This is a genomic window from Kribbella italica (assembly GCF_014205135.1).
Classification (GTDB): Bacteria; Actinomycetota; Actinomycetes; order Propionibacteriales; family Kribbellaceae; genus Kribbella; species Kribbella italica.
The window spans coordinates 3812794-4042210 of sequence record NZ_JACHMY010000001.1 but is presented as its reverse complement, the minus strand read 5'-3'; the positions used below and the strand labels follow the sequence as shown (position 1 = coordinate 4042210).

General features: G+C 69.9%; 219 protein-coding genes, 1 tRNA gene, 1 pseudogene and 1 riboswitch (2 of these 222 running past the window's edge). Of the genes and pseudogenes, 140 read left to right on the top strand and 81 right to left on the bottom strand.

What is annotated here, in order from left to right; genetic code table 11:
* A protein-coding gene (locus HDA39_RS18685; RefSeq protein ID WP_184796701.1) for a sigma-70 family RNA polymerase sigma factor crosses the window boundary here: on the bottom strand, positions 1-2048 show its 5' portion. Its footprint begins 247 nt before the window's first position; only the first 2048 of its 2295 coding nucleotides appear in the window; its start codon is at positions 2046-2048; its stop codon lies off the left edge, out of view.
* 236 nt (positions 2049-2284) lie between these two features.
* Here HDA39_RS18685 and HDA39_RS18680 point away from each other — a divergent pair, with 236 nt between their 5' ends.
* From HDA39_RS18680 to rsrA, 5 genes are all read left to right on the top strand, one after another.
* Positions 2285-3091 (top strand): hypothetical protein, encoded by an 807-nt coding sequence (locus tag HDA39_RS18680; RefSeq protein ID WP_184796699.1) that lies wholly within the window; start codon positions 2285-2287, stop codon positions 3089-3091.
* 153 nt (positions 3092-3244) lie between these two features.
* Positions 3245-4054 carry an SOS response-associated peptidase gene (locus tag HDA39_RS18675; RefSeq protein ID WP_184796697.1) on the top strand — a complete coding sequence of 270 codons (810 nt, stop codon included), beginning with the start codon at positions 3245-3247 and terminating at the stop codon, positions 4052-4054.
* Positions 4055-4172: 118 nt separating this feature from the next.
* Complete coding sequence (locus HDA39_RS18670) at positions 4173-4814, top strand: alpha/beta hydrolase family protein (protein WP_184796695.1); 642 nt, start codon at positions 4173-4175, stop codon at positions 4812-4814.
* Positions 4815-4914: 100 nt separating this feature from the next.
* On the top strand, positions 4915-5532 hold the full coding sequence (locus tag HDA39_RS18665) for a sigma-70 family RNA polymerase sigma factor (protein WP_184796693.1): 618 nt from the start codon (positions 4915-4917) through the stop codon (positions 5530-5532).
* The gene (gene rsrA / locus HDA39_RS18660; protein WP_184796691.1) at positions 5529-5801 is read left to right on the top strand and encodes a mycothiol system anti-sigma-R factor; all 273 of its coding nucleotides are present in this window, start codon (positions 5529-5531) and stop codon (positions 5799-5801) included. The genes HDA39_RS18665 and rsrA overlap by 4 nt, the downstream gene beginning before the upstream one ends.
* A 57-nt stretch (positions 5802-5858) precedes the next feature.
* Here rsrA and HDA39_RS18655 read toward each other — a convergent pair whose 3' ends face one another.
* Together HDA39_RS18655 and HDA39_RS44120 are read right to left on the bottom strand one after the other, a co-directional pair.
* Positions 5859-8267, bottom strand: coding sequence for an XRE family transcriptional regulator (locus HDA39_RS18655; protein ID WP_238356088.1), 2409 nt, complete (start codon positions 8265-8267; stop codon positions 5859-5861).
* Between the two features lie 279 nt (positions 8268-8546).
* On the bottom strand, positions 8547-8621 hold the full coding sequence (locus HDA39_RS44120; RefSeq protein WP_369759046.1) for a 50S ribosomal protein bL37: 75 nt from the start codon (positions 8619-8621) through the stop codon (positions 8547-8549).
* Positions 8622-8936: 315 nt separating this feature from the next.
* On the opposite strand from HDA39_RS44120, the gene HDA39_RS18650 reads away from it, so the two are divergent.
* Both HDA39_RS18650 and HDA39_RS18645 read left to right on the top strand, forming a co-directional pair.
* Positions 8937-10235 carry an HD-GYP domain-containing protein gene (locus HDA39_RS18650; protein ID WP_337925795.1) on the top strand — a complete coding sequence of 433 codons (1299 nt, stop codon included), beginning with the start codon at positions 8937-8939 and terminating at the stop codon, positions 10233-10235.
* A complete protein-coding gene (locus tag HDA39_RS18645) occupies positions 10235-11509 on the top strand; it encodes an HD-GYP domain-containing protein (RefSeq protein WP_184796689.1) in 1275 nt (424 codons plus the stop codon). Before HDA39_RS18650 ends, HDA39_RS18645 begins: the two co-directional genes overlap by 1 nt.
* On the opposite strand, the gene HDA39_RS18640 is transcribed toward HDA39_RS18645, so the two are convergent.
* The 3 genes from HDA39_RS18640 to HDA39_RS18630 form a co-directional block, all read right to left on the bottom strand.
* A complete protein-coding gene (locus HDA39_RS18640) occupies positions 11471-12052 on the bottom strand; it encodes a DUF5317 family protein (protein WP_337925794.1) in 582 nt (193 codons plus the stop codon). The genes HDA39_RS18645 and HDA39_RS18640 overlap by 39 nt on opposite strands.
* 123 nt (positions 12053-12175) lie before the next feature.
* On the bottom strand, positions 12176-13825 hold the full coding sequence (gene mctP, locus HDA39_RS18635; RefSeq protein ID WP_184796687.1) for a monocarboxylate uptake permease MctP: 1650 nt from the start codon (positions 13823-13825) through the stop codon (positions 12176-12178).
* Positions 13822-14085: a DUF3311 domain-containing protein gene (locus HDA39_RS18630; RefSeq protein WP_184796685.1), complete on the bottom strand. Its 264-nt coding sequence runs from the start codon at positions 14083-14085 to the stop codon at positions 13822-13824. Before HDA39_RS18630 ends, mctP begins: the two co-directional genes overlap by 4 nt.
* An 85-nt stretch (positions 14086-14170) precedes the next feature.
* On the opposite strand from HDA39_RS18630, the gene HDA39_RS18625 reads away from it, so the two are divergent.
* Positions 14171-15232: an endonuclease/exonuclease/phosphatase family protein gene (locus HDA39_RS18625; RefSeq protein WP_184796683.1), complete on the top strand. Its 1062-nt coding sequence runs from the start codon at positions 14171-14173 to the stop codon at positions 15230-15232.
* Here the strand turns inward: HDA39_RS18625 and HDA39_RS18620 are convergent.
* Positions 15229-16137, bottom strand: a complete 909-nt coding sequence (locus HDA39_RS18620) for a DUF2785 domain-containing protein (RefSeq protein WP_184796681.1) — start codon at positions 16135-16137, stop codon at positions 15229-15231. The genes HDA39_RS18625 and HDA39_RS18620 overlap by 4 nt on opposite strands.
* A 261-nt stretch (positions 16138-16398) precedes the next feature.
* Between HDA39_RS18620 and HDA39_RS18615 the strand changes: the two genes are divergently transcribed.
* Together HDA39_RS18615 and HDA39_RS18610 are read left to right on the top strand one after the other, a co-directional pair.
* Positions 16399-17874, top strand: a complete 1476-nt coding sequence (locus tag HDA39_RS18615; protein WP_184796679.1) for a histidine kinase N-terminal domain-containing protein — start codon at positions 16399-16401, stop codon at positions 17872-17874.
* 103 nt (positions 17875-17977) lie between these two features.
* Positions 17978-18379, top strand: a complete 402-nt coding sequence (locus tag HDA39_RS18610; protein WP_202893043.1) for a hypothetical protein — start codon at positions 17978-17980, stop codon at positions 18377-18379.
* Positions 18380-18561: 182 nt separating this feature from the next.
* On the opposite strand, the gene HDA39_RS18605 is transcribed toward HDA39_RS18610, so the two are convergent.
* Positions 18562-18813 (bottom strand): WhiB family transcriptional regulator, encoded by a 252-nt coding sequence (locus HDA39_RS18605; protein ID WP_012922773.1) that lies wholly within the window; start codon positions 18811-18813, stop codon positions 18562-18564.
* Positions 18814-19315: 502 nt separating this feature from the next.
* On the opposite strand from HDA39_RS18605, the gene HDA39_RS18600 reads away from it, so the two are divergent.
* Both HDA39_RS18600 and HDA39_RS18595 read left to right on the top strand, forming a co-directional pair.
* Positions 19316-19726, top strand: a complete 411-nt coding sequence (locus tag HDA39_RS18600) for a hypothetical protein (RefSeq protein WP_184796677.1) — start codon at positions 19316-19318, stop codon at positions 19724-19726.
* 121 nt (positions 19727-19847) lie between these two features.
* The gene (locus HDA39_RS18595) at positions 19848-20780 is read left to right on the top strand and encodes a TIGR03619 family F420-dependent LLM class oxidoreductase (RefSeq protein WP_184796675.1); all 933 of its coding nucleotides are present in this window, start codon (positions 19848-19850) and stop codon (positions 20778-20780) included.
* Between the two features lie 93 nt (positions 20781-20873).
* On the opposite strand, the gene HDA39_RS18590 is transcribed toward HDA39_RS18595, so the two are convergent.
* Positions 20874-22076: an NAD(P)-dependent malic enzyme gene (locus HDA39_RS18590; protein ID WP_184796673.1), complete on the bottom strand. Its 1203-nt coding sequence runs from the start codon at positions 22074-22076 to the stop codon at positions 20874-20876.
* A gap of 301 nt (positions 22077-22377) precedes the next feature.
* Between HDA39_RS18590 and HDA39_RS18585 the strand changes: the two genes are divergently transcribed.
* The 3 genes from HDA39_RS18585 to HDA39_RS18575 are packed head-to-tail and all read left to right on the top strand — an operon-like array spanning position 22378 to position 24823.
* Positions 22378-23223, top strand: coding sequence for an ABC transporter substrate-binding protein (locus tag HDA39_RS18585; protein WP_184796671.1), 846 nt, complete (start codon positions 22378-22380; stop codon positions 23221-23223).
* On the top strand, positions 23220-24041 hold the full coding sequence (locus HDA39_RS18580) for an ABC transporter permease subunit (protein ID WP_184796669.1): 822 nt from the start codon (positions 23220-23222) through the stop codon (positions 24039-24041). Before HDA39_RS18585 ends, HDA39_RS18580 begins: the two co-directional genes overlap by 4 nt.
* Positions 24038-24823, top strand: a complete 786-nt coding sequence (locus HDA39_RS18575) for an amino acid ABC transporter ATP-binding protein (RefSeq protein ID WP_202893042.1) — start codon at positions 24038-24040, stop codon at positions 24821-24823. The genes HDA39_RS18580 and HDA39_RS18575 overlap by 4 nt, the downstream gene beginning before the upstream one ends.
* A 55-nt stretch (positions 24824-24878) precedes the next feature.
* On the opposite strand, the gene HDA39_RS18570 is transcribed toward HDA39_RS18575, so the two are convergent.
* On the bottom strand, positions 24879-25823 hold the full coding sequence (locus tag HDA39_RS18570) for an NEW3 domain-containing protein (RefSeq protein ID WP_184796667.1): 945 nt from the start codon (positions 25821-25823) through the stop codon (positions 24879-24881).
* Between the two features lie 19 nt (positions 25824-25842).
* Entirely contained in the window at positions 25843-27303 is a 1461-nt protein-coding gene (locus HDA39_RS18565) for a Gfo/Idh/MocA family protein (protein WP_337925793.1), read from the bottom strand.
* Positions 27304-27518: 215 nt separating this feature from the next.
* Here HDA39_RS18565 and HDA39_RS18560 point away from each other — a divergent pair, with 215 nt between their 5' ends.
* The 8 genes from HDA39_RS18560 to HDA39_RS18525 all read left to right on the top strand — a co-directional run bounded on the left by HDA39_RS18560 (position 27519) and on the right by HDA39_RS18525 (position 34532).
* On the top strand, positions 27519-27923 hold the full coding sequence (locus HDA39_RS18560; protein ID WP_184796665.1) for an anti-sigma regulatory factor: 405 nt from the start codon (positions 27519-27521) through the stop codon (positions 27921-27923).
* Positions 27920-28714 carry a SigB/SigF/SigG family RNA polymerase sigma factor gene (locus tag HDA39_RS18555; protein ID WP_184796663.1) on the top strand — a complete coding sequence of 265 codons (795 nt, stop codon included), beginning with the start codon at positions 27920-27922 and terminating at the stop codon, positions 28712-28714. The genes HDA39_RS18560 and HDA39_RS18555 overlap by 4 nt, the downstream gene beginning before the upstream one ends.
* 89 nt (positions 28715-28803) lie before the next feature.
* Positions 28804-29772, top strand: a complete 969-nt coding sequence (locus HDA39_RS18550; protein ID WP_184796661.1) for a zinc-binding dehydrogenase — start codon at positions 28804-28806, stop codon at positions 29770-29772.
* Positions 29773-30321: a GNAT family N-acetyltransferase gene (locus HDA39_RS18545; RefSeq protein ID WP_184796659.1), complete on the top strand. Its 549-nt coding sequence runs from the start codon at positions 29773-29775 to the stop codon at positions 30319-30321.
* Between the two features lie 67 nt (positions 30322-30388).
* The gene (locus HDA39_RS18540; RefSeq protein WP_184796657.1) at positions 30389-31264 is read left to right on the top strand and encodes an AurF N-oxygenase family protein; all 876 of its coding nucleotides are present in this window, start codon (positions 30389-30391) and stop codon (positions 31262-31264) included.
* A 48-nt stretch (positions 31265-31312) separates the two neighbouring features.
* Positions 31313-32491 (top strand): FAD-dependent oxidoreductase, encoded by a 1179-nt coding sequence (locus HDA39_RS18535; protein ID WP_184796655.1) that lies wholly within the window; start codon positions 31313-31315, stop codon positions 32489-32491.
* A gap of 144 nt (positions 32492-32635) precedes the next feature.
* Positions 32636-34096, top strand: a complete 1461-nt coding sequence (locus HDA39_RS18530) for a carboxylesterase family protein (protein WP_184796653.1) — start codon at positions 32636-32638, stop codon at positions 34094-34096.
* A 136-nt stretch (positions 34097-34232) separates the two neighbouring features.
* Positions 34233-34532, top strand: coding sequence for a WhiB family transcriptional regulator (locus tag HDA39_RS18525; RefSeq protein WP_184796651.1), 300 nt, complete (start codon positions 34233-34235; stop codon positions 34530-34532).
* A gap of 59 nt (positions 34533-34591) precedes the next feature.
* On the opposite strand, the gene HDA39_RS18520 is transcribed toward HDA39_RS18525, so the two are convergent.
* Positions 34592-35818 carry a sodium:proton exchanger gene (locus HDA39_RS18520; RefSeq protein ID WP_184796649.1) on the bottom strand — a complete coding sequence of 409 codons (1227 nt, stop codon included), beginning with the start codon at positions 35816-35818 and terminating at the stop codon, positions 34592-34594.
* Between the two features lie 114 nt (positions 35819-35932).
* On the opposite strand from HDA39_RS18520, the gene HDA39_RS18515 reads away from it, so the two are divergent.
* Positions 35933-36286, top strand: coding sequence for an ArsR/SmtB family transcription factor (locus HDA39_RS18515; protein ID WP_184796647.1), 354 nt, complete (start codon positions 35933-35935; stop codon positions 36284-36286).
* Positions 36287-36772: 486 nt separating this feature from the next.
* Positions 36773-38155: a multidrug effflux MFS transporter gene (locus tag HDA39_RS18510; RefSeq protein WP_202893040.1), complete on the top strand. Its 1383-nt coding sequence runs from the start codon at positions 36773-36775 to the stop codon at positions 38153-38155.
* A 1-nt stretch (position 38156) separates the two neighbouring features.
* Here the strand turns inward: HDA39_RS18510 and HDA39_RS18505 are convergent, their stop codons facing one another.
* From HDA39_RS18505 to HDA39_RS18490, 4 genes are all read right to left on the bottom strand, one after another.
* Positions 38157-38876 (bottom strand): AAA family ATPase, encoded by a 720-nt coding sequence (locus HDA39_RS18505; protein WP_184796645.1) that lies wholly within the window; start codon positions 38874-38876, stop codon positions 38157-38159.
* 25 nt (positions 38877-38901) lie between these two features.
* Positions 38902-39078, bottom strand: a complete 177-nt coding sequence (locus HDA39_RS18500) for a DUF6104 family protein (protein WP_012922754.1) — start codon at positions 39076-39078, stop codon at positions 38902-38904.
* A 1-nt stretch (position 39079) separates the two neighbouring features.
* Positions 39080-42928 carry a multifunctional oxoglutarate decarboxylase/oxoglutarate dehydrogenase thiamine pyrophosphate-binding subunit/dihydrolipoyllysine-residue succinyltransferase subunit gene (locus HDA39_RS18495; protein WP_184796642.1) on the bottom strand — a complete coding sequence of 1283 codons (3849 nt, stop codon included), beginning with the start codon at positions 42926-42928 and terminating at the stop codon, positions 39080-39082.
* 414 nt (positions 42929-43342) lie between these two features.
* Positions 43343-43753 (bottom strand): DUF3052 family protein, encoded by a 411-nt coding sequence (locus HDA39_RS18490; RefSeq protein ID WP_184796640.1) that lies wholly within the window; start codon positions 43751-43753, stop codon positions 43343-43345.
* A gap of 52 nt (positions 43754-43805) precedes the next feature.
* Between HDA39_RS18490 and HDA39_RS18485 the strand changes: the two genes are divergently transcribed.
* The 3 genes from HDA39_RS18485 to HDA39_RS18475 all read left to right on the top strand — a co-directional run bounded on the left by HDA39_RS18485 (position 43806) and on the right by HDA39_RS18475 (position 47652).
* Positions 43806-44477, top strand: coding sequence for a FadR/GntR family transcriptional regulator (locus tag HDA39_RS18485; RefSeq protein WP_184796638.1), 672 nt, complete (start codon positions 43806-43808; stop codon positions 44475-44477).
* Positions 44478-44630: 153 nt separating this feature from the next.
* The gene (locus tag HDA39_RS18480) at positions 44631-46211 is read left to right on the top strand and encodes an ABC-F family ATP-binding cassette domain-containing protein (RefSeq protein ID WP_273481949.1); all 1581 of its coding nucleotides are present in this window, start codon (positions 44631-44633) and stop codon (positions 46209-46211) included.
* A gap of 256 nt (positions 46212-46467) precedes the next feature.
* Positions 46468-47652, top strand: coding sequence for a neutral zinc metallopeptidase (locus tag HDA39_RS18475; RefSeq protein ID WP_184796636.1), 1185 nt, complete (start codon positions 46468-46470; stop codon positions 47650-47652).
* Positions 47653-47674: 22 nt separating this feature from the next.
* Here the strand turns inward: HDA39_RS18475 and HDA39_RS18470 are convergent, their stop codons facing one another.
* Genes HDA39_RS18470 through HDA39_RS18460 form a run of 3 tightly spaced genes read right to left on the bottom strand, consistent with a single transcriptional unit; the run spans position 47675 to position 50740 of the window.
* Positions 47675-48637 (bottom strand): aldo/keto reductase, encoded by a 963-nt coding sequence (locus tag HDA39_RS18470; protein WP_184796634.1) that lies wholly within the window; start codon positions 48635-48637, stop codon positions 47675-47677.
* A 37-nt stretch (positions 48638-48674) separates the two neighbouring features.
* Positions 48675-49427, bottom strand: coding sequence for an SDR family oxidoreductase (locus tag HDA39_RS18465; protein WP_184796632.1), 753 nt, complete (start codon positions 49425-49427; stop codon positions 48675-48677).
* Positions 49424-50740: an L-fuconate dehydratase gene (locus HDA39_RS18460; protein ID WP_184796630.1), complete on the bottom strand. Its 1317-nt coding sequence runs from the start codon at positions 50738-50740 to the stop codon at positions 49424-49426. Before HDA39_RS18460 ends, HDA39_RS18465 begins: the two co-directional genes overlap by 4 nt.
* Before the next feature lie 194 nt (positions 50741-50934).
* Here HDA39_RS18460 and folP point away from each other — a divergent pair, with 194 nt between their 5' ends.
* From folP to HDA39_RS18445, 3 genes are read left to right on the top strand one after another with little or no spacing between them, the layout of a single operon-like run.
* Positions 50935-51747 carry a dihydropteroate synthase gene (gene folP / locus HDA39_RS18455; RefSeq protein WP_184806242.1) on the top strand — a complete coding sequence of 271 codons (813 nt, stop codon included), beginning with the start codon at positions 50935-50937 and terminating at the stop codon, positions 51745-51747.
* On the top strand, positions 51747-52475 hold the full coding sequence (locus tag HDA39_RS18450; RefSeq protein WP_184796628.1) for a pyrimidine reductase family protein: 729 nt from the start codon (positions 51747-51749) through the stop codon (positions 52473-52475). Before folP ends, HDA39_RS18450 begins: the two co-directional genes overlap by 1 nt.
* A 1-nt stretch (position 52476) precedes the next feature.
* A complete protein-coding gene (locus tag HDA39_RS18445; RefSeq protein WP_184796626.1) occupies positions 52477-53151 on the top strand; it encodes a class III extradiol dioxygenase subunit B-like domain-containing protein in 675 nt (224 codons plus the stop codon).
* An 81-nt stretch (positions 53152-53232) separates the two neighbouring features.
* On the opposite strand, the gene HDA39_RS18440 is transcribed toward HDA39_RS18445, so the two are convergent.
* Complete coding sequence (locus HDA39_RS18440) at positions 53233-53895, bottom strand: hypothetical protein (protein WP_184796624.1); 663 nt, start codon at positions 53893-53895, stop codon at positions 53233-53235.
* 10 nt (positions 53896-53905) lie between these two features.
* Positions 53906-54880: an ABC transporter substrate-binding protein gene (locus tag HDA39_RS18435; protein ID WP_184796622.1), complete on the bottom strand. Its 975-nt coding sequence runs from the start codon at positions 54878-54880 to the stop codon at positions 53906-53908.
* A gap of 127 nt (positions 54881-55007) precedes the next feature.
* Between HDA39_RS18435 and HDA39_RS18430 the strand changes: the two genes are divergently transcribed.
* The 8 genes from HDA39_RS18430 to egtD all read left to right on the top strand — a co-directional run bounded on the left by HDA39_RS18430 (position 55008) and on the right by egtD (position 62907).
* The gene (locus HDA39_RS18430; RefSeq protein WP_337925792.1) at positions 55008-56003 is read left to right on the top strand and encodes a FecCD family ABC transporter permease; all 996 of its coding nucleotides are present in this window, start codon (positions 55008-55010) and stop codon (positions 56001-56003) included.
* Positions 56000-57046, top strand: coding sequence for a FecCD family ABC transporter permease (locus HDA39_RS18425; RefSeq protein ID WP_184796620.1), 1047 nt, complete (start codon positions 56000-56002; stop codon positions 57044-57046). The genes HDA39_RS18430 and HDA39_RS18425 overlap by 4 nt, the downstream gene beginning before the upstream one ends.
* 3 nt (positions 57047-57049) lie before the next feature.
* Positions 57050-57826, top strand: a complete 777-nt coding sequence (locus HDA39_RS18420; RefSeq protein WP_184796618.1) for an ATP-binding cassette domain-containing protein — start codon at positions 57050-57052, stop codon at positions 57824-57826.
* The gene (locus tag HDA39_RS18415) at positions 57823-58500 is read left to right on the top strand and encodes a (2Fe-2S)-binding protein (RefSeq protein WP_184796616.1); all 678 of its coding nucleotides are present in this window, start codon (positions 57823-57825) and stop codon (positions 58498-58500) included. Before HDA39_RS18420 ends, HDA39_RS18415 begins: the two co-directional genes overlap by 4 nt.
* Before the next feature lie 150 nt (positions 58501-58650).
* The gene (locus tag HDA39_RS18410; protein ID WP_184796614.1) at positions 58651-59874 is read left to right on the top strand and encodes a glutamate-cysteine ligase family protein; all 1224 of its coding nucleotides are present in this window, start codon (positions 58651-58653) and stop codon (positions 59872-59874) included.
* On the top strand, positions 59871-61205 hold the full coding sequence (gene egtB, locus HDA39_RS18405) for an ergothioneine biosynthesis protein EgtB (RefSeq protein WP_184796612.1): 1335 nt from the start codon (positions 59871-59873) through the stop codon (positions 61203-61205). Before HDA39_RS18410 ends, egtB begins: the two co-directional genes overlap by 4 nt.
* The gene (gene egtC / locus HDA39_RS18400) at positions 61205-61945 is read left to right on the top strand and encodes an ergothioneine biosynthesis protein EgtC (protein ID WP_184796610.1); all 741 of its coding nucleotides are present in this window, start codon (positions 61205-61207) and stop codon (positions 61943-61945) included. Before egtB ends, egtC begins: the two co-directional genes overlap by 1 nt.
* On the top strand, positions 61942-62907 hold the full coding sequence (gene egtD / locus HDA39_RS18395) for an L-histidine N(alpha)-methyltransferase (protein ID WP_184796608.1): 966 nt from the start codon (positions 61942-61944) through the stop codon (positions 62905-62907). The genes egtC and egtD overlap by 4 nt, the downstream gene beginning before the upstream one ends.
* Positions 62908-63020: 113 nt before the next feature.
* On the opposite strand, the gene HDA39_RS18390 is transcribed toward egtD, so the two are convergent.
* The 3 genes from HDA39_RS18390 to HDA39_RS18380 are packed head-to-tail and all read right to left on the bottom strand — an operon-like array spanning position 63021 to position 66172.
* The gene (locus HDA39_RS18390; protein ID WP_184796606.1) at positions 63021-64319 is read right to left on the bottom strand and encodes an extracellular solute-binding protein; all 1299 of its coding nucleotides are present in this window, start codon (positions 64317-64319) and stop codon (positions 63021-63023) included.
* A gap of 7 nt (positions 64320-64326) precedes the next feature.
* Complete coding sequence (locus HDA39_RS18385; RefSeq protein ID WP_337925790.1) at positions 64327-65250, bottom strand: carbohydrate ABC transporter permease; 924 nt, start codon at positions 65248-65250, stop codon at positions 64327-64329.
* On the bottom strand, positions 65231-66172 hold the full coding sequence (locus HDA39_RS18380) for a carbohydrate ABC transporter permease (protein WP_202893038.1): 942 nt from the start codon (positions 66170-66172) through the stop codon (positions 65231-65233). Before HDA39_RS18380 ends, HDA39_RS18385 begins: the two co-directional genes overlap by 20 nt.
* A 121-nt stretch (positions 66173-66293) precedes the next feature.
* Here HDA39_RS18380 and HDA39_RS18375 point away from each other — a divergent pair, with 121 nt between their 5' ends.
* Entirely contained in the window at positions 66294-67316 is a 1023-nt protein-coding gene (locus HDA39_RS18375) for a LacI family DNA-binding transcriptional regulator (protein ID WP_337925789.1), read from the top strand.
* Positions 67317-67497: 181 nt separating this feature from the next.
* Here the strand turns inward: HDA39_RS18375 and HDA39_RS18370 are convergent, their stop codons facing one another.
* Entirely contained in the window at positions 67498-68190 is a 693-nt protein-coding gene (locus HDA39_RS18370) for an SH3 domain-containing protein (RefSeq protein WP_184796603.1), read from the bottom strand.
* A gap of 154 nt (positions 68191-68344) precedes the next feature.
* Here HDA39_RS18370 and HDA39_RS18365 point away from each other — a divergent pair, with 154 nt between their 5' ends.
* The 3 genes from HDA39_RS18365 to HDA39_RS18355 all read left to right on the top strand — a co-directional run bounded on the left by HDA39_RS18365 (position 68345) and on the right by HDA39_RS18355 (position 72458).
* Positions 68345-69028: an NBR1-Ig-like domain-containing protein gene (locus HDA39_RS18365; RefSeq protein WP_184796601.1), complete on the top strand. Its 684-nt coding sequence runs from the start codon at positions 68345-68347 to the stop codon at positions 69026-69028.
* Positions 69029-69130: 102 nt separating this feature from the next.
* The gene (locus HDA39_RS18360; protein WP_184796599.1) at positions 69131-70990 is read left to right on the top strand and encodes an alpha/beta fold hydrolase; all 1860 of its coding nucleotides are present in this window, start codon (positions 69131-69133) and stop codon (positions 70988-70990) included.
* A gap of 292 nt (positions 70991-71282) precedes the next feature.
* Positions 71283-72458 (top strand): IS30 family transposase, encoded by a 1176-nt coding sequence (locus HDA39_RS18355; protein ID WP_184805761.1) that lies wholly within the window; start codon positions 71283-71285, stop codon positions 72456-72458.
* Positions 72459-72520: 62 nt separating this feature from the next.
* Here the strand turns inward: HDA39_RS18355 and HDA39_RS18350 are convergent, their stop codons facing one another.
* Positions 72521-73024: a GbsR/MarR family transcriptional regulator gene (locus tag HDA39_RS18350; protein WP_184796597.1), complete on the bottom strand. Its 504-nt coding sequence runs from the start codon at positions 73022-73024 to the stop codon at positions 72521-72523.
* Positions 73025-73121: 97 nt separating this feature from the next.
* Here HDA39_RS18350 and HDA39_RS18345 point away from each other — a divergent pair, with 97 nt between their 5' ends.
* From HDA39_RS18345 to cobM, 5 genes are all read left to right on the top strand, one after another.
* Positions 73122-74033 (top strand): ABC transporter ATP-binding protein, encoded by a 912-nt coding sequence (locus HDA39_RS18345; protein ID WP_184796595.1) that lies wholly within the window; start codon positions 73122-73124, stop codon positions 74031-74033.
* Positions 74033-75631 carry an ABC transporter permease gene (locus HDA39_RS18340; RefSeq protein WP_184796593.1) on the top strand — a complete coding sequence of 533 codons (1599 nt, stop codon included), beginning with the start codon at positions 74033-74035 and terminating at the stop codon, positions 75629-75631. Before HDA39_RS18345 ends, HDA39_RS18340 begins: the two co-directional genes overlap by 1 nt.
* A 76-nt stretch (positions 75632-75707) precedes the next feature.
* Positions 75708-76109 (top strand): TIGR03618 family F420-dependent PPOX class oxidoreductase, encoded by a 402-nt coding sequence (locus HDA39_RS18335; RefSeq protein WP_184796591.1) that lies wholly within the window; start codon positions 75708-75710, stop codon positions 76107-76109.
* Entirely contained in the window at positions 76102-77292 is a 1191-nt protein-coding gene (gene cbiE, locus HDA39_RS18330; RefSeq protein ID WP_184796589.1) for a precorrin-6y C5,15-methyltransferase (decarboxylating) subunit CbiE, read from the top strand. The genes HDA39_RS18335 and cbiE overlap by 8 nt, the downstream gene beginning before the upstream one ends.
* Positions 77289-78029 carry a precorrin-4 C(11)-methyltransferase gene (cobM, locus tag HDA39_RS18325; RefSeq protein WP_184796587.1) on the top strand — a complete coding sequence of 247 codons (741 nt, stop codon included), beginning with the start codon at positions 77289-77291 and terminating at the stop codon, positions 78027-78029. The genes cbiE and cobM overlap by 4 nt, the downstream gene beginning before the upstream one ends.
* On the opposite strand, the gene HDA39_RS18320 is transcribed toward cobM, so the two are convergent.
* Positions 78026-78682 carry a type 1 periplasmic-binding domain-containing protein gene (locus HDA39_RS18320; protein WP_184796585.1) on the bottom strand — a complete coding sequence of 219 codons (657 nt, stop codon included), beginning with the start codon at positions 78680-78682 and terminating at the stop codon, positions 78026-78028. The genes cobM and HDA39_RS18320 overlap by 4 nt on opposite strands.
* A gap of 135 nt (positions 78683-78817) precedes the next feature.
* Between HDA39_RS18320 and HDA39_RS18315 the strand changes: the two genes are divergently transcribed.
* The 6 genes from HDA39_RS18315 (at position 78818) to HDA39_RS18290 (ending at position 85752) form a co-directional block, all read left to right on the top strand.
* Positions 78818-80035 carry a HupE/UreJ family protein gene (locus HDA39_RS18315; RefSeq protein WP_184796583.1) on the top strand — a complete coding sequence of 406 codons (1218 nt, stop codon included), beginning with the start codon at positions 78818-78820 and terminating at the stop codon, positions 80033-80035.
* Between the two features lie 111 nt (positions 80036-80146).
* Positions 80147-81691 (top strand): purple acid phosphatase family protein, encoded by a 1545-nt coding sequence (locus tag HDA39_RS18310; protein ID WP_184796581.1) that lies wholly within the window; start codon positions 80147-80149, stop codon positions 81689-81691.
* Between the two features lie 70 nt (positions 81692-81761).
* Entirely contained in the window at positions 81762-82673 is a 912-nt protein-coding gene (locus HDA39_RS18305; RefSeq protein ID WP_184796579.1) for a COG1361 family protein, read from the top strand.
* A 7-nt stretch (positions 82674-82680) separates the two neighbouring features.
* Complete coding sequence (locus HDA39_RS18300) at positions 82681-83505, top strand: precorrin-6A/cobalt-precorrin-6A reductase (RefSeq protein ID WP_184796576.1); 825 nt, start codon at positions 82681-82683, stop codon at positions 83503-83505.
* Between the two features lie 13 nt (positions 83506-83518).
* A complete protein-coding gene (rpe, locus tag HDA39_RS18295; RefSeq protein WP_184796574.1) occupies positions 83519-84178 on the top strand; it encodes a ribulose-phosphate 3-epimerase in 660 nt (219 codons plus the stop codon).
* Positions 84179-84999: 821 nt separating this feature from the next.
* Positions 85000-85752: an HAD-IIA family hydrolase gene (locus HDA39_RS18290; protein WP_184806232.1), complete on the top strand. Its 753-nt coding sequence runs from the start codon at positions 85000-85002 to the stop codon at positions 85750-85752.
* Here the strand turns inward: HDA39_RS18290 and HDA39_RS18285 are convergent.
* The 5 genes from HDA39_RS18285 to HDA39_RS18265 form a co-directional block, all read right to left on the bottom strand.
* Positions 85736-86605 (bottom strand): polysaccharide deacetylase family protein, encoded by an 870-nt coding sequence (locus tag HDA39_RS18285; RefSeq protein WP_184796573.1) that lies wholly within the window; start codon positions 86603-86605, stop codon positions 85736-85738. The two genes, HDA39_RS18290 and HDA39_RS18285, sit on opposite strands and share 17 nt — an antisense overlap.
* A 109-nt stretch (positions 86606-86714) precedes the next feature.
* Positions 86715-87458, bottom strand: a complete 744-nt coding sequence (locus HDA39_RS18280; RefSeq protein ID WP_184796571.1) for an amino acid ABC transporter ATP-binding protein — start codon at positions 87456-87458, stop codon at positions 86715-86717.
* Positions 87442-88185 carry an amino acid ABC transporter permease gene (locus HDA39_RS18275; RefSeq protein WP_184796569.1) on the bottom strand — a complete coding sequence of 248 codons (744 nt, stop codon included), beginning with the start codon at positions 88183-88185 and terminating at the stop codon, positions 87442-87444. Before HDA39_RS18275 ends, HDA39_RS18280 begins: the two co-directional genes overlap by 17 nt.
* A complete protein-coding gene (locus tag HDA39_RS18270) occupies positions 88185-89057 on the bottom strand; it encodes a transporter substrate-binding domain-containing protein (protein ID WP_184796567.1) in 873 nt (290 codons plus the stop codon). Before HDA39_RS18270 ends, HDA39_RS18275 begins: the two co-directional genes overlap by 1 nt.
* A 138-nt stretch (positions 89058-89195) precedes the next feature.
* Entirely contained in the window at positions 89196-89753 is a 558-nt protein-coding gene (locus HDA39_RS18265; protein ID WP_184796565.1) for a helix-turn-helix domain-containing protein, read from the bottom strand.
* A 148-nt stretch (positions 89754-89901) separates the two neighbouring features.
* Here HDA39_RS18265 and HDA39_RS18260 point away from each other — a divergent pair, with 148 nt between their 5' ends.
* On the top strand, positions 89902-91908 hold the full coding sequence (locus tag HDA39_RS18260; RefSeq protein WP_184796564.1) for a vWA domain-containing protein: 2007 nt from the start codon (positions 89902-89904) through the stop codon (positions 91906-91908).
* A gap of 183 nt (positions 91909-92091) precedes the next feature.
* Here HDA39_RS18260 and HDA39_RS18255 read toward each other — a convergent pair whose 3' ends face one another.
* From HDA39_RS18255 to HDA39_RS18240, 4 genes are all read right to left on the bottom strand, one after another.
* Entirely contained in the window at positions 92092-93315 is a 1224-nt protein-coding gene (locus tag HDA39_RS18255; RefSeq protein ID WP_184796562.1) for a DUF6596 domain-containing protein, read from the bottom strand.
* Positions 93312-93635: a YciI family protein gene (locus HDA39_RS18250; RefSeq protein ID WP_184796560.1), complete on the bottom strand. Its 324-nt coding sequence runs from the start codon at positions 93633-93635 to the stop codon at positions 93312-93314. Before HDA39_RS18250 ends, HDA39_RS18255 begins: the two co-directional genes overlap by 4 nt.
* Before the next feature lie 1039 nt (positions 93636-94674).
* Positions 94675-96135 carry a serine/threonine-protein kinase gene (locus HDA39_RS18245; protein ID WP_337925788.1) on the bottom strand — a complete coding sequence of 487 codons (1461 nt, stop codon included), beginning with the start codon at positions 96133-96135 and terminating at the stop codon, positions 94675-94677.
* Between the two features lie 50 nt (positions 96136-96185).
* Entirely contained in the window at positions 96186-97793 is a 1608-nt protein-coding gene (locus HDA39_RS18240) for an ABC-F family ATP-binding cassette domain-containing protein (RefSeq protein WP_184796557.1), read from the bottom strand.
* 248 nt (positions 97794-98041) lie between these two features.
* Here HDA39_RS18240 and HDA39_RS18235 point away from each other — a divergent pair, with 248 nt between their 5' ends.
* The 10 genes from HDA39_RS18235 to HDA39_RS18190 all read left to right on the top strand — a co-directional run bounded on the left by HDA39_RS18235 (position 98042) and on the right by HDA39_RS18190 (position 107846).
* Complete coding sequence (locus tag HDA39_RS18235; protein ID WP_184796555.1) at positions 98042-98758, top strand: 5-oxoproline transporter, DUF969 family subunit; 717 nt, start codon at positions 98042-98044, stop codon at positions 98756-98758.
* Positions 98755-99732, top strand: coding sequence for a 5-oxoproline transporter, DUF979 family subunit (locus HDA39_RS18230; protein WP_184796553.1), 978 nt, complete (start codon positions 98755-98757; stop codon positions 99730-99732). Before HDA39_RS18235 ends, HDA39_RS18230 begins: the two co-directional genes overlap by 4 nt.
* Entirely contained in the window at positions 99732-100694 is a 963-nt protein-coding gene (locus HDA39_RS18225; RefSeq protein ID WP_184796551.1) for a DUF2891 family protein, read from the top strand. Before HDA39_RS18230 ends, HDA39_RS18225 begins: the two co-directional genes overlap by 1 nt.
* 60 nt (positions 100695-100754) lie before the next feature.
* A riboswitch (FMN riboswitch) is annotated at positions 100755-100886 on the top strand.
* 119 nt (positions 100887-101005) lie between these two features.
* Positions 101006-102034, top strand: coding sequence for a bifunctional diaminohydroxyphosphoribosylaminopyrimidine deaminase/5-amino-6-(5-phosphoribosylamino)uracil reductase RibD (ribD, locus tag HDA39_RS18220; protein ID WP_184796549.1), 1029 nt, complete (start codon positions 101006-101008; stop codon positions 102032-102034).
* Positions 102035-102658: a riboflavin synthase gene (locus HDA39_RS18215; protein WP_184796547.1), complete on the top strand. Its 624-nt coding sequence runs from the start codon at positions 102035-102037 to the stop codon at positions 102656-102658. It begins immediately after the preceding gene.
* The gene (gene pnuC, locus HDA39_RS18210) at positions 102655-103326 is read left to right on the top strand and encodes a nicotinamide riboside transporter PnuC (RefSeq protein ID WP_184796545.1); all 672 of its coding nucleotides are present in this window, start codon (positions 102655-102657) and stop codon (positions 103324-103326) included. The genes HDA39_RS18215 and pnuC overlap by 4 nt, the downstream gene beginning before the upstream one ends.
* 3 nt (positions 103327-103329) lie before the next feature.
* Complete coding sequence (locus tag HDA39_RS18205; protein WP_184796543.1) at positions 103330-104562, top strand: bifunctional 3,4-dihydroxy-2-butanone-4-phosphate synthase/GTP cyclohydrolase II; 1233 nt, start codon at positions 103330-103332, stop codon at positions 104560-104562.
* Positions 104563-105033, top strand: a complete 471-nt coding sequence (gene ribH / locus HDA39_RS18200; protein ID WP_184796541.1) for a 6,7-dimethyl-8-ribityllumazine synthase — start codon at positions 104563-104565, stop codon at positions 105031-105033.
* 73 nt (positions 105034-105106) lie between these two features.
* Positions 105107-106129 (top strand): nitronate monooxygenase, encoded by a 1023-nt coding sequence (locus HDA39_RS18195; RefSeq protein ID WP_184796538.1) that lies wholly within the window; start codon positions 105107-105109, stop codon positions 106127-106129.
* A gap of 199 nt (positions 106130-106328) precedes the next feature.
* On the top strand, positions 106329-107846 hold the full coding sequence (locus HDA39_RS18190; protein ID WP_184796536.1) for a S8 family peptidase: 1518 nt from the start codon (positions 106329-106331) through the stop codon (positions 107844-107846).
* Between the two features lie 69 nt (positions 107847-107915).
* Here HDA39_RS18190 and HDA39_RS18185 read toward each other — a convergent pair whose 3' ends face one another.
* Entirely contained in the window at positions 107916-110732 is a 2817-nt protein-coding gene (locus tag HDA39_RS18185; protein WP_184796534.1) for a BTAD domain-containing putative transcriptional regulator, read from the bottom strand.
* A gap of 186 nt (positions 110733-110918) precedes the next feature.
* Between HDA39_RS18185 and HDA39_RS43745 the strand changes: the two genes are divergently transcribed.
* Together HDA39_RS43745 and HDA39_RS18175 are read left to right on the top strand one after the other, a co-directional pair.
* A complete protein-coding gene (locus HDA39_RS43745) occupies positions 110919-114794 on the top strand; it encodes a GDSL-type esterase/lipase family protein (protein WP_184796532.1) in 3876 nt (1291 codons plus the stop codon).
* A gap of 101 nt (positions 114795-114895) precedes the next feature.
* Positions 114896-115555 (top strand): RICIN domain-containing protein, encoded by a 660-nt coding sequence (locus tag HDA39_RS18175; RefSeq protein ID WP_184796530.1) that lies wholly within the window; start codon positions 114896-114898, stop codon positions 115553-115555.
* 56 nt (positions 115556-115611) lie between these two features.
* Here HDA39_RS18175 and HDA39_RS18170 read toward each other — a convergent pair whose 3' ends face one another.
* Positions 115612-116556 carry a hypothetical protein gene (locus tag HDA39_RS18170; RefSeq protein WP_184796528.1) on the bottom strand — a complete coding sequence of 315 codons (945 nt, stop codon included), beginning with the start codon at positions 116554-116556 and terminating at the stop codon, positions 115612-115614.
* Positions 116557-116586: 30 nt separating this feature from the next.
* The gene (locus tag HDA39_RS18165) at positions 116587-117108 is read right to left on the bottom strand and encodes a hypothetical protein (protein WP_184796525.1); all 522 of its coding nucleotides are present in this window, start codon (positions 117106-117108) and stop codon (positions 116587-116589) included.
* A 92-nt stretch (positions 117109-117200) separates the two neighbouring features.
* Here HDA39_RS18165 and HDA39_RS18160 point away from each other — a divergent pair, with 92 nt between their 5' ends.
* On the top strand, positions 117201-118175 hold the full coding sequence (locus HDA39_RS18160) for a helix-turn-helix transcriptional regulator (protein WP_184796523.1): 975 nt from the start codon (positions 117201-117203) through the stop codon (positions 118173-118175).
* Here the strand turns inward: HDA39_RS18160 and HDA39_RS18155 are convergent.
* A complete protein-coding gene (locus HDA39_RS18155; RefSeq protein WP_184796521.1) occupies positions 118126-119166 on the bottom strand; it encodes a P1 family peptidase in 1041 nt (346 codons plus the stop codon). The two genes, HDA39_RS18160 and HDA39_RS18155, sit on opposite strands and share 50 nt — an antisense overlap.
* 19 nt (positions 119167-119185) lie before the next feature.
* Between HDA39_RS18155 and HDA39_RS18150 the strand changes: the two genes are divergently transcribed.
* Entirely contained in the window at positions 119186-119866 is a 681-nt protein-coding gene (locus HDA39_RS18150) for an MBL fold metallo-hydrolase (RefSeq protein ID WP_238356085.1), read from the top strand.
* A 7-nt stretch (positions 119867-119873) separates the two neighbouring features.
* Here the strand turns inward: HDA39_RS18150 and HDA39_RS18145 are convergent, their stop codons facing one another.
* A complete protein-coding gene (locus tag HDA39_RS18145) occupies positions 119874-120482 on the bottom strand; it encodes an HIT family protein (RefSeq protein WP_184796517.1) in 609 nt (202 codons plus the stop codon).
* A gap of 55 nt (positions 120483-120537) precedes the next feature.
* On the opposite strand from HDA39_RS18145, the gene HDA39_RS18140 reads away from it, so the two are divergent.
* Positions 120538-120975: a cupin domain-containing protein gene (locus HDA39_RS18140; protein ID WP_184796515.1), complete on the top strand. Its 438-nt coding sequence runs from the start codon at positions 120538-120540 to the stop codon at positions 120973-120975.
* A 52-nt stretch (positions 120976-121027) separates the two neighbouring features.
* Here HDA39_RS18140 and HDA39_RS18135 read toward each other — a convergent pair whose 3' ends face one another.
* Entirely contained in the window at positions 121028-121858 is an 831-nt protein-coding gene (locus HDA39_RS18135) for a TIGR03620 family F420-dependent LLM class oxidoreductase (protein WP_184796513.1), read from the bottom strand.
* Positions 121859-122014: 156 nt separating this feature from the next.
* On the opposite strand from HDA39_RS18135, the gene HDA39_RS18130 reads away from it, so the two are divergent.
* The 3 genes from HDA39_RS18130 to xerD all read left to right on the top strand — a co-directional run bounded on the left by HDA39_RS18130 (position 122015) and on the right by xerD (position 124967).
* On the top strand, positions 122015-122578 hold the full coding sequence (locus tag HDA39_RS18130; RefSeq protein WP_184796511.1) for a dihydrofolate reductase family protein: 564 nt from the start codon (positions 122015-122017) through the stop codon (positions 122576-122578).
* A 315-nt stretch (positions 122579-122893) separates the two neighbouring features.
* Positions 122894-124009 (top strand): alanine dehydrogenase, encoded by a 1116-nt coding sequence (ald, locus tag HDA39_RS18125; RefSeq protein WP_184796509.1) that lies wholly within the window; start codon positions 122894-122896, stop codon positions 124007-124009.
* Positions 124010-124031: 22 nt separating this feature from the next.
* Positions 124032-124967 (top strand): site-specific tyrosine recombinase XerD, encoded by a 936-nt coding sequence (xerD, locus tag HDA39_RS18120; protein WP_184796507.1) that lies wholly within the window; start codon positions 124032-124034, stop codon positions 124965-124967.
* A gap of 108 nt (positions 124968-125075) precedes the next feature.
* On the opposite strand, the gene HDA39_RS18115 is transcribed toward xerD, so the two are convergent.
* Entirely contained in the window at positions 125076-126302 is a 1227-nt protein-coding gene (locus HDA39_RS18115; RefSeq protein ID WP_184796505.1) for a sensor histidine kinase, read from the bottom strand.
* Positions 126303-126446: 144 nt separating this feature from the next.
* A complete protein-coding gene (locus tag HDA39_RS18110) occupies positions 126447-127133 on the bottom strand; it encodes a response regulator transcription factor (RefSeq protein ID WP_184796503.1) in 687 nt (228 codons plus the stop codon).
* Positions 127134-127236: 103 nt separating this feature from the next.
* Between HDA39_RS18110 and HDA39_RS18105 the strand changes: the two genes are divergently transcribed.
* The 9 genes and pseudogenes from HDA39_RS18105 (at position 127237) to HDA39_RS18065 (ending at position 134437) form a co-directional block, all read left to right on the top strand.
* Positions 127237-127836 (top strand): hypothetical protein, encoded by a 600-nt coding sequence (locus HDA39_RS18105; RefSeq protein WP_184796501.1) that lies wholly within the window; start codon positions 127237-127239, stop codon positions 127834-127836.
* A gap of 75 nt (positions 127837-127911) precedes the next feature.
* Positions 127912-128349, top strand: a pseudogene (locus tag HDA39_RS44115) (low temperature requirement protein A); the annotation flags it as partial.
* Between the two features lie 61 nt (positions 128350-128410).
* Positions 128411-129184, top strand: coding sequence for a low temperature requirement protein A (locus HDA39_RS18095; RefSeq protein WP_184806226.1), 774 nt, complete (start codon positions 128411-128413; stop codon positions 129182-129184).
* Positions 129185-129382: 198 nt separating this feature from the next.
* Positions 129383-130483: an AAA family ATPase gene (locus HDA39_RS18090; protein ID WP_420488729.1), complete on the top strand. Its 1101-nt coding sequence runs from the start codon at positions 129383-129385 to the stop codon at positions 130481-130483.
* A complete protein-coding gene (locus HDA39_RS18085) occupies positions 130468-130848 on the top strand; it encodes a hypothetical protein (protein WP_184796500.1) in 381 nt (126 codons plus the stop codon). Before HDA39_RS18090 ends, HDA39_RS18085 begins: the two co-directional genes overlap by 16 nt.
* A 7-nt stretch (positions 130849-130855) precedes the next feature.
* Positions 130856-131851, top strand: coding sequence for a segregation and condensation protein A (locus HDA39_RS18080; RefSeq protein WP_184796498.1), 996 nt, complete (start codon positions 130856-130858; stop codon positions 131849-131851).
* A 38-nt stretch (positions 131852-131889) separates the two neighbouring features.
* Positions 131890-133353, top strand: a complete 1464-nt coding sequence (scpB, locus tag HDA39_RS18075; protein WP_337925787.1) for an SMC-Scp complex subunit ScpB — start codon at positions 131890-131892, stop codon at positions 133351-133353.
* Positions 133346-134080 carry a pseudouridine synthase gene (locus HDA39_RS18070; RefSeq protein WP_184796496.1) on the top strand — a complete coding sequence of 245 codons (735 nt, stop codon included), beginning with the start codon at positions 133346-133348 and terminating at the stop codon, positions 134078-134080. The genes scpB and HDA39_RS18070 overlap by 8 nt, the downstream gene beginning before the upstream one ends.
* Before the next feature lie 21 nt (positions 134081-134101).
* Positions 134102-134437 (top strand): hypothetical protein, encoded by a 336-nt coding sequence (locus HDA39_RS18065; protein WP_184796494.1) that lies wholly within the window; start codon positions 134102-134104, stop codon positions 134435-134437.
* A 314-nt stretch (positions 134438-134751) separates the two neighbouring features.
* Here HDA39_RS18065 and HDA39_RS18060 read toward each other — a convergent pair whose 3' ends face one another.
* On the bottom strand, positions 134752-135126 hold the full coding sequence (locus HDA39_RS18060; protein ID WP_184796492.1) for a hypothetical protein: 375 nt from the start codon (positions 135124-135126) through the stop codon (positions 134752-134754).
* Positions 135127-135310: 184 nt separating this feature from the next.
* On the opposite strand from HDA39_RS18060, the gene pafA reads away from it, so the two are divergent.
* Both pafA and HDA39_RS18050 read left to right on the top strand, forming a co-directional pair.
* Positions 135311-136672, top strand: a complete 1362-nt coding sequence (gene pafA / locus HDA39_RS18055) for a Pup--protein ligase (RefSeq protein ID WP_184796490.1) — start codon at positions 135311-135313, stop codon at positions 136670-136672.
* Between the two features lie 63 nt (positions 136673-136735).
* Positions 136736-137119: a VOC family protein gene (locus tag HDA39_RS18050; protein WP_184796488.1), complete on the top strand. Its 384-nt coding sequence runs from the start codon at positions 136736-136738 to the stop codon at positions 137117-137119.
* A 6-nt stretch (positions 137120-137125) separates the two neighbouring features.
* Here the strand turns inward: HDA39_RS18050 and HDA39_RS18045 are convergent, their stop codons facing one another.
* The 6 genes from HDA39_RS18045 to HDA39_RS18020 form a co-directional block, all read right to left on the bottom strand.
* Complete coding sequence (locus tag HDA39_RS18045) at positions 137126-137332, bottom strand: hypothetical protein (RefSeq protein WP_184796486.1); 207 nt, start codon at positions 137330-137332, stop codon at positions 137126-137128.
* 8 nt (positions 137333-137340) lie between these two features.
* Positions 137341-138357 carry an ABC transporter ATP-binding protein gene (locus HDA39_RS18040; protein WP_184796484.1) on the bottom strand — a complete coding sequence of 339 codons (1017 nt, stop codon included), beginning with the start codon at positions 138355-138357 and terminating at the stop codon, positions 137341-137343.
* Entirely contained in the window at positions 138354-139379 is a 1026-nt protein-coding gene (locus HDA39_RS18035) for an oligopeptide/dipeptide ABC transporter ATP-binding protein (RefSeq protein ID WP_184796482.1), read from the bottom strand. The genes HDA39_RS18040 and HDA39_RS18035 overlap by 4 nt, the downstream gene beginning before the upstream one ends.
* Positions 139376-140227: an ABC transporter permease gene (locus HDA39_RS18030; protein WP_184796480.1), complete on the bottom strand. Its 852-nt coding sequence runs from the start codon at positions 140225-140227 to the stop codon at positions 139376-139378. The genes HDA39_RS18035 and HDA39_RS18030 overlap by 4 nt, the downstream gene beginning before the upstream one ends.
* Positions 140224-141291: an ABC transporter permease gene (locus HDA39_RS18025; protein ID WP_184796478.1), complete on the bottom strand. Its 1068-nt coding sequence runs from the start codon at positions 141289-141291 to the stop codon at positions 140224-140226. Before HDA39_RS18025 ends, HDA39_RS18030 begins: the two co-directional genes overlap by 4 nt.
* Positions 141292-141361: 70 nt before the next feature.
* On the bottom strand, positions 141362-143248 hold the full coding sequence (locus tag HDA39_RS18020; protein ID WP_184796476.1) for an ABC transporter substrate-binding protein: 1887 nt from the start codon (positions 143246-143248) through the stop codon (positions 141362-141364).
* 308 nt (positions 143249-143556) lie between these two features.
* On the opposite strand from HDA39_RS18020, the gene HDA39_RS18015 reads away from it, so the two are divergent.
* The gene (locus HDA39_RS18015) at positions 143557-144504 is read left to right on the top strand and encodes an FKBP-type peptidyl-prolyl cis-trans isomerase (protein ID WP_184796474.1); all 948 of its coding nucleotides are present in this window, start codon (positions 143557-143559) and stop codon (positions 144502-144504) included.
* Positions 144505-144513: 9 nt separating this feature from the next.
* Here the strand turns inward: HDA39_RS18015 and HDA39_RS18010 are convergent, their stop codons facing one another.
* Together HDA39_RS18010 and HDA39_RS18005 are read right to left on the bottom strand one after the other, a co-directional pair.
* Positions 144514-145014, bottom strand: coding sequence for a hypothetical protein (locus tag HDA39_RS18010; protein WP_184796473.1), 501 nt, complete (start codon positions 145012-145014; stop codon positions 144514-144516).
* Between the two features lie 31 nt (positions 145015-145045).
* Complete coding sequence (locus HDA39_RS18005) at positions 145046-146146, bottom strand: DUF3866 family protein (protein ID WP_184796471.1); 1101 nt, start codon at positions 146144-146146, stop codon at positions 145046-145048.
* Between the two features lie 113 nt (positions 146147-146259).
* Here HDA39_RS18005 and HDA39_RS18000 point away from each other — a divergent pair, with 113 nt between their 5' ends.
* Together HDA39_RS18000 and HDA39_RS17995 are read left to right on the top strand one after the other, a co-directional pair.
* Positions 146260-147219, top strand: coding sequence for a WYL domain-containing protein (locus tag HDA39_RS18000; RefSeq protein WP_184796469.1), 960 nt, complete (start codon positions 146260-146262; stop codon positions 147217-147219).
* Complete coding sequence (locus HDA39_RS17995; protein ID WP_184796466.1) at positions 147216-148193, top strand: helix-turn-helix transcriptional regulator; 978 nt, start codon at positions 147216-147218, stop codon at positions 148191-148193. The genes HDA39_RS18000 and HDA39_RS17995 overlap by 4 nt, the downstream gene beginning before the upstream one ends.
* A 1069-nt stretch (positions 148194-149262) precedes the next feature.
* Here HDA39_RS17995 and HDA39_RS17990 read toward each other — a convergent pair.
* Entirely contained in the window at positions 149263-150453 is a 1191-nt protein-coding gene (locus tag HDA39_RS17990; RefSeq protein WP_337925786.1) for a winged helix DNA-binding domain-containing protein, read from the bottom strand.
* A gap of 291 nt (positions 150454-150744) precedes the next feature.
* On the opposite strand from HDA39_RS17990, the gene HDA39_RS17985 reads away from it, so the two are divergent.
* The 5 genes from HDA39_RS17985 (at position 150745) to HDA39_RS17965 (ending at position 153966) form a co-directional block, all read left to right on the top strand.
* Complete coding sequence (locus HDA39_RS17985; RefSeq protein WP_184796463.1) at positions 150745-150933, top strand: hypothetical protein; 189 nt, start codon at positions 150745-150747, stop codon at positions 150931-150933.
* A 71-nt stretch (positions 150934-151004) separates the two neighbouring features.
* Positions 151005-151292, top strand: coding sequence for a twin-arginine translocase TatA/TatE family subunit (locus tag HDA39_RS17980; protein WP_238356082.1), 288 nt, complete (start codon positions 151005-151007; stop codon positions 151290-151292).
* Positions 151293-151368: 76 nt separating this feature from the next.
* Positions 151369-152130, top strand: a complete 762-nt coding sequence (gene tatC, locus HDA39_RS17975) for a twin-arginine translocase subunit TatC (protein ID WP_184796459.1) — start codon at positions 151369-151371, stop codon at positions 152128-152130.
* Complete coding sequence (locus HDA39_RS17970) at positions 152130-153002, top strand: diacylglycerol/lipid kinase family protein (RefSeq protein ID WP_184796457.1); 873 nt, start codon at positions 152130-152132, stop codon at positions 153000-153002. The genes tatC and HDA39_RS17970 overlap by 1 nt, the downstream gene beginning before the upstream one ends.
* A 106-nt stretch (positions 153003-153108) precedes the next feature.
* Positions 153109-153966 carry a chitosanase gene (locus HDA39_RS17965; protein ID WP_337925785.1) on the top strand — a complete coding sequence of 286 codons (858 nt, stop codon included), beginning with the start codon at positions 153109-153111 and terminating at the stop codon, positions 153964-153966.
* 64 nt (positions 153967-154030) lie between these two features.
* Here HDA39_RS17965 and HDA39_RS43295 read toward each other — a convergent pair whose 3' ends face one another.
* Positions 154031-154483 (bottom strand): MarR family transcriptional regulator, encoded by a 453-nt coding sequence (locus HDA39_RS43295; RefSeq protein ID WP_184796455.1) that lies wholly within the window; start codon positions 154481-154483, stop codon positions 154031-154033.
* An 84-nt stretch (positions 154484-154567) separates the two neighbouring features.
* Here HDA39_RS43295 and HDA39_RS17955 point away from each other — a divergent pair, with 84 nt between their 5' ends.
* Both HDA39_RS17955 and HDA39_RS17950 read left to right on the top strand, forming a co-directional pair.
* A complete protein-coding gene (locus HDA39_RS17955) occupies positions 154568-155446 on the top strand; it encodes an alpha/beta hydrolase (protein WP_184796453.1) in 879 nt (292 codons plus the stop codon).
* Positions 155447-155497: 51 nt separating this feature from the next.
* Positions 155498-158353 carry a DEAD/DEAH box helicase gene (locus HDA39_RS17950; protein ID WP_184796450.1) on the top strand — a complete coding sequence of 952 codons (2856 nt, stop codon included), beginning with the start codon at positions 155498-155500 and terminating at the stop codon, positions 158351-158353.
* Here HDA39_RS17950 and HDA39_RS17945 read toward each other — a convergent pair.
* Entirely contained in the window at positions 158350-159642 is a 1293-nt protein-coding gene (locus tag HDA39_RS17945; RefSeq protein ID WP_184796448.1) for a glycoside hydrolase domain-containing protein, read from the bottom strand. The two genes, HDA39_RS17950 and HDA39_RS17945, sit on opposite strands and share 4 nt — an antisense overlap.
* Positions 159643-159720: 78 nt before the next feature.
* On the opposite strand from HDA39_RS17945, the gene HDA39_RS17940 reads away from it, so the two are divergent.
* From HDA39_RS17940 to HDA39_RS17930, 3 genes are read left to right on the top strand one after another with little or no spacing between them, the layout of a single operon-like run.
* The gene (locus tag HDA39_RS17940; protein WP_184796446.1) at positions 159721-159921 is read left to right on the top strand and encodes a hypothetical protein; all 201 of its coding nucleotides are present in this window, start codon (positions 159721-159723) and stop codon (positions 159919-159921) included.
* A 3-nt stretch (positions 159922-159924) separates the two neighbouring features.
* Positions 159925-160980 carry a DUF5937 family protein gene (locus tag HDA39_RS17935; RefSeq protein ID WP_184796444.1) on the top strand — a complete coding sequence of 352 codons (1056 nt, stop codon included), beginning with the start codon at positions 159925-159927 and terminating at the stop codon, positions 160978-160980.
* Between the two features lie 54 nt (positions 160981-161034).
* Entirely contained in the window at positions 161035-162246 is a 1212-nt protein-coding gene (locus tag HDA39_RS17930; RefSeq protein WP_184796442.1) for an MFS transporter, read from the top strand.
* Here HDA39_RS17930 and HDA39_RS17925 read toward each other — a convergent pair.
* The gene (locus HDA39_RS17925) at positions 162185-163297 is read right to left on the bottom strand and encodes an oleate hydratase (protein WP_337925784.1); all 1113 of its coding nucleotides are present in this window, start codon (positions 163295-163297) and stop codon (positions 162185-162187) included. The two genes, HDA39_RS17930 and HDA39_RS17925, sit on opposite strands and share 62 nt — an antisense overlap.
* A 43-nt stretch (positions 163298-163340) precedes the next feature.
* On the opposite strand from HDA39_RS17925, the gene HDA39_RS17920 reads away from it, so the two are divergent.
* Positions 163341-164237, top strand: a complete 897-nt coding sequence (locus tag HDA39_RS17920) for a LysR family transcriptional regulator (protein ID WP_184796438.1) — start codon at positions 163341-163343, stop codon at positions 164235-164237.
* Between the two features lie 156 nt (positions 164238-164393).
* On the opposite strand, the gene HDA39_RS17915 is transcribed toward HDA39_RS17920, so the two are convergent.
* Both HDA39_RS17915 and HDA39_RS17910 read right to left on the bottom strand, forming a co-directional pair.
* Entirely contained in the window at positions 164394-165149 is a 756-nt protein-coding gene (locus HDA39_RS17915) for an SDR family NAD(P)-dependent oxidoreductase (protein WP_184796436.1), read from the bottom strand.
* Positions 165146-165913 (bottom strand): VOC family protein, encoded by a 768-nt coding sequence (locus tag HDA39_RS17910; RefSeq protein WP_184796434.1) that lies wholly within the window; start codon positions 165911-165913, stop codon positions 165146-165148. Before HDA39_RS17910 ends, HDA39_RS17915 begins: the two co-directional genes overlap by 4 nt.
* Positions 165914-166066: 153 nt before the next feature.
* Between HDA39_RS17910 and HDA39_RS17905 the strand changes: the two genes are divergently transcribed.
* The 5 genes from HDA39_RS17905 (at position 166067) to HDA39_RS17885 (ending at position 171748) form a co-directional block, all read left to right on the top strand.
* On the top strand, positions 166067-167407 hold the full coding sequence (locus tag HDA39_RS17905) for an ABC transporter substrate-binding protein (protein WP_184796432.1): 1341 nt from the start codon (positions 166067-166069) through the stop codon (positions 167405-167407).
* Position 167408: 1 nt separating this feature from the next.
* Complete coding sequence (locus tag HDA39_RS17900; RefSeq protein ID WP_337925783.1) at positions 167409-168335, top strand: carbohydrate ABC transporter permease; 927 nt, start codon at positions 167409-167411, stop codon at positions 168333-168335.
* Entirely contained in the window at positions 168332-169225 is an 894-nt protein-coding gene (locus HDA39_RS17895) for a carbohydrate ABC transporter permease (protein WP_184796430.1), read from the top strand. Before HDA39_RS17900 ends, HDA39_RS17895 begins: the two co-directional genes overlap by 4 nt.
* A 29-nt stretch (positions 169226-169254) precedes the next feature.
* Entirely contained in the window at positions 169255-170604 is a 1350-nt protein-coding gene (locus tag HDA39_RS17890; protein ID WP_184796428.1) for a GH1 family beta-glucosidase, read from the top strand.
* 106 nt (positions 170605-170710) lie between these two features.
* Complete coding sequence (locus HDA39_RS17885; RefSeq protein WP_337925782.1) at positions 170711-171748, top strand: LacI family DNA-binding transcriptional regulator; 1038 nt, start codon at positions 170711-170713, stop codon at positions 171746-171748.
* Here the strand turns inward: HDA39_RS17885 and HDA39_RS17880 are convergent.
* The 8 genes from HDA39_RS17880 to HDA39_RS17845 form a co-directional block, all read right to left on the bottom strand.
* The gene (locus HDA39_RS17880) at positions 171745-172233 is read right to left on the bottom strand and encodes a cupin domain-containing protein (protein WP_184796426.1); all 489 of its coding nucleotides are present in this window, start codon (positions 172231-172233) and stop codon (positions 171745-171747) included. The genes HDA39_RS17885 and HDA39_RS17880 overlap by 4 nt on opposite strands.
* A 9-nt stretch (positions 172234-172242) precedes the next feature.
* Positions 172243-172947 carry an SDR family NAD(P)-dependent oxidoreductase gene (locus HDA39_RS17875; protein WP_184796423.1) on the bottom strand — a complete coding sequence of 235 codons (705 nt, stop codon included), beginning with the start codon at positions 172945-172947 and terminating at the stop codon, positions 172243-172245.
* A 258-nt stretch (positions 172948-173205) separates the two neighbouring features.
* Entirely contained in the window at positions 173206-173889 is a 684-nt protein-coding gene (locus tag HDA39_RS17870) for a hypothetical protein (protein WP_184796421.1), read from the bottom strand.
* Between the two features lie 255 nt (positions 173890-174144).
* Positions 174145-174852 carry a 6TM ABC transporter family protein gene (locus tag HDA39_RS17865; RefSeq protein ID WP_337925781.1) on the bottom strand — a complete coding sequence of 236 codons (708 nt, stop codon included), beginning with the start codon at positions 174850-174852 and terminating at the stop codon, positions 174145-174147.
* A gap of 199 nt (positions 174853-175051) precedes the next feature.
* Positions 175052-176551, bottom strand: coding sequence for a precorrin-2 C(20)-methyltransferase (locus HDA39_RS17860; protein ID WP_184796419.1), 1500 nt, complete (start codon positions 176549-176551; stop codon positions 175052-175054).
* Entirely contained in the window at positions 176548-177180 is a 633-nt protein-coding gene (locus tag HDA39_RS17855; protein WP_184796417.1) for a precorrin-8X methylmutase, read from the bottom strand. Before HDA39_RS17855 ends, HDA39_RS17860 begins: the two co-directional genes overlap by 4 nt.
* Positions 177177-178313: a precorrin-3B synthase gene (locus HDA39_RS17850; protein ID WP_184796415.1), complete on the bottom strand. Its 1137-nt coding sequence runs from the start codon at positions 178311-178313 to the stop codon at positions 177177-177179. Before HDA39_RS17850 ends, HDA39_RS17855 begins: the two co-directional genes overlap by 4 nt.
* Positions 178314-178337: 24 nt before the next feature.
* Positions 178338-179510, bottom strand: a complete 1173-nt coding sequence (locus HDA39_RS17845; RefSeq protein ID WP_184796413.1) for an MFS transporter — start codon at positions 179508-179510, stop codon at positions 178338-178340.
* A gap of 80 nt (positions 179511-179590) precedes the next feature.
* Between HDA39_RS17845 and HDA39_RS17840 the strand changes: the two genes are divergently transcribed.
* A complete protein-coding gene (locus HDA39_RS17840) occupies positions 179591-180190 on the top strand; it encodes a TMEM175 family protein (RefSeq protein ID WP_238356764.1) in 600 nt (199 codons plus the stop codon).
* Here the strand turns inward: HDA39_RS17840 and HDA39_RS17835 are convergent.
* From HDA39_RS17835 to cobF, 3 genes are all read right to left on the bottom strand, one after another.
* Positions 180187-181776, bottom strand: a complete 1590-nt coding sequence (locus HDA39_RS17835) for a carboxylesterase/lipase family protein (RefSeq protein ID WP_202893030.1) — start codon at positions 181774-181776, stop codon at positions 180187-180189. The genes HDA39_RS17840 and HDA39_RS17835 overlap by 4 nt on opposite strands.
* Positions 181777-181850: 74 nt before the next feature.
* Positions 181851-182585 (bottom strand): chitinase, encoded by a 735-nt coding sequence (locus HDA39_RS17830; RefSeq protein ID WP_184796409.1) that lies wholly within the window; start codon positions 182583-182585, stop codon positions 181851-181853.
* Between the two features lie 99 nt (positions 182586-182684).
* The gene (gene cobF / locus HDA39_RS17825) at positions 182685-183437 is read right to left on the bottom strand and encodes a precorrin-6A synthase (deacetylating) (protein WP_184796407.1); all 753 of its coding nucleotides are present in this window, start codon (positions 183435-183437) and stop codon (positions 182685-182687) included.
* A gap of 110 nt (positions 183438-183547) precedes the next feature.
* Here cobF and HDA39_RS17820 point away from each other — a divergent pair, with 110 nt between their 5' ends.
* Together HDA39_RS17820 and HDA39_RS17815 are read left to right on the top strand one after the other, a co-directional pair.
* A complete protein-coding gene (locus HDA39_RS17820) occupies positions 183548-184627 on the top strand; it encodes a DNA alkylation repair protein (protein ID WP_184806201.1) in 1080 nt (359 codons plus the stop codon).
* A gap of 1 nt (position 184628) precedes the next feature.
* On the top strand, positions 184629-185009 hold the full coding sequence (locus HDA39_RS17815; RefSeq protein ID WP_184796405.1) for a nuclear transport factor 2 family protein: 381 nt from the start codon (positions 184629-184631) through the stop codon (positions 185007-185009).
* Between the two features lie 140 nt (positions 185010-185149).
* Here the strand turns inward: HDA39_RS17815 and HDA39_RS17810 are convergent, their stop codons facing one another.
* The 3 genes from HDA39_RS17810 to HDA39_RS17800 all read right to left on the bottom strand — a co-directional run bounded on the left by HDA39_RS17810 (position 185150) and on the right by HDA39_RS17800 (position 188127).
* Positions 185150-186022: an alpha/beta fold hydrolase gene (locus HDA39_RS17810; RefSeq protein ID WP_184796402.1), complete on the bottom strand. Its 873-nt coding sequence runs from the start codon at positions 186020-186022 to the stop codon at positions 185150-185152.
* Positions 186019-187179, bottom strand: a complete 1161-nt coding sequence (locus HDA39_RS17805; RefSeq protein WP_184796400.1) for an isocitrate/isopropylmalate family dehydrogenase — start codon at positions 187177-187179, stop codon at positions 186019-186021. Before HDA39_RS17805 ends, HDA39_RS17810 begins: the two co-directional genes overlap by 4 nt.
* A 69-nt stretch (positions 187180-187248) precedes the next feature.
* Positions 187249-188127: a LysR substrate-binding domain-containing protein gene (locus HDA39_RS17800; protein WP_184796398.1), complete on the bottom strand. Its 879-nt coding sequence runs from the start codon at positions 188125-188127 to the stop codon at positions 187249-187251.
* Positions 188128-188282: 155 nt separating this feature from the next.
* On the opposite strand from HDA39_RS17800, the gene HDA39_RS17795 reads away from it, so the two are divergent.
* Positions 188283-189155, top strand: coding sequence for an LLM class F420-dependent oxidoreductase (locus tag HDA39_RS17795; RefSeq protein WP_184796396.1), 873 nt, complete (start codon positions 188283-188285; stop codon positions 189153-189155).
* A gap of 125 nt (positions 189156-189280) precedes the next feature.
* Here the strand turns inward: HDA39_RS17795 and HDA39_RS17790 are convergent, their stop codons facing one another.
* Entirely contained in the window at positions 189281-190030 is a 750-nt protein-coding gene (locus tag HDA39_RS17790) for an SDR family NAD(P)-dependent oxidoreductase (protein ID WP_184796394.1), read from the bottom strand.
* Positions 190031-190127: 97 nt separating this feature from the next.
* Between HDA39_RS17790 and HDA39_RS17785 the strand changes: the two genes are divergently transcribed.
* The gene (locus HDA39_RS17785) at positions 190128-190727 is read left to right on the top strand and encodes a TetR/AcrR family transcriptional regulator (RefSeq protein WP_184796392.1); all 600 of its coding nucleotides are present in this window, start codon (positions 190128-190130) and stop codon (positions 190725-190727) included.
* Here the strand turns inward: HDA39_RS17785 and zwf are convergent.
* Positions 190724-192223 (bottom strand): glucose-6-phosphate dehydrogenase, encoded by a 1500-nt coding sequence (zwf, locus tag HDA39_RS17780; protein ID WP_184796390.1) that lies wholly within the window; start codon positions 192221-192223, stop codon positions 190724-190726. The two genes, HDA39_RS17785 and zwf, sit on opposite strands and share 4 nt — an antisense overlap.
* Positions 192224-192388: 165 nt before the next feature.
* Between zwf and HDA39_RS17775 the strand changes: the two genes are divergently transcribed.
* From HDA39_RS17775 to HDA39_RS17760, 4 genes are read left to right on the top strand one after another with little or no spacing between them, the layout of a single operon-like run.
* On the top strand, positions 192389-192721 hold the full coding sequence (locus HDA39_RS17775; protein WP_184796388.1) for a YciI family protein: 333 nt from the start codon (positions 192389-192391) through the stop codon (positions 192719-192721).
* Positions 192718-193929: a sigma-70 family RNA polymerase sigma factor gene (locus tag HDA39_RS17770; RefSeq protein ID WP_184796386.1), complete on the top strand. Its 1212-nt coding sequence runs from the start codon at positions 192718-192720 to the stop codon at positions 193927-193929. The genes HDA39_RS17775 and HDA39_RS17770 overlap by 4 nt, the downstream gene beginning before the upstream one ends.
* Positions 193930-193953: 24 nt before the next feature.
* Positions 193954-194532, top strand: a complete 579-nt coding sequence (locus HDA39_RS17765; protein ID WP_184796384.1) for a maleylpyruvate isomerase family mycothiol-dependent enzyme — start codon at positions 193954-193956, stop codon at positions 194530-194532.
* A gap of 36 nt (positions 194533-194568) precedes the next feature.
* On the top strand, positions 194569-195618 hold the full coding sequence (locus HDA39_RS17760) for a lipoate-protein ligase LplAB (protein ID WP_184796382.1): 1050 nt from the start codon (positions 194569-194571) through the stop codon (positions 195616-195618).
* A 91-nt stretch (positions 195619-195709) separates the two neighbouring features.
* On the opposite strand, the gene HDA39_RS17755 is transcribed toward HDA39_RS17760, so the two are convergent.
* Positions 195710-196561: a PhzF family phenazine biosynthesis protein gene (locus HDA39_RS17755; RefSeq protein WP_184796380.1), complete on the bottom strand. Its 852-nt coding sequence runs from the start codon at positions 196559-196561 to the stop codon at positions 195710-195712.
* Between the two features lie 151 nt (positions 196562-196712).
* Between HDA39_RS17755 and HDA39_RS17750 the strand changes: the two genes are divergently transcribed.
* Positions 196713-197849: a glycosyltransferase family 4 protein gene (locus tag HDA39_RS17750; RefSeq protein ID WP_202893029.1), complete on the top strand. Its 1137-nt coding sequence runs from the start codon at positions 196713-196715 to the stop codon at positions 197847-197849.
* Positions 197850-197854: 5 nt separating this feature from the next.
* Here the strand turns inward: HDA39_RS17750 and HDA39_RS17745 are convergent.
* Positions 197855-197926: transfer RNA gene (locus HDA39_RS17745), tRNA-Arg, on the bottom strand.
* A 166-nt stretch (positions 197927-198092) separates the two neighbouring features.
* Here HDA39_RS17745 and HDA39_RS17740 point away from each other — a divergent pair.
* From HDA39_RS17740 to prmC, 12 genes are all read left to right on the top strand, one after another.
* The gene (locus HDA39_RS17740; RefSeq protein WP_184796376.1) at positions 198093-198287 is read left to right on the top strand and encodes a PspC domain-containing protein; all 195 of its coding nucleotides are present in this window, start codon (positions 198093-198095) and stop codon (positions 198285-198287) included.
* A gap of 43 nt (positions 198288-198330) precedes the next feature.
* Positions 198331-198852 (top strand): hypothetical protein, encoded by a 522-nt coding sequence (locus tag HDA39_RS17735; protein ID WP_184796375.1) that lies wholly within the window; start codon positions 198331-198333, stop codon positions 198850-198852.
* Positions 198853-198931: 79 nt separating this feature from the next.
* Positions 198932-199402, top strand: a complete 471-nt coding sequence (locus HDA39_RS17730; protein ID WP_184796373.1) for a hypothetical protein — start codon at positions 198932-198934, stop codon at positions 199400-199402.
* A 92-nt stretch (positions 199403-199494) separates the two neighbouring features.
* Positions 199495-201153: an arginine--tRNA ligase gene (gene argS / locus HDA39_RS17725; RefSeq protein WP_184796371.1), complete on the top strand. Its 1659-nt coding sequence runs from the start codon at positions 199495-199497 to the stop codon at positions 201151-201153.
* Complete coding sequence (gene lysA / locus HDA39_RS17720; protein WP_184796369.1) at positions 201150-202553, top strand: diaminopimelate decarboxylase; 1404 nt, start codon at positions 201150-201152, stop codon at positions 202551-202553. The genes argS and lysA overlap by 4 nt, the downstream gene beginning before the upstream one ends.
* The gene (locus HDA39_RS17715) at positions 202550-203848 is read left to right on the top strand and encodes a homoserine dehydrogenase (protein ID WP_184796367.1); all 1299 of its coding nucleotides are present in this window, start codon (positions 202550-202552) and stop codon (positions 203846-203848) included. Before lysA ends, HDA39_RS17715 begins: the two co-directional genes overlap by 4 nt.
* A gap of 5 nt (positions 203849-203853) precedes the next feature.
* The gene (gene thrC, locus HDA39_RS17710) at positions 203854-204918 is read left to right on the top strand and encodes a threonine synthase (RefSeq protein WP_184796365.1); all 1065 of its coding nucleotides are present in this window, start codon (positions 203854-203856) and stop codon (positions 204916-204918) included.
* 22 nt (positions 204919-204940) lie between these two features.
* On the top strand, positions 204941-205849 hold the full coding sequence (gene thrB / locus HDA39_RS17705; RefSeq protein ID WP_337925780.1) for a homoserine kinase: 909 nt from the start codon (positions 204941-204943) through the stop codon (positions 205847-205849).
* Between the two features lie 324 nt (positions 205850-206173).
* Positions 206174-208444: a transcription termination factor Rho gene (gene rho / locus HDA39_RS17700; protein ID WP_184796361.1), complete on the top strand. Its 2271-nt coding sequence runs from the start codon at positions 206174-206176 to the stop codon at positions 208442-208444.
* Positions 208445-208577: 133 nt separating this feature from the next.
* Positions 208578-208784, top strand: coding sequence for a 50S ribosomal protein L31 (gene rpmE, locus HDA39_RS17695; protein ID WP_184796359.1), 207 nt, complete (start codon positions 208578-208580; stop codon positions 208782-208784).
* A 133-nt stretch (positions 208785-208917) separates the two neighbouring features.
* Entirely contained in the window at positions 208918-209997 is a 1080-nt protein-coding gene (gene prfA / locus HDA39_RS17690; RefSeq protein WP_184796357.1) for a peptide chain release factor 1, read from the top strand.
* Positions 209994-210827, top strand: a complete 834-nt coding sequence (gene prmC / locus HDA39_RS17685; RefSeq protein WP_184796355.1) for a peptide chain release factor N(5)-glutamine methyltransferase — start codon at positions 209994-209996, stop codon at positions 210825-210827. Before prfA ends, prmC begins: the two co-directional genes overlap by 4 nt.
* On the opposite strand, the gene HDA39_RS17680 is transcribed toward prmC, so the two are convergent.
* Positions 210828-211778: a hypothetical protein gene (locus HDA39_RS17680; protein ID WP_184796353.1), complete on the bottom strand. Its 951-nt coding sequence runs from the start codon at positions 211776-211778 to the stop codon at positions 210828-210830. It lies immediately after the preceding gene.
* Between the two features lie 46 nt (positions 211779-211824).
* Entirely contained in the window at positions 211825-214701 is a 2877-nt protein-coding gene (locus HDA39_RS17675) for a BTAD domain-containing putative transcriptional regulator (RefSeq protein ID WP_184796351.1), read from the bottom strand.
* A 102-nt stretch (positions 214702-214803) separates the two neighbouring features.
* On the opposite strand from HDA39_RS17675, the gene HDA39_RS17670 reads away from it, so the two are divergent.
* On the top strand, positions 214804-216096 hold the full coding sequence (locus tag HDA39_RS17670; RefSeq protein WP_184796349.1) for an RICIN domain-containing protein: 1293 nt from the start codon (positions 214804-214806) through the stop codon (positions 216094-216096).
* Here the strand turns inward: HDA39_RS17670 and HDA39_RS17665 are convergent.
* Positions 216093-217103 carry an adenosine deaminase gene (locus tag HDA39_RS17665; protein ID WP_184796347.1) on the bottom strand — a complete coding sequence of 337 codons (1011 nt, stop codon included), beginning with the start codon at positions 217101-217103 and terminating at the stop codon, positions 216093-216095. The two genes, HDA39_RS17670 and HDA39_RS17665, sit on opposite strands and share 4 nt — an antisense overlap.
* A gap of 120 nt (positions 217104-217223) precedes the next feature.
* Here HDA39_RS17665 and HDA39_RS17660 point away from each other — a divergent pair, with 120 nt between their 5' ends.
* The 13 genes from HDA39_RS17660 (at position 217224) to HDA39_RS17600 (ending at position 227842) form a co-directional block, all read left to right on the top strand.
* Positions 217224-218084 (top strand): L-threonylcarbamoyladenylate synthase, encoded by an 861-nt coding sequence (locus tag HDA39_RS17660; RefSeq protein WP_337925779.1) that lies wholly within the window; start codon positions 217224-217226, stop codon positions 218082-218084.
* Positions 218084-219202, top strand: a complete 1119-nt coding sequence (locus HDA39_RS17655; RefSeq protein ID WP_184796343.1) for an undecaprenyl/decaprenyl-phosphate alpha-N-acetylglucosaminyl 1-phosphate transferase — start codon at positions 218084-218086, stop codon at positions 219200-219202. The genes HDA39_RS17660 and HDA39_RS17655 overlap by 1 nt, the downstream gene beginning before the upstream one ends.
* Before the next feature lie 204 nt (positions 219203-219406).
* Entirely contained in the window at positions 219407-219886 is a 480-nt protein-coding gene (locus HDA39_RS17650; protein ID WP_184796341.1) for a Cg1360 family ATP-synthase-associated protein, read from the top strand.
* Positions 219887-220000: 114 nt separating this feature from the next.
* On the top strand, positions 220001-220213 hold the full coding sequence (locus HDA39_RS17645; protein WP_077016113.1) for an AtpZ/AtpI family protein: 213 nt from the start codon (positions 220001-220003) through the stop codon (positions 220211-220213).
* A gap of 97 nt (positions 220214-220310) precedes the next feature.
* Positions 220311-221093: a F0F1 ATP synthase subunit A gene (gene atpB, locus HDA39_RS17640; RefSeq protein ID WP_184796339.1), complete on the top strand. Its 783-nt coding sequence runs from the start codon at positions 220311-220313 to the stop codon at positions 221091-221093.
* Positions 221094-221164: 71 nt separating this feature from the next.
* On the top strand, positions 221165-221395 hold the full coding sequence (gene atpE, locus HDA39_RS17635; RefSeq protein WP_184796337.1) for an ATP synthase F0 subunit C: 231 nt from the start codon (positions 221165-221167) through the stop codon (positions 221393-221395).
* 29 nt (positions 221396-221424) lie between these two features.
* Positions 221425-221994: a F0F1 ATP synthase subunit B gene (locus tag HDA39_RS17630; RefSeq protein WP_184796335.1), complete on the top strand. Its 570-nt coding sequence runs from the start codon at positions 221425-221427 to the stop codon at positions 221992-221994.
* Positions 221994-222791, top strand: coding sequence for a F0F1 ATP synthase subunit delta (locus HDA39_RS17625; protein ID WP_184796333.1), 798 nt, complete (start codon positions 221994-221996; stop codon positions 222789-222791). The genes HDA39_RS17630 and HDA39_RS17625 overlap by 1 nt, the downstream gene beginning before the upstream one ends.
* An 86-nt stretch (positions 222792-222877) precedes the next feature.
* The gene (gene atpA / locus HDA39_RS17620) at positions 222878-224515 is read left to right on the top strand and encodes a F0F1 ATP synthase subunit alpha (RefSeq protein WP_184796331.1); all 1638 of its coding nucleotides are present in this window, start codon (positions 222878-222880) and stop codon (positions 224513-224515) included.
* Between the two features lie 7 nt (positions 224516-224522).
* Entirely contained in the window at positions 224523-225434 is a 912-nt protein-coding gene (locus tag HDA39_RS17615; protein WP_184796329.1) for a F0F1 ATP synthase subunit gamma, read from the top strand.
* 5 nt (positions 225435-225439) lie between these two features.
* Positions 225440-226894, top strand: coding sequence for a F0F1 ATP synthase subunit beta (gene atpD, locus HDA39_RS17610; protein WP_184796327.1), 1455 nt, complete (start codon positions 225440-225442; stop codon positions 226892-226894).
* Between the two features lie 7 nt (positions 226895-226901).
* Positions 226902-227306 (top strand): F0F1 ATP synthase subunit epsilon, encoded by a 405-nt coding sequence (locus HDA39_RS17605; RefSeq protein WP_184796326.1) that lies wholly within the window; start codon positions 226902-226904, stop codon positions 227304-227306.
* Positions 227307-227410: 104 nt separating this feature from the next.
* Positions 227411-227842, top strand: coding sequence for a DUF2550 domain-containing protein (locus HDA39_RS17600; RefSeq protein ID WP_184796324.1), 432 nt, complete (start codon positions 227411-227413; stop codon positions 227840-227842).
* On the opposite strand, the gene HDA39_RS17595 is transcribed toward HDA39_RS17600, so the two are convergent.
* The gene (locus HDA39_RS17595; RefSeq protein ID WP_184796322.1) at positions 227839-228351 is read right to left on the bottom strand and encodes a pyridoxamine 5'-phosphate oxidase family protein; all 513 of its coding nucleotides are present in this window, start codon (positions 228349-228351) and stop codon (positions 227839-227841) included. The two genes, HDA39_RS17600 and HDA39_RS17595, sit on opposite strands and share 4 nt — an antisense overlap.
* Positions 228352-228438: 87 nt before the next feature.
* On the opposite strand from HDA39_RS17595, the gene sppA reads away from it, so the two are divergent.
* Positions 228439-229417, top strand: partial view of a signal peptide peptidase SppA gene (gene sppA / locus HDA39_RS17590; protein ID WP_184796320.1) — the 5' portion only. 680 nt of this gene lie beyond the right edge of the window; 979 of the gene's 1659 nt are visible here — the first part of the coding sequence; it begins with the start codon at positions 228439-228441; its stop codon lies beyond the right edge, outside the window.

Below are 229417 nucleotides of genomic sequence, written 5' to 3'. Positions count from 1 at the left end.
AGCGTGACCGGACCGGTCGTGCCGCTCAGGTCGAGGAACCTGTTATAGACGAACGGGTTCGGGTCGTTGTGCGGGTCCGGGGTGAGGATCCGCAGCAGCGACTCGTCCAGCCGGACCGGTGCCAGCGTCTCGGAGTCGGTGTCGTGCAGCAGTCCGGCCGTCGCGGTCACCGTGTACGTCCGGGCGGCCGCTGAGCCACCGTCCGGTACGGCGAAGTCGGCGGGCAGCGGTGCGGGCTTGGCCGGCGTGGTCGACGTACAGGTCCTGGCCGACGGGTTGCACTTCCAGCCGTTCGGGTTGGCGGCCAGGGGCCAGTCCAGCGAAGCGCCGTACGTGAGCTTCAGCGTGACGCCGGTCCGGTCGGTGCCGGGGGCCACGGTGATCGTGCGGAAGTAGCGGTCCGGGTCGGTCTTGCGGACCGCCAGCTTCAGCAGGTTCTCGTCGAGGCGCGGGGGAGCGATCAGCGTCGCGGAGTCGTCGTCGTACAGACGGCCGGACTTGCCGGAGACGGTGAACGTCCGGTCGGCCACCGAGCCGCCGGTGGGCTCGGCGAACGTCATCGGGAGCGTCGGCGGCGCCCCCGGGTCGACGGCCGTGCAGCTGCCGCTCTTGCCGTCGGCGGCCTTGGCGCAGGTCCAGCCGGCCGGGTTGCCGCTCAGTGGCCACCGCAGCGCGTTGCCGAACTTGATGCCGATGACAACCGGGTTGGTGTTGTTCGCCGGGACCTTGATGGAGACCGTGGCCCGCAGGCCGGCCTCCCGCTCGGCCACGCTCCGGTTGAACGGCCCGTACGCCGCTGGGCTGCCCCCGCCGATCGCAGGCCCGCCGGCCGAAGGGCTACCGCCGCCGGTGGGCAGGCTGATGGTCAGCAGACCCTCGTCCAGGATCGGTGTGGTCGGCAACGGTGGCGTCGGCCGCGGCGTGGTCGGCTGACTCGTGGGCGCGCTGGTCGGCGCCGTGGTCGGGTCCGGCTGGGTCGGCGCGGGCTGGGTCGGCTCCGGTTGCGTCGGCTGAGTCGCCGGCGGCTTCTGCGTCGGCGGCTTGACCGTCGGGGGCACAGGCGGCGGGGGAGGAGGCGGCGGCTGCTGGGTCGGCTGGTTGGTCGGCTGGTCGATGGCCGCCGGAGGCGTCTCGCCGCCGGTCAGTGCGAGCGCGGCCATCACCGCGGCGACCACGACCACGACCGCGCCGCCGGCGCTGAGCGCCGTACGGGTGCTGTTCTCGGTGGCCTTCTGCCAGCCGGCCGCGAAGAACCCGACCAGTCCGACCTTGACGCCCGAAGCGGCAGCCAGGTAGCCCAGGCCTGCCGTGCCCAGCAGGGCCGGAGCGAGCAGTGCCGGCAGTGCGCTGTTGACCTCGACCAGCTCGAGGTAGACCGCGGTGCACTTGGCGCAGTCGTCCAGGTGCTCGCGGACATTCCGGTTCTCGCGCTTGGTGAGGCCGCCGCGGACGTAGGCGCCCAGGCGCTCGGTGGTCCAGCGGCAACGGTCGCCGGCGACCTCGGCCAGGTGCTGCTGCAGGTACGCCTGCCGCAGACCCTCACGGGCCCGGTAGGCCAGGGCGGAGACGCCGTTGGCGGTCAGGCCGAGCAGGGGAGCGATGGCCGCGGGCTTCTCGCCCTCGACCTCGGTGTGCCACAGCACGGCCTGCCAGCGCTCCGGCAGCGAGGCGAACGCCTTCGCCGCCGCGCCGCTCTCGAAGCCGGTCACCGTCGGGTCGTCGAACCCCTGCGGCTCCCGCTCGTACGCCGCGATGTCGTCGGTCGAGGTGACCTTGCGGCCGGCCCGGATCCGGTCGACGTGCACCCGGCGGACCGTGGTCAGCAGGTACGCCCGGAACGAGACGTCCGGCCCGCCACCGTTGCGGAGGGCATCGAGCACCTTGGCGAACGCGTCGCTGGCCAGGTCGTCGGCGTCGTTGGCCGGCACCAGCTGCCGGGCCATCCGCTCGGCGGCGTGGTGGTGCCGCGCGAACAACTCGCCGTACGCCTCGAGGTCGCCCGAACGCACGCGCGCGATCAGCTCCGCGTCGCTCGGTACTTCCTCCATCGAGGCCGCTCCCCCTGCTGTCATCGCTTCGTCACCGTCTGTCACTTAGTTGCCGAGGTCAAGACTCCCAGATGGGACGGATCGGCGCACCTTTCCTGACGACGGGGACCGGTCCGAGGTTACGAGAAAAATTCTCCGAAATCTGCGTCATGAACCCGTCATCGCGCTGTCTCTCCCTCAGAACGACGCTTCCGGCCACCTGGTCGGGAGGCTGAAGGACTGCGTCGAGGAGGGTCATGTCGTTGTACGCGGACATCCGCCGGCGGTTCGACTCGCTGCGTGGTCCGAACCTGGCGGGGTCGCTCGCCCGGGACCGGCCGGAAGCGTCGTCGCCCAGGCAACCGTGCGGAAGGAGGGAGCCGCACGGCACAGCTGGTCCCGACCGGAGTGCCTACCTCGCGATCGCCGAGGCGCTCCAGGACGGGGCCGACGTCGTGCCTGCGAGTGACGAGGTGGGTCGCCGGCTGGCGGCCGACGGAGTCTCGCTGCTCGAGGCACTGGATGGACTGAGTGCGTTGTACCGCTCGATCGCCGGGGGCGAGCCGGCTTTCGCCGCGGTACGCGCACTCAGTTCCAGCTGGGCCGAAGCGTCACTCATCTACCTGCACTCACTGAGTTGCGAGGATCCGCTGACCGGGCTGTCCAGCCTGGCGCACCTGCGGTCCCGGCTCGGCGAGATCTACCGGGAGGCCGATCTCCGTGGAACTTCCGTACCGGCGACCCACGCACTGGTGGTGGTCGAGCCGCTCAACCCGCCCGGCACCACGCCGTTCGACCGCGAGCTCCGGCTCGTCGACGTCGCGGAGTGCCTGCGGATCGTCTTCGCCGGCGGTGACGTACTGGGCCGCCTCGGCACACACCGCGCGGCGGCGCTCGTCGATCGCGAGCCGAACCTGCCGGACCAGGTCGCGACGGTCCGAGCGCTGATCACCCAGTGGCGGCTCGACACCGACGAGCCGCAGCTGGCCCGGATCTGGATCGAGGGGCTGCCGGCCACCGACGCGATGGCCGTCCGGCTGCTCGACGAACTCACCCGGGGCTGACCCGGAGCTGAAACTTGCGCCCGGACGTCTACAGGGGGATGCCCGGGCGCATCGAGCAGGCGGTGGATCGCCGATCACGGGGTCGGCGATCCACCGCCGCCGCGCGTTCCGCCGTACGGCGAACTGTCGGTGCCGGTGGTTAGGCTGACTGTCATGTGTGGCCGTTACGCGAGCAGCCGGGACCCCTCCGACCTGGTGGTCGAGTTCGAGATCGCCGCGGGCAACGTGAAGGAGTCCGTGCAGGAGCTGCCGGACAACTTCAACGTCGCGCCGACCGACCAGGTGGTCGCCGTGGTCGAGCGGAAGAACCGCGAGCAGCCCGACGCGGTGGTCCGCAAGCTGACCACGGTCAAGTGGGGGCTGGTGCCGTCCTGGGCCAAGGACACCTCGATCGGCAGCCGGCTGATCAACGCCCGGATGGAGACCGTCGCCGAGAAGCCCGCCTTCAAGAAGGCGTTCGCGACCCGGCGCTGCCTGCTGCCCGCCGACGGGTACTACGAGTGGTACGAGACCGAGCAGAAGAAGAACGGCAAGCCGGTCAAGCAGCCGTACTTCATCCGCCCGACCGACGGCGGCGTGCTCGCGATGGCCGGGCTGTACGAGATCTGGCGCGACAAGACGGTCGCCGACGCCGACTCCGACGCGGCCTGGCTGTGGACCTGCACGGTGCTCACCACCTCCGCGACCGACGACCTCGGCCAGATCCACGACCGGATGCCGCTGCTGGTCGAGCGCGACCGGTACGACGCCTGGCTCGACCCACTGTCGTCCGACCCCGACGACCTGCTGGAGCTGCTGATCCCGGCCGCCCCCGGACGGCTCGAGGCGTACGCCGTGTCGAAGGCGGTCAGCTCGGTGAAGAACAACGGCCCACACCTGGTCGACCCGCTACCACCGGACGGCGAGGACCCGGCCGACCGCCCCGGCCCGCCGACCGCGGCGGAGGACAATCCGTTGTTCTGACCCCGCGCTGCCCCCCGCGCCCGCGCCGCGCCGTGGTCGACGGATGCTCGGAGTGCGGACGGATGTCTCGGGCCGCGCCGGGTGTGGAGGACGGTCGCGGGCGCGCGGGAGTGACAGGATGAGGCCCGTGACCGACGAACGGATTGTGGCGACGCCGCACGGTGAGGCGCGGATCGTGGCGCACCGGGCCCGGCGGCCGGTGGCGACCCTGGCTCTCGGTCACGGCGCCGGGGGTGGGATCGAGGCCGGTGACCTCGCCGCGCTGGCGGCCCGGCTGCCGAAGCAGGACATCAACGTGTTCCTGATCGAGCAGCCCTGGCGCCGGGCCGGCCGCAAGCTGGCGCCGGCGCCGAAGATCCTGGACGAGTCCTGGATCGCGATCATCGGACAGCTCCGGATCCGTACGCCGCTGGTCCTCGGCGGCCGCAGCGCGGGCGCGCGCGTGGCCTGCCGTACGGCGACGGGGCTTGGCGCGTCCGGCGTACTGGCGTTGTCGTTCCCGCTGCACCCGCCGGGCAAGCCGGACAAGTCGCGAGTCGACGAGCTCCAGGCGGCCGGGCTGCCGACGCTGGTCGTGCAGGGGGAGAAGGACCCGTTCGGTACGCCGGAGGAGTTCCCGCCGCTGACCGAGATGGCCGTCGTACCGGACGCCGACCACAGCTTCAAGGTGCCGAAAAGGGCCGAGCTGACGCAGCAGGAGTCGTACGAGGTCCTGGTCGAGGCGGTCTTCGAATGGGTGTCCCGCGAAGTCTCCGGCTGACGGGAATGACCCCGTCGCGGGGTGTGTTGTGGAAGACATGACGGTAACGAGCCTGGACAGAGCGCGGAGTTCTGGGGTCGCCCCGGTATTCTCGATCACGATGCCGACTCCGACGACCACCGAAACTCCCGAGCAGCGGACCGAGCGCTTCGAGCGCGAGGCGCTGCCCTTCCTCGATCAGATGTACGCCGCGGCGATGCGGATGACCCGTAATCCGGCCGACGCCGAGGACCTGGTCCAGGACACCTTCGCGAAGGCGTACAGCTCGTTTCACCAGTTCACGCCCGGCACCAACCTGAAGGCGTGGCTGTACCGGATCCTCACCAACACCTTCATCAACGGCTACCGCAAGCGACAGCGTCAACCCACGCAGTCGCCGACCGAGGAGATCGAGGACTGGCAGCTGACCGCTGCCGAGTCGCACACTCCTGGCGGCCTGAAGTCGGCCGAGGCGGTCGCCCTCGAGCACCTGCCCGACTCCGACGTGAAGTCGGCCCTGCAGTCGATCCCGGAGGACTTCCGCCTGGCGGTGTACCTGGCCGACGTCGAGGGCTTTGCTTACAAGGAGATCGCGGAGATCATGGGGACTCCGGTCGGCACCGTGATGTCGCGGCTGCACCGCGGCCGGCGCCAGCTGCGCGAACTGCTGGCCGACTACGCCCGCGACCGCGGCCTGATCCCTGCGGCCGACAGCGCAGAGACCGAGGAGGAGTCGTGAGCTGCGGCGAGCACCACGACGTCGACTGCAGCGAGATCCTGCAGCGTGTGTACGTCTTCATCGACAACGAACTCGAAGACGCCAGCAGCGACGAGATCCGCACCCACCTGGAAGAGTGCGCCCCCTGCCTCGACCAGTACGACCTCGAACGCTGCATCAAGAAACTCGTCCACCGCTCCTGCGGCGACGATCAGGCCCCCGACGCGCTGCGCGCCAAGATCCTCCTCCGCCTGACCGAGGTCCGCGTGGAAACCACGACCACGGACTGACGCCGGGCCCGCAGCACCACCGACGACCGTGCACCCGCTGGGTGCGCGGTCGTCGCGTCATTCCGTCTGGGCGAGCAGTGTTAGCGCGATGGCCTCTTGATGAGGCGACTGCGAGTGCAGCAGAGTCGCCGCAGCACGCCAGTGGGTGCGGGCAGCGCCCAACTGCTCGGTGGCCTGCTCGATCTTCCCGAGCGCGATGAGAGCCTCGCCCTCGCGCTGGTGATTGCCGAGGGCACGGGCCAGCGCGGCGCCGGCCTCCGCGTTCCGGCGGGCTTCGGCGACGTCGCCGAGCTCCAGGTAGAACGTGGACAGGCGGCTGTGGCTCTCCGAGCGTCCGTTCTCGTCCGAGAGCCGCTCGAACGTCGACAATGCCTTGGTCATCAGCTCGACGGCTTGCGGGAGCTGCCCGGCCAGTGCGTGGGAGTCCGCGGCGACCTGGTAGCGCTTGCCCAGCGAGCGTTCGCTGCCGGACATGGTGGCCAGCGCGATGGAACGGTTGAAGGCCCGGTCGGCCAGGACGGTGTCACCACGCCGGCTGTACAAGGTGCCGAGGGCGAGGTAGCTCAGGCCTTCGAGCGCGTGATCTCCGATCCGCTGGCTGAGTTCCAAGGACTCCTCGGCGGACTCCACTGCCTCGTCCAGCCGGCCGAGCTGCTCGAGGAGATGGCTGACCGAACTGGCGGCGCGGGCCTGGCCGATCGGGTCGCCAATCTCGCGGAACAGCGTCAAGGCGTCCTGGAAGTGCGTCAACGACTCCTCCCGGGCGTTCTCTTCCGCTGAGGGGATGCCGAGGTCGTGCTCGAGCCAGGCCGCCAGACGCTGCTGGTTCAGCTCGCCGGCGATCTGCCGCCCGATCACGAGCAGAGCACGCATCTCGGTCCACGAGGCTCGAGCCTCGAAGTACCCGAACAGCGCCAGGGTGAGTTCGGGCAACAGCGAGCGTAGTGCGGGAATCCGCTGGGCCTGGTGGAAGGCTCCGGTCAGGTTCGTCCACTCGGTGTCGAACCACCTGAGCACCGCGTTGACGTCGGTGACCTCCGGGACGGTCCGCAGGCTGTCGCCGGCCATGGCCAGGCGGCTTCCCTCCCGATGCGTTGCCTGCTGGCAGCGCCAGGCGAGGCCGGTGTAGAAGACCAGCACCCGGGACAGGGCGTCCGTACGGGTTCCTTCCGAGAGTCGTTGGCTTGACTGCTCCCGTGCGTAGGCCTGGATCAGGTCGTGCAGGTGGTAGCGCCCGGGTGCGGTCGACTCGAGCAGGTTGAGGTCGACCAGTCGCTCCAGCATCTCCTCGGTGTGATGCTCCGACTCGCCGAGCAGGTGTGCTGTGGTGATCGTGACGAGTTCGGTGCCGTTCGGCAGGCCGAGGAAGTCCAGTGCCGTTGCGGCCTGGCGTTCGACGAGTTGGTCGCTGGTCGCCAGGAACTCCACCGAGGCAGCGATGTTCGACCGTACGCCGTTGTGGCCGGTCCCGAGCTCGTCGAGCCTGCGTTGCTCGTCGCGGAGCTGATCGGTGACGTGCTCGATCGGCCACGCGGGCCGGGCCGCGAGGCGGGCGCCGATCAGCCGGACGGCGAGCGGGAGACGCCCGGTGAGTCGGCTGATGGTCCGGACGGCGGCGGTCTCGGTGGCCACTCGGGACTCTCCGACCATCTTGCCCAGCAGGCTGATCGAGTCGGACTCGGTCAACGGCGTCAGCCGGACCTGGACGAAGCCGGGCAGCGTCGTCAGGCTCCGGCGGCTGGTGACGACCACGGCCGCTCCGGGTGCTCCCGGCAGCAACTGCCGGACCTGGGCGGCGCCGTTCGCGTTGTCGAGCAGGACGAGGATCCTGAGCCCGGCCAACCGGGACCGGTAGAGCGCGGCGGCTTCGTCGACGGTCTCGGGGATCGATTGGCTGTCGAACCCCAGGGAGCGCAGAAGTTGGGTCAGCGCGTCGCGAGGCTGAATCGGCTCGCCGGGGCCGTAGCCGCGCAGATCGATGTAGAGGTGTCCGTCCGGGTAGTGGTCCACGGTCAGGTGCGCGGCGTGCACCGCGAGGGACGTCTTGCCGACTCCACCCATGCCGGTCACCGCCGCCATCCGCACGATCCCGGTGTGCTGCTCGCCGACGAGTGTGGAGAGCAACGTGTCGAGCTCCGCGCCGCGGCCGGTGAAATCGGCCAGCGTCGGTGGAAGCTGGCGCGGAGCAACGATCAGGCTGGAGAGCTCGGTGGCGGCCTGGACCGGCTGGGGTGTGCCAGATCCTTTGGCGGCCGCGCTCAGACGTTGTTCCTGCTGAGGGTCGAGGCCAAGCGCCTCGGCCAAGGCGCGGACCGTACTGACGCGTGGTCGCCGGCGGGTGCCGCGCTCCAGCAAGCTGACCGCCTGCTCGCTCAGACCGGCCTTCTCGGCGAGTGCACCCTGGGTCAGCCCGGCCGCCGTCCTGAACTCGCGCAGCAGCTCCCCGAGCATCGCCTCGGATGCCATCTCCGGCCCACCTCCAGTCGCTCCCCGTGGTCCGCGGTACACACGCGGTCGACACCCCAACTGTAGGAGCTGGGACCGACACCGTGGGAGCGTTTTCCACAGACCACTGCGTTGTCGACGGCACTCCCGAAGCAAGTGTTTGAATATCAGCGTTCAGTAGCCGTTGGCTGACGCTCCGAAGGCAAGACCTGTGGGCAGGTGGTCCTGTGGATATATGTGACCAAATTGCAAAGGACCCCGGTAATTACCGGGGTCCTTGCTGTCCGTGACCGCCTGTGTTCAGGCGTTCGGGCGCTTGCCGTGGTTCGCGCCCTTCTTCTTGCGCGCACGGCGCTTGCGGCCGGTCTTACCCATTTGAAAGCCTCCTAGAAACAACTGCAAAGAGTCACAGTCTCTCATACCCGTCAGGTTCACGAGTGCGGTGCGATGTGTCAGGCGCTGCCCTACAGTGTTTCGCGGCGCGCCTGATGAGCAAACTTATGACTAGTCAGCGATGTGCTGTCTGCCCCCTGTGCCCTGCCGGTAGCGGGGCTCAAGACGCAAATTGCTGGTTGGAGGTGACGGGCATGATGGGTAGTGACGGCTGGGAGTGGTGAAGGATAAGGTTTGCGAGTGAACAGCCGCTGGCCGCTCCGAATCACGGTGGCGTCCAGTGCTGGCGTCGCTGCTGTGGTGCTTGTGATCGCGCTGATTCATGCCAGGCCGGACGTCCCCACCGTGACTCTTGGTCTGCTGCTGCTGGTTGGCGTGCTGCTCCGGTCCCGGGTCGGTCCGGTCCGGGCCTCGCTGGACTACGTGGTTCACATCGCTTTGTTCCTGCTGTCCGGTCCTGCCGCGGCTGTGGTGGTCTCGGTGTTGCTGCCGTTGACGCAGGATCGTCGGCTCCCGCTGATGCGGCGGGTGTTCAACGGCGCGCAGGCTGTTCTCTGCGCGACCGCGGCCGCCGGCGTGTACGTCGGCATGGGCGGCGGCCGCAGGGCTGAGGTGCTCGAGTCGCCTGGGCGTGCGCTGATCGCGGCGACGGCCGCCATCATCGCCTGGCTGGCGGCGAACGCGCTGCTGATGTGCTTGGTGCTCTGGCTCGATCACGGCGCCACGTCGCCGCTCACCTTCCTGCGGAAGGTCGCCGCGCCCACCGTGCTCCCACTGACGGGGTACGGGTTGCTCGGAGTGCTGCTCGCTGTGGTCTGGATCGGCGGGCTCGGGGTTGGTGCGATCCTGCTGGTCGTCGTACCGCTGCTGGTCGCGCGCTGGACGCTGTCGCTGTACCAGGCCGAGCGGGATGCCCAGGCCGCGACGATGCGGGCGTTCATCCAGGTGATCGAGACCAAGGACCTCTACACCCGGGGCCACTCCGAACGGGTCAGCACCGGTGTCGGAATGCTGGGCCGGCATCTCAAGCTTGGCGAGGACCGGCAGCAGGCCCTCGAGCACGCCGGGCTCCTGCACGACGTGGGTAAGGTCGGGGTGCCGACCAGGATCATCCAGAAGCCCGGCCGGCTGGAGGACTTCGAGATGGACGCGATCCGGCTCCACCCCGCGCGAGGGGTCGAGCTGATCGGCAGCATCCCCTTCCTGGAGGAGGTGAAGTCGGCCGTTCTGCACCACCACGAGAAGTACGACGGCACCGGGTACCCGGCCGGCCTCAGCGGCGAGAACATCCCGTACTTCGCCCGGATCATCGGCATCGTCGACGCGTTCGACAGTCTGACCTCGACCCGCTCGTACCGGCCCGCGCGCAGCATCGAGGAGACCCTCGAGATCCTGCACGCCGACCGGTTCACCCACTTCGACCCGAACCTGGTCGCGGACTTCGTCCAGGTGATCCGGGCCGAGGGCTGGACCGCCGCCGCCGCCGACCAGCCCGCTCCGGACGGCACTGTCAAGGCCGGGATCGATCACGACGACCTCAGCCTGGGCACCAGCGGTGGTGCCTCCGGCTCGGCCGCGGGACCGACGGAGTCGTGATGACCGATCCCGAGACGAGCGTGCCACGGCTGGTCGGCAGCGGCTTCGTGATCCTGCTGGCCGGCGCCGTGCTCGGCGTCTCCGCGCTGGGCGTGACGATCCGCAACGGCATCACCGAATGGCAGTACGCACTGGCGTTCGGTGTCCTGATCGCGGTCGGCGAGATGGTCCAGTTCCGTGTCGACAGCAGCCGGAACCGCGCGCCGATCGCTACCAGTGCGGCCCTCGGGTACGCGCTGCTCCGGCCGCCGGAGGTCGGAATTCCCCCGGACGTCGCGCAGGTGGTCGCGGTGACCGGACTGGCCACCCTGGCCGGAGTCGTCCCCCGGATGTTCGTGGGGTTGCGCTGGGATCTCGTGGTGTCCTGCCGCCGGGTCCTGTCGGTGGCCTGCGCGGCGGCGGTCTTCACCGCCGTCGTACCAGGGGATCTGTACTGGAGCGGCTCCGCGGCGCACACGGTCGCCCTGACCGGGGTGATGTTGCTCGCCGTCCTGGCCGCCGCGACCGTCGACGCGCTGATCGGTGCTGGGCAGGCGACCGAGACCCTCAACCAGCCCTTTCCCTCGGCGCTGCGCGACGAGGTCGTGATGGCGGCGCGCATCGGGATGGCGATGGGCATCAGCGCGATCCTGCTGGCGATCGGGACCTCGCTGATCGGGCTGTGGGGGCTGCCGCTCGTCGTGGTGCCGCTGCTGCTGACGCAGTTCGCGTTCCGGCGCTTCGCCTCCGCGCGGCGGACCTACCGTACGACGGTGCGGTCGATGGCCCGCAGTACCGAGATCGCCGGCTTCAGCAGTCCCGGGCAGAACGCCAGGACGGCCGGTCTCGCGGTGGCGATCGGCAACGACCTCGGGCTTCGTCCCGATCGGATGGAAGCTCTCGAGTACGCCGCCCTGCTGTCCGGTGTCGGCCAGCTCGCGTTGGCGGATCCGAGTCCAGGTGGCGCTTCGCTCTTGCGGACCAGGGCTGAGCGGCAGCACGCGGCGGAGATCGGGGCCTCGGTGATCGAGCGGTCCGGTGTGCTGGATCATGTGGCCGAGATCGTGCGGCACTCCAACGATCCCTATCGGCAGGGGCGGGCGAACAACTCGCAGATTCCGGTGGAGAGTGGGATCGTCAACGTGGCCTTGGCCTACGAGCAGTTGGTGGGGGAGGGGTCGGGGCAGTCGCCGGAGAAGGCGATGGAGTCGATCGGGCTGGGGATCGGGGCGGAGTACGACCCGGTGGTGGTGGAGTCACTGCGTCGGGTGGTCGGGCGCGGGTTCCGCTTCTAGGTCGGCCCAGGTCGGGGTGCTGTCGGTCGGGACGCGGCCGGTGCCGCCGAGCCCGGCGTACAGGAGGAGGCCGGCGCCGGCGGCGATCAGGACGTCGCCGGGGCTGACGGCCTGGCCGATCCAGGGGAGAGCGACCGGTACGACGTCGCCGAGCCAGGGGAGCAGGGTCTGGGAGTCGGCGAGTTCGTGGCGAGGGCTCTCGGCGAAGGACCGCAGCCCGGCTTGCGCGAGGGCGTCGCGGGAGACGGGCATCGCGCCGTTCAGTACGACGACCAAAGCGTTGGCCATGAAGCCCAGCGCGAGCAGGGCGACGCCGGGACGGCGAAGGTTCTGCCGCAGGAACACCGCGATGCAGATCGCCGAGCCGAGCAGGCCGACCGGGTATGCGATGCCGCCGGTGACCGAGCCGAGCAGTTGGCCGGTCGCTGCGGCTACGAGCCAGTGCAGGCCGGACAGGCCGTTGTCGGCGAGGGCGACGAGGCGGCCACCGGTGAGCAACGCCGCCCCGGCGGCCAGCACCAGAACGAGGAGGACCAGCAGCACCCTGGCGATTCTGCCCCGCGGGTTGCCCGAATCCGGGCACCGTCGGACTCCCGAGCGTGTCGACCTCACCGCACAGCGTGACGGGCGGCCCTTCCGGAGAAGGACCGCCCGCCGTACGACGTACTAGGACTTGGCGGTCGCGCCACCCTCGTCGAGCAGCTCGTCCAGGTCCTTCACGCCCGGGTCCCCGGCGTCGGCCAGGTAGTCGCTGTGGTGCGTGGAGTCCTTGCCCTCGGCCACCTTCAGCGCCCGCAGGACCAGCGTCAGGACGACGACCACGATCAGGTTGAGCCCGAACGCGGTCAGCCCGATGTAGGCCTTGGTGTCGGTGAACGGGATCATCGCCAGCGAACCACCGAAGTGCTTGCCGGTCGCCGGGTTGACCACGTTGTAGGCGTTGATCGTGCCCCAGACCATGCCGACCGCCCAGCCGGCCAGCAGTGCCCAGCGGTGGAACCACCGGGTGAACAGGCCGACCACGATCGCCGGGAAGGTCTGCAGGATCCAGATCCCGCCGAGCAGCTGCAGGTTCAGCGAGATCGTCTTGTCCATCCCGAGCACGAACACCAGCGCGCCGAACTTCACCAGTAGCGACGCGAGCTTGGAGACCTTGGCCTCCTGGGCCGGTGTCGCGTCGGGTTTGAGGAAGTCGCGGTAGATGTTGCGGGTGAACAGGTTCGCCGCCGCGATCGACATGATCGCCGCCGGCACCAGCGCACCGACCGCGATCGCCGCGAACGCGATCCCGGCGAACCAGGCCGGGAACTCCTGGTCGAACAGCCGCGGGATCGCCAGCTGCGGGTTGGCCAGGCCGTCCAGGCCCTTGATGTCGACGTTCGCCTTGATCGCCATGAAGCCGAGCAGCGCGAGCAGGCCGAGCAGCAGCGAGTACGCCGGCAGGATCGCCGCGTTGCGCCGGACGACGTTGCGGTTCTTGGTCGACAGCACCGCGGTGACCGAGTGCGGGTACATGAACAGCGCCATCGCCGAACCGAGCGCCAGCGTCCAGTACGACGAGTAGCCGGCCGCACCCGGGATGAACGAGCCGACCGGCTGACTCGCCCCTGGAGGCACGGTCTCCATCTTGGTCTGGGCCGCGTCGAAGATGCTGTCCCAGCCGCCGAGCTGGCCCGGCAGGTAGAGGATCGCGGCGCCGATCACCAGGTAGATCAGACCGTCCTTGACGAACGCGATCATCGCCGGCGCCCGCAGACCCGAGGAGTAGGTGTACGCCGCGAGCACGGCGAACGCGATCAGCAGCGGCAGGTCCTTGGCCAGCAGGTTGTCCCCGCCGAGGCCCATCACCTCGAAGACGGCCTGCATGCCGACCAGCTGCAGCGCGATGTACGGCATCGTCGCGAGGATGCCGGTGACGGCCACCGCCAGCGACAGGCCGCGGCTTCCGTACCGGCCGCCGACGAAGTCCGCGGGCGTCACGTAGCCGTTGCGGTGCGAGACCGACCACAGCCGAGACATGAACACGAAGATGATCGGGTAAACCACGATCGTGTAGGGAACGGCGAAGAAGCCGCTGATCGCACCGGTCGCGTACATCGCGGCCGGGACCGCGATGAAGGTGTACGCCGTGTAGAGGTCGCCGCCGAGCAGGAACCAGGTGATGAAGGTGCCGAAGCCGCGGCCGCCCAGGCCCCACTCGTCCAGGCTGTCCAGCTCACCGGTCCTGCGCCAGCGGGCCGCCATGAAGCCCATCACGGTCACCGCGCTGAAGATCACCACGACGATGATCAGCTGGACCCAGTCGACGTCGTTCACCGGTCACCCTCCTTGACTCCGCCGAGGCCCTCGGCCGCGCGTCGTTTCCGTTCCACGCCGATCACCAGCCAGTACGAGATGCTCACGGTGATCGCGGAGATGAACACCCACAGCAGCTGGTACCAGTAGAAGAACGGGAAACCCCACAACCGGGGTTCGTCCTTGGCATAGGTGGAGACCAGGAGAGGCACCACGACTGAAGCCGCCAGCAGAACGCCGGCGATCCAGTACGCGGGTCTCACCGCGGACAGCTTGGACACAGCTACCTCCTCGGGGACACAGGCTGGCGCAACGGTGAACGCTACCGTTCGTTCATAGACAGGCACTAGATGTAGGGGGCCACCGATGGACAACGAAACCGCTTGGCGGGTTCGCAGCGTCGTGCTGTCCACGCTCGTCCTGCTGGTGGTTGCCGTACCGCTCTATCCGGAGCTGTTCGGGCTGGACGAGGTGACGCCGTTCCCGCAGCTCGTCGCCTTCCGGCCACAGATGCTCGTCGTCGCGCTGGTGGTGGGCCTGCTCTTGCTGCTGCGGTGGCGACTGCTGGGAGCCCTGTTGCTGCTGCTCACTCTGACGGGTGTGGCGCTGGCGGCTCCGCGGGCGATCTCCGACCCCGAGCCGCCCGAGCCCGGGTCGCGAGCACTGACCGTGATGGTCGCGAACGTGTACGGCGGCGGCGCCGACCCCGAACAGGTCGCCAAGCTGATCCGGGGACAGCGGCCCGACCTCGTGTCGTTGCCCGAGGCCAAGGTCGACGTCCGCGAGCGGATCCAGGAGGAGCTCACCGGCCTTGGTTACCACGGGTACACGGTCCAGGCGAACTCCGCGCCGGAGAGCGCGACCAGCGTGCTGGTGTCGGCCACGCTCGGCAAGGTGGAGTTCACCGCGGAAACGCTCGACCCCGGCCGGGTGAACGCCGCGGTGCCGAGCACGGAGCCACCGACCGGCAAGCCCGAGCCGGACCAGGCGGGCGTCGTCCAGCAGACCACGACGCGGTTCGGGCACATCGTGGTGACCGGCGGGACGCTCGGCAACCTCCGGCTGATCGCCTACCACGGGTACCCACCGCTGCCGTCGGAGGTGACCGCCTGGAAGCAGGATCTCGTCGTACTGCGGAAGTGGTGCTCGTCCGAGGTACCGACGATCGTCGCGGGCGACTTCAACGCGACGACCGATCACGCGGACTTCCGGGACGCGCTGGGGAAGAACTGCCGCAGCGTCGGGCCGGCCGTGGGGGAGGGCCTGCAGGGGACCTGGCCGGCGGACCGGCCGGCGTTCGCGCGGACGCAGATCGACCACGTCGTCGCCGGTGCCGGCGTGGAGCCGAGCCGGTTCAAGACGTACGAGATCGACGGGACCGACCACCGCGCGGTGGTCGCGGCCGTGGCTGTCGCGAAGGCGGGTTAGCTCGAGCCCGGGGCCGGACGGTAGATGTACGGCTGGGAGGCGCGGACGGCCTCGGTGACCATCAGCAGCAGGTCGGCGCGGGCCTCGATCGGCCGGCCGAACAGGTCGTCGTCGCCGGGGATCGGGAAGCCCTTCACGCCGATCGCGAGCTGACTGAGCAGGACGTGCAGCACGCCGCGGGCGTTGAACACGTTCGGCGTCGGCCACTCCGGCAGCGTCTCGTGCATCATCGGCTGCTGGGCCGCTGTCGCCGCGACCGGCTTCAGCCAGCGCTCCAGTTCGTCGCTGGTCAGCATGTTGCGGTGGAGGATCGTCATCACCGCGTGCGCGACCCGGTCGTGCTCCTCGTGCACCCAGCGGTACTGCGTGTCCTTGACGATCCGGTCGGCCAGTACGTCGAGCAGCGCGCGCAGCACGCCGGCGTCGCAGTGCCGCGAGCGGGCCAGCGCGCCGATCGCGTCGGCGCCGTGCGCGACGGCGTGCGCCCAGCCGCAGTCGGCGACGTACCCGCGCAGGTCACGCTCGCGCAGCAGCCAGGTCGCCAGCCGGTCGCCCCAGCGCATCACGACCTCGTCGTGCACCAGGAACTCGGCGTTGTCGCGGTGGATCACCTCGGCCAGCGTCAGCGCGGTGAACGAGCGCCGGAAGACCGTGTCGGTGCCGTCCTCGCCGAGCCCGTAGTTCAGGCCGGCGCAGAGGCCGTCACCGAAACCGGGCAGCAGGTCGTCGTACACGCCTCGCTCGAGCCAGGTGGCCAGCGTGGGGTAGGCCAGGGCGTCGCGGATCTGCGGGTTCGTACTGGCCAGGCCCCGGACGAGCTCCTCGGTGAGGTCGGTCAGCGCACGGTCGTGGGGTACCGCATAGTCCGCGGCCATCACGTCCTGCCAGTACGACGTCGACTCCACCGAGCCATCCTTTCACTCGTGACCCTTGTGTCTGGTGAGCGCTGTAGCTTGGCGCTACCGGCGCCCAGGCACGCACCTCGCGGCACTTGGCCAGTGCCCACGATGCTCCGCATCGAGGGCACTGCCCAAGCACCGCGATGCACGCACCTGGACACCGCTATCGCTCAAGCTACAGCGCTCACCAGACACAGATCGGCACAGATCAATCAACACCCAATGCGCAAATCTGTCGAGCCGGGTCCAGCGACTAGGCTCGACGGCGTGCCCTCGCTGAGTGACGTGGCCCGGAACCACACGACCCTGGACTCCGCCGACCTGGACCGGCTGCAGCTGCTGGTCTCGGACTGGCAGATGCTGGCCGACCTGTCGTTCGCCGACCTGGTGCTCTGGCTGCCCGACACCGAAGGCCTCGGTTTCTGGGCCGGTGCGCAGATGCGCCCGACCACCGGGCCGACGGCGTACCTCGACGACATCGTCGGCAGCTTCATCCCGCGCGACCGGCGGCCGCTGCTGGACCAGGCCTACGACGGCGGCCGGATCTGCCGCGAGGGCGATCCGGAGTGGCGCGACGACGTCCCGGTCCGGGTCGAGACGATCCCGGTCCGGCGCGGCGACCGGGTGATCGCGGTGATCGCCCGCAACACCAACCTGCTCGGCGTCCGGACGCCCTCGCGGCTGGAGATCGCCTACCTGCAGAGCGCGACCGACCTGGCCCGGATGATCACCGACGGCATCTTCCCGTACGGCGGGGAGCGGCTGCTGTCCACCACGCCCCGGGTCGGGGACGGGTGCATCCGGGTCGATCGGCACGCGATGGTGACGTTCGCGAGCCCGAACGCGTTGTCGGCGTACCGAAGGATGGGACTGGTCACCGACCTGGTCGGCAGCCGGCTCAAGGACGTCACCGGCGAACTGCTGCACACCGGCCACAAGGTGGACGACGTGCTGGCCTCGGTGCTGACCGGGCGGGCCGCCAAGGAGCTGGAGATCGAGAACGCCGACGCGACGCTGTTCCTGCGCGCGATCCCGCTGCGGGCCGGCGGTGAGCACGTGGGCGCGCTGATCCTGCTCCGGGACGTGACGGAGCTGCGCAGCCGGGAGCGGGAGCTGGTCACCAAGGAGGCGACCATCCGGGAGATTCACCATCGTGTGAAGAACAACTTGCAGACCGTCGCCGCGTTACTCCGGATGCAGGGACGAAGGATCACGGTCCCCGAGGGACAGGCCGCACTGGCGGAGGCCGTACGGCGGGTCGGGTCGATCGCGATCGTGCACGAGACGCTGTCGGAGTCGTTCGACGAGCACGTGGACTTCGACGACGTCGCGGACCGGGTGGCCGCGATGGTGGCCGACGTGTCGACGGTCGCGACGTCGGTGGAGATCCGGCGGAGCGGGAGCTTCGGCGTCCTGGACTCCGAAGTCGCGACTCCGTTGGCGATGGTGCTGACCGAGCTGATGCAGAACTCGGTCGAGCACGCTTTCGGCGCCCGCGACGGTGAGAGTGCCACGGGGACGATCGACCTGGAGGCGCACCGGGCGGTCGGACGGCTGCATGTCGTCATCTCGGACGACGGCAAGGGGCTGCCGGAGGACTTCGACTCGGAGACCTCGGGGAACCTCGGGTTGTCGATCGTGCGCACGCTCGTGCTCGGCGAGCTCGACGGGACGCTCGACTTCCAGGCCCGGACGAACGGCCCCGGGACGACGGTGACGCTCGACCTGCCGATCAAGGACTGACACCTCCGGGGTGGTCGTCGGCGTTACCTGTGACGTCATCGCCTGATCCGCCCAGGGACGGCAGGCTTCTGGTCATCAACCGATCGACCAGGAGGAACCGACCATGAGTACCGAGACGATCTCCGCGGCTGCTGCCACTGTCCAGAGCCGCTTTCTGACCCGGGTGATCCGGCTGGACGCCGTGGCGTCCGGTGCCCTCGGAGTCCTGCTGCTCGGCGCGGGCTGGGCGCTGGACGGCCCGTTGGGGTTGTCCAGCACGCTGTCCGCCGGGGCGGGCGCGTTCCTGGTGCTGTGGAGCGCCGCCCTGCTGATGATCGGTCGCCGGCCTGCGGTCCGGCGTACGGCGGTCCGCGAGATCGTCGCGATCAACCTCGCCTGGGTGGTCGCCAGTCTCGGGGCACTGTTCGTGCTCGAGCTGACGGCCCTCGGGGTCGGCTTCGTGATCGTGCAGGCGGTGGCCGTCGGCCTGTTCGCCGAGCTGCAGCTCACCGGCCTGCGCCGGTGAACGACTGACGACCAGGGGAGTTGAGTTCGTTGGCTGGGAACAACCGTGGGGGAGTTCAACTGTTGGTGCTGACCCATAGTTCTTCGCAGGCAACGTCGGGGGCTGTGGGCAACCTGTCGGCCCGGAACGCCTGGAAATCAAAAGGCCCCGCGGATCCCGCGGGGCCCCATCGTGTAGCTGCGTCAGGCGGTACGGATGCGGGCGCGGGCGTTGCGGCGCTTCAGCGCACGACGCTCGTCCTCGCTCAGGCCGCCCCAGACACCGTGGTCCTGGCCGGCTTCCAGTGCCCAGGCGAGGCACTGCTCACGCACGTCGCAACGACGGCACACCTGCTTGGCCTCCTCGATCTGCATGATCGCGGGCCCGGTGTTGCCGATGGGGAAGAACAGTTCCGGGTCCTCATCGAGGCAAACGGCCCGGTGGCGCCAATCCATGGCGGATCCCATCTCTCTCGGTAGTCGAATTCCGCTGAAGGCTGGTCTGTGCCCGATCAGCGGTGAAGTAATCGCACGGGGGGTGGTGCGAAGCGTTGTGAACGTTTTCACGAACGACCCCATGTTCCCAACCTCGCGCTGGTGAAACAAGGGTTATGGACTTGTCGATCCGATCACAACGCTTCCTTTACACTTCGAACCGGTGCAGAGCGGACCGCTACGTCCGTTATCCGAACGCCGGGGTCGAGCTGCGATCACCCGTTCACTGCAAGTAACCGATCGAACAGCCTCGGGGTTACGCAAAACCTGGAATCCCTGTGGGGAAAGGCTCTCCGACCCGTCATCGCACCTGGGGCAGGGGTGGGCCCAGGTCCGATGTGCCCTGCGCCGGGCTGCTCCTCACAGCAGTCCGCCGGGGCGTCGAGTTGCCACGCGACGGACGTTCCGCCGTACCGGCAAACCGCACCGGTCCGGCCGAACCTCCGCCGCGTAGGCTTGCGGTGTGCCGACCGATTCCTCTGCAGCCGCACCGCGTCCGCTCAAGTTAGCCGCGGCTGTGGTCGCTGCGGAAGGGCTTGTGGTCGTCGTTCTCGGATTTGCCGAAGCGTTAACGCTCGACTCCGGACGGTTGGTGCTCGGGCTGACCACGACCCTGTTCCTGCTCGCGTACGGCGGCGGCCTGCTGCTGGTCGCGCGCGGACTGTTCCGCGCGTCGACGTGGAGCCGCGGCCCGGCGGTGTTCACCCAGCTGATCCAGGTCCTGATGGCCTACAGCTTCTGGGGCGGCTCGACCAAGGCGATCTCGGTCGTGCTCGCGATCGCGGCCGTCGCCGTCCTGGCCGCCATCTTCCAGAAGGCCTCCACCGAGGCCCTCCGCGACGACCCGAGCCGCGACCACCCGCCGGTGCTCTAGGGCGATCGGCCGGCGCCCTGATCGGTCCGACGGTTGGGTCGCCCGACGGGTCTTGCCGCGAGTGGTTAAGATTTCAATGACTGGCACTCCGTCGCCCACTCGTCCTTGAAGGAGCCATCGCATGCCGCTCAAGCTCGGCACGGCACTACCCCAGATGAAGCAGTTCGATCTCGGTCGCGACGTGGTCAGGGTCGCTCAGATCGCTGAACAGACGGGGTACGAGAGTCTGTGGGTCTTCGAACGAACGTTGTTCCCGACTCCGATGACGCACGGCCTCTACAACGTGCCCGGTCTTGCCTGGCCTGACAGCTACCGCAGCGTCGCCGATCCACTGGTGACCTTGGCGATGGCAGGCGCGGTGACCGAACGTGCACGCCTGGGTACCAGCGTTCTGGTCGCTCCGTACCACGTGCCGTTCCAGCTGGCCCGCTGGTTCGCGACGCTGGACGCCGCGACCGGAGGCCGTGCGGTCGCGGGCCTCGGCGTCGGCTGGTCGCCCGACGAGTTCGCGGCGGGCTCGGTGGCGCCGCTGGAGAAGCGTGGCGCGGTTCTCGATGAGGTGCTCGACGTGTTCGCTGCCGTCCACGGCGCGGACCCTGTTTCCTACGAAGGCACGTTGACCGCGATCCCGCCGTCCGAGGTCGGCCCCAAGCCGGTGAATTCCGTGCCGGTCTACCTGGCGGCGACCAACGGCCCGGCGCTGCGTCGCCTCGTCGACCGCGCGGACGGCTGGATGCCGGTCGGGCTGACCGCCGATCAGCTGGCCGAAGAATGGAAGCAGGTCAAGAGCCTGGCCGCCCAGCGCGGTCGCACCCGTCCGCTCGATCTCGTCGTCCGGGCCAACATCACGCTGACCGAGCAGCCGGTCGAGGGAACTGACCGTCCGCCGTTCCGGGGAACCATCGATCAGCTGGTCGACGATGTCCTGGCTCACGCCAGGATCGACGGCGTACAAGAGATTCTGCTCGACCTGACGTCCACCGCGCGCGACGGCGACCACTTGGTGGAGAAGCTGCAGGAGCTCTACGCGGCCGTGCGTTCAGCCGGCGTCTGACCGAAGCGGCAGGCCGCGGCGTGCCCACGGGGCCGGGTTGCTCTGTGCTGGCAGGGCGAGTGCCTGCGGCTGACCCCGGCCCTGTCCGCCCGGTCAGCTGCGGGCGACGCCGTCCTGGTGGGCGGCCGCGGCGACCGCGGCGGCGACGGCGGGGGCCACGCGCTCGTCGAACGGTGACGGGATGATGTAGTCCGGGCGGAGTTCGTCGTCGGCGATCAGGCCGGCCAGTGCCTCGGCTGCGGCCAGCTTCATGCCTTCGGTGATCCGGCTGGCGTTCGCGTCGAAGGCGCCGCGGAAGATGCCCGGGAAGGCCAGTACGTTGTTGATCTGGTTCGGGAAGTCCGAGCGGCCGGTCGCCACCACCGCGGCGTACCGGTGGGCGAGGTCGGGGTGGACCTCCGGGTTCGGGTTGGCGAGCGCGAAGATCATCGCGCCGGGCGCCATCCGGGCGATCGCCTCCTCCGGGACCGTGCCGCCGGAGACGCCGAGGAAGACGTCCGCGCCGTCCAGCGCGTCGACCAGGCGGCCGGACAGCTGAGCGGTGTTGGTGTCCCGTGCCAGCGACAGTTTCACCGGGCTCAGGTCGGCGCGGTCCTCGTGCAGCACACCCTTGCTGTCGACAACGGCCAGGTCGCCGACACCGGCCTGCAGCAGGATTCGCGCGCACGCGACGCCGGCCGCACCCGCGCCGGAGATCACCACGCGGATGTCCGAGATCGACTTGTCCGTCACCCGCAAGGCGTTCCGCAGCGCCGCCAGTACGACGACCGCCGTACCGTGCTGGTCGTCGTGGAAGACCGGGATGTCCAGCCGTTCCTTCAGCCGCCGCTCGATCTCGAAGCAGCGCGGCGCGGAGATGTCCTCCAGGTTGATGCCGCCGAACGTCGGCGCCATCCGCGCGACCGTGTCGACGAACTCGTCCACGTCGGTGCAGTCCAGCGCGATCGGCACCGAGTCGACGCCGCCGAACTCCTTGAACAGCAGGGCTTTGCCCTCCATCACCGGCAGCGCGGCGGCCGGGCCGATGTCACCGAGGCCCAGTACGGCGGTCCCGTCGGTCACCACGGCGACCACGTTCGACTTCCAGGTGTAGGTCCGGACCAGCGACGGGTCCTGGTGGATCGCGGTGCAGACCCGGGCCACGCCGGGCGTGTAGGCCATCGACAGGTCGTCGGCGTCGCGGACCTGGATCGAGGAGGTGACCTCGATCTTGCCACCGCGGTGCAGCTCGAAGACCGGGTCACCGGCGTACGGGTCTGAGGCAGGAACTTCGGAGGGAACGGCTTCGGCGACCATGAGGGACCCTTCGTCAGCCCGGCGGACAGCGGGCGAGGCGTGTACGGAACATGTGAGGTTGGCGGTTCGATGAGGGTGCGTCGAACGGCGCCGTTGCCAGGGGGTCACCCGTCGCCACGAGTAAACCACAGGGAGCAGTGGTCTCATCTGTGAGGCCCCCCACACGGCAACAGCGGGGTGACGATCGAGTCTCGGCCCCGGTTACCGGCCGACACGGTGCTGCCTGCTGTGTCAGGATGCGGGAATCCTGGCCGGTAACGTCCGGCAGGACGATCACAACCAGTGTCGAGGAGTTTTCGCGATGAACATCGTTCCCACCCTCCGTAAACGTCGTTTCGCGGCCGCCACCGCAACGGTCGCCGCGCTCGCGCTCGCCCTTTCCGCCTGCGGCAGCGACGACTCGGGCAGCGGTGGTAGCGAGGACAAGGCCGCGGCCGCCGGCATCACCTTGGTGAAGCCGGGCAAGCTGACGATCTGCACCCACCTGCCGTACAAGCCGTTCCAGTACAAGGACGGCACCAAGGTGGTCGGGTTCGACGTCGACCTGCTGGACCTGCTGGCCAAGGACCTCGGGCTGGAGCAGGAGGTGGTCAACATCGAGTGGGCGCAGGTCACCTCGGGCGCCGCCTTCCAGGCCAAGAAGTGCGACGTCGGCATGGGCGCGATGACGATCACCGACTCGCGCAAGGCCGCGATCAGCATCACCGCGCCGTACATGGACGCCACCCAGGTGCTGCTGACCAAGAAGGACGCGCCGTACAAGTCGCTGGAGGACCTGAAGGGCAAGAAGGTCGGGGTCCAGGCCGACACCACCGGTAAGGACTTCGCCACCGAGCAGGCGAAGAAGATCGGCTTCGAGGTGGTCGTGTTCAACGACCTCGCGCTGCAGGAGAACAACGTCAAGTCCGGTCGCGTCGACGCCGGCATCAACGACAACGGCGTGCTGTACGACTTCGTCAAGGAGAACCCGGACACCGCCGTGGTGGCCGAGTTCGACACCGGCGAGCAGTACGGCTTCGGCGCGCTCAAGGACGGCAGCGGCCCGAAGCTGGTCGAGAAGTTCAACACCCTGCTGGCCGCGGCCAAGACCGACGGCAAGTACAACGAGATCTACAAGACCTGGTTCGGGGTTGAGCCGAAGAAGTGAGCACACCCAACGACACGGTCGTCCGTAAGGGGCTGAGTCCGCGGCAACGGTCTCAGCGCTCCCGGTACCTGCAGTACGGCGTACTGATCGTGCTGGTCCTGGTCGCGGCCTTCTCCGCCGACTGGGGCCAGATCGGCAGCGTCTTCTTCAAGCCGGAGTACATCAAGTCGGCGTTCCAGGACGGTCTGCTGACCGCGCTGCTGAAGACGCTGGAGTACACCGCCGGCGCGTTCGTGATCGGTCTGCTCGGCGGCACGCTGCTGGCGCTGATGCGGCTGTCCAGCGTCGGACCGTACCGGTGGATCTCGACGGCCTACATCGAGTTCTTCCGCGGCCTGCCGGCGATCGTGGTGTTCATCGCGTTCAGCCTGCTGCCGCTGGCCTTCGAGGGCATGACCATCCCGCTCGACCCGTACGGCACGGTCTGGCTCGCGCTCGGCATCGTCGCGGCGGCCTACATGGCCGAGGTGATCCGGGCCGGCATCCAGGCGGTGCCGAAGGGACAGGTCGAGGCGGCCCGCTCGCTCGGCATGCCGCCGGCGCTGGCCACCCGCAAGATCGTGCTGCCGCAGGCGTTCCGGATCGTGCTGCCGCCGTTGACCAACGACCTGATCCTGCTGGTGAAGGACTCGTCGCTGGTGTTCATCATCGGTACGACGGCGTCGGCGTACGAGCTGACCGGGTTCGGCCGGGACCTGGCCAACACGTACTCGAACCTGACCCCGCTGGTCACGGCGGGCTTCTGCTACCTGATCATCACGCTGCCGCTGGGCCTGCTGGTCCGCCGGCTCGAGGCGAAGGCTGCGAGGGCGCGATGACTGTCCAAGATTCGGTGTCCAACCCACCGCCCCAGGTGGTGGAGATCAAGAACCTGCACAAGTCGTTCGGCAGCAACCACGTCCTGCGCGGGATCGACTTCACCGTCGCGCAGGGCGAGGTCGTCTGCGTGATCGGGCCGTCCGGCTCGGGCAAGTCGACGCTGCTGCGCTGCGTCAACCTGCTCGAGGTCCCGCAGGAGGGGCAGGTGATCGTCCGCGGTGAGGACATCACCGACCGCGACTGTCACCTGGACGCCGCCCGGCAAGGGATCGGCATGGTGTTCCAGCAGTTCAACCTGTTCCCGCACCTGTCGGTGCTGGCCAACTGCATGGTCGCCCAGACGACCGTGCTGAAGCGCAAGCCGGCCGAGGCCGAGCAGATCGCCCGGGCGAACCTGTCCCGGGTCGGCCTGGACGACAAGGTCACGGCGTACCCGGCCCAGCTGTCCGGTGGGCAGCAGCAGCGGGTCGCGATCGCGCGGGCGCTGTCGATGGACCCGGCGCTGATGCTGTTCGACGAGCCGACCTCGGCGCTCGACCCGGAGCTGGTCGGCGACGTCCTGACGGTGATGCGCAAGCTCGCCCTGGACGGGATGACGATGCTCGTGGTCACCCACGAGATGGCGTTCGCCCGCGAGGTGGCCGACCGGGTGGTGTTCATGGACGGCGGCGTGATCGTCGAGCAGGGCCCGCCGGCCGAGGTGATCGGCAACCCGCAGCAGCAACGCACGCAGGACTTCCTGCGGCGGGTGCTCAACCCGACCCACGTCGAGCCGACGTAGTTCTCCGCACGACGAACGGCCGGTCCCCCGCCAGGGGGACCGGCCGTTCGTGCGTTCAGGCGACGGCCGCCGCGAACAGGTGCAGGCTGCCGGTCGACGGCAGCGTGATCAGCTCGACCGTCTTGGCCGGGTCGAGCGGGACCGAGTTGGCGAACACGCGGTACTGGTACTCGGCGTTGGCGTAGCCGCCCGGGGTGTTGCGGCCGGGCATGCTGATCACCTGGGTCGCGCCGTGCGCGCCGGCGTCCTGGAACGACCAGTTCGGGAAGCCGAACGAGCCGGTGGACGACGTGCCGTCGGCGTACCAGATCGTCACCGTGCCGACCGCGGCCTGGCCGGCTCCGGAGCCGAGCAGGACGAGTCGTTGCCCTTGGCCCGCGAACTGGATCGTCTGACCGCCGCCGGCCGCGTTGTCCTTGGTCCCGGGCTGGGCGTCCGGCCACTTCAGCGTCGCACCGAGCGCGCTGACCGTCGCGCCAGGAGTCACTCCAGCCGCCGCCAGCCTTTGCGCCGAGAAGCTGTTGCCCTCGCCGTCGAAGTTGCCCGGCGCCGTGGCCGACTCGTTGGTCACCCCGACGTTGTTGAAGGCCGCGGCCAGGTTCGGCAACGGCGTACCGGAACGCTGCGAGCTCGTCCCGACGGCTTCACCACCGGCGTACGACGCGGTCGCCGTGAACGTCCGGATCGTGAACCCGGCCCGCGGCGCGGGCACCCGGAGCTGGAAGTCGACCACGGCCGACGCACCCGGCCTGACCGCGTCCTTCACGGTCCGGACCTCCGGCGCGACCGTCCAACCGACCGGTCCCCGGAAGGAGACCGCCAGCTTCGACAACCGGACCGACGTGTTGTTCTTGACCGTCACCTTGACCGTCGAGATCACCGGCCCGGCCAGGTCCACCGTGGAGATCCCGACCTCGACCTGACCGGCCGCTGACGCCTGCGGCGCGGTCAGCCCGGCCGCCAGTACGACGGCCGCGCACACCTTCGCGAGAAGTTTCATCGTCCTCGTCCTTCCGCGCTCAGCCGACCGGCGGCATGTCGGTCTCACGGGAGTCCAGCCCGAGCCGCAGCTCCGACCAGCGCCCCCGCGTGAAGTCCGGTACGTCGACCGGCCGGCCGTCCCGCTTCAGCGACTCCACGCTCAGCGGCACCGGCGCGCACCACGCGGCCGAGTCGTACACGTCGATGTCCGGCACCAGCCCGGCCCGCATCTGCTGCACGATCCGCCACTGCAGCACGTAGTCCATCCCGCCGTGGCCGCCGTTGTTCTCCGCGTCGTCGCCGATCTTCTTCCACAACCAGTGGTCGAACTCCTCCCGGTACGGCGTGAAGTCCCGCCAGCTGTGACCGCCGTGATCGGGTTCCAGGTAGACCCGCCCGCCGGTCTCGCCGACCGGGACGTAGTCCTCGAAGATGCCGCGGCTGCCCGCCAGGCTGTTGATCCGGCTGTACGGGCGCGGCGAGCTGACGTCGTGCTCGGCCCGGATCACCCGGCCCTTGGCCGTCTCGATCAGGCAGGTGACCAGGTCGCCGTTGACGTACTTCTCGTTCCAGGACGGGTGCGAGCGCGGGAGGTTGCGCTCGCGGTAGTCGGCCAGTCCCCGCGGTGCGGTCGCGGTGGCCCGCAGCGTGGTGAACCGGTCGCCGCGGTTGATGTCCATCGCCGCCGCGATCGGCGCCAGGCCGTGCATCGCGTAGAAGCTCGCCGTACTGCGGGTGTGCCACTTCCGCCGCCACGCGTCGGTGTAGTAGGTGTCGCTGAACAGCAGCTCCCGCAGGTCGTGCAGGTACCCGCCGTGCCCGTTGGTGATCTCGCCGAACACCCCTTCGTGCGCCATCTTGAGCATCGCCAGCTCGTTGCGGCCGTAGCTGCAGTTCTCCATCAGCCACAGGTGCCGGCGGGTCCGCTCGGAGGTGTCGACCAGGTCCCAGAGCTGGGCGAGCTCGGTGGCGATCGGGAGCTCGACGCCGACGTGCTTGCCGGCGAGCAGCGCCGCCTTGCCCTGCTCGTAGTGGAACTCCCACGGGGTGGCGATGTAGACGAGGTCGACGTCCCCGCTCCGGACGAGGTTCTTGTACGCCGCGGCCGAGCCGCCGTACTCGGCCGGGCGCGGTTTGCCGAGCTGGACGAGCTTGTCGGCGGCCGCCTTGGCCCGGTCGGCGCGGATGTCGCAGACCGCGGTGACGACCGCGCCGGGCACGGCGGCCCAGCCGGTCAGCATGCCGGCGCCGCGGTTGCCGAGACCGATCAGGCCGACCCGGACGGTGTCGTGCTGGGCGAACGGTACGTCGACCATCGAGCGCTGGTGGGGCCGGCGGGCCGCCGCCGTACCAGTCGAAGGGCCGGTCGAGAGATCGGCAGGGGCCGCGGTGGTCGAGGGGTCGGCCGAGGCGGCGGCGGTTCCGCCGGCGCCGGCGGCGGCCAGGACGCCGGCGACTCCGGCGCCGAGCACGGTCCGGCGCGAGCTGGTGGGATTCACGGTGAACTCCTGTCGTCAGGCGGGGCGAGGGACCAGAGGCGATCCGCAGAAGTGCGCGATATTGCTCGATATCCCAACACGCTCGACAGCTACGCGCAACATGTCAGCACCGGTCAGATCGATTCGGGATCGTTGTGCATTGCCGGGCCGCAGCAGGGAAGATGTACGCGGTGTGGGCCGACCGCCCAGAGATCAGCCCGCCAGGGAGGCAGCACGTGAGCAGCATCGGATCAGCCGCCGAGGTACGCCTCAGCATTCCCGCGGACAGCGCCTACATCGCCGTCCCGCGCTCGGTGGTCGGCAACCTCGCGGCCCGCAACGACTTCACCGTCGACGCGATCGACGACCTGCGGATCGCCGTCGACGAGGCCTGCTCGCTGCTGCTGCCCCAGGCCACCGACGGTGTGCTGGAGTGCGTCTTCGCCATCAGTGTGTCGCCTTCGGGGCCGCAGCTCACCGTGCGCACCTCGGCCGCCGTACCGGCCGGCTGGATGCCGGACACCGACTCGTTCGGGTGGACCGTGCTGACCGCGCTGGTGGAGTCGGCCGGCGCGGAGACCGTGGACGGCCGTCTGACCATCACCGTGACGGCGACCGCCGGCGCCACGGAGAAGGCGTGACCGACGACAGATCCCTGGGCGAACCCCAGGAACCCACCGACCTACGCACCCGCACCGCCGAACTCTTCGCCGCACTGGGGGCCGCCCCGGCCGGCGACCCGGCGCACATGCTGGCCCGCGACGGACTGGTCTCGCTGCACATGCCGCTGGTCGAGCACCTGGCCCGCCGGTTCCGCAACCGCGGTGAGCCGTACGACGACCTGGTGCAGGTCGCGACGATCGGGCTGATCAAGGCGGTCGACCGGTTCGACGTCGAGCGCGGGGTCGAGTTCTCGACGTACGCGACGCCGACGATCCTCGGCGAGATCAAGCGCTACTTCCGCGACAAGGGCTGGGCGATCCGTGTTCCGCGCCGGCTGCAGGAGCTGCGGCTCTCGCTGACGGCGGCGACCGCGGAGCTGACCCAGGAGCTCGGCCGGGCGCCCACGGTGGCGGAGTTGTCGAACCGGCTGGAGCTGGCCCCGGACCTGGTGATCGAGGGACTGGAGTCGGCGAACGCGTACAACACGCTGTCGCTGGACGCCCCCGACCAGAACGAGGCCGACGCAACCACCGTGCTCGACGGGCTCGGCGGCGAGGACGAGGCGCTGGAGAGCGTGGAGTACCGCGAGTCCCTGAAGCCGTTGCTGGCCCAGCTGGACACCCGCGAGAAGCGGATCCTCACGTTGCGGTTCTTCCGGGGCATGACGCAGTCCCAGATCGCCGAGGAGATCGGCATCTCGCAGATGCACGTCTCCCGGCTGCTGGCCCGGACGCTGACCGAGCTCAGGGCGGGCCTGCTCAAGGAGTAGATCTGCGCTGCGGTGTGAGCCGTCGTTCGCCGTACGGCTCGGTGACGTTGCTAACTGACGGGCAGCAGACCAGCGCCTAGGGTGGGCTCATGCTTGCTGCCTACGCCGCCAAGTTCAACGCCGACGACCCGGTGTCCGCGCTCGAGGTGGGGGAGCGGCCGGACCCGGTGGCTCCGGACGGGTGGGTGACGATCGACGTGAAGGCGTCGGCGCTGAACCACCACGACCTGTGGTCGCTCAAGGGCGTCGGGCTGGCCGAGAAGAGCCTGCCGATGATCCTCGGCTGCGACGCCGCCGGGGTCGACCCGGACGGCAACGAGGTGGTCGTGCACGCGGTGATCTCGGACCCGTCCTGGAAGGGCGACGAGACGCTCGACCCGAAGCGCTCGCTGCTGAGCGAGCGGTACCAGGGGACGCTGGCGGAGAAGGTCGTCGTTCCGGCGCACAACGTCGTCCCGAAGCCGGCCGGGTTGAGTTTCGAGCAGGCTGCTTGTCTGCCGACGGCGTGGCTCACGGCGTACCGGATGCTGTTCACGCAGTCCGGGCTGAAGCCGGGCGACACCGTGCTCGTGCAGGGCGCCGGCGGTGGCGTCGCGACGTCGCTGATCACGCTGGCGCGCGCGGCCGGGATCCGGGTCTGGGCGACCAGCCGGGACGAGGGCAAGCGGGCGAAGGCGCTGGAGATCGGCGCGCACGACGTGTTCGAGTCCGGCGCGCGGCTGCCCGAGCGGGTCGACGCGGTGATGGAGACCGTCGGCGAGGCGACCTGGTCGCACTCGCTCAAGTCGCTCAAGCAGGGCGGCACGGTGGTGATCTCCGGCGCGACCTCCGGCCAGGCGCCGAAGTCGGCCGAGCTGAACCGGATCTTCTTCCTGCAGCTGCGGATCCAGGGCTCGACGATGGGCACCCGGCAGGAACTGGCCGAGCTGGTCCGGTTCATGGCGAACGCAGGCATCTCGCCGCACATCGACACCACGCTGCCGCTCGCGGAGGCCCGCACCGGCTTCGCGAAGATGAACGAGGGCGACGTCTTCGGCAAGATCGTCTTCACGGTCTAGATGGTCGCGGCGAGACCCGGCCGCGCTGACGCGGCCCGCGTCGAGATCCGCCGCGCGGAGATCGCCGACGCCGAGGCCGGAGCTTGGTGCCACCTGCTCTGCTGGCAGGAGGCGTACGCCGGCCTGCTGGACCCGCGGCGCCTGCAGGAGAAGACCGACCCGACCGGCTTCGGTCGCCGCACCGAGCGCTGGGCCGGTGCGATCGAGGCCGGCGTGGTCCGGTGGCTCGCGTTCAACCCGGGGCTCGACGTACCGATTCAGGACCGCGTGATCGGTTTCTCGTCGCCCGGCCCCGGCCGCGACGACGATGCGCCGACGCCACTGGAGCTGTACTCCGTCTACGTCCGGAAGGCCTGGTGGGGGAGCGGCCTCGGCCAGCGCCTGCTGGACGTCGCGATCGGGAAGGAAGCGGCCAGCCTGTGGCTGCTGGAGGGCAACGAGCGCGCGCTCGCCTTCTACCGGCGCAACGGCTTCGTCGCGGACGGCGCCCGGGTGGACGAGGAGTTCTTCGGCGTCCCTGAGCTCCGGATGGTGCGTCCCGCGCAGTGAGCTGCTCTTGCGGATCGATACATCGCTCATGTTACATTGAGGATGTATCGATTCCCGGAGGTGCGTCATGCACGGCACGGACGAAACCGCACAACGCCTGCTGGCCTCGGCGGCGCAGCTGTCCCGCGACCCGGAGACGGAGATCGACTGGGACGCCCCGGTCGGCGACGGCTACGGACTCAGTCCCGAGTGGAGCACGCTCTACGGCACGCCGTACTGGGACGAGCTGACCGAGCCGCAGCGCCGTGAGCTGACCAAGCACGAGGCCGCGTCGGTCGCCTCGACCGGGATCTGGTTCGAGCTGATCCTGCAGCAGATGATCCTGCGCGACGTGTACGACGAGAGCCCGGGGAGCGCGGAGTTCCAGTGGGCGTTGACCGAGATCGCCGACGAGTGCCGGCACTCGATCATGTTCGCCAAGGCCTCGGCCCGGCTCGTCGACGCCCGGTACCGGCCGGGTCTGCTCGCGCGGGAACTCGGCCGCGGCTTCAAGACCGTCGCCACCGGCGCGACGGCGTACGCCGCCATCCTGGTCGCCGAAGAGGTTCTCGACGTCATGCAGCGCGACTGGATGCGCGACCGCCGGGTCGCGCCGCTGGTCCGCACGGTGAACCACATCCACGTCGTCGAGGAGTCGCGGCACATGGTGTTCGCCCGCGAGGAGACCCGGGACCGGATCGCCGATGCCGGCCTTGTACGGCGCCAAGTCAGCGCGCTGGTGATCGCGCTGGCCGCGGACATGATCGTCAGCAGCATGGTCAGCCCGGCCGTGTACCGGAACGCGGGCCTCGACGTCGGGAAAGCTGTCGCGATGGCCCGGCGCAACGAGCACCACCGCTCACTGCTGCGGTCGAGCTGCGCGAACCTGATGGACTTCCTCGCCGAGGTCGGCCTGCTGACGCCGGCCGCGCGCCGCGTCTACCGGCGGACCGGGTTGCTCTGACATGCCCAGCGCCGGAAGTTGTCGCTCCGCGGACGGGGGCGCTTCGGTATGACCTACGCGATCAGCGGGGACTGCTGCGCGGACGCGAGCTGCGTCGCGGTGTGCCCGATGAACTGCATCCATCCGTCGCCGGGGGAGCCGGGCTTCGGGACGACCGACGGGCTGTTCATCGACCCGCGGACCTGCATCGACTGCGGCGCCTGCGCCGACATCTGCCCGGTGGACGCCGCCAAACCGGCGGACCGTTCGTCGGCGGTCGACGTACAGCTGAACGCGTCGTACTACAAGGAACGGCCGGTGCTCGACGGGCTCGACCTGGACACCTGGGAACCGCCGCGCTTCGACCGCTGGTCGGACGGGCCGCGGCGGGTCGTCGTGGTCGGGGCCGGTCCGGCAGGGATGTACGCGACGCGGGAGCTGCTGCAGCGCAGTACGGCTGAGGTGACGGTGTTCGATCGCCTGCCGGTGGTCGGCGGCTTGGCGAGGTACGGCGTCGCGCCCGATCACCCGGTGACCAAGCAGATCGTCGAGACCTTCGAGCGGATCGTCGCGCACCCGCGCGTCCGCTGGCGCCCCAGCACCTCGGTGAGCGTCGACGACCTCGAGGGCCGGTACGACGCGGTCGTGCACGCCTCCGGTGCGTACCAGAGCCGCCGGCTGGGAATCCCGGGCGAGCTGGCAGCAGACGAGATCGTTGCCTGGTACAACAACCGCCCAGGCGCCCGCCGCCCGGACCTGAAGGGCCCGCGAGCCGTCGTCGTAGGCAACGGAAACGTAGCCCTCGACCTCGCCCGCCTGCTCACGTCTTTCCAAGGACCGGACAGGTTCACCGAGGTCGTCGTCCTGGGCCGCCGCGGCCCGGAGTCTGCCGCCTACACCGCCTCGGCGTACCGGGAAGTCGAGCACACCAAGGGCATCGCCCTCCGCTACAACACCACGCCCGTCGCCTGGGACGGCCGCGCTCTGACCACGGCCGACGGCGACACCATCGCGGCCGACACCCTGATCACCGCGATCGGCTTCACCGGCCGCCCGATCCCCGGGCTCCCCTTCGACGAGACCCGCGGCGTGGTCCCGAACGACCGCGGCGCCGTCATCGGCAAGCCCGGCCACTTCGTCACCGGCTGGATCAAACGCGGCGCGCAGGGCGGCATCGGCGTCAACAAGGCCTGCGCCCAGGAGACCGTGCGCACCCTGCTGACCGCCGACGTACCGCAGCCGGCGTAACGCCGAATACCTCTGCTGGGCGATGCCCGACCCCGCTGCTGATTGACAGCATCGCAAGGTATGAAACGACTCCGAAGAACAGCAGCGGCCCTCCTCCCCCTGATCCTGCTCGGCACGGCCCAACCTGCCTCAGCTTCCCCACAAGTGGTGAGGATCGACACCGGCCAGCTCCAAGGCCGTACGACGTCCACCGGCGTCCGGGTCTTCGAGAACATCCCGTACGCCGCTCCGCCGACCGGCCCTCTCCGCTGGTCCGCACCCCGCCCGGCGCGGGCCTGGTCGGGCGTCCGCGACGCGACCCAGCCCGGCCCGAGCTGCCCGCAGGTGGGCTGGTCCGCCGACGGCCCGACGGTCAACGGCAGCGAGGACTGCCTGACCGTGAACGTCTGGGCGCCGGCCGAGGCCACTGCCGCTCCGGTCCTGCTGTTCCTGCACGGCGGCGGCTTCACCGGCGGCGCCGGGTCGCTGTACGACCCGTCCGAGCTAGTTGCTCGCGGCAACATCGTGGTGACCGCCAACTACCGGCTCGGCGCGCTCGGCTTCCTCCGCCACCCCGCGATGCGCGACCCTGCGGCCGGCAACTTCGGCCTGGCCGACCAGCAGCAGGCGTTGCGATGGATCCAGCGCAACGCCAAGGCCTTCGGCGGCGACCCGCGGCGCGTCACCTTGTGGGGCGAGTCTGCCGGCGCCTTCAGTGTCTGTGCCCAGCTCGTCTCGCCGTCGGCCCGGGGCCTCTTCGCCCAGGCCATCGTGCAGAGCGCGCCCTGCACCAACAACCTCCTCCCGGCACGCACCGCCGAAACCCGGGCGACGAAGACCGCGACCGACCTCGGCTGCCCCGACCCGCGGACCGCGGTGGCCTGCCTCCGCGCCAAACCGTTCCAGCAGCTCACCGGCCTGGCCGAGGACGACACCCTCGACCGCCTGACCACCGACCGCCCCTGGCTCCCCGTCACCGGCACCGCACTCGTCCCGCTGCAACCCCGGCCGGCCCACCGCCTGGGCCTGGCGGCCGCCGTACCGGTTCTGCAGGGCGGCACCAAGGACGAGATGCGCTCCTTCGTCGGCAGCCGGTACGGCGACATCACCGCCGAGCAGTACCGGCAGATCCTCGGCGACCTGTACGGCGGCGCCGCCGCGAAGGTGCTCGCCGCCTACCCGGCGGCCGCCTACCCGACACCGAGCCTGGCCCTCGCGCAGCTGCTCACCGACGAAGGACTCCTGCTCGGCGCGTGCTCGCAGCTCCGGGCCAACGACCTGATGCGCCGCCGGGCGCCGGTCTACGCCTACGAGTTCGCCGAACCGCGGACGCCGCAGCCGGGCGAGTTCCCGTACGGCGCGCACCACGGCGTGGAGACGCCGTACTTCTTCGCCAGCACGAACCCGGGCCCGTGGGAACCGCCGCCACTGACGCCGGCGCAGCGGGAGCTGAGCGGGCGGCTCCTCGACCAGTGGTCCGCGTTCGCGCACACCGGGGATCCCGGCTGGGCGCCGTACCGGCGGGACGTCGTCCGGTCGATCAGCGTTGCCTCGACCGGTCCGGTGGACCTGCGGAGTACTCATCGCTGCGACTTCTGGGACCAGGTGTCAGCGGCACTGATGTGACACCTTCCGGGTTGTGACGTTTCATGCCTGAAACATGGGCGTCGCACCAGGGCAACGACTCAGGCTCAAGCTGGAGGTGGCGCGGGACACCCCCGCGCACTCGATCCGCCCGATCGAACGACGAGCAGGAGTGCCCATGAGGCCGACCTTGACGGTGATCGCCGACCCCGCCGACCGCTGGATGTCGAAGGCCGCGTGCGTCGGCATGTCACCGGCGTACGACGAGACCGCGAGCCAGTGGGAGCAGCGCAAGGCGCAGGCGATCTGCCTGACCGCGTGCCCGGTGCTGGAGGAGTGCCGCGCGTGGGCCCGGCGGACCAAGTTCACCGGCACGGCCGCGGGGGAGAAGTTCCTGGACGGCCGCCGGCGGGGACGCCCGGGCCCGACCGAGCGCCGCCGTCCGCCGGTCACCGTCGAGGAGCAGCAGGCCAGCTGACCCGGTCAACGGCCAAGGGCCCGCGGACGAGCTCGTCCGCGGGCCCTTCGCCGTTGGTCTCAGACGCCGATCAGCTCGCGGTCGTCGTCCTTCTTCTTGGTCCGGCGGAAGGGATCGGTGAGGGTCGGGACGATCTCCCGCCGGTGGTGCACGAAGACGGCGATCGCCAGTACGGCGTACACGCCGGAGATCACGTACCGCCCGGTCTGACCCGGTACGGCGAACTGCACCGCGAACAGCCCGAACAGCGTCCAGGCGGCCCAGCGGGGGAAGCGCAGCGCCAGCAGGATCGCGATGCCCAGCATGGTCTGCGTCGCGGTCAGCAGGAACTCCTCGATCTGCCGCCCGTCCAGCTGCAGGGCCGGCCCGCCGCCGCCGATGCCGTACGCGATCGGAAGGCTGCCGATCAGCAGGGTCCACTGGTTCACCTTGGCGGAGATCAGCAGGCCGATCGCCGCCGCGCCCTTGCCGCGCCAGGCGAACAGCAGCGCCACGATGAACTCGGGCGACTCCGACGCCAGCGGCGCCAGCCACTGGACCAGCAGGAACTGGTCGATGCCCAGCGCGTGCCCGCTGTCGACCAGCGAGTCGGCGAACGGCTCGGCCGAGAACAGGATGATCGTGGCGGCCGCGACGAACATGGCGATCACCGTGATCCGGCGCTGCACCTTCGGCAGGCCGCCGATCCGCGCGGCCGGGCCGACCAGGTCGGGCTCGTCGCCGTGCTCGCTGGCCGCGGCGCGCCACAGGTAGTAGGCGAAGAAGGCCAGCAGCGCGATGCCGAGGACCAGGTGGATCTGGCCGGTCAGCGGGATGACGAAGGCGACCACTCCGGCGATCAGCAGGAAGCCGAGCTCGCGCTTGTAGCCCGAGTCGAGCACCAGGGCCTTGACCGTGCGCCCGCTGCGCTTGCCCGCGACGTACAGGCTGACCAGGACGACGCTGGTCCAGCCGAGGCCGAGCAGGAGGCGGTTGGAGCCGGTCATGTTGGCCGCGGCGTACTGGACGTACTCCGGGTTGCTGCCGGCGGTGTGGGCGAAGTACAGGTCGACCGCGTACTCCGGCAGGACGGCGATCACGGCGAGCAGGGCGATCGCGAGGCCGCCCGAGATGTCCATCTCCGCGGCCTCGGCCGCCCAGGCCAGCACGAACGACGCGGCGACGACGCCGAGGCCGAAAACGAGGATGCCGAGCGGGGCGAACGGGTGTGTGCCGGTGAGCCGCAGGACGATCGCTGGGATCGCCACGGCGAGGAGGAGCAGCACGGGGCGGAGAGCTCTTGCCATGCCTCCAGGCTGCCACCATTTCGATACTTTCGCAATTGCGAAAGTGTGAGACCGTGCTCACCCTCGGCCTGCCGCCTCCCCAGGAGCCGCTCGACCGGTCACAATGACCGCGAGATGACGACCTTCCCCGAACCGACGAAGGCGCAGCTGGAATCCGCCGCCGGAACCTTCGCGATGCTGTCCGCCCCCGTGCGGCTGCACCTGGTCTCACTGGCCGCCCAGGGCGAGTACGACGTGGGCACGCTGGCCGACCGCGTCGGAGTCAGCATCGCCACCGCCAGCCAGCACCTCGGCAAACTCCGCCTGGCCGGCATCATCACCGCCCGCCGCGAGGGCCGCCGGCACATCTACACCGTCGACGACCCCCACGTCCTCAACCTGGTCGACCAGATCTTCGAACACATCGCTCCGGATGGTTCCCTGGCCCCCGACCCACCCCTACGCCGCAAACCACCCCACGCCGACTGACCGCCCTGCGGGCGGATGCAGGAGGGGAGTGGGCCGCGCCCCTCCGCCTGCGCTTCGCGCGGCTCAGATCAGGCGCCACCGCCTCCGCGCCCCCGCGCCTCCCGCGCCCCCGCGCCTCCCGCGCTCCCGCGCCTCCCGCGCTCCCGCGCCTCCCGCGCTCCCGCGCTCCCGCGCCCCCCGCGCTCCCGCGCCTCCCGCGCTCCCGCGCCTCCCGCGCTCCCGCGCCTCCCGCGCTCCCGCGCCCCCCGCGCTCCCGCGCCCCCCGCGCTCCCGCGCCCCCCGCGCTCCCGGGCTCCCCTCCCCCCGCGCTCCCCGCGCTCCCGTGCCCCTGCGCTCCGCGGGTCGGACTAGGCGCTCCCGCGTCGTTCCCCATTCCGCAGGGTGGACTATGGGGCCGGGCGGGAATAGCAAGCCGGGGCGGGTAGTTGCCGATAGCTGGCGACAGCGACGTCGCGCCCTGCTCGTACGCCCGATCACGAGGACCTCATGGCGATCTCCGATCCTCCGACGACGCCCGCTCCGACCACGACTTTCGCTCCGACGACGACCGGTCCCACGACCACGACGCCGGCTGCCACGACCACGACGCCCGCTCCGACGACGCCGGCTGACACCAATCCGTCGGCCAGCGGCGGGCCGATGCGGCCGATCGGGCGGATTCGGCTGGTGCTGACGCTGGGCTTCATCGTCGCGCTCGGGCCGCTCACCATCGACCTGTACCTGCCGGCGCTGCCGTCCATCACCACCGACCTCGCCGCCTCCGCGACGGCGGTCCAGTTCACCCTGACCGGCACCTTCGCGGGTCTCGCCGTCGGCCAACTGCTCGTGGGTCCGCTCTCCGACACCGTCGGCCGCCGACTGCCGTTGATCGCCGGAGCGGGCCTGCACGTGCTGGCCTCCGTGCTCTGCGCGGTCTCCCCGACCGTCGAGATGCTGTCGGTCTTCCGGGTCCTGCAGGGCGTCGGTGCCGCCGCCGGGTCCGTCGTCGCGCTGGCGATCGTCCGCGACCTGTACGTCGGCCGCGCGGCCGCCACCTTGCTGTCGCGACTGATGCTCGTCATCGGCGTAGCGCCGGTGTTCGCGCCGACCGTCGGTGGCGCCCTGCTGGTGGCGCTGCCGTGGCAGGGCCTGTTCGTCGTACTGGCCGCGCTCGGCGTCCTGCTGATGCTTCTGGTGGCGCTGACGCTGCCGGAGACCCTGCCGCCGTCCGGCCGCCGGCCGTTCGGTCTGGCGGCGATCGCTCGCACGGCCGGGCAGCTGGTCCGCGACCGGGTCTTCGTCGGGCTCACTCTCGTCGCCGGCCTGGCGATGACCGGCGTGTTCGGGTACGTCGCGGGAGCGTCGTTCGTGTTCCAGGAACAGTTCGGCGTGAGCAGCCAGACCTTCGGACTGCTGTTCGGCGTGGGCGGACTGCTGCTGGTCGCGGCGACCCAGCTCAACCCGGTGCTGCTGAAGCGGTGGGAGCCCGAGCAGGTGCTCACCGCGGGCGCGGTCCTCGCCGCACTCGCAGGCGTCGCGCTGCTGCTGACCGCGACCCTGAGCCTGGGCGGCCTGGTCGGCATCCTCGTCCCGGTCTGGGCGGCGCTGTTCGCCGCCAGCCTGGCCCTTCCGAACGCGCCGGCCCTGGCCCTGTCGCGCCACGGTGAGGCGGCGGGCACGGCGGCGGCGCTGCTGGGCGCTGTCCAGTTCGGGATCGGCGCGATCGCCGCACCGCTGGTCGGTGCCCTCGGCACCGACGCGGTCGCGATGGCCGTGGTGATGTCAGGCGGCTTGGCCCTGTCCCTGGTCACCCTGCTCGCCGTGGTCAGGCCCTGGCAGCGGGAGTTCCAGCCGGAGGCGGTGAAGGAGCCGGCCGTGCTCGTGCACTGAGCTAGAGGATGTGCCGCAGGTACTGCTCGGGATGCCGCAGGTAGGCACGCCAGTTCTGGACGAGCTCGAGGTCGGTCCAGGCCGACTCGCGGATGCCCCACTGGCCGACCTCGAGGATCGTCGCGCCGGGCAGGGCGGCGATCACGGGGGAGTGGGTCGCACAGAGCACCTGGGACTTGCTGTCGGCGAGCTGCTTGAGGACGCCGACCACCGCGAGGCTGGAGGAGAACGACAGTGCCGACTCGGGCTCGTCGAGGCAGTAGAAGCCACGGCGGGAGAAGCGGTTCTCGATGAGGGACAGGAAGCTCTCCCCGTGGCTCATCTCGTGGAACACCGGCTCCGGGCGGCTGCTCGGATTCTGCTCGAGGTACGTGTAGAAGCTGTGCATCGTCTCGGCCCGCAGGAAGAAGCCGGCCTTCGAGGCACCGGCACCCCGGGTCAGCACGAGATCGTCGGACAGCGACGACTCGGTCGCCCGCGTCGTCAGGCGGGCGCCGGTCGACCCGCCCTCGGGCGACATCCCGAAGGCGACCGCCACGGCTTCCACCAGTGTCGACTTGCCCGCGCCGTTCTCACCGACCAGGAAGGTGACGCCCGGCCCGAGGTCCAGTCCGTCCGTCAGCAGCTGCCGAACAGCGGGGATCGTGTGCGGCCAGGCCCCGGACGGCGAAACGCCCTTCGCCGCGGCCACCCGGCGTACGGGGTGATCGGCGAAGGGCATTCACTCACCCTACAAACCCAGCAGCTCAGTCGTCCTCGTCGTCGAGCCGGGCCAGCCAGGTGGCGAACCGTTCGATCGGCGTCTCGAACTCGGGGTTCAGGTCGACGAACTCACGCAGCCGCTCGGCCACCCAGGCCAGCGAGACATCCTCCTCGCCGCGCCGGCCCTCGAGCTCCTCGATCCCTCGGTCGGTGAAGTACACGTCAGCTGAACGCCTGCTTCAGCAGCGTCTGCTGCTCGGCCTGGTGCGCGCCCATCGAGCCCACCGACGTCGCCGACATGGCCGGCCGGGACACCCGGTAGAACGGCTTGCCGCCCAGGTGCTCGGTCAGGTTCAGCGCCATGAACGGCCACGGGCCCTGGTTGGCCGGCTCGTCCTGCACCCAGCGGACCTCGGTCGCGTTCGGGTACTTGGCGAGCTCCGCCTTGATCTCCTCGGCCGGCAGCGGGTAGAGCTGCTCGACCCGGATCACCGCGGTGCTGATCTTGTCGGTCTCGGTCTTCTTCCGCTCCGCGAACAGGTCGTACGCGATCCGGCCGGACGACAGGATGACCCGCTCGACGGTCGCCGCGGTGGCCTCGGCCTCCGCGTCGCCGAGGATCGGCCGGAACGTGCCGCTGGTCAGCTCGTCGGGCTGCGACACCGCTTCCTTGCGCCGCAGCAGCTGCTTCGGCGTGAAGACGATCAGCGGGTTGTGCTCCTCGCCGAGGGTGTGACGCCGCAGCAGGTGGAAGTACGACGCGGGCGTCGACGGCTGCGCGACGGTCATCGCGTTCTCCGCGCACAGCGCCATGAACCGCTCGATCCGGGCCGAGGAGTGGTCCGGGCCCTGGCCCTCGTAGCCGTGCGGCAGCAGCAGCACGACACCGGACTTCTGGCCCCACTTCGCCTCACCGGCCGAGATGTACTCGTCGATGATCGACTGGGCGCCGTTCACGAAGTCACCGAACTGCGCCTCCCACAGGGTCAGCGCGTCCGGCCGGGCCACGGAGTAGCCGTACTCGAAGCCGAGCGCGGCGTACTCGCTGAGCAGCGAGTCGTAGACGTAGAAGTTCGCCTGCTCCTCGTCGAGGTTCTGCAGCGGGACGTGGTCCTGCCCGTTGACCCGGTCGATGACGGCGGCGAACCGCTGCACGAACGTGCCACGGCGGCTGTCCTGACCGGCGAGCCGGACCGGGCGACCGGCCAGCAGCAGCGAACCGAACGCCGTCATCTCCGCGCTGGCCCAGTCGACCGGGCCTTGCGTGATCGCGGCCGCGCGGCGCTGCAGCTGCGGCATCACCTTCGGGTGCGCGGTGAAGCCCTCCGGCAGCGTGGTGTACGCGTCGGCGATCTTCTTCAGCACCTCGGGCGTGGTCGCGGTCGCGTCCGGGCCCTCCGGCTTGTCCGGGTAGACCGGGACGGTGACGTACGGCGCCGGAGTGTCCGGCTGGCTCTTCGCCTCGCGGACCTCGGTGAACACGCGCTCCAGCCGCTGCTGGAAGTCGCGCATCGCCTGCTCGGCCTCGTCGACAGTGATGTCGCCACGGCCGATCAGAGCCTCGGTGTAGAGCTTGCGCACCGAACGCTTCTGCTCGATCAGGTCATACATCAGCGGCTGGGTGAACGACGGGTCGTCGCCCTCGTTGTGACCGCGGCGGCGGTAGCAGACCAGGTCGATCACGACGTCCTTGTTGAACGCCTGGCGGTACTCGAAGGCCAGGTCGGCGACCCGGACGCAGGCCTCGGGGTCGTCGCCGTTCACGTGGAAGATCGGCGCCTGGACCATCCGCGCGACGTCGGTGCAGTACATCGACGAGCGCGACGAGGCCGGCGAGGTGGTGAACCCGACCTGGTTGTTGACGATCACGTGGATCGTGCCACCGGTGCGGTACCCGCGCAGCTGCGACAGGTTCAGCGTCTCGGCCACGACGCCCTGGCCGGCGAAGGCCGCGTCACCGTGGACGAGGAGGGGCAGCACCGGGAACGCGACGCCCTGGTCGAGAATGTCCTGCTTGGCCCGGACGATGCCCTCGAGCACCGGGTCGACGGTCTCCAGGTGCGACGGGTTGGCCGCCACCGACACCTTGATCTTGTCGCCGAACTCCGACACGAACTCGCCCTCGGCGCCCAGGTGGTACTTGACGTCACCGGAGCCCTGGACCGTGCGCGGGTCGATGTTGCCGTCGAACTCGCGGAAGATCTGGCCGTACGACTTGCCGACGATGTTGGCCAGCACGTTCAGCCGGCCGCGGTGCGCCATACCGATGACGACCTCGTCCAGACCGGCGCCGGCGGCTTCCTCGCACAGCTCGTCCAGCAGCGGGATCGTGGTCTCGCCGCCTTCCAGGGAGAACCGCTTCTGGCCGACGTACTTGGTCTGCAGGAAGGTCTCGAACGCCTCGGCCTCGTTCAGCTTGGCCAGGATGCGCAGCTGCTCCTCGCGCGGCGGCTTGGTGTGCGGCCGCTCGATCCGCTCCTGCAGCCACTTGCGCTGCTCGGGGTCCTGGATGTGCATGTACTCGATACCGGTGGTGCGGCAGTACGAGTCACGCAGGATGCCGAGGATCTCGCGCAGCTTCATGAACCGGCGGTCGGTCGCGGCACCGAACGAGCCGGTGGCGAACTCGCGGTCCAGGTCCCACAGCGTCAGGCCGTGGGTGGCGACGTCGAGGTCGGGGTGGCTGCGCTGCTTGTACTCCAGCGGGTCGGTGTCGGCCATGATGTGGCCGCGCACGCGGTAGGCGTGGATCAGCTCCAGGATCCGGGCCTGCTTGCTGATGTCCTCCTCGTGGCTGTGCGGGAGGTCGGCGGCCCAGCGGATCGGCTCGTACGGGATCCGCAGGCTCTGGAAGATCTCGTCGTAGAAGCCCTCGGCGCCGAGCAGCAGCTGGTGCAGGCGGCGCAGGAACTCACCCGACTGCGCGCCCTGGATGATCCGGTGGTCGTACGTCGAGGTCAGCGTCATCACCTTGCTGACCGCGAGCTTGGCCATCGTCTCCTCGGCCGCGCCCTGGTACTCCGTCGGGTAGTCCATCGCGCCGACGCCGATGATGCAGCCCTGGCCGCTCATCAGCCGCGGCACCGAGTGCTGCGTGCCGATCGTGCCGGGGTTGGTGAGGCTGATCGTGGTGCCCTGGAAGTCCGGCAGCGCGAGCTTGTTGTCGCGGGCCCGGCGGACGATGTCCTCGTAGGCCATCCAGAACTCGGCGAACGTCATCGACTCGGTCGCCTTGATCGACGGCACCAGCAGCTGGCGGGTCCCGTCCGGCTTCTGCATGTCGATGGCCAGGCCGAGGTTGATGTGCTCGGGCTGGACCAGCGTCGGCTTGCCCTCGGTCTCGTCGTACGACGCGTTCATCTCCGGCAGGGTCTTGAGCGCCTTGACCAGCGCCCAGCCGACCAGGTGGGTGAACGAGATCTTGCCACCGCGAGCGCGCTTGAGGTGGTTGTTGATGACGATCCGGTTGTCGATCAGCAGCTTGACCGGCACCTGGCGGACGCTGGTCGCGGTCGGGACCTGGAGGCTGATCTCCATGTTCTGGGCGGTCCGGGCCGGGGCACCCCGCAGGATCCTGCGCTCCGCGTCCGTGCTGGTCGCGGGAGCGGGCTTGGGCTGCGCTGTGGGCGGTTGGTTCACCGTTCCTCCGGTCGGGGCGCCGCTCGCCGCGGCCGCGGTCTGCTGGGCCGCTGCTGCGGGCTTGGTCTGGGCAGGCTGGGTCGTGCTCTGGGTCGCCGTGGTGGCGGGCGCGGCCGGGGCCGGCGTCGCGGCGGCGGCCTGGGCGGCCGGCTTGCTCGCGGCGGGTGCGGTCGCCGCCGTACCGCGGGCCGGTGCTTCCGGGGTCTTGTTCTCGGACACCGCATCAGGTCGGGGAGCGTCGGACGGGGCGGTGTTCACCGGCTTCGCGTCACCCGGGCTGTAATCCTTGAAACTGTCCCCTTGAAAGTAGGCGAACCACGCTGGATCCACCGACTTGGGATCCTGCTGGTACTTCTCGTACATCTCGTCGACCAGCCATTCGTTCGCTCCGAAGGCTGCAAGGGGATTTGTGTCTGATGGCTCGGTGGCCACTGGGCAGTTCGCCTCTTCCGATTGCGGGTCCGGTACCACTGTTATGACTACGGGAGTTATGGGGCTGCTCCCGAGGCAAGGCTAATAGCACCGGCAACACATCTACAGCCCGGGACCACCGGACCAGTGTGTCGAGTGGTTCTTCCGCCGTGGGTTGATCGTTCGAGCCCTGGAACACCTGTGTTTCGGATGTTTCAGCGGTGTTGCCCGGGTTCACGCCGCCGGCACCGGCTTCTCGGCCCGGCCGGACTGCCGGACGCGTTGCAGAGGTGGGGTTCCAGGGCTGGGTCAGGACCTTTCCGGAGTGCCCGCTACGCCTGAGTGCCCACTGTATGCAACTGCGCGTTTGCCGGGGGTGATGACCGGGCGTGCGCAAAAATGTGGCCAACGTCACGCAGCGGATCAGTCCAGTTCTCACCGATTGGCCAGCCGCCGGACCAGCTTCAGCCCGGACCAGGTGGTGTCGACCGCGCACACCTTCACGTCCACGAGGCCGAGCGGCAGGGCCAGTTCGCGGACGCCGTTCTCGTCGAGATCGGTCGGTACGCCGGACGACCGCTTCGGCCAGGCGACCCAGATCATGCCGTTCGTGGTGGTCCTGGCCAGGAGCTGGGGGAGCCGGGCGGCGAGGCGCTCGCGGTCCGGGCAGAAGGTCAGGGTGAGGTCCAGCTCGGTCCGGCCGGGCCGGGTCAGCGGGGTGACGCCGTCCGGGAGGCCCTCGATCACGAAGCCGGCGGGCGCGTGGTCCAGCAGGACGACGGACCCGGGTTTGATCCCGAGCTTCGCGGCCAGCGGTTTGCCGGAGTAGCCGGTACTCGTCACCACAACTCGATGGTAGGTGCGGGTGGCGGCGGTGGTGCGGCGGCATACTGATCCGATGGCGCTGACGGATGAGGCGATCGTCAAGATCAAGGAGATGATCACCTCCGGCGAGCTGGGCCCGGGGGACCGGCTGCCCAAGGAGGCGGATCTGGCCGCCCGGCTCGGCCTGTCGCGGAACTCGCTGCGCGAGGCGGTCAAGGCGCTGACGCTGGTCAACGTGCTCGACGTCCGGCACGGCGACGGCACCTACGTGACCAGCCTGACGTCGGCGCACCTGCTCGACGCGCTCAGCTTCATGGTCGACCTGCACCGCGACGACTCGGTCCTGCAGTTCTTCGAGGTACGCCGCCTGCTCGAGCCCGGCGTCGCCGCGCTCGCCGCGTCCCGAATCTCGCCGGAGCAGCTCGCCGATCTGCGCCTGCTCACCAGCGACCTGTCGCCGGCCGCCGGCGTCGACGCGCTGGTGGAGAACGACCTGCGCTTCCACCGCGGCATCGCCGAAGCCACCGGCAACGCCGTCGTCTGCTCCCTGCTCGACGGCGTCTCCGGCGCCACCCAGCGCGCCCGCATCTGGCGCGGCGTCACCCAGGCCGGCGCCGTCGAACGCACCCTCGCCGAACACACCGCCATCCTCGACGCGCTGGACCAGCGCGACGCCGAGGCCGCCCGCGCCTGGATGACCGCCCACATCGCCGGCGTCGAATCCTGGCTCCGCAAAGCGCCGTAAATCTGTTGGCCTGTCCGCGGCCACTGAGTAATCTGGTGATGTCTTGTTGTCCATGTCAGGGGTGCGGGTTGTCGTACTGAGGTCTCTCTTCAGCAGCGGTTGATCGCCACCGGTCGGTGCGCGGTCTCGTTCGAGATCTCGGAGTACCCCCTGATGACTGTCTCTCTGACCTGCAACGACCTCTTCTTCGCCTGGCCCGACGGTGACGTCCTCTTCGACGGACTGTCCTTCGCCGCCGGACCGGCGCGCTCCGGCCTGGTCGGCCGCAACGGCGCCGGCAAGTCGACGCTCCTGCGCCTGATCGCCGGCCGCCTGACACCCCAGCGCGGCGCGATCCGCGTCAGCGGCGAGCTCGGCTACCTGCCGCAGGACCTCACCCTCGACACCTCGCTGCGCGTCGACGCCGCCCTCGGCATCGACGACGTCCGGACGGCGATCACCGCGATCGAGTCCGGTGACGCGACCGAGGCGAACTTCGCCCGCGTCGGCGACGACTGGGACGTCGAGGAACGCGCCGAGGCGCTGCTCGGCAAGCTCGGCCTCGGCGCGATCACCCTCGACCGTTCGGTCGCCGAGCTGTCCGGCGGCGAGACGATCCTGCTCGGCCTGGCCGCCGAACTGCTCCGCCGCCCCGACGTCCTGCTGCTCGACGAACCCACCAACAACCTCGACCTGCGCGCCCGCAGACACCTGTACGACGCGGTGGACGCGTTCCGCGGCGCGCTGCTTGTGGTCAGCCACGACCGCGAGCTGCTCGACCGCGTCGACCAGATCGGTGAGCTGCGCAAGGGCGACCTGACCTGGTACGGCGGCAACCTCACGGCGTACGAGGAAGCTGTCGCCGTCGAGCAGGAGGCGGCCGAGCGGCTGCTGCGCACGGCCGAGTCCGACGTGAAACGCCAGAAGCGCGAGCTGATCGAGGCCCGGACGAAGATCGAACGCCGTCAGGCCGGCGGGCGCCGGGCCTTCGAGTCGGGCAGCGTCTCGAAGATGGCGGCGGGCGCGATGAAGCGTTCGTCCCAGGTCTCCGCGGGCAAGCACCTCGGCATGCACGGCGAACGGCTCGAAGCCGCCCAGGACGCGCTGGCCGAGGCCGAGGAGAAGATCCACGACGACGACCACATCCGGGTGGACCTGCCCGCCACCGCGATTCCCAACGGCCGCGTCGCCCTGCGCCTGCGGGACCTGGAGCTGAGGACCGGCCTGATCGCGAACCTGGAGATCCGCGGCCCCGAACGCATCGCCCTCACCGGCCCGAACGGCGCCGGCAAGTCCACCCTGCTGCACGCCGTCACGACCCTCGGCCTGCCCCTGGTCCCGGCGCGCCTGCTGCCTCAGCGCCTCGACCTGCTCACCGACGACCTCTCCATCGCCGAGAACCTCGCGATCCTTGCCCCCGGCACCGACAACAACGACCGCCGCGCCCGCCTGGCCCGCTTCCTCTTCCGAGGCCGCTCCGCCGACCAGCCCGTCAGGACGCTGTCCGGCGGCGAACGCTTCCGAGCCACCCTCGCCGCGCTCCTCCTCGCCGAGCCCCCACCCCAGCTCCTGATGCTCGACGAGCCCACCAACAACCTCGACCTGGCCAGCATCACCCAGCTCCAAACAGCCCTGTCGTCCTACCAAGGCGCCCTGCTGGTAGCCAGCCACGACCTCCCTTTCCTGAGAGACCTGGGCATCACCCGCTGGCTGTCGCTAGAAGACAACCAACTGAGCGAGATCGACCCCCTGTAGCCCATGCGCAGAGCAGGCAGCCTCCGCTGCATCCGCAGAGACCCCACCCAACCCCCACAACCACCCCGTACGACGACCCCACCCCACAACCCCCGCCGCACTACCTGGCCCGTGATCACCCACCCCCACTACTCCCACCGAGGCCCCCGCTGACGACGTGAGCTAGGCCTGGGCTCCGGTTGCTGGGCTGGACCTTTGGGCTTCTACGCTGCGGGGGACCGGTTTACGGGGCCGGCTGACGGGTGGAGGAGCCGAGTTGTCTGGTCAGCAGTGGGGGCCGCAGGGGCCGTACAACCAGGGGCCGCCGCAGCAAGGGCAGTACCCGCCGCAGCAAGGCCAGTACTACGGAGCGCCGCAGCAGGGGAGCTATGCGCCGCAGGGCCCGTACGCCGGCCAGCCGTACGCCGGGTCGCCGTACGGGTCTGGGCAGCAGGGGTTCGGCTGGGGACCGATGCCGCAGCCGCCTCGGAAGAAGCGGGGGGCCGGGCTTGTCGTGCTGGCTGTCGTGGGTGGGCTGGCCGTGCTGCTGGCTGTGGTGGTCGGAGTCGGGTTCTCGCTGACGAAGGACGACTCGACCGCGACGCCGCCGGTCGCGCAACCGACGTACGAGCCGACGGCCGAGGACAGCCCGACGGTGCCGGAGGCAACGACCGACCCGCCGGTGACCCGGCCGACGTCGCGGCCGACGACGACCAAGCCGTCGCCGAAGCCGACGCCCGTGCTGACGCCCTGGCAGATCGCCTCGGCGAACAAGCTCTACCGGACCGGGGTGCAGGCCTCGGTCGGCTGCCGGGAGTCGAGGGCCGGGCTCGGCAACCAGGCCGCCTCCTCGGCGTACTACCGGTCGATGCGGGCCTGCATGGATCGCGCCTGGCGCCGGCACGTGACCGCGGCCGGGTATCGGTTCCGCCAGCCGGGGCTGATCTCGATCGCCACCAACGGCAGCTCACCCTGCGGTACCGCCATCGAGGCGCTGGCCTTCTACTGCCCGACCAACCACACGATGTACATGAAGGCCGACCTGGACATCAAGTACTGGAAGCAGTCGCAGAGCTTCAGCCGGGCGGTCGGGTCGCACGCCGCGGCCCACGAGTACGGCCACGCCGTGCAGGAGATGACCGGCATCCTGCGAGCGTCGCGACGACTCGGCTACAACGCCACGAGCAAGGCGGCCGAGCTCGAGGTGGACCGGCGCGTCGAGCTGCAGGCGTCCTGCCTCGGCAACCTGTTCCTCGGCGCCAACAAGGCCAGCTACGGCATCCGCGGCGCGCTGCGCACCCAGTGGCTGTACGTCGTCAACAACAGCGGCGACCGGGCCGACACCGGCGCCCGCGACCACGGCAGCCCCCGCAACCACGGCATCTGGTCGCGCCGCGCGTTCGACCGCCCGAACCTTGCCGTGTGCAACACCTTCACGGCCCCGTCGTCCCAGGTCAGCTGACGGCAGCAGCCGGTACGCCGTACTACGCCGTCGGCGCGTCCTCCCGCAACAGCCCCGCCGACTTCAGATCCGACCAGAAGGCCGCAGGCACCTCGACCCGCGAGAGCGCCGCGTTGGCGTGCACCTCGGCAGCCGACCGGCACCCGACAGCGATCCCGGCGACCGCCGGATGGAACAGCGGGAAGGCCAGCGCGGCCGACGGCAGCGTGATCCCGTGCGCCTCGCACACGTCCGCGAGCCGGTTGGCTTTCTCGACCAACGGCTGAGAAGCCGGCGCGTAGTTGAACGTGGCGTCCGACGCCGGCCGCGGCTGTGCCATCAGCCCGGAGTTGAAGACGCCGACGGCAACGATCTGCGTGTCGTTCTCGACGCACGCCGGCAGGATGTCGTCCAGCCCGTCCGGATCGATCAGCGTGTACCGGCCCGCGAGCATGATCACGTCGACGTCGATCTCGCGGACGAACCGCGTCAGCATCGCCGACTGGTTCATCCCCGACCCGATCGCGCCGATCACGCCCTGCTCGCGCAGCTCGATCAGCGTCGGGAAGGCGGTCGTGACCGCCTCGTCGTAGTGGTCGTCCGGATCGTGCACGAACACGATGTCGAGCCGGTCGGTCCCGATCCGGCGCAACGAGTCCTCGATGCTGCGTAGGACGCCGTCGCGGCTGAAGTCCCACCGGCGGCGGCGCTTCGACGTCACCGCGAAGCCCTCGCCGTCGGCCTCCTCGGTGCCGGCCTCGTAGACGATCCGGCCGACCTTGCTCGACAGCGTGTACTCGTCGCGCGGCTTGCCCGCGAGCCCGGCACCGAGCCGTTCCTCGGCCAACCCGAGGCCGTAGTGCGGGGCCGTGTCGTAGAACCGCCAGCCCTCCTCCCACGCCGCCTCGACCGTCGCGGCCGCGTCGGCGTCGGAGATCGGCGTGAACAGCCCGGCCAGCGGAGCACCGCCCAGGCCGATCCGCAGGTCCGTGGGGAAGATCTTCACGAGCAGGTCACCTTTCCGACGAGAGCCAGTACGCCGATCAGTTGCGGGCCGCAGGCAGCCGCAGATTCTGCATCCCACCGTCCACTGCCAGCGCCGTACCGGTCGTCGAGCCCGACAGCGGACTGGCCAGGTACGCGATCGCCAAAGCGACCTCGTCCGCCGACACCAACCGTCCCATCGGCTGCCGAGCCTCCAGCGCGGCCCGCTCGGCCTCGGGATCGGACGCCGAGTCCAGCAGCCGCCCGACCCACGGCGTGTCCGCCGTGCCGGGGTTCACGCAGTTCACCCGCACACCCTCGCGCACGTGATCGGCCGCCATCGCCATCGTCAAGGCCAGTACGGCGCCCTTGCTCGCGCTGTAGACCGCCCGATTCGGCAGCCCAGCGGTCGCCGCGATCGAGCACGTGTTGACGATCGCGGCCGCCGACGAGCGCCGCAGGTACGGCAGCACGGCCCGCGTGACGCGTGCGATCCCGACCACGTTCACGTCGAGAACGCGGTGCCACTCGTCGTCGTCGTTCACCGTGACGTTGCCCTGGGCACCGATGCCGGCGTTGTTCACCAGGATGTCGATCCCGCCGAGCCGCAGCGCCGCCGAGGCGACCGCGTCCCGCACGGACTGGTCGTCGGTGACGTCGGCCGCGATCCCGTTCAGCGGCGCGGGCACGTCCGGCTTGAGGTCGAAGACCACGACCTCGGCCCCTCGCGCGGCCAGCTGGGTGGCGGCCGCCAGCCCGATCCCCGACGCACCACCGGTCACCACGGCCTTCAGGCCGGCGAAATCCGTCACTTCGACTGCTCCTTCGATTCGGTCCAGACCTTGCCCGCGGGGAACCGGAAGTCGCGCAACGTGCCCGCCCCCATCTCCGCGCTGTACCCGGGACGCGTCGGCGCGACATAGTGTCCCGCCTCGATCACCACCGGGTCGAGAAAGTGCTCGTGCAGGTGGTCGACGTACTCGATCACCCGCTGGTCCGTACTACCACTGACCGCGACCAGATCGAACATCGACAGGTGCTGCACCAGCTCGCACAGCCCGACCCCGCCCGCGTGCGGGCAGACCGGTACGCCGAACTTCGCGGCCAGCAGCAGGATCGCGATGTTCTCGTTCACGCCGGCGACGCGGGCGGAGTCGATCTGCACGAACTCCAGCGACCCGGCCTGCAGCAGCTGCTTGAACACGACCCGGTTCTGCACGTGCTCACCGGTCGCGACCCGGATCGGCGCGATCCCGCGCGCGATCGCGGCGTGCCCGAGGATGTCGTCGGGGCTGGTCGGCTCCTCGACCCACCACACGTCGTACGGCGCCAGCGCCCGCACCCAGGCGATCGCCTCGGCGACGTCCCAGCGCTGGTTGGCGTCGATCGCGATCCGGACGTCCGGGCCGACGGCCTCGCGGGCCAGCCGCATCCGGCGGATGTCGTCGTCGAGGTCCGCGCCGACCTTCAGCTTGATCTGGGTGAACCCGTCGGCCACCGCCTCGCGGCAGAGCCGGACCAGCTTGTCGTCGTCGTACCCGAGCCAGCCGGGCGTCGTCGTGTACGCCGGGTAGCCGCGCTCGCGCAGTTGCTGCTCGCGCTCGGCGCGGCCCGGCTCGGCCTTGCGGAGGATCTCCAGCGCCTCGTCGCGGGTCAGCGCGTCGGTCAGGTACCGGAAGTCGACCAGGTCGACGATCTGCTCGGGGGTCAGGTCGGCCAGCAGCTTCCACAGCGGGACGCCGGCCCGCTTGGCGGCCAGGTCCCAGACCGCGTTGACGACCGCGCCGATCGCCATGTGCATGACGCCCTTCTCCGGGCCCAGCCAGCGCAGCTGCGAGTCGTGCACGAGCGACTTCCAGAACCCGCCGAGGTCGTTCAGCGTCGCGTCGAGGTCGAGGCCGACGAGGTGGTCGCGCAGGGCCTCGATCGCCGCGGTCTGGACGTCGTTGCCGCGGCCGATCGTGAACGCGAAGCCGTGGCCCTCCAGCCCGTCGCCGGCGTCGGTGCGCACGATCAGGTACGCCGCGGAGTAGTCCGGGTCGGCGTTCATCGCGTCGGAGCCGTCCAGGTCCCGCGAGGTGGGGAAGCGGACGTCGTACGTCTCGAACTCGGTGAAGCGCGGCATGGAGGACCCGTTCTCGATACGGAGGGCGGAGACTGCTTGCCTGAGATCCTATAGGATATGTGGCTCGCGCGTCACGGGATTCCCGCGTCGCCTGGAACGCACCGGTTAGAGTCGGCGTCGTGGCGGACCAAGCGACGGGGGCGGGCGTGCTGCGGCTGGGCCGGCGCGAGTTCGGGCCCGGGCAGTGCGCGGTGATGGCGATCGTGAACCGGACGCCGGACTCCTTCTACGACCAGGGCGCGACCTTCGCCACCGACAAGGCCTACGACGCGATCGCGCAGGCGGTCGCCGACGGTGCCGACCTGGTCGACATCGGCGGGGTCAAGGCCGGGTACGGCGAACCGGTCAGCGAGACCGAGGAACTGCGCCGGACCGTCGACTTCGTGGCGGGGATCCGTGCTCGCCATCCTGACCTGGTGATCAGTGTCGACACCTACCGCAGCGGCGTCGCCCGCCGTGTCGGCGAGGCCGGCGCGGACCTGATCAACGACACCTGGGCCGGCGCCGACCCCGAGATGGCGACCGCCGCGGCCGCGACCGGCGCCGGGCTGGTCTGCAGCCATGTCGGCGGGCTGACGCCACGCACCGACCCGCACCGGATGGCGTACGACGACGTGGTGGCCGACGTGATCCGGACGACCACGGCGCTGGCCGACAAGGCGGTCGCGGCCGGCGTACGGCGGGACGCGATCGTGATCGACCCGACCCACGACTTCGGCAAGAACACGTTGCAGTCGCTCGAGCTGACCCGCCGCCTGGACGAGCTGGTCGCGACCGGCTGGCCGGTCCTGGTCGCGGTGTCGAACAAGGACTTCATCGGCGAGACCCTCGACCTCCCGCCGGGCCGGCGCGGGTCCGGTACGTTGGCCGCGCTGAGCGTGTCGGCCTGGCTGGGCGCCCGGGTGTTCCGGGTGCACGACGTACCGGCCGCGCGGCAGGCGCTCGACCTGATCGCCGTACTGCGCAGTGCGAAGCAACCCGCCGGAACGCGAAGGAGCCTGGCCTGATGCAGCGGTTGTCCGACCTCAGCGAGGCGGAGGTGATCGCGGCGTACCAGGTCGAGGACCGGTCGCTGCCGCACCTGCGCAGCAACTTCGTCACCACGCTGGACGGCGCGGTCGAGATCGACGGGAAGTCGAAGGCGCTGTCCGGCCCGGCCGACCAGGAGGCCTTCGGCAAGCTGCGGATGCTCAGCGACGTCGTCCTGGTCGGGGCCGGGACGGTCCGGATCGAGGGCTACAACGCGCTCCGGCTCGGCGCGGCGCGGCGGGCCTGGCGGGTCGAGCACGGCCTGGCGGAGAACCCGACGCTCGCGATCGTGTCCTCGCGTCTCGATCTCGATCCCGCTGCCCCGTTCCTGGCGGAGGCGCCGGTGCGGCCGATCGTCTTCACCAACCCCGCGTCGCCGGTCGCGGCACGCGAGGCGCTGGCCGAGGTCGCCGACGTGGTGGTCTGCGGGCACGCCGGGGTCGATCTGCACGAGGTCGTCAAGACGCTCGCCGAGCGCGGTCTCCCGCAGATCCTCACCGAGGGCGGCCCGCACCTCCAGGGCGCTCTGACCGAGGCGGACCTGATCGACGAGATGTGCTTGTCGCTGGCACCGATCCTGGCCGGTCCGGGCTCGGGCCGCATCACCGCCGGGCCGACCGCGACCGGGACGCGGGGGTACGTTCTGCACACGGCCCTGGCCGGCGACGACGGGTACCTCTTCTTCCGCTACCTGCGCGAGGCCTGACATGCCAGTCGTGAGTGCTGCGGTCTGTCCGCATCCGCCGTTGCTGGTCCCCGAGGTCGCCAGCGGCGCGGCGTCTGACCTCGACGACCTGCGCGCCTTCTGCCTCACTGCCGTCAACGCGCTGGCGAGTACTGACCGCTTGGTCGTCGTCGGCACCGGCCCGGCTGCCGGTCGGTACGACGCTGACGCCGCCGGCACCTTCACGCCGTACGGCGCGTCGCTGGACGTGGGCTCCGGCGCGCCGGTCCTGCCTCTCTCGCTGACGGTCGGCGCCTGGCTTCTCAACCAGTCCAAGGCCGCCGCGGTGCCCCGCACCTACGTGGCCATCACGCCGGATGCGGTGCCCGCCGACTGTCTCGCGCTGGGCCGTGAAGTTGCTGAGAGCAACGACCAGGTCGGACTGCTGGTGATGGGCGACGGCTCGGCCCGCCGGAGCGAGCACTCGCCGGTCCACCTGCACCCCCGCGCCGAGCTCTTCGACAGCACTGTCGCCGCGGCGCTCCACCTGGCCGACACCACGACGCTGGCCGCTCTCGACCCGACCCTCGCCGCCGAGCTCCACGCCGCGGGCCGTGCGCCCTGGCAGGTGCTCGCGGCAACGACCGGCCTGACCGGCGAACTGCTGTACCACGCGGCGCCGTACGGGGTCGGCTACTTCGTCGCCAGCTGGACCTGACTCCGCTTCGGCAGCAGGAGCGGCATTCCGAGCAGCAGGACGCCCTGGCCGACTCTGGCGACCAGCCTGGGCGTAAGGCCGTTAGACGGTGGCTGTCTGCTCGACCGGCACCGGGTTCCAGCGGGGCTGGGTGTTGGCCAGGTCGTCGTGGCCGCCCTCGTGGAGCTGGTCGGCCAGTTCGACTCGGGCGGCTCGGACGGCAGCTACCGCCTCCTCGGCGCTGGGGTACGGGCCGGACCAGTTGCAGACGGCGTTGCCGGCGTACCAGTCGCCAGTGGGGGACTGGCGGACGTGTGAGGCGGCCAGGCGGTCGGCGGGGTAGGTGTCGCCTCGGTCTGCGGCCAGGTGGATGACGGCGTCCACCGCGACGACCTCCGCGGTGAGGTCGAGCTTGGGCTGGAGGCGTACGGCGTCCGTGAGCACGAACTCGTAGCCGTCGGGCGCCAGCGGGCTTAGCCAGTCGAAGGCCTCCAGCGCGGTCTGGCGGAGGAGCTCGGCGTTGGCCGGGTCAGCGAGCGTGTGGACGCCGACCAGCCGCGTGTGGGTCGGGCGGAGCTCGTTCTGCCACAGACGCACCTGCAGCTCCGCGCGCCCGTCGAGTCGCCGGCCGAGGATGCGCGCCAGTCCGACGACGTCGAAGTTCAGCTCGTCCGGCGTCCGCCGCCGCCCGGGATCCAGTGGCGCACCGACCGCCGTACCGGACGTCGTCCAGGGCCCCACATGCCACCGCTCGAGCACTGTCACCCGACCGAGGCTAGCTCTTGACCGGCGCCGGGACCTCGAAGGTCTTGGCCAGGTCGGTGAGGATGACCCACGCCCCCTGCAGCCCGACGGCCGTCATCCAGGTGATGTCCGGCACCTCGTGCACCTTCGGCGCGAGCGGCTTCCACAGCGGGTTGTTCTTGAACTGCTCGGCGGTCTTCGCGCTCAGTCCCTTGTCGTCGGCGTACGTCGCGACGAAGATCGCGTCCGCGTCGGCGTCCTTGATCCGCTCGGCGCTGATCTCGGCGGCGAAGTCCTCGACGTCCTGCGACTTCGGCCGCTTCAGGCCGGCGTCCTTCAGCACGATCCCGGAGAAGCTCGCGTTCTGGTAGAGCCGGGTCGGCCCGTCGACGAACCGCACCACCGAGATCGTCGGGTTCGAGGCCTTCGCGTTGATCGCCGCGCCGACCGTCTTCGCCGCGGTCTCGTACGCCGCCAGCTCCTTCTCGGCCAGCTCCTCCTCGCCGAGCGCCTTCGCGGTCAGCCGGATGTTGTCCTTCCAGGTCGGCCCGGTGGTCTCCGACATCACCGTCGGCGCGATCGCCTTCAGCTGCTCGTACTGCTTCTCGTGCCGCACCTTCGCGGTGACGATCAGGTCCGGGTTCAGCGCGGCGATCTTCTCCAGGTTCGGCTCGGCGAGCGTGCCCACCGACTCCGACTCCTTGCCGTACGTCGTCCGGTCGTCCCCCAGGTACTCCGGCAGCTCGCCGTTGATCGTGCGGTAGTCGGTGTACCCGACGACCGGGGTGTCGAGGATCAGCGTCGCGTCCACGAAGCTGGCGTCCAGCGCGACGACCCGCTTCGGCTTGGCCGGGACCTCGGTCGAGCCCATCGCGTGCTCGACGGTCCGCGGGAACCCCGCCCCGGCGTCGCCGCCGGCGGCCGGCTCGTCCTCACCGGAGGACCCGCAGCCGGCCAGAGCCAGCGCACCGATCACCAGAACAGCACCCAGACGGCGGATCCCCACAAGCACTCCCCAGAACGTCGGCACGAGACAGCAGCACCCTACTTCACCCAGCTAAGGGTGCCCTAACCTTTTCCACAGGGCAGAAATCACGCTCGCGGACCGGTAAGGCTCACCTAAGATCTCCCGGGTGAGGTTTCGGGTGTCGCGGCCGGTGGCCTTGCTGCTGTTGCTGCTGCTCGTCGTGCTCGCGTTCGGCGCGAGCCTCGCGCTAGGTTCCCGCTGGCTCGGCGCGGACGCGGTCTTGAAGGCGCTGGTCGAGCCGTCCGGTTCCGACGCCGACGTGATCGTCCGCGACCTGCGCCTCCCGCGCACGGTGGTCGCCGTGCTGATCGGCACCTGCCTCGGCATCGCCGGCGCGCTCATGCAGGGCCACACCCGCAACGCCCTGGCCGAGCCGGGCATTTTCGGCGTGAGCTCCGGCGCCGCGCTGGCCGTCGTCCTGGGTCTGCAGCTCGGCCTCGCCGACTCGATCCGTACGACGGTCTGGTTCGCCCTGGTCGGCGCGCTCGCCGCGACCTTCGGCGTCCAGCGGCTGGCGACCCGGGGGAGTGGCTCGACTCCGGTCGGCCTGGCCCTGACCGGCGCGGCAGTGGCCGCTCTGCTCGGTGCGTTCACCTCAGCGATCGTGCTGCTCGACGCGGACACGCTCGACTCGTACAGGTTCTGGGCAGTCGGTTCGGTCGCCGGTCGCGGCCTGGACGTCGTGGTGCAGGTGCTGCCCTTCGCCGTCGTCGGTCTGCTGCTCGCAGTGGTCAACGCACGTGACCTGGACCTGCTCGCGCTGGGTGATGATGTGGCCGCCGGGCTCGGTCTGTCCATCCGGCGAGCGCGCTTCGTCGGTCTGCTTGCCATCGGCCTGCTGACGGCCGCGGGTGTCGCCGCTTGCGGGCCGATCGGCTTCCTGGGCCTGCTGGCCGGACACGTCGCCCGGAGGCTCTTCGGCGCCCGCAACAGCTGGCTCATCCCCGCCGCCGGTCTCACCGGGGCGGCCGCGCTGATCCTGGCCGACCTGGTCGGCCGGCTGGTCGGTGGAGCCGGCGAGGTGCAGGCGGGCGTCGTACTGGGTCTGGTCGGTGCACCCCTCTTCGTCCTGGTCGTACGCCGCCGGGCGGTGGCCTTATGACCGCAGCAGTAGCAATCAAGCCGCGCACGGTGGTCCTGGCCGCAGCCTTCGCCATCGCCGCCGTTGCCGCCGCACTGGTCTCCCTGAGCGTCGGTACGACGCGGCTCCCGCTGGCCGATGTCGTCGAGGTCCTGCTCGGCGGCGGCCGCCACGGGACCCGCCTGGTCGTCCTGGAACTCCGCATGCCCCGCGTGGCGACCGGTCTACTCGTCGGCATCGCCTTCGCTCTGTCCGGCGCTCTACTGCAGACCCTGTCCCGCAACGCCCTGGCCAGCCCGGACATCGTCGGCGTCAACTCAGGTGCCTCGGCCGCAGCGGTCACCGTGATCGTCCTGGCGGGTACCGGCGGCGGCAACATCTCCGGCGTCGCCGCCAAGATCGGCATCCCACTGGCCGCGGTGCTGGGCGGTCTGCTCGCCACCACCATCGTCGGCCTGCTCTCCATCCAGCGTGGTGTCGTGGACGCCGGCCGGGTCGTCCTGATCGGTGTCGGCATCGCAGCAGCCGCGAACTCTTTGGTGGCCTGGCTCCTGGTGATCGGCGACGTCACCGACGCCGGCCGGGCCGCTGCCTGGCTGGCGGGCTCTCTCAACGCCCGGACGTGGAGCGACGCGGTCCCGGTCGGTCTGGCGGTCCTGGTGCTGTTGCCGATCGCCCTGACCTTCAACCGCAGCCTGGAAGCCCTCGTACTCGGTGACGACGTCGCCTCCTCACTCGGCGTCCGGGTCTCGCGCGTCCGGATCGCTCTGCTGGTCGTCGCGACCGTCCTGGCCGCCATGGCGACCGCGGGCGCCGGTCCGATCGCCTTCGTCGCGCTGGTCGCGCCACAGATCGCTCAGCGGCTGGCCCGGGCGGAGCGGCCGCCGCTGATGACCACGGCGATGCTCGGCGCGCTCTTCGTCACCGTGGCCGACCTGATCGCACGGAACGGCCTGGAGCTGCTGCGGGTCGGCCCGTACGAGCTGCCGGTCGGCGTGGTCACCGCCGCGTTCGGCGCGCCGTACCTGATCCAGCTCATCGGCCGTCAGCAGAAGGAGCGCTGAACCGTGCACGTCGAGAACCTCACCCTGGCGTACGGCGCCGACGAGCCGGTCGTGGCCGGACTCAGCCTGGAGATCCCAGCCGGCCGGATGACCGCTGTGGTCGGGCCGAACGGCTCCGGCAAGTCCACACTGCTGCGGGGGATGAGCAGGCTGCTCAAACCGAGCAGCGGCCGAGTCCTACTCGACGGCAAGGACATCCACGAGCTCCCGGCGCGGGAGCTGGCCCGGCAGCTCGGCGTACTGCCGCAGGGCCCGGTGACCCCGGAGGGGATCACCGCAGTCGAGCTGGTGTCGCGTGGCCGGCATCCGCATCGAGGCCTGTTCGCCCGGCTCACCCCGGAGGACCAGCAGGCGATCGAGGACGCACTGGACGCCGTAGAGCTCGCTGAGCTCCGGGACCGTCCGGTGGACCAGCTGTCCGGCGGCCAGCGGCAGCGGGTGTGGATCGCGATGGTCCTGGCTCAGGGCACCCAGCACCTGCTGCTGGACGAGCCGACGACGTACCTCGACCTGGCCCACGCCGTCGACGTGATGAACGTCGTCCACGCGGCCGCACACACGTCCGGGCGCACAGTGGTCACCGTGCTGCACGACCTGACCCTGGCTGCCCAGTACGCCGACCACCTGGTCGTGATGGGCGAGGGCAGGATCGCCGCCCAGGGCCGGCCGGTCGACATCCTCAGCGAGCGGCTCCTGGCCGACGTCTTCGGGCTGCGGGCGACCGTGGTCGAGGTCGGCGGAGCCCCTGTGGTCGTGCCCGACCGTAGGCTGGCGCTATGACCTACACCGCGAGCCGCCTCGCGGACCTGATCGACGGGGAGATGGAGTGGCTGTCCGTCCGGGCCGCGGACGAGGTGCCCGGGCCGGAGTGGATCCACTGCGGCACGCTCCTGCAGGACCAGCTGGCCGGCGCCGACCCGACGTACGGGTGGCGGAAGGTGCTGCAGGACCAGTACGCCGAGGAGTACTCGATCGAGCCGCCCGTCCGCGTCGCCGCGATGTTCGTGCTGATGTGGTACGTCTCGGTGCCGTCCATCGTGGCCGGACTGTCCACTGCGCTCACCGGGGTCTCGCCGGACGTGTCGCCGGACGCACTGGCCTTCCGGCGGCACCCGACCGCTCACTACCCGGTGGAGGTCGCTCTGCTCTCGCAGCGGGTCGTCACGACCGACGAGGCCGTGCGGCAGGTCGAGAGCCACACCAGGGCGTTCACAGACAGCTACCAGCCGGGCGTGAAGCTCAGCTCGCGTCAGCGGCTCGGTGCGATCAGCGACGAGCTGCGGGCCGCCGTACAGATGCCCGAAGAGGCACTGCACGCGGTGGCCGCCGCTGAGGCGTTCAGGCTCGATCTGGGGCAGACGATGAGGACGTCGTGCTGCTTCGTCTACGCGTTGCCGAACACGAATCCGTGCAGCACCTGCCCGCGGGTTTCCGGCGTGAAAGTGCCGATCTGAGGATCGCCGGCGCAAAACTGTCGGTGCCGCCGTGCACGCTGGACGGCATGAATTCCTTCCCTGCGGTGCCGCCTGGCCAGGCGTGGACGTCATCGAGAGGTAACTCGCTATCGGTTGTCCCGGCCGGTGGCCGGAGTTAGGTTCGCTGACGTGACGGAGCCAGGTTCTACGGCGGCGACGACTCCGATCGGCTCCCGGGCCGAGGCGGAGGGGTACGTCGAGATGGTGTGCTTCAAGCACGGCCCTCCACAGCTGCACGGTGTCGAGCTGGAGTGGACGGTGCATCACGCGGACGATCCGCACCGGCTGCTCGACGCCGGACAACTGCGCAAGGCCCTCGGGGTGCACGCACCCCCCACCCTGGTTCGAGGCAGCCCGCAGCTGCCCCTCGGCCGGGGTTCTCTGGTCACGGTGGAGCCGGGTGGCCAGGTGGAGATCTCCGGCCCCGCCTCGGCCTCCGTGCCCAGGCTGATCGAGGACACCGTCGCCGACGCGACGGAACTCACCCAACTGCTGGAGTCAGCCGGCCTCGTGCCCGGCGACCACGGCCTGGACGCCTTCCGTCCACCGCGCCGTCTCCTCACCGTCCCGCGCTACGCGGCGATGGAACACGCCTTCCAGCAGCTCGGCCCGCACGGCCCCCGGATGATGTGCAGTACGGCGGGACTGCAGGTCTGCCTCGACGCCGGTGAGCCCGGCCAGGCAGCGCTGCGCTGGCGCGCCCTGCACGACATCGGCCCGGCCATGGTCGCCCTGTTCGCCAACTCGCGGCAGCGGACCGGCACGGACACGGGCTGGGCGTCGGCACGGACCGAGGCGACCTTCGGCACCTGCGCGCCGTTCACCGGACCACCACCGCTCGACGGGGACCCAGCAGCGGTCTGGGCCCGGACGGCGATGGAGGCACCGGTGCTCTGCCTGCGCCGGGGCGACTCCTGGGAGGCGCCATCCGGTCTGACCTTCGGAGCGTGGGCCGACGGCGCTCTGCCCGGCGACAGACCGACGTACGACGACCTGGAGTACCACCTGTCCACCCTGTTCCCACCGGTGCGACCACGTGGGTACCTGGAGGTCAGGTACCTGGACGCCCAGCAGGGGGACGGCTGGATCTCACCGACGCTGCTGCTGATCGCACTGATGTCGGACCCGGCAGTCACCGACCAGGCACTGGCAGCAGCCGCTCCGGCCGCGGGCCGCTGGTTCCCGGCCGCGCGGGACGGGCTGGACGACAAGCTCGTGCACCAGGCCGCGCGCGACCTGGTCGAGCTGGGCACTCAGGCGCTGGACCCGACCATCGACCAAGAACTGGCTGAGCAGACCGCGACCCGGTTGCACCGCATCGTCGACGACACCCAGAGAAGGCGAGCCTCATGAACCACCAACTGTCCGACCTGTCCCCGGAGCAGCTGCGGGCCTTCGTCGCCGGGCAGCTCGAACGCTCCCGCGCCCGGACCGTGCAGCTGACCGACTCGGTCGACACCGACGACCTGATCCGCCAGCACTCCCGGCTGATGTCCCCGCTGGTCTGGGACTACGCCCACATCGGCAACCAGGAAGAGCTCTGGCTGGTCCGCGACGTCGGCGGCCGCGAGCCGGTCCGGCAGGACATCGACGAGCTGTACGACGCGTTCATGCACGCCCGGGCCGACCGGCCCGCGCTGCCGCTGCTCAACCCGACCGAGACGAAGTCGTACGTCGTGGAGGTGCGCGACAAGGTGATGGACGTGCTCGACCACGTGAAGTTCGACGGTGGGCGCGAGCTGGTCAACGACGGCTTCGCCTTCGGGATGATCGTGCAGCACGAGCAGCAGCACGACGAGACGATGCTCGCGACGCACCAGCTGCGCACGGGGTCGCCGGTGCTGGACGCGCCGGCGCCGCCTCCTGGCCGGCGGTTGCCGGCTGCTGAGGTGTTCGTGCCGGGCGGCGTCTTCGAGATGGGGACGTCGATCGAGCCGTGGGCGCTGGACAACGAGCGGCCCGCGCACCCGGTGCACGTCGCGCCGTACGTGATCGACACGGTGCCGGTGAGCAACGGGGACTATCTGGAGTTCGTTCTCGGTGGGGGCTACGAGAGCGAGCAGTGGTGGTCGGAGGCCGGCTGGGCGCACGTCCAGAAGGCCTCGCTGGTCGCGCCGCGCTTCTGGGAAGTTGCCGACGGCAACTGGACGCGGACCCGCTTCGGGCACCGCGAGCCGCTGCCCTTGGACGAGCCGGTGCTGCACGTCTGCTTCTACGAGGCCGAGGCGTACGCGAAGTGGGCCGGCAAGCGGCTCCCGACCGAGGAGGAGTGGGAGTTCGCCGCGCGCTTCGACCCGGCGTCGGGGCGGACGCGCCGGTTCCCGTGGGGCGACGAGACGCCCGGCCCGCAGCACGCCAACCTCGGCCAGCGCCACCTGCGTCCCGCGCCCGTTGGTGCGTACCCCGGAGGTGCTTCGCCGTTGGGTGTCGAGCAACTCGTCGGCGACTGCTGGGAGTGGACCTCGAGCGACCTCACGCCGTACCCGGGCTTCCGCGCCTTCCCGTACGACGAGTACTCGCTGGTCTTCTTCGGCCCCGACTACAAGATCCTCCGCGGCGGTTCCTTCGGCACCGACGAGGTCGTCGCCCGCACCACCTTCCGCAACTGGGACTACCCCATCCGCCGCCAGATCTTCGCCGGCTTCCGCTGCGCCCGGGACCCCAAGCCGTCGGAGCTCCACTAGTGTGCCGCCATTTCGCCTACCTGGGCCCGGAGACGCCCCTGGCATCGCTGCTCCTGGACCCACCGCACTCCCTGTACCGCCAAAGCTGGTCCCCGAGCGACATGCGAGGAGGAGGATCAGTCAACGCTGACGGCTTCGGCATGGGTTGGTACACGCAGGGTGAACCTGTCAGATACCGACGCAGTGTGCCGATCTGGGCGGACGAGAATCTTCCCGGACTCGCTGCGTCCATCCGCTCCACAGCTGTCGTCGCCGCCGTGCGGAACGGCACTGTCGGCATGCCCTTGATGGAGTCGGCGGCGGGACCTTTCCAGCACCAGCGTTGGCTCTTCAGTCACAACGGGTTGGTTCGCGGCTGGCCTGGGTCGATGGCGAAGCTCGCGGAGGGCTTGCCTGTGACCGACCTGCTGACGATGGACGCGACGGTCGATTCCGCGTTGCTCTGGGCGCTCATCGTCAACCGCCTGGAGCTCGGCCCGGCCGAGGCTGTGGCGTCCGTCGTACGAGAGGTCGAGGCTGCCGCGCCCGGCTCGAGGCTGAACGTCCTGCTGACCGACGGCGAGCAACTGGTCGCGACCACCTGGACGCACTCGCTCTGGGTCAAGCAGACCGACGACTCCGTGACCGTCAGCTCTGAGCCGTGGTCCACCGGCGACGGCTGGCGAGAACTTCCCGACCGCACCCTGCTCACCGCGACCCGGTACTCCTGCTCCACCACCCCGATGGAAGGACGACAGTGACCCTGATCGACGTTCATCTGACCCCGGACTACACCTCCCGCGCCCTGAGGGAGGACGCCCGGGCCGGACTGACCGCGGACCCGAAGTGGCTGGCGCCGAAGTGGTTCTACGACGCCCGCGGCAGCGAGCTCTTCGAGCAGATCACCCGCCTGCCCGAGTACTACCCGACCCGCGCCGAGCGCGAGATCCTGCAGGCCCGCGCCGCCGAGATCGCCGAGCTGACCGGCGCGCACACGCTGGTCGAGCTCGGCTCCGGCTCCTCGGAGAAGACCCGCCTGCTGCTCGACGGCCTGCGCGACCACGGCACGCTCACCACGTTCGTCCCGCTCGACGTCTCCGAGACCGCCCTGCGCGAAGCGGCCGCGGCGATCAACGCCGACTACCCGGAGCTGACGGTGCACGGCGTCGTCGGCGACTTCACCGCCCACCTCGACAAACTCCCCGGCGACGCGCCCCGCGTGGTCGCGTTCCTCGGCGGCACGATCGGCAACCTGCTGCCGACCGAGCGCGAGACCTTCTACACCTCGGTCCGTGAGGGCCTCGAACCAGGCGAGTGGCTCCTGCTCGGCACCGACCTGGTCAAGAACCCCGCCACCCTGGTCGCGGCGTACGACGACAGCGCCGGCGTCACGGGCGAGTTCAACCGCAACGTCCTCCGCGTCCTCAACCGCCAGCTCGGCGCCGACTTCGACGTCGACGCCTTCAGCCACCTGGCTGTCTGGAACCCCGAGAACGAGTGGATCGAGATGCACCTGCGCGCCGACCGCGCGATGCGCGTCCTGATCCCCGAGATCGGCCTCGAGGTCGACTTCGCCGAGGGCGAGGAGATGAGCACCGAGATCTCCGCGAAGTTCCACCGCTACGGCGTCGAAGCCGAACTCGGCAAGGCCGGCTTCACCCCCGGCGCCTGGTGGACCGACACCGAAGAACGCTTCGCGCTCTCCCTCTGGCAAGCCGTCTGACAACAAACCGAGGCAGACCGCCCGGGCCTCAGCTCCACATCTGAAGGGACTCAGCTCGCCACCTCTCAAGTACCGGCCACCGATCGGGGGCCGGTACTTGAGAGCTTGTCAGCTCACCCGCCGGACTTGATGAGCTCGTTGATCTTGTCGACGTAGGTCTGCAGGTCCGAGACCGGCTTCTTGCCCTGGAGGACCGGCAGGTAGTGGGCCGTGGTCAGATCGGCAACCTGAGCGGCCCATTGGGTGGTGAAGCGGACGCCCACCGTCTTCTCGGCGGCCAGGTCGGCCTTGACCGTGTCGACGACCGTGGACTGGCCGGCCTTGGTGAGCGCGGCGTAGTAGCTCTCCTGGGCCGGCGTGTACGCCGGGGGAGCGACCGGCGACGCGGGCAGGACGGCGTCCCACACCTTCGTGTTCAGGTACTCCAGCACCTTGTACGTCGCGTCCTCGTTCGGCGTGTACTGCGGCGTGCAGATGCCGACCGAGTCGTACAGCGTCGTCGGCGTGTCCACCTGCGGGAACGGCGCGAAGCCGTACTTCACCTTCGGCTTGTCGGTCTGGAACCCGGCCGCCAGCCACTGCCCGCCGAACATCATCGGCACCTTGCCCGCCGAGAACAGCGCCTGCACGTTCGACGCGTCGTACCCGGCCGGTGCGACCGCGCCGGACTTGATCGCGTCGACCAGCTTGGTCACGCCCTCCAGGTACTTGCCGTCGGCCTCGGCCTTGGTCGGGTGGTTCACGTTGTCGGTGAACGGCGCGCCGCCGGCCGACACCGAGTACATGCTCATCGTGAACGGCGCGTCCGCCGAGGTGAGCTGGTCGGCGACCAGCCCGTACTTCGCGCCGCCCTTGTTGGCCAGCTTCCCGGCCGCGGCGTACATCTCGTCCCAGGTCCACCCGGCCTTCGGCTCGGTCACGCCGGCGGCCTTGAACGCGTCGGCGTTGTACCAGACGCCGTACGTGTTCATCAGCGACGGCAGCCCGCCCATCAGCCCGTCGGCGGTCTTCCAGTTCTCCATCGCCGACCCGACGAAGTTGCCGGCCTTGAAGTCGCCGCTCCCGTCGTTGATCCGCTGGGACCAGTCGACCAGCAGGCCCTGCGAGGTGTACTGCTGCTCGGTGTCGTTACCGCACCAGAACAGGTCGGGCAGCTTCTTGGCCTGGGTCAGCGACGCGAGCTTGTCGCCGTACCCGCCGCTCGGGGTGTCGATCCGCTGGACCTTCACGTCGGGATCCTGGAACCCGGCCAAGGCCTTGTCGATCGCCGCGTTGGTCTCGGCCGACTCCCACGTCATCACGGTGACGGTGACCGGTCCGTCACTGCTGCCGCCGCCGTCCGAGCCGCTGCAGGCCGTTGCCGTGAGCAACCCGGCGCAGGCCAAGGTGGTACCGATGATTCGAGTCTTCACGGTGTCCTCACTTCTGGGTGGTGCTGCCGAGCGAGCCGAGGCCCTGGATGAAGTAGCGCTGCGCGGCGAAGAAGAGGATCAGCGGCGGCAGCATGTAGAGCAGGTTGGTGGCCATGTAGTAGCTCCAGTCCGGCGTCTGGCCGGCGAACGGCGAGATGAACGACGCCATCCCGACCGACAACGGCCACTTGTCGGCGGAGTACAGGTAGACCAGCGGGTTGAGGAAGTCGTTCCAGGACGCCTGGAAGGCCAGGATCGCCATCGTGATCCAGGCCGGCCGGGTCAGCGGGAGCATCACGCTGACGAAGATCCGCAGGTGCCCGGCGCCGTCGATCTTGGCCGCCTCGTCGATCGAGTACGGGATGGCCAGGAAGTACTGCCGGGCCAGGAAGATGAACAGCGGGTTCCCACCGAAGAAGGCGGGCACGATCAGCGGCAGCCAGGTGTCGTACCAGCCGATGCTCTTGTACAGCTGGAACAACGGGATCAGTCCGACCACGCCGGGCAGCAGCATGCTGCCGACGAACAGGTAGAACCAGACCTTGCGGCCGGGGAAGCGCAGCCGGGCCAGCGCGTAGCCGGCCATCATCGCGGTCAGCACGCCGCCGAGCACGCTCAGCGCGGTGATCACCGACGAGTTCAGCAGCAGCCGGCCGAAGTTGATGGCCTCCGGCCCGTCGATGAAGTTGCTCCAGTTGAACTCGCGCGGGAGCAGCCGGGGCGGTACCTCGAAGACGGCGGTACGGCTCTTCAGCCCGATGGTGATCATCCACAGCAGCGGAACCACCATCACCGAACTGATGAACAACGCCGTCACGTACCAGGACGCCGTACCGAGAGGACGTCGTCGTTTCGGCGGGCGGCGGTCGGCAGTGGTGGTGAGAGCGGGCGCGACGACCTGCGCCGCCGGGTCAGTCGGGAGTGTTGTCACTGTAGGTCCAGAGCGAGGAGAACTTCGCGGTCAGGGCGATCACGGCGATGATGATCACGAACAGCACCCAGACCTGGGCCGAGGCGTACCCGAGCTGCGGGACCCGGCCGAGGTTGGAGAAGCCGTTGTTGTAGATCGACAGCATCAGCACGTTGGTGCTGAAGCCCGGACCGCCGCCGGTCAGGATCTTCGGCTGGTTGAACGTCTGCAGCGCGGCCGTGGTCTGCAGGATCACCTGCAGCAGCATGATCGGGCTGATCATCGGCATCGTGATCCGCCAGAACACCGACGCGGACCCGGCGCCGTCCACCCGCGCCGCCTCGTACAGCTCGGTCGGGACCGCCTGCAGCGCGGCCAGGAAGATGATCATCGTGCCGCCGACGCCCCACAGCATCACGATCACGATCGACGGCATCGACATCGTCGGGCTGGCCAGCCACGAGCTGGTCGGCAGGTGCAGCTTGTCCAGGATCGTGTTCAGCAGCCCGACCTGGGGGTTGAGGATGAACTTCCACAGCGTGATGGTCGCGACGGCCGGCAGGACGACGGGCAGGTACGCGAGCGTGCGCACCACCCGGACACCGGCGAAGCGCTGGTTGCAGAACATCGCGAGCGCGAGTCCGAGGGCCAGGGACAGCGGGACGTACAGCACCACCAGGTAGCCGGTGGCCCGCAGCGAAGGCCAGAACGCGGGGTCGACGGTGAACAGCCGCCGGAAGTTGCCGAGTCCAACGAACACCGGGTCGGTCAGGCCGTTGTCGCGGGTCAGCGACAGCACGAACGACCGGACCAGGGGATAGGCCACGAAGACCGTGAAGCCGATGATCGCCGGCGCGATGAACAGGTACGCCGCCCGCACGTCGGAGCCCGCGTTGCGGCTCATCCCGCCGCGGCTCGTCCCGCCGCGGCTCACCCGGGCCATCGGCCGATCCGTTCCCACGGCGGCCGGTACGAGGGACGAATCATCCTGCCTCCTGGATGGTAACGTTTCCAACCCTTACTGTCGGGTGACGATGCCGTGCCGTGAGAGGGAAGTCAACCCCGTGACCGAAACGTTTCCACGCAGTCCCGACGCCAAGCCGCCGACGATGATCGACGTGGCTCGCCGCGCCGGTGTCGGGCTCGGGACGGTCTCCCGGGTGGTCAACGGCGGCGCCGGGGTCCGCGCGGAGACCGCGGAGCGGGTCCGGGCCGCGATCGACGAGCTCGGCTTCCAGCGCAACGAGGTCGCCCGCGCGCTCCGGCCGGGCAAGAAGTCGTCGAGCCTCGCGCTGGTGCTCGGCGACCTGACCAACCCGTTCTTCGCCACCATCGCGAAGGCGTCGCTCGAGGTTGCCGGGCAGTCCGGCTTCGCCGTCGTCCTGGGCAGTGTGGACGAGGACCCGGAGGGGGAGAAGCGCGCGATCCAGGAGCTGATCGGCCGCCAGGTCGCCGGGCTGATGATCGTTCCGGACCAGAGCGACCACTCGTTCCTGATGTCGGCCGGCGTTCCCGTGGTCTTCGTCGACCGGCCCGCACACGGGATCGACGCCGACATCGTGATGGTCGACAACGAGGCCGGCGGCAAGGTGGCGACCGACCACCTGCTCGGGCAGGGGCATCGCCGGGTCGCGATCCTGCTGGCGCCGTCGTACTACACGACCGGGCGGCGGTTGCGCGGCTACCGCCGGGCCCACCGCGAGGCCGGCGTACCGGTGGACGAGTCACTGGTGGTGCAACTTCCCGAGGGCACCGCCGAGGCGGCCGAGAAAGCGACGTCGGAGCTGATGGATCAAGCCGATCCGCCGACGGCGTTGTTCGCGTCCACGAACTTCGTCACCGAAGGCGTCCTGCGCGGCCTGGGGGACAACACCCGGCCGGCGGTCGTGGGCTTCGACGACTTCCGGATGGCCGACATGCTCCCGACGCCGGTCACGGTCGTCGCCTCCGACATCGCCGACCTCGGGCGTACTGCGGCCCGGTTGCTGCTGGCGCGGGCCGCCGGCACCGACACGCGGCCGCCGCAGCGGATCGTGCTGCCCGCCGTGCTCATCCAGCGTGGGTCCGGCGAGCGCCCGCCGGTCTGACCGGACGTGCACCACTGTCCAACCTCCCCCAAACGCCGCGACACGCCGTCGGGCGCGGCGTGTCGAAGGGGTTGGACTGTGGTGCACGTCCGCGAGGCGCCCGGTCGGAGGGGCGGGGACGACCGGGCGCCTGTCGGAAGTCGGACCGGGCGGCAGCCTGGTCGACCTGTCGCGGTGCGGATCAGAAGTTCGGCCAGGCCCAGCCGAGGTAGCTGTTGAAGTACGGCAGCTTGGCCAGGCCGATCTTGTTGCCGACGCTGGTGGCCCAGAAGTAGCCGTCCCCGCGGGCGACACCGACGTGCCCGTACGGCGCGGCGAGGTCCCAGAAGACCAAGGCCCCCTTCGGCGGGTTCAGGTCACCCCGGTGCGCGGCGCCGCGGGCGACGGCGTCGTTCCAGTTGGCCTTGGCCGAGGCGTAGATCGCGGTCTTGCCGTACGAGTTCTCCGCGGCCTTCTCGCAGTAGCCCTGGAACGCCGTCGAGCCGTTGCGGGCGGCGTACCAGGCGATCGCCTTGTCGGCGCGCGGGTTGCTTGTGCACAGCGGCGCGACCAGACCGCCGCTGCCGGTGTTCACGTAGGAGTCGGAGATGAAGCCCTTGCCGGGGATGTGGTCCCAGATCAGGCTGCGGCCGAACTTGCCGGTCACCGGCTCGCCGTAGATCTGGCAGTCGATCTCGACCGGGCCGTTGGGTTGCGTGCCGACCGCGCCGAAGCTGGTGGCGTTGCCGGACCGGATGGTGACGCCGGTCCCGCTGTCGGTGACGACGGTGCCGGTCGCGGCGTGGGCAGGGATCGTGGTGGCGACGACGGCCGAGCCGCCGATCAGGGCGGTGGCGGTGACTCGGGCGATGGTACGGAAGAGGGCGGTCCGCATGAGCTGCATCCTTTTCGCTCGGAGTGCCTTGGCGAATCGGCACTGCTTGCAGAGAATCAGAGGGTCACCGTGTTGTCGCAGTGGGCAACGAAAACAACTAACCATCTACGGGTAAACTCCGTGGACTAGTAACGGTGAGACTGGGGAGTGCACCGTGAGGCCAGCTCAGGCACGGACCGTGATCGGCAGCCGGATGCGCGAGCTGCGGGAAGCAGCCGGCGTACCGCTGACGCGCGCGGCCAGCCAGTCCGGCTGGGACAAGGGACACCTGTCGCGGGTCGAGCGCGGCCACACCAAACCGAGCCGCGAACTGATCGAGTGGTACGACGAGCAGTTCGGCGCTGACAGCTCCCTGGTGAACCAGTTGGTCGAGCTCGACGCCGCCGTCCGGGCCGGCAAGGACGTCTCCCAGCGTGACCAGCGCCGCCACGTCCAGCCCGTCATCCTGGGCGGATCCGTCCCCGTCGACCACCATCCCGAGGACCGCGCGGAGCTCGTCGGCGAGAGCGTGCCGGACGGGACCCAGGTGGTCCGGGACCAGAAGTTCGAGAAGACCTGGGAGATCCGCAACAGCGGCGAACGCCCGTGGCAGGACCGCTGGCTGACCCGGCAGGGCGCCGCGGCGACGCCCGGCTGGATGCGTTCACCGCGGTCGGCGCGCATCCCGGACGCCGTACCGGGGCAGATCGTGGCGGTCGCGATGATGCTCCAGGCCCCGTCGCAGGCCGGCGCCTCCACGGCGTACTTCAAGATCACCGACGAGGCCGGCCGGCTCTACTACCCGGGCCTGGAGTCCCCTCCGATCTACTGCACGATCCATACCGTCTACGAGCTGTAGGCGCGGGTTTGCCCTTGAGCGTGGCTCCACACCTGGTCACTGCCTGGTCGGGCGGTTTAGGTTGCCGTATTCCTGTCCGCCTGGAACAACGGGAGCCCGAGCGTGTTCACACCCCGGAAGATCGCGGTGGCACTGGCCACGGCGCTGGTCCTTCCGCTGCTGACGGCCACCACGGCCACAGCCGCGCCGAAGCCGACCGACCCGCCGACGCCGTCCATCCCGCAGAAGTACCTCGACCAGCCGATCACCTGGTCGGTCTGCTCGTTCGACGCCCAGATCAAGGCGCTCTACCCGCAGGCCCCGACGACCAACTGCGCCAAGGTCAAGGTGCCGATGGACTGGGCGAACCCGACCGCGCACCCCGACGTCGAGGTCGCCATCTCCTACAGCAAGGCGACCGGTACGTCGAAGGGCCTGATGGCCTCCAACCCCGGCGGTCCCGGCGGCGCCGGCCTCACGCTGAGCGCCGCGCTGGCCACCGACAAGCCGCAGCTGTTCAGCGACTTCGACCTGGTCGGCTTCGACCCGCGCGGGTTCGGCCAGAGCACGCCGCTGCAGTGCATCACCACCGCCGAGGCGCTGAACGCCCTGCCGGTGACGCCGGACTACAAGGAGCGCACCAAGCTCACCCACAAGGTCGAGAAGGCCGAGGCGAAGCTGCAGGCCGACGCCTGCGCGGCGACCGAGTTCGGCCAGTTCGTCAGCAGCCAGCAGACCGTGTACGACATGGAGTTCATCCGCGCGCTGCTCAAGGCCCGGCAGCTGAACTTCATCGGCTACAGCTACGGCACCTGGCTCGGCGGCTGGTACGCCGACACCTACCCGAACAAGGTCGGCCGGTTCGTGCTCGACTCGAACATGGACTGGACCCACACCCAGTGGGACAACGTGAACTTCGACCCGTTCTCCGGCCAGCGCCGCCGCGACACCCAGCTGATCCCGTGGATCGCCCGGCACGCCGACCAGATCACCGGCCTCGGCAAGACCCCGGCGCAGGTGCTGGCGAAGTACAACGGCATCCGCGCGTCGCTGGTCACGCTGGTCAAGGCCGACGAGAGCTCGGTCCGCGGTGACGGCCTGGACGGCAACATCTACAGCGCGATCTACGGCAACGTCCGGTTCATCCGGGCGACGATGGACATCCTGGTCCACGACGAGTTCGTGAAGGACCCGGACGCCGGCGAGGTCACCGTGCAGCACGTCGACCGCGCGTGGGCCCGGCTCGCGCCGGAGCTGCAGGCCTTCGACACGCTCGCCGCGATCAGGGCCCGGTACGGCGTGAGCGCCGCGGCGCTGACGACGGCCGGCCTGGAGGCCGCGCAGGCCGACTCGGCCAAGTCGGTGCTCGCCGACGCCCGGGAGACCGCCGCGCGCGCGACGTCCGGCGACCAGCCGGTCAACCTCGGGGCGATCGGGACCACCGTGCGCTGCAACGACACGGCCTGGAACAAGGACCCGAACTTCTACACCAAGGAAGCCGACCGGATGGCCAAGAAGTACAGCTTCTTCGGCTACATGAACGGCGTCCCGATGTGCGCGTACTGGAACTACGCCCCGCAGGACCGCAAGCTGGACCTGAAGGGCTCGCCGCGGATGCTGATCGTCCAGGGCGAGCTCGACCCGGCGACGTCGTACGAGGGTTCGCTGCGTACGCACAACGACACCAAGCAGGTCACCCGCTTCGTCGCGATCGACGACGAGGGTCAGCACGGCCAGTACATCGGCTCGGCCTCGGCCTGTGCCGAGGCGATCGGTGACCGGTTCGTCTTCAGCGGCGAGCTGCCCGGCAAGGACCAGGTCTGCGGCACCAGCCCGCTGCCGGCCGAGCTGTCGGTCTACCCGGTCAAGGGCCCGGTCGACGGCAAGCTGGTTCCGCTGCCGAAGTCGAAGGCCGGCTCGCTCAAGGTGAGCCCGCTGCTGCAGCAGACGCTCGACAGGGTGGCGAACAACACGCTGCGTTAGTCACCTGAACCAGCGAAGGGCCCCGGCGACCTGGGCAGGTTCTAACGATCCCCGCAACACCCTGGATTTTCAGGGAGTTGTGGGGATCGTGGTTTCTGGGGAGTTGAGGGCGAGGTTCTTCGAGGTGCTGGATCGTGAGGGCGGCAGTATTTCGGGTGCTGCTCGGGTGGTTGGGGTGAGTCGTGCGACGGCGTACGGGTGGGCTCGGCGGGCTGGTGTGCGTGGTCGTGGGAAGACGGGCACGGCCGGGCATCCGGGGCGGTCGGAGTACGACCGGTTGCGTGCGGGCGGGGTGCGGCGCCGCGATGCGGCACGGCAGGTCGGGGTGCATGAGCGTACTGCGCAGGACTGGGACCGGGGGGTCCGCAAGATCGGTGACGCGCGCCTGCACACTGATGGTCGCCGGATCGACTACAAGACCGGTGTGACCACCATTGCTGTTGCGGCAGGGCCGTGTCTTGCGGCCGTCGAGGCCGAGCTGCATGCTCGGTTCCTCACGGTGACCGAGCGGGAGTTGATCGCTGATCTGCGTCGCCGGGGCGATTCGCTGCGGGCGATCGGGCGGGCGCTGGGCCGGTCGGCGTCCACGGTCAAACGCGAGATCGACGCCCGTTCGGTCGAGGGCGTCTACCGGCCGCACCGGGCGCAGCGGGCCTGGGCAGCCAGTCGTGCACGGCCCAAGGAATCGATGCTGGCCCAGGAGGGCCGGCTGCGCGGCTACGTCGCGGGCAAGCTGCGGGAGCAGTGGTCACCTGAGCAGATCTGTCAGGCTCTGGTCATGGAGTTCCCCGACGACGAGGGCATGCGGGTGAGCCCGGAGACGATCTACCAGGCGATCTATGTCCAGGCCCGTGGTGGGCTGCGCCGCGAGGTCACGGTCGCGCTGCGCACCGGGCGCACCCGCCGCAAACCCCGCCGCAGGCCCGAGCAGCGCACGCCCCGGTTCGTCGACGAGATGGTGATGATCTCCGAACGCCCTGCAGACGTCGAGGACCGGGCGGTTCCTGGCCACTGGGAAGGCGATCTGATCGTCGGCACCCGCAACGAGTCCGCGATCGTGACCCTGGTCGAACGCTCGACCCGCTACGTCATGCTCGGGCACCTGCCCGGCGGGCACACCGCCGAAGAGGTCCGCGACGTGCTGGTGGTCTTGATCCAGACCCTGCCCGCACATTTACGTGGCTCGCTGACCTGGGACCAGGGTTGCGAGATGGCCGCCCACAAGCAGTTCACCGTGGCAACCGGCGTTCCGGTCTACTTCTGCGACCCGCACTCGCCCTGGCAAAGGGGATCGAACGAAAACACCAACGGCCTGCTACGCCAGTACTTCCCCAAGGGCACCGACCTGTCCGCCCACAGTCCCGAAGACCTCGAACACGTCGCCCAGAAACTCAACGGCCGACCACGCAAAACGCTCGACTGGAAAACCCCAGCCGAGCGCCTGCGTGATCTACTGACAACCACATAAAACCATCAGGTGTTGCGAGGACCCCGAGAATCTGCCCTGGTCGCCGGGGCCCTTCGCCGTCCTCAGTTCTTGCCGAACTCCGCATCGAGCTCCGCATCGAGCGTGGCCTTGTACTTGACCCAGCGCGCGCTCAGCTCGTCCATCTCGGACTCGATGAAGTCCACGAAGCCGAGCGTGCCGCGGATCCGGCGGTCGGCCTCGCTGTGCCGGCCGACCGAGGCCTGGAGCTGCTCGAGACTCTCCCGCCAGCGACTCAGGTAGCGGTCCTGGCGCATCATCGACTCGTACCAGAAGTCGTCCTGCACGACGTACACGTCGCGCCGGCTGCCCGGCTCGCGCTCGCGGCTGGCCAGCCGCATCTGCACCAGGAACCGGACCGCGCCGGACACCGCGGCCGGGCTCGCCTGCAGCTGCTCGGACAGCTGGGCCGACGTCATCCGTCCCTGCTCGCTGATCAGGATCGTGGCGAAGACCCGGGCCGACATCCGTGGCCACCCGGTTTCGGCCAGCAGGTTCCCGAACTGCTCGGCGAATCGCTGGGAGGTCTCGTCGTCGCGTGCGTTCATCGCCCCATCATCTCCTCTCGACCACCGAAATCCCTGACGCGTGAGAGACGCGTTAGAAAGATTCACAAATTACTGAACGAAGTGTAGCTTGTGAATCATGACATCAGCCATCATCGTCTCCGGACTGCACAAGTCGTACGGCGCGACGCACGCCCTCGACGGTCTCGACCTCGACGTCGCGACCGGTGAGGTGCACGGATTCCTGGGCCCGAACGGCGCCGGGAAGTCCACCACCATCCGCGTTCTGCTCGGTCTGCTCCGCGGTGACTCCGGCGATGTCTCGCTGCTCGGCGGCGACCCGTGGCACGACGCCGCGGCCCTGCACCGCCGGCTCGCCTACGTGCCGGGTGACGTGAACCTGTGGCCGAACCTGACCGGCGGCGAGGTGATCGACCTGCTCGGCCGGCTGCGTGGGGGACTGGACCCCAAGAAGCGCGACGACCTGCTGCGCCGCTTCGACCTGGACCCGACCAAGAAGGGCCGGACGTACTCCAAGGGCAACCGGCAGAAGGTCGCGCTGGTCGCGGCGCTCGCCTCCGACGTCGAGCTGCTGATTCTGGACGAGCCGACCTCCGGTCTGGACCCGCTGATGGAGGAGGTGTTCCGCCAGTGCATCGAGGAGGAGCGCCACCGGGACCGGACCGTCCTGCTGTCCAGCCACATCCTGTCCGAGGTCGAGGCGCTCTGCGACCGGATCAGCATCATCCGCAAGGGCAAGGTGGTCGAGACCGGCACGCTGTCCGACCTGCGGCACCTGACCCGGACGTCGATCCAGGCCGAGCTGGCCGCGTCGCCGAACGGGATCGCCGCGCTGCCCGGTGTCCACAACCTCGATGTCGAGGGCAACCGGGTGCGCTGCGAGGTCGACACCGCGCAGCTCGACGGCCTGATGAAGCAGCTCGCCGCGAGCGGGATCAAGAGCCTGGTCGCGCAGCCGCCGACGCTGGAGGAGCTGTTCCTGCGGCACTACGAGGACGACTCCGCCACGCCTGAGATGGCTGATGCCTGATGAGAGACTTCGTCGGTACGTCGACCCTGGTGCGACTGGCCCTGCGCCGCGACCGGGTGCTGATCCCCTTGTGGGTGGTCGTTTTCATGGCCACCGCCGCCGGTTCGGCCAAGGCGTCGATCGACGTCTTCCCGGACGTGCAGTCCCGGGTCGAGGCAGCGAACACGACCAACGCGTCGCCCGCGCTGCTCTCGCTCTACGGCCGCATCTTCGACCCGACCTCGCTCGGCGAGGTGTCGCTGTTCAAGCTGACCAACTTCGGCGCTCTCCTGGTCGGGCTGCTGGCCGCGATCCTCGTCAACCGCCACACCCGCGGTGAGGAGGAGACCGGCCGGCTCGAACTGCTCAGCGCCGGCGTCCTCGGCCGGTACGCCGCGCTGACCGCGTCCCTGATCGTTGCCTCCGGCACCGTCATCCTGCTCGGCCTCTTCAGCGCGCTGGGCCTGATCGGCGCGGGCCTGCCGGCCACCGGATCCTTCGCCTTCGGCCTGACCTGGGCGGCCGCCGGCCTGGCCTTCGCGGGCGTCAGTGCGCTCGTCGTACAACTCACCGAGAACGCCCGTACGGCGACCGGCATGACCGCGGTCGTCCTCGGCGTCGCCTACGTCCTGCGCGCGATCGGCGACTCGTCGGCCAGCGGCAGCTCCGAGTGGGTCTCCTGGCTGTCCCCGATCGGCTGGACCCAGCAGATCCGCCCGTTCGCGGGTGACCGGTTCGTCGTCGCGCTGCTGCCGATCGCGCTGCTCGCCGTACTGGTGGTGGCTGCTTTCGCCCTGCTCCGCCGCCGGGACATCGGCGCCGGCCTCGTGCGCCCGCGGCCCGGCCCACCGGTCGCAGCTCGGTCTCTCCGGTCACCTCTGGCCCTGGCGTGGCGTCTGCAACGAGGCGCGCTCTACGGCTGGTCCGCCGCGTTCCTCCTGCTCGGCCTGATCGTCGGCAACATCGCCAGCAACGTCGACGGCTTCGTCACCAGCGACAGCGCCAAGGAACTCGTCCAGAAGCTCGGCGGCGTCGAAGGCATCACCGACGCGTTCCTCGCCACCGAAACCGGACTCCTCGGCCTCCTGGCCAGCGCCTTCGGCATCCAGGCCGCCCTGCGCCTCCGCTCGGAGGAGACTGCCCTCCGCGCCGAACCCCTGCTGGCCACCGGCGTCACCAGAACCCGCTGGCTCTCCAGCCACGTCCTCATCGCCCTCCTGGGCACCACGCTCCTGGCACTCCTCGGCGGCCTCGGCAGCGGCATCTCCAGCGGCGCCTCCCTGGGCAACATGGGCCACCAGATCCCCCGCCTCCTGGCCGCCGCCGCAGTCCAGCTCCCCGCCACCTGGCTGGTCACCGCCCTCGTCATCCTCCTCTTCGGAGCCCTACCCCGAGCGGTCACCGCGGCCTGGTTCCTCTACGGCCTCTTCCTCCTCGTCGGCGAGTTCGGCTCGGTCTTCAACCTCCCCGAGTCCGTCATGAACCTCAGCCCCTACGCCCACACCCCCCGCCTCCCCGGCGGCGACTTCTCCGCCACCCCACTGATCTGGCTCCTCGCCATCACCGCAGCCCTCACCGCCGCCGGCTACACCACCTTCCGCCGCCGAGACATCGGCTAGCCCCCGGTAGTGCTCCGGGCGGTCCTCGTTCGGGCCGCCCGGCTGGTCTTCCGGATCGGCTGTCTACGATCAGGGGGTGTCGGGACCGTTGAGTGACCAGTCGTCCGCGTTCGTCGAGTTCTGGACCGAGCGGCACTTGTGTGTGTTGAGCACGGTGCGGAAGGACGGGTCGGTGCACTCCACCCCGGTGGGAGTGACGGTGGACTTCGAGGCCGGGGTGGCTCGGGTGATCTGTAGCGGGACGTCGCACAAGGCTCGGGTGGTTCGGGCGGCGGGGGCCGAGGGGGCGGCGGTCGCGGTGGCTCAGGTGGACGGGCGGAAGTGGTCGTCGCTGGAGGGGCGCGCGGTGGTGCGCGACGACCCGGCCGAGGTGGCGGACGCGGAGCGTCGGTACGCCGAGCGGTACAAGCAGCCGCGGGTGAATCCTCAGCGGGTCGTGCTGGAGATCGCCGTCACGAAGGTGCTCGGTAATGCCTGAGGTGACCGTGGTCGGGGTCGGCGCGGACGGCTGGGACGGGCTGTCCTCGAAAGCACGCGAGGCGATCAGCAGCGCTGAAGTGGTGATGGGCAGTGTGCGGCAGCTGGAGTTGGTCCCTGGGGACGAGAAGGTCGCCTGGCCCTCGCCGTTGTCGGAGTCGTTGCCGGGGTTGCTGGCGACGTACAAGGACCAGAAGATCTGCGTCCTTGCCAGCGGCGACCCCACCTTCCACGGCATCGGTACGACGCTCACCCGCCTCCTCGGCCCCGAAGCAGTCCACGTGATCCCGCATCCGTCGAGCGTGTCGCTGGCCTGTGCGCGGTTGGGCTGGCCGCAGGACCAGGTCCAGGTGGTCAGCCTGGTCGGGCACCCGCTCGAGCTGGTCCACCCGCACGTCCAGCCGGGCCGGCGGTTGGTGGTGCTGAGCTGGGGCGCGCACACTCCGGCAGAGGTCGCCCAGCTGCTGACAGACCGCGGCTACGGCGACAGCGAGATCACCGTGCTGGAGCAGCTGGGTTCAGCACAGGAGACGGTCCGCACGACAAAGGCACGCGACTGGGACCACCCGGTCGACGCCCTCAACGTCATCGGCATCGACTGCCGGCCCGACGCCGACGCGCGCCTCCTGCCGACCAGCCCGGGCCTGCCCGACGACGCGTACGAGAGCGACGGCCAGCTGACCAAGCGGGAAGTCCGAGCGGTCACCCTGTCCCGGCTGGCTCCCGTACCGGGCCAGCTGCTCTGGGACGTCGGCGGCGGCGCGGGCAGCATCGCGATCGAGTGGACCCGCCATCACCCGAGCTGCCGCGCGGTGGCGATCGAGCGCGATCCCGACCGCGCCAAGCGCCTCGACCGCAACGCCGCCGGCCTCGGCGTGGTCGTCCGCACCGTCGTCGGCGCGGCACCTGACGCACTCGCCGAGCTGGAGAGCCCAGACGCGATCTTCATCGGCGGCGGTGGCACCAAGCCCGGCGTGATCGAGACCTGCTGGGAAGCGCTCAACCCCGGCGGCCGCCTGGTGATGAACGGTGTCACCCTCGAGACCGAGACCCTGATCGCCCGCTGGTACGCCGACCTGGGCGGCGACCTCGTCCGCCTGTCGGTGCAGCGGGCCTCACCGGTCGGCGGTATGACCGGCTGGCGTGCCGCGATGCCCGTGACGATCTGGAGCGTGACCAAGTGACCGTCCACTTCATCGGCGCCGGGCCGGGCGCGGCCGACCTGATCACCGTGCGCGGCCGCGACCTGATCGCGAGCTCACCGATCTGCCTGTACGCCGGTGCGCTGGTCCCGGTCGAACTGCTCGACCACTGCCCGGACGGCGCCCGCAAGGTCGACACGGCCAACCTCGACCTGGACCAGATCCTCGCCGAGCTGTCCGCCGCGCACGAGCAGGGCCGCGACGTCGCGCGACTGCACTCCGGCGACCCGTCGGTCTTCTCGGCGATGGCCGAGCAGATGCGCCGGCTCGACGCCGTCGGTATCCCGTACGACGTGACGCCCGGCGTACCGGCGTACGCGGCCGCCGCCGCGACGCTCCGCCGCGAGCTCACCGTCCCCGAGGTCGGCCAGACCGTGATCCTGACCCGGGTCGGCGGCCGGGCGACCGCGATGCCGCCGGGTGAGAGCCTGGCCACGCTCGGCGCGAGCCGCGCCACGATGGTGCTGCACCTGGCCGTCCAGCAGATCGAGCGGCTGGTCGAGGAACTCGTCCCGAACTACGGCGAGGACTGCCCTGTCGCGGTCGTCGCCCGCGCGAGCCGGCCCGACGAGCTGATCCTGCGCGGCACGCTCGCCGACATCGCCGAGCAGGTGCAGGAGGCCGGCGTACGGCGTACTGCCGTCGTCATCGTCGGCGAGACGCTTGCCGCGGACAACTTTCGCGACAGCCACCTGTACTCGACGACGCGCGACCGCTAGTTGATCCAGACCACGATGCCGGTGAACCCGTGCAGCACGCTGGCCACGCCGGCGCGGATCGCGGCGCCGGCGCGCTCCGGTGTGAACGTCGCCGGGTCGTAGTCCGACGACATCCCCAGACCCTCGCCGCGGAACGCCGCACCGGTCCAGTCGGCGGCCGTCACGTTGTGTGTCGGCTCGGCCAACTCGGCGCCGACCACCAGGAACTGCTGGTCGAGATGGTTCGCCGTGACCAGCGCCAGCGGGTCGATCAAGCTGTTGCCTGCGGCTACGACCAGGTCGGGCTTCAGTGCCAGCGCGTCGGTGATCCGGTCGATGTGGTTCGTGGCGTCGTCGGCGCGGACGGTCTTCAGGCTGACCTTCTCGGCCGCGGCCCAGGACGTCACCGCGTCGTTCAGCGTCTTCGTCTGCGGGTCGTCACCGGCCGTGAGCAGCACGACGCGGTAGCCCTCCGACGGGTGCACGCCGTCCCACGAACCGGGCCTCGGCGAGATCGTTGCCTCCGGCGTCGGAGTCGCGCGCGGATCGACAAATCCGTTGCCCAAGGCACCGATCGGACTGGGTGCGACCCGCGGTGCGGCCCAGTCGTCGTTCGTCCCGCAGGAGGTCAGAACGACCGCCAGCACGATCGCCGCGGCAAGTCGCGAACGCAATGTTCCTCCCCGAAAAGACTGCAGGCCAAAGGACTTTCTACCTCACGACCCAGCTCGATCGGGGTTCGGCCGTGAGCTGTTCGCCATCAGTTCATTTTTCAAGTGCACGGTGCGAACGACTAGAGAGAAGGCATCATGTTTTTCCGTAGCTCTGTGCGTGCCGGGTTCGGCACGCTCCTCCTCGCCGTCCTGGGCCTGGCGCTCGGCGCCCCACTCGCGTCGGCGCACGGTTTCAGTTCGGTCGTGTACGTCGACGTCACGGCGCCCGAGCGCGGGCACGTCCGCGCCGAGCTCGGCCTCGAGTACGACCTGCTGGTGGTCTCCACCGCGGATGCCGACGCCGAGCAGGACGACGCCCTGTTTCGCGCGGGAACCGCCGCGTTCGACGCCCAGGATCCGGTCGCCGAAGCGGCGGCGCTGACGGCGCACACGCAGTCGGTGAACGCCTACGTCGGCAAGCGGTTCACCGTCGCGGCCGATGGCCAGGCCTGTACGCCGACGCAGGACGGTGGCTACACGATGACCGAGCGCGACGGTGCGCCGTACGTGCTGCTCGTCCTGGACTACGAGTGTCCCGAGCCCGCCGACGAGCACGAGATCCGCAGTGAGTTGTTCCCGGACGGCGAGACCTACGTCAAGGACACCAAGACGATCCTCACCTACGACCTCGATCTGAAGTCGGGCAGTGCCGCGCTCGACAAGGAGCACCGGTCGTTCTCGACCCACCAGTCGACGGCCGAGCGGTTCTGGGAGTTCTTCCGGCTCGGCGCCGAGCACCTGCTGACTGGCATCGATCACATCCTGTTCCTGCTCGCACTCATCGCCGGGTCCCGCCGGCTGCGCGAGGTCGTGCTCGCGGCGACGTCGTTCACGCTCGCGCACTCGGTCACGTTCGTGCTCGCCGCGCTCGGCATCGTGCAGGTGCCGGCGTCGTTCGTCGAGCCGGTGATCGCGCTGTCGATCGCGGTGGTCGCGGGCTGGCACCTTTGGCGCCTCAGGCAACGAGGTCTGCACGCGGGCGAGCTGGAGACGATCCGCAACCGCCACCTCAGCCTGGACCGCGCGGGCTGGATCCGGCTCGGGGTCGTGTTCTGCTTCGGGCTCGTGCACGGCCTCGGGTTCGCCAGCGCGCTGGGCATCGACGCGGCGTGGTCCTGGCAGCTGCTCTGGTCGCTGCTGGTGTTCAACATCGGCCTCGAGACCGTCCAGCTGACGATCATCGCGCTGGTCTTCCCGGTCCTCGCGCTGCTGCGCCGCCGTACGCCGGTCACCGCACTCTGGGTGACCGGTGTGCTCTCGGCCGGAGTCGCCGTGACCGGTCTGGTCTGGTTCGTCCAGCGGGTCGCATTTTGATTGACCCCGAATATTTCGGCCGGGGGGAAACAGTTGTTCACCACCGATCCACCCACCGCGAGGAAGTTGGCGAAGCAACTACTTCTCGGACCTGAAACGGACGGAACATCGATGAAGTTCAAGCAGTGGAAGCAGGTCCGCCCCCGCGGAGCTGCTGGACGTCGCCTGGCCTTGGCCGCGGTGGCGATGGTGGGGGTGTCCACAGTGTTCGCCGGCGGTCTGCCGACCGCGACGGCCGCCAAGAAGCCCGTCGACGGCGAGCCCGTCGTCGTCTCTCGCGTCGTGCTCGGCGTCGGCGCCAAGGAGAACCAGCGCGTCCTGAGCTGGTACGCCTCGACCAACGCGGGCACGCTCGTACAGGTCGTCCCGGCCAACCAGCTGAAGAAGGGCGAGTTCCCGAAGAACCCGACCTCCTTCCCGGCGACCGTGTCGCCGAACTCCGTCAACGGCGGCTACAACGCGCACTCGACGATCGACGGTCTCAAGCAGCGGCAGAAGTACGCCTACCGGATCGGCAACGCCGGTCACTGGTCGCCGACGTACACCTTCCAGACCCAGGACTTCAAGGGCGACTTCAGCTTCCTGTTCTTCGGCGACCCGCAGATCGGTTCGTCCGGTGACGTCGCCAAGGACGGTGCCGGCTGGGCCGACACCCTGAAGGTCGCGACCGCCGCCAACCCGAAGGCCGAGCTGCTGGTCTCCGGTGGCGACCAGGTCGAGTCCGCGAACGTCGAGACGCAGTGGGACGCCTTCCTCGGGTCCGACGTACTGCGCAAGTACCCGTGGGCCGCGACCATCGGCAACCACGACGTCGGCGGCAAGGCGTACGAGCAGCACTTCTGGACGCCGAACACCGACCGCTCGACGCCGTACTACAACGGCGACGCCGCGACCCGATCCGGCGGTGACTACTGGTACCTGTACAAGGGTGTCCTGTTCATCGACCTGAACAGCAACGCCTACTCCAACGGTTCCGACGCCGCGCACATCGGCTACGTGACCGGTGTGGTGAACAAGTACGGCGCCAAGGCCAAGTACACCGTGCTGGTCTACCACCACTCGATCTACTCGCCGGCCGCGCACGCCAACGACGGTGACAACCAGATCCGTCGGCAGGACTTCCCGACCGCCTTCTCCAACCTGGGCGTCGACCTGGTCCTGCAGGGCCACGACCACAGCTACTCGCGCAGCTACCAGATCAAGAACGGCAAGAAGGCGAACAAGAAGGAGCAGCCGGGAGCGACCCAGGTCACCCAGGGGCCGGGCGGCGTCGTCTACGTGACGGCCAACTCCGCGTCGGGCTCGAAGTACTACGACCTGACCGCGCCGGACGTCACGCAGGACCCGAACTACGGTCCCGACCCACTGAACCCGAAGAACCACTGGGCCAACTCGGTCGAGAACCAGGAGCACGTCCGGACCTACGTCCGGGTGCAGGTCAAGAACAACAAGCTGGTCGTCGAGAACCTGCGCAGCGGCACCTGCGCCGCGCCGAACGCCGCCGTCGAGCAGGGCAACGTCGACTGGTGCGGCCCGAACAGCGGCGCGTCGCCGGCCCAGCCGGTCGGCTCGGTCGTCGACAAGGTGGCCATCACCACCTACAAGGGTGGCAAGGGCAACCACAAGGTTGCCGCCGACACCAACTGGCTCCGCTGAGCCTTTGACGGCACGGGGTGGGGCGGGCGGGGGCTCGCTCCACCTTCCTACTTTCCGAGGACTTCATCCCATGCGATCGATCCGTCTCCTGGCCGCCGTCGCGGTGGCCTTCGGCCTGTACGCCGTACCGGCCTTCGCCGCTGATGCTCCGTGGAGCGTGCAGCCGGCCGACAACGCCTTCGGTCCGGACCGGCAGAACTACACGTACACGGTCGCGCCGGGGGAGAAGGTGGACGACGGGCTGTCGGTCGTCAACCGGGGAACTGCCGCGCTCGAGCTGGCGGTCTATGCGGCGGACGGGTTCACCGCGGAGTCGGGTCAGCTGGACCTGCGTCGACAGGGCTTCGCGTCGACCGGCGTCGGAGCCTGGGCGCATCCGGCGGTTGATCGGGTGACGATTCAGCCGGGTAAGGCTGCTTCGGTGCCGTTCACCGTGACCGTGCCTTCGGATGCGTCGCCTGGTGATCACATCGGTGGGATCGTCACGTCGGTCAAGTCGTCGTCCGGTGAGCAGCGGATGGGGGTCCGGATCCAGCTGCGGGTCGGTGGTGAGCTGAAGCCGCAGCTGTCGGTGAGCGACGTACAGGTTCATCCGCCGCTGGTCGGTGGAGAGGCGACGGTCACGTACACCGTGCACAACACCGGCAACGCGACCGTGTCCGCGCGGCAGAAGGCTTCGCTGGCCGGGCCGTTCGGTCAGCTGCGCGCGTCGTCGGGCGACGTCGCCGACTCGCCGGCACTGCTGCCGGGCGACCAGTGGAAGGCGACAGTTGCGGTCAAGGGGGTCGCAGCTGTCGTACCGCTGAGCGCCGATGTCACGGTCACGCCGCTGCTGATCGATGCCGCCGGTTCGACCTCGCTGCTGGCGCCGGTCGACGCCGGTGCGCACGCTCGGCTCCTGCCGCTGGTGGTTGTCGTGGTGCTGGTGCTTTTGCTTGTTGCTGCGCTGATCGTCCGCCGCCGGAAGGCTGCTGCGAGATAGTTGGCCTGTGAAGGTCCTCCTCCTCGGCGGCACCGGCGAAGCCCGCCGCCTCGCCGACCTCCTGATCGCGCAGGGCGTAGATGTCGTGTCGTCCCTGGCCGGCCGTACGACGAACGCTGTGCTGCCGGTGGGCGCTGTTCGCCACGGGGGCTTCGGGGGAGTGGAAGGCCTGATCGCGTGGCTTCGCGCCGAGCAGATCGACGCGCTGATCGACGCAACACACCCGTTCGCGGCAACGATGACCGAACACGCAGCCGAAGCAGCACAGCGCACTGGGATTCCGCTGCTCGTGCTCCGACGCCCGGGTTGGACCGACCCAGCCGGGCACGCCGGGCCTGGTGCCTCCACCCCTGGCGGTCCCGGCTCTGGTGACTCCAGGCATGACGCCTCCGTCTCTGGCACTCCCAGCCCTGGCGCCCGCGGGGTGTGGCACTGGGTCGACTCGGCTGCGGCGGCCGCCCACCTTCTCCCACAAGTCGGAACGCGCGTCTTCCTCACCATCGGCCGACAGGGTCTCGCCGCCTTCTCCCGCACCGGACTGTGGACCCTCGCCCGCTGCGTCGACCCACCCGCCGTCCTGCCCGACTGGTGCACGCTCCTCCTCGCCCGCGGCCCGTTCGCGCTGGAGTCCGAGCTCGATCTCCTCCGCGAGCACCAGATCGACGTACTGGTCACCAAGGACAGCGGCGGCGACCAGACCTCGGCCAAACTCGCCGCGGCCCGCCAACTCGGCGTACCGGTGATCGTCATCCGTCGGCCGCCGCTGCCGCCCGGCGTACAAGCCGTCGAGTCCGTCGACCAGGTCGTCGAGTGGCTGCGGGCCCGTCGGTAGAATCCGAACCCTTATGGGTATCCAGATCGCACCGAGCATCCTGTCCGCGGACTTCGCCAAGCTGGCCGACGAGGCCGCGGCGGTCTCGAACGCCGACTGGCTGCACGTCGACGTGATGGACAACCACTTCGTCCCGAACCTCACCCTCGGCCTGCCGATCGTCGAGTCCCTGGCCAAGGCCGCTGCTCAGCCCCTCGACTGCCACCTGATGATCGAGGACCCGGACCGCTGGGCTCCCGGGTACGTCGAGGCCGGCGCGAGCAGCGTCACCTTCCACGCCGAGGCCTGTCGCGCCCCCATCCGCACCGCCCGCGAGATCCGCGCCAAGGGCGCCCGCGCCTCGATGGCCCTCAAGCCCGCGACCCCCATCGAGCCGTACGAGGACCTCCTCCCCGAGCTCGACATGATCCTCATCATGACCGTCGAACCCGGCTTCGGCGGCCAGAAGTTCCTCGACGTCTGCCTCCCCAAGATCCGCCGCACCCGCGCCCTCCTGGACAAACACGGCCTCGACCTCTGGATCCAGATCGACGGCGGCGTCTCCGCCGAAACCATCGAACGCTGCGCCGAAGCCGGCGCCGACGTCTTCGTAGCCGGCTCCGCCGTCTACACCGCCGACAACCCCAACCAAATGGTAGAAACCCTCCGCACCTTGGCCCAATCCGCCAGCTGACCCCGCGCCCTAGGCCCACCGACCAGGTCCACGAGGCCCCACCTCCACGCACCGGGCCGGTGCGGATCGGGCCCTACCCCCAGCTCTTTCCGGCCGAAGCGGCCTCAGCCACCTGGAGCCTGCCCGGCCGCATGCGCGCCAACGGTCAGGGCACCGGTCGGCGAGGGGCGGGCTCCACGCACCGGGTGGGTGAGGCGCCAGCTTGACGCGCCGGGTCCGCGAGGCTCGGGCCCTGACCCCAGCTCTTTCCGGCCGAAGCGGCCTCAGCCACGTGGAACCTGCCCGGCCGCATGCGCGCCGACGGTCAGGTCACCGGTCGACGAAATGCAGGCCCCACGCGCCGGGGCGGTGAGCCCGCGGGCTCCGCGCACCGGGTCGGCGACGCGCCAGCTTGACGCGTCGGGTCCGCGAGGCACGGCTCCACGCGCCGGTCGGCGAGGCGCTGGCTCCACGCGTCGGTCCACAGAGTGTCGACTCCGCCCGCCGGGTGCGCGAGGCTCGGGCCCGGACCCCCAGCTCTTTCCGGCCGGAGCGGCCTCAGCCACGTGCAACCTGGTCGGCCGCATGCGTGCCGGCGGTCAGGGGCGTCGGTCGTCGGCGGACCTCCATCACTCACTAACCGAGCGGATGCCTGCTGATCCGGGCGGTGCTGAGCGTGGCGTCACGCCCGTGGGACTGCTTGGTGAGTGGTGCAGGTCCGGGCGGCTGAGGCGGACCGGTTGACGGACGGGCGGGACCAGGTCTGCGAGGATCAGACCCAGGCCGACGGCGAGGAGATTGTGGTGAGTGAGCACAAGCCGGTGGAAAGCTGGCTGACCGACATGGACGGTGTGCTGGTGCACGAGGAGCGGGCGATTCCGGGGGCTTCGGAGTTCATCGGGACACTGCAGTCGTCGGGGCGCAAGTTCCTGGTGCTGACGAACAACTCGATCTACACCCCGCGGGATCTCCGCGCCCGCTTGCTGGCGGGTGGGATCAACGTCCCGGAGCAGGCGATCTGGACCAGCGCGCTGGCGACCGCGCAGTTCCTCGACGACCAGCGGGCCGGTGGTACGGCGTACGTGATCGGCGAGGCCGGGCTTACCACCGCGCTGCACGAGGTCGGGTACGTGCTGACCGACCGCGACCCCGACTACGTCGTCCTGGGGGAGACCCGGACGTACTCCTTCGAGGCGATCACCAAGGCGATCCGCCTGATCGCCGACGGCGCCCGCTTCCTCGCGACCAACCCGGACCCGACCGGCCCGTCCGCGGAAGGGCCGTTGCCCGCGACCGGTTCGGTCGCCGCGTTGATCACCCGCGCGACCGGCATCGCGCCGTACTTCGTCGGCAAGCCGAATCCGCTGATGATGCGCTCGGCCCTCAACCGTATCGAGGCGCACTCCGAGACCTCGGTGATGATCGGCGACCGGATGGACACCGACATCATCAGCGGTCTCGAAGCCGGCCTGCGCAGCATCCTCGTGCTGACCGGGTCGACCGGCGAGCACGAGGTCGACCGCTTCCCGTACCGGCCGACCCGCATCGTCGAGTCGATCGCCGACGTCGTGCCGCTGATCACCGCACTGGCTTAGCGCAGGCCGCGGTCCGGAAGCCGAAGCCGCTGGCCTGCAGCAGTTTCAGGACTCCGGGCAGTGCGGCGATCGTCTGCGCGCGGTTTCCGCCGCCGTCGTGGAAGAGGATCACCGAGCCGTCGCGGGCGTTCGTGGCCACGCGGTTCTGGATGGCTGCGACGCCCGGCCGGGTCCAGTCGCGGGAGTCGACGTCCCAGAAGACGAGGCGCTTGCCGAGCCCGGCCGCCCTCCGGTCTAGGAGCGCGCCGCGCGTGCCGTACGGCGGCCGCAGGCAGCCCGGCTGTTTGCCGCCGGCGGCACGGACTTGTGCGTCCGTGTCCCTCACCTGACGCTGGAACGCGCTCCACGACAGCTTGGTCAGGTCGGCGTGCGACCAGGTGTGGTTCTGCACGCTGTGCCCGCGCTGCGTCAGTGCACGGATGAGTTCCGGGTGGCGTCTCGCCTCGGTGCCGATCACGAAGAACGTCGCCTTGACGCCGTACCGATCGAGGATGGCCAGGATCTGCGGGGTGTACCGCGGGTCCGGTCCGTCGTCGAAGGTGAGGACGACGGACTTCGCGGGGGCGGGAGCTGGGGCCGCGGCCGGTGCCGCCGCGCCCCCGGCACTCGGTTCGTAGGACTCGCCGATGGCGGCCGTGCCGAGGCCCACGACCAGCGCGAAGACCAGGAGCGCGATCAGTACGGCGGCCGACGGCTTGGGACGGGCACCTCCGCCTGGACCCGGCTCCTCCGGTTGGAACGCCCCCTCCGGTGGGAGGGAGGCGGCCGGCGACTCCTCCGGTGGCTCGGAGGAGATCAGCGCGGACAACGCGGCGGACAGTCGGCGGCGGTCGGGCGGATGACGCAGGACCATGTGTCCCCCAGGGCGATTGGCGGCCTCACTGTGCCCACGATCGGCCCGATCCGCGGAAACGGCGGCCCCCACGCCGCTTCCGCGTCAACTACCCGGATACCGGACGTTCTCAGAGCACCTGTGACAGGAACTGCCGCAGCCTCGGCGACTCCGCCGCGCTGAACAGCTTCTCCGGCGCCCCGGCCTCGACGACCACCCCGCGATCCATGAACGCGACCTGATCCGCGACCTGCTGGGCGAAGCCCATCTCGTGCGTCACGACCACCATCGTCATCCCGGCCCCGGCGAGGTCGGCCATCAGCCCGAGCACGCCCTTCACCAGCTCCGGGTCCAGCGCCGAGGTCGCCTCGTCGAACAGCATCACCTCAGGCTTCATCGCCAGCGCCCGAGCGATCGCGACTCGTTGCTGCTGGCCACCGGAAAGGTTGCCCGGTCGCGCCGAGGCCTTCTCCTTCAGCCCGACCAGCTCCAGCTGGACGAGCGCCGCGTCAGCAGCACCCTCCTTGGTCAGGCCCTTGATCTTGCGCAGCGGGAGCGTGATGTTCTCCAGCACCGTCTTGTGCGGGAACAGGTTGAAGTGCTGGAACACCATCCCGATCCGCCGCCGCAGCTCGTCCGGATTGCTCTTCAGCACGGACTCGCCACCCAGTCGGATGTCCCCGGCCGCGGGCTCGAGCAACCGGTTGGTGGCCCGCAGCAACGTCGACTTGCCGGAGCCCGACGGCCCGATCACGCACGCGGTCGATCCGGCCGGTACGGCGAGGTCGACGCCGCGCAGTACCTTGTTGTTGCCAAAGGCAAGCTCGATCCCGGTCAGCTCCAGGCTGGCCGCGGACTCAACGATGGTCGGCATGGACGAGCTCCTCGACCTCGGTGGGGCGGCCTTCGCGCAGCCGTTTGTCGAACCAGTTCACCAGGTGCGTCAGCGGCACCGTGATGATCAGGTAGAAGATCCCGGCCAGCAGCAACGGTGACAGGTTCCCGTTCGTCGCGGCGGCGTCCTGCCCGATCCTGAACAGCTCCCGCTGGCTGGCGAGCAGCCCGAGGAAGTAGACCAGACTGGACTCCTTGATCAGCGCGATGAACTGGTTGACCAGCGCCGGCAGCACCCGCCGTACGCCCTGCGGGATGACGACCAGCCGCATCCCGGTGCTGTAGCCGAAGCCGAGCGCGCGGGCCGCCTCGAGCTGGCCCTTCTCCACGCTCTGGATGCCCGAACGGAAGATCTCGCCGATGTAGGCGGCGGCGATCAGCGACAGCGCGAGGATGCCGAGCGGGTACGGGTTCGGGCCCCACCACTGCCGGGTGATCGGGGACAGGCCCTGACCGATCAGCAGGATGGTGAGGATGGCCGGCAGCCCGCGGAAGATGTCGGTGTAGATCTTCGCCGGCCAGCGGAACCACCAGTGCCGCGACAGCGCCATCACCGCCACGACCATGCCGAGCACAGTGCCCAGCACGACCGAGGCGGCGGCGAAGATCAGTGTGTTGACCAGCCCGACCTTGAGCATCTCGGGCAGGACTGCCTTCATCGACTCCCAGTCGAGAAAGGTGTCGTTGAGGGTGGACCAGACGTCCATCAGCCGGCTGCGGGAGTGGCGCCGGCCTTCGGTGCGGTGAACTTGACCGAACCGCTACCCGGCTTGAAGGTCTCCGGTACGGCGCGGCCGGGGTAGTACTGCTCGATCAGCTTCGTCCAGGTGCCGTCGGCGATCACCTCGTCGAGCGCCTTGTTGACCGCCTCGCGCAGCTTGTCGTTGCTCTTGGCCACCGCGTACGCCGTGGGCGCGGAGCTGAGCTCTTTCGCGGCCAGGATCACGACGCCGCCGCCCTGCTCCTTGGCCATCTTCTCGCCGATCTCGGCGGGCGAGATCCAGGCGTCCGCCGTACCGGCCTTGAGCTGGCCGACCGCGGCGTTGTAGTTCGGCACGCGGACCGGGTCGAGCTGCTTCTCGGTGGCGTAGTCGTCCTGGACGGTGCCCTGGACGACGACCACGCGCTTGCCGGTGAGCTGGTCGAACTTGGTGATACCGGAGGTCTTGGTGGTGTTCAGCCCCAGGTAGCCGAAGTCGTAGCCGTTGCTGAACGCAACAGTCTTCTTGCGCGCCTCGGTGATCGTGATGGAGGAGCTGCCGAGGTCGTACTGGCCGCCGTTGACCTGCGAGAGCAGGGCGGAGAAGTCGGTGCCGACGAACTCGGGCTTGAGGTTCAGCTTCGCCGCGACCGCGGTGATCAGGTCGTTGTCGAAGCCGGTGAACTTGCCGTCCTTGACGTACACGTTCGGCGGCGCGTCGGTGAGCGTGCCGATGCGCAGCGTGCCCTGCTGCAGCAGGCCCAGGTCGGGGCCGGAGGCATCGGTCGTGTCGTCGCTGCCGCAGGCGGCCAGCGCGACGGCCAGGGTGACGGCCGTACCGAGAGCGGCGAGGCGGCGGAAGGCGCTGATGGCGCGCACAGGTGTCTCCTTTGGTGACAAGTGATCTGGAACGGTGGGGATGACCCACCGCACGACGCTAACGCCGCCCGTGCGGGCGGAATTCCGTCGTGACACCGGATGAGACGGCTCCGGAATGTCTACTCCGGGCGTGGTATATCAGCCGGAGCGACGCTGGAAGTGTGCCACAGCGTCATCGGTCCGTCCCGTACCGTAGATCATCAGCAGCTCGGCCAGTCGCGGCGACTCCGCGCTGATCAGCTCCGCGGCGCGCTCGATCTCGCGGGCCGAGGCGACTTCGCGGAACAGGTCCTGGATCATCCGGACCATCGTCGTGCTGGTCATCGGCTGCGTCGCGGAGGGACCGGGCCCAGTCGTCCAGGACTCCGTGACCCTGGTCGACGCCTTGGTGAACGCGCCGGAGCTGCCGCCGATCTCGAGCAGTGCGATGTCGATCACGTCCCGCGGGTAGTTGACGGCACCGTCGCGGCGGGCGAACTCGTCGAGGGCCTGCAGCCGGGAGACGACGTTCGGGTTGCCGATCTTCACCCGCTGGGCGCTCATCAGCTGCGACAGCATCGGCGCGGACAGCCCGATCACGTCGGCGACCCGGGCCTGGGTGAGGCCGAGCGTGCCGGCGATCCGGCGGATCAGGTCGCCCAGCGGTTCGCCGTACAGGTCGGTCTGGAGCTGCAAATTCTGCGCCGTCTGGTCCATTGGCGTGATGTGCTCCCTGTGTCCGCGCGCGAGTCTTTGCAGCGATCTTCGCAGCTGCGAAGCCGAAAATCCACTGCTGAGCCTGAGTTGACATTCGCGATCGCAAACTGCAAAGCTTGCGATAGCGAATCTCACCTGGAGGAACCCGATGTTGCGAACGCGAGCGCTCCGCCGCCCCTCGGCCCTGTTGCTGGCCGCCGCGGTGCTGCTGGCCGGCCACTCGATCAGCACCGCCCACGCGGCTCCGGCCGACGGGGACGACGGCAAGCTGGTGCTGGTGCTGGACTCGTCCGGCTCGATGAAGGAGCCCGCCGGCGGCGGCCAGACCAAGATCGTCGCGGCCCGGACGGCACTGACCCGCGTGGTCGGCAAGCTGCCCGAGCAAGCGCAGGTCGGCCTCCGGGTGTACGGCGCGACCGTGTTCAAGCGCAGCCAGCCCGGCGCGTGCACCGACACCCAGCTCACCGTCCCGATCGGCACCGGGAACCGGCCGGCCCTGCGGACGGCGATCGCGAAGTACACGCCGTACGGCGAGACCCCGATCGGGTACTCGTTGCAGCAGGCCGCCAAGGATCTCGGGGCCGAGGGCAAGCGCACCATCGTGCTGGTCTCCGACGGTGAGGCGACGTGTGCGCCGGAGCCGTGCGCGGTGGCGCGCTCGATCGCCAAGCAGGGCATCGACCTGAAGATCGACGTGGTCGGGTTCCGGGTGACGGGCAAGGCGCGCAGCGACCTGCAGTGCGTCGCCCGCGAGGGGCGCGGCGACTACTACGACGCGGACTCCACGACGGACCTCGAGGCCGGCCTGGACCGGCTGTCCACCAGGGCCTTCCGGCCGTTCCGCATCTCCGGTACGCCGGTGCAGGGCACGGCCGAGCAGCCGGGTTCGCCGGAGGTCGGCCCGGGGCTGTACTCGGACGACTTCGACCTGCAGGACCGGGTGAAGCACTTCACGATCAAGCGGACGATGACCGGCTCGACGTTGCGCGCCGGGCTCAGCTTCCGCCGTCCGCCCGGCGCGACGAGCCTGGTGATCCAGACCGAGCTGCGGCTGGCGACGCTCGACGGCGAGGAGTGCGGGCGGACCTTCCCGCGGGTCCAGGAGGGCGACCAGGGCTTCGCCACCGGCACGGCGTCGAGCTGGACGAAGTACAAGAAGAAGGACGGCAAGTGTGCCTCGGACGAGGTGCTGGTCCTGACCGTTGACCCGGGCAAGGATTTCCGCGAGCTCAAGGACGTGCCGTTCGAGCTGCGGGTCGACGAGGAGCCGCCGGTCGAGTCCACCACCGACCTGCCGGCCAAGGCCGACGACCCGACCTGGGTCACGATGCGCGGCACCACCCCGCGCGACATCGTCCCGGGCTCGAGCTTCCCGGACGCCCCGCTGCTGGAGGCCGGAACGTACCGGACCACGCTGATGCCGGGCGAGCTGCAGCTGTACAAGGTCAAGGCCGACTGGGGTCAGCGGATCCAGGCCCAGGTCACCGTGCCTCCGGTCCGCGGCGCGACCGCCGACGCGATGGGCCTGATCCGGTACGTCGACACCGCGGTGATCTCACCGGCCGGCGAGGAAGCCTTCTCGGTCTTCCCCAAGGGCGTGCCCGGCGGCCCCGGCGGCAAGCGCGGCGTGCTCACCAAGCGCGGCGTCACCCAGGCGATCACCACCAAGGAGATCCGCTACCTGAACCGCGACGGCGGCACCAGTCAGGAAACCGGCATGTCGATGCCCGGCGAGTACTACATCGTCGTCTCGCTGACCCGCAAGGACAACGACAAGGCCTTCACCGTCCCGATGACGCTGACCGTCGCCACCCCTGGCACTGCCGGCACCGGTAAGCCCGCCTACACCGACGGCGCCACTCCGGTCGCGGGTGACTCGGTCACTCCCAGCGCCACGCCCTCCGAGTCGTCCGAGCCGTCGGGCGAGACCACCGAAGCCGGCGGGCCCATTCCCACCGACACCGCCAAGGACGACGACGGTACGCCGTACGGGCTGATCGGCGGCCTCGGCGGCGGCGCACTGCTGCTCATCCTGCTCGGCGGCTGGGCGGTTCTTCGCCTCCGCAAGCCGACCCAGCAGGCCGTTCCGCAGCAGCAGTACCCGGGCCAGCAGTACCCGCCCAACCAGTACAACCCCAACCAGTCGCCGCGCTGACCGACACCTCACTGTGCCCCGGACGGTCCAGACCGTCCGGGGCACAGTGGGTGTCGCGACGGTGCCGCCGGCCAGCGCGATCGTCGGCGTCGTTCGCACGCACTGCGGGCGCCGGGACCGGCAGCTTGGACGTCTTCGGCAGCCAAGGTGTGGTCGGCCCGAGCTACTACGCTGAGCAGTTGGTCAGCCGAGCTGGTCGCGGCGCCGGGTCAGGTAGGCCGTCTCGGCCGTGTTTCCGGCCAGCTCGATCGCCTTGTCGTACGCCGCCCGCGACTGCTTGCTGCGGCCGAGACGCCGCAGCAGGTCGGCCCGGGTGGCGTGGAAGGCGTGGTAGGTCTCCAGCTTGTCTTCCAGACGGTCGACGATCCCCAGCGCCACGTCCGGTCCGTCCAGCTCGGCCACGGCGATCGCGCGATTGAGGATGACGATCGGCGACGGGTCGAGCCGGACCAGTTGGTCGTACAGGGCAACGATCTGCGACCAGTCCGTGTCGCGCACGTCGCGGGCCGAGGTGTGCACGGCGTTGATCGCGGCCAGGAGCTGATAACGCCCCGGCGCCATCCCGGTGGCCAGCCGTTCGCGGACCAACTGGTGGCCCTGGGCAATCAGTTCCCCGTCCCAGGAGCCGCGGTCCTGCTCGTCGAGGGTGACCAGTTCGCCGTGCGCGGACACCCGGGCGGTCCGGCGGGACTCGGTGAGCAGCATCAGCGCGAGCAGCCCGGCGGTCTCCCCGTCGTTCGGCAGCAGGCCGCGGATCAGGCGGGTGAGCCGGATCGCCTCGGCGGTCAGCTCGTGCCGGACCGGATCGGTGTCAGCGGCGGTCGCGAGGTAGCCCTCGTTGAACACGAGGAACAGCACCGCGAGCACGCCCGAGACGCGACCCGGCAGGTCCTCCGCGGACGGCACCCGGTACGGGATGCGCGCCGCCTTGATCTTGCCCTTCGCGCGAGTGATCCGCTGCCCCACGGTCGACTCCTGCGCGAGGAACGCCCGGGCGATCTCGGGCACGGTCAACCCGCCGACCATCCGCAGCGTCAGCGCGATCCGCGCCTCCATCGCTAGCGCGGGGTGGCAGCAGGTGAAGATCAGCCGCAGCCGCGGGTCGTCGATCGCGCCGAGGGGCTCGGACGGTACGTCGTACGACATCTGAGCCTCCTTCTGCTTGTCCGGGCGCTTGTTCTCCCGGCGCAGCCGGTCGATCGCCCTCCGGTTCGCGGTGGTGGTGAGCCAGGCGCCGGGGTTCGGCGGTACGCCGTCGGCCGGCCACTTCTCGACCGCCGTCGCGAACGCCTCGGCGGCCGCCTCCTCGGCGATGTCGAGATCGCCGAAACGCCTGGTCAGTGCGGCAACGACCCGGGCCCACTCCTCGTGGTGGGCCTGGGTGATCGCGTCGGAGACCTCGCTCACAGGAACGGCCGCACCTCGACCCTGCGGTGGCACGCCCGCGACCCCTCGGCCGCGAGCCTGAGCGCGACGTCGAGATCGGGCGCCTCCAGCACCCAGAACCCGGCGAGGTACTCCTTCGACTCCACGAACGGCCCGTCGGTGAACACCGCCGCGCCGTCCCGGTTGTCGATCACCGTCGCCGAACTCGGCGCCGCCAGCCCACCCGCGAACACCCAGCTCCCGTCCGCCTGGATCCGCTCGTTGAACCCGTCGATCGCAGCCAGCTCGTCGTCCGTGGCGGACGCCGTCCTGTCGTCGATCACCGACACCAGATACTGCATCGCGGTCCTCCTGCTTCTCGGTCACCCCCGCCGGGCGCCCACTCACCTCTGCAACGAACCCGACCCCGCGGATCCGACAAGGGGTGCGAGAACTTTCCTGTCCGTCGAGCAGGTGCCGCTCCGACGCTATCCCGCCTGGTGTCCGTGCCGGTCGACCCGCGGCCAACTTTCACCAGCAGCCCGACCATCCGCTGACCGATCAGCCCGGCCCGCGGTCGCCGCTCGCACCGTGGCCCGGCTCGGCCCGGTCCGGTCCGGCTCGGTCCGGTCCGGCTCGGTCCGGTCCGGCTCGGTCCGGTCCGGCTCGGTCCGGTCCGGCTCGGTCCGGTCCGGCTCGGCTCGGTCCGGCTCGGCCTGGCCCACCCCGGCTCGGCTCGGTCGCGCTCGCCGACCGGCGCCGACCGATCGCGTCGGCTCAACTGCCGCTCGCCAACCGCCGGTCGCCGGCCCGGTCGCACCCCCTGCGCCGACCGATCCATCCGGCCCGACCTCCGCTCGCCCGACTCAGGCCCCGCAGGAGCAGCCCGGCGCCTTCACCCAAACCATCTCAGCCCCACCCGTCTCCACCAACCCGTCGACTGTTGCCTTGTCCGACGACTGCCGCGATGTACCGCGTCAGTGGTCGCAATCGGCGTCAGTCGTGTCGCTGCTGCCAGCCGGACCGTCGAGGGGACCGTTGACGGGTGCGACGGCCGCTTCGGGCCGCCGACCTCGGCCGGGCTGGTCGACTGCTGCGTTGCTCGACGACTGCTGCGATGTACCGCGTCAGTCGTCGCATTCGGCTGTAGTCGTGGCGCTTGATACCAGTCGGATCGTCGGAGGGACCGCCTCGGCCGCGCTGGGTGGTTTGCCTCCGGGGCCTGCGGCGTCAGATCGTGGTCCTCCGTCGCGGCTTGCTGGGCGGCGCGCTGGGCTGGCCTGCGTACGGCGGCTGTCAGCGGAGGCGGGGTGCGGCGGGGGTGCGAGCTCGTTGGCGAGGTTGGCCCGTGGATGCTCGGCGCGCGGTGGTGCCCCAGGGGTGCTTGTGATGGGGGCGCTGTTAGCGGAGGAGAAGCCAGGTGGCTACGGCGGCTAGGGCCAGGGCTCCGAGGAAGCTGGTGGTCGCTAGCCAGGTGAGGAGCCTTCGGTTGGAAGGCGTCCGCCGGGCTGCGCTGGGGGTGGTTGGTTGAGCTGGAGAGGCGGTGGTCGCGAGGGGGTGGTGGGTGCTCGCGGCGGGGGTGGATCCGCTGGATTGCTGAGGTGGGCGAGAGCTGGAGGGCTGCCGGGTGGGGGTGGCGCCGCTGGATTGCTGGGGTGGGTGGGAGCCGGGGGACTGCTTGGGTGGGTGGGAGCTGGAGGGCTGCCCGGTGAGAGCGGCGCCGCTGGATTGCTGGGGTGGCTGGGAGCCGGGCGGCTGCCGGGTGGGAGTGGATCCGCTGGATTGCTGAGGTGGGTGGGAGCCGACCGACTGCCTAGGCGGGTGGGAGCCGGACAGCTGCTGGGTGGGCGCGGCGCTGGGGGCCGGCGGGCGCGGCGTGGGGGTTCTGGGGGAGGTGAGGTTGACGGGTGCGGGTGCGGGGGAGCTGCGGTTGACGGGCGCGGGCGCGGGTGCGCGGGAGCTGCGGGTGCTGGCCGAGCCAGCGGAGCCGGGCGGCGTACTGCGGGAAGCCGGCGGCCCGGTGGAGGTCCACGTAGTCGGGAGCGGCGGGAGCTGGTTGAAGACCTCGGGTGGGTCCGGGTGGTCGGTCCACGGGGTAGCACTGGAGGCCGGGAGGGTGCCCGAGGCAGCGAGGAGGCGGGCGGCTTCTGCGGCTGTGGCGGGGCGGGTGGTGGGGTCCTCGGCAGTCAGTTGGTGGATCAGGTCGGCCAAAGGGCCGTCCGGGGGAGTGATGGGAGCGGTGGGAGTGGGGCGATCGCCGGTGAGGAGTTCGGTGGCGACGGCGCCGACGGTGTAGAGGTCCTGGCGGGGGTCGGGGTCGGCGCCGAGGAGTTGTTCGGGTGGGAGGTAGCCAGGCGTGCCGAGGATGGTGCTGTGGCGGGTCATCCGGGGTTCGTCGACGAGGCCGGCGATGCCGAAGTCGGAGATGCGCAGATGCGGGGACCCGGTGCCGGTCGCTTCGAGGAGGAGGTTCGCGGGCTTGAGGTCGCGGTGGACGACGCCGGCGCTGTGGATCGCGGACAGGCCGTGCAGGAGCTGGTCCAGGAGGACCGCGACGTACGCCGTGGGGAGTGGGCCGTGGTCGCCGAGGAGCGTGGCGACCGAGCCGCCGCGGACCAGGTCCATGGCGAACACGACCTTGTCGTCCTCGGCGGCCCAGCCGTGCGGCGCGACGACGTGCGGGTGCTGGATGCGCAGGGACTGCTCGCGGACGAAGCGCAGGAGCATGCCGGCGTCGTGCTGGCCGAGGACCTTGGCGGCGACGTAGGTCTGCTTGCGCAGGTCCCACGCGCGCCAGACCGAGCCCATGCCGCCGGTGCCGATCAGATCGATCAGCTGGTACCGCCCTGCCAACGCCTCCACCGGGGAGAAACTACCCGGCCGGGCGTCCAGTGGGCCAACCACGCGACAGCTCAGCCGGCCGCGGACTCGAGGAGCTGGCCGCCGGTCAGCGTCAGCCAGCGGGTGATGCCCAGCTCGGACAGGAAGCGCTCGTCGTGGCTGACCACGACGAAAGCACCTCGGTACGCCGTCAGCGCCGACTCGAGTTGCTCGACGCTGACCAGGTCCAGGTTGTTGGTGGGCTCATCCAGCAACAGCAGCTGCGGCGCCGGTTCGGCGTACAGGACGCAGGCGAGCGTGGCGCGGAGCCGCTCCCCACCGGACAGTACGCCGGCCGGCAGGTGGATGCGCTGCCCGCGGAACAGGAAGCGCGCCAGCAGGTTCATCCGCTGCGCCTCGGGCATCGTCGGCGCGAAGTGGGCCAGGTTCTCGAAGACCGTGCGGTCGAGATCCAGCAGCTCCAGACGCTGCGAGAGGTACGCGATCCGCCCGTCGGCACGCTTCACCTCACCCGCGACGAGCGACCCCTGGATCCACCGGAGCACCGTCGACTTGCCGGCTCCGTTCGGAGCGGACAACGCGATCCGCTCAGGCCCGCGGATGTTCAGCGCGGCACCCTCGCCCGCGAACAGTTCGCGCACGCGCAGCCCGCTGCCCTCGAAGACCGTCCGACCAGCCGGCACCGCCGTCCCCGGAAGCTCCAGCGCCAGTCGCGGCTCGTCGCGCCGCGCGCGGCCGGCCTCGTCGAGCTTGGCCTTGGCGTCGCTGAGCCGGTTCGCGTGGGTCTGGTTCGCCTTCGCCGCGGACACCTCGGCTGAGCGCTTCATGTTGCCGGCGTTGATCCGCGCCAGCCCGGCGTCCTTCAACCCCTTCTGCGCGTTGCTCGCCCGCCGCTGCGCCCGCTCGCGCGCCTGCTGCAGCTCGCGCTTCTCACGTTTCAGATCCTGCTCGGCCGAGCGGATGTTCTTCTCCGCGACCTCCTGCTCGGCCGCGACAGCTTCCTCGTACGCCGTGAAGTTGCCGCCGTACAGCCGCAGCTCACCGCGTTCCAGCGAAGCGATCCGGTCCATCCGGTCGAGCAGCGCGCGGTCGTGGCTGACCAGCAGGAGGCAGCCGTTCCAGTTCTCCAGTACGGCGTACAGGTTGCGCCGCGCGTCGAGATCCAGGTTGTTGGTCGGCTCGTCGAGCAGCAGGACGTCGGGCTGCTTCAGCAGCTGCGCGGCCAGGCCCAGCGAGATCACCTGGCCACCGGAGAACGTACTGAGCCGCCGGTCGAGCGAAGCGTCGAGCCCGAGCCGGTCGAGCTGCGCGCGGGTGCGCTCCTCGATGTCCCAGTCGTTGCCGACGGCATTGAAATGGCGCTCGTCGACGTCGCCGGACTCGATCGCGTTGAGCGCGTCGACGACCGGCTTGATCCCGAGCACCTCGGCGACGGTCAGGTCGCCGACCAGCGGCAGCGTCTGCGGGAGGTACCCGAGAACACCGTCGACGGACACGCCGCCGGCGGTCGGCGACAGCTCCCCGGCGATCAGCTTGAGCAGCGTCGACTTGCCGGCGCCGTTCGGCGCGACCAGGCCGGCACGCCCGGGACCGACGGCGAAGGACAGGCCGGTGAAGACAGGGGTGTCGTCGGGCCAGGCGAACGACAGGGAGGAACAGACGATGGACGCATCGGACATGCGGAGACCTCGCGAAAGCAGTGAGTACGCCGCCACGGCGGCGGAACGGTCAGGAAACGCCGATCAGGCCACGGCATCGACGCTGAACGCGCCGGCTCGATGGCCTGTCACCTCGGGACTCACCCCGAGATGTCGTCGTCGACTCCCGTACTCACCGTCACACCATAACAAAGAACTGATTGTGGGTTTGTTCAACAATGTATACGATCACACCGCCCGAACCACCCGGCAGAAGCGGAGGCAGTGCGGTGCTGGTCCTGATCGGAGTCCTGCTCGTGGTGGTGGGGTTCGCCCTGCGCCTGAACCCCCTGGTCGTGGTCACGGTGGCCGGGATCGCCACCGGCCTGCTCGGCGGGCTGAGTCCGGGCAAGATCCTGAACGAGTTCGGCAACGGCTTCGCGGGGAGCCGCTCGGTGACGCTGTTCATCGTGGTGCTGCCGGTGATCGGCCTGGTCGAGCGGTTCGGGCTGCAGGAGCAGTCGCGGCGGCTGATCGGCAAGCTCACCTTCCTCACCACCGGGCGCCTGCTGGCGTCGTACCAGGTGATCCGGCAGGTGACGGCCGCGGTCGGGCTGATGTCGATCGGTGGCCACGCGCAGACGGTCCGGCCGCTGATCTACCCGATGGCCGAGGGCGCGGCCGAGCGCCGGTACGGGCGGAAGCTGCCCGAGGCGGTGCAGGAGCGGATCAAGGGCCACTCGGCCGGGGTGGACAACGTCGGCGTGTTCTTCGGTGAGGACGTCTTCATCGCGGTCGGCTCGATCCTGCTGATCACCGGCTTCGTCGACTCGACGTACGGGCTGAAGCTGGACGCCCTGCACGTCGCCTTGTGGGCGATCCCGACCGCGGTCTGCGCTCTGCTGATCCACGGCGGCCGGATGCTGTACTTCGATCGCCAGCTCGACCGCCTGATGGCGGTCGACGGTCCGCCGCCGGCCCTCAAGAAGAAGGAGGCGGACCGGTGATCAAGGTCGAGTGGTTCTACTGGCTGTGCGGTCTGCTCTTCCTCTTCGGAGCGGTCCTGACCCTGCGCGACCGCAGCAACAGCAAGCGGTACGGAAGCGCCGCCTTCTGGGGTCTGCTCGGCGCGTCTTTCGGCTACAGCACCTTCGTGGTGAACAAGACCGCCCCGGCCTGGGTGCTCGGGCTGGTCGTGATCGCGATGACCGTCCTGGTCGGCACCGGGCAGCTCGGTCGCGGCACCGAGGTGTCCACGAGCCTGGCCGAGAAGGCGGCCGCCGCCCAGCGGTTCGGCAACAAGCTGTTCGTTCCGCCGCTGGTGATCCCGCTCGGCGCGCTGATCTTCGCGGTCGGGCTGGCCAAGATCAAAGCCGGCGACCAGCCCCTGCTGGAGAAGGGCTCGGAGACGCTGATCGGCCTGGGCGTCTCCGCGGTCGCGGCGGCGATGGTCGGCGTGATCATGCTGCGTCCGCCGTCCGTCCTGACTCCGCTCAAGGAGGGGCACCGGCTGCTCGAGGTGATCGGCTGGGCGGCCGTCCTGCCGCAGATGCTGGCCACGCTCGGCCGGCTGTTCACCGACGCCGGCGTCGGTACGGCGGTCGGCAAGGTCACCACGCACGTGCTGCCGGAAGGATCGCTGTTCGGCTCGGTCGTCGTGTACTGCCTCGGGATGGCGCTGTTCACCGTGATCATGGGCAACGCGTTCGCCGCGTTCCCGATCATGACCGCCGCGATCGGCTACCCGGTGCTGGTGCAGACCTTCGACGGCAACCCGGCGACGGTGTTCGCGATCGGCATGCTGGCCGGGTTCTGCGGAACGCTGACCACGCCGATGGCCGCGAACTTCAACCTGGTCCCGGCCGCGCTGCTCGACATGAAGAGCCGGTACGGGGCGATCAAGGCGCAGCTGCCGACCGCGCTCCCGCTGCTGGTCTGCAACATCTTCCTGATGTACTTCCTCGCGTTCGGAGTCCTGTGATGAGTCAGCGGTACGTCGAGATCGCACTCCAGAACCTGCGGACCGAGTCGCCGCACCAGCTCGACCACGTCGCGCGCGACGCCAGGGCCTACAGCGTCAGGGAGTTGCACCCGGCGTTCCACACGTCGTACGACTGGCACTCTTGTGTGCACATGCACTGGTTGCTGGTGCGGTTGTTGCCGGAGGCCACTGATCCGGAGCCGATCCGCAAGGCGCTCGACCAGAACCTGACCGCCGACGCACTCGCGGCCGAGGCGGCGTACCTGCGGAGCTCGCCGTCGTTCGAGCGCCCGTACGGTTGGGCGTGGGCGCTCGTCCTGGCCGCGGCCGTCCGTCAGAGCCCGGACGCGGCCAGGTGGTCCGAGGCAATGAGCCCGCTGGTCGACGCGATCGTCGACCTCAGCCTGGAGTGGTTACAGGGAGCCGCCCGCCCGGTCCGCTCGGGCGTCCACTCGAACTCGGCGTTCGCCCTGGCTCTCCTGTACGACGCCGCCGAGGCCCTCGGCCAGGACAAGCTCACCCAGGCCGTCCGCGACAAGGCGCGCGCCTGGTTCGCCGAGGACCGCGAGTACCCGCTGCAGTGGGAGCCGAGCGGCGAGGACTTCCTGTCGCCGGGTCTGTCCGAGGCCGACCTGATGCGCCGGGTCCTGACCGAAGACGAGTTCGCCGAATGGCTGCCCGCCTTCCTGCCGGATCTGACCGCCCTGCGGCCGGTCGAGGTCCGCTACCCGGTCGACGGCCGGCAGGGCCACCTCCAGGGCCTCAACCTCACCCGCGCCTGGCAGCTCGCCGCGCTGTCCGACGCCCTGCCCGAGCGAGAACCAGCCCTCCGCGCGACGGTCGCCGCCCACCTCGACGCCGCCCTGCCGAGCGTCACCAGCGGCGACTTCAACCACGACCACTGGCTCGCCACCTTCGCCTACCTCGCCCAGGGCGGCGCGCTGGTGGGACCGTCCAGGTGACGGAAGCAACAACTCGCCGCCGCACCAGCGGCGTACACTTCAGGTACGAGTGAAACCACTCGCGTGCTCCGGGGTCGGTGTAATTCCGAGCCGGCGGTGACAGTCCGCGACCCGGTCGATGCAGTTCGTCGGCCGGTTGACCTGGTGGAATTCCAGGACCGACGGTGAAAGTCCGGATGGGAGGCGCACGCGATCGGTGTGCGCTCCGACGTGCGGAAGTGCGCGGCCGTAGGAGGTCGCGTTCCGGGCGGCGGTTCGCGTGCCGGTTGTCATGGCCCCGGTGGTGCGTCCGTGACAACGAGGGACCGTCCGTGAACAACGCTTCACCGATCGACGTGGCCTGGATGCGGCGTGCGATCGAGCTGGCCGCCCGCGGGATCGGCAGCACCCATCCCAACCCGGTCGTCGGCTGTGTGATCACCGGCCGCGACGGGCATCCCGTCGGCGAGGGGTACCACGAGCAGGCCGGCGGCCCGCACGCCGAGGTGAACGCGCTGCGGATGGCCGGTCCCCGGGCCCGCGGCGGTACGGCGTACGTGACGCTCGAGCCCTGCAACCACACCGGCCGGACCGGGCCGTGTGCCGACGCGCTGATCGAGGCCGGCATCGGCCGCGTCGTGTACGCCGTACCGGATCCGAACGCGCAGGCCGCCGGTGGCGGCGAGAAGCTCCGGACCAAGGACATCCAGGTCGATCAGGGCGTACTCCGGGCCGAGGCCGAGGAGGTCAACCACGTCTGGCTGCACAGCGTCCGGACCGGTCGGCCGTTCGTGACCTGGAAGTTCGCCACCACCCTGGACGGCCGCAGCGCCGCGCCCGACCGGACCAGCCGGTGGATCACCGGCGAGGCCGCCCGCGCGGACGTCCACCGCAAGCGGGCCGAGTGCGACGCGATCGCCGTCGGCACCCAGACCGTCCTGGACGACGACCCCGAGCTGACCGTGCGCGACGAGCACGACCGCCCGGCCGGCCGCCAGCCGCTGCGGGTCGTGGTCGGCGACCGGGACGTCCCGGAGACCGCGCGGGTCCGCAACGACCGCGCCGAGACCCTGCTCCTGCCCACCCACGACCCCAACGAGGTGCTCCGGCAGCTCGACGACCACCAGATCCGCCACCTCTGGCTCGAGGGCGGGCCGACGCTGGCCGCCGCCTTCCTGCGCGCCGGACTGGTCGACCAGATCGTCGCGTACGTCGCTCCGGCGCTGCTCGGATCGGGCTTCTCCGCCGTCGGCGACCTCGGCGCGGAATCTATCGACCACCTGCGGCGCTTCACCCTTGCGGACGTCACTCGCCTCGGCGACGACGTCCGGCTCACCCTGACCCCCCTGGGAGGGAAGTAGATGTTCACCGGAATCGTCGAAGAGCTGGGAACCGTCGAGTCGCTCGACCTGCTGGAAGGCGACGCGGCCCGGCTCACCCTGCGGGGCCCGAAGGTGACCGAGGACGCGCGCCACGGCGACTCGATCTCGGTCAACGGCTGCTGCCTGACCGTGGTCGAGACCGGTGCAGGCACCTTCACCGCCGACGTGATGCGCGAGACGCTCCGCCGGACCAGCCTGGGCGGTGTCGAGAAGGGCTCGACCGTCAACCTGGAGCGGGCCGTCACCGCGCACGCGCGGCTGGGCGGCCACATCGTCCAGGGCCACGTCGACGGTGTCGGCACGATCGCGAGCCGCGAGCCGGCCGAGCACTGGGAGGTCGTCCGAATCGCGGCCGGCCCGGAGATCCTCAAGTACGTCGCGGAGAAGGGCTCGATCGCCGTCGACGGTGTCTCGCTGACCGTCACCGACGTCGACGACGCAACCTCGACCTTCGGGATCAGCCTGATCCCGACCACGCTCGAGCTCACCGTGCTCGGCCGCAACAAGATCGGCGACACCGTCAACCTCGAGGTCGACGTGATCGCGAAGTACGTGGAGCGGTTGCTGACCGCCCCGAAGACTGTTGTCGGAGGCAACGAATGATCGACTGGCTGCTGCACGAGCAGGTCACGATCGCCGGTTCGCCGGTGCTGGTGCGGGAGATCGTCGGCAACGTGTTCGGCCTGGCCAGCGCCCTGTTCGGGATGCGCCGGCTGGTGTCGGCGTGGCCGATCGGCATCGTCGGCAACGTGCTGCTGTTCACGGTCTTCGTCGGCGGGCTGTTCGACACCCCGCAGGACAAGGACCTCTGGGGCCAGGCCGGCCGCCAGGTCTTCTTCGCGCTCGTCAGCCTGTACGGGTGGTACCGCTGGTACCAGACCCGTCACGGCGGCGCCAAGACCGGCGTCCAGCCGCGGTGGGCCACGGCCCGGCAGCGCCTGGAGATGCTGGGCGCGGCCGTCGTGCTCTACGTGATCGGGTACTTCGTCCTGCGTGAGCTCGGCTCGTGGGGTCCGCAGTGGGACGCCTGGATCCTGACCGGGTCCATCCTGGCGACGTACGGGATGGCCCGCGGGTTCGTCGAGTTCTGGCTGGTCTGGATCGCGGTGGACGTCGTCGGCGTCCCGCTGCTGATCCAGGCCAAGTTCTACCCGTCGGCGGCGATGTACGTCGTCTACGGACTGTTCTGCGTGCTCGGGTTCGCGGCGTGGTGGCGGATCAACCAGCGGGAGACCGTAGCGGTCACCCCCGAACCAGTGGTGGTGGGTTAGACGATGGGCGAGGTACTGAAGCTCGACACGATCGAGCACGCGATCGACGAGATCCGCGCCGGCCGCGCGGTGATCGTGGTCGACGACGAGGACCGGGAGAACGAGGGCGACCTGATCTTCGCCGCCTCCAAGGCGACGCCGGAGCTGCTGGCGTTCCTGATCCGGCACAGCTCGGGTGTCGTCTGCGTGCCGATGGAGGGCGCCGAGCTGGACCGGCTGGGCATCCCGCTGATGACCCCGCACAACCGGGAGAAGCTGCGCACGGCGTACACGGTCTCGGTCGACGCCCGCGACCACATCGAGACCGGGATCTCGGCGGCCGACCGGGCCCGGACGATCCGGGTGCTGGCCGACTCCGCGTCGGAGTCGTTCGACCTGGTGCAGCCGGGGCACGTGTTCCCGCTGCGGGCGCGCGACGGCGGCGTCCTGGTGCGCCCGGGGCACACCGAGGCGTCGATCGACCTGGCCCGGATGGCCGGGCTGCGGCCGTCCGCGGTGATCTCCGAGCTGGTGAACGACGACGGGTCGATGAAACGCGGCGCGGAGCTGCGGGCGTTCGCCGACGAGCACGGCCTGGTGCTGGTCTCGATCGCGGACCTGATCGCGTACCGGCGGCGGACCGAGAGCCAGATCGAGCGGGTCGCGACCACCACCCTGCCCACCCGGTACGGCGACTTCGTTGCCCACGGCTACCGGAACACCGTCGACGGGTCGGAGCAGCTGGCGCTGGTCCGCGGCGAGATCGGCGACGGGCCGACGCTGGTCCGGCTGCACTCGGAGTGCCTGACCGGCGACGTGTTCGGCTCGCTGCGCTGCGACTGCGGTCCGCAGCTCGACGAGGCGATGCGGCAGGTCGCGGCCGAAGGCGGCGTCGTGGTCTACCTGCGCGGTCACGAGGGCCGGGGGATCGGCCTGCTGCACAAGCTGCAGGCCTACGAGCTGCAGGACGCGGGCCGGGACACGGTCGACGCGAACCTGGACCTCGGGCTGCCCGCCGACGCCCGCGACTACGGCACCGGCGCGCAGATCCTGGCCGACCTCGGCGTCAAGTCGGCCAAGCTGCTGACCAACAACCCGGACAAGCTGGCCGGCGTCCAGGGCTACGGCATCGAGGTCGTCGAGCGGCTCGGGATCTCGATCGACCCGACCGAGCACAACCTGCGCTACCTGCGCACCAAGCGCGACCGGATGGGCCACCACCTGCCCACCGGCACGGACGAAAAGGGAGTTCAGTAGATGTCGGGAAGTGGAGCACCCACGATCGAGACGCCGCGGGTGGAGGGCGCCCGGGTCGCGGTCGTCGCCGCGCAGTGGCACCCGAAGGTGACCGACGCGCTGGTCGCGGGCGCCGTACGGGCGCTGGACGAGTCGGGCGTCACCGACTACTCGATCATCCGCGTCCCGGGCTCGTTCGAGCTGCCGGTCGCGGCACTGCACGCGGCGAAGGCCGGGTACGACGCGGTGGTGGCGCTGGGCGTCGTCATCCGGGGTGACACGCCGCACTTCGAGTACGTGTGCCAGGCGGCGACGAACGGGTTGATGGAGGTCGGCCTGAGTACCGGCGTACCGGTCGGGTTCGGGCTGCTGACCTGCGACAACGACCCGCAGGCGCTGGATCGGGCCGGGCTGCCGGACTCGCGCGAGGACAAGGGGTACGAGTCGACGCAGGCGGCGCTGGTGACGCTGGCGGCGATCAAGAGCCTGTGATCGTCAGGACCTTTCGAGTACCGGCCACCGATCGAGGGCTGGTACTCGAAAGGTGTGGGAGAGGATTCGGGGAATGACTGGTGCGTGGACGGCGTCGGAGGTGCCGGTGATCGGTGCGCCGATGGCTGGTGGGGCGACCAAGCCGGCACTGGTTGCGGCGGTTGCTTCGGCGGGTGGGCTCGGGTTTCTTGCCGGGGGCTACAAGACGCCGGAGGCGCTGGGTGCGGAGATGGCCGAGCTCGGCGGCGCTGGGGTGCCGTTCGGGGTGAACCTGTTCGTGCCGGGGCCGTCGACGTTGACCGAGGCTGAGTTTCGGCGGTACGCCGAGGAGCTGGCCGACGAAGGTGCGCCGTACGGGCTCGAGCTGGCGGGGGCGCCGATGGTGGTGGACGACGATCACTGGCAGGGGAAGATCGATCTGCTGCTGGCGCATCCGGTGCCGTTCGTGAGCTTCACCTTCGGGCTGCCGGGGGCCGACGTGGTGAGTGCGCTGGCCGCTCCTGGGATGCAGGTGCTAGCGACTGTGACAACTCTGGGGGAAGCGCGGGCTGCGGTCGAGCTCGGCGTACACGGACTGATCGCCCAGGGGACGGAAGCCGGTGGGCACAGTGGGACGCACACGCCGGAGCAGCCGGAGGGCAAGCCTTTGCGTGAGTTGGTCCAGCAAGTGGTCGCGGAGACCTCGTTGCCGGTGATCGCTGCGGGAGGAGTCAGCGAGTCGTCGCAGGTGCGAGAGCTGCTGGCGTCGGGAGCAGCAGCGGTTGCCGTCGGCACCGTTCTGCTGCGGACGGACGAGAGCGGGGCGAGCGCCGTACACAAGGAAGCGATCGCGACCGCCGGCTCTGATGCGACGGTCATCACGCGGGCGTTCACCGGGCGCCCGGCGCGCGGGTTGCGGAACGGGTTCATCGAGCGTCACGAGGCCGGCGCGCCGAACGGCTATCCCGCGATCCACCACCTGACCCGGCCGCTGCGCGCGGCCGCGGCGGCCGCTGGGCAGCCGGATCAGGTCCACCTGTGGGCCGGGACCGGGTACGGCCGAGCGCGGACCGGGCCTGCCGCCGACGTCATCACCGCACTCGCCGCCGACCTGTAGAGGGTCGCTGAAACCTTCTGTCCGCGGCCATCGGTGCGGACACAGTGACGGCAGGCGGCAGACAGACGCCTGACAGGGCGTGATGGTTCGATCAGGCCAACCGCTCCCAGAGCGGTCTCCGGCACCTCTCTGCCGGAGGCCGCTCGCCGCCTGGGCGCGGCCTTCTCGGTGCCCGACAACTTCCGGAGGCTACTCAGCTATGTCCGTACGTCGTCCCTCAACCGGTCGGGTCGTGGCCGCTGCCGCGCTGCTGACGGGAGTTGGTCTGGTCGCCACGTTCACCGCTCCAGCTCTCGCGGCGCAGCAGCCGCCCGCAGCCCCGCCCACCAGTACGGCCATCGCCGGCGGCGCCCACTTCGCAGTCCTCGTTCCGGCCGGTGCCCCGCTGACCGCGGCCGAGGCTGCCATCACGGCGAACGGCGGAACCATCGGCCAGCGCTGGCCGCAGCTGGGTGTCGTGTTCGCCCGATCCACTCGAGCCGACTTCGCCGCAGCGGTCAGGCAGGCTCCCGGCGTCGAGTCAGCAGGCGCCACCCGCGCCCTCAACGACCTCGGCGCGGCAGCCAAGCACGCTCGTCGAGGTCCTCAATTTCAGCGCGTTCCTGCCGTCGGCGGCCTGCCCGCCGGCAAGTCGACCGCAGCCGAGCCCCTCGCGGCGAACCAGTGGAACATGAAACTGATCCAGGCCGATCAGGCCAACGCGGTGAACCCGGGCAGCCGGGACGTGCTGGTCGGCGTACTCGACAGCGGGATCGACGCGTCCCACCCGGATCTGGCGGCGAACATCGACCGGTCCGCGTCCGCCGGCTGTGGCACCGAAGGGGTTCCGGACACCTCCGAGGCCGCCTGGACCGATGACTACGGCCACGGCACGCACGTCGCCGGCATCGTCGCGGCGGCCAGGAACGGCGTCGGGGTGGCCGGCGTCGCGCCGAACGTACGGGTCGCCTCGATCAAGGTCAGCGACGCGGACGGCTACATCTACCCGGAGTACGCGATCTGCGGCTACGTGTGGGCGGCCGAGCACCAGGCAGACATCGCGACCGCCTCGTTCTCGATCGATCCCTGGTACCTGTGGTGTGACGACGACCCGGACCAGAAGGCGGTGTCCATCGCGATCCAGCGGGCCGTCAGCTACGCCGTCGGCAAGTCGGTGGTCCCGGTCGTCTCGCTGGGAAACCAGAACTGGGACCTCGCGCACGACATCACCGACACGCTCAGCCCGAACAACGGAACTCCGGTCACCCGGGCGACCGGCAACTCCTGCAAGATGCTGCCTGTCGAGGCCTCCGGCGCGAACGGTGTCACGTCGGTCGGGGCGTTCAAGGACCGCTACTACGCCTCGAACTACGGCGTCGGTGCGGCTGATCTGGCCGGACCGGGCGGTGACCGGTTGTTCCAGATCCCCCAGACCCCGGATGCCAACGGGCAGGTGCTGTCGACGGTGCCGGGTGGCTACGGCTACCTGCAGGGCACCTCGATGGCTGCCCCGCACATCGCCGGCGTGCTGGCGCTGGTGAAGAGCAAGTACCCGACCGTGTCCGGTCAGCAGCTGTTCACCGCCGCGGTGCGCAAGGCGGACATGCTGCCCTGCCCGGCCGGCGGCGTGCACGACCCAGGCGGCCAAGGCGCCTGGCGCGCGGTCTGCGAGGGCGGGGCGACCGGCGCCGGTTTCTACGGCGGCGGTCTGGTGAACGCGCTGCGCGTCGTCAGCTGACCACGCCCGGTTCGTCGTCCGGACGGCGGCAGGATTCTCCCGAGCGAGACGACTGCTGCTGTCCGGCGGCTACTGGCTCAGGCCGGCGAGAAGGTCCTGCAGCCGGGTGCGTTCGGCGGTGTTCCACTGATCGCTCCCGGTGAGCAGGTCCAGCGATTCGAGAGCCCGCTGCCAGGAGCGGCGGGCGGCGTCGTCCAGTCCGGCTTGATGCTGGGCCTCGCCCAAGTGGGCCAAAGCGTCGATCAGACCACCGGCGTTCTCCAGGCTGCTGTTGAGCGTCGCGGCCGCTTCGAAGTTTTCGATCGCGGCGGTCACGTCACCGCCGGCCTGTTGAGCCGAGGCCAAGGTGTCGAGGGCGTAGGCGCGTCCGCGGTCGTCGCCGGCCTCGCGGTGCAACTCGATCGCGGACGTCGCCATCGCGACGGCTTCGCCGTACTCGCCGAGGGCGAGATAGGTCATCCCGAAACTGTTCCGCAGCCTGGCTTCCTGGACGGTGTCGAGGTCGGCGGTCTTGTCCAGAGCCAGCCGCAACTGCTCGAGCGATTCGTCGTGACGGTCGAGCAGCCGGAGCCCGACCCCGAGGTTGCCCCGGACCATGAGCTCGCCGGCGCGGTGCTCCAGGTGCAGGAAGAGTTCCAGGGCTTTCGCGAGTTGATCACACGCCTCGCCGACGCGGCCGGCCATGCCCAGGGTCGCTCCGTGCTGGTTGTAGGCAAGCGCCAGCATCAGCGGATCGCCGGCCTGCCGCGCCGACTCGACGGCGATCAGCTGGACGACGTCGCTCCCCATCAGGGCGCGGCTGCGTTCCAGGTCGTCCCACAGACAGAACGCAAGATGCGCTGCCAGTTCGTGGCGGCCGCGCGCCGCGGCGTCGACGACCAGCGTGACCAGAGCGCTCCGCTCCTGGTCGAACCACCGGGTGGCCTGCCGGTGGTCCGCGAAGGACAGCGGCTGGATGTCGGACTCGGCCGCGGGAGTCGGCATGATCAGGTCGGACGGTGGACCGATGGCAGTGCGGGCTGCTGCTGCCGTGTGGAGGTACCACCGAGTCAGTCGATCGATGGCCGCTGTCCGCGCGGCGAGCGAGTCCTCGTCGTCGGAGCGCTCCCGGGCATAGGCCCGCAGTACGTCGTGGAGCTGCACCCGGCCGGTCGGGAGTTCATTGATCAGATGCAGATCGGCCAGCCTCCTGATGCATCGGCGAACCTCGCGCACCGACAGCGACGTCAGCGCCGCCGCGGCGGGCAACCCAAGATCGTCGAAGGGCGTCCGACCGATCAGCCGGAAGACGAGGGCGGTGGGAGCGTCCAAGGTCTGGTAGGACCACGACAGTACGGCCCGGAGATCGGTGCCGGCGCTGTCGCCGGTACTGAGCACCTCGAGCCGCTCCGAGCTGTCCTTCAGCTGACTGATCAGCTGCTCGGGTTCGAGCCAGGGAGACCGGTTGAACTGCTCGGCCACCACGGCCAGAGCCAGCGGCAGGTTTCCGCAGAGCCGGACGACTTCGGCCAGGGCGGCGCGATCGAACGAGTGCCGTGGCGCGATGGTCGTCACCAATGTCCGTGCATCGTCGTCGGCGAGCGGCCGGACGGGAATCTGCCGTACGCCGCCCTGAACGGTGAGGCTGCTCAACCGGTCACGGCTGGTCACCACCACGAAGGTCGACGCGCCTGGCAGCAGGGGACGGATCTGGTCGGCGTTCCGGGCGTTGTCCAACACCAGGAGCATCCGCCGCCTGGCGAGCTCGGTCCGCAGCAGCGCGGAACACGCATCGGCGTCCGTGGGGATCTCGGCACTCGGGACGTCGAGCCCGCGCAGCACGACGGCGAGTGCGGCCGGGACCTCCAACGGTTCCAGCGGACCGTAACCGCGAAGGTTGAGATAGAGCTGGCCGTCGGGGAAACGTGCTTTCTGCTGGTGTGCCCAGTGCACGGCCAGACTCGTCTTGCCGACCCCGGCCTCGCCGTGCAGAACCACGACCTCGGGTGGCTGGTCGGCCTCCGCGTCGTCGGGAACCAGGGCGTCCATCGCGGCAAGGATCTCTTCGCGACCGGTGAAATGACGGGCGTCGGCCGGCAACTGCCGGGGAACCTGACGACGGGAGGCGGACGTGGCCGACCGGCGACTCGGGTTCGAGTTCTCGGTGACGGTGTCCAGGTCGTCGTCGGACAGCAACTGCTGATGCAGAACCTGTAGTTCGGCCGCCGGGACGGCGCCCAGCTCGTCGAGCAGAAGAACCCGGAGTCTCTCGTACTGCTCGAGTGCCTCGGCACGGCGTCCGGCGGCGGCGAGTGCGAGAAGCAGCCGGTGCCACAACGACTCACGGAACGGATGTCGCGCGGTCAGGATCCACAGTTCGTCGGAGTCGTAGCGGTCGCGCTCGGCGGCCAGGTCGAAGTCGATCCGCCGTTCCACCGCTCCCAGGTACCGCTCGAGCAGCTTCGGCCGCTCGGCGTCCTGCAGTGGCTGCACGAAGACGTCACCGCTCAGTGGCTCGGCCCACAGCTCGAGCGCCTCGCGCAGGAGCCGGTGTTCCACCGTGCTGTCGGTGACGCGTCCGGCTTCGTCGAGCAGATCCGTGAACCGCAGGGCGTCGACGTCGGCCCGGTCGACACACAGCGTGTAGCCGTTGACATCGCGCGTGATCGCGTCGCTGCCCAGCGACCGGCGGAGCCGGGAGGCGACCGTGTGCACGGAAGCGCGAGGGTTCTGGGGGAGCCGATCGCTCCACAGACTCGCGACGATCGCTTCCATCGACACCGACTGCCCACCGTGGAGAGCGAGCAGGCCCAGCAGCGAACACCTCATCTGTCCGGCAACAGCAAGCCGTCGTCCGTCCCGGGTGACCTCGAAAGGACCCAGAAGCCTGACCCCGATGCGTGACACAGCGCCACAGTAGCCACCGAGAGGGTCGCGGGGCGGACAGGATCGAGACAGTTGCGAGACAGGAACGCCTGCCACGCTGGGCTGACGTGACGGCCCGGAGTGGAAGTTGATGCGATGTCGAACCTGTTCAGACGCCGAAGTACCAAATCCTTGGCGCTTTTCCTTGCGGCGGCCCTGTTGTTGTCGGTGGCAACGACAGGGCAGTCCCAAGCCGGCACGCCCGCCGCTGCGGCTGGGACAGCGACCACAGCATCTGAACAACCCCCAGCGGCGGGGGTCGACGTCCTGGCGGTCAAGGACCGCGCCGCCGTCATCGGGGCCCAGTGGAAGTCGTCCAAAGACCTTGTCTGGACCACGTCCGGCGACGCCGAGGGATTCCATCTCCTGACCGCCCAAGCCAGTACGGGGTACGCCTGGCGCACTGCCGCGACCCTGGCAGAGCCGGGGTTCGACGCCGACGCATGGATCGGCAACGCCTGTCTGACCGGTTCGGGCCGGAGGGCCGTCGTCGTCTACGCCCCTCGGACCTTCACGAACAAGCCTGAGCTGATGGCGCGTGGTGGATTCACCGCGATCGTCGATCTGCTCAGCGGCAGTGTGCGCAAGCTCGACCTGCAGGCGTCGCTGTCCTACTACAACCCTGGCTGTGGTGCGGGGGAGTCCGCAGTCCTCACCCAGAGCGGTGGCGAGGACAAGTCGTCGACCCGCCTGGTCCGGGTGGACACGGTCACGGGAAAGCTCGCGAAGCCGATCGAGCTCGAGGGCCAGGTGACGTCGTCCGTTCCGGTGCAAGGCGGTGCGATCGCCGCGGCGGACGGGAACCAGGTGGTCAGGATCAGCACCGCCGGCGTCCGTACGCCGGTGGTCGCGACCAGGTCGGTGCCGACCAGGTTGACCCCCGATGCCAAGGGTGGCCTGGTGTTCGTCGACCGGTCGGGCCAGTCGGGCGTGGTCAAGCGGATCGACTCCGCGGTCGTGGCCCGCCCACAGGGCAAGATCTCTGCGGTCGTCCTCGGCGAGGGACCGCTGACCAAGCTGGGAATCACTCGTGCGGCCGCGGGGCAGGTCTATCTGACCGGCGAACTCACCCAGGTCGCCGCCAACCTGCCGTCCACCGTGCACCGCCTCGACGGTACGGCGAAGAGCGCGCGGGTGAGCACGACCGGTGCCGCCGTGGTGACGAGATCCGCGTGGCTGGACGGTAAGGACACCCGCGGGTCGGGCGCCGAAGCCAGGCCGGCATCCATCGAGGTGCTGGTCCCGAGTACCGGCCGACGCGCCCCGTTCGTGGTCGAGCCGGGAGCAGTGGTGAGCCCGCACGCGGCGCAGGGAACCTCGCGGTCTCCCAAGCTGGCCAGGGTTTCCGGCGCGAAGGTCGGGGCAGCCGGTTCGCCGACCAACCCGGTCGAGGACGAGCGGGTGTGCGCGGTCCCGCGCAACGATCCGAAGAACCAGGCGATGCAGCCCAAGCCGCGACAGGTCGAGTGGGCCGTCGACCAGGCCGTCATGGGCACGCTCGATCAGCACATCTCCCGGCCGTACAACTGGAAGAACCTGAAGATGCCGGCCTACCGGCCGCAGACCCTGTTCCCCCGTCCCGCGTTGCTGGGTGGTGGCACCGTTCCGGCGCAGGTGATGCTCGGGGTGGCCGCGCAGGAGTCCAACCTCTGGCAGGCCTCCAAGCACGCGCTGCCGGGGGTGACCTCCAACCCGCTGATCGGGAACTTCTACGGGCTGGACTACTACGACGGCGACCCGGCCAACGACTGGGACGTCAACTGGGCCGACGCCGACTGTGGCTACGGCATCACCCAGGTCACCGACCACATGCGTCTGGCCGGCAAGGAGAACGGCAAGCCCGCCGCCTGGCCGTACGAGACTCAGCGGGCGGTGGCGCTCGACTACACCGCGAACATCGCCGCCGGCCTGCAGATCCTGATCGACAAGTGGAACCAGACCCTCGGTGCGGGCCTGGTGATCAACAACGGCAAGCCGCAGAGTCTGGAGAACTGGTTCTTCGCCCTGTGGGCCTACAACTCCGGCTTCTACCCGGACCAGCACAACGGCAGCCCCTGGGGTGTCGGCTGGGCGAACAACCCGGCCAACCCGGAGTGGGACGCCGGCCGGTTCCCGTTCATGGACGAGTACTCCGACGCCGCGCACCCGCAGGACTGGCCGTACCAGGAGAAGGTGCTCGGCTTCGCCGGGCACCCGATCGAGATGCCGGAGTCTCCCGGTGTGGTGGTGCGCGGGTTCAACCCGGCGTGGTGGACCAACGACACCAACAAGTTCAGGGTCAAGCCGGCCGAGAACACGTTCTGTGGCCCGGTGAACTCCTGTGATCCCAGCAAGATCGGTGACGGTGCCGCCAACGAGATCGGGGCGGGTCCCTGCACGCGGTCGGACTACAAGTGCTGGTGGCACGAGCCGGTGACCTGGAAGCAGTGCCCGGCGGAGTGTGGTTACGAGAGCGTCCGGTTCGACGCGTCGTACCCCGAACAGGCCGACGGTCTGTCGTACCCGCCGAACTGCTCGTTGCAACCGTCCAGCGACCTGTACTCGAAGGGGAACGGCGCACCGCCGGGGGCGCTGATCATCGACGACCAGCCCGACGGTACGTCGCCGGTCCGGACCGGGTGCGGCCGGCCGTGGACCAACGCGGGCACCTTCTCCCTCACCTTCACCGACGCCGGCGGGACCTATCCCGGCAAGATCGACACCCATCAGATCGGTGGCGGGTTCGGTGGCCACTTCTACTTCAGCCACACCCGCAAGAACGACCCCGAGGGGGCCAGGCTGAAGACGACCGGTATCTGGGCCCTCGGCACGGCCCGGAACGAGTGGTCCCGGATCGCGGTGCACCTGCCGGACCACGGCGCCCACACCCAGCAGGCGAAGTACGAGATCGACACCGGCTCGGGTTCGTTCACCAAGACCCGGTACCTGAGCCAGAAGCGGATGGCGAACAACTGGGTCTCGCTCGGCGTGTACCGGCTGACCGGTACGCCGCGGATCCGGCTGAGCACGATCACCGACGACGGGACCGGCAACGAGGACGTCGCCTGGGACGCGGTCGCCTTCCAGCCGTTGCCGGCCAAACCGAAGCACCTGGTCGTGGCACTCGGGGACTCCTACACCTCCGGTGAGGGCGCGGGCGACTACTACGGCGAGACCAACGCGGACCACGGCTCCAGCCGGTGGAACGGTTGCCGCCGCAGTGTCAACGCCTGGCCGCGCAAGGTGGTGCTGCCTGGCCAGACCCAGTCGCTGGGATGGCAGGCGGACCACTGGGACCAGAACGCCGAGCTCGGCTTCGTGGCCTGTTCCGGCGCCAAGACCGCGAACGTCGCCGACCGCCCGTACAGCGACGGCCGGAACAGCTACGGGATGGGGCAGTGGGGCGAGCAGCACCAGACACGGTCCGGCGCGCTGGACGAGAACACCACGTTGGTGATGCTCACGCTGGGCGGCAACGACGGCGACGGGTTCAGCAACGCTCTCGAAGAGTGCGGCACGCCGTTCAAGGACTGCAGTGTCGATCCGACGTTCATGACCAGGTACGCCGCCAAGATCGACCAGATGGCCGTCAATCTCAAGGCGACCCTGAAAGACGTGCGGAACAAGGCACCGAACGCCCAGGTCGTCCTTCTCGGCTACCCCGAAATGCTCAGCACGCAGCAGGCGTGTGCCGGCGCCTACACGATCGATCCGGTCGAAGCGCAAGTGCTTGCCCAGCTGTCCAGGCTCGCCAACTCGCGTCAGCTGTCGCTGACTCTGCAGCTGTCCACCGAGGGGATGAAGATCGCCTACAACAGCCCGGTGGACAAGTTCCTCGGGCATGCGGGATGCGACAGCGATGCCTGGATCAACACACTGCGCATCGGCCCGTACGGCGACGGCGACTTCCACGCCGGCGACCCGGCCAGTGTGCTGTGCACGTGGGAGATCCTCGGCGGTGCCTGCCTGAGCATGGAGTCCTTCCATCCCAACGGCAGCGGAACCACCGCGTACGCCGACGTGATGATGACCCGCCTGCGCGAACTCGGCTACAGCGGCCGGTGAGCTGGGACCGGTCGTCGCACCAAGCCATTCACACACTCCCGGCCGTTCACCTCACGGCCGGGCTCCATCACTCGGGACCCCTTCGACGAAAGGCTCCATCCATGCTCACGAAAGTATTCCTGCGGCGGCTGCTGGTCGCGGGGGCGCTGGCCGGCGCGCTGACGGCCAGTACGTTGACGGCAGGTGCGGCGGTGATCCCGGCCGGCGAGTCCGCAGCGGATGCCTCGGCGGCTGCTGCCGGGCTGGTGAAGGTGGCCGGCGACACCCAGCTGCCGCCCAAGCCGCCTGCCCCCAAGACCAAGGGCGGCGCGTCGATCGCCGGCGGCTGGTACGGCCCGTACCAGCTGCAGGTCTTCTACGGCGGCAACTGCCTCGACATGATGGGCAGCAGGGCCAGTGGAGCGATCGCCAAGCTGAACACCTGCCAGAGTGGCCGGAACACCCAGAAGTGGTGGGTCTGGCAGACCGAGGGCGACGGCTCGGTGTCGTACCGGTACCTCCAGAACGCGGACAGCGGGATGTGCCTCGAGGTGCGGAACACGGTGAACAACGGCGCCGCGTACCAGGGCCCATGCAACTGGAACTCCACCGAGATCTGGATCAAGTCGGGTGGCGCGAACAGCGGGTACTGGAACTACCGCAACCAGTACTCCTACCGATGCGTCGTGACGTACGGCTTCTCGCCGTACAAGGGCGCCGACGCCGTCCAGTGGGACTGCGCGAACGCGGCCAACCAGCTCTGGGCCGAACGCCAGTACTGATCACTGGTCCGGAAGGCTGGTCCCCACCCTGGACAGGAGGGTGGGGACCAGCTCCTCTACGTGGTCCGCGTGTGGGTCATCTTCCAGTTCGGGACCCAGGTCTTGCCGTTGTCGGTGGAGAAGAACTGTTCCCAGCGGGCCTGCTCGGTGCCGGGGGTCCACCGGAAGCGGACGTCGATGGGGTGGTCCTCCCAGACGTCGGGGCCTTCGAAGATGCCGACGTCGTTGCTGAAGGCACCGATGACCGGGGTCTCGAGTTGGCCGCGTTGGCTGTTGATCCAGTGGATCGACCAGGTGCCGGACGTGGGGTTGTAGACGCGGAAGGTCGCGCCCTGGAAGTCGAGGGCGGGGAACCAGCCCTCGTCGAAGCTGATCGCGCCGTCGAAGTAGGTCCAGGCCCGCATCGTCGACTCGACGTCGTACCACTCCGCCGGCTCGCCGAGGGCGGGGCGGCGGCGTTCGTTGCGCAGGTCCCAGCTGCCGACCAGGAAGTCGAAGTCGCCGGTCACCTTCGGGATGCCGAGCGGCGGCGGGGCGGTCTCGCGGCGGGTGAAGTCCATCGTCCAGTTGACCTCCCACGTCTCGCCACCGTCGGCCGAGAACGACTGCTCCCAGTGCGCGGTCGTGTCGGTGACGTCCGACCAGCTGTAGCTCGCGAGGATCGGGCGGCCGTCGTACGTGTCCTCGCCGACCAGCCAGCACGCGCCGTTCTCCCACTTGCCACGCACCGGCGGGAACACCTCGTACGACGTGCTGTTCACCCAGTAGATCGACCACTCCTCGCTTACCGGGTCGAACAGCCGCAGCGACAGCCCGTACGACCCCTTGGTCGGGAACTGCATCTCGTCGAGACTGATCGCGCCGTCGAAATGCGTCCGCGCGCTGCAGGTGCCGGCGTACTCGTCCCACTCGTCGCTCCCGGTCAGCGGCTTGAGCAGCTGCCGGTGCACCACGTCGAAGTGCCCGTTGAGAAAGTCGAAATCACTGGTCGCTTTGGTCATGCCCCGACCCTGCCAGCAAAACCTGACAGCTCATGGCAGTGTTTGCTCGGCCGCCAGGAATTCGCGACGCCGGTGGAGGCGACGAGGTGCCTGCCAGCGCTCCAGCAGGCCCGCGGCCCACGCCAGGGCGGCGAGGATGAACCACCAGTTGCCGAGTGCGATGTTGACCAGGGCGATCAGCAGGTTGAGGCCGAGCACCAGCACCAAGCCCGTCCGAGCCCGTCGGAGGTTGCGGATCCGGAGGTCGAGGAGCTCGATGGCGGCGGCGCGGACCTCCGGGTCGGTGGGGACCTGGCCGTCCCGCGCTGCGGCGCGGGCGAGGGTCCAGCCGGGCTCGGGGAGTCGGTCCAGGAGTGGGCGGAGGTCGCGGCGGTGCCGGTGGGATCCGACGGCGATCACGAGGCCGAACAGCAGTCCGACGGCGGCGCCGAAGACGACCGCGAAGGTGACGGTGTCACCGGACAGGACGATCAGGAGGGCGATCAGAGCGCCGACCGGCAGTCCGGCCAGTAGGACGAGTGCCCACACCGGTGCTGTCAGGTACGCGCGCATCGGGCAAGGCTGGCACAGCGCGGGGGTCGGACGAGGTGGGGCGGGTGGAAAGCTGACAAGGCGTGGCAGCGTTTTCGGCGTACGCTGGCGGCATGCGTTCGAGTCGGTTGCTGTCGATTCTGCTGTTGCTGCAGACGCGGCGGCAGTTGACGGCGCGGGAGTTGGCCGACGAGCTGGAGGTCTCGTTGCGGACGATCTACCGGGACGTCGAGGCGCTCGCCGCGGCGGGGGTTCCGGTGTACGCCGATCAAGGGCGCGCGGGCGGGTACCGGCTGGTCGACGGGTACCGGACCAGGCTGACCGGACTGACCGAGCAGGAAGCGGCGGCGCTGTTCCTCGTGGGGATGCCGGGGCCGGCGGCGGCGTTGGGGTTGACGGCGGAGACCTCGGCGGCGGAGCTGAAGTTGCTGGCGGCGTTGGCACCGGACCAGCGGGATCGCGCGGGGCGGTTGAAGAACCGGTTCTATCTGGACATGCCGGCCTGGTACTCCGACGCCGAGGACTCGCCGCACCTCGCGCCGGTGGCGGAGGCGGTGCTGCACGACCGGCGGATCAAGGTGCTGTACCGCCGGTGGGAGGCGCCGCGCGAGGTGGAGCGGCTGCTCGATCCGTACGGGCTGGTGCTGAAGAACGGCAGCTGGTACGTCGTCGCGGCCGCCTCCACCGCGGTGAGGACCTACCGCGTCTCCAACATCCTCGAGCTGACGATCACCGACGAGGAGTTCAGCCGGCCGCGCGGGTTCGACCTGGCGACGGTGTGGCGCGAGCACCTGGAGGAGTTCGACCAGCGGCGGTTCACCGGTACGGCGGTGGTGCGCGCGTCCGCGGGCCTCGTCCGACGGCTGAAGGACGTGTCGTTTCCCGTGCTGGTGAAGGCGATCGAGGGCGTCGAGCCGGACGACGACGGCACGGTGACGGTGACGGTGCCGATCGAGTCCGTCGGGAACGCCGCGTCGCAGTTCATCCGGTACGGCGACGAGCTGGAGGTGCTCGCGCCGGAGGAGGTACGGGCCGAGATCAGGCGGTTGGCTTCGACGGTTGCCGCGCTCTATCCCGCGCCGCGGTGATGAGCTCGTGCGGTACGGCGTACTGGGTGCGCCCTTGGAAGCCGGTCGTCGTACGGGCCGCGGTGAGGGAGTTGAGCAGGGCCTCCTCGACGGCCTCGAGCGTGGCCTGGAAGACCGGGCGGAGATCCTGGTCGGGCATCGGCGGCCGGTACGCCGTGGCGAACGCGATCGCGTAGTCGCCGCTGCCGGGCGCGTAGTCCGAGCCGATCCGGCCGAGCGCGAAGATCGCGCGGCGGGCGATCCGGCCGAGCTGCCGCGCGTCGAGCGGGAGGTCGGTGGCGAGCACGATCATGCAGGAGTTGCCGTCGGGCTCGATCCGTTGCGGCGCGGGGATCTGGGTGCCGAGGACCTGGAGGGTGCCGGAGAAGTTGGACTGCACGAGGACGCCGATCGTGCCGGCGGGCTGACCGTCCGCCAGCTCGCCGGCGGCCGCTGACGGATCCTCGCCGAGCAGGACCCGCCGGGACGCCGTACCGATGCCGGCCTTGAAGCCGAGCGCGCAGGTCCCGGTGCCTGCTCCGACGCAGCCTTCTTCGGGGCGGTCGGTGGAGGCACTCGTGAGGGCGTCGAGCACGTGCTGCTCGGTGATCGGGCGGCGGCGGATGTCGGAGAGGTAGCCGTCGTTGGTCTCGCCGACCACCGGGTTGAGGCTGGTTGCTCGGGGGTCGCGGTCGAGCAGGTAGGTGAGCAGGGCGTCGGCGGCGCGGAAGACCGAGAGGGTGCCGGTGAGCAGGATCGGGGTCTCCAGCCGGCCGAGCTCGTCGACCTGGGTGGAGCCGACGAGCTTGCCGTATCCGTTGCCCACAGCAACAGCTGCGGGGAGCCCGCTCGTGACGCCGGTGGGGACGATCGCGGTGACGCCGGTCTGGAGGTCGCCGTCGGCGATGGTCGTCTGGCCGACGGATACCCCTGGTACGTCGGTGATCGCGTTCAGCTCACCCGTCGGAAGGGTGCCGATGACGACACCCAGGTCACGCGCTCTCGTCTGCATGCCCACTATCGTCGGGCAGATGAAGCTGGAACAGGTGGTCGGGCGGGTGTGGGTCTATCCACACGATCCGGACCCGGAGGCCATCGGGGCTTCGGTGGGGATTGTTGCGGACGAGCGCGGCAGTGTGTTGATCGACGCCGGCAACAGTCCGGCGCATGCTCGGGAGGTTCAGCGGGCGATTGTGGCGGAAGGGCTGCCGGAGGTGCGGTGGCTGGTGTACACGCATCATCACTGGGATCACACCTGGGGTGCCGCGGCGTGGGGTGACGTCGAGGTGGTGGCTCATACCTCGGCGACCGCGCTTCTGGCGGAGGAGGCCGCGCGGCCTTGGAGTCATCAGTACTTGCGGGACCAGGTCTTGGAGAACCCGAAGCTCGGGCCCAGTTTCCGGGCGCGGGCGCTCGCCGTACCGGACTTCTCGGAGCTGCGGATCGTGGTGCCGGACACAACCTTCGACGACACCCTGACGTTGCCGACCGGAGTGCAGTTGCGGTACGTCGGGGGCCGGCACGCGGTGGACTCGATCGTTGCCGTCGACCCCGAGTCGGACGTGATGCTGGTGGGGGACTGTTACTACCCGCCGCCGTTTCACCTGCGGACCGAGGAGGACACGACCGACTTCGCGATGGCCCGCAAGCTGCTGCGCGAGGGACACACGTACTACGTGGACTCGCACTCGGAGCCGCGGAAGATGCGCTGAGCTCCGGTCAGCCGGCGGCAACGCCGAGCGGCCGGCCCGAGACCTCGGCCAGCGCCGTCGCGACCGTACGCGCGTTGGCCTCGAACTCCTCGTCGGGCACCGGCGGCAGGATGTCGCCCCACACCGACAGCAGCGGTCCGCGCAGCTGCATCATGCCGACCGGGCGCGCGAGGAACCAGATGTGGAAGTGGTCGTTCCCGTCGCCGAAGCGACTGAAGTGCGTGCGACCGACGCCGTCGATCCGGCGGATCGCCCCGGCCACGCGCTGGATCATCGGGCCGAGCTCCGTCAGCAGTTCAGGCGGCAGGGTGTCCAGCCGGTAGTGCTCGCGCGGCACGAGCAGGGCGACGATCGGCAGCCCGGTCGGTTCGAGTCCGGCCTTGAGCACCCAGCGCTCGTCGCCCCAGATCGCCAACGACTCAGGGCCCGTGCAGGTCGGGCACGGCTGACCGCCCTCCTCGCCGGCGCGCGGCGGTTCCGGCAGCACGGGCTCGGCGAGCGGGACGACCTGGACGTCGCCGTCGAAGGCGAAGAACGGACCGCCGAGCAGCGGTTCGGGCGACACGCGTTCGCCGTACGGGAGTCGCTGGTGGTAGGCGGCCGGGCGCAGGTTCATGCCCGAACTCTGCCTGCTGCCGGGCCCGGACGTCACGGGTATTACCGTTTCCGGCATGGCGATCCAGGAACGGCCCGAGCTGGCCGAGGCGTTGGACCTGACCCAGCACCCGGAAGGCGGCTGGTTCCGCGAGACCTGGCGGTCGGAGGTGTCCTTCGAGCCCGCCGGGTACGACGGCGAGCGGGCCAGCGCGACGGCGATCTACTTCCTGCTCGCCCCGGGCGAGGAGTCGCGCTGGCACCAGGTGCGCTCGGCCGAGATCTGGCTGTGGCACTCCGGCGGCCCGTTGACCCTCGACCTCGGCGGCACCGGCGACGACCCGGAACTGGCCGAGTCGATCACCCTCGGCCCGGACGTGAAGGCGGGTCAGCTGCCGCAGGCCGTCGTACCGGCCGGGGCCTGGCAGGCCGCGCGACCGGTCGACGACGAAGCGGTGCTGGTCTCGTGCATCGTGTCGCCCGGCTTCGACTTCGCCGACTTCACGCTGCGCTGAAATCAGCACAGGACGCTGCGCTGAAATCAGCACAGGACGCTGCGCTGAGGCCTTAGATCAGAACAGTGGCCAGCGCCTCGTAGCCCGGCAGCAGATCCGGGCCCTCCTTGCCGAGCTGCTGGATGACGACCTGGTCGGCGCCGGCGTCGAGGTGGGCGGTGAGGCCCTCGGCGATCTCGACCGCCGTCCCGTGCAGTACGAGCGCGTCGACCAGGTGGTCGCTGCCGCCGTTCTCGAAGTCGTGGTCGGCGTACCCGAGGCGCTTGAGGTTGCTCCGGTAGTTGGTGAGCTGGAGATACCCGGCCAGGTACTCCCGCGCGATCGTCCGCGCGATCTCGGGATCGGTCTCCAGCACGACCTTGTGCTCGGGCGCCAGCAGTACGCCGGCGCCGAGCGTCTCGCGCGCCTGGCGCGTGTGCTCGGGCGTCGTCAGGTACGGAAGGGCGCCGGCCGTGCGCGCGGCGGACAGCCTCAGCACCCGCGGTCCGAGCGCCGCGAGAGCGCGCCGGTCGGTCGGGACCTTGGCCTCGTCGAGCGCGTCCAGGTAGTCGACGATCGTCTCGTACGGCGTCTTGTACTCGCCGGTGCGCTCGGGATGCCCGATCCCCACGCCGAGGACGAACCGGCCCGGGTGCTCCTCCTCCAGCCGGTGGTACGACGCGGCGACGGGCGCCGGGTCGTCCTTCCACATGTTCACGATGCTGGTGCCGACCGTGACCGCGTCGGTCGAGGTGAGCAGCACCTCCGCGTCCCGCAGGTCGGCGCCGGGGGAGGCGCCGAGCCAGAGCGCGCCGTACCCGAGCTGCTCCAGACCGGTGGCGAGTTCGGGTCCCCATTTCTCCGCCTGGTGCCAGACCCCGAACCGTCCCAGATCGACCGCCACGTCGTACTCCTCTCGTCCTTGCTTCCCTTGGGGCAACTCCGGGCGGAGAGCGGCCATTCCGGCGACACACCAAGTCTTCCGGTTACTCCTGCGTCACTCAACGATGGTTGCGTCAGCAACCAGATCGGTGAGCCCGCGCGCTGGCAGGGTGTGGGGATGCGCACACTGACCTACTACGTCGGCGCCTCGCTCGACGGGTTCATCGCGGATCCCGACGGCGGGCTCGGGGCGTTCCCGATCTCGCCGGAAGTCGTCGACCACATCGCGGGGGAGTACCCGGAGACGCTGCCCGGGCAGGCGCGCGAGCAGCTCGGCCTGAGCGGCCCCGGCCGGCACTTCGACACCGTCGTCCAGGGCCGCGGCAGCTACGCGCTCGCCCTCGACGCCGGCGTCACCAGCCCGTACCCGCACCTCAAGCAGTACGTCGTGACGTCGACGCTGCGGATCGAGGACCCGGACGTGACGGTGATCCCGTCCGACCCGGTCGGCGCGATCCGCGCGCTGAAGCAGCAGGACGGCGGCGGCATCTACCTCGCCGGCGGCGGCAACCTGGCCGGCCAGCTGCTCGGCGAGATCGACGAACTGATCGTCAAGGTCTACCCGGTCGTCCTCGGCGGTGGCATCCCGCTCTTCGGGACCGGGTTCTCGCCGACGAGCCTCACTTCGAGCACTCATCGGCTGCTCGCCGACGGCACCGCCGTACTGAGCTACCAGCTGTGACCGGACGGCAGCGGAAACGACTGCCACGAAAGGGAAACAGGCAGGAAAAGATTGCGTCAAGAATCGCCCTGAACGACCGGCAGCGGGCTGTCGCGGGACAACTTCGCGAGGCACTGTGACGTCTTAAGGAGGAGTGTAACCAACCCGCAGAACTCCCGGTCAGCGCGTCGTCACCGGACAAGACCAACCGCTGCAGTGGTATGAATCCTGCGGGCTTACACTCGCAGCGACTCGGCAAGCACCAACCCCTCGACCGCCGGGCCGCGGACACAGCGTTGTGGGCCGCATTCCCTGGAGACGGAAGAAGGGCGAGCAGTGAAGGTCGGAGTTCCGAAGGAAGTCAAGAACCACGAGTACCGGGTGGCGATCACCCCGGCCGGGGTGCACGAGTTCGTGCGCAACGGGCACGAGGTTCTGATCGAGCAGGGAGCCGGATCCGGTTCGTTGCTGCCGGACGAGGAGTTCGTCGCGGCCGGGGCACGGATCGTGCCGGCCGCCGACGACGTGTGGGGCGAGGCCGAGCTGGTCCTCAAGGTCAAGGAGCCGGTCGCCGAGGAGTACCACCGGATGCGCCGCGACCAGGTGCTGTTCACCTACCTGCACCTGGCCGCCAGCCCCGAGACCACCACGGCGCTGACCCGCTCGGGCATCACCGGGATCGCGTACGAGACCGTCCAGCTCCCGGACGGCTCGCTGCCGCTGCTCGCCCCGATGAGCGAGGTCGCGGGCCGGCTCGCGCCGCAGGCCGGGTCGTACCACCTGATGGCCAACGGCGGCGGCCGCGGCGTATTGATGGGTGGTGTCTCCGGCGTGCACTCGGCCCGGGTCGTCGTCATCGGCGCCGGCGTGGCCGGGATGAACGCGGCGGCGATCGCGCTCGGCATGCAGGCCGAGGTGCAGCTGTTCGACCGCAACATCGCGCGGCTGCGGGACGCCGACCGGACCTACCAGGGCCACCTGCACACGGTCGCGTCGAACGCGTACGAGATCGAGCGCGCGGTGCTCAACGCCGACCTGGTCATCGGCGCGGTGCTGGTCACCGGCGCCAAGGCGCCGAAGCTGGTCAGCAACGAGCTGGTCTCGCGGATGAAGCCGGGCAGCGTGCTCGTCGACATCGCGATCGACCAGGGCGGCTGCTTCGAGGACTCGCACCCGACCACGCACGCCGACCCGGTCTACAAGGTGCACAACTCGCTGTTCTACTGCGTGGCCAACATGCCGGGCGCGGTGCCGAACACCTCGACGTACGCGCTCACCAACGTGACGCTGCCGTACGCCGTGGAGCTGGCGAACCTCGGCTGGCGGGAGGCGCTGAAGAACGACCACAGCCTCGCGCTCGGCCTGAACACCTTCGACGGCCACGTCACCTACGGCCCGGTCGCCGAGGCGCACGACCTCGACCAGCTCAAGCTCGACGAGGTCCTTGTCTGACCCGACGGGCAGACTGCTCCACATGAGAGACATCGGGAGGGCGGTCAGCGCCTACCTCGACCATCTGACGGTCGAGCGCGGACTGGCCGCCAACACCCTGGCGTCGTACCGGCGGGACCTGCGCCGGTACGACGAGTACCTGGCCGGCGCGGACATCACCGCGCTCGGCCGGATCTCCGAGGCGGTGGTCGGCGACTTCCTGATGCGGTTGCGGGAGGGCGACGCCGACCATCCGCCGCTGACCGCGTCCAGTGCGGGACGCACGGTCGTCGCGGTCCGCGGGTTCCACAAGTTCTGCCTGCGTGAAGGGCTCACCCCGACCGATCCGGCCGCCGCGGTGAAACCGCCGGTCCCGCCGCAACGGTTGCCGAAGGCGCTGTCCGTCGACGAGGTGACCCGGATCCTGACCGCGGCCGCCGGGGCCGAAGCCGAGCCCGCGGTGCTCGCGACGCGGGACGCGGCGTTGCTGGAGTTCCTGTACGGGACCGGCGCGCGGATCTCGGAGGCGGTCGGGCTCGACGTCGACGAGGTCGATCTCGAGTCGGGGCAGGTGCTGCTGCGGGGCAAGGGCAGCAAGGAGCGCGTCGTACCGGTCGGGTCCTACGCGCGGGACGCGTTGTCGGCGTACCAGGTCCGCGGGCGGCCGGAGCTGGTGGCACGTGGTCGTGGGACGCATGCGCTGTTCCTCAACGCGCGCGGTGGGCGGTTGTCGCGGCAGAGCGCATGGACGGTCCTGCGGAGGGCGACGCAGCGGGCGGGGATCAGCAAGGAGATCTCGCCGCACACGCTGCGGCACTCGTTCGCCACGCACCTGCTCGACGGCGGCGCCGACGTACGGGTCGTGCAGGAGTTGCTCGGGCACGCGTCGGTGACGACGACGCAGGTCTACACGCTGGTGACTGTGGACAAGCTGCGCGAGGTGTACGCGACGTCGCACCCGCGCGCGTTGTCGAGCTGACCGGACGCCCACCACTCACCAACCTTCGGCAGGCCGCGCTCGTTGAGCGTGAGGTGCCCGCTGCTCGCGCGGTTTCGGGTGGTTGCTGAGTGGTGGGCGTCCGGGCCCTCACGGTTCCGCGGCGTCGAAGGTGGCTCGGAGGCCGCCCAGGGGAGACGCGGTGAGCTGGAGGGAGCCGCCGGCGGCGAGTGCTGTCCGGCGGGCGATGTCGAGCCCGATGCCGGTGCTGCCGGGCGATCCAGGGGTGCCGTCCGGTGGCAGGCCTGGGCCGGCGTCCTCGACCCAGGCGTGGCGGTTCGCGTCGACCCCGACCCGGATCTCGGTGCCCTCGGGTGTGTGCCGGAACGCGTTGTCCAGCAGTACGTCGAACAGCGCGGCCAGGTCGTCCGCGCCGATCCGCACCGGGATCGGCCCGTCCGCGAGGTCGCCGGTCAGGCGGCGGCCGGCGTCGTCGGCCAGCGCCGACCAGAAGTGCAGCCGTTCGCGGGCCACCGCGGCCAGGTCGCTGCGCACCGCGCCTCCGGCTCGCACCGGCCGGCGGGCGGTCCGGATCATCTCGTCGATCTCGGCCGTGATCCGGTCCACGCCGGTGGCGAGGCGGGCGTTCTCCTCGGGATCGCGGACCCCGCCGACGTCGAGCCGCAACGCGGTCAACGGCGTCCGGAGCCGGTGGGCCAGATCCGCGCTCTCCGTCCGCGCGGTGGTGAGCAGCTCGTCGATGCGCAGCGCGAGCCGGTTCAGCTCGGCGCCGACCTGCCGGACCTCGGGCGGCCCGGCCGGAGTGACCCGGGCGGTCAGGTCTCCCTCGCTGAGCCGGCTGGCGGTCCCGGCCAGGCTCGCGATCGGCCTGACCACCCGACGGCCGAGCGCGTCCGCCGCCAGCATGCTCGTCGCGAACAACGCCAGACCGCCCAGTGCCAGCAGCAGCCAGCTCCGGGCGACACCGGCCCGCAGCTCCGAGCTCGGAATGAAGACGCGCACCACGGAGGTCCCGTCGGTGAGCGACTGGACCGGGACCAGCACCTCCCGGCCGCCGGCGGTCTCCGCGACGAAGGAGGCTCCGTCGCGTTCGGCCAGCTGCACCGAAGCCGATCTCGGCGTGACCGCGCCCGCGCTGGTCCCGTCGGGCCGGAACACGGTGGTGCGGTCGTCGGGCTGCACCGACGCCGATCCCAACCCGGCGACGAGGTCGGCGGTGGACTGCGCGCGCAGCAAGGCGTTCGCGGTGGCGTTGGCCGCGGCCTCGGAACGCAGCAGCAGCCCGACCGGTACGAGGGCGAGCACCAGAACGAGCAGCGTCGTGACCGCGACCAACTCAGCGATCCGGCGGCGCATGTCAGCAAGCCTCCGGCGCGCTCGACCGACGGTGCGTCAGCGGATGTCCGGCGCGGTCGGGAAGGCGGCGCGTCAGCGGATGTCCGGCGCGGTCGGGAAGGCGGCGCGTCAGTGGGTGTCCGGTGCGGTCGATCCGGCGGCGCATCAGCTGGTCTCGGGGGCGGTCAGGCAGACGCCGACGCCGCGGACGCTGCGCAGGTAGCGCGGCTCCCGGGCGGTTTCGCCGAGCTTGCGGCGCAGCCACGACAGATGGACGTCGACCGTCTTCTCGGCGCCGCCGTACGCGAGCTGCCAGACGTCGACGATCAGCTGCCGCCGCGTCACCACCTGGCCGGGGCGTTCGGCGAGGTAGGCGAGCAGGTCGAACTCGCGAGGGGTCAGGTCGAGCACGGACCCGTCCAGCCGGGCGACCCGGCCGCCCAGCTCGACCGTCAGGCCGCCGACCGAGAGCTCGCGGGGCCGGTTCGGGGCGCCGCTGCGCCGCAGGACGGCCTGGATCCGGGCGTGCAGCTGCTCCGGGCTGAACGGCTTCACCAGGTAGTCGTCGGCGCCGTCGTGCAGGGTCCGGACCATCAACGGCTCCTCGTCCCGGGCGGTGACGACGATCACCGGGACCTTGCTGACCGCGCGGGCCATCCGGAGGATCTCGCCGCCGTCGACGTCCGGCAGGCCGAGGTCGAGCAGGACCAGGTCCGGTCCGCCGGCGGTGAGCTCGGCCAGGCCGGCCAGCCCGGTCGGCGTCGTACTGGTCGCGTACCCGTGGGCCCGCAACGCGCGGAGCAGCGCGGCCCGGACGTCGGCATCGTCCTCGACGACCAGGATGTGCGGCATGGCACCGACCCTAGAGGGCGCGGGGAGCGGATCCGGGCGGCCTCGACGGGTCTTACGCTGGCTTTAGCGTGGCGTTAGGACAACGGTGACGAGGGTGGGTGACATGAAGAGAACACTGTTGATTCCCACCCTGTGCCTGACCGGCGCGCTCGTCGTTGCCGGCGGTGCCACCGCGGCACTGGCCGGCACCGGCTCATCCGGTCCGGCCGTCCTCACCGCCGCCGAAGTCGACCAGCAGCTCGCCGCCGCACCGGCCGCGACCACTCCTGCGGCAGCCGACCCCGTGAAGGCTCATGGGGGACCGGTGAACACCGTCATCGGAGGGTCGAAGAGCGCGTCGACGGTGGCGGCGTACTGCCGTGCGGACAAGATGACGAACGTCAGCTTCGCCGCACGCCCGGGCTGGAAGCGCACCGGCGCGCTGGAACCGGTCACCATCGACGTGCTCGGCAAGCAGCGATCCGCGGTCGCCGCGACCCACGTCAAGGGGACCGAGCGTGAGCAACTGGCCGTCTACTGCGTCGGCAACGCCGCGTCGACGGCGTCGCGGGTCCCGGGCGGCGACTGGTTGGTCAAGCCGACCCATGGTCTGGTCGATCGAGCCGACGACGGGCGTCGGGTGCTGCGCCGGGTGACCCCGCGGGACGAACTGCACCGGGTGACCCCGCGGGACGAGCCGCACCGGGTGACCGGGACCAAGTGACCGGAGCGACCTGACCGCCACGACCGAGACCCCCACGGACGGCCTCGCGTCGTTCGTGGGGCCCGGCACCTTAGGGTGGCGACCGTGGCGACGGACTCGGCGAGTACTGAGGAACGGCACGCGAGCTGGCTGGAGCTGTTCTTCGACCTGACCGTGGTCGCGGCCGCGGCGCAGATCGCGCACCGGCTGCACGGCGCCGAGAGCATCGGACAGGTCGCCGCCGGTGCGGCGATGTTCTACGCGATCTGGAGCGTCTGGACGACGACCAGCGTGTACGCGAACGTCGCCGGCGAGCGGACCCGGCAGCGCGCCGTCCTGCGCACGATGCTCGGGATCGCGGTGATGGCCGCGGCGGTGCCCGGGGTGTTTCCCGAGCTGCTGCCCGGCGAGCACCACGACGCACCCGAGGGCCGTACGGCGGTGTTCGTCGTCGCGTTCCTGATCTGCCGCGGGATCGCGTCCCGCTCGGCCGCGCGGGACGGACAGGTGGTCACCTTCTGGCCGGCCACGCAGTCGGTCATGGCGACGCCGTGGGTGGTGTCGCTGTTCGTCCCGGAGACCGTCGCGTACTGGCCTGTGGGGTTTCGCGATCGTCGTCGACCTCGCGTTCTCGATGGTCGGCGCCGGCAATCCGCACGCGGTCGAGGAGATGACGAACCGGGCGCGGCGGCGCCAGGAGGAGAACCGGGAGCGCGAGCAGCGCCGGCTGGCCCAGCTGATCCAGCGCGGCATCTCGCCGGACCGGCTGCCGGCGCCGCGGGTCAACCTGCTCTCGGTCGCCCAGGTCGAACGCGGTCACCTCGACGAACGGCTCGGCCTGTTCGTCATCATCGTGCTCGGCGAGGCACTCGCCCAGGTGGTCGCCGCGAACACCGAGCTGGACTGGACCCGGGCGGTGATCGTGTCGTCACTGGCCGGCTTCCTGATCCTGGTGCAGCTGTGGCAGCTCACCAGCTTGTACGGGTTCACGCCGGCTCCTCGCCGTACGGCGTCGCTCGAACCGTGGCAGGCGCTGCCCGCGCACCTCGGCGTGACCGCGTCGATCGTCGCGATCGCGGCCGGCTTCGGCGGACTGATCCCGGCCGCCGGCGAGCACCTGCACACCAAGGACCGCTGGTTCGTCTTCGGCGGGCTCGCGCTGTACGTGATCACCAGCGTGGTCGCGGCGCTGTTCGGCCGGGCGCCGCTCAAGTGGTACCTCGGGTGGGCGCTGCCGAGCCTGCTCGTCCTCGCCGCGGTCGCGGTCTTCGGGCACCCGCTGCCGGCCTGGTCGCTGGCGCTGATCGCGTACGGCGTGCTGGCGTGGTTCGCGGCGTACAACAAGCTGGTCGACACGCGGAGGGCGTGAACGGACCCGGTGCTTGCGGTTGATCGACGGTGTGCGATCATCCATGCACGGTCGGTCACCTTTCTCCGGTGATCGGCCTGCTGTGGAATGCCGACCGGAAACCACCCGACCCGGCTGCGGAGTGGCCGCTTGAGAGTGCTTGAATGCACGCTTACAGTCGCTGGGATCGCCCGTATCGGTTGAAAGGTTTGACGAGTCATGAACGAGTCGACATTCCCGGGCACCCAGCACCACGACCAGCACCAGTACGTGACGCCGTCGACGGAACCGATGTCGCCGGCGCCGGAATCGAGCACCGAACCGAGCACCGAACCGAGCACGACGCCGCAGGAGTCGCCGGCCACCGCCGACCAGCAGCGTCCGATCATCCCGAACAACTATGCGGAGATGCCCCGGCCGACGGCCAAGCTCACCGCGGAGGACATGGCACCTGTGAATGACCCGCACGGCCCGAGGCACAAGATCGGGCCGACCGGACGGCCGCTTCCCGATCTGCCGGAGGTGCTGCCGCCGACCCGTCGCGGGCCGGCCCAGGTGATCGCGATGTGCAACCAGAAGGGTGGCGTCGGCAAGACCACGACGACCATCAACCTGGGCGCCGCGATCGCCGAGACCGGGCGCAAGGTGCTGCTGATCGACTTCGACCCGCAGGGCTCGGCCTCGATCGGGCTCGGTGTGCAGCCGCACGACCTGGACCTGTCGGTCTACAACCTGCTGATGCAGCGCGACATCCGGCCCGACGAGGTCATCCAGGCCACCAAGGTCGAGAACCTCGACCTGCTGCCGGCCAACATCGACCTGTCCGCGGCCGAGGTCCAGCTGGTCCAGGAGGTCGCCCGGGAGTACACGCTGCAGCGCGTGCTCGAGCCGATCATCCCGCACTACGACGTGATCCTGATCGACTGCGCGCCCTCGCTCGGCCTGCTCACCGTCAACGCGCTGACCGCGTCGCACGGCATCGTCGTACCGCTGGAGTGCGAGTTCTTCGCGCTGCGCGGCCTGGCCATGCTGACCGACACGATCGGCAAGGTGCAGGACCGGCTCAACCCGAAGCTGGAGATCGTCGGCATTCTCGGCACCATGTTCGACGGGCGGACCACGCACGCCCGGGAAGTGCTCGACCGGGTCGTCCAGGCCTTCGACGAGCGCGTCTTCCACACCGTCATCCGGCGTACGGTGAAGTTCCCCGAGACCACGGTCGTCGGCGAGCCGATCACCACCTACGCTCCCTCGTCCCAAGCGGCTACGCAGTACCGCGACCTTGCCAAGGAGGTGCTGGCGCGTTGTCCCGCCGGGTGAGCCTGCCAGGTGCCAGCGAGCTGTTCGGGGGTGCGGCACCGAAGCAGACCAGACCCGAGAAGCGCACCGCCACCGACGGACCGGCGCTGTCCGACCGACCGGCTCCCAGTGGCCGCTCGCGGACCGCCGTCGAGGACCGCAAGTCCAGTGGACGGATCCGGCACGACACGAAGATCACCGTGTACGTGACCGAGGAAGAGCTGATCGGACTCGAACAGACCAGACTCGCGCTCCGCGCCGAGCACGGCCTGACGGCCGACCGCGGCCGGATCGTCCGCGAGGCGATCGACGTCCTGCTGGCCGACTTCGTCGACCACGGTCCGGACTCGGTGCTGGTGCAGCGGCTCCGGGCTGCCGCGGAGTAGGTCCGTCATGGCCGACACCTCGACGGACCTGCCGCTCGACCTGCCGACCGATCGGCCCGACGGCGAGTCGTCCGGCAAGGGCTTCAGCGTCCACCTGGTCAACTTCGAGGGGCCGTTCGACCTGCTGCTGCAGCTGATCAGCAAGCACAAGCTCGACATCACCGAGATCTCGCTGTCGAAGGTCACCGACGAGTTCATCGCCTACATCAAGGCGCTCGGCTCGGAGTGGGACCTCGACCAGACCTCGGAGTTCCTGCTGATCGCGTCGACGCTGCTCGACCTGAAGGCGGCGCGGCTGCTGCCGCAGGGCGACGTCGAGGACGCCGAGGACCTGGCGCTGCTCGAGGCGCGCGACCTGCTGTTCGCGCGGCTGCTGCAGTACCGGGCGTTCAAGCAGATCGCCGCGCTGATCCAGCAGCGGGTTGCCGAGGAGGGGCTGCGGTTCCCGCGCGCGGTGGGGATGGAACCTCGGTACGCCGAGCTGCTGCCGGAGGTCCTGCTCGGGGTCAGTCCTGACGAGTTCGCCGCGCTGGCCGCTGCCGCGATGGCGCCGAAGAACCTCATTCCCGAGGGCGTCTCGCTGGCGCACCTGCACTCGCCGGCCGTGACGGTGCGCGAGCAGGCGGCGATCATCATCGAGCGGCTGCGGCTGCAGCGCACGACGACGTTCCGGACGCTGGTGTCGGACTCGCCGGACACGGTGACGACGGTGTGCCGGTTCTTGGCGTTGCTGGAGCTGTTCCGGGAGGCGGCGGTGACGTTCGAGCAGGTGACGCCGCTGGGGGAGCTGACGATTCGCTGGACCGGGACCGACGAGGGCGAGATCGCCGTGGGCGACGAGTTCGACGAGGTGACGCCGGCGGAGTCGGCCGAGGGTGAGGCGCCCGAGGTGACCGACGACCACATCACCGCGTTCATCGCCGAGGGCGAGTCGCTCACCGAGGACGAGCCCGAAGACGTTGCGCCCACCGAAGAAGCCCCGACCGAGACGGCAGGCCAGTGACCGATTCCCACGACCCCACCGCCGATGCCCTGGACTCGGTGAGCACCACGGAGACGCAGGCGGACCAGCACGACGAGGCGGAATCCGAGTCGGCCGCTGCCGACGAGCGTGCGGCCGACGACGCCGCCCAGGTACCGGCCACCGACGAGCGTGCGGCCGACGACGCCGCCCAGGTACCGGCCACCGACGAGCGTGCGGCCGACGACGCCGCCCAAGTACCGGCCACCGACTCGGGGGCGGATCCTACTGAGGAGTCCGGTGCTGACGGGGCGGACTACTTGGGATCGGACGAGGACACCGAGCCGGCTGCTGCGGGCGACTCGTCTGCTGACCCGGACGGCGACCCGGTTCAAGTACCGGCCACCGACTCGGGGGCGGATCCTGCTGAGGAGTTGTTGCTGCAGCTCGAGGAAGAGCCGGCCGCGGGGGAGGTGGTGATCGACGACGTCACCATGCGGCGGGCGCTGGAAGCGATCCTGATGGTGACCGACGAGCCCTTGCCTGCTTTGGTTCTGGCGCGGGCCGTCGGACGCCCGGTCGGCGACGTGACCGGGGCGCTGAAGGAGCTGGCGGGGGAGTACACCGAGCAGGGCCGCGGGTTCGACCTGCGGGAGGTCGGCGGTGGCTGGCGGTACTACACGCGGCCCGCGGAAGCGCAGTACGTGGAGAAGTTCGTGCTCGACGGGCAGCAGGCGCGGTTGACGCAGGCGGCGCTGGAGACGCTGGCGGTGGTCGCGTACAAGCAGCCCGTCAGCCGGGCGCGCGTGTCGGCGATCCGCGGCGTCAACGTCGACGGCGTGATGCGGACGCTGATCAGCCGCGGTCTGGTCGAGGACGCCGGCGCGGACACCGAGTCCCAGGCCACCTTGTACCGGACCAGCTCTTATTTTCTGGAGCGAATGGGTATGCAGAGTCTGGACGACCTGCCGGAACTCGCCCCTTACCTGCCGGAGATGGACGACATGGAAGAAGAGCTCGCCGCCCAGAGCACCGCGACCGCCGAAGACCTCGGCACCGAAGGCACCGGTACGCCGGACGCCGCGACCCCGCCGGAGGCCGTCGGCACGCCTGGCCCTGCGGAGGCGGTGACCTCCGACGTGGGGGCCGCGGGGATCGACGGGGACCTGAGCACCACCGGTGATCCCCAGCTCGATCTCGAGCACGAGGAGCCGGAGCTGGAGCCGGCCGAGGAGCTGGAGGCCGGTGGCGACACCGAGCTCGACCAGGAAGAGGCCGACCCCGCCGAGATCCCCGAGACCGGCGGCGACTCCGAGGACGGCACCGGCGACGACGCGGCCGACGACTCCGACGACGACGGCGTGGAGATCGTCGTCCCCGAGGACGACGACGATGACGACGACGAGGACGACCTGGTCGACGACGACAGCGACGACGAGGACGACGATCACCTGGAGTCGGCCGAGGAGCTGACCGAGGAGCGAACGGCAGGCGATGTCGGCGACACCGAGCCTGCGCAGTACCGTGTCCGTAGTGATGACTGAAGACAACGGGATCCGGCTGCAGAAGGCCCTCGCACAGGCGGGCGTGGCGAGCCGGCGGAACGCCGAGCTGCTGATCGAGCAGGGCCGCGTCGAGGTGGACGGCTCGGTCGTCACCGAGTTCGGCACCCGGGTCGACCCCGCGGTCTCGGTGATCCGGGTCGACGGCGAGCGGATCCCGCCGACCAGCGCGCACGCGTACCTGGTGCTGAACAAGCCCCGCGGCGTCGTCACCACGATGGCCGACCCGCAGGGCCGGCCGTGCATCGCCGACTACGTGCAGGACCGCGACGAGCGGCTGTTCCACATCGGCCGGCTCGACACCGACACCGAGGGCCTCCTGCTGCTCACCAATCACGGTGAGTTCGCGCACCGGCTCGCGCACCCGTCGTACGAGGTCAGCAAGACGTACGTCGCCGAGGTCGACGGCAACGTCAAGCCCGTCGTCCTGCGCCGGCTGCTCGACGGCGTCCACCTCGACGACGGCGAGGCCCGCGCCGACACCGTGAAGGTGACCGCCGAGATCAAGAACCGCACGCTGGTCCAGATCACCCTGCACGAAGGCCGCAACCGCATCGTCCGCCGCATGTTCGACGCGGTCGGCCACCCGGTCAAACGCCTCACCCGAACGGCGATCGGCCCGGTCCGCCGCGGCAACCTCCACACCGGCGAACTCCGCGAACTCGACCCCAAGGAACTCGGCCAACTCCTCGACCTCGTCGACCTCTGATCCCACGGCCATACTGGCCGTATGTGGGCGGTCATCGGGGTGTGGGACATCGACGCGGACGCGATCGAGCCGCTGCGTGACCAGCTCACGCTGATGGCCTCGAGCAAGATCGGCCTGCCCGGCTTCGTGCACGGCACCTGGACCCGCGACGGCCACATGATCCAGGTGTACGCCGACGAGGCCGACGCCCGCCGCTACCACCAGGCGATGATCGACCAGGGTGCCGTCGAACCACCCGGTGTCCGCAACGTCGTCTGGGCCGTCGCCGAGGTCGGCGCCGAGTCCGACGCGTCCGGCTGGACGGATCGCGCGGGGCAGCACCATCCGCCGACTACGTCGCCCGAGCCGCCCGGCTGAAGCACGGCGCCGGCGGCTCAATGCCGAGCGCCCGGTGGGGCGAGGCTAGAGCGTTCGCGCGAAGAAGCCGCGCAGGAGCCCGCGTACGGCAGCGGTCGTGTGCGGGTTGTTGCCGAGGAGGGTCGTGCGTTCGGCTGAGGTCATCAGGCCGGCGGCTACCAGTTGCGGGGCGAAGGCGGCGTAGTCGGTGAAGGCCCAGTGGTTGGCTTGGTGGAGTTGCGTACGGCGTACTGGGCCTCCGTGGGACTGGACGGCGTTCCAGGTGCGGTCGAAGCGGGGGTTGGTGTAGCCGTAGGTGCCGACTCGGCGAAGGTCTAGGGCGCGGTGGAGGTTGCGTGGGTGCGGGTGGCGGCCCAGTCGACGCCGGTGGAAGGGAGTTCGGGGTGCAGTACGCCGGCGTCGAGGCTGCCGAAGACGGCGGCGGCCGTGGGGGACAGGTGTGGGGCGCGTTGGTAGCCCCGGGTGGTCGACGCTGGGTAGTAGATCGTCACCATGAGTTCGCGCGTGGGGGCGTTGTTCCACGGGTCACGGCGGGTTGAGTCGACCAGGTGCAAGGTCGTCGTACCGGTGCGGTGCGGACCGGTTGGCGGGGGCAACCGAAGGGTCGGCGGCGTGGTCGATGCCGCGGCAGGCAAGGCCCCGGCGACGGTGGTGGACGCGACGGCGGCGATGAAGGTTCGTCTCCTCATGGGTACGACGTTGGCAGCCGCAACCATCGTGGTCACTGCTGTCGGGCGGAACTCCACCGACGATCCACCGGCCGCCGGAAAGCGCTCTCGAACCAGGGATGGTTGACATCAAAGGGGTAACGCCCCGAAACGCCGCGCCTGAGACAGGGCACGGATGTCGGAGCTGCGCCGTAGTGTGGGTGATGTGAACCGGCGAATCTTCGGTCTGGAGAACGAGTACGGAGTCACCTGCACTTTTCGAGGTCAGCGCCGACTGACCCCCGATGAGGTGGCGAGGTACCTGTTTCGGCGCGTCGTGTCCTGGGGGCGGAGCAGCAACGTCTTCCTCCGCAACGGGGCCCGGCTCTACCTCGACGTGGGCTCCCATCCGGAGTACGCGACCGGCGAGTGCGACTCGGTCACCGACCTGATCGCGCACGACAAGGCCGGTGAGCGGATTCTCGAAGGCCTGCTGGTCGACGCCCAGAAGCGGCTGCACGACGAGGGCATCTTCGGCGACGTCTACCTGTTCAAGAACAACACCGACTCGGCCGGCAACAGCTACGGCTGCCACGAGAACTACCTGGTCAGCCGGCACGGCGACTTCGCGAAGCTCGCCGACGTGCTGATCCCGTTCCTGGTCACCCGGCAGCTGATCTGCGGCGCGGGCAAGGTGCTGCAGACGCCGCGCGGCGCGGTCTACTCGGTGTCCCAGCGCGCCGAGCACATCTGGGAGGGCGTCTCCAGCGCGACGACGCGGTCCCGCCCGATCATCAACACCCGCGACGAGCCGCACGCGGACGCCGAGCGGTTCCGCCGGCTGCACGTGATCGTCGGCGACTCGAACATGTCCGAGACCACCATGCTGCTGAAGGTGGCCAGCACGGACCTGGTACTGCGGATGATCGAGGCCGGCATCGTGATGCGCGACCTCACGCTCGACAACCCGATCCGCGCGATCCGCGAGATCAGCCACGACATGACCGGCCGCCGCGAGGTCCGGCTGGCCAACGGCCGCGAGGCCAGTGCGCTGGACATCCAGGGCGAGTACCTGAACAAGGCCCGCGACTTCGTCGACCGCCGCGAGCTCGGGACGCCGGCCGTCGAGCGGGCGCTGAACCTGTGGGAGCGCTGCCTCAAGGCGATCGAGTCCGGCGACCTGTCCGGGATCGAGCGCGAGATCGACTGGGTGATCAAGTACCGCCTGATCGAGCGCTACCGCGCGCAGAACAACCTCGGCCTGGCCAGCCCGCGGGTCGCCCAGCTCGACCTGGCCTACCACGATATCCACCGCCCCCGCGGTCTGTACTACCTGCTCGAGCGCAAGGGCGCCGTCACCCGCGTCGTCGACGACCTGCGGGTCTTCGAGGCCAAGTCGGTGCCGCCGCAGACGACCCGCGCGCGGCTGCGCGGCGAGTTCATCAAGCGCGCGCAGGAACGCCGCCGCGACTTCACCGTCGACTGGGTGCACCTGAAGCTCAACGACCAGGCCCAGCGGACCGTGCTGTGCAAGGACCCGTTCAAGTCCCACGACGAGCGGGTCGAGAAGCTCATCGCCAGCATGTGAGCTGTGCGCCCGGTACGGCGAAAAGCCGGCCGGGCGCCCGCCGCGCCGGGGTAGGTTGGGGCGGTGATCAGGCTTGGATATCCCGTGGTCGGCGTGGCCGACCTGACGGTTGCTGCTGCGTTCTGGACGGCTGCGCTGGATCTGGCCGAGAGCCCCGAGTGGGCGCGTGACAGCTGGCGGACGCTGGTACGACAGACCGACGGCGAACGGGTGCTCGGTCTGATGCTCAGCGACTCGGCGCCCGAGCAGTACCCGCGGATCCACCTCGACCTGCTGGTCGACACGACCGCCGAGCAGGAGACCGAGGTCGAACGACTGATCGGGCTGGGCGCGCAGCGGGTGGACTGGGACAGCTACCCACCCGACCCGGACTTCGTCGTACTGGCCGATCCGGACGGGAACGTGTTCTGTGTGGTCGATCTGAGCCGGGCTCCGTCGGGATCCTGAGGCTGCTCAGTCGTCGCGCTTCTTGCCGGCCTGGTCGTCGGGCGCGAACCTCAGCCCGAGCGCGGCGGTGAGGATCAGGGCCAGGCAGGCGGCGATGGCGAAGTTGTCACCCATCATCCCGTGCGGGGTCTTGATCGCCGGCCGGATCAGCAGGGACATGATCAGCAGACCGATGCCGATCCGCAGCAGCACCCGGGCCGCCATCTTCATCATGGTCGAACCTACGATCGCGTCGGTTGAGGGCTCGCCTCGTCGGCGGCGAGGTGCTTCAGCGGTGGGATCTCGTCGGAGAAGAAGCAGGCGGTCCGGTGTCCCGAGCCGAGGTCGACCAGCGGCGGAGCCTCCTTGCGGCAGACGTCCTGGACCAGCGGACAGCGGTTGGAGAACACGCATCCCTTCGTCGCGGGCTCGCCGGTCAGCCGCTCGGAGCCGCCGCCCTCCGCGTCTCGCTTGCGCACCAGCACCGGGTCCGGGACGGGAATCGCCTGGAGCAGCATGTGCGTGTACGGGTGGCTGGGGGTCTTGATCAGTTCCTCGACCGGGCCTTCCTCGACGATGTAGCCGTAGAACATCACGGCGATCCGCCCGCCCTGCGCGAAGTACCGGACCACCCCGAAGTCGTGGCTGATGAACACGAATCCGATGCCACGGTCGCGCTGGAACGAGAGCAACAGGTCGAGGATCGCGACCCGCATCGACACGTCCAGCATGCTGGTCACCTCGTCGGCGACGATCAGCTTCGGCTGCAGGCCGATGGCCCGGGCGATCGACACCCGCTGGCGCTGGCCGCCGGACAACTGGTGGGGGTAACGCTGCAGGAACGCCGGCGTGGCGTCCAGCCCGACCTGCCGCAGCAGCTCGATCATCTCCTCCTGGACGGTACGCCGGGTTGCCAGCTTGTGCCGCAGGAGGCCCGGCGCCAACGTACTGCCGATCGTCAGGCCCGGATTCAGCGAACCGTACGGGTCCTGATGCACCATCTGGACGCGGCGCCGCCAGTCCCTGCGCTGCGTGCCCCTCAGGTCCGCGATATCGCTGCCCTCGAAGGAAATGCTGCCGGTACTGGGTTCGTGCAATCCGGCGATCAGCCGGCCCAACGTGGTCTTGCCACAGCCGGACTCGCCCACCAGGGCCACGATCTCGCCCTCCTGGGTGGACAGGTCGACGTTGTGCAGGACCGGCCTGCCGGTGCCCGTGTCGTAGGTGTGCGTCACGTTCCGCACGTCGAGCAGGCTCATGCCTTCGACACCTCCATCGGTAGGAGTTCGCGATTCACGACGTGGCAGGCCACGAGGTGCCCACCGCCGTCGCCGAGCAGTGGGGGCTCGGTGTGCCGGCAGAGGTCCTCCGCCAAGCGGCACCTCGGAGCGAACCGGCAGCCGTCCGGCAGTTCGGCGAGGTTCGGCACCGAGCCGCCGATCGGCCGGACCGTGAGGCCGGCGTCCAGCACGCTCGGAATCGCGTTGATCAGCGCCTCGACGTACGGGTGCCGGCGTTCGGCCTTGAAGATCTCCTCGACCGTCCCGGACTCGACCAGACGCCCCGCGTACATCACCGCGACGCGGGTGGCCACCTCGGCGACGACCGCGAGGTCGTGCGTGACGAAGACGATCGTCACCCCGAGGTCGCGGTGAAGATCCTTGAGGATGTCGATCACCAGCCGCTGGTTGAGCACGTCCAGCGCCGTGGTCGGCTCGTCCAGGATCACCACGGACGGCTTCAGCAGCAAGGCGACGGCGATCGCCACCCGCTGCTTCATCCCGCCGGACAGCTGGCTCTCGTACGCCTTCCAGATCCGCTGCGGCGGGAGCTGAACCAGCTCGAGCAGGTGCTCGAAGTGTTTGCGGCCGTCCTTCGGATCGGGGAACACCTCCGGATGCGCCTGCAGGATGTGGTCCACCTGGGCGCCGATGGTCACGACCGGGTTGAACGCGTTCATCGCGCCCTGGAAGACCATTGCCAGCTCGGCACCACGCAAGGCGTTGAGGTCGCGCTTGGACATCGCGGTCAGGCCACGTCCCCGGAACCTGACGTCGCCGCCGGCCACCCGGCCCGGCGGCGGCACGATCTGCAACATCGAGTACGCCAGGGTGGACTTGCCACAGCCCGACTCGCCGACCAGGGCGTAGATCTCACCGGCGGCGACCGAGAGGCTGACGTTCTCGACGGCGCGCACCGAGCCGGCGCCGTCGCCGAAGGCGACCGTCAGGTCGTCGATCTCCAGCAGCGTCTCGTCGTTCACGTTGTTCGCGCTGTTCACTGGACACGCAGCCTCGGGTTGAACACGCTGTCGAGCGCGCGGGAGAAGAACACGAACGCCACCTGCAGGATGACGATCGCGGCCATCGGGGAGAACAGGTAGAACGCGCTGTCGGTGGTGTACAACGCTCCTTGCGCCATCGCCAGGTTGATCATGATGCCCCAGTTGTTGCCGCTGATCGGAGCGATGCCGAGCAGGAACAGGCCCACGGACGCGTAGATGGCGCCGGTGATGGCCAGCAGGAAGTGGATCGCGACGTACGGCCCGACGTTCGGCAGCAGTTGCCGTCCGACCATGTTGCTGAGCGAGACGCCCTGGAGTTTGGCCGCTTCGACGAACTCTCTGCTCCGCAGACTCATGGCTTGGGACCGGATCGCCCGGGCCAGGCCCGCCCAGGCGGTGATCGACAGGATGAGGGCCAGTACGACCGGGTTGGTGGTGTTGATCACGCTGGCCAGGACGATGATCAGCGGCAGGCCGGGAATGGTGAGGAAGATGTCGGTGATCCGCATGATGACCGTGTCGGCCACTCCGCCGACGTACCCGGTCAGCAGGCCGATCGCCACGCCGACGAAGACCGTGACCACCGCGGACAGTACGCCGACGATCATGATCGGCCGGGTGCCCACGATGATCTGGGACAGGACACCCTGTCCGAGGGCGTCGGTGCCGAGTGGATGCTGCAGTGACGGAGCCAGGTACGCCTGGCTCGCGTCCTGCTCGTTGCCCACCTCGACGAAGATCGGGCCGAAGACCGCCGCCAGGCAGTAGATCAGCACGATCGCTCCGCCGATCAGGGCCCCCTTGTCGTGGCGCAGGATCCGCCACAGGTCGCTGAGGAATCTCATGCCATCGAACCTCCTGCCGGCAGCACTTCCTGATCGGGGTCGGCGGGCTGGTCGGCCGCGCGGGCGCGGGCGGCCGGATTGGCGATCCGCGGGTCGACCAACGGGTAGAGCAGGTCGACCAGGAGATTGGTGATGATCACCGAGACGGTGATCAGCAGGAAGCAGCCCATCATCAGCGAGTAGTCGCGCTGGCCGACCGACTGGATCATGTAGAACCCGATCCCCGGGTACTGGAAGTAGGTCTCGATGAACACCGAGCCGCCGAACATGAAGCCCACGGACAGGGCCAGCTGCGTCACCATCGGCAGCATCGAGTTGCGCCCGACGTAGGACTGGGTGATCCGCCGATCGCTCAGGCCGCGGGACTCGGCCGCCCGGACGTACTCGGCGCCGAGCACCGAGACGGCGCTGCCCTTCATGCCGAGGGCCCAGCCACCGAACGACGTGATCACCGACGCGGCGATCGGCAGGATGGCGTGGTAGAGCACGCTGATCACGTACGGGCCGTTGAACCCTGGCGTGACGTCGATCCCGTAGGCGCCACCGGACGGAAACACCTGATAGACGCTGGTGAGGACGTAGAGCAGCGCGATCGCCACCAGGTAGCTCGGAACGGCGCTCAGAAAGGAGACGACGAAGGTCATCGCCTGGGAGAACCGGCTGTTCTGGAAGGCGGCCATCATCGCCCCGACCGCGATCCCGATGACGAAGCTGATGATCAGCGACACCGCCACCACCATGATCGTCCAGGGCAGGGCCTCGGCGATCACCGCCACCACGGTCGTGCCCGGGTTGGTGATCGGGCGGCCGAGGTCGCCGCGGACCGCGCCCCACACGTACCGCAGGTACTGCTCCCAGACCGGAGCGTCCGGCGTCACGCTGTAGACCGCGCTGATCCGTTGCTGGATCTCGACCTCGCTCAGGCCGCCCTGCATCCGCAACTGGGCCTCCAGAGCCGCCATCGGGCTGCCGGGCATCAGCCGGATCATGAAGAACGACAGGGAGATGACGATGTAGATGATCAGCAACGACATCGCCAGTCGTTTCAGGATGTAGGAAACCATCAGCGCCTTCCGGGGTCGGGGCGGTACCGGTCGGCACCGGGGGGAAGGTGCCGACCGGACGGTGCAGGTACTACTTGGGCGTGATGTAGCCCTGCTGCATCGCCAGCGAGAGGCCGCCGTTCATGTCCGCGCTGATGATGTCCCAGAGTTCACTGGTCTTGTTCTCGCCCAGGGGCGGCCAGTTCGTGAACTCCTTGGTGGAGAACGGGAACTGGTAGACCTTGGTCGCGTACCAGATGTAGGGCACCTCCTCATTGACCAGCTGAGCCCAGTTCCACACCTGCTTGTTCATCTCCTCGCCCGGTTCGACGGTGCGGAGCTGCCGGTCGATGGTGCTGGCCACGTCGACCTGACCGAGACCGGGAACGTTCTTGGCCGGGCCGAACCCGATCCCGCGCTTTCCGGCGTAGTTGCCCTGACGGGTGAAGTTGTAGCCCGGGCCGAGCAGGAAGTTGTACATCTGGAGCGGGTTGCCACCACCGACGAACGCCATGCCGGCCTGGAAGTCACCGTTGTGCTGATCGGCGTCCTGCTGCGCCCCCGAGGTCGCGTTCACCTCGGACTTGATCCCGAACGCGGTCAGCGCCTTGGCCGCGGAGTTGAACGACGTGACGATGTCGGTGGTCTCGGCGTTGGCCGTGAACGTGAGCGTGAACGGTTTGCCGTCCGGCTTGATCCACTGGTCGCCCTTCTTGGTGAAGCCCTCGCCCTGCAGCAGTGCGGTCGCCTTGGCCAGGTCGAGCGGATACTTGTTCAGCTTCGCGACCTGCTCAGGCTTGAGGTAGATCTCCTCGAGCGTCGGCGAGATGCCGGTGTTGACCTCCTTCCAGGTCCCACCGGCCGCATCGTCGGTGCCGTAGGCCGCCTCGCTGATCTGCTGGCGCGGAATCGCGTACGCGAGGGCCTGGCGGACCGCCTTGGAGTCGAGCGGCTTCTGGTTGCTGTTGAAGGCGATGGCGAACCCGAACCCGAGCGGGAGCGCCGTGTTGGAGTCGGGGGTCGTCTTCCAGCGGTTGAGGATCGGCGGCGGCATGTACACGTTGGACAGGTGCACGTTGCCGCTGAACAACTGCGGGTAGACGGTCTGCGTGGACCCGTTCAGGTACCGGATGCCGGCGAACTTGATCTTGTCCGCGTCCCAGAAGTCGTTCCACTTGACCAGCTTGGCTTCCTTGGTGGTGATGTTCTCCAGCTGGAACGGCCCGTTGCCGATCAACTTGTCGACCTTCATCGCGGCCAGGTCCTTGAACGCGTCACCCATCCGCTTGGACTCGGGCAGCTTCGTGGCCTGCTCCGGACTCTGCTGCAGCGTGCGGAAGTACTTGATCACGTCCTGCTTCAGCTGGTCGGTGACGAGCTTGCCGTACACGCTGGACGGAAAGGGGCGGATCGAGTTCAGGATGTCCAGCTTCGCCAGTGACTCCGGCTGGCCTTTCTTGAGAGTGAAGGCGACCGTCTTGTCGTCGACGACGGCGACGTCGGTGATGTCGCTCCAGAACCCGTCACCGCGGAGCCCGTTCAGGATGGCGGTGTCGTGCAGGTCCTTGCTCGTCACCGCGGTGCCGTCCTGCCACTTCGCGTCGTCGCGCAGGTGGACGTTGAGCTTGCCGTTCTCGACCGCCCACTTGTCGGCCAGCTGCGGGATGAACTCGGTGAGGCTCGGTGACTTCACGATCGCCAGCCGCATCGAGATGAAGTCGTTCTGGATACCGAGCTGGTTCACGTTGTACGGGTTGTAGGACCACGTCGTGCCCCAGCTGCAGCACGGGAAGAACGTGAGGAACTTGCTGGAGTCGCCGGCCGCGGTGCCGCCGGAGTTCCCGCCGGAGTTCCCGGTACTGCTTCCCCCGCCGGCCGTGCCCGCGGTGCAGGCTGCCACCAGCGTGACCACCAGGCAGGCCGAGACCAGGGCAACCAGGCGCCTTCTGGCGCCACTGACTACGCGCGGCAACTTCATCGTTGATCCTCTCGACGGGGCGGAGCGTCGGGACCCGATCTTGTCGGGACAAAGGTAGTTAGTAAAGAGGATGGGGAAAGTAATCTGTTCACAAAACGGCCACACTTGTTCGCGAAGCGGCCATGCCCGATCGCTGATCGTGACGCTGGTGCCGGTGGCCGGACCACACCGATCGACGTTGCGTGACGTGATCGAACAGTGACGCAGGCGGCTGATCCGCGGCTTGGTCGTGCCCGCTAGTGTGGGCCCGTTCATGGCCGTCCAGCAGGCGCGGGGTCCGCGCCGGGATATTTTGAGGTGCTTTGTTCGTGCGCAAGCTGCTGAGTGTCGTCGCGGTGATCGCGCTGGGGTCCTCCCTGGCCGCCTGCGGCTCGGAGTCCGGCGGGAGCAAGGACTTCGGCGCCGCCGGAGTCAAGGTGGAGTCGGAGTTCGGCAAGAAGCCGACCGTCACCCACCGCGACGGTGAGCCGGACAAGACTCTCGTCACCGAGGTCCTCAAGGAGGGCGACGGCGCCGAGGTCAAGAAGGGTGAACTGCTCACCGCGAACTACCTCGGCCAGATCTGGCGCGACGGCAAGGTCTTCGACAACTCCTACGACCGCGGCGCGCCGTCGTCGTTCCCGATCGGGGTCGGCGGCGTCATCGCCGGCTGGGACGAGGGCCTGGTCGGCAAGAAGCTCGGCAGCCGCGTGATGATGTCGATCCCCGCGGACAAGGGCTACAAGGAGCAGGGCAACGAGCAGGCCGGCATCAAGGGCGACGACACGCTGATCTTCGTCGTCGACCTGGTCGCCGTGGCCGCCAACGACACCAAGCTGGACGCCGAGCCGGTCGCGGCTCCGGTCACCAAGTTCAAGGTCACCGGTGAGCTGAACGCCGAGCCGAAGGTGACCGTCCCGGCCGGGTCGAAGCCGCCGGCCAAGCCCGGCAAGCCGGTCGTGATCGCGACGGGCAAGGGCAAGCCGGTCGACAAGGCCAGCACGGTCGTCGCGCGGTACGCGATCTTCGACTACACCGGCAAGAAGCAGGCGAGCACCTGGGACGGCCAGCAGGGCCAGGCCGGCGCTCCGGCCGAGCTTCAGGTCGGCCCCGGCCCGACAGGTCAGGCCGGCGCGCTCGACGCCCTGGCCGGTATCCCGATCGGCAGCCGCGTGCTCGTCGAGCTCCCGCCGTCGAAGGACGACAAGGGCAAGACCGTCAACGCGTTCGCCGTGATCGACCTGATGAACAACTTCCCGGCGGGCAAGCAGCAGTAGGAACCCCCGTCAGAGGGCCGGCTCCGAGGTTCGGGGCCGGCCCTTTGTCATGCCCGCCTGGTGTCCGGCCCGGCGGCGGAACCACTGGTTCGTGTCGGGGTGGAAGGTGAGGCCGAGCGCCGCGATCACCGCGAGGACGTGGACCGTCCGCAGAGCGGCTTCGAGGAAGAGGACCGGGGTGAGGGAGAGGTCGCCGAGGGAGTGGCCGGTCAGCCAAGTGATCGGTCCGATCAGGAGGCTGGCCGTGCCGATCGTGCCGAGCAGGCCGGCGAGCACCCAGCGGGACCACGCGACGCCGTGGCGGAAGTAGCCGTCGATGACGACGAACAGGCCGCCGTACAGAATTGTGCGCAAGGCGACCTGGGCGACCAGGCCGAGCACGGAGGCGCCGTCGTGGATCGCGAGGGTCAGGCCGAGGACCGACTCGGCGACGCCGGCGCCGACGGCCAGCAGCCAGGCGCCGGTCGCGGCGCGTGCGGTCAGCGGTGAGGGTGCGACACGAGTTTCCATACTCCGAGGATCCGCCTCGGCGGCGCCGGAATCAGGAGTACTGGGACCCCGAAACGGGTGGTGGTACATCCACCAGCCGGGCCGCGTGCCGGCCCGACGCGGCCGCCGCCTCGAAGTACGCGCGGTCGCCGTCCAGGTCCCGGCCCATCGTCGACAGCTTGACCGGCGCGGCCCGCAGGGCGTCGTACAGGCCCTCGACACCGACCCGTACGACGCGGTGCCGCGCCTTCAGCGGCTCGGCGGCGTCTCGGACGGCGTCGCCGAAGTCGCCCTCGAGATCCGGTACGACGACGTCGGCCGGCTGCAGCGCCACCCGCCCGTACGCCGTGAGGCTGTGGTGCGAGATCCCGCGGTGGCGCGGGCGCGGGTCGGCCTCGGAGATCCGCAGCGACGCGACCGCGCGGCCGCCGAGCGTGCCGACCGCGTTGACGGCCTCGCCGGACTGGACGCCGGAGAAACCCCAGCGCGTCCCGGTGCCGAGGTTGCCCGGGCCCTGGGTGATGACGATCAGCTCGGCGGCGAGGACGTGGGCCGCCGTGAGCAGGCCGGTGTGGACGGTGACGGCCTCGCGGTCGCCGCCGTACGCCTGGCCGACGGTCACCGTCCCGGCCAGCCAGCCGCTGTCGCGCAGCGAGGCGACCGTGCGCGAGAACGCGAGCGGGAGGGCGCCGCCGTCGGTCATCACGTAGACGACTCGGGTGGTCGGGCGCGTCTCGTAGACGCCGGCGAGGACGGCGGGGAGGGCGGAGTGGAGGTCGGCCACGACTACCGGCGTACCGAACAAGTCGTCGGCGTCGCGCAGGACGTCGTGGTCGGGGGAGTCCTGCTCGTCCGCGCCGAGGACCATCGCCTGGAGTGGGGTGTAGCGGGCCTTGACCAGATGGCCGCTCTCGGGCGGATCGGCGGGGAGGCGGTCGGGGATCGCGACGACGAGCGCGTAGCCGCCGGTACCGAGGCCGCGGTCGAGGGCGCCGACGTTGAGCAGCACGCGGTCGCCCTGTTGTGGTTGGCCGACGAGGTTTGGATAGGCCAGAGCCTTAACTGTCTGCTCTTCTACGGCTACTTTCAGCTCCTGGGCGCCGGTCCACGCGCGGCCGAGTTCGGTCACCACACCTTCACGCCAACGGATCACGCGCCGACTTTAGCGGGGTTAAGTAAGTTGACCTCGCTGAACCCATCGGCGATTAGAACACCTGTTCGGCGTGCACTGCGTGATTCGGCCTCCTGAACCCGTAAGGTGGTCGGGTGTCGGCGCGGAAGAGTGAGCGGCTGCTCAACCTGGTGATCTGCCTGCTGGTCGCGCGCACGTACGTGACCAAGGAGCGGATCCGCGAGGTGGTCGAGGGCTACGCCGGGCAGACCGACGACGCCTTCGAGAAGATGTTCGAGCGCGACAAGGACGAGTTGCGCGACCTCGGCATCCCGATCGAGATGGGCACCATCGACAAGTTCTTCTCCGACGACGTCGGCTACCGGATCCGCCGCGACGTCTTCGAGCTGCCCGAGGTGCATCTGGAGCCCGACGAGGCCGCCGTACTCGGTGTCGCCGCGCGGGTCTGGCAGCACGCCAGCCTGGCCGAGGCGACCACCTCGGCGGTGCTGAAGCTGAAGGCGGCCGGGATCCAGACCGACCAGTCCGCGCTGAGCGCGATCGAGCCGCACGTCGGCGCGTCCGAGCCGGCCTTCGACCCGCTGTGGTCCGCGGTGGTCAGCCGGACGGCGGTCCGCTTCGAGCACCGGCGTTCCGGCGCGTCCGAGGCGACGCTGCGGACGCTGGAGCCGTGGGGGATCGTGTCGTGGCACGGCCGCTGGTACGTCGTCGGCCGCGACCGCGACCGGGAGGCGACGCGGATGTTCCGGATGTCGCGGATCGGCGGGAACGTGAGGACCGTCGGCTCGGCCGGGGCGTTCACGGTGCCGGAGGGGACCGATCTGCGCTCGCTCGTCTCCGAGCTGGCGCCGCCGCGGCCGACGTCCGAGGCGAAGGTCCGGGCGCGCACCGGCTCGTGCGTCAGCCTGCGCCGCCGCGCGAACGCGATCGAGCCGTACGAGGAGGGCTGGGACCTGCTGCATGTTCCGTACGCCGACTCGGGCGTGCTGGCCGAGGAGATCGCGTCGTACGGGCCGGATGCCGTGGTCGAGGGCCCGGGCGACGTGCTGGACGGCGTACTGCGCAGGCTGCGCACGGTGGCGGGGGTCGGATGAGCAACGCGCGTGATCAGGTGCAGCGGTTGCTGGCGCTGGTGCCGTACCTGCGGGAGAACGACGGGGCGCGGGTCGACGACGTCGCGGCGGACTTCGGCGTACGGCCTAAGCAGATCATCGCGGACCTGAAGGTGCTGTGGTTCTGCGGGCTGCCGGGCGCGCAGATGGGCGACCTGATCGAGATCGACATCGACGCCGCCGAGGGCGAAGGCGTCATCCACCTGAACAACGCCGACTATCTGGCGCGGCCGCTGCGCCTGGCCGCGGACGAGGCGCTGGCGCTGCTGACCGCGCTGCGGACCCTGCGCGAGGTCACCGCCGGCGCGGACCGCGACGCCGTCGACCGCGCGATCGCCAAGCTGGAGACGGCCGCCGGCGCGGGCGCCGCTGCCGTCGAGGGCGCGGCCGCGCACGTGCACGTCGAGCCCGCCGCACCCGAGATCGCCGAGACCGTCAACCGCGGCCTGGCCGGCAAGCGCCGCCTGCACCTCACGTACGACGTACCGTCCCGCGACGAGACCACCGAGCGCGACGTCGACCCGATGCGCCTGGTCGTCTCGGAGGGCCGCACGTACCTGGAAGCCTGGTGCCGCCTCGCCGAGGACGTCCGCCTCTTCCGCCTCGACCGCATCGCCGGCGTCAAGCTCCTCGACCTCCCCAGCGAGCCCCCGCCTGAGGCGACGCCACGAGACCTCTCCAACGGCATGTTCCAGCCGTCGGAGTGCGACCTCCTGGCCACCGTGTCACTCGCACCCCCTGCGCGGTGGGTCGCCGAGTACTACCCCACCGAGTCGGTCGAAGAGGGCCCCGACGGTTCCCTCATCATCCAGCTCCGCGTAGCCGACACCTCCTGGCTCCAACGCCTGGTCCTCCGCCTCGGCGGCTCCGCCACAGTCCTGGAACCAGCCGACCTGGGCGCCCAGATCGCCAACACGGCCCGAGAGGCATTGTCCGCGTACGACGACCAGCTGTAGGGCGCCAGTACTTGCTGATGCCGCGGTGCACACTGCCCGGCGAGCCGAGCCGACTCAGCACCGCCCGCCCGCTCCATCCCACACCAGGTCGCAGGCACCACCCGCGCAGGCTCCACGCGCCCCCCCGCGCCAGGTTGCACGCACTACTCGCGCTCACCCCACCCCGGGCCAGGTCGCACGCACTACTCGCGCTCATCCCATACCCCCACTCCGGGAGCAGGCTCCACTCGCGCCCACTCCACCCCCGCGCCAGGTCGCACGCACCACTCGCGCGCACTCCACCCCCCACGCCAGGTTGCACGCACCACTCGCACTTGTTCCCGGCCGGTGCGGTCTCAGCCCAAGACCACCTTGTCGGCCGCATGGGCGCGACCCTGTTCCCCGGGTGATGGCGGTACGGCGTGTGGCGAGCGCCCTGCAGATGCGGCCGGCGGGGTTGCCTTGGGCTGAGGTTGCAGCGGCCGGGTGGAAGAGGTGGTGGTGTCTGCGGGTGGCGGGAGCTGGGGCTGGGGCTCGGGGGTGGGCCGGGGGTGGGGAGCGGCGGTCGCCGGTTGGAGGACGTGGTGGTGTCGGCGTGGGGTGGGTGGGCAGGGACGGTGGTGGGGTGGAAGAGGTAGTGGTATTGCCGGGGCCGGGGTGGAAGGGGCGGCGGCTGGGGGAGGAAGTGGCGGCGGCCGGGTGAAACAAGTGGTGGTATCTGTGGGGAGCCGGGTGGTGTCTGCGCGGGGCTGGGGCGGGGAGGACTGGTGGCTGGTGGAAGAGGTGGTTGCGCCTGCGGGGCCGGGGCAGGGAAGGACGGTGGCCGGGCGCAAGACGGGGTGGCCTCTGTGGGGTCGGGGAGCAGGGGGTGGCGGCCGGTGGAAGAGGCCGCGGTGTCTGCGGGAGTCCGAGGGTAGGGCGGAGGACGTGGTGTCTGCGGGAGTCCGGGTCGGGACGGGCGGCTCGGGGAGGAGGTGGTGGTGCCTGTGTGGGGCTGAGGGTGGGTAGGGGGCGGTGGCCGTCTGGAGGAGATGGTGGCGTCTGCGTGGATCCGGGGGCGCAGGGGGCGGGGGCGGCGTCGCCGCGTGGGTCAGCCCTGGCTGAGGATTCGTTCCAGGGGAGTGCGGAAGCGGGGGGTGATGCGGACGCCGGAGAGCCAGGTGGTCCAGCGGGCGGCGTGGGATTCGATGGCGGTGGTGGTTTCGGTGCCGACGTCTTCGAGGAGTTGGTAGCGGACCTCGCCTGACTCGGGTTGGCCCCAGGCGCCGACGATGCGGCCGTTGGCCCAGATGCTGGGGCCGATGTTGCCGGTGGTGTCGAACAGGCGGGTCTTGTGCTCGCCGAGGTACCAGGTGCGGTCCTTCCAGCCCATGGGGGTGGGGTCCAGGGCGGGGAGGAAGGCGACCCAGGGTTCGACGGCGATCTCGGGGGCCTCGTCGCCGGGGAGGACGTAGCCGGTGACGCCGTCCAGGTCGACCTCTACGGCTTCTACGGCGACCAGGGCCTTGCGGGACTGGCCCAGGGTCCAGCCGGTCCACCACTGGAGGTCGGCGAGGGTGGCTGGGCCGAAGGACTCCAGGTAGCTGCGGGCGAGCGTCGTACGGGCTTCGTCGGCGGACAGGTCGCCGGCCAGACCGCCTGCGAGCCAGTCCTCCGCGGGGGACCACTGGTGCTGGCTGCTCAGCCACGTGCCCAGCGGGCGGCCGCGGACGATGCGGCCCTCGGCGGCGAGCTGGAAGAGGACGCGGCTGGTGACATACGGCTGGGCCGCGTACGACTTGCCCGGGGCCATCGCCAGGCGGCTGCGGAGCCGGGGCTCGTCCTGGGCGAGCTCCTGCGCCGTGGCCGAGCCGCGCAGGCTGAGCGCGGTCGCCGTCGACTCCTCGACCGCCCGCAGCCACTGCCCGGCCGCCTCGGCCTCACCGGCGATCCCGGCCTCGACCAGGTGCTTGACCAGCAACTTGCGCTGCTTCACCGCGATGTCGTCGCTCGCCGCGGCCTGGACGACCGGCGCGAACGAGGTCGGTACGACGAACACCGTGCGCCGCATCCCGAGCATCCGGATCAGCGTGCGGTCGTCGTACAGCGCACGCTCGGTGAGCGCGACATCACTGCCCGGCACCCGCGCGGCGACCGACAGATGCACCGTGGCCGGGTCGGTCGCGTGCAGCACCACGACCGAAGCCGCCGCCTGCACCGGATCGGCCGCCTGGCAGGAGGTCGCCAGCCGGTGCCGGCGCCCCAGTCTGAGCCGTCGTTCCTCGATCCCGATCCGCAGCACCACAGCCCCCCTCGATACGGTCCCGCCCTAGGGTGTGTCTCCCAATTCCCGCCTACTGCGCGGCACTCGGCACGGCACCTCGGAGCACTGGAGCAAAACCCACGATGGAAAAACATCGAGGGCTTCACTCCAGCACTCCGAGCTACCGCGCCGAGCACCTGCTCGCTACGGCGGGAATTGGGAGACACACCCTAGCCCGACACCAATTCTTACCATCACGTTCCGACACCGTTGCCCGCGACGAACACCCATCCGCGTGGGCGGTGGCTCCGAACCGGATAAGGTCGGGACATGTTCTGGTTCCTGCTCTTTCTCGCGGTCGTGGCGGTGTGGCTCCTGGTCCTCGCCTTGCTCGCGAAGAAGCTGTGGGGCAAGACCAAGGCGCTGACGCGAGAGTTGGGCGCCGCCCAGTCCAAGCTCGAGGCAGCGCAGAGGTCAGGTCCGGACAGGGCCGGGGAATCTGCTCGGTCCCGGGCGTAGTATCGGCCCAGTCTCACGTTGAGCCATCGGATAGTCGTGAAAGGGAGATCCTCATGCCCCCGCTTATCGGTATGCCCCAGGGCGCAGAGTGGCTCGTCATTCTTGCGATCGTCGTGCTGCTGTTCGGTTCGGCCAAGCTGCCGGCCCTGGTCAAGCAGCTCGGCAAGTCGAAGAAGATCTGGGAGGAAGAGGTCGGCCCCGGCAAGAAGAAGGACGCCGAGCTGACCGAGACCGGCCAGCCGCCGGCCCAGCAGCACGTCCAGCCGCCGGTGCAGCAGGCCCAGCCGGCCCCGCAGCAGAACCAGGCGAACGGTCAGGCCCCGGGCGACGGCGTGCCGCCGACGCACACCGCCAACTGAGTCGCGCGCACCACCTGTGACGATGGTGAGATTCGGACGGCGGAAAGAGCGCCGTCCGAGGGACGAAGAGGGTCGGATGACCCTGCGCGACCACATCGCGGAGCTGCGCAACCGGCTGCTCATCTCGGTGCTCGCGATCGTGCTGCTGACGGTCGTGGGGTACGTCTTCTACGACCAGGCGCTGGACTTCCTGGTCAAGCCGTTCAGAACCGGTGTGGCCCAGCTGATCGCGGACAACAGCGGCGGCAAGGTGCCCGAGCTCACCTTCAACAACGTGACCTCGCCGTTCACCTTCCAGATCAAGATCTCGCTGGTGTTCGGCCTGATCCTGGCCGCGCCGGTCTGGCTGTACGAGCTGTGGGCGTTCATCGCGCCCGGCCTGCACCGCTCCGAGCGGCGCTGGGCGTTCCTGTTCGCCGGGATCGCGACTCCGCTGTTCGCGGCCGGCCTCGCGGTGGCCTACTGGACGCTGCCGAAAGGCATCGCGATCCTGATCGGCTTCACCCCGGACTTCGCCCAGAACCTGATCACCCTGCCGGAGTACCTGGACTTCGTCCTGCGCACGATGCTGGTGTTCGGGATCGCGTTCCTGCTGCCGCTGGTCGTCGTGCTGCTGAACATCGTCGGGATCGTGCCGGCTAAGGCGCTGGCCAAGTTCCGGCCGTACATCATCTTGGCGATCTTCATCTTCGGCGCGGTCGCGACGCCGTCGGGTGACCCGTTCTCGCTGATGTTCCTGGCGCTGCCGATGTGCGCGCTGTTCTTCGCCTCGGAGATCATCGCCCGGATCCTCGACAAGCGGAAGGCCCGCAAGGCCGAAGCGCTGCTGGCGGACTGATGGGCCGCAGGATCGCGCTGGTGGTCAACCCCACCAGCGGCCGCGGCCTGGGTGCGCGAGTCGCTCCGGTGGTGCGGCAGCGGCTGGAAGCCGGCGGCCTGACCGTCGACCTGTACGAGACGACCTGCGCGGAGGACGTCGGCCGGATCGCGGCCGAAGTGGTCGCCTCCGGTGCGGACGGCGTCGCCCTGGTCGGCGGCGACGGCACGCTGCACCTGGGCGCGCAGGTGCTGGCCAAGTCCGGGATGCCGTTCGGCGTGATCCCGGCCGGCACCGGCAACGACTTCGCCCGCGGCCTCGGCGTACCGCTGAAGGACCCGGTGGCCGCCGCCGACCTGATCGTCGTGGGCAGGACGCGGGACATCGACCTCGGCGTCGCGGCAGGGGAGTACATCACCACCGTCGTCGCGGGCGGCTTCGACTCCCTGGTGAACAAGCGCGCCAACGCGATGACCTGGCCGAAGGGCAACGCCCGCTACACGGTCGCGACGCTGGCCGAGCTGCGGACGTTCAAGCCGCTCTCGTACGTCGTGACGGTGGACGGCGAGCGGTTCGAGACCGACGCGATGCTGGTCGCCGTCGGCACCGGCCCGACGTACGGCGGTGGCCTGCAGATCCTGGCCGGCGCCGAGATCGACGACGGCCTGCTCGACGTCACGATCATCAAGCCGGTGTCGCGGCTGACCCTGCTGCAGATGTTCCCGAAGCTGTCCAAGGCCACCCATCTCGGGCACCCGGCGGTACACACGCTGCGCGGCCGCGAGGTCCGGCTGGAGTCGCCGACGGTCACGGCGTACGGCGACGGCGAGATCCTCGGTCCGCTGCCGATCGACATCGGCATCGCGCCGGGCGCGCTCACCGTGTACGCCTGATCCATCGGTCACCAAAAGAATTCGCGCGATCTCTGGTCGTCACGACTCGCATCTGATAGGAAAGCTTCCTAACAGATACCTCTCGACGCCCCTCAGAGGAGAGATCGTGCTCAACCGCCCCAAGAAGCAGCTCACCGCCGTCCTGCTCGGCCTCGCCGTGGCCGCCGCCCCGGCCACGGCGTTCGCCTCGCCCTTCCAGCCGCAGCCGGCGATCAGCGGGACGCAGTACCAGGACCGGGTCGACGCCCCGCGCGCCGTCGGGCTGGACGACCCGGCGAAGAAGGACATCGCGATGCAGATCGTCTCCAGCGCGGAGAACTCCTCGCTGGACTGGAAGGCGCAGTATGGCTACATCGAGGACATCGGCGACGGCCGGGGCTACACGGCCGGCATCATCGGGTTCTGCTCGGGCACCGGCGACATGCTCGACCTGGTCGAGCTGTACAGCCAACGCGAACCGGGCAACGTGCTGGAGAAGTACCTGCCGGCGCTGCGCGAGGTGGACGGCAGCGACTCCCACGACGGCCTCGACCCCAACTTCACCGGGGACTGGGAGAGTGCCGCGAACGACAACGCGTTCAAGACCGCCCAGAACGACGAGCGCGACCGCGTCTACTTCGACCCGTCGGTCAACCAGGGCAAGTCCGACGGCGTCGGCGTGCTCGGCCAGTTCATCTACTACGACGCCATCGTGATGCACGGCGACGGTGGCGACCCGACCAGCTTCCGCAGCATCCGCAACCGCGCGCTGAACGAGGCCACGCCGCCGGCGCAGGGCGGCGACGAGACCGCCTGGCTGAATGCCTTCCTGGACGCCCGCGTCTGGGCGATGAAGCAGGAGGAGGCGCACAGCGACACTAGCCGGGTCGACACCGCCCAGCGGGTCTTCCTGAACAACGGCAACCTCAACCTCGACACCCCGCTCGACTGGCAGGTGTACGGCGACAACTTCCACATCGGCTGATCTCGTACGACGACCAAAGCCTCCGCGCCGCGAAATGTCCCGGCGGCGCGGAGGTTTTCGCGTCCTACCCGGCGCGGTCGGTACGCCGGTCCGACTCGGCGCGCCGCCGCAGTACCGACAGCGTCGCGGCCAGTCCTTCGAGTGCGCCCGCGGGCAGAGCCGCGCCGAGCCAGATCCCGAGCTCGGCTTCGACCGTCGGGGTCGCCGCGGCCAGCACCGCCGACCCGGCGGGAGTGAGCTCGACCAGCGAGGAGCGACGATCGTCAGGATTCGCCGTACGCCGGCAGCGCCCGGCCGCTTCGAGCCGGTCGACCGCCTTGCTGGTGGCACCGACCGTGATGGCCATCTCGTGGGCCATGTCGTAGACCCGGGTCGTCGCCCGCCCGGCGATGAACCGCAGGAACTCGAACTGGCCGAGCGGCAGGTCGTGCTCGGCCTTCAGTCGGGCGTCGAGCGCGTTGTAGAGCCGCGTCTCCAGCCGGACGAGGTCGGAGAACAACGCCGTGAGATCGGTCACCGAAAGATCCTGATTCATGGGAATTAGATTCCTGGGAATGTAGTTGTGCCGACCATAACACTGCGAGCACCCAGGGAGTCGACGATGAGCAGGCAAGAACGTGAGCAGGCCCGCGGGCTGATCAGCAAGGGCGACCTCGGGCAGACGCCGGCCCAGCAGCGGGCAGGCTTCGACGAGCTGTTCGCTGATCGCCCACTGGGGGACGACGTCACGCTGCGGCCCCGGACGCTGGGAGGCCGGCCAGCGCTGGACGTCCTGGTCGAGGGTGCCGACCGGGACGGCGTCATCCTCTACCTGCACGGTGGCGGCTACTCGATCGGCTCGGCGCGGACCGGTGCCAACCTCGCGGCGCCGCTGGCGCGCAGTACCGGCGTACCGGCTGTGTCGCTGGACTACCGGCTGGCGCCGGAGGACCCGTTCCCGGCCGCGGTCGACGACGCTTTGGCGGCGTACGAGGAACTGCTGGCCGCGGGCCAGAAGGTTGTTGTCGCAGGCGATTCGGCCGGTGGTGGACTCGCACTCGCGCTGCTCGTCGCCGCGCGCAGGGCCGGGCTGCCGCTGCCCGTGGCGGCTGTTCTCTACTCGCCCTGGACCGATGTCTCGCTGAGCGGCGGCAGCATGGATTCGCGCGGTGAGTTCGACCCGCTGTTCAGCCGCGCCCACATGAAGGAGTCCGCCGACTGGTACGTCGGCGCTCAGGATCCGCGCGACGAACTGGCCAGCCCGCTCTTCGCGGACCTGACCGGCCTGCCGCCGCTGCTGATCCAGGTGGGGTCCGCCGAGGTCCTGCTGGACGACTCCCTGCGGCTGGCCGTCCAGGCCGCCGAGAGCGAGGTCGACGTCAGCCTGGACGTGGTCGCCGGGGCGCCGCACGTGTTCCAGTACTTCGTCGGCATGGTGAGCGAGGCCGGCGAGGCGCTGGAGCGGGCCGCCGCGTTCGTCACCCGCCGACTCGCTGACTGACCGGTCGGGCAGGGCGTGGTTCTGGGGGTGGCGTCGCATAGATTGGAGCCCATGAGCACTCCGTCCGAGAAGTACGCCAGTTTCCGCTCGGACCAGGAGCACCCGGCCGTGACGGAGTTCCGGGCGCTCTACGACTTCCGGCTGGACGAGTTCCAGCTGCGCGCCTGCGCCGCGCTCGAGGACGGGCACCAGGTGCTGGTCGCGGCCCCGACCGGGTCCGGCAAGACGCTGGTCGGCGAGTTCGCGGTGCACCTGGCGCTGCAGCGGGGGCAGAAGTGCTTCTACACCACCCCGATCAAGGCGCTCAGCAACCAGAAGTACGCCGACCTGGTCCGCCGCTACGGCCAGGACAACGTCGGCCTGCTGACCGGTGACAACTCGATCAACTCCGAGGCCCCGATCGTCGTGATGACGACCGAGGTCCTGCGCAACATGCTGTACGCCGCGTCGCAGACGCTGCTCGGCCTGTCGTACGTCGTGATGGACGAGGTGCACTACCTGGCCGACCGGTCCCGCGGCGCGGTCTGGGAGGAAGTCATCATCCACCTGCCGGACTCGGTCGCGGTGGTCTCGCTGTCGGCGACGGTGAGCAACGCCGAGGAGTTCGGCGACTGGCTGGAGACCGTCCGCGGCAACACCGTCGTCGTGCTGGAGGAGAAGCGGCCGGTCCCGCTGTTCCAGCACGTGATGGTCGGCAAGCGGCTGCACGACCTGTTCGCCGGCGAGACGCCGACCGCCGGGGCGGCGCAGGCCCAGTTCGGCCCGTCGGCGGGCCGGCCGTCCAGGTCCGGCAACCCCGCGAAGGCCGCCGGCCAGAGCTCGGCGCCGGACCTGCGGGACATGGTCAACCCGCAGCTGGTCAAGATCGCCCGCGACGACAACCGGATCTTCCGCGACGACTCGCGCAAGCCGCGGCGCCGCCGGGACCTGCCGAAGGGGCGGCCGGCCAAGTCGCACTTCACGCCGTACCGGTCGGACGTGGTGGAGGAGCTGGACGCGGGCGCGCTGCTGCCGGCGATCTACTTCATCTTCTCCCGCAAGGGCTGCGAGGACGCGATGCTGCAGTGCCTGCGGTCCGGGCTGCGGCTGACCAAACCCAGCGAGCGCGACGAGATCAAGCGGGTGCTGGCCGAGCGGACCGTCGACCTGCCCGACGAGGACCTCGGCGTGCTCGGGTACCACGACTTCGCCGAGGCGCTCAGCCGCGGCATCGCGGCGCACCACGCGGGCCTGCTGGCGGCGTTCAAGGAGGTCGTCGAGGAGTTGTTCGCGCGCGGCCTGATCAAGGTCGTGTTCGCCACCGAAACGCTTGCCCTGGGCATCAACATGCCGGCCCGCACGGTGGTGCTGGAGAAGCTCAGCAAGTGGAACGGTGAGGCGCACGTCGACATCACCCCCGGCGAGTACACGCAGCTGACCGGCCGGGCCGGGCGGCGCGGGATCGACGTCGAGGGGCACGCGGTCGTGCTCTGGCAGCCGGGGTTCGACCCGAGGGCCGTCGCAGGCTTGGCGTCGACGCGGACGTACCCGCTGCGGTCCTCGTTCTCCCCGTCGTACAACATGGCGGTGAACCTGGTCCGCCAGGTCGGGCGGAGTCGTGCGCGGGACATGCTGGAGCTGTCGTTCGCGCAGTTCCAGTCCGACCAGGCCGTGGTCGGGCTGGCCCGGCAGGTGCAGCGCAACACCGAGGCCCTGGAGGGGTACAAGGAGTCCATCGACTGCCACCTCGGCGACTTCCTCGAGTACGCCGATCTGCGGCGCCGGATCGGTGAGCGCGAGTCGTCGGGCTCGAAGCGGCGCAAGCTCGACCGCCGCGTCGAGGCGCAGGAGTCGATCGAGAAGCTCCGGATGGGTGACATCATCCGGATCCCGGCCGGCCGCAGCGCGGGCTGGGCGCTGGTGATCGACCCGGGCATGCGTTCGGAGCGCGAAGGGCCGCGGCCGACCGTGCTGACGCTCGACCGGCAGGTGCGCAAGCTGTCGATGGTCGACTTCCCGACCCCGGTCGAGTCGATCGGGGTGCTGCGGGTGCCGAAGAAGTTCAACGCGCGCAACCCGCAGCAGCGCCGTGAGCTCGCGCAGGTGCTGCGCAACCGGACCGACATGCACGGCGAGGACGGGCCTCCGTCGTACCGGAGCAGGGCCGGCGACGTGGTCACGCACGCCGACGACCCGGAGCTGCAGGAGATGCGGGCGCGGCTGCGCGCGCACCCGTGCCACGGCTGCTCCGACCGCGAGGACCACGCCCGCTGGGCCGAGCGCTACTTCCGGCTCGACCGGGAGAACCGCGACGTCCAGCGCAAGATCGAGCAGCGGACGAACACGATCGCCCGCCAGTTCGACCGGGTCTGCCAGGTGCTCGACGCGTTGCACTACCTGGACGGCGACAAGACCACCGAGGCCGGCGACCGGCTGTCGCGGATCTACGCCGAGCTCGACCTGGTCGCGGCCGAGTGCCTGCGGCAGGGCGTGTTCGACGACCTGGACGTGCCGCAGCTCGCGTCGGCGCTGGCCGCGCTGGTGTACGAGTCGCGCTCCAAGGACGAGCCGACGTCGCCGCGGCTGCCGCGGGGTGAGGTGCGGGACGCGCTGGAGAAGATGGGCGTCATCTGGCGCGACCTGTCCGCGCTGGAGCGGGACATGCGGGTCGACTTCCTGCGCTCGATGGATCTCGGGTTCTGCTGGGCGGCGTACCGGTGGGCCTCGGGAGCGTCGCTGGCCGAGGTCCTCTACGAGTCGGACCTGGCCGCGGGCGACTTCGTGCGCTGGGTGAAGCAGCTGATCGACCTCACCGAGCAGGTCGCGGACGCGGCCGGCCCGACGCCGTTGCGCAAGACGGCCCGCGCGGTCACCGACGAGATCCGCCGCGGGGTCATCTCCTACGCCTCGGTCGTCGACGAGCCCTAACAACGCCTGAGCGGTGCGGAGTACGTCGTGTTGCTGGCGGTGGCCACGTAGTAGTCGGTGATGTAGCTGCCGTCGGTGAGCCGGTTCCAGACGGACGTCGTACCGACCTTGCTGCCGGCGCGTTGGCAGGTGACCCAGGCGAGCGAGCCGCTGGGCAGCGTGCCGACCACGCCGTACGACGTGCCCGGGCCGCTGCGTCGGCTGAGTGAGGTCGTCGTCTGGTACGGCAGGCTGCAGCCGGGGATCAGTGGTGAGTACGTCGTGTTCGACGGGGTGTTGACGTAGTAGTCGGTGACGTAGGCGCCTGAGGTCAGCTTGTTCCACACGGTCGTGGTGCCGACCTTGGTGCCGTAGGTCTGGCAGACGACGCGCAGCCCCGCGCCCGCGCCGTACGTCGCGACGACCGGGTGGCTGGTGGACGGGCCGCTACGGGCGCTCAACGCGGTCGTCGTGGAGTAGGCGAAGCCGACCGAGGCGACGGGTGCGTCGAAGCGGTCGCTGTCGATGTTGAGCGTCACGCCGCCGTACGTCTCGTTGTGGTCGCCCCAGTACTGCTTGGCCCGCTGGCCGGAAGCCCAGTAGGCGTTGGAGATCAACGGCCAGCCGGTCAGAGCGGTCTTCTTGTCCCAGCGCGCGATCCACAGCGCGTCCGGCCGCGCGTACGCCGTGCTGTTGTAGACCTCCGCCAGATGCCGCGCGCCACTGTCCTGATGCGCGTACACCGCCGAGAGATACCCATACCGGTGCAGCTCCTTGGTCCACGCCGACAGATAGCTCAGTACGGCGGCCCGGCAGCTCGCGTTGCCCAGGTCGTAGTGCTCCATGTCGCCGTAGATCGCACTGCCGCCGATCAGCCCGAGCGCCCGCGCCTTCGTCACCGCGTCCGACGCCGACCCGCGAGCCTGCGCGGCCGCCGTCGCCGTCGAGGCCGACATCTTCAACGCGGTCGTCCGGTGCGTGCAGGTCGCCTGCCACCCCAGGTAGATCGGGATCAGCCGCCAGCCCTGCCTGGTCACCGTGCTCACCCACGACGCCGTCAGCTGCGGCTGCGCGCAGCTCCGGTTCCCGCCGCCGATGTAGATCCCCACCGCCCGGTACGGCGACGAAGCCTTCCACGCTGCCATCTGCGCCACCGTCGGCGCCGTACAGGTGTCGAACGCCCACCCGCTGACCCGGGTGGCCACGGCCCCCGCCGGATACGCCACTCCAGTAGCCGGCTCAGCTCCCGCTGTCCCGGCCGTCCCCACCACCAGCGCCCCAGCCGCCACGAACACCTTGAGCCGCCACACTGTCAACCCCTCCCTTCCCGCAAGTACACGCCCGAAACCTCCAGACAGCAATGCCTTCGCTGAGGCAGGATGTGGGACATGCCGGAGATCGTGGAGCGGGGCGAGCAGCCGTACGTCGGGATCAGGGCGAAGGTGGCGATGCACGAGATCGCGGCCTTCGCGCAGCGGGGTGGAGAGGTGTTCGGCCGGCTGGCCGCGCGCGGCATCACGCCGGTCGACGCACTGTTCTTCAAGTACGACCAGTGGAAGACCGAGCTGCTCTTCCGCCTGCGAGGCTAAGGGGTGCCGACTGTTCTGGCCGGCCTCACCACGCTGGACCCGGACCGCATCAGGCACGTCGCCTCACCGCTCATCGAGCTCGGCTGCGCCCTGCACGTCCTGGCCGAGCCGCGCCACCACGACCGCACCGAGTGGGCCGAAGGCATCCAGCTGAGCAAGCCGCTCCGCAAGGAGCTGGCGGCCTGGACGTGGACGGTCCGCGCTGTGCGTGCCCGCTTCTTCGCCACCAGCTCCGCGACTGGCGTGCCGACCTGGCAGGACGAGCTCGACGCCCTGCGAGCCCGTACGTCGGAAGACCTGGCCGCTGAGCTGGTCCGCCCGCTCCGCGGCCGGCCGCTCAGCTCCCGGACCACCGACACCGATGCGGTACGCCGCTGGGCTCGCAGCCGCGGCCGGGCCGTCGAAGCGCTGGTGGAGTCCCTGCTGACCGACCCGGCCGAGCCGGTGCAGCGCTTCCTGGCTCTGCTCGACTCCTGCTGGCACGAGTGGTTCGGCGAGCTCTGGACCGAGTCACGCGACCAGCTGGCCGCCCGTGGGCGGCAGGACCGGGACCTGGCTGCTCGCGACGGTGTGGTGGCGATGCTCCGGTCACTCGACGGCGCGGTGCACCCGCGGGACCCGGACAGCGTGGTCGTCCAGAAGGTGCAGAACAAGCGGATCGACCTGGCCAGCAGGTCCCTGCTGCTGGTGCCCAGCAACTTCATCGCGCCGCACATGTTCCTCGGCGAGGTACCCGGCGAGCCGCTGACCGTCATCTACCCGGCCGCAGCCAAGCGGACCGGCGTACCGACGGCTCAGGCGATCAGGGCCCGGCTGGAAGCGCTGGCCGCGCCGGACCGCCTGCAGATCTGCCGTGCGGTGGCCAGCGAGCCGCGGACGGCCGGGGAGATCGCAGCGCTCTGGGGACTCAACTCCACCCAGGTCACCCGGCACCTGCGCGCCCTGACCCGAGCGGGCCTGGTGACGGCCGAGCGGCAAGGCCGGTTCGTCGCGTACCGGCTGGACGAGCAGGTGATGCGTGCCCTCGGCACAGATCTGCTGGACCTCGTCATGCGTTGACGGATCCCGTCAATCCACCGGCCTCGCGCAGGCCGGAGCTGTTGGCTGGCTGGTATGACTGCTTCCCTTCCGCCCGAGGTCCGCCGGCTGGTGATCGCCACGCTGGTCAACACCCTCGGCAACGGCGTGTACGCCGCCGTCGGCGCGCTCTACCTGACCCGCGCCGCGGGCCTGTCCGTCCACGAGGTCGGACTCGGTCTGACCATCGCCGGGCTGGTCGGTCTGATCGCCAGTACGCCGCTGGGCGTCGTCGCCGACCGCCTCGGACCGAACCGCGCGTACGTCGCCTTCCTGCTGCTGCAGGCCGTCACGATGACCGCGCTCACGCAGGTCCGGTCGTTCGGTCTGTTCGTCGCCGTCGTCGGGGTCACCGCGATCGCGGACTCGGGACAGCGTGGTGCGAAAGGCGCGCTGATCGCCGGACTGGTCCCTTCCGACCAGCGGGTCCGGACGCGGGCACTGCTGCGGGTGACCACCAACATCGGCATGGGCATCGGGATGGCTTTGGCAGGGATCGTGTTGGCAGTCGACGAGCGCGAGGTGTACTTGATCGCGCTGTTCGCCAACGCAGCGACGTACGTCGTGACGGCCGGGCTCGTGCAGTGGGGGATGGCCCGGGTCGCGCCGGTGCCATCGACGGCCGGCCCGTCGGCGTTGACCGCGTTGAAGGACCGGTCGTTCCTCGCCTTCGTCGCGCTGGACGGCCTGCTCAGCATGCACAACGCGATGGCCCAGATCGCGATCCCGCTCTGGGTGGCGACGGCAACGGACGCGCCGACCTGGGTGATTTCGGTGCTGCTGGTGGTCAACGCCGCGTCGGTCATCCTGCTGCAGCTCCGGGTCGCGCGGGGAACCGAGCAGCTGGCCGGTGCCGCGCGGGCCGGCCGTCGAGCAGGTCTCCTGCTCGCTGCGGCCTGCGGAGTGCTGGCGATCACCGACGTGACGTCGGGGCCCGTGACGATCGCCCTGCTGATCGTGGCCGCGCTGGTGCACGTCCTCGGCGAGATGCTGCAGTCGGCGGGTGGCTGGGGGATCAGCTTCGAGCTGGCGCCGCCGGGTGGGCAGGGCCAGTACCAAGGTGCCTATGCGATGGGGACGCAGGTCGGTGATCTGGTGGCCCCGGTGGTGCTCACCGTTGTGGCCGTCAGTTGGGGGTGGCCCGGTTGGTTGCTCACAGCCACCATTTTCCTGGTGGCAGGTGCGCTCATCCCCGTGGCAGTCCGGCGGCACCAGCAGTGGCAACTTCAGACCCTTGTACCTGCTTAGGGTGCAGCAGGTCGCGTAGTTCGCGGGCCGCTTGGAATCCGGCGCGGTTGCCGCCGATGGTGCTGGCCGACGGGCCGTAGCCGACCAGGTGGATGCGCGGGTCGAGCACGGTGTGCGTGCCGTCCATGCGGATGCCGCCGGACGGTTCGCGCAGGTGCAGCGGCGCGAGGTGCGCGAGGTCGGCGCGGAAGCCGGTCGCCCAGAGGACCGCGTCGACCTTCTGCTCCCGCCCATCGGCCCACACGACCCCATCAGCGGTGACCCGCGAGAACATCGGCAGCCGCGTGTAGACGCCCCGCTCGTACGCCGCCTGCTCCTGCTGCCGCAGCTGCAGACCGGTCACGCTCACCACGCTCCGCGGCGGCAGCCCGGCGCGGACCCGTTCCTCGACCTTCGCGATGATCTTCCGCCCGAGCTCCGGCCCGAACTCGCCGTCCGTGCGCCACTCCGGCTCGCGTCGTGTCACCCAGGTCGTCGACGCGACCTCGGAGATCTCGGCGAGCAACTGGACGGCGGACGCGCCGCCACCCACGACCAGGACGTGCTGACCGGCGAACTCCTCGGCGCCGTTGTAGTCCGCGGTGTGCAGCTGGCGTCCTTGGAAGGACTCGATGCCCGGGTACCACGGGATGAACGGCCGGTTCCAGGTGCCGGTCGCGTTGACGATCGCGTCGGCCGTGTATTCGCCTTGGGAGGTGGTCAGCTCGAAGCGACCGTCGACGTCGCGCACGCTCTCCACGATCACCGGCCGCACCACCGGCAGCCCGAACCGCTGCTCGTAGTCCGCGTAGTAGCGCGGGACGAAGACGTTCGCCCGCTCGGCGCCGATCGCCGGCGGGACGTCCGCGCCGGGCAGGTTCGCGATGCCGTGCACGTCGTCCATGGTCAGCGAGTCCCAGCGGTGCTGCCAGGCGCCGCCGGGGGCGTCGTTGCGGTCCAGGACCGCGACTTCGTCGTACGGCGTGAAGCCCATCCGGACCAGGTGGTACGCCGCCGACAGCCCGGCCTGGCCGGCTCCGATCACCACGACTTGGGTATCCACAACCACCACAACGCCCGTCCTGAGCAGGCTCTTCCCGGATAACCTCAAGGGCATGGACCTCACCTCCGCCTACGGCTACCGGCTGGACTGGGTCGTCAGCTTCGTGGCCGTCGCCCGGTACGGCGGGTTCTCGGCGGCCGCGAAGGCGGTGTTCCGCGGGCAGTCGCGGATCAGCGAGCACGTCGCGGAGCTGGAGAAGGCGCTCGGCGTGCAGCTGTTCGACCGGTCGGCGCATCCGGTCGCGCTGACGCCCGAGGGGCGGGCGTTGCTGCCTGCGGCCGAGGAGATCCTGCACCGGCTGGGTGAGTTGGCGACCGTGCGGGGTCAGGTCCGGTTCGGGACGTACCCGAGCGCGGCGGCGTGGCTGTTCCCGCAGGTCGCCGTACGGACGAAGGATGTCCGCCTGCTGCTGGTGGAGGGGCCGAGCATCGAGCTGGAACGCGCGCTCGTGCAGGGCGAGATCGATCTGGCGATCCGGCCGGTCCACCCGCTCGTGGTGTCGGAGGCGCTGGAGCACCGGGTGCTCTGGCGCGAGCCGCTCGTCGCCGTGTTCGCGGCCAACCACCCGCTGGCCGCCCAGCCGTCGGTCGGCCTGGCGGACCTGGCCGCGCTGCCGCTGATCTCCATCGGGGAGGCCTCGGGCGGGCGGCAGTTCGAGTCGCACCTGGCCTTCGCCTCCGCCGGGCTGAGCCCGGCCAGCGTCTACCGCACGAACCAGCCGCAGACCCTGCTGTCCCTCGTCCGCCACGGCCTCGGCACCGGCGTCACGAACGCACTGGCCGTGACCACCGCGAACCTGGACGGCGTCCGCCTGGTCCCGATCCACGACGCCGGCGTCGAGCGTCAGGTCGCCCTGTTCCTCCACCGCGACCGCCCGAGGACACCGGCCCTGACCACGGTCATCGAAACCGTCACCGCCATCGACCCACCCACCTCAGGCGTGAGGTAGGCGCCCCGCCCACCTCGGGCGGGAGTAGGCGCCCCCGCCCACCTCGGGCGTGAGGTAGGCGCCCCGCCCACCTCGGTGGGAGTAAACGCCCCGCCCACCTCGGGCGGGAGGTAGGCGGCGACTCCGCCGCCTCAAGTGTGCGGTAGGCGACGAGCATCAGGCCGTCGGAAGAGTCTCCCCGACAAGGTCCAAACACTGTGCCAGCAACTTGTCCTGTACCTCGGTGTCGTACGCCTGGTCGTTCAAGTTGACCACCGCGCGCTTCTGGAAGAACCGCCCCGACACCAGCGCCTCCGGCTCCTCCGACACCGCCAGCCACACCGGCGTATCGGCGCCCTCGGCAACGGTCAGCGGCGCGGCGTACCCACTCATCTTCGTCGACACCCACCCCGGGTGCACCGCGTTGATCAGCGACGCGGGCCACTTCCGCGCCAGCGCGAAGGCGAGCGCCGCCATCACCAGCTTCGAGTCCGCGTACGCCGAATCGCCGGTCCAGCTCTCCGCGTGCTGCAGGTCGTCGAGCCGGATGTTCCCGCGCACGATCGAGTCCGAGCTGACGAACACCGACCGCCGCGGCACCGGCAGCAGCGCGGTCAGCAGCAGCGGCGCCAGCGCGTTGATCTGGAACAACCGCTCCAACCCGTCGCCCGTGACCGGCCGCGTCTTCTCGTCCGTCCCGGTCCCCGCGTTGTGCACCACGACCTCCGGCGCACCCAGTTCCCGTACGGCGGCCGCCAGCTCCCGCGTCGACTCCAGCGACGCGAGATCCCCGAGAACCACCTCACCAGGCAGCCCAGCCGCACGCTCCGCGTTCCGCGCGTGCCGGATCACGTCGTGCCCCCGTCGCGACAGCTCGGCGGCGATCTCCGCGCCGATCCCGTCGTTCGAGCCTGTCACCAAGATGCGTGTCATCGCTGTCCTCCCAGCAGAACCGGAACACCGTCAGGTGCGACCAGATGTTGCCCGCCCGGCGCTCCGTCAACCAGCAGCTCGAGCCGCCGCGGCCCCAGGACGCCGCGACCGGCGGCGCTCAGGTCGTTGGGCTCGACCGGTCCGTCGAAGCTGAACACCTCGAGCACCGCGTCACCAGCTTGCAGGTACGTCATCAGGAAGCCGCGCGGATCACCGTGGTGCCGGATGTCGCCGATCACCGCGAACCCGAACCGGTCCCGCCAGAACGCCAGCGCGGCGTCCAGGTCCGACACCGTCACCGCGACGTGGTCGAACCGCGGCTGCGCGTCCGGCACTTGCCGAGCCTCAGCTTCGGCCAGCGCGGCCGATCCGATCCGCTGGTAGCTCAGGTTCCCCTGGATGAACTCCAGCCGTGCACCGTCCGGATCCAGGAAGAACGCGATCCGCACGTCCCCGAGCACGTCGGCCGGCTGCGACAACACCGTCACCCCGGCCGCCTCCAGCCGGGAGATCTCCGCGTCCACCGCCCCCACCTTGAACCCCAGATGCCGGATCCCGCCCTGCAGGTCCTCGTTGCGCCAGCCACCTTGGTTGCCACCAGCACCGACCTCCAGCAGGTCCAGGAGCACCGTCCCGCGACCGACCGTCAGCCGGCCGTCGCGGACCGGCCCGGTGGGGGAGAACCCCAGCAACCCTTCGTAGAACGCCTGTGACCGTTCGAGATCACGGCAGCCGAGCTCGACCCGGCGCAGTCCGTTGAGCATGCCCGGACCCTACCGTGACCGCTCACAGAATGTCTGCCCCCGAACCACGCAATCTCGGGTCAGAGCCTTGACAGCAGCGATCGGCCGCCCAATTCTGTGATCGCTCACAGAAATCCGTGAGCGTTCACAGACTCGACCGATCGTGAGGGCATCATGGTTCACTCAATCGACCGACGCAGGTTCCTGCGCGGGGTCGGTGGGCTCGGACTGGTCGCGGCGCTTCCTGGTGGGCTCGCCGCGTGCTCCAGCTCCGACGACGACCCGGCCGCCGCACCGCAGCCGTCCGGTGACCCGGACGCGCCGGCCAAGCTGACGTTCTGGACCTGGACGACCGGGATCGACAAGGTCGTCGCGATCTGGAACCAGCAGAACCCGACCCAGCAGGTCACCGTCAGCGCCCAGGCGCAGGGCGAGGAACTGCTGACCAAGATCGTCACCGCGCACCGCGCGGGCAACCCGCCGGACCTGATCCACGCGGAGTACCAGGCGCTGCCGGTGCTGATCACCAACGGCGTGACGGCGGACCTGAGCGGACTGGCCGCCGAGGTGAAGGGGGCGTTCACCGACGGCACCTGGGCGCTGACGTCGTTCGGCGGCAAGACGTACGCGATCCCGCAGGACGTCGGGCCGATGATGCTCTACTACCGCGAGGACCTGTTCCAGCAGTTCGGGCTGACCGTGCCGAAGACCTGGGACGAGTTCGGCGCGCTGGCCGAGCAGGTCCGCAGCAAGGACTCCAAGCGGTACCTCGCGACCTTCTCCTCCGGCGACCCGGGCTGGTTCGCCGGGCTGGCCGAGCAGGCCGGGGCGAACTGGTGGACCAACGACAACGGCACCTGGTCGGTCGGCATCAACGACGAGCCGACCAAGAAGCTGGCCTCGTTCTGGGGCGACCTGGTCAACGCCGGAACCCTGCAGGGCAAGCCGATGTACACGCCGGAGTGGAACAAGGCGATGAGCGACGGGACCCTGCTCGCCTGGCCGAGCGCGGTCTGGGGCGCAGGCGTCCTGCAAGGGGTCGCGCCGACCACCAAAGGCAAGTGGAAGATGGTCCCGATGCCGCAGTGGGACGCCACTGCGGCGACCGGCTTCTGGGGCGGTTCGGCGACCGCGATCGCGGCCAAGTCGAAGCAGACCGCGCAGGCGCAGAAGTTCGTCAAGTGGCTGAACACCGACCCGGCCGCGCTCGAGGCCTTCGTCACCTCCGGCGGCATCTACCCGGCCGCGACGGCCGGCCAGTCGACGCCCGCGCTGAGCAAGGCACCGGCGATGATGCCGAACCAGCCCACCTTCTTCACCGAGGCCGCGACGATCGCCAAGACCGCGCGCGGCTTCACCTGGGCGCCGAACGTCAACGTCACCTACAGCCAGTACTCCGACCTGTTCGCCAAGGCGGTCCAGACCAAGGGCGACTTCGCCGCCGCCGTCGACCAGCTGCAGGCGGCCTCGGTCGCGGACCTGAAGAAGCAGGGCTTCCAGGTCAAGGAGTCCTGAGGTGTCGGCCGTTCCGCTGAGGGTGCGCCGCCCACGACGAGAGGGCGGCGCGGCGCCGTACGTGTTGATGCTCCCGGCCATCATCCTGCTGGTGCTGTTCCTGCTGGTCCCGATCGGCTACACGCTCTGGCTCAGCCTCCGGGCCTCCCGCGTCACCGGCGGCGGGCTCGGGCTGCGCAAGGAGACGTTCGTCGGCCTGGCCAACTACGCCGGAGCGATCACCGACTCGGCGTACGCGCAGTCGGTCGTGAGGATGCTCGGGTACGGCGTGATCGTGGTCCCGGTGATGCTCGGGCTCGCGCTGCTGTTCGCCCTGCTGCTCGACTCCCAGGGCGCGCGGCTGAAGTCGTTCACCCGGCTCGGCATCTTCCTTCCGTACGCCGTACCAGGCGTGATCGCCTCACTGCTGTGGGGCTTCCTCTACCTGCCGGGCGTGAGCCCGATCCGGGCCACCCTGGAGAAGATCGGGCTGCCCGCGCCCGACTTCCTCGGGCCGGACACCGTCCTGTTCTCGGTCGCCAACATCGGGATCTGGGGCGGCGTCGGCTTCAACATGATCGTGCTCTACACCGCCCTGCGCGGCCTGCCCGAGGAACTGCAGGACGCCGCCCGGGTGGACGGCGCGAGCGAGCTCCAGATCGCCTTGCGGATCAAGGTCCCGCTGATCGCGCCGGCCCTGGTGATGACCGGGATCTTCTCGCTGATCTCGTCGCTGCAGGTGTTCAGCGAGCCGTCGACGCTGCAACCGCTGACCGACTCGATCTCGTTCACCTGGGTGCCGCTGATGACGATCTACCGTGACGCCTTCGTGAACAACGACATCTACACCGCGGCCGCCGCCTCGGTGCTGCTCGCGGCCGGCACGCTCGCGGTCTCGCTCGCCGTCCTGAGCTTCCTGCAGAAGCGGGCCTTCGGGGAGGACCGATGACCACCGCCGTCCTGGAGCGCTCGGCTCCCACCGTCCGGACCACCGCGCGCAAGCCGCGCAAGACCCGGTACGTCTCCACCGCGATCTTGTTGCTCGGGGCCCTCTACTGCCTGATGCCGGTGGCCTGGGTCGTGATCGCCGCGACCAAGGGCCCGAACGACCTGTTCACCACGTTCTCGTTCTGGCCGAGCTTCAACGGCGGCTTCGAGTACAACCTGCGCACGCTGCTGGAGTTCCGCTCCGGCATCTTCTGGAAGTGGGCCCTCAACAGCCTCCTGTACGCCGGCGCCGGCTCGCTGCTGTCGGTCGCGGTCTCGGTGACCGCGGGCTACGCGCTGGCCAAGTACCGGTTCGCCGGCCGGGAGGCGATCTTCCGGTGCATCCTGGCCGGCGTCCTGGTCCCGCAGATCACGCTCGCCGTTCCGCAGTACCTGCTGATGTCCAAGCTCGGCCTGGTCAACTCGTACTGGTCCGTCCTGCTGCCGAGCATCATCAGCCCGTACTGCATCTACCTGTCGAGGATCTACGCCGCGGCCGTGGTCTCCGACGACATGCTGGAGGCGGGCCGGATCGACGGCGCGGGGGAGTACCGGCTGGCCTGGTCGATCGGCCTGCCGCCGATGATCCCGGGCATGATCACGGTGTTCCTGCTGCAGTTCGTCGCGATCTGGAACAACTTCCTGCTGCCCTACATCATGATCTCCGACGACCGGCACTTCCCGATGACGGTCGGCCTGTTCTCGATGCTCAACCAGGGCGCCAGCCAGCCCGCGCTGTACTCGCTGGTGATCATGGGCGCCTTCCTCTCGGTGCTGCCGCTGATCGCGCTCTTCCTGTTCCTGCAGCGCTACTGGCGCATCGACCTGGTCAGCGGCGCCGTCAAGGGCTGACCCCACCGCACACTCTCTGGAGGACCTCTATGTCTGACGCACGTTTTCCCGACGGTTTCGTCTGGGGCGCCGCGACCGCGGCGTACCAGGTGGAGGGCGCGGTGGACGCCGACGGGCGTGGCCCGTCGATCTGGGACACCTTCACCAAGGTCCCGGGTGCCATCGCCGGCGGGGACACCGGGGACGTCGCGTGCGACCACTACCACCGGTACCCCGAGGACGTGGCGCTGATGGCCGACCTCGGGCTCGGCGCGTACCGGTTCTCGATCGCCTGGCCGCGGATCCAGCCGGACGGCTCGGGTGCGCTCAACCAGAAGGGCATCGACCACTACCGCCGGGTGGTGGACGAGCTGCTCGCGCGCGACCTCACGCCGTACGTGACGCTCTACCACTGGGACCTGCCACAAGCCCTGCAGGACAAGGGCGGCTGGGCCGCGCGGGACACGGCGTACAGGTTCGCCGAGTACGCCGGAGTGGTGCACGACGCGCTGGGTGACGTGGTGAAGCAGTGGATCACGCTGAACGAGCCGAAGGTCTCCAGCCATGCCGGGTACGGCGACGGCATCCATGCGCCGGGCATCAAGGACCAGGACCAGCGCAACCGGGCTCTGCACCACCTGCTGCTCGCCCACGGGCTCGGCCTGCAGGTACTGCGTGACGGTCGCCATGCGGCCGGCCAGTCGGTCGGGCTGACGCTGGACGTCAGCCCGGTCGAGGGAGCTACGTCGAGTGAGGCCGACCAGGCGGCGGCCCGCAGGCTGGACGGGGACAGCCACCGGCTCTTCCTGGACCCGGTACTGCGGGGCGCCTACCCGGAGGACGCTCTGGAGCGGCTCGGGAGCTTCGAGTGGGTGCAGGACGGCGACCTGCCGCTGATCAGCGCGCCGATCGACTTCCTGGGCATCAACTACTACCGGCGGATGCTCGTCCAGGCCACCGAGACCGGACCGCTGTTCGCCAGGACCGTGCTGCCCGAGGGCGTCCCGGTCACGGCGGTCGACTGGCCGGTCCAGCCGGACGGGCTGCGTGAGGTGGTCGCGGACCTCACTGCGGCGTACGACGGACTGCCGCCGCTCTACATCACCGAGAACGGCGCGGCGTACGACGACGTACCGGCTGCTGACGGGTCGGTCGACGACCCGCTGCGGGTGGACTACCTGCAGGGCCACCTGCTCGCGCTGCACCAGGCGATCCAGGACGGCGTCGACGTGCGCGGCTACTTCGTCTGGACGCTGCTGGACAACTTCGAGTGGGCGGAGGGGTTCGCCAAGCGCTTCGGTGTGGTCCACGTCGACTACGCGACGCAGCAGCGGACTCCGAAGACCAGTGCCGGCTGGCTCGGCCAGGTGGCCCGCGGCAACGCCGTACCCCGGCGGTGAGCGGCAACAGTCCGGCCGCCTGAGATGATGAGGCCGCGCCAGGGCACAACGAGGAGTGGGACACGTGGCAGGCAGGACGTCATCCAGGACCAAGGCGGAACCGCCGGTGGTCCATCCCAAGTCCCGTGGCGCGGCCCGGCGAGCGATGCGGCGTGGTCCGACCATCGACGACGTCGCCGAGCTGGCCGGAGTCTCCCGGGGCACGGTCTCCCGGGTGCTGAACGGCGGCCACTACGTCAGCGCCGCGTCGCTGGAGGCCGTGCAGCAGGCGATGGAGCAGACCGGCTACACGGTGAACCAGAGCGCCCGCAGCCTGGTCACCAAGCAGTCCAACGCGATCGGCTTCGTGCTGTCCGAGCCGCAGGAGCGCCTGTTCGAGGACCCGAACTTCAGCGTGCTGCTGCGCTCGTGCACCCAGGCGCTGGCCGAGCAGGACATCAACCTGGTGCTGATGCTGGAGACCAGCGACGAGGAGCGCAACCGGATCCTGCGCTACGTCCGCGGCGAGCACGTCGACGGCGTCCTGCTGATCTCCACCCACTCCGGCGACCCGCTGATCACCGAGCTGGCCCGGGCCGGCGTACCGGCTGTGGTGTGTGGGCGCCCGCTGGTCCCTGGCGACGTGCTGCCGTACGTCGCCGCCGACGACCGGGAGGGCGCGCGGCAGATGACCCGGTACCTGGTCGAGCAGGGGCACCAGCGGGTCGGCATGATCAGCGCGCCGCAGATCGCGGGTGGGCAGGAGCGGCTGCAGGGCTACCAGGACGTGCTCGGCCGGAAGGCGCTGAAGCGGCTGGTGGTGTCCGTGGACGACTACAGCCACGAGGCCGGCGTACGGGCTATGCATGAGCTGCTGGCCAAGAGCCCTGACCTGGATGCTGTGTTCGCTGCCTCCGATCTGCTCGCGTCGGGTGCGCTGGTCGAGCTGCGGCGGGCGGGGCGTCGCGTGCCGGACGACGTGGCGGTAGGTGGCTTCGACGACTCCCGCATCGCGCGCGAATCCGACCCGCCGCTCACCACGATCCGCCAGCCGCTCGAGCTGGTCGCTCGCGACATGGTGGACGTTCTGCTCCGCCAGATCCGCGGCGAGGAAGCCGCCACCCGCATCCTTCCGACGGAGCTGGTCATCCGCGAGTCCGCCTAGCGGATGAACTGGTCGACGTAGTCGGCGCCGAGGCCGTTGGCGGCGTAGTGGTCGCGGCAGAGCTGGATCTTGGTGAAGGTGTCCTCGTAGCCGGTCTGGTGGCCGTCGTCGTCGACGTAGATCATCGCGCCCGAGATGTTGAAGAACGTGATCATCTCGCCGGTGTCCTCGGGGACGCGCAGGGTGTGGATCTCACCGGGCGGCTCGTAGACGAACGAGCCGGTCTCGGCGACCCACTCGTGCTCGTCGTACTGCCACTTGCCCTTGATCACGTACCCGAACACGGCACTCGGGTGCCGGTGCCGCGAGACGATGCCGGACCGGGTCACCTTGAGCAGGTTGCACCACTGGCCGGTGATCGTGTTCAGCATCAGCGGGCGGAACCACACGTCGGGCGCCTGCGGGACCCAGATGCGGTCGTCGTCCGGCACCGCCTGGACCGCGATCTCCAGCGGTACGGCGGTCGAGATGGGGATCTGGCTCACGGGTCTCCTTCAGGCGCTCAGGTAGCCGCCGTCGACGGGCAGGACGGCACCGGTGACGAAGCCCGCGTCGGGGCCGGTGAGGAACGCGATCGCGCCGGCCACCTCGGCCGGCGTCCCCCAGCGGGCCATCGGGGTCCGGCCGAGGATGCGATCGGAGGCGTCGGGGTCCGCCTGGAGCGCGGCGGTCAGGTCGGTCGCGATCCAGCCCGGCGCGACGGCGTTCACGCGGATGCCCTCGGCCGCCCAGGCGACCGCGAGCGAGCGGGTCAGCTGCACGATGCCGCCCTTGCTGGCGCTGTACGCCGGGACGAGCGGCCCGCCGAAGTAGCTCAGCATCGAGGCCACGTTGACGATGCAGCCCTTGGCGGCGGCCAGTGCGTCGTGCGCGGCCTCGGCGGCGCGCATCGCGCCGGTGAGGTTGATCGCGAGCACCTCGGCGAACACCTCCGGCCGGTGCTCGGCGCCGCGGCGGATGATCCCGGCGGCGTTGACGAGCACGTCCAGCTCGTCGTACGGCTTGATGAGATCTTCGAGGTCGGTGGGTGAGCGGAGGTCGAGGGCGCGGAGCTCCGCCACCTGACGAAGCTCCGCCGGCGCCGCGTCCGGGTCGAGGCCGGCCGCGACCACGGTCGCCCCGTCGCTCGCCAGCCGCAGCGCGGCAGCGGCACCGATCCCGCTGGTCCCGCCGATCACCAACGCTGTCCGACCTGGCATGCGTCGATCCTCTGCAGTTGCCGCTGGGCTGACCAGGGATTCCCGGATGCCGGATAGGTCCGATCCGCCCTCACCCCGCGCGCACCTAGTAAGTACCAGCCACCGATCGGGGGTCGGTACTTGGTAGGTGCCGGGGGATGATCCTTCGGATGCAGCGCCACACAAAGGAGAAGCGGGGGAAGCCGGGGGAGGGCCCGGGCTTCCCCCGCTTCGGGGAGGGTGAGAGTCGGACGGGGGCATCCGGCCTCTCCGGGGAGGTCAGTCGAAGCTGTGGTCGATGCGGTGGTGGTAGCGCTGGCCGGCCTTGCCGCCGATGATCGCGGCCAGCAACGTCACGACGAGGACGGCAGCACCGAGGATCATTCCGCCGGTGGTGAGGTCGGCGTCGGCGATCGGGATCGACGGTAGGTCCACGCGGTCCAGGACGTCGTACTGCGACCCGGCCAGAGCGCCGATCCCGGCGACGACCAGCGTCACCGCGACGCCGATGCCCCAGACGCCGAAGCCCTGCCGCGCGCCGTCGAACCGCGCGAGCCGGCCGGCGACGTACCCGCCGTTGTAGTAGGCGATCGCGAGGACGACGACCAGCAGCGCGCCGGACACGATCCCGATCGTGCCGGCCTGCTCGTCGATCAGCCCGCGGTCGATGGTGACCGCGTAGTCGACCGCCGCCGCGACGGCGCCGACGATGCCGGTCAGCAGCACGATCAGGCCGACCGCGATCAGCCAGCCGAAGAACGCCGAACCACCCTTGAACCCGCGGTAGGCCGGGTCCACCTCGGCCGCGCTGGACGTCGCTACCGGCGAGCGGTGCAGCGGCTTGCGCTCGTCGACCGGACCTTCCTCGACGACGACCGGTTGCGTCGCCGTCCGGTCGGGCGTGAAGCGTTGTTCGGGCGGACCGACGCGCCCGTCGGTATCGTCGCGGTACTGCTGGACCATGGCTGTTCTCCTCACAGTGACGGCCCCGTCTCTCACCTCCCGTACCCGGCCGTACACGCGCACATGCACCGCGTCCGATTCCCGGGTGGTGCGGGCGTGTCTCTCGGCCCCTCGCCTACTGCGCGGCACTCGGCACGGCACCTCAGCGCACTGGAGCGAAGACCACGATGGAAAAACATCGAGGCCTTCACTCCAGCACGCTGAGCTACCGCACCGAGCACCTGCTCGCTACGGCGAGGGACCGAGAGACACGCCCTAGTCCAGCTCAGCGTCGATCTTGTCGTGGAAGCGGCGGCCGGCGCGGCCGCCGAGGATGGCGAAGAGCAGCGTGAGCAGCACGGCCGCGCCCGCGGTCGCCAGGCCGCCGTACAGGAGGAGGTCGGAGTCGAGCGTGCCCAGGCGCAGCGGCAGGTCCGTGCGGTCGAAGCGGCTGACCGTGTCGTACCAGACGTTCAGCGCGGCGCCGATCCCCGCGATGAGCACGACCACCAGCACGGTGATCAGCCAGACGCCGAAGCCCTGCCGCTTCCCGTCGAAGCGCGCGAGCCGGCCGGCGACGTACCCGCCGCAGAAGTACGCCAGGCTCAGCACGATCGTCACGCCGACCGCCCCGGCCAGCGCGACCTCGGTCGGTCGCTGCCGGGCGTCGACCGCCGTGTAGTCGAGGAAGTAGCCGGCCAGCCCACCGATCCCGGCGACCACCAGGCTCAGGAAGACCGTCATCGACAGCGCGATCAGCCAGCCGAAGAAGGCCGCCCCGGCCTTGAACCCCCGGTACGCCGGCACCTCGGTCTCGACGCCTTCGGTTTCGCTCTCCGGCTGGTCCGGAACGATCCGGACCGTCGACATCGCCCGGTGAGCCGCCGCCCGCGCTTCCTCGTAGCGCCGCGTGCTCGTGTCGGGCCGCAACTCGGTCAGCGTGCCAGGATCTTCGTACGGCTGGACCACAACAGTTCTCCTCACGGGGGGCGCCTCGTGCCGGGGCCTACCCAGGAGTTGCGCGGCTCATTCACGCGATGCGGCAGATTTGTCCGAAATCTTGGAGACCGGGGCGGACGTGCACCACTCATTAACCTCTCGGTCGCCGGCAGGCTCACGCTCGGCGGGGTGCGGTGTCGGGGCGAGCGGCGAGGTTGGTGAGTGGTGCGCGTCCGCGTCCTGGTCAGACCGCCGGATAGCGACGCGGAGTGAACACCAGCGGCCCGCCCGGACGCTCGACCGACCGGGTCTGCGAGGACCCGATCAGCAGCAGGCAGCGCATGTCGACGGTCGCCGGGTCGAGCTCACCGAGCGTGGTGATCGTGACGGACTCGTTCGCTCCGCCGACATCGCGGCCGACGACCACCGGCGTCCCCGGGTCGCGGTGCTCGAGCAGCAGCTCCCGGGTCGCGGCGACCTGCCAGGTGCGCGACTTGGACGCCGGGTTGTAGATCGCGATCGCCAGGTCCGCGGTCGCCGCCGCGGTCAGGCGGGCGGCGATCACGTCCCACGGCTTGAGGCGGTCCGAGAGCGACAGCACGCAGTAGTCGTGGCCGAGCGGCGCGCCGGCCCGGCTGGCGACGGCCTGCGCGGCGGTCATGCCGGGCAGGACGTGGACGGCGAGGTCGGCGTACTCGGGTTCGGCGGCGACCTCGGTGACCGCGCTGGCCATCGCGAAGACGCCGGGGTCGCCGGAGGAGACCACGACGACCCGGGACCCCTTGCGGGCGAGGTCGAGCGCGAACGCGGCCCGCTCGGACTCGACCTTGTTGTCCGAGCCGTGCTTGCGCTGGCGGGCCCGGTCGGGCAGGCGATCGACGTACGGGCCGTAGCCGATCACGTCGTCAGCAGAGGCGAGCGCGGCCCGAACCTCGGGCGTCATCCACTCCGGCCCGGCCGGACCGAGCCCGACAACGGTCACCGAACCTTCGTCTTGTTTCTGCTGTTCCGGCCTCTCGAACGTGTTGTTGATCGGGCTCGGCAGCAGCGCCAACGAGAAGTACGGCACTTCGCTCGGATCCACGTCGGCGAGCTTGGCAGTGCGTTGCTTGTCAGTGGTCGCGCGTTCGACGTACCAGGCCTCGTCCGCGCGCCCCGCCAGTTCGAACGCCTCGCGCACATTCCCGAACGTCCGCCCGAGCTTCATCACGGCCGCAGCATCGGTCTCCCGCAGCTTCTGCGCGAGCACATCCGGCGGCAGCGTCCCCGGCAGCACCGTCAGGATCTCGTCGCGCTCACACAACGGCCGACCCAGTACGGCGGCCGCCGCGCTCACCGACGTCACCCCCGGCACAACCTCGCACTCGTACCGATCCGCCAGCCGCTTGTGCATGTGCATGTAGGACCCGTAGAACAGCGGATCCCCCTCGGCCAGTACGACGACGTCGCGCCCGGCGTCGAGATGCGCCGCCAACCGCTGAGCGCACTCCGCGTAGAAGTCGTCCATCGCACCCTGGTACCCACCCGGGTGATCGGTCGTCTCCGTTGTCAGCGGGTAGACCAGGTGCTCCTCGACCTGACCGTCCCGCAGGTACGGCGCCGCGACCGAGCGGGCGATGCTCCGCCCGTGCCGCGCGCTGTGGAACGCGATCACGTCGGCCGCGCCGATCAGTCGCGCGGCCTTCACCGTCACCAGTTCGGGGTCGCCCGGGCCGAGCCCGACACCCCACAGCCGTCCGGTCACTCTTCCTCGCTAGCGATCGCGTTGATGGCGGCGGCGGTGATCGCACTGCCGCCCCGGCGGCCGCGGACGACCAGGTACTCCAGCCCCAGGTCGTTCGCCGCCAGAGCCTCCTTGGACTCGGCCGCCCCGATGAACCCGACCGGGATCCCCAGGACGGCGGCCGGCTTGGGCGCGCCGTCGCGAATCAGCTCGAGCAACCGGAACAGCGCCGTCGGAGCGTTGCCCACGGCAACCACTGCCCCTTCGAGCCGGTCACCCCAGAGGTCCAGCGCCGCCGCACTCCGGGTAGTCCCCAAGCTCTTCGCCAGCTCCGCCACCGACGGGTCGCTCAACGTGCAGACGACCTCGTTGTCCTTGGGGAGCCGACGCCGCGTGACACCCGCCGCGACCATCGCCGCGTCGCAGAAGATCGGCGCACCCTGCTGCAGCGCTTGGCGGGCAGCCTTCACCACCCCGGAGGACCACGCGATGTCCGAGACCAGATCGGTCATCCCGCAGGCGTGGATCATCCGCACGGCGACCTGCGCGACGTCCGGCGGCAGGTCACCGAGCGCGGCCTCGGCCCGGATCGTCGCGAACGACCGCCGGTAGATCTCGGCCCCGTCGGTCTCGTACTCGTACTGGCTCACCGCATCCTCATCACACTCTGCTCGGCGGTCACGGCCTCTGAACCGTCGACCGAGTACCCGTCGGTCAGCGCGAGCACGTCCACGAAGTCTCCCGCGGGCTGCCCACACCGCCGCTCACATCCGGACCAGTGCACCGGCCTGCGTCCTGGCTGAAGCGTCGGCGTCACCCGCCGCGCGTCCCGCCGTACGTCGGCCAGCGCCTTGCCACAGCCAGGCTTGCCGGCGCACGCCGTCACCCTGGTCCACGGCGACTCACCGTCCACCACCAGGCCGGTCTGCTGCAGCCGGTCGACGTCGCCACCGACCACCACCACCGACCGCCACGGTGTCACCCGCAGGTGCTCGGCCTCAGCCAGTACGGCGGCTTGCTCCGGCCCCAGACTCCCCAACGGCACGGTCGCCACCAGCAACTCCGGTCCGTAGACGCCGGCCCGCACGGGCTGGCCTTCCGCCAGCTCCCCAGCCATCTGCCCAACCGACCTGCTGTACCCCAGCCTGCTCAGCACCCTGGCCACACCATCCGCCAGCTCACCCAGCCGCCACTCGCCGTCCCGCTCCTCCAGGAACGCCTCAGCCGCCCGCAGCATCACCTGCGGAGCCTCAGCCGGCGCCAGCCGCACCCCGCTGTCCACACCAGCCAGCAGCAACGCCAGCTGGCCGCCAACAACCCGCACCCCGACATCAGCCCCGACGGCGGCCAGGTCTCCACGCCCGTCGTCCAGCGTGAACAGGAACCGCCCCGGCAGCTCAGCCAGCCGCGGCGAAGCACACAGCGCGCGGTCCAGCTCGGCGACCAGCGGCTGCACGGCGTACGACCCGTCGAGCCCGGACAGGGGAGAGGCCAGGATGTTCCGGACCCGCTCGTGCGTGATCGACGGCAGCAGGCCGGCGTCGTACAGGCGGTCGGACAGCTCCTCCGGAGCCTTGAGCGCCCGGATCTGGATGTTCCCCCGCGAGGTGAGCTCCAAATTTCCGTCGCCCAGCTCAGCAGAGGCCGTGGCGAGCACCCGCAGCTGCTCCGGGCTCAGCACCCCACCCGGCAGCCGGACCCGAGCCAGCCCGCCATCAGCCGCCTGGTGCACCGAGAGCACACCAGGACAGCGGTCCGGTTGACTCCTCCCAGTGCTGGCCACAGCCGTGATGCTACGTCCCACCCATCAGCTGTGTTCTGCGTCACCGCGGAGCAGCACCCCAGCCATCACGAGAGCGGTCAGCCCACCACACACCATCACCACCGACACGGACGTCCGGTCCAGCAGCAGTCCACCAGCCAGCGCCCCGGCGGACAGCGTCGCCTGGAACGACGAGGTGAACAGCACGGTCGCCGCCTCCCGCGCCTGAGGCGCCGCCGCCGCGAACCAGCTCATCGAGCAGACCGGCACCGCGCCGTACGCGAGGCCCCACACCACCAGCAGGCCGGCCGCTCCCAGCGTCGTCCGCCCGAGCAGCGGCAGCAGCAACGTCGCCAGCGCCAGCAGACAAGCCGCTGCGGTGAAGGTGAGACGCAGCCATCGGCCGACGGCCAGCCCGGCGACAGCGTTGCCGACCAGCCCCGCGACCCCGTAGACCAGCAGCAAGCTGCTGATCAGCTCAGGCCGGACGCCGGTCACCTCACGCAGGAACGGCGTCACATACGTGTACGTGCCGAAGTGGGCCACCACGATCAGACAGGTCGCCACCAACCCCACTCGCGTCTGCCTGAGCCGCAGTACCTCCCGCAGCACCGCCAGCCGGGTCACATCTTCAGCGGGCAGCGGCGGCACGAACAGGATGAGCGCCACCAGCACCAGCAGGCTCAGCCCGGCCAGCAGCACGAACGGGAACCGCCACCCACCGTGCTCTCCGAGGAACGTCCCGGCCGGTACGCCGAGGACCGACCCCAGCGGCACCGCCGAGAAGATCACCCCGGTCGCCCGCCCCGCCTGGTGCTCCGGCACCAGGCGTCCAGCGAGCCCGGCGCCGATCGACCAGAACCCACCGATCACCAGCCCGACCAGGACCCGTGAGACGAGCTCCAGCCAGTACGCACCGGCCGCCGCCGCGAGCAGGTCAGCACCGGCCAGCACGACCATCAGCACCCCGAGCATCACCCGCCGGTCGACCCGCCCGGTCGTCACGGTCACCACGGGCGCTGCCACGGCGGCGACCAGGCCGGGCGCCGTCATCAGCCAGCCTGTCCGCCCGGGTGACAGCCCGAAGTCGTTCCCGATCGGGGTCAGCAACCCGATCGGCAGGATCTCGGCCGTGACGATCGAGAAGATCCCGAGCGTCACGGCGACCACTCCGAGCCACCGGACCACCGGCGTACGCACCAGCACCGCACCAGACATGCGACCAGTCCACCTGGTTGCTACCGGCAACTCTGGCGGATTTCCGCCCTCCTGATCCACTACCGTGGTCGCCCGTGAGTATGACGAGGAACCCGGACCGCCTGGTGCTGTTCACCGACGCCGTCGTGGCCATCGCCGTCACGCTGCTCGTGCTGCCGCTGGTCGAGGTGGTGACGGAGTCGAAGACCGAGGGCCTGACCGCGGTCGAGGTGATCACCGAGCACCGGCCGCAGATCTTCACGTTCCTGCTGAGTTTCGTGGTGATCGTCCGGTTCTGGCTGGTGCACCACCGCGTCTTCGAGCACGTCCGCCGGTACAACACCCGCCTGATCCAGCTGAATCTCGGCTGGCTGCTGCTGATCGTCATCCTGCCGTTCCCGACCGAGATCATCGGGTCGTTCGAGTCCAGCCGGTTCACCAGCGGGCTCTACATCGGCACGATCTGGGTGCTCAGCCTCTGCCAGACCGGCCTGGTGCTGATGATCCAGCGGCACCCGGACATCGAGGACCCGGACAACCCGGTGACCCGCGGTGAACTGATCAACTCGATCGTCACCGCGGGCCTGTTCGGGCTGGCCTTCGTGCTCGCGGCCTTGGTTCCGCACGTCGCCTTCTACGCGCTGTTCCTGCTGTTCCTGACCCCCGTGATCAGCCGGCCGCTGGCCAGGAGGTACGGCTAGTTCCAGAAGTCGCAGTGGTGCTCGGCGGTCAGGTTGACCTTCTTGACTCCGCCCTGGTCGCTGGGTGCCAGTGAAAGGCCGTTGACGTCGCCACGCTTGACCGGTGCCCAGTGCGGACTGTCCGGCCCGTTCGGGTTGCCGGTACGAGCGAACGCCGTCCAGTAGTCGACCATCTGGTCCGACAGACGCTGCTGAGCCGGGGTAAGCGGTGCGTCCCAGCCGCCGAGCGCGAACAGGTACGGCAGCTCCGTCGCATGCGCGGCGCCCTGCCCTGCCTGCGACAGCGGCGAGTGCTTGTCAGCGAACTCGTACGCGTACACCGGTACCTTCCGCGCCGCCTGCTGGTCGCTGGCGACCTGCGTGCACGACCAGATCCGGTCCGTCGTCACCGTCGCCCAGGCTTCAGCGGCGGACGCGTACTTGGCGCGCGGGTACTCACGCAGTACGGCGGGAGCCCGCTTCGCCCCGACCATGTCCTTCACCAGCCGCGGGTAGTCCGCATCGGTGATCTTGCCGCCGTTGAACGCGGTCAGCCACGGCGTGGCCTCGTCGTGGTTGTTGCCGGACAGCACCGGCACCCGGTGGAACAGTCCGGCCTTCAGCGCCTTCGCCGGGCTCAGCGGCAGCGTCGCGGTACCGCCGTACGCGACCTGGGTGAACTGCATCGTCTCCGCGGTCAGTACGGCGGGGTCAGCGGCGCGCAGGCAGTCCAGCATCGCCTGACCGGGCCGGCACTTCAGCTTGTCCTTGCTCGCCGCGGCCCACTCGACACCGTTCTGCCGCACGCGGCTCTCGGGGACCCAGAACGAGTCAGCCGCCTGGCCGGGGTACTGGCTGTTCGCGGCCCAGCTGAACGCACAGGACCCGCTCTGCATGATCGCCTTGGAGAACAGCCCGACGGACGTCGGTGAGGTGAGCTGCGCGCAGGTACTCATCCCACCGGCCGACTCACCGGCCAGCGTGACGTTCCTGGGGTCTCCGCCGAAGCTGCGCGCGTTGCGCTGCACCCAGCGCAGGGCGGCCTGCTGGTCCTGGATCCCGTACGTGCCGGAGCCGCTCAGGCCCGGGTAGCCGAAGAACCCGAAGATGCCGAGCCGGTAGTTGACCGTCACCACGACGGCATCGCCACGGGTCGCCAGCTTGGCCGCGCCGTAGTTGCTGCCGGCCCCCATGAAGAAGCCGCCGCCGGGTACCCACACCACGACCGGGCGCGGCTTGGCCGACGCCTTCGCCGGGGTGGTGACGTTCAGGTAGAGGCAGTCCTCGGTGGTGGACCCACCGGGCGCCTCCTGGTTGTCCTGCTGGGGGCACGCGCTGCGGTACTGCGTGGCGTCGCGGACACCGGTCCACGGCTTCACCGGCTGCGGCGCCTTCCAGCGCAGGTCCTTGACCGGCGGAGCGGCGTACGGGACGCCGTTGAAGACCCGGGTCTCACCGGAGACCTCACCACGCAGTACGCCGGCGTCGGTGCGGACCTCCACCGCGTCGCTGGCGGAGGCGGTCACCTTGCTGGTCAGCAGCGCGGCCGGCACCAGCAGGAGCGCCAGTGCCAGCCGCACTTTCTTCTTACCGAGTTGTCTGGTCATGCCCAGCAGCCTCGGTCCTGGCGGGCCGGACCCGCTTCGGCCGGACGGCCAGGCCCACTACGACTTTGGTCGAACTAGCAGTAGAGATTGCCGCCCGGATCGGCGCCCAGCAAGGAGGTGAAGCGCTGGTACGCCTCGACCCTGCTCTGCACCTGGCCCGGGTTGCCGCCGTTGCACTCGATCGACCCGTTGATGCTGCGGATGGTCTCGCCGAAGCCGGCGCCGTTCACCATCGCGTTGTGCGGGGTCATCGTGCCCGGACCGGTCTGGGTGTTCCAGTACCACAGGCCGGTCTTCCAGGCGATCGCGGAGTTCTGCTCGACCTGCCAGGGGTTGCCGAGCAGGTCGATACCGAGGGCGTCGCCCGCGGCCTTGTAGTTGAAGTTCCAGCTCAGCTGGATCGGGCCACGGCCGTAGTACGCCGCCTGACCGGCCGGGCAGCCGTACGGCTGACCCCAGTCGCAGTAGTGCGGGTAGTTGGCCTCGTTGATCTCCTTGATGTAGACCAGCCCGCCGGTCTCGTGGTTGACGTTCGCGAGGAAGGCGGCGGCCTCACGTTTCTTGGTGGCGTCGTCGCCGGTGTTGGCGAAGCCGGGGTAGGCGCCGAGTGCGTCGACCAGGCCGGAGTAGGTGTAGAAGGGGTTCCGGCCCGGGAACATCTGGTTGAACTGGGACTCGCTGACCGGGAAGGCCTGGACGCCGTCCGGGGCTTGTTCGCGGGCGTCCGCTGGTGCGGTGAGCACCATCGAGAGCGCCGCTCCGAGCGCTACCAGAGCCGGCAGCGCGCGCACGAATCGTGGAGTTCTCATGATGATTCTCCTGTCCTCGACCGTGCCGGGTGGGGGCGGGGCACGGCCCGTTGGGGGCGGTGGGACAGGTTCGAAGCTATATGAAATCTCCCTGCATATCTACCGGTGGCCGCGTCGCAACAGGTAGGTGTCCATGATCCAGCCCTTGCGTTCACGGGCTTCCGCACGGATCTTCTCGATCTCGCCGGCCACCTCGGACAGCTTGCCGGCGACCAGCAGTTCGTCCGGCGTCCCGAGGTAGGCGCCCCAGAAGATGTCCGCGTCCTGGTCGGTGTGCGCGGTGAACGCGGTCTGCGCGTCGAGCATCACCACGACGTCGTCGACGCCTTCCGGCCACTCCTTCGCCAGCCGCCGTCCGGTCGTGATCTGGATCGGCTTGCCGACCTGGTTCAGCCCGATCCGGTGCTTCGCGGCGAGCGCCGACACGCTGCTGATCCCGGGGATCACCTCGATGCCGAAGTCGAGCTCGCCGCGCGCCAGGAGGTCGTCGAGAATCGCCAGCGTGCTGTCGTAGAGCGAGGGATCGCCCCACACCAGAAAAGCCCCGACCTGGTCGCCGCTCAACTCCCGCTCGATCATCCCCGCACAAACATCAGCCCGTCGGCGCCGCCAGTCGTCCACCGACTCCACGTACGCCGCACTGCCGCGATCCCGCTCAGGATCCCGCCCCACGACCACCTTCGCCCCCGGTGCGTACCGCTGGAGAATCTCGGTCCGCAGCTCGACGAGCTCCTGCTTGACCTCCCCCTTGTCGAGCACGAAGAACACGTCGGCCCGCTCGATCGCCCGCACGCCCTGCATCGTCAGCTGGTCCGGATCCCCGGCCCCGATCCCGATCACCAAGATCTCCATGGCGCAGGAGCCTAGTTCCCGCCTCCGGGTGAACGGCGTACGGTTAACTGCTAATTTAGCAGTCAGTAGAACCGATTGCTTGGGGGAGACCTGTGCCGACGGCCGAGGAAATGCTCAGTACGGAGTCGGTCGTCGCTCTGGGGAAGATCCTGCGCGCGGTGGAGCCGGGGCTCGAGTTCGCCGCGCTGCGGGGAGTGCCCGTTGAGCTCGCCGGGATGGCGTTCAGCGATCGTGGCCGGCTGGTGCGGGACGCGTTGCTCGCCGATCTGCCGGCCGGCTACGCCCCCGCCGACAAACTCTTCCGGGCAGCGCTGGCCAGAGACGACTTCAGCGGCTGGATGATCTGGCCTGTCACCGAAGCAGTCGCCGTACGGGCGACCGCAGCGGGCTCGTTCGAAGAAGGGCTGGAACTCCTTGCCCTGCTGACCCCTCGGCTCACCGCCGAGTTCGCGCTGCGGACCTTCCTCGCCGCCGACCTCGAGCGAACACTCGCGACGGTCGGCACCTGGACCAAGCACCCCGACGAGCACGTACGCCGTCTGGCCAGCGAAGGCACTCGCCCTCGGCTCCCGTGGGCCAAGCAGGTCCGCGAGATCCTCGCCCACCCCGAGGTCACCCGCGAGATCCTCGACGCCCTGCGCCACGGCGAATCGGCGTACGTCCGTCGCTCGGTCGCCAATCACCTCAACGACGTCAGCCGCGCCAACCCGGCACTGGCCGTCGACATCGCCACCAGCTGGCTCGCCGACGCCGCCGAAACCACACCGCAATTGGTCCGCCACGCCCTCCGCACTCTCATCAAGGCGGGCGACCCCGCAGCTCTCGCCCTCCTCGGCTACGCGCCACCCGCTGCCATCACCGTCGACGGCCCTCTGCTCTCCGTCGCAGGAGTCACCGTCGGCGAGTCCCTCGAGTTCACCTTCGACGCCCGCAACGAAGGCCCCGACGAGGTCCGCCTGGCGATCGACTACGTCGTGCACCACGTGAAGGCCAACGGCACGCTCACCCCGAAGGTCTTCAAACTCACCACGCGGACCCTCGCCCCCGGCGAATCCGTCAGCCTCGCCAAGCGCCACTCCTTCAAACCGATCTCCACCCGCCGGTACTACGACGGCGAGCACGCCCTGGAGCTCCAGATCAACGGCCACCCCTTCGGCCGCGCCACCTTCACCCTGACCACGGAGGCCTGAGATGACCATCCCCACCCCGCCCGACCCCACCGTCGCCGAAACGGTCAAACACCTGCCGCACGCGATCACCACGTACCTGCGCGAGTCGCAGCCCGGCCGCAAGGCCAACTTCCACGACCTGCTTCCCGCGTTCGCCGAGGACGCGACCGTCCTCGACGACGGCAACACCTACACCGGCCACGACGAGATCCGCCACTGGCGCGAAACCGCCGCCAGCGAATACACGTACACGCAAGACCTCACCCACGCGGAGAAGCTGGACGACACCCACTGGGTCCTCACCCACCACCTGGAAGGCAACTTCCCCGGCGGCGAGGTCGACCTCATCTACCGCTTCACCCTGGCCGGCGACGTCATCGCCTCGCTGGAGATCGCCCCCTGACGCAACGCCGGACGCCCACCACTCACCAACCCGCCGCCGAATCGGCTCCCACACCTGTCGTCAGCATGCCCCTCACGCCGGCCCGAAGTTGCTGAGTGGTGCAGGTCCACCTTCCGCGCTCGAGTGGTGCATGTCTGGCTTCAGTTGAGGAAAGCCCGGAGGGCCTCGGTGGTCTCCGCCGGGGCCTCCTCCGGGAGGTAGTGGTCCGACGGGAGAGCGGCGCCGCGGACGTCGCCGGCGTACGAGCTCCAAGCGTCCAGTACGTCGTACGTCCGCCCGACGAAGCTGGAGGCTCCCCACAACGTCAGAACCGGGCAGCTGAGCGGACTGCCGTACGACGCGTCGTCGTGGACGAGGTCGATAGAGGCGGCCGCTCGGTAGTCCTCGCAGCTGGCATGGATCGCCTCGGGCGTGGAGAAGCAGCGGACGTACTCGGCCATCGCCTCGGGATGGAACGCCGTGCCGCCGTGGTGACGGGACTCCATCCGGGCGCGGATCCAGAACTCGGGATCGCCGCCGATCAGCCGCTCGGGGATGCCGTTGCCCGCGGTCAGGAAGAACCAGTGGTAGTAGCCCTGGGCAAACGTCGCGTCGGCGTGCTCGAAGGTGTAGCGGGTCGGGACGATGTCGAGGACGGCGAGACGGTCGACGGCCTCGGGATGGTCCAGGGCCAGCCGGTGCCCGACCCGACCACCGCGGTCGTGACCGGCGACAGCGAAGCGGTCGAAGCCGAGCGACCGCATGACGAGGAGCTGGTCACGGGCCATCGCGCGCTTGCTGTACGGCGCGTGGTCGGGAGCGCCGGCCGGCTTCGCGCTGTCGCCGTAGCCGCGGAGATCGGTGGCGACGACAGTGTGGGTCTCAGTCAGCGCGGGCGCGACCTCGTGCCAGATCAGGTGGGTCTGCGGATAGCCGTGCAGGAGCAGCAGCGGTGGCCCGCTCCCGGCGACGGCGCAGTTGATCTCGATGCCGTCGGCATCGATCCGGTGGTAGGCGAAACCGTCGAGCTTCATCGTGTGCCCACTGCGTCGAGCACGGCCTGCGTGAAGGTCGTCGTGGTCGCCGTCCCGCCGAGATCCGGCGTCCGTACCTCCCGAGCCGCCAGTACGGCGGCGATCGCGTTCTCCACCTCCGCGGCGGCCTCCGGATGCCCGAGGTGGTCGAGCATCATCGCCGCGGTCCAGATCGCGCCGATCGGGTTCGCGATCCCGCGCCCGGCGATGTCGGGCGCGGACCCGTGCACGGGCTCGAACATCGACGGGAAGTCGCGCGCCGGGTTCAGGTTCGCGGCCGGTGCGATACCGATGCCTCCGGCAACTGCCGCGGCCAGGTCGCTGAGGATGTCGCCGAACAGGTTCGAGGCCACGATCACGTCGAAGCGCGCGGGATCGAGCACGAGTTTCGCGCTCAGCGCGTCGATGTGCTCCTGGTCCCAGCGCAGCGCGGGGTGCAAGGCGGTGCGCTCGGCAACGATCTCGTCCCAGAACGGCATCGTGTGCACGATCCCGTTCGACTTGGTCGCCGAGGTCACGTACCCGCCGCGCCGGGTGGTCGCAGTCCCGCCGTGCTCGCTGGGGGTGAAAGCTCCGGCCGGCTCGCTGCGCGTCGACGGCTCCGCCTCGCCGTACCGGCGCCGGCCCTCGGCCAGGTCCAGCCCGAAGTCGACCAGCCGGGTCACCCCCGCGCGGGTGAACACGGCCTGCTGGACCGCGAGCTCGTCCGGGAACCCTCGGCTCATCCGCCCGCCGATCTCGCTGTACTCGCCCTCGACGTTCTCCCGGACGACGACGAAGTCGACCTCACCCGCGACCGCGCCCCGGACCGGGCTGTCGAGGCCGTCGAAGACCCGGATCGGCCGCAGGTTCACGTACTGCTGGAACTGCCGCCGGATCGGGATCAGCAGTCCCCACAGCGACACATGGTCCGGTACGCCGGGAGCGCCGACCGCGCCGAGGAAGATCGCGTCGTGGTCGCGGATCCGGTCCAGGCCGTCGGCCGGCATCATCGCGCCCTCGGCCAGGTACCGCGCGCAGGACCAGTCGAACTCGTCGTACCCGAACGCGATCCCGTGCCGCCGCCCGACGGTGTCGAGGACCGCCAGCGCGGCCGGGACCACCTCGCGGCCGATGCCGTCGCCGGGGATGAGTGCGATCCGCTGTGTCGTCGTCATCCCTCGATCAGACCAGGCCCCGGCGGGCCGGGTCCAAGACCAGTTTCCGACCGGACCGATAGGCCGCGCCTATAAGTTGTCCCGGGCAACCTCGAGGAACGCCTCGGCGGCGGGGGTCAGCGCGGCGGTCCGGCTCGCCAGCGAGAGGTGCAGGTACGCCGCCGGCTCCAGCAACGACACGATCGCGCCCGCCTGCCGGGCCAGCGTCGCCCACGAGTCGGTCAGGACGGCGTACCCGACGCCGCCGAGCACGAGCGGCAGGATCGCCTCGCGGTGCTCGGACTCGACCACGGCGGTCACGTCGATCCCGTCCGCCTGGATCTCGTCGACCAGCCGCCGCATCCCCGTCCCCGTCTGCCCGACAATCAGGCGGCAGCCGCGCAGCGCCTCACGGCGTACCGGGCCTCCGTCGGGGAACGGTGAGTCGGGCGGCGAGATCAGGACGAACCGCTGCACACCGGCCGGCTCCAGCCGTACGCCGGCCGCTTTCGCGGGCACGGCGGTCCCCAGCAGGCCGAGCTCGGTCACGCCCGAGCGCACCAGCTCCAGTACGACGTCCGCCGTCGGCGCCGCGCGGATACCGACCGAGAGCCCGGGATAGGCCCGGGTGAACGCGCCGATGATGCTGCTCAGCGGCTCGACGGTCTGCGACGGCATGGCGGCGATCTCCACCCGCCCGGCCTGCAGCCCGGCGGTCGACTCCACGCTCGCGCGGGCCGATGCGATCCCGCGGACCACCTGGCGGGCCGGCTCGATCAGCGCCTGACCGGCCGGAGTCAGCACCACCCGCCGGCCGACCCGGTGGAACAGGTCGCTGCCGAGGTCGCGCTCCAGCGTCCGGATCGCCTGCGACAGCGACGGCTGCGCGATCCGCAACGCCTGCGCGGCCCGGCTGACGCCGCCCTCGTCGACCACCGCGAGGAAGTACTCCAACTGCCGCGCGTCCACGCCGCTCACCTCCGCTCGGCCCTCACCGTAGTCCGCGCGGCAGGACGCCGGACGCGCCCGTTCCGGACGGTCCCCTCCGTTTTTTCCCGAAGTCAGGAAGCATCGGCGACGGCCCGGTGTTGACAGCTCACTGAAGGCAACGAGAGGACACCTTGATGGACATCGGTCTGCAGATCCCAGACTTCACCTGGCCGAACGGCCCCGGCGCGCTCGGACCGGAGCTCGCCGCCGTGGCCCGCACCGCGGACCAGGCCGGATTCGGCTACCTCGCCGTGATGGACCACTTCTTCCAGATCGGCGCCGTCGGGCCGGTCGAGAACGACATGCTCGAGGCCTACACGGCGCTCGGGTTCCTGGCCGCGAACACCGAGCGGGCCAAGCTGCTCACGGTCATCACCGGCGTGCACTACCGCGAGCCGGGGCTGCTCGCCAAGGCGGTCACGACGCTGGACGTGCTGTCCGGCGGGCGCGCGATCCTCGGACTCGGTGCGGGCTGGAACGAGGACGAGTCGCGTGGGCTCGGATTCCCGTTCCCGCCGCTGGCCGAGCGGTTCGAGCGGCTCGAGGAGACCGTGCAGTACGTGCTGAAGATGTGGTCCGACGACGAGAGCGCGTTCGAGGGCAAGCACTACCAGGCCACGCGGCTGCTCAACTCGCCGCAGGCGCTCAGCACGCCGCACCCGCCGCTCATGATCGGTGGCGGCGGCGAGAAGAAGACGCTGAGGCTCGTCGCGAAGTACGCCGACGCGTGCAATCTGTTCAACACCCCCGAGCTGGAGCACAAGCTCGACGTCCTGAAGCGGCACTGCGAGACCGAGGGCCGCGACTACGACGAGATCACCAAGACGGTGTACCAGCCGCTGGACACCGGCGAGAAGGGCGAGAAGACCCAGGAGCTGATCGACGAGCTCGGTCGCCTGCACGGTCTGGGGATCCAGGTCGCGCTCGGGTTCGTCCCGGACGTGCAGAAGCTGGACGGCCTGGAGCGCATCGGCGCCGACGTCATCCCGGTCGCCGCGGCCTTCTGACCCGTACGACGCCGAACCGCAGCGTCCGAAGAACCCGCATGCGTCCGAAGAAGAGTGCGCTATAGCCTCGGGTTCTTCGGACGCATGCGGGTTCTTCGGACGCTAGCGGCCGGCCCAGCCGCGGGTCAGGCGGCGAAGGTGGCGACGCCGATCCGTCCGCCGTCGACGTCCAGCGTCGTGGCGTGCACGAACTTCGCCTCGTCGCTCGCCAGGAACACCGCCGCCCGCGCGATGTCGTCCGGATGCCCGACGTCACCACCCGGCGTACCGGCCATCATCCCCGCGGCCGGGTGATCCGCCATCGTGTGCACGACCCCCGGCGAGATCGCGTTGACCCGTACGCCGGACGCCCCGAACTCCGCCGACCACGCCCGCGTCAGCGTCTCCAGCGCCCCCTTCGACGCGGCGTACGCCGTACCACCCCGGACGCCGAGCCGCGCGACCCACGACCCCAGGTTGACGATCGTCCCGCCGCCCGCGGCGGCCATCGCCGGCGCGATCGTCGCGACCAGGAAGAACGGCGCCTTCACGTTCACCGCGTACACGGTGTCGAACGCGGCCTCGTCGATGGTCGTCGTCCCGGCGCCGTCGAGCGCGCCCGCGTTGTTGACCAGGATGTCGATCCGCCCGCCCAGGACGGCGGTCGCCTGCTCAGCCAGCTGTTGCGCGGCCGCGGGGGAGCCGTCGAGGTCGGCGGCGACGAAGTCCGCCTTCCCGCCGGCCGCGCGGATCTCCGCGACGACCGCCTCGCCACGCTCGGCGTTGCGGCCGGTGACCACGACGTGCGCCCCCTCGGCGCCGTACGCGACCGCGATCGCCCTGCCGATGTTGCTGGTGGCCCCGGTGACCAGGGCCGTCCTGCCTGCCAGACGCATGGCAGCTGCTCCTTCGCTCAAGAATGGACTGATGAGTCCAAAGTAGCACGCAGAATGGACCCATCGGTCCAAAGGGGTTCGCCAGTAGGCTGAGGGTATGGAGGAGCGTGTGCTGACCGCGAAAGGCGCCGCGACGCGGCAGCGGATCGTCGACGGCGCCGCACTGCTGATCCGTGAGCAGGGCGTGGTGAACGTCGGGCTCGACGACATCCGGGCCGCGACGGCGACGAGCAAGAGCCAGTTGTTCCACTACTTCCCCGAGGGCAAGGCCGACCTGATGCTGGCGGTCGCGCGCCGCGAGGCCGAGCAGGTGATCGCGGAGCAGATGCCGCAGCTCGGCGACCTCACCACCTGGCGCAAGTGGCAGGCGTGGCGACGGCGCGTGCTCAAGATGTACGACGAACAGCGCGACGGCTGCGCGCTGTCGGCCCTGGTCGGGCAGCTCGGTCTGGGCGACGCGACGACCCGTCAGATCGTCGGCGACCTGCTCGACCGCTGGCTGGAGTACCTGGTCGACGGCGTCGAGGCGCTGCGCGCGTCAGGCGAGATCGACCGGTCCGTCGACCCGGTGAGGGCGGCGACCGCCATCCTCACCGCGGTCAACGGCGGCGCCACCATGCTGGTCGCCACCGACCGCATCACCTACCTGGAGACGGCACTGACCGAGGCGATCGACGACCTGCGTCGTCCGCGCTAGCTCTTCTGCTCGCGCCACTCCCGCTCGAACGGCAGCCGCCAGGCCCGCGGCGCGATCAACTGGTGGATCGCGTTCGGTCCCCAGGTGCCCGGCGCGTACGGCTTGACCGGCGGCGGGTCCTCGAGCAGGAGTGTCGAGTTCTCCCACAGCGACTCGATGCCCTCGGCGGTCGTGAACAGCGTGTGATCCCCGCGCATCGCGTCGAGGATCAACCGCTCGTACGCCTCCAGTACGTCGGCCGCCGACTCCGTCTCCTGTGTCGAGAACTGCATCGACAGCTTCTCCAGCCGCATCCCCGGCCCGGGGCGCTTGCCGTAGAACGACAGCGACACCCGCGACGAGTCGGCCAGGTCGAAGGTCAGGTGGTCCGGACCCTGCGCCCCGACACCCGAGCCGGCCGGGAACATCGTCTTCGGTGCCTCCTTGAAGGCGATCGAGATGATCCGCATCCCCTCGGCCATCTTCTTGCCGGTCCGCAGGTAGAACGGCACGCCGGCCCAGCGCCAGTTGTCGATCCCGACCTTCATCGCGATGAACGTCTCGGTGTCGGAGTCCGGCGCGACGCCGTCCTCGGTGCGGTACCCGCCGTACTGACCGCGGACGACGTCCGTCGGCTGGATCGGCAGCATCGACCGGAAGACCTTGTTCTTCTCCTCCGAGATGGCCCGCGGCTCCAGCGCCGTCGGCGGTTCCATCGCGACGAACGCGAGCACCTGCAGCACGTGTGTGACGACCATGTCCTTGAACGCGCCGGTCGGCTCGTAGAAGGTGGCCCGCTGGTCGAGCCCGAGCTCCTCGGGGATGTCGATCTGGATGTGGTCGATGAAGTTGCGGTTCCAGATCGGCTCGAACAGCCCGTTGGCGAACCGGAAGGCCAGGATGTTCTGCGCCGCCTCCTTGCCGAGGAAGTGGTCGATCCGGAAGATCTGCGACTCGTCGAAGGTCTCGTGCACGAAGTCGTTCAGCTGGATCGCGGTCTGCAGGTTGTCCCCGAACGGCTTCTCCATCACCACCCGGGCCCGGTCGACCAGGTCGGCGTCGCGCAGCATCTGGATCACCGAGTGCGCGGCCTTCGGCGGCACCGACAGGTAGTGCAGGCGGCAGGCGTCCGGCCCGAGCAGCGTCTCGGCCTCCTTCACCGCGGCCGCCAGCGCGGCCGGCCCGGCGGTGGTCGACACGTAGGTGAGGCGGGTGGAGAACTGCTCCCACTCCTCCTCGGTGATCTTGTGCGTGCCGAAGGTGTCGATCGCCAGTCGCGCGCGGGCCCGGAACTCCTCGGTGGTCAGCTCCTCGGTCGCCGTACCGATGATCCGTACGTCGGGCGCGAACCGGTTCTGCTGCAGGTAGGCCAGTCCCGGCAGCAGCTTCCGCTTGGCCAGGTCGCCGGTGGCCCCGAACAGCACGATGACGTGCGGCGCCAGCGGCTCCAGATCCCGCCGCGACGGCCGCGCGCCGGGCGCTGGGTAGGCGATCGTCTGGCTACGGGAGTCGGGCATTCGGTCCTCCTACGGATCACGCTCACGGCACAGCCACAAACGGATTCAGTGTAGGCATCACAGGTTGCCGATCAGGGCAGGCTCAGGTGACGTTCAGAAGACTTACCGTGTGAGGTGTCCGGGGCGGGTGGGTCTGTTCGTCGGTGGGGTGTGGAGAGGAGTCCGATGAAATACCTGTTGATGATCTGTGGGGACGAGTCGGCCGAGGCGCACGCGCAGGACGGGTGTGGCGGCTGGTCCGAGGAGATGGAGGCCCGTGGGGTCGTCCGTGGTGGCGCGGGGTTGCGGCCGCCGCAGGAGGCAACCACCGTCCGGGTGCGCGACGACGAGCTGCTGCTGACCGACGGGCCGTTCGCGGAGACCAAGGAGCAGATCGGCGGGTTCGTGCTGATCGAGTGCGCGGACCTGGACGAGGCGATCGAGATCGCCGGCAAGCACCCGGCGGCGGCGTACGGGACGATCGAGATCCGCCCGGTGCTGGAGGGACCGTTCGAGTGAGCGTGGCCGACCAGCTGGACCGGGTGTTCCGGGAGGAGTGGGGCCAGGTGTTGGCCACGCTGATCCGGGTCACCGGGGACTGGGAGGTGGCCGAGGAGTGTGTGCAGGAGGCGTTCGCGATCGCGCTGCGGCGCTGGCCGGAGGACGGCGTACCGGACAAGCCAGGCGCCTGGTTGACCACGACGGCCCGGCGGCGGGCGATCGACTGGATGCGGCGTGAGGCGGTCGGGGCCGCGAAGCTGCGAGAGGTGGCGGTGATGGCTGGTGCTGAGGACTGGCCGGAGGAGCCGGAGAGCGTCGTGCAGGACGACCTGCTGCGGCTGATGTTCACCTGCTGCCACCCGGCGCTGGCGATGGAGACACGGGTCGCGCTGACGTTACGGACCCTGGCCGGGCTGACAACGGCGGAGATCGCGCGGGCGTTCCTGGTGGGGGAGGAGGCGATGTCGAAGCGGCTGACCCGAGCCAAGCAGAAGATCAAGCACGCGGGCATCCCGTACCGGGTGCCGCCTGACCACCTGCTGCCTGAGCGGACTCCCGCCGTACTGGCTGTGCTGTACCTGCTCTTCAACGAGGGGTACGCCGCCACTGCCGGCGCCGAGCTCGTACGGGACGGGCTGGCCGCGGAGGCGATCCGCCTGGCACGGCTGCTGGTGCGGCTGATGCCGGACGAGCCGGAGGCGGGCGGACTGCTGGCCCTGATGCTGCTGCACAACGCCCGGCGGGACACACGGTCGGCGGGCGGCGTACTGGTCACGCTGGACGAGCAGGACCGCAGCCGCTGGCACCTGGACGAGATCACCGAGGGCACCGACCTGCTGGACGCGGCACTGAATCGACGGCAGCCAGGCCCGTACCAGGTGCAGGCGGCGATCGCCGCCTGCCACGCGACCGCGCCGACGGCTGCTGACACCGACTGGCCGCAGATCGCCGCCCTGTACGCGCAGCTGAAGCAGACGCCGATCGTCAGGCTCAACCGCATCGTTGCCATCGGCATGGCCGACGGCCCAGCGGTCGGACTGAAGCTGCTGGACGACCTGCAAGGCCTCGACGGCTACTACCTGCTCCCGGCGACCCGTGCCGACTTCCTGCGCCGCCTGGGCCGCCAGGCCGAGGCGGCCGACGCCTACCGAGCCGCGCTCGACCTGACCAAGACCGAGGCCGAGCAGACCTACCTGCAACGCCGTCTGGACCAGGTGTCCGTCTAGGCCTCGGCTGTACGTCGATAGGGCATGACCGACGTTCAGACAGCCATCGCCGCCGAGCGCACCGACCTCGTCGCCGTACTCCGCAACCTGTCCGCTGACGACTGGAACCGAACCACCCTGTGCGAGGGGTGGCGGGTCCGCGAGCTCGTGGCCCACATCGTGATGCCGTACCGCTACTCCACCCCACGCGTCCTCAAGGAAATGCTGAAGAGCCGCGGCAACTTCAACCGGATGGCCGACCGCCGAGCCCGCGCCGACGCGGCCGAACTCACCCCGACCGAGCTGACCGACACCCTGGAAGCCAACATCCACCACCAGTGGAAACCCCCGGGCGGCGGCTACGAAGGCGCCCTCTCCCACGACGTCATCCACGGCCTCGACCTCACCGTTGCCCTAGGCATCAACCGCCACGTCCCCCTCGACCGCCTCCGGATCGTCCTCGCCGGCGCCAACCCCAAACACCTGAAGTACTTCGGCGTCGACCTCACCGGCCTTCAACTCCAGGCCACCGACCTCGACTGGACCCTGGGCGCCGGGGAAGTGGTGGAGGACACCGCCGAGAACCTGCTGCTGAGGATCAGCGGGCGGCGTCTGCCCGCCTGAGGGAACAACCGCGCCGCCCGCGGAGTTGTCACAGACGTGCATGGTGAGTACAAGGTCCCCGGTGGCAAGCTCGTGGTGGCCGATCTCGAGGTTCTCGGCGAGACGGTGCTGCGGGCGCAGATCAGTGGGGACTTCTTCCTCGAGCCCGATGACGCGCTGCAGCGGATCAACGCGGCGCTGGCCGGTACGCCGACCGATCTGCCCGCGGTCCAGGTGGCTGCGCGGATCAAGGCGGTGCTCGGTGACGGTGTCGAGATGCTCGGGTTCTCGCCGGAGGCGGTCGCGGTCGCCGTACGGCGGGCGCTGACCGGGGCGACCGGCTGGCACGACCATCCGTGGGAGTTCGTGCACGACGTACCGCGGGAGCCCGCGCTGCAGATGGCGATCGACGAGGTGCTGACCGAGCAGGTCGGGTCGGGGGAGCGCCCGCCGACGCTGCGGGTCTGGGAGTGGGCGTCGAACGCGGTGATCATCGGCAGCTTCCAGTCCCTGCACAACGAGGTCGACCTGGACGGCGCGGCCGAGCACGACGTGACCGTCGTCCGCCGGATCAGCGGCGGCGGCGCGATGTTCGTCGAGCCGGGCAACACGATCACGTACTCGCTCTACGTCCCCGAGTCGCTGGTCTCCGGCCTGTCGTACGTCGACTCGTACGCGTTCCTGGACGACTGGGTGATCGGCGCGCTCAACGACCTCGGCATCGACGCGACGTACCAGCCGATCAACGACATCACCTCACCCGCGGGCAAGATCGCGGGCGCGGCGCAGAAGCGTTTCGCCGGTGGCGCGGTGCTGCACCACGTGACGATGGCCTACGACATGGACGCCGGAAAGATGCTGCAGGTGCTGCGGATCGGCCGCGAGAAGCTGTCCGACAAGGGCACCAAGAGCGCGGCCAAACGCGTCGACCCGCTGCGCAGCCAGACCGGCCTCGAGCGCGCCGACGTGATCGACCGGATGGTCGCGTCGTTCCGCGGGCGCTACGGCCTGGCGCCTGGCGAGATCTCCGCGGAGACCGTCGCCGAGGCCGAGCAGCGCGTGGTCGACAAGTTCGGTACCGAGGAATGGCTCAGGCAGGTCCCATGACTGTGCTGATGCCTCGCCTCCGGCTCGGCGGGTCATGGGGCTGAACCTCCTGGCCTTCCCTCGTCGTTCGGTCGCTTCGCTCCCTCTCTCCTCAGTCCAGGCCAGGAGGCCCCATGACCACGGCGTTGCCGCTGACCCGCACGCGGGTGTCACCGTCGCGGAGCTCGACCTCGATCCGGCTCGGCCGGCCGAGGTCGTCACCCTGGCGGAGCAGCAGCGTGACCGGCGCCTTCACCAGCCCGAGCTCGCGCAGGTAGGCCCCGAACGCGGCGGCCGCCGCACCGGTCGCCGGGTCCTCGACGACCCCGCCGACCGGGAACGGGTTGCGCACGTGGAACACCGTCGCCGACTCCCGCCAGACGAGCTGCAGCGTGGTCAGATCGCGCTCCAGCATGTACGCCAGCAGCCGGTCGAAGTCGTAGTCCAGGTCCGCGAGCCGCTCCCGCGTCGACACCGCCAGCACCAGGTGCCGCGCTCCCGCGTAGGCGACGTACGGCGGAAGCTCCGGATCCAGCTCCTCGTCCTTCCAGCCCAGAATGTCGAGCACGTCGGCGACATCGCCCACGGCCTCGACGGACGGCTCGACGCTCGTCAACGTCGCGCGCAGCCCGTCCTCGCCCTGCTCGACCACCACAGGCACCAGCCCGGCCGGCGTCGAGAACGTCACCTCGCCGGGACCGATCTGCTCGGCCAGCGCGACGGCGGTCGCGACCGTCGCGTGCCCGCAGAACGGCACCTCCGCCTGCGGTGAGAAGTAGCGGATCGGCACCACGCCGTCGGCGCCTTCCGGTCCATGGGTCAGGAACGCGCTCTCGGAGTACCCGAGGTCGGCGGCGATCGCCTGCATCGCGTCGTCGCTCAGGTCGGCGGCGTCGAGCACGACGCCGGCGGGATTGCCGCCGGCCGGGTCGGTGGTGAAGGCGGTGTAGCGCAGCACAGTCATGGGCCTATCCAAGCACCGACAGGCTGCGGTCATCAGTGGGTCACGTTCCGGACATGCGGGGCCACTACAAGTTGCTGGTCACCTCAGCGAGGGAGAAGTCGTCATCAGCGAGCCGCTTCGGGTCGTCGTGGTCGCAGAGTCCTACCCGCCCATGGTCAACGGCGTCGCCCACACGGCCCTCCGGGTCACCGAGCACCTTGTACGACGGGGTCACCGCCCGCTGGTCGTGGCTCCGGCCGCGCCACCGCAGTACGGGCGGGCCAAGGACGAGGTGTGCCCGGTCGTCCGCATCCCCGCCGTGTCCTGGCCCGGCTACCCGTCGGTGCGGCTGGTGCTGCCGAGCCGCGAGGTGTCGATGGCGATCACCGCGCACCGGCCGGACGTCGTACACCTGTCCAGCCCGGTGCTGCTGGGCGCCCGCGCGATGACCGCCGCCCGGCGCCGGGACCTGCCGACGCTGGCGGTCTACGAGACCGACATGGCGGCGTACTCCAACGCCTACCTGCGCGGACTGCCTGGTGGACCGACAGTGGCGTGGCGGCGCCTCCGGTCGGTGCATGCCGCGGCCGATCGCACCCTGGCGTTGTCAACGGCATCCAAGTTGAGCCTGGAAGCGCAGGGCATCCCCAGGGTCCACATCTGCCCGCACGGCGTGGACTCCGTCCGCTTCCACCCGGGGCACCGTGACGAGGAGCTGCGCCGGATGCTGGCGCCGAACGGCGAGGTGCTGGTCGGGTACGTCGGCCGCCTGGCGCCGGAGAAGCACGTCCAGTTGCTCAGGGCAACCTGTGACCTGCCCGGCGTCCGGGTGGTGGTCGTCGGCGACGGCCCGACCGGCCGGCAGCTCCGGAACGCCTTGCCGAGCGCGGTGTTCCTCGGCCGGCGTACCGGCGCGGACCTGGCGAGCATCTACGCGTCCCTGGACGTCTTCGCCCACACCGGCCCGTTCGAGACCTTCGGCCTCACCGTCCAGGAGGCGATGGCCAGCGGGCTGCCTGTCGTCGCCCCTGCCGCCGGAGGCCCGCTGGACCTGGTCGACCACGGCCGCACCGGCTACCTGGTGCCCCCGCTCGACCAGTACGCCGTACGCGACGCCGTGCGGACCCTGGTCGCGTCCCCTGACCTGCGCGCGTCGTTCGGTAAGGCGGCGCGGGCCACGGCGGTGACGCGCACCTGGGAGGCGGCGGGCGACGTGATCCTGGATCACTACGCAGAGATCCTCAAAACCCGCGGTGTCTCTCAGAAAACACGAAAGGCCCGGGTGAAAACCCAGGCCCTCGGTTACTGATTCTGCGCCCCCGGCAGGATTCGAACCTGCGCACCCGCCTCCGGAGGGCGGTGCTCTATCCCCTGAGCTACGGGGGCTCAGGAACGAGCAGAACAGTATCAGGTGATGTCCTCAGGTCCCGAATCGGGCAGGGGCCGGGATGACCCTGAGTGGTCCCTGGCTCCTCCGCGCGGCGGGATCTTCCCGGGACGGGCGGACGTCATAGTGGTCGTAATGCCACCTACTGAAAGGCAGGCCGACCTCATGGCCTCCACCACTCTGGTTCGTCCGACCCGCGGTCGCTGGCTCGCCGGCGTGTGCGCCGGACTCGCGCGCCGGTTCGGCACCACGCCGAACACCATGCGCCTGATCTTCGTGATCAGCTGCATCCTGCCCGGCCCCCAGTTCCTGATCTACATCGTGCTGTGGTTCCTGATGCCGTCGGAGGACAAGGCCTGACCACCTGCACGACCCCGCGGGCCGCCGTGAAACCCTGCTCCCCATGAGAGCAGGCCGCCGGGTGTTCGCCGCCGTCGTCCTGGCGGTGCTCCCGGTGGTGGCGGCCGGCTGCCAGGTCGGACCGGCGCCGCCCGGTCCGGCCGAGACCCGGGTCGGGCCGCCGCCGTGGGACGCGCCGCGCGACGCGGTCTCCTACATCGACCAGGCCGGGATGGAACGCCTGCCGCTCGATTTCAGCGGCCCGATGCCGTACACGGTGAACCTCGCGCTCACCCTCGACGGCCAGGCGGTGAAGATCCCGGCCGGGATCGGCGTCGACCGGGTCCGCGCCGAGCAGGCCGCGGTGCACACGCACACCGACGACGGCCTGGTGTACGTCGAGGCGAAGACCAAGGCCGAGCGGCCGACGCTGCGCCAGTTCTTCCAGCTCTGGGGCGTCCGGTACGACGCCGAATGCGTCGGCGACGTGTGCGGAACGGTCACGGTCGAGCTGAACGGCCGGCCGGCCTCGTGGGACACCAAGCTGGTCCGGCAGAGCAAGATTCAGGTCACCGTGACCCGGTAGGTCCACCTGATGGAACGCGGGGTGGCAGGAAAGTGGCAGACTGCGGCCGGTGACCCGCCCTTTACGCTTGGCTGAGCGCATGCGAACCAGTACGCCCCTGGCCGCCGCCGTCCTGGCGGTCAGTCTTACCGCAGCCTGTGGCGGCGGGAGCGACACCAGCGCAGGCCCGGCCGGTACGCCGGGTACGCCGCCGCCCGAGGAGACGTCCGCCGTCCCGTCGTCCGCAACCCCGACCGGCCCGTACGCCAAGGACGGGTTCAACTACCCGGCCTGCAAGGACGCCACCTGCGAGATCTACGTCCGCACCGGCACCCGCGTCCCGATGAAGCAGAGCGTGGCCGGTTTCGGAACGCTCGTGGTCAGCAAGGCGACCGCCAGCGGCGTCGACTTCACCGGCGCGAGCCCCGACACCGCCGGCAGCATCGGCCAGCAACCCGGCTACCGGGCGCGGATCGGCAAGCTCGACGTGGTCACGGTCACGGTCAACCAGCGTCATCCCGCGGGCAACGGCGTCGAGACCCTCGCCATCCTGCGCCTGAGCCCCGCCTGACTCGTGGTGCGGGACACGCCTGAGGTGGCGGAGGGTCCCGGCCTGTGGATGGCGAAGGTGGAGGCCGGCACGCGGGCCATTAGGCTGAGCGGGTGACTCCGGAACAGCTCGCTAAGAAGATCCTGCAGGCCCTGACCGCGCTCGTCGACGACGGCACCATCACTGTCGACGGCGGGTTGCCGCGCGAGCTGAAGGTCGAGCGCCCCAAGAACCCCGAGCACGGGGACTACGCCACCAACGTCGCGATGCAGCTGGGCAAGCGGTCGGGGATGAACCCGCGTGCCTTCGCCGAGCTGCTCGCCGCCCGGCTCGGCAGCGACGAGGCGATCACCGCCGTCGAGATCGCCGGCCCGGGCTTCATCAACCTCCGGGTCGCGGCCGATGCCCAGGGCAAGATCGCGCAGTCGATCCTCGACGCCGGGCCGTCGTACGGCGGAAGTGACAGCCTCCAGGGCCAGGCGATCAACCTCGAGTTCATCTCCGCCAACCCGACCGGCCCGCTGCATCTCGGCCACACCCGCTGGGCCGCCGTCGGTGACGCGCTGGCGCGGGTGCTGACCAAGGCCGGCGCGGTGGTCACGCGCGAGTTCTACGTCAACGACCGCGGCGCCCAGATGGACAAGTTCGGCGCCTCGCTGAAGGCGGCCGCGCACGGTCAGCCGATCCCCGAGGACGGCTACCACGGGGAGTACATCGTCGAGCTCGCGCAGCGGATCGTCGACGAGATCCCCTCGATCATGATGATCCCGGACGCCGAGCAGAGCGTCGCCTTCCGCGAGGCCGGGTACGAGCGGCAGCTCAAGGAGCAGCAGGACCAGCTCGAACACTTCCGCACCAAGTTCGACGTCTGGTACTCCGAGCGCAGCCTGCACGAGCAGGACGGCGTCGGCCACGCGATCGAGAAGCTCCGCGCCCAGGGCCATCTGTACGACGACGACGGCGCGCTGTGGATGCGGACGACCGACTTCACCGACGACAAGGACCGGGTGCTGATCCGGTCCAACGGCGAGCCGACGTACTTCGCCTCCGACGCGGCGTACTACGTGAACAAGCGCGAGCGCGGCTTCGAGGTCGCGATCTACCTGCTCGGCGCCGACCACCACGGGTACGTGAACCGCCTGAAGGCGATCGCGGCCTGTGCCGGTGACGACCCGGAGCACAACATCGAGATCCTGATCGGCCAGCTGGTGAAGATCCTCAAAAACGGCGAGGAGATGAAGCTGTCCAAGCGGGCCGGCACCATCGTCACGCTGGCCGAGCTGGTCGAGGAGGGCGGCGTCGACCCTCTGCGGTACACGCTGTGCCGCTACCCGGTCGACTCGCCGCTGACGCTGGACATCGAGGAGATGACCCGGCAGGTCAGCGAGAACCCGGTCTACTACGTGCAGTACGCGCACGCCCGGCTGGCCTCGATCCTGCGCAACGCCGACGACCTGGGCGTCAAGCTGGACGAGTTCGACCCGGGCCTGCTCAGCCACGAGCGCGAGGGCGACCTGCTGCGCGCGCTGGCCGAGTTCCCGCGGATCGTGGCGACGGCGGCCGAGCTGCGCGAGCCGCACCGGATCGCCCGCTACCTGGAGGACACCGCGTCCGCCTTCCACAAGTTCTACGACAGCTGCCGGGTGCTTCCGCGCGGCGACGAGGAGGTGGAGCCGGTGCACAAGGCTCGCCTGACCCTGGTCGGTGCGACCAGGACCGTGCTCGCCAACGGTCTGGACCTGCTCGGCGTCTCCGCTCCGGAGCGGATGTGAGGGCGCACGAGGCGGGCACGCTGCACGCCGACATCGGGCACAAGGCACCGCCCTGGCTGCGGGCGCCCCGCGACGTCAACGACCTGGTCCCGGCCCTGTGGTCCGGCACGGCGAAGAAGACCGCCGAAGGGTCGCTGGTCGTCGGCGGTGTCGACCTCCGCGACCTGGTGGCCGAGCACGGTAGCCCGGCGTACGTGCTGGACGAGGAGGACTTCCGCAGCCGGGCGCGCGCCTTCAAGAGCGCGTTCAAGGACATGGACGTCTACTACGCCGGCAAGGCCTTCCTCTGTACGACGGTCGTCCGCTGGGTGATGGAGGAAGGGCTCAACCTCGACATCTGCAGCGGCGGTGAGCTCGCGGTCGCGCTGCGCGCCGGCGCCGACCCGCAGCGGCTCGGCTTCCACGGCAACAACAAGTCCGTGCCCGAGCTGACCCGCGCGCTGGAGGCCGGCGTCGGCCGGATCATCGTCGACTCGCTGTACGAGATCGACCGGCTGATCGAGCTGGCCGCCGAGCGCGGCCTGGTCGCGCCGGTGATGGTCCGGGTCACCGCCGGCGTCGAGGCGCACACCCACGAGTACATCGCGACTGCGCACGAGGACCAGAAGTTCGGCTTCTCGATCACCTCCGGCGCGGCCTTCGAAGCCGTTGCCAAGGTCAACGAAGCCGCCGAGCTGAAGCTGCTCGGCCTGCACTCGCACATCGGATCACAGATCTTCGACACGGCCGGGTTCGAGCTGGCCGCCAAGCGGCTGATCGCCTTGCACGCAAGGGTTTCCGACGAGCTCGGCGTGGACATGCCCGAGCTCGACCTGGGCGGCGGCTTCGGCATCGCCTACACCACGCAGGACGACCCGGCCGACCCCGCGCAGCTGGCGACCGAGATGACCAAGATCGTCGAGCACGAGTGCCGGGCGTACGAGGTCGAGGTGCCGCGGGTCTCGATCGAGCCCGGGCGCGCGATCGTCGGCCCGGCGGTCTGCACGGTCTACTCGGTCGGCACGGTCAAGGAGGTCACGCTGGACGCCGGCGCCTCCCGCACGTACGTGTCGGTGGACGGCGGCATGAGCGACAACATCCGCACCGCGCTGTACGACGCGGACTACTCCTGCACCCTGGTCAACCGGTACTCCGGCGCCACGCCGACGCTGGCGCGCGTGGTCGGCAAGCACTGCGAGTCCGGCGACATCGTGGTGAAGGACGAGTTCCTGCCCTCCGACGTCGGCCCCGGCGACCTGGTCGCCGTACCGGGGACGGGCGCGTACTGCCGCTCGATGGCGAGCAACTACAACCACGTTCCGCGGCCACCGGTGATCGCGGTCAAGGACGGGCAGACCCGTGTCGTCGTCCGGCGTGAGACCGAGGACGACCTGCTGCTTCTGGACATGGGGGCCGAATGAGCCAGACCGGTAAACCGCTGAAGGTCGCGCTGCTGGGCTGCGGCGTCGTCGGCACCGAGGTCGTTCGCATCCTGACGACGCGCGCCGACGACCTGGCCGCGCGGGTCGGCGCCCCGCTGGAGATCGCGGGCATCGCCGTACGGCGGGGTGGGCGTGAGCGGGACATCGCGGTCGACCCGTCGCTGATCACCACGGACGCCCAGGCGCTGGTCAGCCGCGGTGACCTCGACCTGGTGATCGAGGTGATCGGCGGGCTCGAACCGGCTCGCGGGCTGATCCTGACCGCGCTCGAGCACGGCGCCTCGGTCGTCACGGCGAACAAGGCGCTCCTGGCCGAGGACGGTCCGACGCTGTTCGCCGCCGCCGAGAAGTACGAGCGCGACCTGTACTTCGAGGCCGCCGTGGCCGGCGCGATCCCGATCCTGCGGCCGCTGCGCGAGTCGCTCGCCGGTGACGACGTGACCCGGGTGATGGGCATCGTCAACGGCACGACCAACTACATCCTCGACAAGATGGACTCCACCGGCGCCGGGTTCGACGAGGCGCTGGCCGAGGCGCAGGCGCTCGGGTACGCCGAGGCCGACCCGACCGCCGACATCGAGGGCTTCGACGCGGCCGCGAAGGCCGCACTGCTGGCCAGCCTGGCCTTCCACACCCGGGTCTCGATCGCCGACGTGCACCGCGAGGGCATCACCGAGGTGTCCGCGACCGACATCGCCTCGGCCCGCGAGATGGGCTGCGTGGTGAAGTCGCTGGCGATCTGCGAGCTGGACGAGGCGACCGACTCGGTCAGCGCCCGGGTCTACCCGGCGATGATCCCGCTGAACCACCCGCTGGCCTCGGTCCGGGACGCCTACAACGCCGTGTTCGTGGAATCCAAGGCGGCCGGGCAGCTGATGTTCTATGGTCGTGGTGCCGGCGGCGCCCCGACGGCCAGTGCTGTCCTCGGGGACCTGGTGTCCGCCGCGCGCAACCGGCTCAAGGGAGTGCCGGGGGTCGGCGAGTCGTCGTACACCCAGCGAGCCGTGCGGCCGATGGGCGACGCGATGACCCGCTACCACGTGTCGCTGGACGTGGCCGACAAGGCCGGTGTGCTGGCGGCGGTGGCCCACGCGTTCTCCGAGCACGACGTGTCGATCCAGACCGTCCGCCAGGAGGGCCGGGGCGGTGACGCGCAGCTGGTCGTGGTCACCCACACCGCCACCGACGCCGCGCTGTCGGCCACCGTGGAGACCCTGCGCGACATGGACATCGTGCGTGAAGTCAGCAGTGTGATGCGGGTCGAAGGGGATTGATTCGGATGGCTCATCAGTGGCGTGGCGTGATCGAGGAGTACCGCGACCGGCTTCCGGTCTCGACGGACACCCCGGTGGTCACGCTCGGCGAAGGCGGTACGCCGCTGGTGGCCGCGCAGTGGCTGTCCGAGCAGACCAACTGTGAGGTCTGGCTCAAGGTCGAGGGCAACAACCCGACCGGCTCGTTCAAGGACCGCGGCATGACGGTCGCGATCTCGCTGGCCGCGCAGGCCGGCGACAAGGCCGTCGTCTGCGCCTCGACCGGGAACACCTCGGCCTCGGCCGCGGCGTACGCGGTGCGGGCCGGGCTGATCCCGCTGGTGCTGATCCCGGCCGGCCGGATCGCGCAGGGCAAGCTGGCGCAGGCGATCGTGCACGGCGCGCAGCTGGTGCAGGTCGACGGCGGGTTCGACGACTGCCTGCGGATCGTGCGCGAGCTGGGCAAGCACTACCCGGTCGCCCTGGTGAACTCGGTGAACCCGGTGCGGTTGGAGGGTCAGAAGACCGCCGCGTTCGAGGTGGTCGACGCGCTGGGTGACGCGCCGGACCTGCACGTGCTGCCGGTCGGCAACGCGGGCAACATCGCGGCGTACTGGAAGGGGTACGGCGAGTACGCCAAGGACAAGCTGGCGTCGCGGCGGCCGCGAATGTGGGGCTTCCAGGCCGAGGGCGCCGCGCCGATCGTGAACGGCGCGATCGTCGAGAAGCCGGACACCCTGGCGACCGCGATCCGCGTCGGCAACCCGGCGTCCTGGACGCTGGCCGAGTCCGCGCGCGACGAGTCCGGCGGCCTGATCGAGGCCGTCACCGACGACCAGATCCTCGCCGCCCAACGCGAACTCGCCGCCCGCGAAGGCGTTTTCGTCGAGCCCGCGTCCGCCGCCGGAGTCGCCGGCCTGTTGAAGTTGAAGGCGGCAGGCCGAGTCGACGGCGGCCAGACGATCGTCATCACCGTCACCGGCCACGGCCTGAAGGACATCGACACGGCGTTGTCGTCTGCCCCGCCCGCAGAGGCGGTAGTGACCCCCGCCGACACCGACGCGGTCGCCCGAGTCGCCGGACTGGTCTGAGTTGGAATCCGTACGGGTTCGGGTGCCGGCCACCAGTGCCAACCTTGGACCTGGGTTCGACGCTTTCGGTCTGGCACTCGGCCTGTACGACGAACTGACCGTCACCCCGGCGCCGTCCATCTCTGTTGAGGTGACCGGTGCTGGGGCCGGCGAGGTTGCTCTCGACGAGTCGCATCTGGTGGTGCGGGCGCTTCGGGCTGGGCTGGAGGCTCTTGGGGTTTCTGTGCCGGGGTTCGTGCTGAGGTGCGAGAACCGGGTTCCTCACGGGCGCGGACTGGGATCCTCGTCGGCGGCGATCGTCGGGGGGATCGCGGCGGCGTACGGGCTGGCGGCGATGGAGCTCGATCGCGAGCACGTCGTCGCGCTGGCCAACGAGCTCGAAGGGCATCCGGACAACGTGGCGGCGGCTGCGTTGGGTGGGTTTACGACGGCTTGGGTCGACGGTGGGGTTGGGCGGGCGGTGCGGAACGATCCGGTCGCGGGGTTGCGCGCGACGGTCTACGTGCCCGAGGTCAAGGTGCTGACGAAGCAAGCCCGCGGGCTGCTGCCGGACGTCGTACCGCACGCGGATGCGGCCGCGAACGCCGGGCGGGCCGCGCTGCTGGTGACGGCGATCACGTCGCGGCCGGGACTGCTGCTGACGGCGACCGAGGATCGGCTGCACCAGGAGTACCGCGAACCGGTGATGCCGGAAACCCTCGCGCTCGTGCACAAGCTCCGGGGGAGTGGGCTGGCGGCCGTCGTCAGCGGAGCGGGACCTACCGTTTTGGTGCTGGATGCCCTTTCGGGCAAGGAGATCGCGGCGTTGCCGGCCGCGCCGGACGGCTGGACGCGGCTCGACCTGGCGATCGATCCAGCCGGCGTACAGGTCTGGTCCGGGTCGGTGAGCACCGAAACCACCAGTGCCCGGTCCGACGACGAGACGCTCTAGTTCGCCCAGGGCGGAATGATCAGAACCGGACACGCGTTGTACCCCACGAGGCAGCAGAAGGACCCCGTGTGGTGCTAGTCTCGACTCACCCGATCCCCTCCAGGTGATCGGTGACTCTCGCCGCTTCCGGGCTGTGTTCCCGGCACCCAGGTGTCCGTGGCGATCTCCCAGCAAATGACCTGCGCCGCCTGCGCCGGAGAATTTCGGGGGACCGGATCCAGCGAGAAACCTCTTGTACCCACGATGCCGTCCGCCGGCCGTGGGAGCTGATTCCGGGCGATGAGCCGGTCAGGACATCGTCCATCCGTGTGGGAAGGACCTCACGTGACAGAAACTGTTGAAGCCTCCAACGGCGCTACCGCGCCCGAAGCGAGCGCGAGCACGCGGCGCCGCAAGACCGGAGGCGGCCTCGAAGGCATGCTGCTCCCCGAGCTCAAGCAGCTCGCCGGGACGCTCGGCATCAAGGGCACCGGCGCGCTGCGCAAGGGCCAGCTGATCGAGGCGATCAAGGCCGCTCAGGGCGGTAGTTCGACCGGCGGCGCCACCCGCGCCCGGTCGAGCCAGCCGACCCTGGACGAAGCGGTCGCGGAGCCGTCGGTGACGCGTGCCAAGAGCGCGCCGGCCGAGGCTCCGGTGCGCGAGGGCGGCAGTCGCCGGGCCCGCGCCGCCGCGGCCGAGACGGCCGCCGAGCAGAACGGGGCCGCCGCCCCGAGCGTGACCGCCGACGCCAAGGCCGCGGACGCCAAGGCCGACTCCAAGGCCGGCGACGCCAAGAGCGCCGGCCAGGGCGCGGACGCCAAGAGCGGCGCGGCCCAGAGCAGCGTCCAGGCGCCGGTCACCGAGAGCGCGCCGCAGGTCACCGACCGCGCCGCGCAGAACGGCACCGCGACCGCGCCGGCCACCGACGAGCGCGAGGGCCGGTCCGAGGACCGCACCCGCGACGGTGGCCGCGAGCGCACCCGCAACCGCGACAACCAGAACCGCGACGGCCAGCAGGCCCGCGACGGTCAGCAGAACCGTGACGGTGGCCGCGACCAGCGCAACCGCACCGACGGCCGCACCGAGGGCCGGACGGACGGACGCAGCGACGGACGCAGCGACGGCCGGGGCGACACCCGCACCGATGGCCGGTCGGAGAACCGCGCCGACGGTCGCACCGACGGCCGGGGCGACAGCCGCACCGACGGTCGCACGGACACCCGCACCGACGGTCGCGGTGACACCCGCACCGACGGCCGCACGGACACCCGGAACGACAGCCGCAACGACAACCGTGGCGCCGACGACCAGGACGGCGACGGCCGCCGTCGTCGCCGCCGGGGTCGCGACCGGGACCGCAACCGCGACGGCCGCGAGACCGGTGGACGCGACACCAACACCCGCAACCGCGGCCGCGGTGAGCGCTTCGAGGCGGAGCCGACGATCAGCGAGGACGACGTACTGGTCCCCGCCGCCGGCATCCTCGACGTACTCGACAACTACGCGTTCGTCCGGACCAGCGGCTACCTGCCCGGCCCGAACGACGTGTACGTCGCGCTGTCGATGGTCAAGCGCTACGGCCTGCGCAAGGGCGACGCGATCACCGGCGCGGTGAAGCAGCCGTCCGACGGTGAGCGCAAGGAGAAGTTCAACCCGCTGGTCCGGATCGACACCGTGAACGGGTCGGACCCGGAGATCGCCAAGCAGCGCCAGGACTTCAACAAGCTGACCCCGCTGTACGCGACCGAGCGGCTGCGGCTGGAGACCGAACCGGGCATTCTCACCACCCGGATCGTCGACATCGTCAGCCCGATCGGCAAGGGCCAGCGCGGGCTGATCGTGTCGCCGCCGAAGGCCGGCAAGACGATGGTCCTGCAGGCGCTGGCCAACGCGATCACCACGAACAACCCCGAAGTGCACCTGATGGTCGTGCTTGTCGACGAGCGGCCCGAAGAGGTCACCGACATGCAGCGCACGGTCAAGGGTGAGGTCATCGCCTCGACCTTCGACCGGCCGGCTGACGACCACACCACGGTCGCGGAGCTGGCGATCGAGCGGGCCAAGCGCCTGGTCGAGCTCGGCCACGACGTGGTCGTCCTGCTCGACTCGATCACCCGCCTGGGCCGGGCGTACAACATCGCGGCCCCGGCCAGCGGCCGGATCCTGTCCGGTGGTGTCGACTCCTCGGCGCTGTACCCGCCGAAGCGGTTCTTCGGCGCGGCCCGCAACATCGAGGACGGCGGTTCGCTGACGATCCTGGCCACGGCCCTGATCGAGACCGGCTCCAAGATGGACGAGGTCATCTTCGAGGAGTTCAAGGGCACCGGCAACATGGAGCTGCGGCTGCGCCGCGAGTTCGCCGACCGCCGGATCTTCCCCGCCATCGACGTCGTCGCCTCCGGCACCCGCCGCGAGGAGCTGCTGATGAGCAAGGACGAGACCCAGGTGGTCTGGAAGCTGCGCCGGGTGCTGTCCGCGCTCGACGGCCAGGCCGCGCTGGAGCTGCTGATCGGCAAGCTCAAGGAGAGCAAGTCGAACATCGAGTTCCTGCTCCAGGTCAACAAGACCACCCCGAGCACCGGTGGCAACGGCCGCAGCACCGACGACGGCAACTAGCAGCACCCCCGAACCGACCAGACCGCTGACCCGGTTTGGTCGGTTCGCCGTGTACCTGGCAGACTTGTCTGTTGGTTCCGGTTCACGTCAGCACCGTGCGGGCGACCCGGAGCACCTGAGACCTAGGAGATCCATGAAGAGCGACATCCACCCGACGTACGTCGACACCAAGGTGACCTGCACCTGCGGCGCGAGCTTCGAGACGCGCTCGACGTCCGAGTCGGGCTCGATCCACGCCGACGTCTGCTCGCAGTGCCACCCGTTCTACACGGGCAAGCAGAAGATCCTCGACACCGGCGGCCGGGTCGCCCGCTTCGAGAAGCGGTACGCGAAGAAGTAGAGCGAAAGCTCTCGGCGAGGTGTGCCTGCGGAAAGCGCAGGCCACCTCGCTTTCGCGTGTTGTGCGGCTTCGCCGCAAGCGGGGGCTTCGCCACCCGCACCCCCTGGTGGGGCGGATCTGAGAGGAGTGTGGAATGTTCGAAGCGGTGCAATCGCTCAAGGCGGAGTACGCCGAGCTCGAGCGGCAGATGTCGGACCCCGAGCTGCACTCCGACCAGGCCAACGCCCGCCGGGTCGGCAAGCGGTACGCCGGGCTCGCGCCGGTCGTGCGCGCGTACGACGAGTGGCTGCAGACCGCCGACGACATCGAGGCCGCCAAGGAGCTGGCCGACGAGGACCCGGCGTTCGCCGAGGAGGCCGTCAAGCTGGAGGCCCGCCGCGAGGAGCTGACCGAGAAGCTGCGGATGCTGCTCGTCCCGCGTGACCCGAGCGACGACAAGGACGCGATCCTCGAGATCAAGGCCGGTGAGGGCGGCGACGAGTCGGCGCTGTTCGCCGGCGACCTGCTGAAGATGTACCTCAAGTACGCCGAGTCGCAGCACTGGAAGACCGAGGTGCTCGACTCGGCCGAGTCCGATCTGGGCGGGTACAAGTCGATCACCGTCGCGGTGAAGGCCAAGGGCACGCCCGAGCCGGGCGACGCGCCGTACGCGAAGCTGAAGTTCGAGGGCGGCGTGCACCGGGTCCAGCGGGTGCCGGTGACCGAGTCGCAGGGCCGCATCCACACCAGCGCGGCCGGGGTCCTGGTGCTGCCCGAGGCCGAGGACGTCGACGTCGAGATCGACCAGAACGACCTGCGGATCGACGTGTTCCGCTCGTCCGGTCCGGGTGGGCAGAGCGTCAACACGACCGACTCGGCGGTGCGGATCACCCATCTGCCGACCGGCATCGTCGTCTCGATGCAGAACGAGAAGTCCCAGCTGCAGAACCGCGAGCAGGCGATGCGCGTACTCCGGTCCCGGCTGCTCGCGGCGGCCCAGGAGGCAGCCGACCAGGAGGCCTCGGACGCGCGGCGCCTGCAGATCCGCACGGTCGACCGCTCCGAGCGCGTCCGCACCTACAACTTCCCGGAGAACCGCTTCTCCGACCACCGCGTCGGCTACAAGGCGCACAACCTCGACGCGGTCCTCGGCGGCGAGCTGGCTCCGGTGATCCAGGCGCTCACCGACGCCGACATGGCTGCCCGGCTGGACGCCGTCGAGACCCACCAGTGAACGCTCGCCAGCTGATCGCCGCCGCCACCGAGCGGCTCGCGGAGGCCGGTGTCGCCTCACCCGAGTACGACGCCGCCGAGCTGCTCGCCTTCGTGGCCGGCACGACGCGCCTCCAGCTCGGCCTGGCTGACATCAGCGACGACCAGCTCAAGCAGTACGACGTACTGGTGGACCGCCGCGCCCAGCGTGAGCCCCTCCAGCACCTGACCGGTACGGCGGCCTTCCGCTACCGCGAGCTGGTCGTCGGCCCCGGTGTCTTCGTCCCGCGCCCGGAGACCGAGGTCCTGGTCGGCTGGATGCTCGACCGCCTCAAGGACGTCGAGGCGCCGCTGGTCGTCGACCTGTGCAGCGGCTCGGGCGCCATCGCCGGAGCGGTCGCGACCGAGCGCCCGGACAGCACCGTGCACGCGGTCGAGCTGTCCGCGGAGGCCTGCGTCTGGGCCCGCCGCAACCTCGCCGGCACGGGCGCGACCCTGCACGAGGGCGACATCGACGGCTGCCTGCCCGAGCTCGACGGCCAGGTCGACGCGGTGATCGCCAACCCGCCGTACATCCCGCTGACCGCGTGGGAATCCGTCACGGCCGAGGTCCGCGACCACGATCCGGCGCTCGCGCTGTGGTCCGGCGACGACGGACTGGACGAGATCAAGGTCGTCGCGGCCACCGCGGCTCGCCTGCTCAAGCCCGGCGGCTGGTTCGGCTGCGAGCACGCCGACGTCCAGGGCGAGTCCGCCCCGGCCGTCTTCGCCGCCACCGGCCAGTTCACCGAGGTCCGCGACCAGCTCGACCTGGCCGGCCGCCACCGCTTCGCGACCGGCCGCCGGGTCTGATCACTCGTACACGACGAACTCCGGCCGGGGTTTCAACGCCATCACCTGGGCCGGTGTCATCAACGGGCCGTGGCGGGCGTCCTCCTTGTAGAAGAGCTTGAAGCCCGCGTGCACCCCAGGCGCCATCGTCGGCGTCAGCTTGCGCCAGGTGGACTCCTTGTCGGCGCGGTTGCCGATGCCGTCGACGGACTTGATCGTGACGACGCCCGGCTGCTGCTTGAAGGCCTTCTCGTTGCTGAGGATGCGCGACGACAGCTGATGGAAGACGAACACCTTCTCGGGCAGGTTGTTGGCCTTGACCAGACCCGACAAGTACGACGCGATCGCGGTCAGCTCCGCGCCGGTCGTCCGGCCGAAGACGCGGCCGGGGACCTGACCGGGGCCGACCGCCCACTCGGGGTCGAAGGCCACGCCGACGTCAGGCTCCTTCAGCCACTTCTCCAGCCGCTTGATCTCGCTCAGGCTGTCGGCGCGGCCGGGCTGGACGTCGAGCAGGAGCAGCATCTTGTGCTTGCGCGCGGTGTCCAGGTAGGGCTGGATCTTCTCGTCGCTGAGCCGGGCGCGGTACTGGCCGTCCTTGCCCGGGTGGTCGTTGGCGATCACGACGATCAGCTCCATCACCGGCAGCGGCGTGCGGCCACCGGCGTACGACGTCGCGAGCTTCTCCAGCTGGGCGGCCTTGGCGTCGATGTTCTTGTCGAGCGGACCCAGCGCGGGGGAGCCGGGCAGACCGACGTACCCGACGAGCTGGTGCTGCGGGAAGATCGTCCGGCCGCCGCGGGGCAGGTCGCCCTCGGCCGGTGGAGCGGGGGTCGGAGTCGTCGGTGCGGAACTCTGGGTGGTCGCCGGAGGTTTGACCGGCGTCGGACCAGCGTCGGCAGGGTCGTCGCTGCAGCCGGTGAGGAGGCCGAGCAACACTGCCGTCGCGCTCAGGACGGGTAGCTTGCGCACCGGTCAAGGGAACCACGCGGAACCGACAGAACAAGGCCCCGGCGTGTCACATCTCGCGCGCTGTCGCCTCGGCTGCGTCGCAGTCCGCGAGCCCGGCCGCCGCGGCGGAGATCGCGACCTCCTGACACTCCTCGGTCGCCAGCTCCAGCGTGCGGGCAAAATGGGGCCGGGCGTGACCGGCATCGCCGACACCCAGCAGGGTCCGCGCGAGCCGGAGCCGGGCGTTCAGCTCGGACAGCGCGGAGCCGCTGGCCATGGCCAACCGGACGGACTCCCGGGCGACCGACAGTGCCTCGTCCCAGTCGCCTTGCCGCGAGTACGCCGTACTGAGGAAGGCCAAGGAGTAGATGAGGCTGTAGTCGGCGCCGCGTTCGACACCCAGCGCGTGGGCGGTCTCGAGTGGCTCCAGGGCTTCGTCGACCCGGCCCAGCTCGAGCAGGCACTCGCCGATGCCGTTCAGCAGATCTATTTGGATCGCCACGTCGTTGACCTTCCTGGCGAAGCGCAGGCCGTCCTCGTAGGCCTGCAACGACTCCTCCCACTCCAAGCGGTCGCCGCACGCCACACCGATGTAGGCGAGGACTCGCGACGACAAGCTGGCGTCACCGGCTCGGCGGGAGACCTCCAGGGCTTCTGCCAGCACCGCCAGTGCTTCGTCGGTAGGGTCGAGCTTGACCATGCTGTAGCCGATCGAGGCGAGCAGTCGGCCACGCAGCACGGGGTCTGCGGCCTCGGGCAGCAGCCGTCGGGACTCCTGGAGGGTCTGGAGGCTCTGCTTGGCTCCTTGGCGGTAGCGGCCGAGGTTGCCGATCGACAGCAGGATCCGCGACTCCGCCTCGCTGTCAGTGGCGTCGCGGCGGGCAGCAACCAGGCCCAGCTCCAGCGCCTCGTCCATCTCGTCAAGGCGGCTGCGCTGGTAGTAGTACGGGCTGATGGTGAGGCTCAACCGCCAGGTGAGCTCGTCCAGGCCCAGCGCTTCGGTCTTGTGCAGGGTGGCGAGCACATTGCCGCCTTCGGCGTCGCCCCACGCGAGGCCGTCGGCCGGGCCGTCGAACGGCGGCAGCTTGATCGGAGGAGGGGGAGGCAGGGGGTTGAGGCGTGAGCTGAAGATGGCCTCGCTCGCGTCAGCGGCGGCGTACAGGTAGTACGTCGCCAGCCGGCGGGCGACGTCGACCTCCGTCTCGCCCAGCGATCGGGCGTAGTACTGGAGCAGATCGTGGAACTGGTACCGCCCCGGGCTGGGCTCCAGCAGCAGGTTGGCGTCAACGAGGCTTTCCAGCAGCACCTCCGTCCCGTCCGGCTCTGCCCCGGCCACTGCGGCTGCGGCGTACACGTCGATGTCATGGCCGGTCATCAAGCCAAGGAGCCTGAACAGCCGCTGCTGGTCGGCCGGGAGCTGCCCGTAGGACAGTGCGAAGGCGGGGGAGACCCCGCCGCCGTCCGTGCTCAGTTCGGCCAGCCTTCGATCCTGTGCGCCGAGTCGCCTGCCCAGATGCTCGACCGTCCAGCTCGGACGATGCCGCAGACGCGATCCAGCCACGCGGATCGCCAGCGGCAGGTAGCCGCAGTACTCGACCACTGCCGCCGCGGCGGCCTCGTCGTCAGCCCGCGTCGACCCGACCATCTCGGTCAGCAGCGCGGTCGCGTCGTCCGGAGTCAGCACGTCGAGCGCCAGGCGCGTCGTTGCCTCCAGGTCGGTCAGCTGGCGCCGGCTGGTCACCAGGACCGCGCAGGTCGGACTGCCGACCAGCAGCGGCTTGACCACGGCACTGTCCGGGGCGTTGTCGAGGACGACGAGGACGCGGTGTCCAGCGAGCTCCGAGCGCCAGAGCGCGGCTCGCTCCTCCAACTCCGCGGGGATGCGGTCGGCGGCGACGGCCAGGGTACGGAGCAGGCGGTCGAGGACCTGGGCGGAGGACATCGGACTGCGGTCGGGGGTGTAGCCGTGCAGGTCGATGAACAGGCGACCCTCCGGATAGGCCTCGGCGACGCGCCGCGCCGCGCGGATCGCGAGGGCGGTCTTGCCGACCCCGGCCATCCCGTCGATCGCCACCACCGGCATCCGCTCCGCGTGAGCGTCCGAAGTCAGTGCGGCGACCACCTCGGTCAGCTCCCGGTCGCGGCCGACGAAGTTCGCCCCGTCGTACGGAAGCTCGTCCCGGACGACCGGTCCGGGGACCCCGGATCCCTCGTTCCGCAGGATCTTCTGGTGGATCGCCCGCAGTCCCGGACCGGGCTCCACACCGAGTTGCTCGACCAGTTCCGCACGGGCACGGCCGTAGGTGTCCAACGCCTCGGAGACTCGGCCGCTCCGCCAGTACGCGAGCATCAGCTGACCCGCGAACTGCTCTCGCAGCCGGTCCTCCTCCACCAGGGCAACCAGTTCCGGGACGAGATCGCCGTACCGGCCGCGCTCCAGGTCCAGATCGATGCGCTCCGACAGGACCTTCAGACGGCGTTCCGTGAGCCGATGCCGTTGCACCGCCAGGTAGTGCCCGGCCAGGCCCTTCAGGGGCTCGCCGTGAAAGAGCGCCAGGGCGGCACTGAGCTCAGCCGCGGCAGCGTCGAGGTCGCCCTCAGCGCGTGCGGTCCGACCGGCCGACACGAGGCTCTCGAACCGGTCGAGGTCGAGCGCGTCCGGCGCGAGCTGCAGGCGGTAGCCGTCGCGGGAGTGCACCACCACCCCTTCTGGCAGCAGCTTGCGCAGGCGGTACACGTACGGCGGAACGATCTTGGCGCCGGTCGCCGGGGGAGCCTCGCTCCAGACCAGCTCGACCAGGTCGTCCGGACTGATCACCTGGTTGGCCCGCAGAGCCAGAACGGCCAGCAGGGACTGCTGGCGGATCGGCCCGAGCTCGAGTGCCTCCGGGCCCGACCAGGCACGAAGGGGACCGAGCAGGTCCAGCCGGAGGGATTCCGTCACGCTCGAAGTCTCGCCCATGGACCGGTCATCGCGCAGGATGACGCGAGCGCACGTTGTGATCGTTGTGTTCCAATCCGTGACCGCCCATGAGGAGCCCCGCCGATGTCCCTGCTCAGCACCCTGGTCGCGGTACTGGCCGCCACTGCTGTTCCCCTGTCACCGCACGCACCGGCCGAGACGATGCCCGGCCTGACCCTGCAGGGCGAGCCGACGCCGCTCAAGGGCGACATCGCCGAGGCCAAGATCGCGGCGAGCCCGATCGTCTGCGAGGGCGACGGCCAGGCGGGCAAGCGCGTGCAGGTGATGTACGCGCGGGAGACGCAGCAGGCCTCGCGCCTGGCGCTGTTCGTGCCGTCGTTCCGGGCCTGGTCGCACGAGATCGACGCGGCGTACAACGACAGTGCCGCGCAGACCGGCGCGAGTCGCCACGTCCGGTTCGTCACCGAGGCGGCGGGTGACGGCTGCCGGATCACTGTGCGGGAGGTCGTGCTGCCGACCGGCGGCCTGGACACCTGGGACACGATGATCACCGCGCTGCAGAAGCTCGGCCACAAGGATCCCAACCGCAAGTACCTGGTCTTCGCCGACGCCAAGAAGACCTGCGGCCTCGGCACCCTGTACGGCGACGACCGGCCCGGTCTGGACAACGCCAACAACCGCAACACCGGCTACGCGCGGGTGGACGCGTCGGCGAACTGCTGGGGCTTCAACGCCGCCGCCCACGAGCTCGGCCACACCTTCGGCGCGGTCCAGAGTTCGGCACCGCACTACAACGGCCACTGCAACGACGAGTGGGACCTGATGTGTTACGGCTCCGGTACGACGGTCGTCTGCCCCGAGAAGGACAGCGACCGGCTGCTGGACTGCAACAAGGACGACTACTTCCACACGAACCCACCGGCCGGCAGCTACCTGGCGACCCACTGGAACATCGCCAACAGCGACTGGCTGATCAAGAACGCCGTACCGGATGCCCGGCCCGGGCCACGGCACGGCCAGGTCTACGAGTTCGTCAACCCGGCCACCGGTGCTGCGCTGGGCGTGGACTCCGCGGACAACCTGGCCTACGTGTCGAGCCGGCCGGCGACCGGAGCGACCAGCCAGCAGTGGCGCTTCCAGTACGCGACCGGCTGGCAGTTGCAGAACGTCAGCAGCAACAAGTGCGCCGACAGCGCGTTCAGCGCCACCACACCGGGCACACAGGTCCTGCAGTACACGTGCAACGGCCAGGACGGCATGCGCTGGACGCTGCATCCCTTGGGCGGCGACCTGTACGGCGTACTCAACACGCTGAGCGGCCTGGCCGTGACCGATGCCGGAGGCAACCAGCGGGTGACCCAGCAGGCCTTCACCGGAGCCGCCACGCAGACGTGGCAGCTCCGGCGAGTCAACTAGCTCACGTACGCGTCGATCTCGGCGAGCAGGGTGTCCTTGACGGACTGCTCGGCGAAGGAGACCCGGACGGCGGTGCGGGCGAGGTCGGCGGCGCCGGCCTCGTCGAGCTTCAGCAGGCCGGTCGCGACGCCGTACTCGGTGACGAGGTCGGTGCCGAACATCGGCGGATCGTCGGAGTTGATCGTGACGACCAGACCGGCCTCGACCATCGCCGGCAGCGGGTGCTCGGCGTACGAGGTGACGGCCTGGGTGGCCAGGTTCGAGGTCGGGCTGACCTCGAGCGGGATCCGGTGCTCGGCCAGGTACGCGACCAGCTCCGGGTCCTGCATCGCCGACGTCCCGTGGCCGATCCGCTCGGCCTTCAGGTCGCGCAGCGCGGCCCAGATCGTCTCCGGGCCGGTGGTCTCACCGGCGTGCGGAACGCTGTGCAGACCGACGGCCAGCGCCTGCTCGAAGTACGGCGCGAACTGCGGCCGCGGTACGCCGACCTCCGGGCCGCCCAGGCCGAACCCGACCAGGCCGTCGGGGCGGATCTTGGTCGCGATCCGCAGCGTCTCCTCGGCGGCCGGCAGCCCCGCCTCGCCGGGGATGTCGAAGATCCAGCGCAGCGTCACGCCGAGCTCCTTCTCGGCCGCCGTCCGGGCGTCCTCGATCGCCTCGCAGAACGCCTCGGCGGCGATCCCGCGGACCACCGACGTGTACGGCGTGACGGTCAGCTCGGAGTAGCGGATGTTCTGCGCCGCCATCTCGCGGGCGATCTCGTAGGTGAGCAGCCGGACGTCGTCCGGGGTGGTGATCAGGTCCACGACGGTCAGGTAGACCTCGATGAACTTCGCGAAGTCGGTGAAGGTGAAGTACTCCGCCAGCGCGGCCGGGTCGGCCGGCACCGGCGAGCCGGGGTGCCGGGCGGCGAGCTCGGCGACGATCCGCGGCGACGCGGACCCGACGTGGTGGACGTGCAGCTCGGCCTTCGGCAGGCCGGTGAGGAAGTCACGGGACACAGTCATGGCCGGAATCTTGGCAGGAAACTCCTCAGGCCGCCCGCATTCCTGACAATCAATTGTCAGAGAAAATCTGCTGCCGCCCCGATGCGGGTCGATGACCGGGGGAGTGGCACGATTCACTGCGTGAGCGAGCGCTTTGACTTCACCGGAGACGAACTGGCGCCGGCCTACCGCGCCGCCGTGGACGCGATCGAGGCCGGTGACCTGGTCGTGCTACCGACCGACACCGTGTACGGCCTGGCCGCGGACGCCTTCAAGGCCGACGCCGTGCAACGGCTGCTGGACGCCAAGGGCCGCGGCCGCGACATGCCGCCGCCGGTGCTGATCTCGGTGGTCGAGTCGCTGGACGCGCTCGCGACCGACGTACCGGAGGTCGGCCGGAAGCTGTGCGAGGAGTACTGGCCCGGACCGCTGACGGTGATCTGCCACGCGCAGGGCTCGCTGATGTGGGACCTCGGCGACACCCAGGGCACGGTCGCGCTGCGCGTGCCCGACCACGAGAACACGCGGGAGCTGCTGTCCCGGACCGGCCCGCTCGCGGTCAGCTCGGCCAACCTGAGTGGTCAGGCGGCGGCGCTCGACGTGTACGACGCCGAGGCGCAGCTCGCCGAGTCGGTCGCGGTCTACTTGGACGGCGGCGAGGTCACCGGCGGCCAGCCGTCGACGATCGTCGACCTGACCGGCGAGGTGCCGCACGTCGTACGGATCGGCGCGCTGTCGATGGAGGACATCCGCAAGATCGTCCCCGAGGCGACCACGGACCTGGAGCCGAAGCCGGAAGACGTTCAGGACAAGCCGGCCGACGACAAGCCGGTCCAGGACGAGAAGCCCGCCGAAGAGAAGCCGGTCCAGGACGAGAAGCCCGCCGAAGAGAAGCCGGCTGAGGTTCAGGACAAGCCAACTGAAGAGGTCGTTGAGGCGTCCAAAGATGAGCCGGGGAAGCCGGCGGACTCCAAGGCACCCGATGTGAGGCCTGCGGACTAGTGCGCGCGTACCTGCTCGTCTTCTTCGTGGCGATGGCCACGACCTTCCTGCTGACCGGACTGGCCCGCAAGATCGCGTTGCGCTACGGCGCGGTCGCGAAGGTCCGGGCGCGGGACGTGCACAAGGTTCCGATCCCGTACTTCGGTGGCGTCTCGATCCTCGGCGGCCTGATCGCCGGGTACCTGGTCGCCTCCAGCATGCCGTTCCTCGGTGACAGCCTGCAGGTCGCGCACGACGCCCGGGCGATCCTGATCGGCGGCGTGGTGATCTGCGCGGTCGGCGTGATCGACGACCTGTACGAGCTCGACCCGATCACCAAGCTGGCCGGCATGGTGCTCGCGGTCGGCGTGATGATCGTCCAGGGCATCCAGCTGTACTGGCTCCCGCTGCCCGGCGGCATCCTCTCCCCACCACCGGCCCAGCTCGCGGTCGTCACCGCCGGCATCCTGCTGGTCTCCTGCAACGCGGTGAACTTCGTCGACGGCCTGGACGGCCTGGCCGCCGGCGTCACCACGATCGGCGCGATCGCGTTCTTCACCTACTCGTACCTGCTGAACGTCGAGCAGAACCTCGACCGCGCCACCACCTCGACGCTCATCACCGTCGCGCTGGCCGGCGCCTGTCTCGGCTTCCTGCCCCACAACTTCTTTCCAGCCAGGGTTTTCATGGGCGACTCCGGCTCCCTGCTGATCGGCCTGATGCTCGCCGCGTCGACGATCAGCCTGACCGGCCAGATGGACCCGAACGCCGTCCCGTACGAGGTCGGCGGCTCGAGCCTCCTGCCCGCGCTGCTCCCGCTGGTGCTGCCGATCGCGGTCCTCGCGATCCCTGCGCTCGACCTGACGATGGCCTACGTGCGCCGTACGAAGGCAGGCCGTTCACCGTTCGCGGCCGACAAGCTGCACCTCCACCACCGCCTCATGCAACGCGGCCACTCGCACCGCCGCGCGGTGCTCCTGATGTACCTCTGGACGGCCCTGATCGCCTTCGGCGTGGTCGTTCTGGGCCTTCTCCTGGACTGGTGGACGGTCCTCATCGTGCTCGCCGCGACCGTCACCGCGATCGTCCTGACGACCGGCCTGCCGAGGCGCTCCGGCCGCAAGCTCGCCAAGGTCTGAGCAGCCCAACCGGGGACCAGACCAGTCGGCGCTGTGGCCTACCGATAGGGTGTTCGCGTACAGCGGCAGGGGACTCGTTTTGCTGACGGTGCAGACTTTGTGCTAGTTTTCACAAGCACCACCGAAAGACAGCGTCACCCCTGACCCCGCCCACCCGACGACCGCGGGCAAGAATGCCGGTCGCCAGCAGGACGGAACCACCAGATGCCATCAACAGATGACACGGTCCATCGAAGCAGCGAGGAACCCGCCGGCCAGGCCACTCGGCACCCGGCGCTGGCGATGTTGCGCGGCGCGGTTGTCGCCGCCGTCGTCGTCGGAGTGAACGCGGCCGCGATCGCGACCGTCGCCGCCGGCCTCGAGGGCCTGTGGGGCGCGCTGCTCGGCCTGCTGATGGTGATGATCTTCTCCGGCCTGGGCCTGTTCGCGCTGCACCTGTCGCGGCGCTCCAGCCCGACCGCCCAGCTCGGGATCGCGATGGCCTCCTACACCGGGCGGATCGCGATCTTCGGTGCGCTGCTGGCCGTCGCCCTGAACTCCGACGGCCTGGCCGAGGCGGTCAACCTGACCGCCCTCGGCATCAGCGCGATGGTGGTCGTGATGGGCTGGATGGCCGGCGAGATCTGGGCCTGGTCGCGACTGCGGATCCCGATCTACGACCTCGACCACGAGGTGACGGCATGAGCACGGTTCGTAGTGCTCGGGTAAGCCGTTTCCCGATCGTGACAACGGGTGTGGCGCACCGCACTGGTACCGATGTGACCCGGCGTGTCGCCGACTGGTACCTTTCGGGTGCCGATGAGCCAGCAAAGCGATCCGAAGCCGACACCCGATACCTCGGGCGACGGGTGGCGGGTCCTGTCCTACCTGATCGGCGGTGTCCTGGTGTACGGGGGCATCGGCTTCGGGTTGGATCGCTGGCTGGGCACGCAGTTCCTGCTTCCGGTGGGCATCGTCCTCGGAGCGGGACTCACGATTCTGATGCTGCACTTCCGGTACGGGCGCTCCTGAGCTCTGCCGGGTCTGATGTTGTTGACCGCCTTGCCCTGAGCCGCCCTGCCCCAAGCCCCATGGCGAACGACTTGAGCACGACGCGAGAGGAGACCCGGTGATCGCCGGAGTTTCGACCGAGTTCACCCCGCCCGGTCCCGGGGACTTCAACCTGCCGCCCATCTTCGAGGGCGTGGAGTGGTTCACCAAGCCGGTCCTGGTGGCCACTTTGTCGGTGATCGTCATCGTCTGGTTCTTCTGGGGTGCCTCCCGCAAGGCCGCGGTCGTGCCGAGCAAGCTGCAGTTCGCCGGCGAGCTGGGCTACAACTTCGTCCGGAACTCGATCGCCCGCGACGCGATCGGCAGCCAGGAGCACATGAAGTACGTGCCCTTCCTGCTCGGCCTGTTCTTCTTCATCCTGCTGAACAACGTCGCCGCGTCGATCCCGTTCATCCAGTTCCCGACGTTCAGCCACATCGGCTGGGCCTACGCGGCGGCCGCGCTGAGCTGGATCATCTACAACGCGGTGGGCATCAAGAAGAAGGGCCTGGGCGGCTACCTCAAGCACCAGACCATGCCGGCCGGTGTCCCGGTCTGGCTGATGCCGCTGATGATCCCGATCGAGTTCATCTCCAACATCCTGGTCCGGCCGGTCTCGCTCAGCCTGCGGCTGTTCGCGAACATGTTCGCCGGGCACATCCTGCTGCTGGTCTTCGTGCTCGGCGGCGAGTACATGGTCTTCGAGACCGGCAACATCGCCCTCGGTGGCGTCGGCATCCTCACCTTCCTGATGGGCCTCGCGATCGCCGGACTCGAGCTGTTCGTCCAGTGCATCCAGGCCTACATCTTCGTCGTGCTGACCGCGCAGTACATCGGCAGCGCCATCGCCGACGAACACTGATCGGCACCCCCAGATCCCGTAGCAACGGAAACCCGGATAGCTCCTATCCGTACCGAAAGGAACACACTGCAATGAACGCTCTCGAGATCTCCGGCAACATCGCCGTCCTCGGTTACGGCCTTGCCGCGATCGGCCCGGGCGTCGGTGTCGGTCTGATCTTCGCCGCTGTCATCAACGGCACCGCGCGTCAGCCCGAGGCGCAGAGCAAGCTGCAGTCGATCGCGTGGATCGGCTTCGGCGTGACCGAGGTGCTGGCGATCATCGGTATCGCGCTGGCCTTCGTCTTCCGTTCCGGCGCCTGATTCATTCCCCTGACTGACAGGACTCAGACATGATGACGTTAGTGCTCCCGCTCAGTGAGGCCGGCGCCGAGCCGAGCCCGCTGATGCCGCACACCGCCGAGATCATTTTCGGCCTCGTCTTCCTGATCCTGCTGGCCATCGCCTTCGCCAAGATCGTCGTCCCGAAGTTCGAAAAGGCTTACGCCGAGCGGACGCAGGCGATCGAAGGCGGGATGAACGAGGCCAAGCAGGCCCAGGCCGAGGCGAAGGCGGCGCTCGACAAGTACAACGCGCAGCTGGCCGAGGCTCGCTCGGAAGCTGCGAAGATCCGCGAGGACGCGCGTGAGCAGGGTGCGCAGATCATCGCGGAGATGCGTGAGCAGGCGAACGTCGAGGCCGAGCGGATCGTGAACCACGCCCGGACCCAGATCGACGCCGAGCGTACGCAGGCCGTTGCTTCGCTGCGCAGCGAGGTCGGCTTGATGGCCACGTCGCTGGCCGGCCGGATCGTCGGGGAGTCGCTCGAGGACGAGGCGCGTCAGCGTCGTACGGTCGAGCGCTTCCTGGAGGAGCTGGAGTCGAGCGAGTCGGCCCGGCAGGCTGTCGGAACGGACGGCTGATGCGCGGCGCTTCGAAGGAGTCACTCGCCCGGGCCGAAGAGGCCCTGGCGGGTGTCACCGTCTCCGAGGGTCTCGGTGCCGAGCTGTTCTCGGTCGCCAAGGTGCTCGACACCAACGGGTCGCTGCGCCGGGCGCTGACCGACCCGGCCCGTGGTACCGAGAGCCGGACCGGCCTGGTCCGGCAGCTGTTCGGCGGCAAGGTCTCCGACCAGGCGCTGGAGATCCTGACCGCTGCCGCGGTCGGTCGCTGGGTCAGCGGCCGGGACCTCGGTGACGCGCTGGACGACCTGAGCGTGAAGGCCGAGGTGGCCTTCGCCGACGGGCAGCGCAAGCTGGACGAGCTGGAGGACCAGCTGTTCCGCCTGGACCGTGTGGTTGCGGTCGAGCGGGCGCTGGCCGGCAAGTTGAGCGATCGCAGCATCCCGCTGGAAGCCCGGCAGGAACTGATCCGTGGTCTGCTGCAGGGCAAGGCCGACGCCGTCACCGTACGGCTGGTCGAGCGCGCGGTGGACGGCCGGGGACGTGGTTTCGCCGGTGCGATGCGGGCCTACCAGGTCGCCGCGGCGGCCCGGCGCAGTGCCAGCATCGCGACCGTTCGCGTCGCCAACGACCTGACCGAGACCGAGCGCGACCGGCTGGCCGAGCTGCTCGGCCGGCAGTACGGACGGCAGATCCAGCTGAACGTGATCGTCGACCCGAGTGTCGTCGGCGGCGTCCGGGTGGACATCGGTGACGAAGTGATCGACGGGACCATCGCGGCCCGCCTCGACGAGGCGCAGCGGCGCATCGCGGGCTGACCCCTTAACGATTAGCAGGCGCTAAGGGTCGGCAAAGCCTTTAGAGCCACAACAGGCCAGCAAGGTCAAGGAAGCAGGGAAGCACAATGGCGGAGCTCACGATCAGGCCGGAGGAGATCCGGGACGCCCTGGATCGCTTCGTCTCCAGCTACGAGCCGGAGACGGCGACCCGCGAAGAGGTCGGCACCGTTGTCGACGCCGGTGACGGCATCGCGCACGTCGAGGGCCTGCCCTCGGCGATGACGAACGAGCTGCTGGAATTCGAGGACGGCACCCGGGGCATCGCCCTGAACCTGGACGTCCGCAACATCGGTGTCGCCGTTCTCGGTGAGTTCGACGGTATCGAGGAGGGCCAGCAGGTCCGCCGGACCGGCCAGGTCCTGTCCGTCGCCGTCGGCGAGGGCTACCTGGGTCGCGTCGTCGACCCGATGGGCCGTCCGATCGACGGCCTCGGCGAGATCAAGGACCTCGAGGGCACCCGCGCCCTGGAGCTCCAGGCGGCCGGCGTGATGGACCGCCAGGAGGTCCGCGAGCCGCTGCAGACCGGCATCAAGGCGATCGACGGCATGATCCCGATCGGCCGCGGCCAGCGTCAGCTGATCATCGGCGACCGCAAGACCGGCAAGACCGCGATCGCGATCGACACGATCATCAACCAGAAGGCCAACTGGGACTCCGGCGACCCGAAGAAGCAGGTCCGCTGCATCTACGTCGCGATCGGCCAGAAGGGCTCGACGATCGCCTCGGTGCGCGGCGCGCTCGAAGAGGCCGGCGCGATGGAGTACACCACCATCGTGGCCTCCCCGGCGTCCGACCCGGCCGGCTTCAAGTACGTCGCGCCGTACACCGGTTCGGCCATCGGCCAGCACTGGATGTACCAGGGCAAGCACGTCCTGATCGTGTTCGACGACCTGAGCAAGCAGGCCGAGGCCTACCGCTCGATGTCGCTGCTGCTGCGTCGCCCGCCGGGCCGTGAGGCGTACCCGGGTGACGTCTTCTACCTGCACAGCCGCCTGCTGGAGCGTTGCGCGAAGCTGAGCGACGAGCTCGGCGCGGGCTCGATGACCGGTCTGCCGATCATCGAGACCAAGGCCAACGACGTCTCGGCGTTCATCCCGACCAACGTCATCTCGATCACCGACGGCCAGATCTTCCTGCAGTCGGACCTGTTCAACGCCAACATCCGTCCCGCCATCGACGTCGGTATCTCGGTGTCGCGGGTCGGCGGTGCCGCGCAGGTCAAGGGCATGAAGAAGGTCTCCGGCTCGCTGAAGCTGGACCTCGCGCAGTTCCGCGCGATGGAGGCCTTCGCGATGTTCGCCTCCGACCTCGACGCGACCTCGCGCCGTCAGCTGGACCGCGGTCAGCGTCTGGTCGAGCTGCTGCGTCAGCCGCAGTACTCGCCGTACCCGGTCGAGGAGCAGACGGTCTCCATCTGGGCCGGTACGACGGGCAAGTTCGACGACGTCCCGGTCGAGGACGTGCTGCGCTTCGAGCGTGAGTTCCTCGACTACCTGCGGCGCGACTCCAAGGTGCTCGACGCCGTCCGCGAGAGCGGCAAGTTCGAGGACGACTCGGCCGAGGCCGTCATCTCCGCGCTGGACGCCTTCAAGCCGACCTTCCAGACCTCCGGCGGCGAGCTGCTCGTCGGTCGTGAGGAGACGAAGGCCATGGACGAAGAGGACGTCGAGCAGGAGCAGATCGTCCGGCAGAAGCGGGGCTGATCAACCCATGCCAGCCAGTCTGCGGCAGCTTCGTGAGCGTCGGGCCTCGGTCTCGACGATCAAGAAGCTCACCCGCGCGATGGAGCTCATCGCGGCGTCCCGGATCGTCAAGGCGCAGCAACGCGCCCAGGCGGCCGGTCCGTACGCGCGTGAGCTCACCCGTGCCGTGTCGGCGGTGGCGACGTTCTCGAACGTCGACCACCCGCTGACCACCGAGAAGCCGAACCCGAAGCGGGCCGCGGTTCTCCTGATCACCTCCGACCGCGGTCAGGCCGGTGCGTACTCCTCCTCGGTGATCCGCGAGGGGGAGCGGCTGCACCAGCTCCTGCGCGAGGACGGCAAGGAGATCGTGCCGTTCCTGACCGGACGCAAGGGGATCGCCTACTACACCTTCCGGCAGCGCGAGGTCGCGCAGTCGTGGAGCGGCGAGTCCGACGCGCCGACGTTCGCCCGGGCCCGGGAGGTCGCCGACGCGCTGATCGAGGCCTTCCTGACCCCGACCGAGGAGGGCGGCGTGGACGAGATCCACATCGTCTTCACCCGGTTCGTGTCGATGCTGACCCAGCGGCCGGACGTGATCCGGCTGCTGCCGCTGGAGGTCGTCGAGGGCACCGAGGCGCCGGCCGAGGACGACGTCCTGCCGTTGTACGAGTTCGAGCCGTCCGCCGAGGACGTGCTGGACGGGCTGCTGCCCAAGTACGTCGCCAGCCGGATCCACTACTGCATGCTGCAGGCGGCCGCTTCCGAGCTGGCCAACCGGCAGCGCGCGATGAAGTCCGCGACCGACAACGCGCAGGACCTGATCGAACGCTTGACGCGTGAGGCCAACCAGGCGCGCCAGGCCCAAATTACCCAAGAAATCAGCGAGATCGTCGGTGGCGCGGGTGCGCTGGCCGACGCCTCAGCCGGGAGCGAGTGAGAGAGATGACTGCCACGGTTACCGAGAACAACAACGAGGCGGGCGCCCGCGGCGTCGGTCGCGTCGCCCGGGTGATCGGCCCGGTCGTCGACGTCGAGTTCGCCGCGGACACGATGCCGGACATGTACAACGCGCTCGAGGTGGACATCACCCTGGGCGACGTCACCACGACGATCACCCTCGAGGTCGCGCTGCACGTCGGCGACAACATGGTCCGGGCGATCTCGATGAAGCCCACCGACGGCCTGGTCCGCGGTACCGAGGTGCGCGACACCGGTGCGGCGATCTCCGTCCCGGTCGGCGACGTCACCAAGGGCCGCGTCTGGTCGGTCACGGGCAAGTGCCTGAACCAGGACGAGTCCGAGTTCGAGATCGCCGAGCGCTGGCCGATCCACCGCAAGGCGCCGGCCTTCGACCAGCTCGAGTCCAAGACCGAGATGCTGGAGACCGGCATCAAGGTGCTCGACCTGCTCACGCCGTACGTGCAGGGCGGAAAGATCGGCCTGTTCGGTGGTGCGGGCGTCGGCAAGACCGTCATGATCCAGGAGATGATCTACCGGATCGCGCACAACTTCGGTGGCACCTCGGTGTTCGCCGGTGTCGGTGAGCGCACCCGTGAGGGCAACGACCTGATCGGTGAGATGGAAGAGGCCGGCGTCTTCAAGGACACCGCGCTGGTCTTCGGTCAGATGGACGAGCCGCCGGGCACGCGGCTTCGCGTCGCGCTGTCGGCCCTCACGATGGCGGAGTACTTCCGCGACGTGAAGGAGCAGGACGTGCTGCTCTTCATCGACAACATCTTCCGGTTCACCCAGGCCGGTTCCGAGGTCTCCACGCTGCTCGGCCGGATGCCGTCGGCCGTGGGGTACCAGCCGAACCTCGCCGACGAGATGGGCGTGCTGCAGGAGCGGATCACCTCGACGCGTGGACACTCGATCACCTCGATGCAGGCGATCTACGTACCCGCCGACGACTACACCGACCCGGCGCCGGCCACCACGTTCGCGCACCTGGACGCGACCACCGAGCTGTCGCGTGACATCGCGTCGCGTGGTCTGTACCCGGCCGTCGACCCGCTGTCGTCCACGTCACGGATCCTCGACCCGCAGTACATCGGCCAGGAGCACTACGACGTGGCCGTCCGGGTCAAGCAGATCCTGCAGAAGAACAAGGAGCTGCAGGACATCATCGCCATCCTCGGTGTCGACGAGCTGTCCGAAGAGGACAAGATCACCGTCGCGCGAGCGCGCCGGATCGAGCAGTTCCTGTCGCAGAACACCTACATGGCGGAGAAGTTCACCAACACGCCGGGTTCGACGGTGCCGCTGAAGGACACCATCGAGTCGTTCAAGAAGATCACCGAGGGCGAGACCGACCACATCGCCGAGCAGGCCTTCTTCAACACCGGCTCGCTGGACGACGTCGAGCGGCGTTGGGCCGAGCTCCAGAAGGAGCTCTGACCGTCTGATGGCCGAAGAGACCGGCAAGCACCTCGACGTCGCGCTGGTCGCGGCCGAGCGGGTGGTCTGGGAGGGGCAGGCGAAGATCGTCATCGCCCGCACCACCGACGGCGACGTCGGTATCCTCCCGGGCCACGCCCCGCTGCTGGGACTGCTGCAGGGCGGTACGGTCCAGGTGCGGACCCTCGACGACGAGTACTTCGTCGCCGCCGCACCGGACGGGTTCATCTCGGTGGCCAATGATCGCGTTTCGATCCTGGCCGAGAACGCCGAGATGGGTCACGACATCGATCTCGAGGAAGCCAAGCGCGCCCTTGAGCAGGCTCAGGCCGCCGGCACGGACAGTGCCGACGAGCAGGAGCTGGTCCGGGTGGCCGAGGCCAGAGTCCGGGCCGCCGAACAGGTGTCCTGACCGCACCTGCAATAATTGAACATCGTCACAGTCAGTACGGTTCTGGGCCAGCTGGTTCGGAGTAGGTGCCGCTCAGTCGCCGGCATCAGGAATGAGGTCGGCATATGAGGACAGTCCTCGATGTGGTCGGGGTCTGTTTCCTTGCTGCCGTACTGCTGGTTGTCGCTTTCGCGTGCCGTCGTCGCTGGTTGTCCAGGGACGGCGGCACGTTCGACTGCAGCCTCCAACTCGCCGAGAAGGACCACGGCCGCGGCTGGGCCCTCGGCCTGGCCCGCTACGTCGGCGACGACCTCCAGTGGTTCCGCGTCTTCAGCCTGGCCTGGTGGCCCAAGCTCGTCGTCAACCGCCGCCAGCTCCAAGGCATCACCACCCGCCGCCCGGTCGGCAACGAGCCCCTCGTCACCTACGCCGGCCACGTGATCGTCGACGCCGAGCTCCGCGACCGCACGGTCCACTTCGCGATGACCGAGGAAGCCCTCACCGGCGTACTGGCCTGGATGGAATCGGCTCCACCCAGCAGCCAGACGTACCACTAGCCCCAGCTGTAGCGCGTCTGGGAGAACTCCGTGCCGTTCCCGTACGCGAACGCCAGGGTCGGCCCGACGCGGTAGAGCTGCGTCTCACCCGACCGGAGAGCGTCACCCATCCGGTACCAGGTCCCGTCCTCGCGGGTCAGATGCCAGCCGTACGCCTGCTCGAACGCCTCGGCGGCGGCGTTCCGGTCGTCCGGGTCGATGACGAGGGCCGCCTTGCCCTCGATCACGTAGTCCGTGCCGGTCAGCGTGTTCGTGCCGGTGGTGAGGATGCAGTGCGGGTTGGCCGCGAGGTTCTTCGCCTTCTGCTCGTTCTCCCCGGTGGCGAACCACAGCGCGCCGTACGCCCAGATCGCCAGCAGCGGCGTCGAGTGCGGCCGCCCGTCGGTGCGCACTGTGGTGAGGGAGAACTTCTGCGTGCGTCGGAGCGCCTCGACGGTCAGCTCCCAGGGGGTCGCCGTCGCTCCGGGGGCGGAGAACGGTCCCAGTGTCGTGTCGGGCAGGCCGGCCATGGGTTCCTCCTGGTCTGGACGCATCCTTCACCGTACTCACCGCAGGTTCGGCCTGGTGCGTTTCGGTCGGGCGACTAGGGTCTCTGTATGACGGGCATCTTGCTGGAGCTGGATCTGACTCGGGGTGTGCTGGAGACGGCGCCTTCGTCGCCGCTGGCCGCGTTCAGGGCGCGGCACCTGCCGACGGTGCGGGAGTTGGTCGTCGGGCTCCGGAAGGCGGCGCGGGACGAGCAGGTCGCCGGGCTGGTCGCGCACGTGGGTGGACCGCCGCTGTCCTTGGCCCAGGTGCAGGAGCTGCGGGCCGCTGTCGCGGGGTTCCGGGCGGCCGGGAAGCGGGCTGTCGCGTGGACCGAGTCGTTCGGCGAGGTCGGCGGCGGGACGGTGCCGTACTACCTGGCGTCGGCGTTCGACGAGATCTGGGTGCAGCCGTCGGGGGAGCTGGGCATCACCGGGGTCTCGGTGCAGGCGACGTTCGTTCGGGGTGCACTGGACAAGGCGGGGGTGATTCCGCAGTTCGGCAAGCGGCGGGAGTACAAGACCGCGGTCGACACTTTCACCGAGAAGGAGATGACCGGGCCCGCTCGCGAGATGGCTTCGCGGCTGGCGGAGTCGTCGTACGAGCAGATCGTGGCGGGGATCGCCGAGGGGCGGGAGCTGACCGCCGAGCAGGTCCGCGAGCTGGTGGACCGGGCGCCGCTGGGCGCTGAGGCAGCGCGTGAGGCCGGGCTGGTGGATCGGCTCGGGTACCGCTCTGCCGTGTACGACGAGCTGGAGAAGCGGCTCGGTGAGACGACTCCCTTGCTGGTCGAGCGGTACCAGCGGCGCGGCGCGCGGACGCTGCACGACGCGCTCGACAACCTCCCCTGGCCGCCGAAGCCGGTCGTCGCGGTCATCCGGGTCACGGGCGGGATCACCGTCGGCCGGAACTCCGGTGGCGGGCCACTCGGTGGTCCACGGACCGGCTCGGACACCGTCACGGCCGCGCTGCGCGCCGCCGCCGACGACGAGAAGGTCAAGGCCGTCGTACTGCGGATCGACAGCCCCGGCGGTTCGTACGTCGCCTCCG

Bases quoted from the DNA above. Each gene is read 5' to 3' on its own strand.
- HDA39_RS18680 (WP_184796699.1), top strand. From the start codon at position 2,285: ATGTCGTTGTACGCGGACATCCGCCGGCGGTTCGACTCGCTGCGTGGT.
- HDA39_RS18675 (WP_184796697.1), top strand. From the start codon at position 3,245: ATGTGTGGCCGTTACGCGAGCAGCCGGGACCCCTCCGACCTGGTGGTC.
- HDA39_RS18670 (WP_184796695.1), top strand. From the start codon at position 4,173: ATGAGGCCCGTGACCGACGAACGGATTGTGGCGACGCCGCACGGTGAG.
- HDA39_RS18665 (WP_184796693.1), top strand. From the start codon at position 4,915: ATGCCGACTCCGACGACCACCGAAACTCCCGAGCAGCGGACCGAGCGC.
- HDA39_RS18655 (WP_238356088.1), bottom strand. From the start codon at position 8,267: ATGGCATCCGAGGCGATGCTCGGGGAGCTGCTGCGCGAGTTCAGGACG.
- HDA39_RS18645 (WP_184796689.1), top strand. From the start codon at position 10,235: ATGACCGATCCCGAGACGAGCGTGCCACGGCTGGTCGGCAGCGGCTTC.
- HDA39_RS18625 (WP_184796683.1), top strand. From the start codon at position 14,171: ATGGACAACGAAACCGCTTGGCGGGTTCGCAGCGTCGTGCTGTCCACG.
- HDA39_RS18610 (WP_202893043.1), top strand. From the start codon at position 17,978: ATGAGTACCGAGACGATCTCCGCGGCTGCTGCCACTGTCCAGAGCCGC.
- HDA39_RS18605 (WP_012922773.1), bottom strand. From the start codon at position 18,813: ATGGATTGGCGCCACCGGGCCGTTTGCCTCGATGAGGACCCGGAACTG.
- HDA39_RS18595 (WP_184796675.1), top strand. From the start codon at position 19,848: ATGCCGCTCAAGCTCGGCACGGCACTACCCCAGATGAAGCAGTTCGAT.
- HDA39_RS18590 (WP_184796673.1), bottom strand. From the start codon at position 22,076: ATGGTCGCCGAAGCCGTTCCCTCCGAAGTTCCTGCCTCAGACCCGTAC.
- HDA39_RS18585 (WP_184796671.1), top strand. From the start codon at position 22,378: ATGAACATCGTTCCCACCCTCCGTAAACGTCGTTTCGCGGCCGCCACC.
- HDA39_RS18575 (WP_202893042.1), top strand. From the start codon at position 24,038: ATGACTGTCCAAGATTCGGTGTCCAACCCACCGCCCCAGGTGGTGGAG.
- HDA39_RS18570 (WP_184796667.1), bottom strand. From the start codon at position 25,823: ATGAAACTTCTCGCGAAGGTGTGCGCGGCCGTCGTACTGGCGGCCGGG.
- HDA39_RS18550 (WP_184796661.1), top strand. From the start codon at position 28,804: ATGCTTGCTGCCTACGCCGCCAAGTTCAACGCCGACGACCCGGTGTCC.
- HDA39_RS18545 (WP_184796659.1), top strand. From the start codon at position 29,773: ATGGTCGCGGCGAGACCCGGCCGCGCTGACGCGGCCCGCGTCGAGATC.
- HDA39_RS18540 (WP_184796657.1), top strand. From the start codon at position 30,389: ATGCACGGCACGGACGAAACCGCACAACGCCTGCTGGCCTCGGCGGCG.
- HDA39_RS18535 (WP_184796655.1), top strand. From the start codon at position 31,313: ATGACCTACGCGATCAGCGGGGACTGCTGCGCGGACGCGAGCTGCGTC.
- HDA39_RS18525 (WP_184796651.1), top strand. From the start codon at position 34,233: ATGAGGCCGACCTTGACGGTGATCGCCGACCCCGCCGACCGCTGGATG.
- HDA39_RS18520 (WP_184796649.1), bottom strand. From the start codon at position 35,818: ATGGCAAGAGCTCTCCGCCCCGTGCTGCTCCTCCTCGCCGTGGCGATC.
- HDA39_RS18515 (WP_184796647.1), top strand. From the start codon at position 35,933: ATGACGACCTTCCCCGAACCGACGAAGGCGCAGCTGGAATCCGCCGCC.
- HDA39_RS18510 (WP_202893040.1), top strand. From the start codon at position 36,773: ATGGCGATCTCCGATCCTCCGACGACGCCCGCTCCGACCACGACTTTC.
- HDA39_RS18505 (WP_184796645.1), bottom strand. From the start codon at position 38,876: ATGCCCTTCGCCGATCACCCCGTACGCCGGGTGGCCGCGGCGAAGGGC.
- HDA39_RS18485 (WP_184796638.1), top strand. From the start codon at position 43,806: ATGGCGCTGACGGATGAGGCGATCGTCAAGATCAAGGAGATGATCACC.
- HDA39_RS18480 (WP_273481949.1), top strand. From the start codon at position 44,631: ATGACTGTCTCTCTGACCTGCAACGACCTCTTCTTCGCCTGGCCCGAC.
- HDA39_RS18460 (WP_184796630.1), bottom strand. From the start codon at position 50,740: ATGCCGCGCTTCACCGAGTTCGAGACGTACGACGTCCGCTTCCCCACC.
- folP (WP_184806242.1), top strand. From the start codon at position 50,935: ATGGCGATCGTGAACCGGACGCCGGACTCCTTCTACGACCAGGGCGCG.
- HDA39_RS18450 (WP_184796628.1), top strand. From the start codon at position 51,747: ATGCAGCGGTTGTCCGACCTCAGCGAGGCGGAGGTGATCGCGGCGTAC.
- HDA39_RS18445 (WP_184796626.1), top strand. From the start codon at position 52,477: ATGCCAGTCGTGAGTGCTGCGGTCTGTCCGCATCCGCCGTTGCTGGTC.
- HDA39_RS18425 (WP_184796620.1), top strand. From the start codon at position 56,000: ATGACCGCAGCAGTAGCAATCAAGCCGCGCACGGTGGTCCTGGCCGCA.
- HDA39_RS18415 (WP_184796616.1), top strand. From the start codon at position 57,823: ATGACCTACACCGCGAGCCGCCTCGCGGACCTGATCGACGGGGAGATG.
- egtB (WP_184796612.1), top strand. From the start codon at position 59,871: ATGAACCACCAACTGTCCGACCTGTCCCCGGAGCAGCTGCGGGCCTTC.
- HDA39_RS18380 (WP_202893038.1), bottom strand. From the start codon at position 66,172: ATGGCCCGGGTGAGCCGCGGCGGGACGAGCCGCGGCGGGATGAGCCGC.
- HDA39_RS18370 (WP_184796603.1), bottom strand. From the start codon at position 68,190: ATGCGGACCGCCCTCTTCCGTACCATCGCCCGAGTCACCGCCACCGCC.
- HDA39_RS18350 (WP_184796597.1), bottom strand. From the start codon at position 73,024: ATGAACGCACGCGACGACGAGACCTCCCAGCGATTCGCCGAGCAGTTC.
- HDA39_RS18345 (WP_184796595.1), top strand. From the start codon at position 73,122: ATGACATCAGCCATCATCGTCTCCGGACTGCACAAGTCGTACGGCGCG.
- HDA39_RS18340 (WP_184796593.1), top strand. From the start codon at position 74,033: ATGAGAGACTTCGTCGGTACGTCGACCCTGGTGCGACTGGCCCTGCGC.
- cbiE (WP_184796589.1), top strand. From the start codon at position 76,102: ATGCCTGAGGTGACCGTGGTCGGGGTCGGCGCGGACGGCTGGGACGGG.
- HDA39_RS18315 (WP_184796583.1), top strand. From the start codon at position 78,818: ATGTTTTTCCGTAGCTCTGTGCGTGCCGGGTTCGGCACGCTCCTCCTC.
- HDA39_RS18310 (WP_184796581.1), top strand. From the start codon at position 80,147: ATGAAGTTCAAGCAGTGGAAGCAGGTCCGCCCCCGCGGAGCTGCTGGA.
- HDA39_RS18305 (WP_184796579.1), top strand. From the start codon at position 81,762: ATGCGATCGATCCGTCTCCTGGCCGCCGTCGCGGTGGCCTTCGGCCTG.
- rpe (WP_184796574.1), top strand. From the start codon at position 83,519: ATGGGTATCCAGATCGCACCGAGCATCCTGTCCGCGGACTTCGCCAAG.
- HDA39_RS18290 (WP_184806232.1), top strand. From the start codon at position 85,000: ATGGACGGTGTGCTGGTGCACGAGGAGCGGGCGATTCCGGGGGCTTCG.
- HDA39_RS18285 (WP_184796573.1), bottom strand. From the start codon at position 86,605: ATGGTCCTGCGTCATCCGCCCGACCGCCGCCGACTGTCCGCCGCGTTG.
- HDA39_RS18280 (WP_184796571.1), bottom strand. From the start codon at position 87,458: ATGCCGACCATCGTTGAGTCCGCGGCCAGCCTGGAGCTGACCGGGATC.
- HDA39_RS18275 (WP_184796569.1), bottom strand. From the start codon at position 88,185: ATGGACGTCTGGTCCACCCTCAACGACACCTTTCTCGACTGGGAGTCG.
- HDA39_RS18265 (WP_184796565.1), bottom strand. From the start codon at position 89,753: ATGGACCAGACGGCGCAGAATTTGCAGCTCCAGACCGACCTGTACGGC.
- HDA39_RS18260 (WP_184796564.1), top strand. From the start codon at position 89,902: ATGTTGCGAACGCGAGCGCTCCGCCGCCCCTCGGCCCTGTTGCTGGCC.
- HDA39_RS18250 (WP_184796560.1), bottom strand. From the start codon at position 93,635: ATGCAGTATCTGGTGTCGGTGATCGACGACAGGACGGCGTCCGCCACG.
- HDA39_RS18240 (WP_184796557.1), bottom strand. From the start codon at position 97,793: ATGTCCGATGCGTCCATCGTCTGTTCCTCCCTGTCGTTCGCCTGGCCC.
- HDA39_RS18225 (WP_184796551.1), top strand. From the start codon at position 99,732: ATGAGTCAGCGGTACGTCGAGATCGCACTCCAGAACCTGCGGACCGAG.
- HDA39_RS18215 (WP_184796547.1), top strand. From the start codon at position 102,035: ATGTTCACCGGAATCGTCGAAGAGCTGGGAACCGTCGAGTCGCTCGAC.
- pnuC (WP_184796545.1), top strand. From the start codon at position 102,655: ATGATCGACTGGCTGCTGCACGAGCAGGTCACGATCGCCGGTTCGCCG.
- HDA39_RS18205 (WP_184796543.1), top strand. From the start codon at position 103,330: ATGGGCGAGGTACTGAAGCTCGACACGATCGAGCACGCGATCGACGAG.
- ribH (WP_184796541.1), top strand. From the start codon at position 104,563: ATGTCGGGAAGTGGAGCACCCACGATCGAGACGCCGCGGGTGGAGGGC.
- HDA39_RS18195 (WP_184796538.1), top strand. From the start codon at position 105,107: ATGACTGGTGCGTGGACGGCGTCGGAGGTGCCGGTGATCGGTGCGCCG.
- HDA39_RS18190 (WP_184796536.1), top strand. From the start codon at position 106,329: ATGTCCGTACGTCGTCCCTCAACCGGTCGGGTCGTGGCCGCTGCCGCG.
- HDA39_RS18175 (WP_184796530.1), top strand. From the start codon at position 114,896: ATGCTCACGAAAGTATTCCTGCGGCGGCTGCTGGTCGCGGGGGCGCTG.
- HDA39_RS18170 (WP_184796528.1), bottom strand. From the start codon at position 116,556: ATGACCAAAGCGACCAGTGATTTCGACTTTCTCAACGGGCACTTCGAC.
- HDA39_RS18165 (WP_184796525.1), bottom strand. From the start codon at position 117,108: ATGCGCGCGTACCTGACAGCACCGGTGTGGGCACTCGTCCTACTGGCC.
- HDA39_RS18160 (WP_184796523.1), top strand. From the start codon at position 117,201: ATGCGTTCGAGTCGGTTGCTGTCGATTCTGCTGTTGCTGCAGACGCGG.
- HDA39_RS18155 (WP_184796521.1), bottom strand. From the start codon at position 119,166: ATGCAGACGAGAGCGCGTGACCTGGGTGTCGTCATCGGCACCCTTCCG.
- HDA39_RS18150 (WP_238356085.1), top strand. From the start codon at position 119,186: ATGAAGCTGGAACAGGTGGTCGGGCGGGTGTGGGTCTATCCACACGAT.
- HDA39_RS18145 (WP_184796517.1), bottom strand. From the start codon at position 120,482: ATGAACCTGCGCCCGGCCGCCTACCACCAGCGACTCCCGTACGGCGAA.
- HDA39_RS18140 (WP_184796515.1), top strand. From the start codon at position 120,538: ATGGCGATCCAGGAACGGCCCGAGCTGGCCGAGGCGTTGGACCTGACC.
- HDA39_RS18130 (WP_184796511.1), top strand. From the start codon at position 122,015: ATGCGCACACTGACCTACTACGTCGGCGCCTCGCTCGACGGGTTCATC.
- xerD (WP_184796507.1), top strand. From the start codon at position 124,032: ATGAGAGACATCGGGAGGGCGGTCAGCGCCTACCTCGACCATCTGACG.
- HDA39_RS18115 (WP_184796505.1), bottom strand. From the start codon at position 126,302: ATGCGCCGCCGGATCGCTGAGTTGGTCGCGGTCACGACGCTGCTCGTT.
- HDA39_RS18110 (WP_184796503.1), bottom strand. From the start codon at position 127,133: ATGCCGCACATCCTGGTCGTCGAGGACGATGCCGACGTCCGGGCCGCG.
- HDA39_RS18105 (WP_184796501.1), top strand. From the start codon at position 127,237: ATGAAGAGAACACTGTTGATTCCCACCCTGTGCCTGACCGGCGCGCTC.
- HDA39_RS18090 (WP_420488729.1), top strand. From the start codon at position 129,383: ATGAACGAGTCGACATTCCCGGGCACCCAGCACCACGACCAGCACCAG.
- HDA39_RS18080 (WP_184796498.1), top strand. From the start codon at position 130,856: ATGGCCGACACCTCGACGGACCTGCCGCTCGACCTGCCGACCGATCGG.
- HDA39_RS18070 (WP_184796496.1), top strand. From the start codon at position 133,346: ATGACTGAAGACAACGGGATCCGGCTGCAGAAGGCCCTCGCACAGGCG.
- HDA39_RS18065 (WP_184796494.1), top strand. From the start codon at position 134,102: ATGTGGGCGGTCATCGGGGTGTGGGACATCGACGCGGACGCGATCGAG.
- HDA39_RS18060 (WP_184796492.1), bottom strand. From the start codon at position 135,126: ATGAGGAGACGAACCTTCATCGCCGCCGTCGCGTCCACCACCGTCGCC.
- HDA39_RS18045 (WP_184796486.1), bottom strand. From the start codon at position 137,332: ATGATGAAGATGGCGGCCCGGGTGCTGCTGCGGATCGGCATCGGTCTG.
- HDA39_RS18040 (WP_184796484.1), bottom strand. From the start codon at position 138,357: ATGAGCCTGCTCGACGTGCGGAACGTGACGCACACCTACGACACGGGC.
- HDA39_RS18030 (WP_184796480.1), bottom strand. From the start codon at position 140,227: ATGAGATTCCTCAGCGACCTGTGGCGGATCCTGCGCCACGACAAGGGG.
- HDA39_RS18025 (WP_184796478.1), bottom strand. From the start codon at position 141,291: ATGGTTTCCTACATCCTGAAACGACTGGCGATGTCGTTGCTGATCATC.
- HDA39_RS18020 (WP_184796476.1), bottom strand. From the start codon at position 143,248: ATGAAGTTGCCGCGCGTAGTCAGTGGCGCCAGAAGGCGCCTGGTTGCC.
- HDA39_RS18010 (WP_184796473.1), bottom strand. From the start codon at position 145,014: ATGGAAACTCGTGTCGCACCCTCACCGCTGACCGCACGCGCCGCGACC.
- HDA39_RS17995 (WP_184796466.1), top strand. From the start codon at position 147,216: ATGAGCAACGCGCGTGATCAGGTGCAGCGGTTGCTGGCGCTGGTGCCG.
- HDA39_RS17985 (WP_184796463.1), top strand. From the start codon at position 150,745: ATGTTCTGGTTCCTGCTCTTTCTCGCGGTCGTGGCGGTGTGGCTCCTG.
- HDA39_RS17980 (WP_238356082.1), top strand. From the start codon at position 151,005: ATGCCCCAGGGCGCAGAGTGGCTCGTCATTCTTGCGATCGTCGTGCTG.
- tatC (WP_184796459.1), top strand. From the start codon at position 151,369: ATGACCCTGCGCGACCACATCGCGGAGCTGCGCAACCGGCTGCTCATC.
- HDA39_RS17970 (WP_184796457.1), top strand. From the start codon at position 152,130: ATGGGCCGCAGGATCGCGCTGGTGGTCAACCCCACCAGCGGCCGCGGC.
- HDA39_RS17955 (WP_184796453.1), top strand. From the start codon at position 154,568: ATGAGCAGGCAAGAACGTGAGCAGGCCCGCGGGCTGATCAGCAAGGGC.
- HDA39_RS17950 (WP_184796450.1), top strand. From the start codon at position 155,498: ATGAGCACTCCGTCCGAGAAGTACGCCAGTTTCCGCTCGGACCAGGAG.
- HDA39_RS17940 (WP_184796446.1), top strand. From the start codon at position 159,721: ATGCCGGAGATCGTGGAGCGGGGCGAGCAGCCGTACGTCGGGATCAGG.
- HDA39_RS17930 (WP_184796442.1), top strand. From the start codon at position 161,035: ATGACTGCTTCCCTTCCGCCCGAGGTCCGCCGGCTGGTGATCGCCACG.
- HDA39_RS17920 (WP_184796438.1), top strand. From the start codon at position 163,341: ATGGACCTCACCTCCGCCTACGGCTACCGGCTGGACTGGGTCGTCAGC.
- HDA39_RS17915 (WP_184796436.1), bottom strand. From the start codon at position 165,149: ATGACACGCATCTTGGTGACAGGCTCGAACGACGGGATCGGCGCGGAG.
- HDA39_RS17910 (WP_184796434.1), bottom strand. From the start codon at position 165,913: ATGCTCAACGGACTGCGCCGGGTCGAGCTCGGCTGCCGTGATCTCGAA.
- HDA39_RS17905 (WP_184796432.1), top strand. From the start codon at position 166,067: ATGGTTCACTCAATCGACCGACGCAGGTTCCTGCGCGGGGTCGGTGGG.
- HDA39_RS17895 (WP_184796430.1), top strand. From the start codon at position 168,332: ATGACCACCGCCGTCCTGGAGCGCTCGGCTCCCACCGTCCGGACCACC.
- HDA39_RS17890 (WP_184796428.1), top strand. From the start codon at position 169,255: ATGTCTGACGCACGTTTTCCCGACGGTTTCGTCTGGGGCGCCGCGACC.
- HDA39_RS17875 (WP_184796423.1), bottom strand. From the start codon at position 172,947: ATGCCAGGTCGGACAGCGTTGGTGATCGGCGGGACCAGCGGGATCGGT.
- HDA39_RS17870 (WP_184796421.1), bottom strand. From the start codon at position 173,889: ATGGTCCAGCAGTACCGCGACGATACCGACGGGCGCGTCGGTCCGCCC.
- HDA39_RS17845 (WP_184796413.1), bottom strand. From the start codon at position 179,510: ATGTCTGGTGCGGTGCTGGTGCGTACGCCGGTGGTCCGGTGGCTCGGA.
- HDA39_RS17840 (WP_238356764.1), top strand. From the start codon at position 179,591: ATGACGAGGAACCCGGACCGCCTGGTGCTGTTCACCGACGCCGTCGTG.
- HDA39_RS17835 (WP_202893030.1), bottom strand. From the start codon at position 181,776: ATGACCAGACAACTCGGTAAGAAGAAAGTGCGGCTGGCACTGGCGCTC.
- HDA39_RS17830 (WP_184796409.1), bottom strand. From the start codon at position 182,585: ATGAGAACTCCACGATTCGTGCGCGCGCTGCCGGCTCTGGTAGCGCTC.
- cobF (WP_184796407.1), bottom strand. From the start codon at position 183,437: ATGGAGATCTTGGTGATCGGGATCGGGGCCGGGGATCCGGACCAGCTG.
- HDA39_RS17820 (WP_184806201.1), top strand. From the start codon at position 183,548: ATGCTCAGTACGGAGTCGGTCGTCGCTCTGGGGAAGATCCTGCGCGCG.
- HDA39_RS17815 (WP_184796405.1), top strand. From the start codon at position 184,629: ATGACCATCCCCACCCCGCCCGACCCCACCGTCGCCGAAACGGTCAAA.
- HDA39_RS17810 (WP_184796402.1), bottom strand. From the start codon at position 186,022: ATGAAGCTCGACGGTTTCGCCTACCACCGGATCGATGCCGACGGCATC.
- HDA39_RS17805 (WP_184796400.1), bottom strand. From the start codon at position 187,179: ATGACGACGACACAGCGGATCGCACTCATCCCCGGCGACGGCATCGGC.
- HDA39_RS17795 (WP_184796396.1), top strand. From the start codon at position 188,283: ATGGACATCGGTCTGCAGATCCCAGACTTCACCTGGCCGAACGGCCCC.
- HDA39_RS17790 (WP_184796394.1), bottom strand. From the start codon at position 190,030: ATGCGTCTGGCAGGCAGGACGGCCCTGGTCACCGGGGCCACCAGCAAC.
- HDA39_RS17785 (WP_184796392.1), top strand. From the start codon at position 190,128: ATGGAGGAGCGTGTGCTGACCGCGAAAGGCGCCGCGACGCGGCAGCGG.
- zwf (WP_184796390.1), bottom strand. From the start codon at position 192,223: ATGCCCGACTCCCGTAGCCAGACGATCGCCTACCCAGCGCCCGGCGCG.
- HDA39_RS17775 (WP_184796388.1), top strand. From the start codon at position 192,389: ATGAAATACCTGTTGATGATCTGTGGGGACGAGTCGGCCGAGGCGCAC.
- HDA39_RS17765 (WP_184796384.1), top strand. From the start codon at position 193,954: ATGACCGACGTTCAGACAGCCATCGCCGCCGAGCGCACCGACCTCGTC.
- HDA39_RS17755 (WP_184796380.1), bottom strand. From the start codon at position 196,561: ATGACTGTGCTGCGCTACACCGCCTTCACCACCGACCCGGCCGGCGGC.
- HDA39_RS17750 (WP_202893029.1), top strand. From the start codon at position 196,713: ATGGTCAACGGCGTCGCCCACACGGCCCTCCGGGTCACCGAGCACCTT.
- HDA39_RS17740 (WP_184796376.1), top strand. From the start codon at position 198,093: ATGGCCTCCACCACTCTGGTTCGTCCGACCCGCGGTCGCTGGCTCGCC.
- HDA39_RS17735 (WP_184796375.1), top strand. From the start codon at position 198,331: ATGAGAGCAGGCCGCCGGGTGTTCGCCGCCGTCGTCCTGGCGGTGCTC.
- HDA39_RS17730 (WP_184796373.1), top strand. From the start codon at position 198,932: ATGCGAACCAGTACGCCCCTGGCCGCCGCCGTCCTGGCGGTCAGTCTT.
- HDA39_RS17715 (WP_184796367.1), top strand. From the start codon at position 202,550: ATGAGCCAGACCGGTAAACCGCTGAAGGTCGCGCTGCTGGGCTGCGGC.
- thrC (WP_184796365.1), top strand. From the start codon at position 203,854: ATGGCTCATCAGTGGCGTGGCGTGATCGAGGAGTACCGCGACCGGCTT.
- rpmE (WP_184796359.1), top strand. From the start codon at position 208,578: ATGAAGAGCGACATCCACCCGACGTACGTCGACACCAAGGTGACCTGC.
- prfA (WP_184796357.1), top strand. From the start codon at position 208,918: ATGTTCGAAGCGGTGCAATCGCTCAAGGCGGAGTACGCCGAGCTCGAG.
- HDA39_RS17670 (WP_184796349.1), top strand. From the start codon at position 214,804: ATGTCCCTGCTCAGCACCCTGGTCGCGGTACTGGCCGCCACTGCTGTT.
- HDA39_RS17665 (WP_184796347.1), bottom strand. From the start codon at position 217,103: ATGACTGTGTCCCGTGACTTCCTCACCGGCCTGCCGAAGGCCGAGCTG.
- HDA39_RS17650 (WP_184796341.1), top strand. From the start codon at position 219,407: ATGCCATCAACAGATGACACGGTCCATCGAAGCAGCGAGGAACCCGCC.
- HDA39_RS17645 (WP_077016113.1), top strand. From the start codon at position 220,001: ATGAGCCAGCAAAGCGATCCGAAGCCGACACCCGATACCTCGGGCGAC.
- atpE (WP_184796337.1), top strand. From the start codon at position 221,165: ATGAACGCTCTCGAGATCTCCGGCAACATCGCCGTCCTCGGTTACGGC.
- HDA39_RS17630 (WP_184796335.1), top strand. From the start codon at position 221,425: ATGATGACGTTAGTGCTCCCGCTCAGTGAGGCCGGCGCCGAGCCGAGC.
- HDA39_RS17625 (WP_184796333.1), top strand. From the start codon at position 221,994: ATGCGCGGCGCTTCGAAGGAGTCACTCGCCCGGGCCGAAGAGGCCCTG.
- atpA (WP_184796331.1), top strand. From the start codon at position 222,878: ATGGCGGAGCTCACGATCAGGCCGGAGGAGATCCGGGACGCCCTGGAT.
- HDA39_RS17615 (WP_184796329.1), top strand. From the start codon at position 224,523: ATGCCAGCCAGTCTGCGGCAGCTTCGTGAGCGTCGGGCCTCGGTCTCG.
- atpD (WP_184796327.1), top strand. From the start codon at position 225,440: ATGACTGCCACGGTTACCGAGAACAACAACGAGGCGGGCGCCCGCGGC.
- HDA39_RS17605 (WP_184796326.1), top strand. From the start codon at position 226,902: ATGGCCGAAGAGACCGGCAAGCACCTCGACGTCGCGCTGGTCGCGGCC.
- HDA39_RS17600 (WP_184796324.1), top strand. From the start codon at position 227,411: ATGAGGACAGTCCTCGATGTGGTCGGGGTCTGTTTCCTTGCTGCCGTA.
- HDA39_RS17595 (WP_184796322.1), bottom strand. From the start codon at position 228,351: ATGGCCGGCCTGCCCGACACGACACTGGGACCGTTCTCCGCCCCCGGA.